General features: G+C 57.7%; 212 protein-coding genes, 2 tRNA genes and 1 pseudogene (2 of these 215 cut by a window edge). 91 read left to right on the forward strand and 124 right to left on the reverse strand.

The annotated features are described in order from the left end of the window. Positions 1 to 314, reverse strand: the 5' portion of a protein-coding gene (locus tag D3871_RS12940) for a carboxymuconolactone decarboxylase family protein (RefSeq protein WP_233575595.1). It extends 286 nt beyond the left edge of the window; only the first 314 of its 600 coding nucleotides appear in the window; its start codon is at positions 312 to 314; its stop codon lies off the left edge, out of view. Between the two features lie 46 nt (positions 315 to 360). Next, a complete protein-coding gene (locus D3871_RS12945) occupies positions 361 to 1,560 on the reverse strand; it encodes a YbfB/YjiJ family MFS transporter (RefSeq protein ID WP_119769265.1) in 1,200 nt (399 codons plus the stop codon). 65 nt (positions 1,561 to 1,625) lie between these two features. Here D3871_RS12945 and D3871_RS12950 point away from each other — a divergent pair, with 65 nt between their 5' ends. Further along, a complete protein-coding gene (locus tag D3871_RS12950; RefSeq protein WP_119769266.1) occupies positions 1,626 to 2,498 on the forward strand; it encodes a LysR family transcriptional regulator in 873 nt (290 codons plus the stop codon). A 14-nt stretch (positions 2,499 to 2,512) separates the two neighbouring features. Here the strand turns inward: D3871_RS12950 and D3871_RS12955 are convergent, their stop codons facing one another. Further along, entirely contained in the window at positions 2,513 to 2,839 is a 327-nt protein-coding gene (locus D3871_RS12955; protein WP_119769267.1) for a hypothetical protein, read from the reverse strand. A 118-nt stretch (positions 2,840 to 2,957) separates the two neighbouring features. On the opposite strand from D3871_RS12955, the gene D3871_RS12960 reads away from it, so the two are divergent. Beyond that, positions 2,958 to 4,667, forward strand: coding sequence for an ExeA family protein (locus D3871_RS12960; protein WP_119769268.1), 1,710 nt, complete (start codon positions 2,958 to 2,960; stop codon positions 4,665 to 4,667). A gap of 10 nt (positions 4,668 to 4,677) precedes the next feature. After that, positions 4,678 to 5,310: a general secretion pathway protein GspB gene (locus D3871_RS12965; protein WP_119769269.1), complete on the forward strand. Its 633-nt coding sequence runs from the start codon at positions 4,678 to 4,680 to the stop codon at positions 5,308 to 5,310. Here the strand turns inward: D3871_RS12965 and D3871_RS12970 are convergent. After that, positions 5,273 to 6,238 (reverse strand): LysR substrate-binding domain-containing protein, encoded by a 966-nt coding sequence (locus D3871_RS12970; RefSeq protein WP_119769270.1) that lies wholly within the window; start codon positions 6,236 to 6,238, stop codon positions 5,273 to 5,275. The two genes, D3871_RS12965 and D3871_RS12970, sit on opposite strands and share 38 nt — an antisense overlap. 165 nt (positions 6,239 to 6,403) lie before the next feature. Between D3871_RS12970 and D3871_RS12975 the strand changes: the two genes are divergently transcribed. From D3871_RS12975 to D3871_RS12990, 4 genes are read left to right on the forward strand one after another with little or no spacing between them, the layout of a single operon-like run. Then, positions 6,404 to 7,237 (forward strand): transporter substrate-binding domain-containing protein, encoded by an 834-nt coding sequence (locus tag D3871_RS12975; RefSeq protein WP_119769271.1) that lies wholly within the window; start codon positions 6,404 to 6,406, stop codon positions 7,235 to 7,237. 15 nt (positions 7,238 to 7,252) lie between these two features. Then, positions 7,253 to 8,194 carry an amino acid ABC transporter permease gene (locus tag D3871_RS12980; protein WP_199724765.1) on the forward strand — a complete coding sequence of 314 codons (942 nt, stop codon included), beginning with the start codon at positions 7,253 to 7,255 and terminating at the stop codon, positions 8,192 to 8,194. A 38-nt stretch (positions 8,195 to 8,232) separates the two neighbouring features. Next, positions 8,233 to 9,039, forward strand: coding sequence for a gamma-glutamyl-gamma-aminobutyrate hydrolase family protein (locus tag D3871_RS12985; protein WP_119769272.1), 807 nt, complete (start codon positions 8,233 to 8,235; stop codon positions 9,037 to 9,039). Then, positions 9,036 to 9,776: an amino acid ABC transporter ATP-binding protein gene (locus tag D3871_RS12990; protein ID WP_119769273.1), complete on the forward strand. Its 741-nt coding sequence runs from the start codon at positions 9,036 to 9,038 to the stop codon at positions 9,774 to 9,776. The genes D3871_RS12985 and D3871_RS12990 overlap by 4 nt, the downstream gene beginning before the upstream one ends. A 49-nt stretch (positions 9,777 to 9,825) precedes the next feature. Here D3871_RS12990 and D3871_RS12995 read toward each other — a convergent pair whose 3' ends face one another. After that, the gene (locus D3871_RS12995) at positions 9,826 to 10,716 is read right to left on the reverse strand and encodes a DMT family transporter (RefSeq protein WP_119769274.1); all 891 of its coding nucleotides are present in this window, start codon (positions 10,714 to 10,716) and stop codon (positions 9,826 to 9,828) included. Positions 10,717 to 10,922: 206 nt separating this feature from the next. Between D3871_RS12995 and D3871_RS13000 the strand changes: the two genes are divergently transcribed. Further along, a complete protein-coding gene (locus D3871_RS13000) occupies positions 10,923 to 11,840 on the forward strand; it encodes a helix-turn-helix transcriptional regulator (protein ID WP_119769275.1) in 918 nt (305 codons plus the stop codon). A gap of 19 nt (positions 11,841 to 11,859) precedes the next feature. On the opposite strand, the gene D3871_RS13005 is transcribed toward D3871_RS13000, so the two are convergent. Next, complete coding sequence (locus D3871_RS13005) at positions 11,860 to 12,900, reverse strand: alpha/beta fold hydrolase (RefSeq protein WP_119769276.1); 1,041 nt, start codon at positions 12,898 to 12,900, stop codon at positions 11,860 to 11,862. A 247-nt stretch (positions 12,901 to 13,147) separates the two neighbouring features. Here D3871_RS13005 and D3871_RS13010 point away from each other — a divergent pair, with 247 nt between their 5' ends. The 4 genes from D3871_RS13010 to D3871_RS13025 are packed head-to-tail and all read left to right on the forward strand — an operon-like array spanning position 13,148 to position 14,875. After that, positions 13,148 to 13,504, forward strand: coding sequence for a MarR family winged helix-turn-helix transcriptional regulator (locus D3871_RS13010; protein ID WP_119769277.1), 357 nt, complete (start codon positions 13,148 to 13,150; stop codon positions 13,502 to 13,504). A 16-nt stretch (positions 13,505 to 13,520) separates the two neighbouring features. Further along, positions 13,521 to 13,940 (forward strand): PaaI family thioesterase, encoded by a 420-nt coding sequence (locus D3871_RS13015; RefSeq protein WP_119769278.1) that lies wholly within the window; start codon positions 13,521 to 13,523, stop codon positions 13,938 to 13,940. 43 nt (positions 13,941 to 13,983) lie between these two features. Then, positions 13,984 to 14,208, forward strand: a complete 225-nt coding sequence (locus D3871_RS13020; protein WP_119769279.1) for a DUF1653 domain-containing protein — start codon at positions 13,984 to 13,986, stop codon at positions 14,206 to 14,208. 37 nt (positions 14,209 to 14,245) lie between these two features. After that, positions 14,246 to 14,875, forward strand: coding sequence for an alpha-ketoglutarate-dependent dioxygenase AlkB family protein (locus D3871_RS13025; protein ID WP_119769280.1), 630 nt, complete (start codon positions 14,246 to 14,248; stop codon positions 14,873 to 14,875). 54 nt (positions 14,876 to 14,929) lie between these two features. Here D3871_RS13025 and D3871_RS13030 read toward each other — a convergent pair whose 3' ends face one another. Beyond that, complete coding sequence (locus D3871_RS13030; RefSeq protein WP_119769281.1) at positions 14,930 to 15,187, reverse strand: hypothetical protein; 258 nt, start codon at positions 15,185 to 15,187, stop codon at positions 14,930 to 14,932. A gap of 262 nt (positions 15,188 to 15,449) precedes the next feature. On the opposite strand from D3871_RS13030, the gene D3871_RS13035 reads away from it, so the two are divergent. From D3871_RS13035 to D3871_RS13050, 4 genes are all read left to right on the forward strand, one after another. Further along, positions 15,450 to 15,821, forward strand: a complete 372-nt coding sequence (locus tag D3871_RS13035; protein ID WP_119769282.1) for a SirB2 family protein — start codon at positions 15,450 to 15,452, stop codon at positions 15,819 to 15,821. Between the two features lie 52 nt (positions 15,822 to 15,873). Next, complete coding sequence (locus D3871_RS13040) at positions 15,874 to 16,914, forward strand: D-hexose-6-phosphate mutarotase (RefSeq protein WP_119769283.1); 1,041 nt, start codon at positions 15,874 to 15,876, stop codon at positions 16,912 to 16,914. 88 nt (positions 16,915 to 17,002) lie between these two features. Continuing rightward, a complete protein-coding gene (locus tag D3871_RS13045; protein ID WP_119769284.1) occupies positions 17,003 to 17,890 on the forward strand; it encodes an RNA polymerase sigma-70 factor in 888 nt (295 codons plus the stop codon). An 84-nt stretch (positions 17,891 to 17,974) separates the two neighbouring features. Then, positions 17,975 to 18,433 carry a carboxymuconolactone decarboxylase family protein gene (locus tag D3871_RS13050; RefSeq protein WP_119769285.1) on the forward strand — a complete coding sequence of 153 codons (459 nt, stop codon included), beginning with the start codon at positions 17,975 to 17,977 and terminating at the stop codon, positions 18,431 to 18,433. Between the two features lie 39 nt (positions 18,434 to 18,472). On the opposite strand, the gene hutC is transcribed toward D3871_RS13050, so the two are convergent. Next, on the reverse strand, positions 18,473 to 19,198 hold the full coding sequence (gene hutC / locus D3871_RS13055; protein ID WP_420799644.1) for a histidine utilization repressor: 726 nt from the start codon (positions 19,196 to 19,198) through the stop codon (positions 18,473 to 18,475). Positions 19,199 to 19,417: 219 nt separating this feature from the next. Here hutC and D3871_RS13060 point away from each other — a divergent pair, with 219 nt between their 5' ends. The 10 genes from D3871_RS13060 (at position 19,418) to hutI (ending at position 30,522) form a co-directional block, all read left to right on the forward strand. After that, positions 19,418 to 20,566: an ABC transporter substrate-binding protein gene (locus D3871_RS13060; RefSeq protein ID WP_119769286.1), complete on the forward strand. Its 1,149-nt coding sequence runs from the start codon at positions 19,418 to 19,420 to the stop codon at positions 20,564 to 20,566. Between the two features lie 169 nt (positions 20,567 to 20,735). Continuing rightward, positions 20,736 to 21,599 carry a branched-chain amino acid ABC transporter permease gene (locus D3871_RS13065; protein ID WP_119769287.1) on the forward strand — a complete coding sequence of 288 codons (864 nt, stop codon included), beginning with the start codon at positions 20,736 to 20,738 and terminating at the stop codon, positions 21,597 to 21,599. 10 nt (positions 21,600 to 21,609) lie between these two features. Next, positions 21,610 to 22,461, forward strand: a complete 852-nt coding sequence (locus D3871_RS13070; RefSeq protein ID WP_233575596.1) for a branched-chain amino acid ABC transporter permease — start codon at positions 21,610 to 21,612, stop codon at positions 22,459 to 22,461. Continuing rightward, positions 22,458 to 23,255, forward strand: coding sequence for an ABC transporter ATP-binding protein (locus D3871_RS13075; RefSeq protein WP_119769288.1), 798 nt, complete (start codon positions 22,458 to 22,460; stop codon positions 23,253 to 23,255). The genes D3871_RS13070 and D3871_RS13075 overlap by 4 nt, the downstream gene beginning before the upstream one ends. After that, complete coding sequence (locus D3871_RS13080) at positions 23,248 to 23,952, forward strand: ABC transporter ATP-binding protein (RefSeq protein WP_119769289.1); 705 nt, start codon at positions 23,248 to 23,250, stop codon at positions 23,950 to 23,952. Before D3871_RS13075 ends, D3871_RS13080 begins: the two co-directional genes overlap by 8 nt. A 14-nt stretch (positions 23,953 to 23,966) precedes the next feature. Then, the gene (gene hutU, locus D3871_RS13085; RefSeq protein WP_119769290.1) at positions 23,967 to 25,685 is read left to right on the forward strand and encodes a urocanate hydratase; all 1,719 of its coding nucleotides are present in this window, start codon (positions 23,967 to 23,969) and stop codon (positions 25,683 to 25,685) included. A gap of 456 nt (positions 25,686 to 26,141) precedes the next feature. After that, on the forward strand, positions 26,142 to 27,680 hold the full coding sequence (gene hutH, locus D3871_RS13090) for a histidine ammonia-lyase (RefSeq protein WP_119769291.1): 1,539 nt from the start codon (positions 26,142 to 26,144) through the stop codon (positions 27,678 to 27,680). 9 nt (positions 27,681 to 27,689) lie between these two features. Then, a complete protein-coding gene (gene hutG, locus D3871_RS13095; protein ID WP_119769292.1) occupies positions 27,690 to 28,652 on the forward strand; it encodes a formimidoylglutamase in 963 nt (320 codons plus the stop codon). Between the two features lie 6 nt (positions 28,653 to 28,658). Continuing rightward, positions 28,659 to 29,264, forward strand: a complete 606-nt coding sequence (locus tag D3871_RS13100) for a HutD/Ves family protein (RefSeq protein WP_119769293.1) — start codon at positions 28,659 to 28,661, stop codon at positions 29,262 to 29,264. Further along, positions 29,248 to 30,522, forward strand: coding sequence for an imidazolonepropionase (hutI, locus tag D3871_RS13105; protein WP_119769294.1), 1,275 nt, complete (start codon positions 29,248 to 29,250; stop codon positions 30,520 to 30,522). The genes D3871_RS13100 and hutI overlap by 17 nt, the downstream gene beginning before the upstream one ends. Before the next feature lie 200 nt (positions 30,523 to 30,722). Here the strand turns inward: hutI and D3871_RS13110 are convergent, their stop codons facing one another. The 4 genes from D3871_RS13110 to msbA all read right to left on the reverse strand — a co-directional run bounded on the left by D3871_RS13110 (position 30,723) and on the right by msbA (position 34,681). Next, positions 30,723 to 31,013, reverse strand: a complete 291-nt coding sequence (locus D3871_RS13110) for an endonuclease domain-containing protein (RefSeq protein WP_199724766.1) — start codon at positions 31,011 to 31,013, stop codon at positions 30,723 to 30,725. 307 nt (positions 31,014 to 31,320) lie between these two features. Next, a complete protein-coding gene (gene waaF / locus D3871_RS13115; protein ID WP_233575597.1) occupies positions 31,321 to 32,367 on the reverse strand; it encodes a lipopolysaccharide heptosyltransferase II in 1,047 nt (348 codons plus the stop codon). Then, on the reverse strand, positions 32,364 to 32,945 hold the full coding sequence (locus tag D3871_RS13120; RefSeq protein ID WP_119769296.1) for a peroxidase-related enzyme: 582 nt from the start codon (positions 32,943 to 32,945) through the stop codon (positions 32,364 to 32,366). The genes waaF and D3871_RS13120 overlap by 4 nt, the downstream gene beginning before the upstream one ends. Further along, positions 32,942 to 34,681, reverse strand: coding sequence for a lipid A export permease/ATP-binding protein MsbA (gene msbA / locus D3871_RS13125; RefSeq protein WP_119769297.1), 1,740 nt, complete (start codon positions 34,679 to 34,681; stop codon positions 32,942 to 32,944). Before msbA ends, D3871_RS13120 begins: the two co-directional genes overlap by 4 nt. A gap of 225 nt (positions 34,682 to 34,906) precedes the next feature. Here msbA and D3871_RS13130 point away from each other — a divergent pair, with 225 nt between their 5' ends. Then, complete coding sequence (locus D3871_RS13130) at positions 34,907 to 35,767, forward strand: glycosyltransferase family 2 protein (RefSeq protein ID WP_119769298.1); 861 nt, start codon at positions 34,907 to 34,909, stop codon at positions 35,765 to 35,767. Between the two features lie 31 nt (positions 35,768 to 35,798). Here D3871_RS13130 and D3871_RS13135 read toward each other — a convergent pair whose 3' ends face one another. The 7 genes from D3871_RS13135 to D3871_RS13165 form a co-directional block, all read right to left on the reverse strand. Beyond that, on the reverse strand, positions 35,799 to 37,484 hold the full coding sequence (locus D3871_RS13135; protein ID WP_119769299.1) for a DUF6311 domain-containing protein: 1,686 nt from the start codon (positions 37,482 to 37,484) through the stop codon (positions 35,799 to 35,801). Further along, entirely contained in the window at positions 37,481 to 37,867 is a 387-nt protein-coding gene (locus D3871_RS13140) for a GtrA family protein (protein WP_119769300.1), read from the reverse strand. Before D3871_RS13140 ends, D3871_RS13135 begins: the two co-directional genes overlap by 4 nt. Before the next feature lie 2 nt (positions 37,868 to 37,869). After that, positions 37,870 to 38,601, reverse strand: a complete 732-nt coding sequence (locus tag D3871_RS13145) for a class I SAM-dependent methyltransferase (protein ID WP_119769301.1) — start codon at positions 38,599 to 38,601, stop codon at positions 37,870 to 37,872. Then, positions 38,591 to 39,562 carry a glycosyltransferase family 2 protein gene (locus D3871_RS13150; RefSeq protein ID WP_119769302.1) on the reverse strand — a complete coding sequence of 324 codons (972 nt, stop codon included), beginning with the start codon at positions 39,560 to 39,562 and terminating at the stop codon, positions 38,591 to 38,593. The genes D3871_RS13145 and D3871_RS13150 overlap by 11 nt, the downstream gene beginning before the upstream one ends. 143 nt (positions 39,563 to 39,705) lie before the next feature. Beyond that, the gene (locus D3871_RS13155) at positions 39,706 to 40,698 is read right to left on the reverse strand and encodes an acyltransferase family protein (protein WP_119769303.1); all 993 of its coding nucleotides are present in this window, start codon (positions 40,696 to 40,698) and stop codon (positions 39,706 to 39,708) included. 24 nt (positions 40,699 to 40,722) lie between these two features. Then, positions 40,723 to 42,177: a class I SAM-dependent methyltransferase gene (locus D3871_RS13160; protein WP_119769304.1), complete on the reverse strand. Its 1,455-nt coding sequence runs from the start codon at positions 42,175 to 42,177 to the stop codon at positions 40,723 to 40,725. Positions 42,178 to 42,298: 121 nt separating this feature from the next. Next, the gene (locus tag D3871_RS13165) at positions 42,299 to 43,000 is read right to left on the reverse strand and encodes a pirin family protein (RefSeq protein WP_119769305.1); all 702 of its coding nucleotides are present in this window, start codon (positions 42,998 to 43,000) and stop codon (positions 42,299 to 42,301) included. A 203-nt stretch (positions 43,001 to 43,203) separates the two neighbouring features. On the opposite strand from D3871_RS13165, the gene gluQRS reads away from it, so the two are divergent. Next, positions 43,204 to 44,085, forward strand: coding sequence for a tRNA glutamyl-Q(34) synthetase GluQRS (gene gluQRS, locus D3871_RS13170; RefSeq protein WP_119769306.1), 882 nt, complete (start codon positions 43,204 to 43,206; stop codon positions 44,083 to 44,085). Between the two features lie 52 nt (positions 44,086 to 44,137). Here gluQRS and D3871_RS13175 read toward each other — a convergent pair whose 3' ends face one another. Next, positions 44,138 to 45,580 (reverse strand): DEAD/DEAH box helicase, encoded by a 1,443-nt coding sequence (locus D3871_RS13175; protein ID WP_119769307.1) that lies wholly within the window; start codon positions 45,578 to 45,580, stop codon positions 44,138 to 44,140. Positions 45,581 to 45,945: 365 nt separating this feature from the next. On the opposite strand from D3871_RS13175, the gene D3871_RS13180 reads away from it, so the two are divergent. After that, entirely contained in the window at positions 45,946 to 46,350 is a 405-nt protein-coding gene (locus D3871_RS13180; RefSeq protein WP_233575598.1) for an MbcA/ParS/Xre antitoxin family protein, read from the forward strand. Further along, a complete protein-coding gene (locus D3871_RS13185) occupies positions 46,347 to 47,024 on the forward strand; it encodes an RES family NAD+ phosphorylase (protein WP_119769308.1) in 678 nt (225 codons plus the stop codon). Before D3871_RS13180 ends, D3871_RS13185 begins: the two co-directional genes overlap by 4 nt. A gap of 488 nt (positions 47,025 to 47,512) precedes the next feature. Here D3871_RS13185 and D3871_RS13190 read toward each other — a convergent pair whose 3' ends face one another. The 8 genes from D3871_RS13190 to rpoD form a co-directional block, all read right to left on the reverse strand. Next, a complete protein-coding gene (locus D3871_RS13190; protein ID WP_119769309.1) occupies positions 47,513 to 48,721 on the reverse strand; it encodes a hypothetical protein in 1,209 nt (402 codons plus the stop codon). A gap of 2 nt (positions 48,722 to 48,723) precedes the next feature. Beyond that, the gene (locus D3871_RS13195; RefSeq protein ID WP_119769310.1) at positions 48,724 to 50,559 is read right to left on the reverse strand and encodes a carbamoyltransferase family protein; all 1,836 of its coding nucleotides are present in this window, start codon (positions 50,557 to 50,559) and stop codon (positions 48,724 to 48,726) included. A gap of 6 nt (positions 50,560 to 50,565) precedes the next feature. After that, the gene (locus tag D3871_RS30850) at positions 50,566 to 50,715 is read right to left on the reverse strand and encodes a DUF5989 family protein (RefSeq protein ID WP_274381731.1); all 150 of its coding nucleotides are present in this window, start codon (positions 50,713 to 50,715) and stop codon (positions 50,566 to 50,568) included. Between the two features lie 80 nt (positions 50,716 to 50,795). Then, positions 50,796 to 51,077 (reverse strand): hypothetical protein, encoded by a 282-nt coding sequence (locus tag D3871_RS29815; protein ID WP_147376809.1) that lies wholly within the window; start codon positions 51,075 to 51,077, stop codon positions 50,796 to 50,798. 392 nt (positions 51,078 to 51,469) lie between these two features. Beyond that, complete coding sequence (locus tag D3871_RS13205) at positions 51,470 to 52,867, reverse strand: FAD-binding oxidoreductase (protein ID WP_119769312.1); 1,398 nt, start codon at positions 52,865 to 52,867, stop codon at positions 51,470 to 51,472. Further along, entirely contained in the window at positions 52,848 to 52,982 is a 135-nt protein-coding gene (locus tag D3871_RS31350) for a hypothetical protein (RefSeq protein WP_274381732.1), read from the reverse strand. Before D3871_RS31350 ends, D3871_RS13205 begins: the two co-directional genes overlap by 20 nt. Before the next feature lie 529 nt (positions 52,983 to 53,511). Next, positions 53,512 to 53,590, reverse strand: a tRNA-Ile gene (locus D3871_RS13215). 105 nt (positions 53,591 to 53,695) lie between these two features. Then, complete coding sequence (gene rpoD, locus D3871_RS13220; protein ID WP_420799645.1) at positions 53,696 to 55,984, reverse strand: RNA polymerase sigma factor RpoD; 2,289 nt, start codon at positions 55,982 to 55,984, stop codon at positions 53,696 to 53,698. On the opposite strand from rpoD, the gene D3871_RS30855 reads away from it, so the two are divergent. Further along, entirely contained in the window at positions 55,947 to 56,252 is a 306-nt protein-coding gene (locus tag D3871_RS30855) for a hypothetical protein (protein WP_233575601.1), read from the forward strand. The two genes, rpoD and D3871_RS30855, sit on opposite strands and share 38 nt — an antisense overlap. Before the next feature lie 160 nt (positions 56,253 to 56,412). On the opposite strand, the gene dnaG is transcribed toward D3871_RS30855, so the two are convergent. The 9 genes from dnaG to nirB all read right to left on the reverse strand — a co-directional run bounded on the left by dnaG (position 56,413) and on the right by nirB (position 68,211). After that, the gene (dnaG, locus tag D3871_RS13225; protein WP_119769315.1) at positions 56,413 to 58,206 is read right to left on the reverse strand and encodes a DNA primase; all 1,794 of its coding nucleotides are present in this window, start codon (positions 58,204 to 58,206) and stop codon (positions 56,413 to 56,415) included. A 125-nt stretch (positions 58,207 to 58,331) separates the two neighbouring features. After that, a complete protein-coding gene (locus D3871_RS13230; RefSeq protein WP_119770062.1) occupies positions 58,332 to 58,781 on the reverse strand; it encodes a GatB/YqeY domain-containing protein in 450 nt (149 codons plus the stop codon). Between the two features lie 219 nt (positions 58,782 to 59,000). After that, entirely contained in the window at positions 59,001 to 59,213 is a 213-nt protein-coding gene (gene rpsU / locus D3871_RS13235; RefSeq protein WP_005665410.1) for a 30S ribosomal protein S21, read from the reverse strand. Positions 59,214 to 59,315: 102 nt separating this feature from the next. Then, entirely contained in the window at positions 59,316 to 60,512 is a 1,197-nt protein-coding gene (locus tag D3871_RS13240; RefSeq protein WP_119769316.1) for a BaiN/RdsA family NAD(P)/FAD-dependent oxidoreductase, read from the reverse strand. A gap of 128 nt (positions 60,513 to 60,640) precedes the next feature. After that, positions 60,641 to 61,414 (reverse strand): uroporphyrinogen-III C-methyltransferase, encoded by a 774-nt coding sequence (gene cobA / locus D3871_RS13245; RefSeq protein WP_119769317.1) that lies wholly within the window; start codon positions 61,412 to 61,414, stop codon positions 60,641 to 60,643. Next, a complete protein-coding gene (gene ybiB / locus D3871_RS13250) occupies positions 61,398 to 62,384 on the reverse strand; it encodes a DNA-binding protein YbiB (protein ID WP_119769318.1) in 987 nt (328 codons plus the stop codon). Before ybiB ends, cobA begins: the two co-directional genes overlap by 17 nt. A 96-nt stretch (positions 62,385 to 62,480) precedes the next feature. Beyond that, positions 62,481 to 65,339 (reverse strand): nitrate reductase, encoded by a 2,859-nt coding sequence (locus D3871_RS13255; protein ID WP_119769319.1) that lies wholly within the window; start codon positions 65,337 to 65,339, stop codon positions 62,481 to 62,483. Next, a complete protein-coding gene (gene nirD, locus D3871_RS13260; protein WP_119769320.1) occupies positions 65,336 to 65,689 on the reverse strand; it encodes a nitrite reductase small subunit NirD in 354 nt (117 codons plus the stop codon). Before nirD ends, D3871_RS13255 begins: the two co-directional genes overlap by 4 nt. Positions 65,690 to 65,772: 83 nt before the next feature. Continuing rightward, positions 65,773 to 68,211, reverse strand: coding sequence for a nitrite reductase large subunit NirB (gene nirB, locus D3871_RS13265; protein WP_119769321.1), 2,439 nt, complete (start codon positions 68,209 to 68,211; stop codon positions 65,773 to 65,775). A gap of 274 nt (positions 68,212 to 68,485) precedes the next feature. On the opposite strand from nirB, the gene D3871_RS13270 reads away from it, so the two are divergent. The 3 genes from D3871_RS13270 (at position 68,486) to tnpC (ending at position 73,045) form a co-directional block, all read left to right on the forward strand. Continuing rightward, a complete protein-coding gene (locus D3871_RS13270) occupies positions 68,486 to 69,700 on the forward strand; it encodes a nitrate/nitrite transporter (RefSeq protein ID WP_199724767.1) in 1,215 nt (404 codons plus the stop codon). Between the two features lie 114 nt (positions 69,701 to 69,814). After that, a complete protein-coding gene (locus D3871_RS13275) occupies positions 69,815 to 71,518 on the forward strand; it encodes a bifunctional protein-serine/threonine kinase/phosphatase (protein ID WP_119769323.1) in 1,704 nt (567 codons plus the stop codon). 123 nt (positions 71,519 to 71,641) lie between these two features. Then, positions 71,642 to 73,045, forward strand: a complete 1,404-nt coding sequence (gene tnpC / locus D3871_RS13280; RefSeq protein WP_233575602.1) for an IS66 family transposase — start codon at positions 71,642 to 71,644, stop codon at positions 73,043 to 73,045. Positions 73,046 to 73,277: 232 nt separating this feature from the next. On the opposite strand, the gene D3871_RS13285 is transcribed toward tnpC, so the two are convergent. The 4 genes from D3871_RS13285 to D3871_RS13300 all read right to left on the reverse strand — a co-directional run bounded on the left by D3871_RS13285 (position 73,278) and on the right by D3871_RS13300 (position 77,219). Continuing rightward, the gene (locus D3871_RS13285; protein ID WP_119769324.1) at positions 73,278 to 74,087 is read right to left on the reverse strand and encodes an ABC transporter ATP-binding protein; all 810 of its coding nucleotides are present in this window, start codon (positions 74,085 to 74,087) and stop codon (positions 73,278 to 73,280) included. Between the two features lie 18 nt (positions 74,088 to 74,105). Then, positions 74,106 to 75,023: a nitrate ABC transporter permease gene (ntrB, locus tag D3871_RS13290; protein WP_119769325.1), complete on the reverse strand. Its 918-nt coding sequence runs from the start codon at positions 75,021 to 75,023 to the stop codon at positions 74,106 to 74,108. 21 nt (positions 75,024 to 75,044) lie between these two features. Then, positions 75,045 to 76,295, reverse strand: a complete 1,251-nt coding sequence (locus D3871_RS13295) for a CmpA/NrtA family ABC transporter substrate-binding protein (protein ID WP_119769326.1) — start codon at positions 76,293 to 76,295, stop codon at positions 75,045 to 75,047. 300 nt (positions 76,296 to 76,595) lie between these two features. Beyond that, positions 76,596 to 77,219 (reverse strand): ANTAR domain-containing response regulator, encoded by a 624-nt coding sequence (locus tag D3871_RS13300; protein ID WP_119769327.1) that lies wholly within the window; start codon positions 77,217 to 77,219, stop codon positions 76,596 to 76,598. Positions 77,220 to 77,288: 69 nt separating this feature from the next. Between D3871_RS13300 and tsaD the strand changes: the two genes are divergently transcribed. Together tsaD and D3871_RS13315 are read left to right on the forward strand one after the other, a co-directional pair. Beyond that, the gene (gene tsaD / locus D3871_RS13305; RefSeq protein ID WP_119769328.1) at positions 77,289 to 78,317 is read left to right on the forward strand and encodes a tRNA (adenosine(37)-N6)-threonylcarbamoyltransferase complex transferase subunit TsaD; all 1,029 of its coding nucleotides are present in this window, start codon (positions 77,289 to 77,291) and stop codon (positions 78,315 to 78,317) included. 196 nt (positions 78,318 to 78,513) lie between these two features. Next, positions 78,514 to 80,808, forward strand: coding sequence for a DEAD/DEAH box helicase (locus D3871_RS13315; protein WP_119769330.1), 2,295 nt, complete (start codon positions 78,514 to 78,516; stop codon positions 80,806 to 80,808). A 44-nt stretch (positions 80,809 to 80,852) separates the two neighbouring features. On the opposite strand, the gene D3871_RS13320 is transcribed toward D3871_RS13315, so the two are convergent. From D3871_RS13320 to D3871_RS13335, 4 genes are all read right to left on the reverse strand, one after another. Then, entirely contained in the window at positions 80,853 to 81,545 is a 693-nt protein-coding gene (locus D3871_RS13320) for an MgtC/SapB family protein (protein ID WP_119769331.1), read from the reverse strand. A gap of 90 nt (positions 81,546 to 81,635) precedes the next feature. Continuing rightward, positions 81,636 to 82,241 carry a glycerol-3-phosphate 1-O-acyltransferase PlsY gene (gene plsY / locus D3871_RS13325; RefSeq protein ID WP_119769332.1) on the reverse strand — a complete coding sequence of 202 codons (606 nt, stop codon included), beginning with the start codon at positions 82,239 to 82,241 and terminating at the stop codon, positions 81,636 to 81,638. Between the two features lie 35 nt (positions 82,242 to 82,276). Beyond that, the gene (gene ybaK / locus D3871_RS13330; RefSeq protein WP_119769333.1) at positions 82,277 to 82,768 is read right to left on the reverse strand and encodes a Cys-tRNA(Pro) deacylase; all 492 of its coding nucleotides are present in this window, start codon (positions 82,766 to 82,768) and stop codon (positions 82,277 to 82,279) included. Positions 82,769 to 82,851: 83 nt separating this feature from the next. Continuing rightward, complete coding sequence (locus D3871_RS13335) at positions 82,852 to 86,490, reverse strand: EAL domain-containing protein (RefSeq protein WP_147376810.1); 3,639 nt, start codon at positions 86,488 to 86,490, stop codon at positions 82,852 to 82,854. 519 nt (positions 86,491 to 87,009) lie between these two features. On the opposite strand from D3871_RS13335, the gene phaP reads away from it, so the two are divergent. Continuing rightward, a complete protein-coding gene (gene phaP / locus D3871_RS13340) occupies positions 87,010 to 87,573 on the forward strand; it encodes a TIGR01841 family phasin (protein WP_119769335.1) in 564 nt (187 codons plus the stop codon). Between the two features lie 291 nt (positions 87,574 to 87,864). Here the strand turns inward: phaP and xerD are convergent, their stop codons facing one another. From xerD to D3871_RS13385, 9 genes are all read right to left on the reverse strand, one after another. Further along, a complete protein-coding gene (gene xerD / locus D3871_RS13345) occupies positions 87,865 to 88,767 on the reverse strand; it encodes a site-specific tyrosine recombinase XerD (RefSeq protein WP_119769336.1) in 903 nt (300 codons plus the stop codon). Continuing rightward, entirely contained in the window at positions 88,764 to 89,264 is a 501-nt protein-coding gene (locus tag D3871_RS13350; RefSeq protein ID WP_119769337.1) for a methylated-DNA--[protein]-cysteine S-methyltransferase, read from the reverse strand. The genes xerD and D3871_RS13350 overlap by 4 nt, the downstream gene beginning before the upstream one ends. 156 nt (positions 89,265 to 89,420) lie before the next feature. Next, the gene (locus tag D3871_RS13355) at positions 89,421 to 90,920 is read right to left on the reverse strand and encodes a tripartite tricarboxylate transporter permease (RefSeq protein ID WP_119769338.1); all 1,500 of its coding nucleotides are present in this window, start codon (positions 90,918 to 90,920) and stop codon (positions 89,421 to 89,423) included. Between the two features lie 12 nt (positions 90,921 to 90,932). Then, the gene (locus D3871_RS13360) at positions 90,933 to 91,394 is read right to left on the reverse strand and encodes a tripartite tricarboxylate transporter TctB family protein (protein ID WP_119769339.1); all 462 of its coding nucleotides are present in this window, start codon (positions 91,392 to 91,394) and stop codon (positions 90,933 to 90,935) included. 156 nt (positions 91,395 to 91,550) lie between these two features. After that, a complete protein-coding gene (locus D3871_RS13365; protein WP_119769340.1) occupies positions 91,551 to 92,528 on the reverse strand; it encodes a tripartite tricarboxylate transporter substrate binding protein BugD in 978 nt (325 codons plus the stop codon). 216 nt (positions 92,529 to 92,744) lie between these two features. After that, the gene (locus tag D3871_RS13370; protein ID WP_119769341.1) at positions 92,745 to 93,170 is read right to left on the reverse strand and encodes a universal stress protein; all 426 of its coding nucleotides are present in this window, start codon (positions 93,168 to 93,170) and stop codon (positions 92,745 to 92,747) included. Positions 93,171 to 93,224: 54 nt separating this feature from the next. Continuing rightward, positions 93,225 to 93,968 (reverse strand): TerC family protein, encoded by a 744-nt coding sequence (locus D3871_RS13375; protein ID WP_420799663.1) that lies wholly within the window; start codon positions 93,966 to 93,968, stop codon positions 93,225 to 93,227. 265 nt (positions 93,969 to 94,233) lie between these two features. Then, positions 94,234 to 95,208 carry a tripartite tricarboxylate transporter substrate binding protein BugE gene (locus D3871_RS13380; RefSeq protein ID WP_119769342.1) on the reverse strand — a complete coding sequence of 325 codons (975 nt, stop codon included), beginning with the start codon at positions 95,206 to 95,208 and terminating at the stop codon, positions 94,234 to 94,236. A 256-nt stretch (positions 95,209 to 95,464) separates the two neighbouring features. Continuing rightward, entirely contained in the window at positions 95,465 to 96,469 is a 1,005-nt protein-coding gene (locus tag D3871_RS13385; protein WP_119769343.1) for a TRAP transporter substrate-binding protein, read from the reverse strand. Positions 96,470 to 96,643: 174 nt separating this feature from the next. Here D3871_RS13385 and D3871_RS13390 point away from each other — a divergent pair, with 174 nt between their 5' ends. The 3 genes from D3871_RS13390 (at position 96,644) to D3871_RS13400 (ending at position 100,396) form a co-directional block, all read left to right on the forward strand. After that, entirely contained in the window at positions 96,644 to 98,695 is a 2,052-nt protein-coding gene (locus tag D3871_RS13390; protein WP_119770065.1) for a PAS domain S-box protein, read from the forward strand. Positions 98,696 to 98,816: 121 nt separating this feature from the next. After that, complete coding sequence (locus tag D3871_RS13395) at positions 98,817 to 99,407, forward strand: response regulator transcription factor (RefSeq protein WP_119769344.1); 591 nt, start codon at positions 98,817 to 98,819, stop codon at positions 99,405 to 99,407. A 98-nt stretch (positions 99,408 to 99,505) separates the two neighbouring features. After that, complete coding sequence (locus tag D3871_RS13400) at positions 99,506 to 100,396, forward strand: AEC family transporter (RefSeq protein WP_119769345.1); 891 nt, start codon at positions 99,506 to 99,508, stop codon at positions 100,394 to 100,396. A gap of 9 nt (positions 100,397 to 100,405) precedes the next feature. Here D3871_RS13400 and queG read toward each other — a convergent pair whose 3' ends face one another. Then, positions 100,406 to 101,500 (reverse strand): tRNA epoxyqueuosine(34) reductase QueG, encoded by a 1,095-nt coding sequence (queG, locus tag D3871_RS13405; RefSeq protein ID WP_119769346.1) that lies wholly within the window; start codon positions 101,498 to 101,500, stop codon positions 100,406 to 100,408. 82 nt (positions 101,501 to 101,582) lie between these two features. Here queG and tsaE point away from each other — a divergent pair, with 82 nt between their 5' ends. Both tsaE and D3871_RS13415 read left to right on the forward strand, forming a co-directional pair. Next, positions 101,583 to 102,068 (forward strand): tRNA (adenosine(37)-N6)-threonylcarbamoyltransferase complex ATPase subunit type 1 TsaE, encoded by a 486-nt coding sequence (gene tsaE, locus D3871_RS13410; protein WP_119769347.1) that lies wholly within the window; start codon positions 101,583 to 101,585, stop codon positions 102,066 to 102,068. After that, positions 102,032 to 103,408 (forward strand): N-acetylmuramoyl-L-alanine amidase, encoded by a 1,377-nt coding sequence (locus tag D3871_RS13415; protein WP_119769348.1) that lies wholly within the window; start codon positions 102,032 to 102,034, stop codon positions 103,406 to 103,408. Before tsaE ends, D3871_RS13415 begins: the two co-directional genes overlap by 37 nt. A gap of 28 nt (positions 103,409 to 103,436) precedes the next feature. Here the strand turns inward: D3871_RS13415 and D3871_RS13420 are convergent, their stop codons facing one another. Further along, positions 103,437 to 104,078, reverse strand: coding sequence for a VTT domain-containing protein (locus D3871_RS13420; RefSeq protein WP_119770066.1), 642 nt, complete (start codon positions 104,076 to 104,078; stop codon positions 103,437 to 103,439). A 124-nt stretch (positions 104,079 to 104,202) separates the two neighbouring features. Here D3871_RS13420 and mutL point away from each other — a divergent pair, with 124 nt between their 5' ends. The 7 genes from mutL (at position 104,203) to D3871_RS13455 (ending at position 111,114) form a co-directional block, all read left to right on the forward strand. After that, positions 104,203 to 106,068 carry a DNA mismatch repair endonuclease MutL gene (mutL, locus tag D3871_RS13425; protein ID WP_119769349.1) on the forward strand — a complete coding sequence of 622 codons (1,866 nt, stop codon included), beginning with the start codon at positions 104,203 to 104,205 and terminating at the stop codon, positions 106,066 to 106,068. A 4-nt stretch (positions 106,069 to 106,072) separates the two neighbouring features. Continuing rightward, positions 106,073 to 107,290: a multidrug effflux MFS transporter gene (locus D3871_RS13430; RefSeq protein WP_158597933.1), complete on the forward strand. Its 1,218-nt coding sequence runs from the start codon at positions 106,073 to 106,075 to the stop codon at positions 107,288 to 107,290. Then, positions 107,287 to 108,243: a tRNA (adenosine(37)-N6)-dimethylallyltransferase MiaA gene (miaA, locus tag D3871_RS13435; RefSeq protein ID WP_119769351.1), complete on the forward strand. Its 957-nt coding sequence runs from the start codon at positions 107,287 to 107,289 to the stop codon at positions 108,241 to 108,243. The genes D3871_RS13430 and miaA overlap by 4 nt, the downstream gene beginning before the upstream one ends. Before the next feature lie 76 nt (positions 108,244 to 108,319). Further along, positions 108,320 to 108,396: transfer RNA gene (locus tag D3871_RS13440), tRNA-Met, on the forward strand. 165 nt (positions 108,397 to 108,561) lie between these two features. Further along, on the forward strand, positions 108,562 to 109,014 hold the full coding sequence (locus D3871_RS13445) for an Arm DNA-binding domain-containing protein (RefSeq protein ID WP_119769352.1): 453 nt from the start codon (positions 108,562 to 108,564) through the stop codon (positions 109,012 to 109,014). A 3-nt stretch (positions 109,015 to 109,017) separates the two neighbouring features. Further along, entirely contained in the window at positions 109,018 to 110,283 is a 1,266-nt protein-coding gene (locus tag D3871_RS13450) for a tyrosine-type recombinase/integrase (RefSeq protein ID WP_119769353.1), read from the forward strand. 432 nt (positions 110,284 to 110,715) lie between these two features. Beyond that, on the forward strand, positions 110,716 to 111,114 hold the full coding sequence (locus tag D3871_RS13455) for a helix-turn-helix domain-containing protein (protein WP_119769354.1): 399 nt from the start codon (positions 110,716 to 110,718) through the stop codon (positions 111,112 to 111,114). A 3-nt stretch (positions 111,115 to 111,117) separates the two neighbouring features. Here the strand turns inward: D3871_RS13455 and D3871_RS13460 are convergent, their stop codons facing one another. From D3871_RS13460 to D3871_RS13490, 7 genes are all read right to left on the reverse strand, one after another. Beyond that, on the reverse strand, positions 111,118 to 112,614 hold the full coding sequence (locus D3871_RS13460) for a PDDEXK family nuclease (protein ID WP_119769355.1): 1,497 nt from the start codon (positions 112,612 to 112,614) through the stop codon (positions 111,118 to 111,120). Positions 112,615 to 112,758: 144 nt separating this feature from the next. Continuing rightward, positions 112,759 to 113,712 carry a phospholipase D family protein gene (locus tag D3871_RS13465; RefSeq protein ID WP_119769356.1) on the reverse strand — a complete coding sequence of 318 codons (954 nt, stop codon included), beginning with the start codon at positions 113,710 to 113,712 and terminating at the stop codon, positions 112,759 to 112,761. A gap of 2 nt (positions 113,713 to 113,714) precedes the next feature. Further along, the gene (locus D3871_RS13470; protein WP_199724768.1) at positions 113,715 to 115,547 is read right to left on the reverse strand and encodes an ATP-binding protein; all 1,833 of its coding nucleotides are present in this window, start codon (positions 115,545 to 115,547) and stop codon (positions 113,715 to 113,717) included. Then, positions 115,544 to 117,163: a DEAD/DEAH box helicase gene (locus tag D3871_RS13475; protein WP_119769357.1), complete on the reverse strand. Its 1,620-nt coding sequence runs from the start codon at positions 117,161 to 117,163 to the stop codon at positions 115,544 to 115,546. Before D3871_RS13475 ends, D3871_RS13470 begins: the two co-directional genes overlap by 4 nt. A gap of 17 nt (positions 117,164 to 117,180) precedes the next feature. Further along, on the reverse strand, positions 117,181 to 118,023 hold the full coding sequence (locus tag D3871_RS13480; protein WP_119769358.1) for a phosphoadenosine phosphosulfate reductase domain-containing protein: 843 nt from the start codon (positions 118,021 to 118,023) through the stop codon (positions 117,181 to 117,183). Further along, on the reverse strand, positions 118,016 to 121,360 hold the full coding sequence (locus D3871_RS13485) for an ATP-binding protein (protein ID WP_119769359.1): 3,345 nt from the start codon (positions 121,358 to 121,360) through the stop codon (positions 118,016 to 118,018). Before D3871_RS13485 ends, D3871_RS13480 begins: the two co-directional genes overlap by 8 nt. Next, positions 121,350 to 122,288 carry a DUF4007 family protein gene (locus D3871_RS13490; RefSeq protein WP_119769360.1) on the reverse strand — a complete coding sequence of 313 codons (939 nt, stop codon included), beginning with the start codon at positions 122,286 to 122,288 and terminating at the stop codon, positions 121,350 to 121,352. Before D3871_RS13490 ends, D3871_RS13485 begins: the two co-directional genes overlap by 11 nt. A 171-nt stretch (positions 122,289 to 122,459) precedes the next feature. On the opposite strand from D3871_RS13490, the gene D3871_RS13495 reads away from it, so the two are divergent. Both D3871_RS13495 and D3871_RS13500 read left to right on the forward strand, forming a co-directional pair. Beyond that, entirely contained in the window at positions 122,460 to 122,798 is a 339-nt protein-coding gene (locus D3871_RS13495; protein ID WP_147376811.1) for a hypothetical protein, read from the forward strand. Positions 122,799 to 122,849: 51 nt separating this feature from the next. Beyond that, positions 122,850 to 124,036 (forward strand): IS3 family transposase gene (locus D3871_RS13500; RefSeq protein WP_233575603.1). Its coding sequence is split into 2 segments (ribosomal slippage): positions 122,850 to 123,123 and positions 123,123 to 124,036, totalling 1,188 coding nucleotides; the frame shifts between segments, so codons are not numbered across the junction. Positions 124,037 to 124,197: 161 nt separating this feature from the next. On the opposite strand, the gene D3871_RS13505 is transcribed toward D3871_RS13500, so the two are convergent. Both D3871_RS13505 and D3871_RS13510 read right to left on the reverse strand, forming a co-directional pair. Then, on the reverse strand, positions 124,198 to 124,419 hold the full coding sequence (locus tag D3871_RS13505) for a helix-turn-helix transcriptional regulator (RefSeq protein WP_119769362.1): 222 nt from the start codon (positions 124,417 to 124,419) through the stop codon (positions 124,198 to 124,200). Between the two features lie 401 nt (positions 124,420 to 124,820). Further along, entirely contained in the window at positions 124,821 to 125,876 is a 1,056-nt protein-coding gene (locus tag D3871_RS13510) for a hypothetical protein (protein ID WP_147376812.1), read from the reverse strand. A 1,296-nt stretch (positions 125,877 to 127,172) separates the two neighbouring features. Between D3871_RS13510 and D3871_RS13520 the strand changes: the two genes are divergently transcribed. The 10 genes from D3871_RS13520 (at position 127,173) to D3871_RS13560 (ending at position 134,850) form a co-directional block, all read left to right on the forward strand. Next, positions 127,173 to 127,736 (forward strand): hypothetical protein, encoded by a 564-nt coding sequence (locus D3871_RS13520; protein ID WP_119769365.1) that lies wholly within the window; start codon positions 127,173 to 127,175, stop codon positions 127,734 to 127,736. Beyond that, positions 127,733 to 128,401 (forward strand): hypothetical protein, encoded by a 669-nt coding sequence (locus D3871_RS13525; protein WP_119769366.1) that lies wholly within the window; start codon positions 127,733 to 127,735, stop codon positions 128,399 to 128,401. The genes D3871_RS13520 and D3871_RS13525 overlap by 4 nt, the downstream gene beginning before the upstream one ends. Continuing rightward, positions 128,398 to 129,459 (forward strand): integrase domain-containing protein, encoded by a 1,062-nt coding sequence (locus D3871_RS13530; protein WP_119769367.1) that lies wholly within the window; start codon positions 128,398 to 128,400, stop codon positions 129,457 to 129,459. The genes D3871_RS13525 and D3871_RS13530 overlap by 4 nt, the downstream gene beginning before the upstream one ends. 156 nt (positions 129,460 to 129,615) lie before the next feature. Beyond that, positions 129,616 to 130,704, forward strand: a complete 1,089-nt coding sequence (locus D3871_RS13535) for an ATP-binding protein (protein ID WP_119769368.1) — start codon at positions 129,616 to 129,618, stop codon at positions 130,702 to 130,704. 19 nt (positions 130,705 to 130,723) lie between these two features. Beyond that, positions 130,724 to 131,287 carry a DNA-binding protein gene (locus tag D3871_RS13540; protein ID WP_119769369.1) on the forward strand — a complete coding sequence of 188 codons (564 nt, stop codon included), beginning with the start codon at positions 130,724 to 130,726 and terminating at the stop codon, positions 131,285 to 131,287. 103 nt (positions 131,288 to 131,390) lie between these two features. Next, positions 131,391 to 131,567: a hypothetical protein gene (locus D3871_RS30490; protein ID WP_199724769.1), complete on the forward strand. Its 177-nt coding sequence runs from the start codon at positions 131,391 to 131,393 to the stop codon at positions 131,565 to 131,567. A 50-nt stretch (positions 131,568 to 131,617) separates the two neighbouring features. After that, positions 131,618 to 131,935: a multiubiquitin domain-containing protein gene (locus tag D3871_RS13545; RefSeq protein WP_199724770.1), complete on the forward strand. Its 318-nt coding sequence runs from the start codon at positions 131,618 to 131,620 to the stop codon at positions 131,933 to 131,935. Continuing rightward, positions 131,910 to 133,082, forward strand: a complete 1,173-nt coding sequence (locus tag D3871_RS13550; protein WP_119769370.1) for a ThiF family adenylyltransferase — start codon at positions 131,910 to 131,912, stop codon at positions 133,080 to 133,082. The genes D3871_RS13545 and D3871_RS13550 overlap by 26 nt, the downstream gene beginning before the upstream one ends. After that, positions 133,079 to 133,528, forward strand: a complete 450-nt coding sequence (locus tag D3871_RS13555; protein WP_199724771.1) for a ubiquitination-like system serine protease family protein — start codon at positions 133,079 to 133,081, stop codon at positions 133,526 to 133,528. The genes D3871_RS13550 and D3871_RS13555 overlap by 4 nt, the downstream gene beginning before the upstream one ends. Positions 133,529 to 133,770: 242 nt before the next feature. Next, positions 133,771 to 134,850 (forward strand): toxin-antitoxin system TumE family protein, encoded by a 1,080-nt coding sequence (locus D3871_RS13560; RefSeq protein ID WP_147376813.1) that lies wholly within the window; start codon positions 133,771 to 133,773, stop codon positions 134,848 to 134,850. 76 nt (positions 134,851 to 134,926) lie between these two features. Here D3871_RS13560 and D3871_RS13565 read toward each other — a convergent pair whose 3' ends face one another. Further along, the gene (locus D3871_RS13565) at positions 134,927 to 135,163 is read right to left on the reverse strand and encodes a hypothetical protein (RefSeq protein ID WP_119769372.1); all 237 of its coding nucleotides are present in this window, start codon (positions 135,161 to 135,163) and stop codon (positions 134,927 to 134,929) included. A gap of 89 nt (positions 135,164 to 135,252) precedes the next feature. Then, a complete protein-coding gene (locus D3871_RS13570) occupies positions 135,253 to 135,696 on the reverse strand; it encodes a hypothetical protein (RefSeq protein ID WP_119769373.1) in 444 nt (147 codons plus the stop codon). Between D3871_RS13570 and D3871_RS29820 the strand changes: the two genes are divergently transcribed. After that, positions 135,695 to 136,024, forward strand: coding sequence for a hypothetical protein (locus D3871_RS29820; RefSeq protein ID WP_147376814.1), 330 nt, complete (start codon positions 135,695 to 135,697; stop codon positions 136,022 to 136,024). The genes D3871_RS13570 and D3871_RS29820 overlap by 2 nt on opposite strands. A 329-nt stretch (positions 136,025 to 136,353) precedes the next feature. Here D3871_RS29820 and D3871_RS13575 read toward each other — a convergent pair whose 3' ends face one another. Continuing rightward, positions 136,354 to 136,872 (reverse strand): hypothetical protein, encoded by a 519-nt coding sequence (locus D3871_RS13575; protein ID WP_119769374.1) that lies wholly within the window; start codon positions 136,870 to 136,872, stop codon positions 136,354 to 136,356. 273 nt (positions 136,873 to 137,145) lie between these two features. Between D3871_RS13575 and D3871_RS13580 the strand changes: the two genes are divergently transcribed. The 3 genes from D3871_RS13580 (at position 137,146) to D3871_RS13590 (ending at position 138,856) form a co-directional block, all read left to right on the forward strand. Beyond that, on the forward strand, positions 137,146 to 137,379 hold the full coding sequence (locus tag D3871_RS13580) for a Fic family protein (RefSeq protein ID WP_147376815.1): 234 nt from the start codon (positions 137,146 to 137,148) through the stop codon (positions 137,377 to 137,379). 425 nt (positions 137,380 to 137,804) lie between these two features. After that, positions 137,805 to 138,278 (forward strand): helix-turn-helix domain-containing protein, encoded by a 474-nt coding sequence (locus tag D3871_RS13585; protein ID WP_119769376.1) that lies wholly within the window; start codon positions 137,805 to 137,807, stop codon positions 138,276 to 138,278. Next, positions 138,278 to 138,856 (forward strand): PIN domain-containing protein, encoded by a 579-nt coding sequence (locus tag D3871_RS13590; protein ID WP_119769377.1) that lies wholly within the window; start codon positions 138,278 to 138,280, stop codon positions 138,854 to 138,856. Before D3871_RS13585 ends, D3871_RS13590 begins: the two co-directional genes overlap by 1 nt. Positions 138,857 to 139,087: 231 nt before the next feature. On the opposite strand, the gene D3871_RS30230 is transcribed toward D3871_RS13590, so the two are convergent. The 7 genes from D3871_RS30230 to D3871_RS13625 all read right to left on the reverse strand — a co-directional run bounded on the left by D3871_RS30230 (position 139,088) and on the right by D3871_RS13625 (position 143,993). Further along, positions 139,088 to 139,231: a hypothetical protein gene (locus tag D3871_RS30230; RefSeq protein ID WP_158597934.1), complete on the reverse strand. Its 144-nt coding sequence runs from the start codon at positions 139,229 to 139,231 to the stop codon at positions 139,088 to 139,090. A 116-nt stretch (positions 139,232 to 139,347) separates the two neighbouring features. Then, entirely contained in the window at positions 139,348 to 139,662 is a 315-nt protein-coding gene (gene csgH / locus D3871_RS13600) for a curli-like amyloid fiber formation chaperone CsgH (protein WP_158597935.1), read from the reverse strand. Positions 139,663 to 139,763: 101 nt separating this feature from the next. Then, the gene (locus D3871_RS13605; RefSeq protein ID WP_119769380.1) at positions 139,764 to 141,542 is read right to left on the reverse strand and encodes a beta strand repeat-containing protein; all 1,779 of its coding nucleotides are present in this window, start codon (positions 141,540 to 141,542) and stop codon (positions 139,764 to 139,766) included. Positions 141,543 to 141,592: 50 nt separating this feature from the next. Further along, positions 141,593 to 142,117, reverse strand: a complete 525-nt coding sequence (locus D3871_RS13610) for a hypothetical protein (protein ID WP_119769381.1) — start codon at positions 142,115 to 142,117, stop codon at positions 141,593 to 141,595. Between the two features lie 39 nt (positions 142,118 to 142,156). After that, entirely contained in the window at positions 142,157 to 143,083 is a 927-nt protein-coding gene (locus tag D3871_RS13615) for a CsgG/HfaB family protein (RefSeq protein WP_119769382.1), read from the reverse strand. After that, positions 143,080 to 143,529: a curli assembly protein CsgF gene (locus D3871_RS13620; RefSeq protein WP_233575604.1), complete on the reverse strand. Its 450-nt coding sequence runs from the start codon at positions 143,527 to 143,529 to the stop codon at positions 143,080 to 143,082. Before D3871_RS13620 ends, D3871_RS13615 begins: the two co-directional genes overlap by 4 nt. A 17-nt stretch (positions 143,530 to 143,546) precedes the next feature. Further along, positions 143,547 to 143,993, reverse strand: coding sequence for a CsgE family curli-type amyloid fiber assembly protein (locus D3871_RS13625; protein ID WP_158597936.1), 447 nt, complete (start codon positions 143,991 to 143,993; stop codon positions 143,547 to 143,549). A 325-nt stretch (positions 143,994 to 144,318) separates the two neighbouring features. On the opposite strand from D3871_RS13625, the gene D3871_RS13630 reads away from it, so the two are divergent. The 13 genes from D3871_RS13630 to D3871_RS13690 all read left to right on the forward strand — a co-directional run bounded on the left by D3871_RS13630 (position 144,319) and on the right by D3871_RS13690 (position 156,968). After that, entirely contained in the window at positions 144,319 to 144,654 is a 336-nt protein-coding gene (locus D3871_RS13630) for a hypothetical protein (protein WP_119769385.1), read from the forward strand. 6 nt (positions 144,655 to 144,660) lie between these two features. After that, positions 144,661 to 146,001, forward strand: coding sequence for a tRNA (N6-isopentenyl adenosine(37)-C2)-methylthiotransferase MiaB (gene miaB, locus D3871_RS13635; RefSeq protein ID WP_119769386.1), 1,341 nt, complete (start codon positions 144,661 to 144,663; stop codon positions 145,999 to 146,001). A gap of 25 nt (positions 146,002 to 146,026) precedes the next feature. Next, positions 146,027 to 147,043: a PhoH family protein gene (locus D3871_RS13640; protein WP_119769387.1), complete on the forward strand. Its 1,017-nt coding sequence runs from the start codon at positions 146,027 to 146,029 to the stop codon at positions 147,041 to 147,043. Continuing rightward, on the forward strand, positions 147,027 to 147,482 hold the full coding sequence (ybeY, locus tag D3871_RS13645) for an rRNA maturation RNase YbeY (RefSeq protein ID WP_119769388.1): 456 nt from the start codon (positions 147,027 to 147,029) through the stop codon (positions 147,480 to 147,482). The genes D3871_RS13640 and ybeY overlap by 17 nt, the downstream gene beginning before the upstream one ends. A gap of 88 nt (positions 147,483 to 147,570) precedes the next feature. Continuing rightward, positions 147,571 to 148,458, forward strand: coding sequence for an HlyC/CorC family transporter (locus D3871_RS13650; RefSeq protein WP_119769389.1), 888 nt, complete (start codon positions 147,571 to 147,573; stop codon positions 148,456 to 148,458). A 43-nt stretch (positions 148,459 to 148,501) separates the two neighbouring features. Further along, on the forward strand, positions 148,502 to 149,995 hold the full coding sequence (gene lnt / locus D3871_RS13655; RefSeq protein ID WP_119769390.1) for an apolipoprotein N-acyltransferase: 1,494 nt from the start codon (positions 148,502 to 148,504) through the stop codon (positions 149,993 to 149,995). 252 nt (positions 149,996 to 150,247) lie between these two features. Beyond that, positions 150,248 to 151,159, forward strand: coding sequence for a glycine--tRNA ligase subunit alpha (glyQ, locus tag D3871_RS13660; RefSeq protein WP_119770070.1), 912 nt, complete (start codon positions 150,248 to 150,250; stop codon positions 151,157 to 151,159). A gap of 229 nt (positions 151,160 to 151,388) precedes the next feature. After that, positions 151,389 to 153,473 carry a glycine--tRNA ligase subunit beta gene (gene glyS / locus D3871_RS13665; RefSeq protein ID WP_119769391.1) on the forward strand — a complete coding sequence of 695 codons (2,085 nt, stop codon included), beginning with the start codon at positions 151,389 to 151,391 and terminating at the stop codon, positions 153,471 to 153,473. A 14-nt stretch (positions 153,474 to 153,487) separates the two neighbouring features. Then, on the forward strand, positions 153,488 to 154,048 hold the full coding sequence (gmhB, locus tag D3871_RS13670) for a D-glycero-beta-D-manno-heptose 1,7-bisphosphate 7-phosphatase (protein ID WP_119769392.1): 561 nt from the start codon (positions 153,488 to 153,490) through the stop codon (positions 154,046 to 154,048). A 79-nt stretch (positions 154,049 to 154,127) separates the two neighbouring features. After that, positions 154,128 to 154,913: a lysophospholipid acyltransferase family protein gene (locus tag D3871_RS13675; protein WP_119769393.1), complete on the forward strand. Its 786-nt coding sequence runs from the start codon at positions 154,128 to 154,130 to the stop codon at positions 154,911 to 154,913. Then, the gene (locus tag D3871_RS13680) at positions 154,885 to 155,808 is read left to right on the forward strand and encodes a M48 family metallopeptidase (RefSeq protein ID WP_119769394.1); all 924 of its coding nucleotides are present in this window, start codon (positions 154,885 to 154,887) and stop codon (positions 155,806 to 155,808) included. The genes D3871_RS13675 and D3871_RS13680 overlap by 29 nt, the downstream gene beginning before the upstream one ends. 17 nt (positions 155,809 to 155,825) lie before the next feature. Further along, entirely contained in the window at positions 155,826 to 156,206 is a 381-nt protein-coding gene (gene gloA, locus D3871_RS13685) for a lactoylglutathione lyase (protein ID WP_119769395.1), read from the forward strand. 21 nt (positions 156,207 to 156,227) lie between these two features. After that, the gene (locus D3871_RS13690; protein ID WP_119769396.1) at positions 156,228 to 156,968 is read left to right on the forward strand and encodes an aldolase; all 741 of its coding nucleotides are present in this window, start codon (positions 156,228 to 156,230) and stop codon (positions 156,966 to 156,968) included. Positions 156,969 to 157,083: 115 nt separating this feature from the next. On the opposite strand, the gene D3871_RS13695 is transcribed toward D3871_RS13690, so the two are convergent. From D3871_RS13695 to D3871_RS13710, 4 genes are all read right to left on the reverse strand, one after another. After that, positions 157,084 to 158,163, reverse strand: a complete 1,080-nt coding sequence (locus D3871_RS13695; protein ID WP_158597937.1) for a glycosyltransferase family 4 protein — start codon at positions 158,161 to 158,163, stop codon at positions 157,084 to 157,086. Positions 158,164 to 158,171: 8 nt separating this feature from the next. Continuing rightward, positions 158,172 to 159,359, reverse strand: coding sequence for an O-antigen ligase family protein (locus D3871_RS13700; RefSeq protein ID WP_147376816.1), 1,188 nt, complete (start codon positions 159,357 to 159,359; stop codon positions 158,172 to 158,174). A 251-nt stretch (positions 159,360 to 159,610) separates the two neighbouring features. Beyond that, positions 159,611 to 159,964, reverse strand: coding sequence for a hypothetical protein (locus tag D3871_RS13705; RefSeq protein WP_119769399.1), 354 nt, complete (start codon positions 159,962 to 159,964; stop codon positions 159,611 to 159,613). A gap of 170 nt (positions 159,965 to 160,134) precedes the next feature. Next, positions 160,135 to 161,046, reverse strand: coding sequence for a LysR family transcriptional regulator (locus D3871_RS13710; protein WP_119769400.1), 912 nt, complete (start codon positions 161,044 to 161,046; stop codon positions 160,135 to 160,137). A 169-nt stretch (positions 161,047 to 161,215) separates the two neighbouring features. Between D3871_RS13710 and D3871_RS13715 the strand changes: the two genes are divergently transcribed. After that, positions 161,216 to 161,587 (forward strand): DUF2917 domain-containing protein, encoded by a 372-nt coding sequence (locus D3871_RS13715; RefSeq protein ID WP_158597938.1) that lies wholly within the window; start codon positions 161,216 to 161,218, stop codon positions 161,585 to 161,587. Between the two features lie 13 nt (positions 161,588 to 161,600). Further along, on the forward strand, positions 161,601 to 162,356 hold the full coding sequence (locus D3871_RS13720) for a GNAT family N-acetyltransferase (RefSeq protein ID WP_119769402.1): 756 nt from the start codon (positions 161,601 to 161,603) through the stop codon (positions 162,354 to 162,356). Here the strand turns inward: D3871_RS13720 and D3871_RS13725 are convergent. The 7 genes from D3871_RS13725 to D3871_RS13760 form a co-directional block, all read right to left on the reverse strand. Then, positions 162,286 to 163,251 carry a DUF4214 domain-containing protein gene (locus D3871_RS13725; protein ID WP_119769403.1) on the reverse strand — a complete coding sequence of 322 codons (966 nt, stop codon included), beginning with the start codon at positions 163,249 to 163,251 and terminating at the stop codon, positions 162,286 to 162,288. The two genes, D3871_RS13720 and D3871_RS13725, sit on opposite strands and share 71 nt — an antisense overlap. 1,541 nt (positions 163,252 to 164,792) lie before the next feature. Further along, positions 164,793 to 165,560 (reverse strand): hypothetical protein, encoded by a 768-nt coding sequence (locus D3871_RS29825; RefSeq protein ID WP_147376817.1) that lies wholly within the window; start codon positions 165,558 to 165,560, stop codon positions 164,793 to 164,795. A gap of 70 nt (positions 165,561 to 165,630) precedes the next feature. Beyond that, on the reverse strand, positions 165,631 to 166,902 hold the full coding sequence (locus D3871_RS13740; protein ID WP_119769406.1) for a PAAR domain-containing protein: 1,272 nt from the start codon (positions 166,900 to 166,902) through the stop codon (positions 165,631 to 165,633). Continuing rightward, positions 166,899 to 167,801, reverse strand: coding sequence for a DcrB-related protein (locus D3871_RS13745; RefSeq protein ID WP_119769407.1), 903 nt, complete (start codon positions 167,799 to 167,801; stop codon positions 166,899 to 166,901). Before D3871_RS13745 ends, D3871_RS13740 begins: the two co-directional genes overlap by 4 nt. Positions 167,802 to 167,878: 77 nt before the next feature. Then, positions 167,879 to 168,307, reverse strand: coding sequence for a lysozyme inhibitor LprI family protein (locus tag D3871_RS13750; protein ID WP_119769408.1), 429 nt, complete (start codon positions 168,305 to 168,307; stop codon positions 167,879 to 167,881). A gap of 3 nt (positions 168,308 to 168,310) precedes the next feature. Next, positions 168,311 to 171,391 (reverse strand): type VI secretion system Vgr family protein, encoded by a 3,081-nt coding sequence (locus tag D3871_RS13755; protein ID WP_119769409.1) that lies wholly within the window; start codon positions 171,389 to 171,391, stop codon positions 168,311 to 168,313. A gap of 301 nt (positions 171,392 to 171,692) precedes the next feature. Continuing rightward, positions 171,693 to 173,852 (reverse strand): DUF6311 domain-containing protein, encoded by a 2,160-nt coding sequence (locus tag D3871_RS13760; protein WP_147376818.1) that lies wholly within the window; start codon positions 173,850 to 173,852, stop codon positions 171,693 to 171,695. 747 nt (positions 173,853 to 174,599) lie between these two features. Between D3871_RS13760 and D3871_RS31690 the strand changes: the two genes are divergently transcribed. Together D3871_RS31690 and D3871_RS13770 are read left to right on the forward strand one after the other, a co-directional pair. Continuing rightward, positions 174,600 to 174,863: a hypothetical protein gene (locus D3871_RS31690; RefSeq protein WP_119769411.1), complete on the forward strand. Its 264-nt coding sequence runs from the start codon at positions 174,600 to 174,602 to the stop codon at positions 174,861 to 174,863. Between the two features lie 95 nt (positions 174,864 to 174,958). Next, positions 174,959 to 175,636 carry a GNAT family N-acetyltransferase gene (locus D3871_RS13770; RefSeq protein WP_119769412.1) on the forward strand — a complete coding sequence of 226 codons (678 nt, stop codon included), beginning with the start codon at positions 174,959 to 174,961 and terminating at the stop codon, positions 175,634 to 175,636. Between the two features lie 51 nt (positions 175,637 to 175,687). On the opposite strand, the gene D3871_RS13775 is transcribed toward D3871_RS13770, so the two are convergent. From D3871_RS13775 to D3871_RS13790, 4 genes are all read right to left on the reverse strand, one after another. Then, positions 175,688 to 176,554 carry a hypothetical protein gene (locus tag D3871_RS13775; protein ID WP_119769413.1) on the reverse strand — a complete coding sequence of 289 codons (867 nt, stop codon included), beginning with the start codon at positions 176,552 to 176,554 and terminating at the stop codon, positions 175,688 to 175,690. 608 nt (positions 176,555 to 177,162) lie between these two features. Continuing rightward, the gene (locus D3871_RS29830) at positions 177,163 to 177,627 is read right to left on the reverse strand and encodes a DUF5710 domain-containing protein (RefSeq protein WP_147376819.1); all 465 of its coding nucleotides are present in this window, start codon (positions 177,625 to 177,627) and stop codon (positions 177,163 to 177,165) included. Between the two features lie 43 nt (positions 177,628 to 177,670). Then, the gene (locus tag D3871_RS13785) at positions 177,671 to 178,621 is read right to left on the reverse strand and encodes a Fic family protein (protein WP_233575605.1); all 951 of its coding nucleotides are present in this window, start codon (positions 178,619 to 178,621) and stop codon (positions 177,671 to 177,673) included. A 425-nt stretch (positions 178,622 to 179,046) separates the two neighbouring features. Continuing rightward, entirely contained in the window at positions 179,047 to 179,973 is a 927-nt protein-coding gene (locus D3871_RS13790; protein WP_233575606.1) for a GSU2403 family nucleotidyltransferase fold protein, read from the reverse strand. A 398-nt stretch (positions 179,974 to 180,371) separates the two neighbouring features. On the opposite strand from D3871_RS13790, the gene D3871_RS13795 reads away from it, so the two are divergent. After that, positions 180,372 to 180,620: a type II toxin-antitoxin system Phd/YefM family antitoxin gene (locus tag D3871_RS13795; RefSeq protein WP_119769417.1), complete on the forward strand. Its 249-nt coding sequence runs from the start codon at positions 180,372 to 180,374 to the stop codon at positions 180,618 to 180,620. Beyond that, positions 180,610 to 180,954 carry a type II toxin-antitoxin system RelE family toxin gene (locus D3871_RS13800; protein ID WP_119769418.1) on the forward strand — a complete coding sequence of 115 codons (345 nt, stop codon included), beginning with the start codon at positions 180,610 to 180,612 and terminating at the stop codon, positions 180,952 to 180,954. The genes D3871_RS13795 and D3871_RS13800 overlap by 11 nt, the downstream gene beginning before the upstream one ends. A gap of 289 nt (positions 180,955 to 181,243) precedes the next feature. On the opposite strand, the gene D3871_RS13805 is transcribed toward D3871_RS13800, so the two are convergent. The 6 genes and pseudogenes from D3871_RS13805 to D3871_RS13830 all read right to left on the reverse strand — a co-directional run bounded on the left by D3871_RS13805 (position 181,244) and on the right by D3871_RS13830 (position 184,600). Continuing rightward, positions 181,244 to 181,669 (reverse strand): helix-turn-helix domain-containing protein, encoded by a 426-nt coding sequence (locus tag D3871_RS13805; RefSeq protein WP_119769419.1) that lies wholly within the window; start codon positions 181,667 to 181,669, stop codon positions 181,244 to 181,246. Beyond that, complete coding sequence (locus D3871_RS31360) at positions 181,666 to 181,815, reverse strand: type II toxin-antitoxin system HigB family toxin (RefSeq protein WP_119769420.1); 150 nt, start codon at positions 181,813 to 181,815, stop codon at positions 181,666 to 181,668. Before D3871_RS31360 ends, D3871_RS13805 begins: the two co-directional genes overlap by 4 nt. Before the next feature lie 186 nt (positions 181,816 to 182,001). Next, complete coding sequence (locus D3871_RS13815) at positions 182,002 to 182,841, reverse strand: nucleotidyl transferase AbiEii/AbiGii toxin family protein (protein ID WP_338016843.1); 840 nt, start codon at positions 182,839 to 182,841, stop codon at positions 182,002 to 182,004. A gap of 74 nt (positions 182,842 to 182,915) precedes the next feature. Then, entirely contained in the window at positions 182,916 to 183,515 is a 600-nt protein-coding gene (locus tag D3871_RS13820) for a type IV toxin-antitoxin system AbiEi family antitoxin domain-containing protein (protein ID WP_119769421.1), read from the reverse strand. A gap of 332 nt (positions 183,516 to 183,847) precedes the next feature. Continuing rightward, a complete protein-coding gene (locus D3871_RS13825) occupies positions 183,848 to 184,180 on the reverse strand; it encodes a helix-turn-helix domain-containing protein (RefSeq protein ID WP_119769422.1) in 333 nt (110 codons plus the stop codon). Then, positions 184,167 to 184,600: pseudogene (locus D3871_RS13830) on the reverse strand (type II toxin-antitoxin system RelE/ParE family toxin). The gene D3871_RS13825 and the pseudogene D3871_RS13830 overlap by 14 nt, the downstream one beginning before the upstream one ends. A gap of 314 nt (positions 184,601 to 184,914) precedes the next feature. Here D3871_RS13830 and D3871_RS13835 point away from each other — a divergent pair. Next, the gene (locus tag D3871_RS13835) at positions 184,915 to 185,211 is read left to right on the forward strand and encodes a nickel-binding protein (RefSeq protein WP_119770071.1); all 297 of its coding nucleotides are present in this window, start codon (positions 184,915 to 184,917) and stop codon (positions 185,209 to 185,211) included. Between the two features lie 293 nt (positions 185,212 to 185,504). Here the strand turns inward: D3871_RS13835 and D3871_RS13840 are convergent, their stop codons facing one another. The 8 genes from D3871_RS13840 to D3871_RS13875 form a co-directional block, all read right to left on the reverse strand. Next, a complete protein-coding gene (locus tag D3871_RS13840; RefSeq protein WP_199724772.1) occupies positions 185,505 to 186,662 on the reverse strand; it encodes a DegT/DnrJ/EryC1/StrS family aminotransferase in 1,158 nt (385 codons plus the stop codon). Beyond that, positions 186,659 to 187,507, reverse strand: coding sequence for a beta-keto acid cleavage family enzyme (locus D3871_RS13845; protein ID WP_119769423.1), 849 nt, complete (start codon positions 187,505 to 187,507; stop codon positions 186,659 to 186,661). The genes D3871_RS13840 and D3871_RS13845 overlap by 4 nt, the downstream gene beginning before the upstream one ends. Beyond that, entirely contained in the window at positions 187,508 to 188,206 is a 699-nt protein-coding gene (locus D3871_RS13850) for an acetyltransferase (RefSeq protein ID WP_119769424.1), read from the reverse strand. Further along, positions 188,199 to 189,734: a glycosyltransferase family protein gene (locus tag D3871_RS13855; RefSeq protein ID WP_119769425.1), complete on the reverse strand. Its 1,536-nt coding sequence runs from the start codon at positions 189,732 to 189,734 to the stop codon at positions 188,199 to 188,201. The genes D3871_RS13850 and D3871_RS13855 overlap by 8 nt, the downstream gene beginning before the upstream one ends. A gap of 735 nt (positions 189,735 to 190,469) precedes the next feature. Beyond that, positions 190,470 to 192,005, reverse strand: coding sequence for a class I SAM-dependent methyltransferase (locus tag D3871_RS13860; protein ID WP_119769426.1), 1,536 nt, complete (start codon positions 192,003 to 192,005; stop codon positions 190,470 to 190,472). Positions 192,006 to 192,075: 70 nt separating this feature from the next. Continuing rightward, positions 192,076 to 193,332 carry a glycosyltransferase gene (locus D3871_RS13865; protein ID WP_119769427.1) on the reverse strand — a complete coding sequence of 419 codons (1,257 nt, stop codon included), beginning with the start codon at positions 193,330 to 193,332 and terminating at the stop codon, positions 192,076 to 192,078. Between the two features lie 8 nt (positions 193,333 to 193,340). Next, on the reverse strand, positions 193,341 to 195,008 hold the full coding sequence (locus tag D3871_RS13870) for a glycosyltransferase family 4 protein (RefSeq protein WP_158597939.1): 1,668 nt from the start codon (positions 195,006 to 195,008) through the stop codon (positions 193,341 to 193,343). 437 nt (positions 195,009 to 195,445) lie between these two features. Next, entirely contained in the window at positions 195,446 to 199,255 is a 3,810-nt protein-coding gene (locus D3871_RS13875) for a DUF4214 domain-containing protein (protein ID WP_119769429.1), read from the reverse strand. A gap of 189 nt (positions 199,256 to 199,444) precedes the next feature. Between D3871_RS13875 and D3871_RS29835 the strand changes: the two genes are divergently transcribed. Further along, a complete protein-coding gene (locus tag D3871_RS29835) occupies positions 199,445 to 199,657 on the forward strand; it encodes a hypothetical protein (RefSeq protein WP_147376820.1) in 213 nt (70 codons plus the stop codon). A gap of 1,026 nt (positions 199,658 to 200,683) precedes the next feature. Here D3871_RS29835 and D3871_RS13880 read toward each other — a convergent pair. Genes D3871_RS13880 through D3871_RS13890 form a run of 3 tightly spaced genes read right to left on the reverse strand, consistent with a single transcriptional unit; the run spans position 200,684 to position 205,459 of the window. Continuing rightward, complete coding sequence (locus tag D3871_RS13880; protein WP_119769430.1) at positions 200,684 to 202,141, reverse strand: tetratricopeptide repeat protein; 1,458 nt, start codon at positions 202,139 to 202,141, stop codon at positions 200,684 to 200,686. Next, positions 202,138 to 204,024 carry a CHASE2 domain-containing protein gene (locus tag D3871_RS13885; protein ID WP_119769431.1) on the reverse strand — a complete coding sequence of 629 codons (1,887 nt, stop codon included), beginning with the start codon at positions 204,022 to 204,024 and terminating at the stop codon, positions 202,138 to 202,140. Before D3871_RS13885 ends, D3871_RS13880 begins: the two co-directional genes overlap by 4 nt. A gap of 31 nt (positions 204,025 to 204,055) precedes the next feature. Beyond that, positions 204,056 to 205,459 carry a FecR family protein gene (locus D3871_RS13890; protein WP_119769432.1) on the reverse strand — a complete coding sequence of 468 codons (1,404 nt, stop codon included), beginning with the start codon at positions 205,457 to 205,459 and terminating at the stop codon, positions 204,056 to 204,058. A gap of 651 nt (positions 205,460 to 206,110) precedes the next feature. On the opposite strand from D3871_RS13890, the gene D3871_RS13895 reads away from it, so the two are divergent. Further along, on the forward strand, positions 206,111 to 206,854 hold the full coding sequence (locus D3871_RS13895; protein ID WP_119769433.1) for a Crp/Fnr family transcriptional regulator: 744 nt from the start codon (positions 206,111 to 206,113) through the stop codon (positions 206,852 to 206,854). A gap of 484 nt (positions 206,855 to 207,338) precedes the next feature. On the opposite strand, the gene D3871_RS13900 is transcribed toward D3871_RS13895, so the two are convergent. The 13 genes from D3871_RS13900 to D3871_RS13960 form a co-directional block, all read right to left on the reverse strand. Beyond that, positions 207,339 to 208,265, reverse strand: a complete 927-nt coding sequence (locus tag D3871_RS13900) for a CysB family HTH-type transcriptional regulator (RefSeq protein ID WP_119769434.1) — start codon at positions 208,263 to 208,265, stop codon at positions 207,339 to 207,341. Positions 208,266 to 208,277: 12 nt separating this feature from the next. Then, entirely contained in the window at positions 208,278 to 209,357 is a 1,080-nt protein-coding gene (locus tag D3871_RS13905; protein WP_119769435.1) for a sulfate/molybdate ABC transporter ATP-binding protein, read from the reverse strand. Positions 209,358 to 209,359: 2 nt separating this feature from the next. Further along, the gene (cysW, locus tag D3871_RS13910; protein ID WP_119769436.1) at positions 209,360 to 210,259 is read right to left on the reverse strand and encodes a sulfate ABC transporter permease subunit CysW; all 900 of its coding nucleotides are present in this window, start codon (positions 210,257 to 210,259) and stop codon (positions 209,360 to 209,362) included. A 1-nt stretch (position 210,260) separates the two neighbouring features. Continuing rightward, entirely contained in the window at positions 210,261 to 211,139 is an 879-nt protein-coding gene (gene cysT / locus D3871_RS13915) for a sulfate ABC transporter permease subunit CysT (RefSeq protein WP_119769437.1), read from the reverse strand. A 386-nt stretch (positions 211,140 to 211,525) separates the two neighbouring features. After that, on the reverse strand, positions 211,526 to 212,389 hold the full coding sequence (locus D3871_RS13920) for an EAL domain-containing protein (protein WP_119769438.1): 864 nt from the start codon (positions 212,387 to 212,389) through the stop codon (positions 211,526 to 211,528). A gap of 56 nt (positions 212,390 to 212,445) precedes the next feature. Next, positions 212,446 to 213,450: a sulfate ABC transporter substrate-binding protein gene (locus D3871_RS13925; protein ID WP_119769439.1), complete on the reverse strand. Its 1,005-nt coding sequence runs from the start codon at positions 213,448 to 213,450 to the stop codon at positions 212,446 to 212,448. A gap of 353 nt (positions 213,451 to 213,803) precedes the next feature. Next, positions 213,804 to 214,970, reverse strand: a complete 1,167-nt coding sequence (locus tag D3871_RS13930) for an AraC family transcriptional regulator (RefSeq protein WP_119770073.1) — start codon at positions 214,968 to 214,970, stop codon at positions 213,804 to 213,806. Positions 214,971 to 215,058: 88 nt separating this feature from the next. Next, positions 215,059 to 215,586, reverse strand: a complete 528-nt coding sequence (locus D3871_RS13935; protein WP_119769440.1) for a DUF2059 domain-containing protein — start codon at positions 215,584 to 215,586, stop codon at positions 215,059 to 215,061. 23 nt (positions 215,587 to 215,609) lie between these two features. Continuing rightward, complete coding sequence (locus tag D3871_RS13940) at positions 215,610 to 217,223, reverse strand: OmpP1/FadL family transporter (protein WP_119769441.1); 1,614 nt, start codon at positions 217,221 to 217,223, stop codon at positions 215,610 to 215,612. A gap of 25 nt (positions 217,224 to 217,248) precedes the next feature. Continuing rightward, positions 217,249 to 218,247 carry a transporter gene (locus tag D3871_RS13945; protein WP_199724773.1) on the reverse strand — a complete coding sequence of 333 codons (999 nt, stop codon included), beginning with the start codon at positions 218,245 to 218,247 and terminating at the stop codon, positions 217,249 to 217,251. A gap of 26 nt (positions 218,248 to 218,273) precedes the next feature. Further along, positions 218,274 to 219,038, reverse strand: a complete 765-nt coding sequence (locus tag D3871_RS13950) for a C39 family peptidase (RefSeq protein WP_119770075.1) — start codon at positions 219,036 to 219,038, stop codon at positions 218,274 to 218,276. Positions 219,039 to 219,556: 518 nt separating this feature from the next. Then, complete coding sequence (locus tag D3871_RS13955; protein WP_119769442.1) at positions 219,557 to 220,633, reverse strand: helix-turn-helix transcriptional regulator; 1,077 nt, start codon at positions 220,631 to 220,633, stop codon at positions 219,557 to 219,559. Beyond that, positions 220,575 to 222,344: a winged helix-turn-helix domain-containing protein gene (locus tag D3871_RS13960; RefSeq protein ID WP_119769443.1), complete on the reverse strand. Its 1,770-nt coding sequence runs from the start codon at positions 222,342 to 222,344 to the stop codon at positions 220,575 to 220,577. The genes D3871_RS13955 and D3871_RS13960 overlap by 59 nt, the downstream gene beginning before the upstream one ends. Positions 222,345 to 222,876: 532 nt before the next feature. Between D3871_RS13960 and D3871_RS13970 the strand changes: the two genes are divergently transcribed. The 4 genes from D3871_RS13970 to D3871_RS13985 all read left to right on the forward strand — a co-directional run bounded on the left by D3871_RS13970 (position 222,877) and on the right by D3871_RS13985 (position 225,642). Beyond that, entirely contained in the window at positions 222,877 to 223,377 is a 501-nt protein-coding gene (locus D3871_RS13970) for a DUF6160 family protein (RefSeq protein ID WP_119769445.1), read from the forward strand. A gap of 102 nt (positions 223,378 to 223,479) precedes the next feature. Further along, a complete protein-coding gene (locus D3871_RS13975; protein ID WP_119769446.1) occupies positions 223,480 to 224,265 on the forward strand; it encodes a hypothetical protein in 786 nt (261 codons plus the stop codon). Between the two features lie 65 nt (positions 224,266 to 224,330). After that, complete coding sequence (locus D3871_RS13980) at positions 224,331 to 225,164, forward strand: hypothetical protein (RefSeq protein ID WP_119769447.1); 834 nt, start codon at positions 224,331 to 224,333, stop codon at positions 225,162 to 225,164. Position 225,165: 1 nt separating this feature from the next. Continuing rightward, complete coding sequence (locus D3871_RS13985; protein ID WP_233575608.1) at positions 225,166 to 225,642, forward strand: hypothetical protein; 477 nt, start codon at positions 225,166 to 225,168, stop codon at positions 225,640 to 225,642. Between the two features lie 334 nt (positions 225,643 to 225,976). Here D3871_RS13985 and rsmA read toward each other — a convergent pair whose 3' ends face one another. The 4 genes in view from rsmA to D3871_RS14005 are tightly spaced (at most 27 nt apart) and all read right to left on the reverse strand, a layout consistent with a single transcriptional unit that may run on beyond the window. Continuing rightward, complete coding sequence (gene rsmA / locus D3871_RS13990) at positions 225,977 to 226,750, reverse strand: 16S rRNA (adenine(1518)-N(6)/adenine(1519)-N(6))-dimethyltransferase RsmA (RefSeq protein ID WP_119769448.1); 774 nt, start codon at positions 226,748 to 226,750, stop codon at positions 225,977 to 225,979. A gap of 3 nt (positions 226,751 to 226,753) precedes the next feature. Beyond that, complete coding sequence (gene pdxA / locus D3871_RS13995; protein ID WP_119769449.1) at positions 226,754 to 227,782, reverse strand: 4-hydroxythreonine-4-phosphate dehydrogenase PdxA; 1,029 nt, start codon at positions 227,780 to 227,782, stop codon at positions 226,754 to 226,756. Positions 227,783 to 227,792: 10 nt separating this feature from the next. Beyond that, positions 227,793 to 229,229 (reverse strand): peptidylprolyl isomerase, encoded by a 1,437-nt coding sequence (locus tag D3871_RS14000; RefSeq protein ID WP_233575609.1) that lies wholly within the window; start codon positions 229,227 to 229,229, stop codon positions 227,793 to 227,795. 27 nt (positions 229,230 to 229,256) lie between these two features. Continuing rightward, a protein-coding gene (locus D3871_RS14005; protein ID WP_233575610.1) for an LPS-assembly protein LptD crosses the window boundary here: on the reverse strand, positions 229,257 to 230,686 show its 3' portion. The gene runs 706 nt beyond the window's last position; only the last 1,430 of its 2,136 coding nucleotides appear in the window; the start codon falls outside the window, past its right edge — the gene reads right to left on this strand; its stop codon occupies positions 229,257 to 229,259.

The raw sequence follows: 230,686 nt of genomic DNA on the forward strand, positions 1-230,686 counted from the left end.
GCCTGCAGCGCCAGCGGGTAATGCATGCACCATTCGAATTGCTGGGTCCACTGGCGTGACACGACCAGCATCGCGAACTCGCTGATGCGTTTGTCCAGCGCGCTGCCGAAGCGCAGGTACTCTCCGACTTTCTGCAGACGGTTCAGCAGCTCGGGACTGCGCATCAGCGGAATGAAGGGACCAAACACCGCACCGCGCGGACCGGCGATCAGTTCCTGCGCCGCTGCGCGTTGCGCATCGTCCATCGCTTCCATCGTCAAGGCTGGCATGCGCTCCGGGCCGGGCATGCAATTGTGAAGTTCCGGTTTCGCCATCGTGTTCCCCTGGTTGTTGATCGTTGAAGTTGCTGAATTCGTTGAATCAGGATTGCTGCGGTTTGTCGCGCATCGCCAGCAGAAAGGCGCTGCCGGCAATGAGTACCGCCGCGATTATCAGTCCGACCGAAAAATTGCCGGCGCCTGAAGTGCCGGCGCTGACCGTCAATGGGCCGACGATCTGGCCGGTCGCAAACGCCGAGGTCATCGCGGCCAGCAGCACCGTGGCATCGCGTCCGGCCACGCGTTTGGCTTCCTGCAAGGCAGCCAGCGTAATGACCATGAAGGTGCCGCCCACGCACAATGCCGCCGCGAAGATTGCCGCAATGCCGGAAGAAATCACCGGCAGCAGGATACCGGCCGCCATGATGAAGTGACTGATCATCCACAGCCGGCGATTGCCGATGCGCGCGACCAGCGCTGCCACCGTCAGCGTCGACAAGGCGGCGGCAAGGCCGAACACCGGCCACGACCAACCGAAGGCCACCGATCCCTGCAGCGCATTCTTTGCCATGACCGGCAGGAAGGTCGCCGGAATGATGTAGCCGAAGCCGAAAATCCCGTAGCAGGCCACCAACCGCAGTGCTTGCGCGTTCCAGGAATATCGGCCCGATGGTGTGCCATGGGCCTGCTGAGCCGGCACCACCGGTGTCTGTCGACGGAAAAAGCGCCAGATCAGCGCAGTGACGCCGACCGAGACGACGCCGAGCGTCATCCAGGCATGAGACGCCGCAGCGCCGCCTTGTATCAGCGCGATGCACAGCAAACCGGCGCTGGCGATGCCGGTGCCCACGCCCGCGAACACCAGACTATTGAGAAACGGCCGCCGGTATTTCGCCAGGGTTTCCATGCACCAAGCGGACACTGAAATCAGCACCCACGCACTCGCGATGCCCGCCGCCAGCCGCAACAGCAGCCAGCCCGCATACGGCAGAGGCAAGGCCATCGCTACGGTCGTGAGGCCAATGGCAGTCAGGCCGGCACGGATTGCTTTTTCGGGCGGCACACGTATCCACATCGCGCTGAGTGCGCCAAGCAGATAACCGAGATAGTTCGCCGATGCCAGCAAGCCGCCGGACGCGATGGAAAGACTGCCGTCCTGCAGCATCATCGGCAGTACCGGCGTGAAGGCGAAACGCCCTATGCCCATCGCGACGGCCAGTGCGGCAAGACCGGCGAAGGCCTTGGCCACACCGGTCGGAGCAGCGGTGGCGGCACAGCCGGAAACAGAGATCTTGTTCGACATGGCAGCAAGTCTACCTTGACCGAGACATCCTGAAAAATGAATAATAAAGAACGGAGGTTCTCAAAATGAGAAACATTGACCTTGAGTCGCTGCATATTTTCAAGACGGTCGTCGATTTTGGCGGGATCACCAAGGCGGCCAGCCAGCTTAACCGCGTGCAATCCAACATCACTACCCGGGTCAAGAATCTGGAAGACCGTCTGGGCGTCAAACTGTTTCAACGCCAGGGCGGCAAACTGGTGCTGTCGTCCGAAGGCAAGGTGCTGCTCGCCTATGCGGAACGCCTGCTGCGCCTGTCGTCCGAAGCCGAGACCGCGATCCGCAGCGGCACCCCGCGCGGGGTATTGCGCATCGGCACCATGGAAAGCACGGCCGCAGCACGCCTGCCGCCGCTGTTGTCGCGTTATCACCAGCAATATCCCGATGTGCAGATCGAACTGGTGACGGGCACTTCAGGCGCGCTGGTCGACAAGGTACGCCGTTTTGAAGTGGAAGCGGCCTTTGTCGCCGAACCCTTCGCCGCAACGGACCTGGAAATGATCGATGCTTTCGAGGAAGAACTGGTGTTGATCACGCCAAAGAATTCGCCCTCGATCAAGACACCGAAGGATTTGCAAAAACGTACGCTGATCGCGTTTTCCACCGGATGCTCGTACCGGCGCATTCTGGAAGACTGGCTGGGCATGTCATCCGTTGTCCCCGATCGCGTGCTGGAACTGGCGTCCTATCACGCCATCGTCGCCTGTGTTGCGGCCGGCTCGGGGATTGCCATTGTCCCGCGTTCGGTACTGGGCGCGGTGCGCGCGGAAGCGGAAGTCGAGGCGTTCGCCTTGCCGAAAAAAGTCGCCTGCGCAAAGACGAAGCTGGTGTGGCGCAGCGGGCATCATTCGGTTGCGCTCGATGCCTTGCGCGGGGAATTGCCGCCGAAGAAGCATTGAGGCGTGATCTTCGATCAGGCCTGCCATACCCCATAACCAGCTTCGCGCAAGCCGATGGCCAGCTCCACCTCCATGTCGCGCGCGCCGTCATAGGGCATGGGGTTATACATTTCGTAGAGCTGGGGCAGTAGTCGCAATCCATATTCCTGAACGAAGCGGTTCGCCTGCATGCCGGCCTTGTGCTTGTCGAAACGCACGTCGGGATTGAGTCCAGTCATGCCGACATAGACGCAGGGTTTGCCGCTCACGTAATCGGGATTGGATTTGCGAAAGCGCGCTTCGTACAGCACATCCTGCGACAGTTCGATGACATACACATGGTAGTGATAACGACGTCTCATGGCTAATTATCGACAAGCGCCGCATGCAGACAATACCCGGAAGAAATCTTGCGTTGTGTCAGCATGCCTATGGCGCAATGCATGCATGCTATCCTAGCAAGTCGCTTTCCGAAACCTCATGTACACAGAATTTTTCCGCCTGCACCAGGCCCCCTTTTCCATCTCTCCCGATCCGCGCTACCTGTTCATGAGCGAGCGCCACCGGGAAGCCTTGGCGCACCTGCTGTATGGCGTGGACAGCGGTGGCGGACTGGTGCTGCTGACCGGCGATATCGGCACCGGCAAGACCACGATCTGCCGCTGCTTCCTGGAGCAGGTGCCGGCCAACTGCAATGTCGCCTACATCTTCAATCCCAAGCTCAGCGTCAACGAGCTGCTGCAGGCGATCTGCGACGAGTTCCATATCACCTTGCCGGATGGACGGCAAACGGCGCCCAGCATCAAGGAATACATCGATGCGCTGAACGCTTACCTGCTGGCCGCGCATGCGAACGTCCGTAACAACGTGCTGATCATCGACGAGGCGCAGAACCTTTCGCCCGATGTGCTGGAACAATTGCGCCTGCTGACCAATCTGGAAACCAACGAGCGCAAGCTGCTGCAGATCATTCTGATCGGCCAGCCGGAGCTGCGCGAGATGTTGTCGCGACCCGAACTCGAACAACTGGCGCAACGCGTGATCGCCCACTACCACTTGACGGCGCTGTCGGAACAGGAGACCGCAAGCTATATCCAGCATCGTCTGGCGACTGCCGGCCTGAATTCGGCTTCGCCCTTCCAGCCATCGCTGACAAAACAGATTCACCGGCTCACCAAAGGCGTGCCGCGTCGCATCAACCTGCTGTGCGACCGCGCGATGCTAGGCGCGTATGCGCGCAATACACATGCGATCGACCGCAACATGATTGAAACCGCCGGTGCGGAACTGTTCATTAACCAGAGCAGGCAAGGCACAGGTACCGGGCCGCGGCCACGGCCACGGCCACGGCGGCGGGCGATGACAGCCGGCTTGCTGGCAGGCGCCGCATTGGCGGCCGGCATAGGCTATCTGCTATATGACCCGACGATCGTGCGAACGCTTGCCGCGTCACCCGTTTCCATGGCAACGCCGGAAGCCCCGCCTGCCGTTGCCGCACCCGCGCCTGCCGCACCCGCCGCCACGCCATCTGCTGCCCGGCCCGGCAGCGATGACACGCCATTGGCCAGCGCGCCGGCATTATTGTCCGAACAGGACGGCAGCGCGCTGGCCGGCCTGGGCAATGAAAACACGGCGATCGCACAACTTGCCGCACTATGGGGTCTGCCGCCGGCCGGCGGCAATCCCTGCGAAGCGGTCAGGCAATCCGATGTGCGCTGTTACTGGGGCAGCGGCGGCTTTGGCGAGATTCGCACCCTGGACCGCCCGGTTGCGATCAAGCTGCAAGACCAGAAGAAACGTATCGCGCATCTATTGCTGACACGGATAAGCGATACCGAAGCGACACTGCGCGCGGGCGAGTTGAGCCAGGACGTGAGCCTGGCCGTGCTGGCTCGGTACTTCCATGGCGAGTTCGTTACCTTGTGGCATACGCCGCCCGGATTCAGCGGCGCGGTCAAGCCCGGCGATTCCGGACCCCATGTCGACTGGCTGGCGCAGCAACTGTCGAAGCTGAACGGTATCGAAGCCCCGGCCGCCGGGGAAAAATACGGGCCGCATATGGTCAGGCAGGTAGGCCTGTTCCAGCAGGCGCATGGCTTGCATGTCGATGGCATCCTGGGGCCGGTGACCGCAATGCATATCAATCGCGCTGCAGGGGTGGAAGAGCCCCGCCTGCGCGACCGCAGATAAAAAGGCCCTGATGTCCTATATCCTCGAAGCATTGAAAAAAGCGGAATCCGAACGCAATGGCTCCGCGCACCGCACCGCTCCGCTACCGCCGCTCGCCGCGGCTTCGCACAATCACCCTGCCTGGCGCCGCGCCCTGCCCTGGGCTGCGGTTGCCGCGCTGACCGTCTCGCTGGCGGGTGCCGCATGGCTCACGGTAAACCGCAATGACGCCGGCAAGGCCACCGTCAAGCCTGCGCCGGTACAGCCAGGCCCGAGTCCTGCGCCGGAAACAGTTCCCCCGATCGCTGCAGTCCCCGCCCCCCCTGTGGCCGCGGAGCCGGAACAACCAAAAGAAAAACCGGCACCGAAAAAGCCCGCCGAGAAAAAACGCGCCGTCGCCGCGGAAGAACCGAAGGCGGCCAAGGCACCCGAGCCAGCAATCGGCACCTTGCAAGATCTGCCGGACACCATACGACGCGAAATCCCGCCACTGACCGTCGGCGGCTACATTTACTCCGGCAACAAGGCGGACCGTTCGGTGCTGATCAACAAGCGGCTCCTGCGCGAGGGCGACGAAGCCGCTCCCGGTCTCGTGCTCGAAAAGATGACGCCGTCCGGAATGGTCCTTAACTACAAGGGCTATCGCTATCGTCGCGGTTACTAGGCGAGGCCGAGGCGAGCCGCACCCACACGATCGACTCGGCCGCCTCATCCTGTATCCATTTGACGAAGTCGATGATCTTTCGGCTGCTTGCCATCCGTTTCTGAAACAGCACCAGGTAAGAATCCTCGCATGGCAGCGTGTGCGAAAACGGCCGCACCAGCTGGCCCTGCCGCAATGCATCGACCGCCAGCAGTTCGCGCATGATGCCGACGCCCTGATTGCCGATCGCGCTCCTGATCACCAGGTCGCCATTGTTAAAGCACGGCCCGGTCCGCGGCGCGGTATCGCCAAGATAGTGACGGAAAAAGCGCTGCCAGTGGTCGGTGTCTTCATGCCAAAGCAGCGTCGCCTGTGTCAGTTCGCGGATGTCGGCGCCGCATTTCCAGCGCTGTGCATAGGCAGGGCTGCACACCAGCACCAGCCGTTCATCCTTGAGCAAGGTTGCCGCGCCCAGATCGTCGTCGAGCCGCGCCCGATGCGGCGTCAGGCGCACTGCGAGATCGACCGTTTCGCGCGCGAGGTCGACGAAGCGGTTGGTCGCCGACAGTCGCAGATCAATCTCCGGATGCGTCTCCCCAAACAATGACAGACGTGCAACCAGCCAGGTCGCCGCAAACGATGGCGAGACGCTGACGCTCAACTGGTTCAACGCCACATTCTGGATTTCGGACGAAATGTTTTCGATCTCTGTGAGCAGCGCGCGCACGCGTGCATAGAAGTGATGGGTGGTTTCCGTCCATTCGAGCGTCCTGGTGGTGCGCGTAAACAACTCGACCGACCAGCGCTGCTCCAGTTCGCGAATGCGGTAGGTGACGGTCGGCTGCGAGCAGGCAAGCTCGGCCGCAGCGGCCGAAATCGAGCGCAACCGCGCAACGGCCTCGAAGGTTCGCAACTCGATAATGGTCGGGATGAACTGGCCGCGGAGCATCCGCAGATTATATATAGAATCAGTTAATAAATACGACAAGAAATTTGATTGGACTGACCGGATTTTGCGGTGTTAGCCTCTGGCGCAAGTGAACGCTCGCGACATTACATGCTTCGCCGGGAATGCCGCGCCCTTCAACCAATTCCAACGACCTGGAGACATTTCATGAAAAAAATTCAACACATTGCAGCAGGTGTACTGGCAACCGCCATGTTCGGACTGAGCGCTTCCTGCGCCGTCGCGGGAGAGACACTGAACACGGTGCTCAAGACCAAGGAACTCAAGGTCGCGACCAATTCCGACTATGCGCCGCAGGCATTCATGAACAAAAACAACCAGCTCGACGGCTTCGACGTCGACGTTGCCAAGGAAATCGCCACGCGTCTTGGCGCCAAGGCCAGCTTCGTCACGCCGGGCTGGGAAATCATGACCGCCGGCCGCTGGTCTGGCCGCTGGCACATGGTGGTCGGCTCGGTCACGCCAACCAAGAAGCGCGCCGAAGTGCTCGACTTCCCGGCCGTGTATTACTTCACCCCGGCGGTGTTCGCGGTGCACAAGGAGTCGAAGGCGCAGAAAGTATCGGATCTGAACGACAAGACCATCGGCGTGGTGTCGGCATCCACCTTCCAGGGCTATGTCGACCGCAAGCTGGTGATCGATGCAGTCGACACACCGAAGTTCGAATATCAGGTGACGACCAAGAAAGTGCGCGGCTATGGCGACGCCAACGAGCTGGTCGATCTGGCAATGGGTGACGGCGTGCGCCTCGACGCCGTGCTGCAGTCGCTGCCGACGATCAAGGCCGCGATCGACAAGGGCATGCCGCTGAAGATGCTCGACAAGCCGGTGTTCTATGAGCCACTCGCAATCGCCACCGACAAGGGCGACAAGGAATTCAATGACAAGGTCGCCGAAATCGTCGCCGCGATGAAAAAAGACGGCACGCTGAAGAAGCTGTCGGAAAAGTGGTACGGCATCGACTACACGACAGCGCAATAAGCAAGGCGACCTCCCGTGCAGATCATCCGTCATGACGGCGGACTGCGGCAGCCGAGCGTGGTTGCCGCATTCGCCCTTACCCTGCTGATCGCGGTGCTGGTGCCGCTTGAGCGAACCGCGCTGGGCACCGCATTGCAGTGGACCGACTGGCCGCGACTGGCAGCGGCGCTGCTGGTCGCCAGCGCCGCTGCACTTTATCTGTTTGTGCTGCTGCGCCTGCCGACGCGGCGGCAGATGCAGCTGGTGTGGCTTTCGCTATTGATCCTGTTCCTTGCGTTCTTTTATTCGTTCCAGCTAAACGCCGGTTTCATTATCGAAAAGCTGCCATTCCTGATCAGCGATGGCATGGTGACGACGCTGTATATTTCGGCCATGGCGATTGCGATCGCGTTCGTGCTGGCCATTGTCGGGGCACTTGCAAAGCTGTCGGGTAACGGCATCGCAATGGGAGTTGCCGCGTTTTACACCTCATACTTCCGCGGCATTCCGCTGCTGATGCAGCTGTTCCTGATCTATGTGGGCTTGCCGCAGATCGGCTTCGTGATCGATCCGATTCCGGCCGGCGTGATCGCGCTGTCGACCTGCTACGGCGCGTACATGACCGAGATTTTCCGTGCCGGCATCGAAAGCATTCCGCGCGGCCAATGGGAAGCGGCGGAAGCGCTGGGACTTTCCCGCGCAATGACCTTACGCAAGGTCATCATGCCGCAGGCAATGCGCGTGATCATTCCGCCGACCAGCAACCAGTTCATCGCGATGCTGAAGGATTCGTCACTGGTGTCGGTGGTCGGCGTATGGGACCTGATGTTCGTCGCCCGTGCGCAAGGCAGGGCGGATTTCCGCGTGCTCGAAATGCTGATCACCGCGTCGCTGATCTACTGGGCGCTGTCGATCGTGCTTGAACTCGCGCAAACCCGTATCGAACGACATTTCGCCGCATCGGATCGCAGCAGATAAACCACCAATCCAAACAATCATCAAAGCGATAAAACGATATGGATATCGGACTCAAGCACGCGCCTGCGTCGCGCAACCGGCCGGTCGTCGGCGTGCTGTCGAACGCCATCATGGATGGCACATTGCCGGCGCAATCGGTCGATCACAAATACCTCGATGCACTGATGCAGGTTGCCGATGTTGCGGTCGTGATCATCCCGGCGCTCAATCCGCACAGGCATCTGTCCGAAGACATCCTGCAATCGCTCGACGGCGTGATGCTGACCGGCGCGGTATCGAATGTGCACCCGCGGCATTTCGATCCGGACGCCGACGAACATCGCCATCTGCCGTTCGACCAGGAGCGCGATAACGCCGCGCTCGAACTGATCAGCCATGCGCTCGCGTATGACGTGCCTTTGCTGGCGATCTGCCGCGGCATGCAGGAATTGAATGTCAGCCGCGGCGGCACATTGACCCCGGACATCCATAGCGACGACAAGTTCTTCTGCCATGATGCATGGGACAAGAGCGACCCGCCGCATGTGCTGTATGCGCCATCGCATGCGGTCACCATTGCCGATGGCGGCATCCTCGGTGGCGTGCTCGGCGCCGGCACGCGCCAGGTGAATTCCCTGCATGTGCAGGCGATCGATCGTCTCGGCGATGGCCTGATGATCGAGGCAGTCGCGCAGGATGGTACGGTCGAGGCGGTCAGCATCCCGGACAAGCGCTTTGCGCTCGGCGTGCAATGGCATCCGGAATTCATGGCTTCCGACAATGACGTGTCGCGCCGGATCTTCCAGGCGTTCGGCGCAGCGGCACGCAGCTATCAGATGTTCAAGGCGATGGAGCCGACGCGATGAATCCCGGCGCGGCGATCGAGCTGGCGGGCGTCAGCAAATGGTTCAGTAATTTCCAGGTATTGACAGACGTCAGCCTGACCGTCGCGCGCGGCGAGCGCATCGTCGTCTGCGGGCCATCCGGCTCCGGCAAGTCGACGATGATCCGATGCATCAACCGGCTGGAACAACACCAGTCCGGCCGCATTATCGTTGACGGAACCGAACTGACCGGCGATATCGGCCGCATCGATACGGTACGACGCGAAGTCGGCATGGTGTTCCAGCAGTTCAACCTGTTTCCGCATTTGACCGTGCTGGAAAACTGCATGCTCGCGCCGGTCTTCGTCAAGGGTATCCCGCGCGGCGAAGCGGAGCACATCGCGATGCAGTACCTCCTGCGCGTGCGCATTCCCGAGCATGCGCACAAGTACCCGCGCGAACTGTCCGGCGGCCAGCAGCAGCGCGTCGCGATCGCCCGCGCATTGTGCATGATGCCGAAGATCATGCTGTTCGACGAGCCGACCTCGGCGCTCGATCCGGAAATGGTGAAGGAAGTGCTCGACACCATGCTGGCGCTGGCCGACGAAGGCATGACGATGATCTGCGTCACGCATGAAATGGGTTTCGCGCGGCAAGCAGCCGACCGCGTGGTATTCATGGACGGGGGCCGCATTGTCGAGATGAACACGCCGGCGGAATTCTTCGATCATCCGCAGCACGAACGCGCGCGGCACTTTCTCGGCCAGATACTGCATTGACGCGACGCCGAGCCTCGTGCAGCGCATTGAAGCCCGTGCCAGCAGGCTGCTAGGCGGCCGCGGGACGACGCTGCCGTACCGGCAGGAATGCCAACAGGTTGCCGCCCAGGACGCAAGCCAGTCCGGCAAACGCGAGCAGACTCCACTGATAGCCTTCGTAAAAGGTCGAGATCGTCAGCGCCACCACCGGGAACAGCACCGTGCAATACGCTGCCTTCTCGGGACCGAGCCGCCCGACCAGCAACAGGTAAGCGGTAAAACCGATCACCGATCCCGGAATCGCCAGATACAGCAGCGACCCGATATAGCGCGGGCTGGGGTCGATCACAAACGGCAGACCGAGCAGCAAGCCGATCACGGTCAGAATCGCCGCACCGAAAAACATGGCCCAGGTATTGGTCAGCCATGGTGTCAATCCCAACGACTGCATCTTGCTCGACAGCAGATTGCCGGTCGAGAAAAACAAGGTGCCGAGCAAGGCAAGTCCTAGTCCCTGCAGCATCGTCGCCTCGCCCCAATGTCCGCTCATCTGCGGCAAGAAAAGCATGACGATTCCCGTCAGACCGAGCAGCGCACCGACGATGACTTGCGGCTGGATGGTGCGGCCCAGAAAGAGTCGCCCATTGATTGAATTCCATAGTGGCGCGGTAGAAAACACGACCGCCACCAGACCGCTGGGCACCCATTGGCTGGCATAGTAAAAACAGAGGAAGTTACAGCAGAACAGCGCCGCGCCCTGCGCCAGCAGATAACGCCATGCCGCACGCGGCGGTCGCACCGGCTTGCGCAGAACGGCCAGGATCAATAGCAGCACAACTGCCGCAATCCAGAACCGGAAAGCGATCGACACCGGCGCAGGAACGACACCAAGCTGCCACTTGATGGCAATCCAGGTCGAGCCCCAGATCAGCACGGTCAGTACGTAAAGAAAGGAATTCATGGCAATGCCCCTTGATAGCTTGCAGTCAGCATGAGGCAGGCAAGCAGCGTGGACTTGTCTGAAATTGCTGCATTTCGACGCGAACAAAAACGGCGTCCGGGGTTGCCAAAACAACCAGCGTTCCACTTGTCGATTCTTGCGCTTATTGTCGTGTGCGTCATGGGCAAAAACACGCGCTCGTCGGGGAGGTGTTACAGTGAGCCGATATGCACGCTTCCTCCAACATCCCTGCCGACCTACCACCTGATTCAGGCGGCATCACCCATGCGGTGTTTAATACGCTGCGGGGAACCAATGCCGAACTGGAACGTTTTGCCTGGCTCGGCGACGATCTGGCCGTAGCGATCTGGACGCGCGAAACCGATGAAGAGGAAACCGCCTATATTCGGCCGGGCCATCACACGCTGTCGTATTACCTCGGCGGCGGCTACCGTACCGAACGCAATGAATTGCCCGGCGTTTTCGGCAGTCCCGGACGGCTGTGCACGCTGCCCGACGAACACGAATCGCGCTGGCTGGTGCGCGACAGGCTGCGCTTTTTGCATGTCTATTTTCTGCCCGAGCATTTCACCCGGCGCGCGGTGGTGGAACTCGACCGAGAACCGCGCGAACTCACGCTCGCCGACCGTACCTATTTCGAACACGCGCACATCGCGCAACTGTGCGCGGGCCTTGAAAAAATGTCGTGGCAAGGCCCGGATGCGCTGCTGCGCGTCAATGAAACCACGCATGAAGCGCTCAGTCATCTGTTGCACTCACAGGGTGCACTGCGACGCGATCCGGTATTGAAAGGCGGTCTCGCTCCCGCGATTCGGCGGCGTATGGCCGACTATATCGAGGCAAGTCTCGACCAGCAGATCACGCTTGGCATGCTCGCAGCGATTGCCTGCATGTCGGAATATCATCTCGCACGCATGTTTCGCATTTCATTCGGCATGCCGCCATATGCATGGATCGCGGCGCGCCGCATCGACCGCGCGCGCGAGCTTCTCAAAACTTCGACGCTACCGCTGCAGCACATCGCCGATGCCTGCGGCTACGCCGACCTCAGCCACTTCAGCCATCGTTTTCGCGACAGTGTCGGCGCATCGCCGCGCCAGTTTCGCAGCGCATTCCGGGATTAAAGACTACCGTTGCAACGGCCTAATTCAGCTGTGCCGGCGCGGGGAATACATGCGTCCCCTGCCCGCGCAACTCTGCACCGACGGCCGTGGCCGCCTGGTCGATTGCCGCCATGACTTCCTCGGGCGCGAGATGATGCACCATATGCCCGGCCTCGGTCGTGATATGCAGCGTGCTGTGCGGCAGTTCGCCATGCAACTGTTCGGATTGGCCATGGGTATCGACATGGCGGTCGCTATCGCCTGCCATGATGACAACCGGCATGGTCAGCTCATGATAACGATCGCGCAGCGAATACGCGGCTGGAATCATGAGCACGGCTTCGGCGGCACTCGCGCGCAGTTGCGACGGACGCAGCGCCATCCATACCGGGTAATCGGCCTTGAAACGCTCCGGCACCGGCGCCGGACCGAAAATCCGGTGCAGCATTATTGCCGGCCAGATCGCGCGGCCAAGCAAAGGCGATATGGTGAATCGCATCAGGTCGCCGATGACGGGTATGGCTGGCGGCGATGCCAGCGGGACATCCATGCGCGCGGTCGGATAGTAATAACCCGACAGCAATACCAGCCCCTTCACATAGTCGGGCTGCTCCAGCGCCAGTGACAAGGCGACCAGCGTGCCCCAGGAATGACCGACGATGACGGGATTCTCAATGCCCAGTTGCAGTAATGCGCGATGCAGCAGGCGCGCCTGGGCTTGCGGTGTCCAGAGAGTGGTGCGCGGTCTTTCGCTGTATCCATAGCCCGGGCGGTCGAAGGTAATGACACGATAATTTTTCGACGCGAGGTCGATCAGACCGCTGGTTTCGAAATCCTGAATCATGCTGCCGTTGCCGTGCAATAGCACGACCGGCTGTCCCTGCCCGCGATCGACATAATGCAGGCGCACGCCATCGATCTGCAAAAATTCTCCTATCGGCGGATTTTCCAGCTCTGCCTGTCGAGTGCGCTGCCGGACGAAAAATGCAGACGCCGCGAGTGCGGCAGCACCGGCGATCAGCCAGGTATTGCGGCGTCCGGTCGACGGCGCACCGATTGTATGCTGGATGGAATGATGCATTCTTGTTACTCCCGACATATTGGCAAACCGATTGGAAGTGCCGCCATAGCCTGAAGTTCAATGCCATTTCGTCTATCTGCACAAGCTCTGGTGTTCCGCATGCCGCGCAAGCCCCGGTTTGACATTAGATGTACATGCATATATATTCTTTTCATTCATTTTTTTACTGACCCGATCATCCGTGGAACCCCTGCGTCTGCCCTGCTATTGCGGCTCTATCCGACAGGCGTCACGCGTCGTGACGCAAATGTATGACCAGGCACTCAAGCCTTCCGGCTTGAAGATCACGCAGTTCGGCATCCTGCGCGTGCTTACCGCATTTCCCGGAGCGACCACCGGCGCAATGGCGGAACGGATGGCGATGGACAGCACCACGCTGACCCGCACGCTGAAGATCATTCACGACAGCGGCTGGATCGAGGTAACGCCGGGCGAAGACCGCCGTGAGCGTCACTGGCGCGTTACCAAGGCGGGCGAGGAAAAGCTCAAGCAGGCCGTGCCGCTATGGAAGCATGTACAAAAGGAATTTGCGCAAATGGTCAGCGACGTCGACATGGACGCACTGACGCGCACCGTATTTCAACTAGTGAAGAAAGCGGCATAGCCGCGATGGAGGTTGCATGGAGTCGTCGAAAAATCTCACGCATTTCAACAAGATAGGCGAAGGTTATCTTCCCGGTTTGCTGGGTATCGAAGTCACCGAGGTCGGGCAGGGTTTCCTGCATGCCGAACTGACGGTGCAGCGCTCGCATCTTGCGCCGAATGGCTATCTGCATGCAGGCAGCGTAGTGACGCTGGCTGATACCGCATGCGGCTATGCCTGCGTCGCCCATCTGCCTGAAGGTGCGCAAAACTTTACCACCATCGAACTCAAGAGCAATTTCCTTGGCACTGCGCGCGAAGGCGTGATCGACTGCGAAGCAAAGGCTGTGCATCTCGGCCGCAATACCCAGGTCTGGGATGCGCTGGTGCGTCATCGCGACACCGGCAAGCTGATGGCAACTTTCCGTTGCACGCAAATGGTGTTGTGGCCCAAGTAGGCCGCTGCACGTTCCTATTTTTCGACACGGAAACGATATCGACATGGCTGTGCCCGCACTGACTCCCGGCATTTACGAGCATTACAAAGGCAAGAAATATTTCGTGCTCGGCCTGTCGCGCAATACGGAAACCAATGAAGTCTGCGTCGTGTACCGCCCCTTGTACGAGACCGACTGGCCGCAACTGGTACACCGTAATGCCGAGATGTTTTTCGAGCAGGTGACGGTAGACGGAAAAACCATGCCGCGCTTCCGCCTGCTCGGCTGAACGCCGGGTATCCTGCGGGCGCAGTCCCCGATGCATCATGAACGACAGCTTTTCACTGTTTGACGACGCGCCGGCGCTCGAACCGATTCCTATGGTCGATGCGGATGTGAGGTTTATGCATGGGTTCTATCGCACGCCGCAATCGCAAGCCTTGATGCAAGCGCTGCTTGCAGAAACGCCATGGCGGCAGGAAAGCATTGTGTTGTGGGAAAAGGAATATCTGCAACCGCGCCTGTCTGCCTGGTATGGCGACGCGGGCAGCGTGTACGCCTATTCCGGAAAACGCTTTCATCCGTTGCCCTGGACAGATACGCTGCTGGCCATCAAGCATGATGTTGAAGCTGCAACGTCACAGCGGTTCAACAGTGTGCTGTTAAACCTGTATCGCGATGAAAACGATGGCGTCGGATGGCATAGCGACGCCGAGCAGGAACTCGGACGCTTGCCGGTGATCGCCTCGCTCAGCCTCGGGGAAACACGGACATTCCGCCTTCGTCACAGGACGCGCAAGGACATCACACCGGTGTCGATCGAACTGACCGACGGCAGCCTGCTGCTGATGGCAGGCGAGACGCAAAGAAAATGGCAGCATACGATCACAAAAGAACGCATGCCGCGAGAGGCGAGAATCAACCTGACTTTCCGGACGATTCTCGTTCCCGCTTAGGCGCCCTGCATAACCGTTGCAGTTATGCGACGCCGATGTACAGCAATGGCTCGCTTAGTCGCGATCGACGCTGGCCAATGCGCGCAGTTCTTGCGCCAGGCTCGGCTGGATCGAATCGTAGCCGCCTGCAAGGCGATAGAGTTCTGCGACGGAGCCGACATCGCGCTTGGATTTTGCAGCAGGTGCAGCCTTGACGCCCGGCGTGACGGCGAGCAGCGCAGCAAGAAACGCGCGCGCGGCGCGGCCAAGGTTTTCGGTGTAGCTCAGGCCAGCGGAAGTATGCGCGGACGAAGTATAGGTTGCGGTAGACATGATCTGTTCCTCTCAATAGTGTCTAAGTACGGTACTAGTGTAGGTAGGGACCAGATATAAATCCAATTGACAGTTCGGATATCTGACATTTTTATAGTGAATATCTGATTCTCTGTTCGGCATACCATAAGACCGCATTTTCAAAGCGGCAATGCTTCTGTGAATACCAGTCATGTGGATCGCGAACAAGCATTGTTAAAATGTCAGCCGCGGCCCATTCATACTGCCGTCGCCCTCTCCCATTCACTTACTTCTTCATTTCATGAGCTATCTCGCCGTCAAGCACTTTCACATGACTTTCGTCGCCTTGAGCGGCATTCTTTTCCTGATTCGCGGCTTGCTGATGCTGGCCGATTCACCGGCGCTGCAAAAACGCGTATTGAAAATCGCACCGGATGTGGTCGATTCGCTGCTGCTGGCCAGCGCGATCACCATGGTGGTATGGAGTGCGCAATATCCTTTCGTGCAGAACTGGCTGACCGCAAAGGTCATCGCGCTCGTCGCCTATATCATCCTCGGCACCGTCGCGCTCAAGACCGGAAAGACCAAGGCGATTCGCGTTACCGCATTTATCACGGCCTTGCTGATTTTTGCGTACATCGTGAAAGTCGCGCTGACGCGGCAAGTTTTCTAAAGTGTGCATCGACTACAGGCAGCACTGAACACCTCGACTTATCAAGGCAAGCATGCTTACTCTCTACGAATACACGCAGCAGCCGCGCTTCTGGGTCGCGCGGGATGAACATGGCTACTGGCTGGTGCCGGCGCGCGACAATGGGTGGCAGGAACGCAGCCCTTTCGTCGGCCATGTGACCGCGCTGCGCGAAGTCGCTGACCTCGGCGGCATCGATCTCGGCATTCCGGCAGACGGCTTCACTGAAACCTTGCAGCAATTGCCCGGACTGTCGCTGTCCAACGAACTCGGCGAACAGGCATTCGTCACTGCCCAAGGCGCCCAGGTCGTCTCCTGGAAAACGGCCGACGGCAAGGAACGCATGTACCTGTCCGCCGCCACCGGCGGCATGACAGCGTCCGACATGAGCGTGCCTGCAGCCGCGATACGCGCCGGCATTCCAGTCTGCTTCCCGCAGTTTTCGGATCGCGGAACCATCGTCAAGCATGGCTTTGTGCGCAATATGCCGTGGACGCTGGCGGAAGGGCGAACGCCGGCAGCGGTGACCATGTTCATCGACGACGATGCGATGACGCGCGCGATCTGGCCGCATGCCTTCCATGCGGAAGTCGGCGTGACGCTGGAACCCGGCCGCCTGATCGTGTCGCTATCCGCGCTCAACCGCAGCGACCAGCCATGGCAATTTACCGCGGCGCTGCATACCTACCTGCGGGTGGACGATGTGCGCCAGGCCAGCCTGGAAGGTTTGCAGCAGGTGCGCTATCAGGACGCGACCGCAGCCAATGTCGTGGTGCTCCAGGAAGATCCGGCGGTGAGGATAGGCGCGGAACTGGACCGGGTTTATATGTCGCCACCCAAAAAGCTCATGCTGCTTGAAAACGGCGTGCCGTCGCTCCAGATCGAGCAGGAAGGCTTTGCAGACACGGTGGTCTGGAATCCGGGACCGCTCAAGGCGGCCGCGCTGAGCGATTTTCCAGACGAGGGCTGGCTCCATATGTTGTGCGTGGAAGCGGCTTGCGTGATCGAACCAGTGGTATTGCAGCCTGGACAAGGCTGGACCGGTCGGCAACTTCTGAGCGTGCCGGTCGCCTGAGTTAGCGTAGTGCTGTCACACACCGGGCTGCTGAAACGTCTGGCGAGAGATGACTCGATTTCTCGCCATTCAACAAAAGGAGCATTCAATGCAGCAACGCACCCGGGATTTCACTGACTGCCGACCCAAACTCTTCGGCATCGCCTACCGCATGCTGGGCTCGCGCACCGACACCGAAGACGTATTGCAGGATGCCTATCTGCGCTGGCATGCGGCTGACGTATCGGAGATCCGCAGCGGCGAAGCATGGCTGGTCACGATCGTCACCCGTCTTTGCCTGGACCGGTTGCGCCACGCAAAGATCGAACGGGAAGCGTATATCGGCCCCTGGCTGCCCGAGCCGCTCGTCACGGCCGAACCGCAGACGCCGGAAGCGGCGGCAGAACTTGCCAGCGACGTCTCGGTCGCGTTCATGCTGGTGCTTGAACGACTGTCCCCGGAAGAACGTGCGGTATTCCTGTTGCATCAGGTATTCGACCTCGACTATCCCGATATTGCCGAGATGTTGGGAAAAACGCAGCCGGCCTGCCGCCAGATCGTGCATCGTGCGCGCGAGCGGGTGCAGCAGGAAAGACGCCGATTTGTCGTCAGCAAGGATGTGCACCTGCGCCTGCTCGACCGCTTCATGGCGGCCGCGAAATCCGGCGATCGCGCGCAATTGAGCGCGCTGTTTGCCGACGACGCCACGCTGACTGCCGATGCCGGCGGCAAGGCCGTATCGGTTACCAATATTCTGCATGGTGCCGATCGCATTGCGCGGCTGTTTCACGTGGTGGCGCGCCGTGCCGGACCGCACATGGCATTCCGTCATGCGACGATCAACGGCGAACCGGGATTGCTGCGTTTCATCGACGGGCAGCTCGACTCGGCGATGTCCTTCATGACCGATGGCAATCGCATCACCGCGTTGTTCACGGTGCGCAATCCGGACAAACTCAAAGCGATTCCAGCGGAGCTGCAACTTGTGAGTGACTAACGCCTTGAGCCTTGTCACAAAACAGAAGGCTGCACCGTCTAGTGGTTGAAGCATTTCATTACCACTAGAAGAAAGGACCGCAGCATGTCAAGCATTCGCCTTCCCTACCAAACGCTTTCTCCCGAGGCCTACCGCGCGTTCGCTGGGGTCAACGCGGCACTCGAGCAGTCACCCCTTGGCAAGCCACTGATTGACCTGGTGTTCCTGCGCATATCGCAAATCAACGGCTGCGCCTATTGCGTGGACATGCATGCACGCGACCTGATACGGCAGGGAGAAGATTTTCAGCGGATCAATAGCCTGGTCACGTGGCGCGAAACCACTTTTTACAGCGCACGCGAACGTGCCGTCCTGGCATGGACCGAAGCGGTGACGCTGATCGCCGACAGTCACATGCCGGATGCGCTGTTTGAAGCGCTCAGTTCGGAATTCTCCGAGCGCGAAATTGCGGATCTGGGTTTTGCGATTGCAGTCATGAACGGCTGGAACCGGATGGCGATCAGTTTCCGGCAGCCGGTGAAGAAAGTCGCATTGCATGCCTGAATACCAGCCGCAATAGCGGTCACAACACAAATACCGTGCTCAAAAACTCCCGGCAAACTGATAACGGCTGCCCGGATGCCACATCGTCACAACCGAAGCCACCTGCCCTTTCGACAGCGTACGGCGCTTGAGCACCAGGCAAGGCTCTTTCTGTATCTGCAGCATGTCGGCGATATCGCGCGGCGCGAGCAAGGCTTCGATACTGTAATTGACGCCTTGCAGCGGCGCGGCCGCCATTAGATATTCATTCGGCGTGATCGCTGAGAAATCCTGGTGCATGTAATCCGGCGCGACCTCCGGATTGACCCAGCGGTCTTCGACCTGGATCGGTACCTCGTTCTCGAAATGCACGATCACCGAGTGAAACAGCGGATGACCCACCTTCACTTCGAATGGCGGCGCCATATGGTCGGATGCCTTGCTGCGTTCCAGCAGATGCAGTTCGCTGCGATGCACATGGCCGCGCATGCGCACTTCATCGGCGATGCTCCGGATGGCCACCAGTGTCGACTGGTACTTCTGTTGTGCCACATACGTCCCCGATCCCTGGATGCGGCTAAGAACTTGCTCGTCGGTCAATGCCCGCACGGCCCGGTTGACCGTCATCCGGGAGACGCCGAACTGCTTGGCGAGCGCTTGCTCGGACGGGATTGCATCGCCTTCCTTCCAGTGTCCGGCATGAATTTCCGATAGCAAATAATTCTTGATATGCAGGAATGCCGGTATCCGTTCCGCTTCGCCGCCCTCGTCTGCTTCCACTCGCAAATTCTTCTCCTGATGCCGCTCAACACAATGCGCCCGATTCTATGGTTTTAATTTGTATTGTCAACTCACTTTTTTGTTGCGCAAGTTGTCTATACAACTTACACTTTATTCCGCGGCTCCATCCGGCACCTGGTGCGGATGGCTGTAACAGCTTCGAGAGTGCCGGCATCAGTGGCAAACCCGGTATATGCAGATATCAGTATCCTGAGGAGACAATCAATGATTAAGTTTCAACGTAAGCAATTACTTACTGCCGTGCTGGCAAGCCTGGCATTTTCGGCACCAGCATTTGCCGATCTCAAGATCGGATTCAATGTTCCTTTGACCGGCTTTGCCGCTGCCGACGGCAAGTCCGCACTCGAAGGTGCAAAACTGGCCGTTGCACAAGCCAATGCCAAGGGCGGCGTCGCCGGCCAAAAGCTTGAACTGGTGATTTACGATGACCAGGCATCGCCAAAAGAAGCCGTTCCGGTCGCCACCAAACTGGTGGAAAAAGACAAGGTTGTGGGTGCGGTGTCCGGTTCCTATTCCGGTTCGACCCGTGCGGCAGCAGGCATTTTCCAGCAAGGAAAAGTGCCTTACGTCGTCGCCTACGCCATCCATCCCGAGATCACGCTGACCGGCGACTACATGTTCCGCACCGCCGCGATGGGCGAAGTACAGGGGCGTGCCGGCTCGATGCTGGCGCACAATCTGGGCAAGAAGCGCGTCGCTGTCATCACGCTGAAGAACGACTTCGGGCAGGCACTGGCCGCCGGCTTCAAGGAAGGCGCCGCCAAGTTCGGCCTGCAGATCGTCAATGAATACGAATACGGCATGCAAGACCGCCAGTTCGGCGCGCTGGTCTCGAAGGTGAAGTCGGACAACCCCGACATCATTTATGCATCCGGTTATTTCTTTACCGCTGGCCCGCTGGTCAGCCAGTTGCGCGCGGCTGGCGTGACAGCGCCGATCATCGGCCAGGAAGGCTATGACTCGGACAAGTTCATTGAAATCGCCGGCGCCGCGGCCGAAGGCACTTACCTGACCACTTCACTGGACCGCGATTCGGATTCGCCAGCGACCAAGAGCTTCATGGCCGAGTTCCGCAAGGCAACCGGTGTGAATGCCGATATGGTGGCCGCCGGGACGTACACCGCCACCAGCGTGCTGATCGAAGGTCTGCAAAAGACCGGCGGCAAAGGCGGCGATGCACTGAAGAATGCCCTGGCTGCAGGCACGTTCGAGACGCCGATCGGCAAGCTCGCGTTCAACGATTTGCATGAAGTGAAGAAGGATGTACAAGTGCAGATCGTGAAGGACAAGGCATTCCGCCGGCATTCGGTGATTTCGGGTCCGTTGCTGTCGCCGCCGAGCAAGGCGAAGTAAGAAAGCATTGCCGTCGCTGCACGGTTCCCTCCCCCTCAGAGGGCTGATCATTACCCATAAGTTGGCAAGACCTAGAGTTCCTTCCCCCTCGTAGGGGGAAGGAGTTGGCCGGTAAAGCATTAATCACCGTCTACCACCCGTCTTACCTTATTCACACCAAGGAATCATCATGCTCTTCCTCGAGCTGATCGCACAAGGCCTGGTCCAGGGCAGCATCTACGCGCTGGTGGCGCTGGGGCTGACACTGGTCTATGGCTTGCTGCGCATCCTGCATGTCGCACATGCAGCACTATTTACTCTCGGCGGTTATCTCGGCGTCATGGTGACCAATGCCACCGGCAGTCTGTCGCTGGCATTCGTCATCGCCATGGTCGCCGCCGGCCTCACCGGTGTTGCGATGTACCGCCTCTGCTACGAGCCGATGCTCAAGCAACCGCCCTTCGTCGCACTGATCGCGTCGATCGGCCTGTATATCGCCTTCGAAGAAATCTTCCGTATCGTGTTCGGCGCATCCGGCCTGTCCTACATGGCCCCGCCGCTACAGCAACAGGTCGAACTGTTCGGCGGCCTGCAATTCAAGCAGGCGGAACTGATGGTGATGGCCGGTACCGCGGCCATCATTGCGGTCCTCGCCTACCTGCAGACGCGCACGCGAATCGGCGTTGCCTGCCAGGCTACGGTCTCCGATCCGCAAATGGCGCAGTCGTTCGGCATCAAGCTGCAACAGGTACGCGACATCAACTTCTTCGTCGGTTCCGCACTCGCGGGCTTCGCCGGCGTCTGGGTCGCATTGCTGAACAACCTGGTCGAACCGACGATGGGCAGCGTGCCTTCCTACAAGGGTCTGGCGATCATCGTGCTCGGCGGCATGGGCTCGGTGCGCGGCACGCTGATGGCCGCGCTAGTGCTGGGCGTGGTCGAATCCTTCGGCACCATCTACCTCGGCAAGCTGCTCGACCGTAACGCGATTGCCTTCGCTTTCCTGATCGTGGTGCTGATGTTGCGCCCGCAGGGTTTGTTTGCACGGAGCTGAAAGGACAGCCATGGAATACGAAATTTCTCTCCTGACGTCGATGTGCATCAGCGTGCTGTTCGCATTGTCGCTCAACCTGATCACCGGCTTCTGCGGCCAGATCAGCCTTGGTCATGCGGCTTTCCTCGGCATTGGCGCCTATCTCTCTGCGCTGCTGTGCAAGGCCGGAATACCGTTCCTCGCCACGCTGCCGCTGGCCATGCTGCTGGCCGGCTGCATCGGCGTGGTGGTCGGCCTCGCCAGCCTGCGGGTGCGCGCCGACTTCCTCGCGATCACCACCATGGGCGTCGGTTTCCTGTTCGTCGGCATAGTGCGCCAGCAGGATTGGCTGGGCGGCGAAATGGGCGTGTCGGCGATTCCCGATTCCGGCTTGTCGAAGATGGGCTTCATGCTGTTGACGCTGGCGCTGTGCATCGCCACCGCGCTGCTGTGCCTGTATATCCGCAAATCCTGGATGGGCCGCGTGTTCAACGGCGTCGCCGAAGATGAAGACACGATGCGCGTGCTCGGCATCGACGTGCCGCGCTACAAGCTGGCCGCGTTCGCGATCGGCACTGCGCTGGCTGGACTGGCCGGCGGCCTGTATGCGCAGCACCTGAAGTTCATCGGTCCCGACAGCTTCGGCTTTGTCGAATCGATCACCGTGCTGTCGATGGTGGTGGTCGGCGGCATCGGTTCCGTAACTGGTGTTGCGATCGGTGCGGCGGTGCTGAGCGCCCTGCCCGCCTGGTTCCAGTTCATCGGTGATTACAAGCTGCTGGTGTATGGCGGCCTGCTGTTCCTGATGATGCGTTTCTCGCCGGGCGGCATGGCGGCGCTGGTCACGCGCATGATAGGCGCGGCCAAGGGAGGACGAGCATGAATCCACTATTGAAAGTCGACGGCGTCACCGTGCGTTTCGGCGGACTGACCGCGATCGATAATGTGTCCTTCGAGGTACACCAGGGCGAACTGCTGGGCTTGATCGGTCCCAACGGGGCCGGCAAGACCACGATGCTGCGATCGATCACCGGCGTGGTCCGCGTGACCGAAGGCAAGGTCGAGCTTGCAGGCGAGGACATCAACGCACTGCCGACGCACAAGCGCATCCAGAAAGGGCTGTCGCTGTCGCAGCAACTGGTCCGTCCGTTCCGCGAGATCTCGGTACTCGACAACGTGGCGCTGGCCGCCGGCGCGCAATACACGCGCTCGCCGCTGAAGGCGCTGATGCATGTCTCGCAAGACAAGGAAGAAACCATCGGCCGCGAACTGCTCCAGCGCGTCGGCATTGAAGCGTACGCCGACCAGAAGCCCGGCATTCAGCCGCTAGGCATCCTGAAGCGTCTCGAAGTCGCACGCGCGCTGGCGTTGAACCCCAAACTGCTGCTGCTCGACGAACCGCTGGCCGGCCTCAATTCGAAAGAGGCTCATGCACTGGCAAGCACCATCGCCGACATCAATCGCCAGGGCGTGACGATCGTGCTGATCGAACACAACCTAGGCGAAGTCATGCGTATCTGCCAGCGCCTGGTGGTACTCGACAATGGCCGCAAGATCGCCAGCGGCGATCCGCGTGCGGTGATGAACGATCCGGTCGTGCGCAGCGCGTATCTGGGCGGCGACACCTTGTCGGCGCAGCATGCCGAACCCACCGCTGCAGGAGGCATCCATGCTTGAACTGAACAATCTTTCCTGCGGCTATGGCGTGTTCCATGCAGTCGGCGATTTGTCGCTGTCCTTGCAGCCGGGCACCATCACCGGACTGCTTGGCGCGAACGGTGCGGGTAAATCGTCGACGCTGATGTGCATCGCCGGCCATGTCACCTTGCAAGGCGGCAGCATCCGTTTCGACGGCCATGACATCAGCACGCTGCCACCGCATGAACGGGTCAAGCGCGGCATCGCGATTTCGCCGGAAGGCCGCCGCCTGTTCAAGGACCTGACGGTGGAAGACAACCTGCGTGTCGGCGGCCTGATCCAGCCGGCCAGTCATTTTGCGAAAGACCGCGACTATGTGATCGGCCTGTTTCCGCGCCTTGGCGAACGCCTGACTTCGCTGGCCGGCAACCTGTCCGGCGGCGAACAGCAGATGCTGGCGATCGGCCGCGCACTGATGACGCGCCCCAGGCTGATCATGATCGACGAACTCTCGCTCGGCCTGATGCCCAAGGTCATCGACCTTTGCTATGCCGCGCTCAAGCAGTTGCAGGCAGATGGCATGACGATTTTGCTGGTGGAACAAAACACGGAGCGCGTGCTGTCGGTCGCGCAGGACGTGTGCGTGCTGGAATCCGGCCGCACCGTCTGGCAAGGCAAGGCGGCCGACGCCCGCAACAACCATGAACTCACGGAAGCCTACCTCGGCTTGCAATAATGGAAGGAAGACAAATGAATACCGTTAACGACAACATCGAACTGAACAATGACCCGCGCTGGGATGCAAGCCGCGAAATCCGTGCGCCGCGCGGCAGCGAAAAAACCTGCAAGAGCTGGCTGACCGAAGCCGCCTACCGCATGCTGCAAAACAACCTCGACCCGGAAGTCGCCGAAAACCCGAAGCATCTCGTGGTGTACGGCGGCATCGGCCGCGCCGCGCGCAACTGGGAATGCTTCGACAAGATCCTGGAAACGCTGCGCGACCTGAACGACGACGAAACCCTGCTGGTGCAATCGGGCAAACCGGTCGGCGTATTCCAGACCCATGCCGATGCGCCGCGCGTGCTGATCGCCAATTCCAACCTGGTGCCGAAATGGGGCAACTGGGAACACTTCAACGAACTCGACCGCAAGGGCTTGTTCATGTACGGCCAGATGACTGCCGGCAGCTGGATCTATATCGGCAGCCAGGGCATCGTGCAAGGCACTTATGAGACCTTCGTCGAAGCCGGCCGCCAGCATTACAACGACGACTGGGCCGGCCGCTGGATCCTGACCGCTGGCCTGGGCGGCATGGGCGGCGCACAACCGCTGGCCGCAACCCTGGCCGGCGCGGTGTCGCTCAACATCGAATGCCAGCAAAGCAGCATCGACTTCCGTCTGCGCACCCGCTATGTCGACAAGCAGGCCAAGGACATCGACGATGCGCTGGCGCTGATCAAGCACCACACCGAACGCAAGGAAGCGGTATCGATCGCTCTGCTCGGCAACGCCGCCGAGATCCTGCCGGAACTGGTCAAGCGCGCAAAAGCCGGCGGCATCAAGCCCGACCTCGTCACCGACCAGACTTCCGCGCACGACCTGATCAACGGCTACCTGCCGATCGGCTGGACCGTCGCGCAATGGAAAGCCGCGCAGCAAGACCATGGCCAGCAGGCGCAGTTGACCGCCGACGCAGCGAAATCCTGCGCGGTGCATGTGCAAGCGATGCTCGACTTCCACGCGATGGGCATTCCGACCGTCGACTATGGCAACAATATCCGCCAGGTCGCATTCGATACCGGTGTAAAAAATGCTTTCGATTTCCCAGGCTTCGTCCCCGCATACATCCGTCCCCTGTTCTGCGAAGGCAAGGGCCCGTTCCGCTGGGCCGCCTTGTCCGGCGATCCGGAAGACATCTACAAGACCGATGCCAAGATCAAGGAACTGTTCCCGAACAACAAGCACGTGCACCAATGGCTGGATATGGCGCGCGACCGCATCGCCTTCCAGGGCTTGCCCGCGCGTATCTGCTGGCTGGGCCTGGGCGAACGCCACATCGCCGGCCTCGCCTTCAATGAAATGGTAAAGAGCGGCGAACTCAAGGCCCCGATCGTGATCGGCCGCGACCACCTCGACACCGGCTCAGTCGCCAGCCCGAACCGCGAAACGGAAAGCATGAAGGACGGCACCGATGCGGTGTCCGACTGGCCGCTGCTCAACGCACTGCTCAACACCGCAGGCGGCGCAACCTGGGTATCGCTGCACCATGGCGGCGGCGTCGGCATGGGATATTCACAACACTCCGGCATGGTGATTGTTGCCGACGGTACGGATGCGGCTGCAAAACGTCTGGCACGGGTACTGGTCAATGACAGCGGCTCGGGTGTGATGCGTCACGCGGATGCCGGGTATGAAAGCGCGGCGGAGTGCGCGAAGCGTAATGGGTTGAAGTTGCCGATGGTGAAGTAGTAGTAAGCGGAGGGTTTGAGCGCCCCCTTCCGATCTTCCCCGAAGGGGAAGGAGCCGCCCCCGACTCCGCCAGCGCATAGAGGCTGTAGCTGTTCCCCCTCTGCCGACGCCAAAAGAGCGCTGACTCAAGCGGATAAAGAAGCGCAGTTGTCTGAGCCGCAGGCGAGTTCTGCGCTTCCCGCTTGAGTCAGCGCTCTTTTGGGAACCCGAAGGGCGGCGGCAGTGGGGTCGCCTTTCTTTGCTTACTTTCTTTGGCGAAGCAAAGAAAGTGAGTGGCCCGCCGGGGCCAGTCCCGGCTAGCATCCACGAAGAACAAACCGCACTGAATCACCGAAGAGCAAGTCAAAAGAAAAGATATAAGCTGAGCTACACCAACCGACATCGACAATTCAAGCGCATCACCCCCACCCTAACCCTCCCCCTACAAGGGCGAGGGAACCGGACAGAGAAGACACCATGAGCAAACTTACAATAGAACCTGGACAACTCACTCTCAACCACCTGCGCCAAATCTGGCGCGGCAACGTCACGCTAACCCTGGCCCCCACCGCCTACACCGCCATCAACACCTCCGCCGCCACGATCCACAAAATCGTCGAACGCGGCGCCCCCGCCTACGGCATCAACACCGGCTTCGGCAAGCTCGCCAAAACCCACATCCCCAACGAGCAACTGGAAGAACTGCAACGCAACCTCATCCTCTCGCACTCGGTAGGCACCGGCGAACTGATCGAAGACAACGTCGCCCGCCTCATCCTCGCCACCAAGATCGGCAGCCTGTCACGCGGCTACTCCGGCATCCGCGCCTCGGTGATCGACACCATGATCGCCCACTTCAACGCCGGCATCATGCCCTGCATCCCCAGCAAGGGATCGGTCGGCGCCTCCGGCGACCTGGCACCGCTGTCGCACATGACGCTCGCACTGATGGGTGAAGGCAATGTCCGCGTCGACGGCAAGATCACACCGGCCAAGGAAGCGCTGGCCGCCGCCGGCATCACACCGGTCATACTGGCCGCCAAGGAGGGCCTGGCACTGATCAACGGCACCCAGGTATCGACCGCACTGACCCTCAACGGCCTGTTCCTCGCCGAACGCATGCTGGAAGCCGCCACCGTCGCCGGCGCACTGTCGGTCGATGCGGCAAAGGGCAGCGACGCGCCCTTCGATCCGCGCGTGCATAGCGTGCGCGGCCAGCCAGGGCAGATCGCGGTTGCGAAGATTTATCGCGAACTGCTCAAGGGCAGCGAGATCCGTCGCTCGCATCTGGAAAACGATGAACGCGTGCAAGACCCGTACAGCCTGCGCTGCCAGCCGCAAGTCATGGGCGCCTGCATCGACCTGATCGGCAATGCGGCACGCACGCTGTTGATCGAAGCCAACGCTGTCACCGACAATCCGCTGGTGTACGCAGAAGAAGGCGACGTGATTTCCGGCGGCAATTTCCACGCGGAGCCAGTCGCATTCGCCGCCGATACGCTGGCGCTGGCGATCGCCGAAATCGGCGCGCTGTCCGAGCGCCGCATCGCGCTGCTGATCGATGCCACGCTGTCGGGCCTGCCGCCTTTCCTGGTCGCGTCGTCCGGCCTCAATTCCGGCTTCATGATCGCGCACGTGACCGCGGCCGCGCTCGCTTCCGAAAACAAGTCGCATGCGCATCCGGCCAGCGTCGACAGCCTGCCGACGTCAGCCAACCAGGAAGACCATGTCAGCATGGCGACCTTCGCCGGCCGCCGCCTGCACGAGATGGCGCACAATACCGCGACCATCATCGGCATTGAACTGCTGGCTGCGGCACAAGGCGTCGATTTCCATCGCCCGCTCGCAACCTCGCCGCTGCTGGCCGATGTGCACCAGCGCCTGCGTCAGCGCGTAGACTTCTATGACAAGGACCGCCTGTTCGCACCTGACATCGAAGCGGCGAAGCAACTGGTGTTGCGCGGCGATCTGGGCGCGACCTGCCAGCCGCTGTTTGAAGAACTTTACGCCGCTTGAGGAGGCAACATGCATGAACCCGCCGACATGACGCGCTGGCAAGGCCGCATCGATGCCGAGGAAGGCGCGGCCGGCAAACGCTGGCATCAGGTAGTGCAGCCGCTGGCGCCGGACCGCACCGGTCCTGCCGGCCAGGGCGTTGCCCTGCTCGGCTTCGCCTGCGATGCCGGTGTTGCACGCAATCATGGCCGCACCGGCGCCAAGGCCGGCCCGGCCGCCATTCGCCGCGTGCTGGCCAATATGCCGGTACGGCGCTGCACTGCCATCGCCGATGCGGGCGATGTGCAATGCGACGACGATGCGCTGGAGCCGGCGCAGCAAGCGCTGTCCGATGCGATCACGGCTCTGCTGCAACGCGGTTACCTGCCGCTGGTGATGGGCGGCGGCCATGAGATCGCCTTCGGCTCCTTCGGCGGACTGGCCCAGCATGTTGCATCGGTGGAAAACATGCCGCGCATCGGCGTGATCAATCTCGATGCGCACTTCGATTTGCGCATGGCCGAACGCGCCAGTTCCGGCACGCCGTTCCGGCAAATCGCCGAAGACTGCGCGCGCCGCGGCTGGCCCTTCAAATACTGCTGTCTCGGCATCAGCGACTTTGCCAATACCCAGGCCTTGTTCGACCGCGCACGGCAATTCGGCGTGCGCTGGCTGCTCGACGAAGAAATGCATATCGGCCGGCTGGAGCAGGTGCAGACGATGGTCGCCGCGTTCCTTGAAGAAGTCGACCATGTCTATCTGACCATTTGCCTCGATGTCTTGCCCGCAGCCCAGGCACCGGGCGTGAGCGCGCCGGCGGCGCGTGGCGTACCATTGGAAGTCGTCGAACCGGTGGTGGACCTCGTGGCAAACAGCGGCAAGCTGCGACTTGCCGATGTCGCCGAACTCAATCCCGGTTACGACATCGATCACCGTACCGCCCGCGTCGCCGCACGGCTGCTGACACGGATTGCCGAGCGCGCGGGCCATTGAGGCCATATGCAGAAATTTACGCCGGAACAGTTTGTAACCATGCCCTGGAAGAATGGTGGCGGCAGCTCGACCCAGATCGCGGTGTATCCGCCCGGAGCAAACCATTCAGGCTTCGAATGGCGGATCAGCACCGCCCGGGTTGAAAGCGCCGGACCGTTTTCGCTGTTCGCCGGCTTCGACCGTTCGCTTGCCATCGTGGAAGGCAATGGCATCGCGCTCGCCATAGACAGTCTGCACGCAACCATCCTGAGCGCCGATACCAGGCCGTTCGCCTTTCGCGGCGAACAGCAGGTGCATGCTTCGCTGCTCGATGGCCCAGTAGTTGATCTGAACATTTTTACCCGCCGCAGCAGCTGGACGCATACTCTGGAAAAACTGGAATTCAGCGGCACGCTGCAATGCGGAATGCAGGCCGACCTCATCTTCATCTATAACGCGCGCGGTGCCGGCGTCCATTGCCGCACCTTGGCCGGCCGCGAACTTGACTGCGGCAGCGGCGAGGCGGTGCTGATCGACAGCAGCGACGGCGATCATGTCGCACTGTCGGCACCGACGACGGCTACGTTGTACATCGCGCGCCTGACCGAAAAACACCATGCCGACAACCAATAAACAAACACTTTCCTGGGACAGCTTGTGGACCAACGTCCACCTGGCCACGCTCGCCGATGGCGACAGCTATGGCGAGATACCCGACGCCGCGATCGCGGTACGCGATGGCCGCATCGCCTGGCTCGGACCACGCGCCGAACTGCCGGCCGGCCACGACAGCAAGGTCGAATACGATGGCGCGGGTTGCTGGCTGACGCCCGGCCTGGTCGATTGCCATACGCATATCGTCTACGCCGGCAATCGCAGCGCGGAGTTCGAAGCAAGGCTCAATGGCGCAAGCTATGAAGACATTGCCCGCAGCGGCGGCGGCATCATGTCGACCGTGCGCGCGACCCGGGCCGCAACCGAACAAGCTTTGTACGACGCCAGTGTGCCGCGTGTGCGCGCCTTGCTGGCCGAAGGCGTCACCACGCTGGAAATCAAATCCGGTTACGGGCTGGACTTTGCGACAGAAGCCAAGATGCTCAGGGTCGCGCGCCGCATCGGCGTCGACCTGCCGGTGCACGTGAGCACCACTTTCCTGGGCGCGCATGCCTTGCCGCCCGAATACGCCGATGCGCCGGAGCGCTACCTCGATAGCGTGTGCGACCAGATGCTGCCGGCACTGGCCGCCGAAGGCTTAGTCGACGCGGTCGATGCCTTTTGCGAAAAGATAGGCTTCAGTGCGGCGCAAACCGAACGCGTGTTCCAGGCGGCGCAACGCCATGGCTTGCCGGTCAAGCTGCATGCGGAGCAATTGTCCGATCAGGGCGGCGCCGCACTCACTGCCCGTTATCGCGGCTTGTCCGCCGATCATCTGGAATACCTGTCGCAGTCAGGCATCGATGCCATGGCGGAGGCCGGCACGGTGGCGGTACTGCTGCCAGGCGCATTCTATTTTTTGCGCGAAACCATGCTTCCGCCGCTGGCCGCATTGCGCACCGCGCGCGTACCGATCGCGCTATCCACCGATTGCAATCCCGGCACCTCGCCAATGACGTCGCTGCTGCTGGTAATGAACATGGCTTGCACCCTGTTTCGCATGACGCCGCTGGAAGCATTGGCTGGCGTCACCAACAATGCGGCGGCGGCGCTTGGCCTGCAGCATGAAATCGGCTCGCTGGCAGTCGGAAAACGCGCCGATTTTGCGCTCTGGGCAATCGACCGCCCCGGCGACCTGGCGTATGGCATAGGCGGCAACCCTTGCCGCTGGGTGGTCAATGCTGGACGGCGGCGTGGTCGTGATGCGATCGCCGCAGATCGGCAATCAGGCGCGTGAGTTTTTCTCAGCGCGGCGGTTCGTTTTACGACGGGTGGACGGGCTTTAGGAATTGGCGAGCGCCCTCACCCCCAGCCCCTCTCCCGCTCGCGGGAGAGGGGAGTTTGATGCGAAATTTTGGCTAAGGTGATGACTTCCGGACTCCCTCTCCCGCAAGCGGGAGAGGGCTGGGGTGAGGGTGCCTGCCAAACCACCCACCATCAAACCAGCGCCGAATAAATCACCTCCAGCACCGCCTCAGTCTCGCTCAATACCTCATTATTCCAAAAGCGCAATACACGAATCCCCCGATTTTCCAGCCATGCATCGCGTGTCTGATCATAGACCAGCGCCTCGCCATGCTGACCGCCATCCAGCTCGACCGCCAGACGCTTGTCGTCGCAATAAAAATCGAGGATATAGCGGCCGACCGGATGTTGCCGCCGAAACTTGGCGCTGGCAAGGCGGCGGTTGCGCAGCAGTTGCCACATCAAGGCTTCCGCATCGGTCATGTTGCGTCGCATCTGTCGGGAGAAGGTTCGCAGATCCTCGGGTAGACGTGCTGGGTGGTGTGGGCTTGGGGTTTCCAATAAATTTATCGATATAGGTTTTTACGTTGAGCTGTCTTGACTACCACCCTCACCCCTCTCCCGCTGAGGTTTACCCACAAATCAGCGTTGTGTTTTTCTCCCTTCTCCCGTAGGCGGGAGAAGGGTTGGGGATGAGGGTGATTGCCAAGTCAAGTTACCGTTGCAGGCACCCTCACCCCCAGCCCCTCTCCCGCCAGCGGGAGAGGGGTAATATTCCATACAGCGTGCACTAGTCTTTTTGCATCATCCTGCTCACCGGTTGCCACACCATCTCCGGCGTAATCTCCCGCATGCAGCGATGATGCCCAAGCGGACATTCGCGCTGTTTGCAGGGCGCGCATTCCAGCGTCAAGTACAGCGATTCGGCCACATCGGAAAACGGCGGCGCGTGCAGCGGATCGGTGGGGCCATAGATCGCGACGATGGGACGGTTGAGCGCCGAGGCGATATGCAACAAGCCGGAATCATTGCTGACCATCGCATCGGCCCGCGCAATCAACGCCACCGCTTCATCCAGCGCAGTCACCCCGGCCAGATTGAACAGGCCCGGCGCCTGCGCAAGAATTTCATCACAGACTTCCTTATCCTTGCCCGAACCCATCAATGCAATCTGCACCTGCGGACGGTCCTGCATGATGCGCATCGCCAGTTGCGCGAAATGCGCAGCCGGCCAGCGCTTGGCCGTACCAAATTCGGCGCCGGGTGCAAACAGGACCAGCGGCCGGTCGACACGCAAGCCGGCCCGCGACACCACTTCCTGCATGCGTTCGTCGGAAACGTAAAGAGCCGGTCGCGGCAGCGCGGAGGGCGCCGGCACATCGGCACGCGGCATGTCGGCGAGCGCCGCATAAAACGACACCATCGGACGCTGCGCATCGCGATTGTCGTGATGCATCACATTCAGCAAGCCATACCGCATCTCACCCTTGTAGCCGACCCGTTTCGGAATACCGGCCAGCCAGGGAATCAATGCAAACTTCAGTGTATTCGGCAACACATAGGCATCCGCATAGCCACGCTGCTTGAGCATGCGCGCATATTCGCGCCGTTCGCGCAATTGCAGCGCGCCATGCCGGAACGGCGCTTCCAGCACGGTATCGACTTCGCGCATTGCGCGCCATACCGGCGCCACCCATTTCGGCGCCAGCACATCGATAGGCCGCTGCGGATGCTGGTCCTTGAGCACGCGCAGCAGCGGCTGGGCCATCACCGCATCGCCGATCCAGTTGGGTGAAATCACCAGCGTACGGGCCACATCTTGGAGCGGGACGGTCATTTGCGCGGCACGCGGCCCATCAGGAAGAATTCTTCGTTCGGCCGCATCGAGATCACATTCGCCATGCGGTTGGACAAGCCGAAGAAGGCGGTGATCGCCGCAATGTCCCAGATGTCTTCGTCATCGAAGCCATGAGCGCGCAGGGCTGCATAGTCATCGTCATTCACCGCTTGCGAATCGAGGCAGACTTTGATCGCAAAATCCAGCATCGCCTTCTGGCGCGGTGCGATATCGGCCTTGAGATGATTGACTGCAACCTGGTCGGCGACCAGCGGCTGCTTGGCATAGATGCGCAGTAAGGCCCCATGCGCAACCACACAGTACAGGCAATTGTTCTTGGCACTGGTGGCGGTGACGATCATTTCGCGGTCGGCCTTGCTGAGGCTGCCGGTTTCCTTGAGCATCAATGCATCGTGATAGGCAAAGAAGGCGCGGAATTCCGCAGGCCGGTGAGCGAGCGTGATGAAGACATTCGGCACGAAGCCGGCTTTTTCCTGCACCGCCAGAATCGTCGTGCGTATATCCTCCGGCAAGTCTTTCAGTTCGGGAACGGGAAAGCGGGATATGGCTTGGCTCATGATGCGATTTCCTTTGCAAATTGCAGGTGGTAGAGGTTGGCATACACGCCATTCTTTTCCAGCAGCCCGGCGTGGGTGCCGCTTTCAACAATATGTCCGCCGACCAGCACCACGATGCGGTCCGCGCGTTCGATGGTGGACAGGCGGTGCGCAATGACCAGCGTGGTGCGGCCCTGCATCAGTTCATCGAGCGCAGCCTGCACCGCGCGTTCGGATTCGGTATCGAGCGCCGAGGTGGCTTCGTCCAGAATCAGGAGTGGCGCATCCTTGTAGATGGCGCGGGCAATCGCCAGGCGCTGGCGCTGGCCGCCCGACAACCGGCTGCCGTTGTCGCCTATCATCGTATCCAGCCCCTCCGGCAGCCGGGCCACGACATCGCTCAGGTGCGCGGCGCGCACCGCTGCCTCGATGCGTGCACGATCGGGCGCCACATCGCCGTAGGCGATGTTGGAAGCCAGCGTGTCATCGAACAGTACAACGTTCTGGCTGACCATCGCAATCTGCGCGCGCAGACTGTCGAGCGCGATCGATCCGATAGGCTCGCCGTCGAGGCGGATTTCGCCAGCGCTGGCGCGATGGAATTCCGGCACCAGGTTGACCAGCGTGGACTTGCCCCCGCCCGACATGCCGACAAAGGCCACGGTTTCACCGGGTTGCACGCTCAGGTTGATGCCAGCTAGCGCCGATTGCGACTGACCCGGATAGATAAAGCCGACATCGACAAAATCCAGACGGCCCTTGGCGCGGGCGGCGAGCTTCTTGCCGCCGGTGCGTTCGGGATGGGCATCGATCAGATTGAACACCGCCTCGGCTGCCGCCAGTCCGCGCTGCAGCGGACCATTGACCTCGGCCACGCGCTTGAGCGGCGCCAGCAGCATCAGCATCGCCGTGATGAAGGAGACGAAGCCGCCGACCGTGGTCTGGTTCTGGCTCGACTGGATCAAGGCGATCACGATGACCACCGCGACGGCAGTCGCAGCCATCACCTGGGTGATCGGCACGGTCGCCGCATAGGTGCTGGCCATGCGCATCGAATAGCGGCGCAGCTTGCTGGCACGGCGTTCAAAGCGGTCTTGTTCATAACGGCTGCCGCCGAAAATCTTGATCACCTGGTTGGCGCGGGTCGTCTCTTCGATGACCTGGGTCAGTTCATTGTTGACCTCCTGGAATTCGCGCGTCAGCCGGCGCAGCCGCTTGCCGGTCTGCCGCACCACCACTGCGGTCAGCGGCAACAGCACCAGCGCGATGATGGTGAGCCGCCAGTTCAGCCAGATCAGATAGCCCATCAGTCCAACCACCGTCAACGCATCGCGGATCGCCGAGGTCAATACATTGCGGATCATGTCGACGATCTGCTGTACTTCAAACATCATCGAGTTGATGATTTTGCCGACAGAGTTGGTCGTGTAATAACTCGCCGGTACATCGAGCATGCGCGCGAACATCTGCCCGCGCAACAGGCTCAGCAGTTGCGTGGTAATCCAGGTCATCAGGTAACTGGTGGCAAAGGTGGAGATGCCGCGCAGTACGAAAATGCCGACAATGGCGACCGGAACCAGCCAGAGCTGGAACGTCGGCTGGCCGCCGAAACCCTTGTCGAGCAAGACCTTCAGCACGGCGGGAAACATCGGCTCGGTGGCGGCGGTGATAATCATGCCGATGAACGCCAGCAGCAGGCGCCCCTTGTACGGCCCTACCATGCGAAACAGCCGTATCAGGTTTGGGGGCAAATTCATAAATCAGCTCGGTGCCCGGACGCGTACGCCGTCATGCCGACGACGCGCCTCCGGAAGGTGAATAAGGGAAACCCGGGAGGTCCCGGGTCGCTGGCCGTAGATTATAGAGGAAGCGATGGCCGGCAACAGTGCCTACATGCTCGGACAGCCCGGTCCGGTATACTGCGTCCCGGCCCGGTGTTGCCTGCCGGGATAAACGCAATCCATCCTTGCCAATCAGTCATCATGCTCATTTCGGTCATTGTCACCACCTATAACCGCCCCGATGCGCTCGCGGCGGTGGTCCATGCCCTGCTGGCCCAGACCGACCCGGATTTCGAGGTCATCATCGCGGATGACGGCTCGAAGCAGCAGACACGCAATGCGCTGCAGGCATTTGCGGCAGTGCCGCATGGGCCCGGCCTGCGGCGGCTGGTCCATGCTTGGCAGCCGGATGACGGTTTCCGGGCATCGGCTGCCCGCAACCTCGGCGTATTCGCAGCCAGGGGCGATTATCTGGTATTCCTGGATGGCGACTGCATACCCCGGCCGGATTACGTCGCGCGTCACCGCCTGCTAGCCGAGCGCGGCTTCATGGTGTCGGGCAGCCGGGTATTGCTGTCCGAACAATTCACCGGCGAACTCCTGTCCGGGGCTGCGACCACACCGGCGCACCGGCGCGGTTTCGCTTACTGGCTGATGCAACGCCTGACCGGCAAGACCAACAAGGTCGTCCCGCTGCTGCATTTTCCCGATACGCCGATGCGCCATTACCGCGCCGTCAAGTGGAACCGCATCAAGAGCTGCAATCTGGCGATCTGGCGGGACGACTACGCGGCGGTCGATGGCTTCGATGAAAGCTTCGTCGGCTGGGGCCATGAAGACGCCGACCTGGTATTGCGCCTGGCGCGTCATGGCGTACGGCGCAAGGGCGGCGCTTTTTCGACTGAAGTCTTTCACCTCTGGCATCGAGAGAATACGCGTGCCACCGAATCCGAAAACCGCAAGCGGGTGGAAGAACGCATGAAGACCGGCGTTACCCTGGCCGAGGTCGGTCTGTCCGCGCATCCGAAGGCGGAGGATAAGCTCATTACGATAGTTGAATGACGCCGGCTTGTCGTATTGACGATTCGATAATCTACTGTGTTTTCTCGTTCAAGAAGCGCGGCGCCAGCACCCGATATCCATCCGTAGTTGCGGCATAATCCACGCTATCTCGCTGTCGCTGCGCCACTTCCCACAACTCGTCATTCTCGAACACGTACAAGGTATCCGCACTCAGCTTGCCGGTCCGAACCGCTTGTTCCACCTGCTGGCGTGCCTGGGTTTGCCTTGCCTCGCTCACCCTGGCGAAATAGCCGACATTGATCGTCATACCGTTACTTCCCACAAAATACGCCAGTTGCACATAACCCTTGGGGGCGTTGTACGGCAGCACATACACGACGTGTCTGTACTTCCGTGCGAACTCATTCCATATCGGCGACTGCAGCTCGGCGGCGCGCGCCGGGGCGTGGCCGAATTTGTCGCGGAAGAAGCGGAAGGCATCGTTGGTATCCGCCAGTTGCACGCATAGCAAGCCGAGCGACAGCAGCAATGCGGGCCGTTTCGGCAAGCGGGTAAAGATGGCAACCAGTACGCCGAGATACAACAGGTAATACGCCAGCCAGGCCATCCTGCCGGTCGCACGAAAGGTCGCGGCAATTCCGGCAAGCGGCGCCGGCAATGCATACGAAAACCACTCCGTGCCGCCCAATGCCACCTGGTTCGATACCGCATAGACGAGCAGCGCGACGGCGATCAGCAGCAAAGGAAACCATTGGTACGAAGTCCTGTTTCTGTGCGACCCGCGCAAGTAAAGAACCAGGGCCACCGGCGTCAATAACAACATGCCCAGTCCGGGAAACGCAAAACCTTCGTAGTCGCCGTCGGTCTGCGGCAAATTGGGCGCCAGACGCGACCAGATTTCTTCCGGGTCGAATACCGACAACAGATTCATCCGGTAGAGCACGGTTGCACTGCCCTTCAGCCCTTCACCTTCGATCATGAAATAGCCGGCCGCCCACATCACGAGCAACACGCCCGCGCCTCCCGCGGCGAGCGACAGGACAGCCCGAACCATGCCGATTTCCTTGCGAACCAGCTTTTGCAGGAGGTCGGCGGCCCAGATCGCGCCTGCCAGCAATAACAGATAGGCATGCACCAGCGCAGCCGCCGACAGGAGCAGCAGCCATCGCGTGAATGAAAATGATCTGGAAAAATACAGGCACAAGCCCGCAATCAATATCCATTGCCCGCATAGCGCATAGTGTCCATACAAGCGCCAGAGAAAAACCGGCGCAACGGCAAAAAATGCACAGCCGACCACGCGCAGCCAGCGGTCTTCGGTAAAGCGCGCGAGCAGTCTGCCGGCAAATACCGCCTGCAATACAAAGCACAGCAGCAGCCATAAGCCTATGTATTGAAAGGTCGCAGGCAGCAGCGCGGCAAAGGGCTTGAACAACAGCGCAAGCAACGGTATCGAATCGCTGAATACCACCGAACTGCCGATCTCGGCGCCATATGCCGGATTGGCTCCCAAGGGCCATTGCAGCAATGGCGTACTACGGAAAAAATGCCAGCCCAGAAAAAACGTCGCCGGATCCTGTTGCCATAGCCAGTCGATATACTTTGGCCTGAGCAGGCGCCCGCCCGTGCTCAGCAGAAACGCGGCAATGCCGACCAGAACAGCCAATGCGGTATCGAACCAATCCGTCGTCCGGCCTTCCCGTTCCGCATGAAACGGAGCCGCCTCGAACGCGGCGCCTTGTGAAAATCGCTTCATCGGTAGGTCCACCTGCTATGCAATACGAAGGTGACCGGCGGGACCACCATCACGACAGCCGCGATGCCGATCCAATATGACCATCCGTAAGCGTCAGCCAGGCCGGACACTCCCATCGCCAGCAGACAGCCGGCGAGCGCCACCATGCAAAACCGATAGAAGCTGCGCGAGCGGAAACTACTGGAAAAACTCCAGCGGGTATTGATGAGGTAAGACGCGACCGTTGCGGTGACAAAGGCGATGCCGTTGGCATAGGCCGGATTGGGCCACAGGAAACGGATCACCGAAGCGGCGACCAGTACATGCAATCCCGTCACCAGCACACCGGAGACGAAAAAGCGCTGCGCCTGCCGCCATCGAAGGCCTGGTATCTGCCGGCTCATCGTCACGCGTGGCTGAGGACGGTAAGCACCGACACGCCGAACGGAAGGCTTAAACGCGGCAGCAGGAAACGTTCAGCGCCGAATACCGTGCGAAACGCATGATTGACTGCGGCAGGTGGCACCGCCGTGCCAGCCGGCGCACCGCGCGTCAGGCGCTCCTTGATGCGTAGTGCAGCAGCGAGCGGAAACAGCAGGGTATTGAAATAGGAAAGCCGCTCCACCGTGAAGCCGGCCTGCAGCGCCTTGGCTTTCAGTTCGGAGGCGGTATACCGGCGCTTGTGATGCAGGGCTTCGTCATGCCGACTCCATAGCCACTGATAGGCGGGCACGGTAATGACGGCCCGCCCGTCGGGCCCAAGCAGCGTCTTGATCGCGGACAGCGTTTGACGGTCGTCATCGATATGCTCAAGCACGTCGAACAGGCACACCAGATCGAATTGTTGTCCGGCGAAGGGAATGTTTGCGGGACAGCTGCCGGCGCGAATATCGACACGGCCGGCGCTCTTGGATTGCGCGATGCCGCGCGCGACCTCGTCCATTTCCATTGCGCTGACCCGGCCAAGACCGGACAGCATCTCCAGATTGCCGCCGGTGCCGCACCCGAGTTCCAGGATGGCCGGATTCGGCGGCAACGGGAGCGTGTCGAGCAACGCCGACAAAATTGTGCGGCGGGCGGCGAACCACCAGTGCCGCTCTTCCGTCTCGGCCATCTCCAGATAGGCTTCAGGACTCATCGGGCGTACCGTGTTCGCGGCGGACCAGATAGGTGGGCCGCTGCTTGGTTTCGAGATAGATGCGTCCGATGTATTCGCCGAGCAGGCCTACGCTGATCAGCTGCAAACTGCCGAAGAACAGGATGGCGACCAGCAGCGATGCATAGCCGGGCAAGTCTATGCCATGGATCAGCGTGCGCGTGATGATGAAAAGCGCATAGGCCACCGTGAGCAAAGCGCCGATGCCGCCGACATAAGTCCAGATGCGCAGTGGCGCGGTACTGAAACTGGTGATGCCTTCAAGTGCGAAATTCCATAATTTCCAGCCCGAGAACTTGGTCTCGCCGGCCATGCGCGGTTTGCGGACGTAATCGACCACGACGGTCTTGTAACCTATCCAGGCGAACAAGCCTTTCATGAAGCGCTGACGTTCGGGCAGGCTCTTGAGCGCATCGACGGCGACGCGATCCATCAATCTGAAATCGCCGACGTTGTGCGGAATCTTTACGCTGGAAAGTCGGTTATGAAAACTGTAAAACATTTCCGCCGTCTTGCGCTTGAGGAAGGAATCGGTGCCACGGTCGGCGCGCCGGGCCAGCACCACTTCCGCGCCCTTGCGCCATTCGTCGATCAGTACCGGAATCAGTTCAGGCGGGTCCTGCAAATCGGAATCGATGGGAATCACCGCATTGCCGCGGGCGAAATCGATACCCGCAGTCAGTGCCGCTTCCTTGCCGAAATTGCGGGTCAGTTCAACCACGCGAAAACGCGGATCCCGTGTTGACAATGCGACCAGTTGCGACAGCGTACTGTCCTTGCTTCCATCGTCGACACAGACGATTTCAAACCGGACATCGGCGATGCCCTCCATCACGGCGAGAATCGCCTCCCGAAAATATTCGATGCCTTCCGCCTCGTTGTAAAACGGCGCCACGATGGAGATCAGCGGCGTGGTCGTTGGCTCGGTTGCGGTTGTGGTCATGATGGAAAGGACTAGTCTGTCAAGCAGCGGTGGCGCGTCATCTTACCCGATTATGGACGGAGATTCGGCCGTGACCATGGATTGGCCGGCAAACGGGATGATATGCCGGCACCGGCTTCCACCATGCTGCCAATAGCACAATATCAGGCCGAATAGGAGGCCGGCTGGGGCGATGCCCGCTTCACCCTCAAGCGCCGCCGCAATCGCAATACCGGTCGCTCGACCAGTCCTTGCGTCAGCGCCGCGATCAACAGGCTGGCCAGCAGGTACAAGGACATGCCCACCATCCCTGAGGGTTGGCCGATGCCTGTCCATTGCACCAGGAAATGATTCAGAAACACGCCATACGACAAATCGCCAAGCCGGTCATCCAGCCAGTGCTGCGGCAGCCGGCCGAGCAGATACAGCGCCGGCAATCCGATCGCCATGCCGAGCAGGGTTTCGCGGTTGTAAAGGAGCGGCAATCGTTCATAAGTACCCAGGATGAACCATGCAAGTGCCGCTATCGCGATGCCGCCGATCACGATAGATACGGCGCGTCCGCCGCCACGCACTTCATACAGCGCAGATCCTATTAAAAAGAAAACCAGTACGCCAGGCAGCAGACGGTAACCAAAGGTATCGGTATTGAGCATGCCCCATGCCGCCATGCCGAATACGACAAGGCCGACGGCGAAAGTGAGCAATCGCAGCCGCCATAACAGCAAGAAGGGAATCAGCAGATAAAACTGGATTTCCGCACCGAGCGACCATGCCGGCGGCACCAGCGTGAACTGGTCGCTGCCGTTGAACATGAAATAATTCAACGGAACGACCACCAGGTTATTGAAGAGATCGTGCCAGTTGGGTGCGTGCTGCAGGAAATCGGTACGACCTCCGCTCAAGGCGAACCATGACAAGGTCAGCGCAGCAATCACCAGATACTGCGGAAACAGCCTCAGTGCGCGATCGAGATAAAAGGCCGGCACCCGCGGCAGGCTGGCGTAATGCGAACGCAGCAGCCCGGTCATGACATATCCCGAAATCAGGTAGAAACACACGACCGCCACGACGCCGGGGTTGAGCCCGGAGATGGCAACGCCGGCATGGCTGAGCGCAACCAACAATGCCAGCAAGAGACGAAAGGTGCCAAGCATCGGAACGTATCGGTATCAAGCAGCTCAGGCGGCCGGCGTTGTCGACGGCAATGCTGCCGGTTGCGCGGGCTCGGGCAACGCGGCGGTTTGCATCGATTCTGCGGTTTCTGCCCTTGCTGCCGGCAATGCATGGTTTTTCCAGCCGAGTATTGCAAAATCCTGCGGGCCATAGAACAGATGGTTGAGGCGGCGCGCCAGATCGGTATCTTCGTGAATGCGCTGATCTTCGGCAAACGGATGCAGGCGCAGGATTTCGGCATGAGCGAAGCCGCGCTGGCGCGCGAGGAATTCGATCACGGTCGGCACCAGCGGATGCTGGTGAGTCGGGTCGTAATAAAAATTGCAAGAACCGACGATGACGTTTTCCGGGTTGGGCGTTTCAAAAATGATCAGGCCGTCCGGCCTCAATGCGCGCAATGCCGCATCGAACAACGCGACCATCGTGCCGAACGGCAGATGTTCAATGATATGGAAGCCCGTCACGGCGGCAAGGCTGCCTTCCCGCTGGCGTCGCAGCCAGGCGATCGCGTCGTCGCATTCGGCTTGCAAACCCATGTCCTGGCATACCTTGACCATCGCATGGTTGAGATCGACTCCGGTGGCGGCGATGCCTTGCTGCCTCAGCAGGTCCAGCCATTCGCCACGGCCGCAACCGATATCGACGACACGCGCATCCGCTTGGCCGGCAAATGCGGTGACATAAGGCAGGTAGACGCGCAAACGGTTCTGGATATCGTCATGCGTGCCGCGGAATTTGTCTTCGAAGGCAACGTAAAAGCTTTCCATGTCGAAGGCGGAGGCTTCATTGGCGGCGCTGTCGACTTGCGGCGAGGCTACCGCCGGTGGAGAAGCCTGAGCGGCGTTCTGCATCGCAAACTGTTCGAACAGGCGCACTTCGCGGATCAATGCAGCGATACGGTTTTCAAGTTCCGCATTCCCCGAGCGTATCGTTGGCAGGACGGTAGGAATAATAGTCGACGGAAAGGCCGCGACAGTTGCTTCAACCTGCGCCAGGCGCATGTCAAGTTGCTGCAAGCGCTGGCCGACTTGCGCGTCAAGTGCGTGCAATTGACCTTCGAGCGCTCGCTGCTGGCTTTCCAGCATGCCGATCTGGTTGCGTGCATCCTGAAGCTGGTGCTCGGCGCTGAGGATCTGGCTGTCGAATATGACGAAGCGGTTTTCAATGCCGAGTGCGTCATAGCGGTCAATGCGCTTGGTGAAATGCTGGAGATGCGCTTCTTGCACGACACTCAAATGTTTGAGTTCTTCTGCGGTCCGGGCATGGATGGCGCGAATATGCACAATGGACGATACCCAGTTGAGCACTGGCCCGACCACCGGCAAGCGCCGGAGGCGCTGTCGAAGAGTCTGGGAAGCTTGCTGAAAATCGGATTGCTGAGGAGACGGCATGGCTATGAAAAGAGGCGAGGCAAGGAGGTGATGCGCGAGCGGTCCGGCAACAGGTCCGGCTGGCGCCATCAAAGGCTGCAAGTATAAAGGAAGTCGTCAGCCATGCTCTTCAAGTAAAGCAAGTACTTGCCATACAGACATGTCCGCGCGTACATCGCCGGGCTTGTATGCCCGGCAATACAGGTACCCATTACGCGGGCAAATCAAAGACAAGTACCTCGGCCGCACAGCCTTTCTCCAAAGTAATGTGCGTTTCATCGACCGCTTTGAGCGCATCGCCTGCACGCAGCACCGTGCCATTGACAGTCAGTTCACCGCGCGCCACGTGAATATAGGTGCGGCGGCCTGCGGCAAGCTTCAGCACCGCACTTTCATTGCCGTCGAACAGGCCGGCATAGACACTGGCATCCTGATGGATCGTAACCGAACCGTCGCGCGCATCCGAGCTGGCGATCAGGCAAAGCTGGCCGCGCTTGGCCGATTCGTCAAAGCGTTTTTCCTCGTAGCCGGGTGCGATGCCGAACTGGTTGGGCTCGATCCAGATTTGCAGGAAATGGGTGCGCCGGTCCTTCGCATGATTGAATTCCGAATGCATGATGCCGCGGCCGGCGCTCATGCGCTGCACATCGCCGGGGCGGATGACGCTTCCGTTTCCCATGTTGTCTTTATGCGCCAGTTCGCCATCGAGCACATAACTGATGATTTCCATATCGCGATGCCCGTGCGCGCCGAAACCGGCGCCGCCATCGACCCGGTCTTCGTTGATGACGCGCAGCGGCCCAAATCCCATATGCCTGGGATCGTAGTAATCGGCAAACGAAAAGCTGTGATACGAATCCAGCCATCCATGGTTTGCGTGACCCCGCTCTTCGCTTCGGCGCAGTTCGATCATGTTGCGTCCTTTCTGGAATGAATGCCGGTAGTGGGCAATATGCGACCAGGTTTACCTTTTACGTAACAGGCTGCCGGTGGCTTCCTGATCATTCCCAGATGGGGCCGATCCGGAGGTTTACAATGTCGGGGACCGGCCAGTCGGCTGCCTGCCGGTTTTTCTGTTACCGATATCTTGTTCTTGTCCACACCATCTTGCATTGCATGACTAACACGTCACCCAGCACCCGACCTGCCTATGTCGGCCGATTCGCACCCTCGCCCACCGGCCCCCTGCACCAGGGTTCGCTGGTTGCGGCAATGGCAAGCTTTCTGGATGCGCGTGCGCATCATGGCAGCTGGCTGGTGCGTATCGAGGATGTCGACGAAGCGCGGACGGTCGCCGGCGCGGCGGAAGCGATATTGCAATGCCTGCGGGTGTTCGGCATGCAATGGGATGGCGAGGTGGTTTGGCAAAGCAGGCGCACACCCCTGTACGAGACCGCATTCATGCGACTGGGGAGCCATGCCTATCCCTGCGGCTGCACGCGCAAGGAAATCGCCGATTCGCAGCGAGGCATAGCCTGCGACGGCGCAGCGGTCTATCCCGGCACCTGCCGCGCCGGCCTGGCGCCGGGCAAGACAGCACGCGCCTGGCGACTGAGGGTGCCGGACGAGGCAGTGATTCTGTTCGAGGACAGGAGGCTGGGGCTGATATCGCAACAGCTTGATACCGAAGTCGGCGACTTCGTACTGAAGCGCGCGGACGGCTTTTGGGCTTATCAACTGGCCGTGGTGATCGACGATGCGGATCAAGAGATAACCGATGTCGTACGCGGCGCCGATCTGCTTGATTCGACGCCGCGGCAGATCCTGCTGCAACGTTTGTTGGGCCTGCCTACGCCACGCTATCTGCACGTGCCGGTGGTTGCCAATGCGGCAGGGAAAAAGTTATCGAAGCAAACCGGCGCGCAGGCTCTAGACTTGCTCAAGCCACTCGACGGCTTGCGGAAGGCGGCGCATTTCCTGCAACTGGAAATCGATGCGCCTTCTTCGGTGGAGAATTTCTGGCAGCGGGCGATTGCTGCCTGGGCCGCGCGCTACTGAATAGGGCAGCCGGTTCTCACCGGACATGCCGAATTACCGAAGTGCCGAGATATCAACGCTTCGGCATACCACCCAGCAATGCAGCGACCTTCGCTTTCGCCGGTTTGCCGCCCTGCCCCGATGCGCCATTCTGATCCTGCTGCGGCGCGGGCACCGTCGGTTCATAGGGTTTCAGGAACCAGGGATCGATTTTTTCCTTGCGCGGTGCATAGGCGCTACGGCCATACTGGCTGCTATTGCCGCTGCTGCGGGAAGAAGCTGCGCGGTCGCTGCTTTCTTCATAGCGCGGACGCCGGTCCGAGGAGCGCTGCGGAACAAAGCCGGTCAATTGCAGACGCGAGATGGTGTGCTTGATCAGCTTCTCGATATCGGTCAGCAGGCGGGCATCCTTGTCGCTGAACAGCGAGATTGCATCGCCGGATGCGCCGGCACGACCGGTACGGCCGACACGGTGCACATAGTCTTCGGCGTTGTATGGCAGATCGAAATTGATCACGCAAGGCAACTCTGCGATGTCCAGGCCGCGTGCGGCCACATCGGTCGCGACCAGGACTTCGATGGTTCCCTGCTTGAATGCCTCCAGCGCGGCCATGCGCTCGCCCTGGGTCTTGTCGCCATGGATGGCGGCGGCCTTCACGCCTTCCTTTTCGAGATGACGCGACAGGCGGGATGCACCGATCTTGGTATTCGAAAACACGATAACCTGTTTGAGTCCACGCTCGCGAATGATGTACGCGACCGCATCATGCTTGGCGTCTTCTTCGACCTTGTAGAGTACCTGCGTGACGTTGTCAGCCGTCGCATTGCTGCGCGCGACTTCGATCGTTACCGGGTTCTTGAGGAAGCTGTTGGCGAGCTTCTTGATCTCGGGCGAAAAGGTTGCCGAAAACATCAGGTTCTGGCGCTGCGCGGGCAGCATATTGATGATGCGCTGCAGGTCGGGCAGAAAGCCCATGTCGAGCATGCGATCGGCTTCGTCCATCACCAGGATCTGGGTTTGCGACAGGTTCAGCGTTTTTTGCTGCACGTGGTCGAGCAGCCGTCCCGGCGTGGCGATGACGATCTCGACGCCACTGCGCAGGGCCGCCGTCTGCGGGGCCATGTCGACACCGCCGAACACGACGGTCGAGCGCAGCGGGGTATGACGGGAATAAGCCTTGACGTTGTCGGCAACCTGGTCGGCGAGTTCGCGCGTGGGTGTCAGGATCAATGCGCGTACCGGATGCCGCGCCGGCGAAGCGCTGGTGCTGGCGTGCGCGAGCAGCAATTGAATGATCGGCAGGGAAAAACCCGCGGTCTTGCCGGTGCCGGTCTGGGCGGCGCCCATCACGTCGCAACCTTGCAGCACGATGGGGATCGCTTCGGCCTGAATCGGCGTCGGATGGATATAACCTTGGTCGGCGAGCGCGCGCAAAATGTCGGGCGAGAGTCCGAAATCTTCAAAGCGGACCGCAGGCGCGGCAGGGTGCGTGAGTGCTAACTGGGTGTCTGGCATAGTCGGTCTGAATGGGCTTGAATAACAGCCTCTGGTTAAGCGCCGCCGGCCCTGCAAGGGTCTGGCTTTGCCTGAATGAACAACCTTTCATTATACGCCTGCATGTTATACACCGTTGATTTGTCAGCTTGATGACGTAGCATCCAAAAAGTACGGTCGAACATACATACGCAAAAACAAGCGCATATGGGAAGGGGGAATAGTGTTTTCTGACAGTTAGGCTCCTCAAAAATTGCGTCCCTTTGCATTCTGAAGAGAAAATCTTTCGCAATCTGTCCAAATCTGGAATAAACATTGAAATAATTCTATAAATGGACTAATTTTATAGGCAGAATATGAGTTATAGACCGAGGTAGAGATCGTTTATGGGCGTACATGCCGAAGCACCAATTGCCAAATCGGCATCGGAAGCAATGTCCGCTGCCGGCCTTCGCGCGTTTGCCAATATCGCGCAACTCTGGCAACTGGATATGGATGCGCAACTGACCTTGCTGGGCTCTCCGCCGCGCTCGACTTACTATAAATGGAAAAAAGATCCGAAATCCGCCCACCTTGGCCGCGATACGCTGGAGCGCATTTCTTACATTCTTGGCATTTACAAAGCGCTGCAAATTCTGCTGCCTGAAGCCGTAGCGGCCGATAACTGGATCCATAAACCCAACGCCGCGCCGCTGTTTGGCGGCAGGAGCGCGCTGGATCGCATGCTGTCCGGCAATGTCTCGGACCTCTATGTAGTTCGTCAATATCTTGATGCAATGCGTGGCGGTTGAGCGTGACCTATCCCGTCACCAATATCGAATGGCATCCAGCCTTTCGGATCATCCCTACCCGTTTCCCCACTATCAACCTGTTCGACCGTGTCGCCTCGCCGAAAGACTTCGACGCACTGTACGCGCTCGAAGCCATGACCAACGACCGACTGCGCGATGAACTCGGTGAGATCCAATTGGTGCCGCGCGACGAACGCTTGTATGGACCGGGCTGCGGCCCGATCATGGCGGCGTTCACCCACCTGAATCCGGCCGGCAGCCGCTTCAGTGATGGCAGCTACGGCGTGTTCTACGCAGCGCGTGAAAAGCAAACCGCCATTGCGGAAACGACTTACCACCAGGGCCGATTTCTTGCCTCCACTTCGGAAGCCCCGATCCAGTTGCAGATGCGGGTCTACCATGTTGAAGTGTCCGGCGCGATGCATGACCTTCGCACGGTCGGCCTCGACGACCCGATCTACAGTCTCGATGTTTATGCTGCGTCACAGGCGCTCGGCAAGCGCTTGCGCAGCGAAGGCGCGGACGGCATCAGTTACCGCAGCGTGCGTTTCGAACGTGGTGAATGCATCGCAGCCTTTCGCACCCGGGTACTGGCCAATTGCCGGCATGGCAGCCAGATGCTGTATCAATGGGACGGAGAAAAATTTTCCGGCGTATTCGAGAAAGTGATGTGAAGCGAAGGCAGCGAAAAGAAATGCGTGCTGGTCTAGAGCAGATTGCATATCAGTGTATGGGTTCTGCCGCGTTGCCTGGGGCGATTGCGGCGTTGCCAATGCTCGACAGGGAACGGCCCTTACGCGGGCCGCCCTGCCTCCGCTTGGCGCCTTGCACTCACCTCCAGGAAACGCAGCAGACCGCTTCGCTACCCTCACACCGATACGCAATCTGCTCTAGGAAAGTGGGAATCCATAAGCCGGTGCGACAAGGCAGCTACCTGAATCGTCGTAGTCGAATTGCAGGCTCAGTATGGATACCCGATTTCTCGGGTATGACGGGGAAGAGCAGGTGGTATGTCTGATTGACCATGGCCCGCCTGCGGGCCCTGAAGTTATTCCAGTCCTTTTACTCTTCCCCGTCATCCTCGCGCAAAGCGGGGATCCATGGTGACGTTGGGTTTCAGCGACGTTCATATCGAAGCGTGCAATTAAATAATGCTCGAAGGCTATCCCGCCGACTGCGACGTCAGCTTCCTCTGCATCAAAATATCTGCCAGCTCTTTCATCACCCTGCGGTTACCTTCCTCATTGAAGTGCCAGTCGTTGGGCCCGGAACTAAGCGCCTTGTCGGCATGAATATCGAAGGTAATCAGCTGATTCTTCAACGGCGTTGCCTTCAGGTGCCGTAACCAGTCCGAGCCGTCATACGCATAGCGCTCGCCATCCGCCGTTTTTATGCAGCGGATTTCTCTGAATGCCGCATCCAGGTCGTGGCGGTAAGGATGGAACATGAAGAAGGATGCGCGATGCGAACGCGCGACGTTTGCAATTTCTTGCAGCAATCGATGAGTGATCGCGACTGCATAACGATCGCGTTCCGACATGTTTTTGAGGAAGGGAGAAAAGTGGCTGCGTCCTGCCCCCAGATTTTCGTCAGTGACCAGCGTGTAGCCACGGCTGCCACTCATATAGGCGCCGATCAATAGTTTTTGATCGAGCTCTGCCGCAGGACAATCTGCGGCGTTCGCATGCAGCGAATGCGGAGACGGAAGCTGTGAAGACCAGCGATCAAGTTCACCCTGCTCCAGCGTGAACTTTGCGCCATGCTTGATACGGCCATCTGCCAGCGCAACCAGATTGACCAGCCTCGAATCGAATGCCGCTGGCATTACCGTCTGTAAATGCTTGCCACCCGCAAGCGTATAGGTGGGCTTGAGCCTGCCGGCTTCGGGTGTGACGCTACGGTCAACGAAAGTGTTTTCCCAATAGTCGTTGACGGGTGTCAGCCAATTCAGCACCAGGTCCGCGCGATAGTGGCGAAAGTATTCCTTGAGCCATACCAGCTGCTGGTCTTGCCCCCAACCTGCGCCCGCGACGGAAAAGACCTTGATCTTGCGCATGCCTGCGCGCTCGAGTTCCTGGCGCAGCACGACTTCCGGCAACTTGTCGGCAGTCTGGGTACCCGACTCTACCTGAGAGTCACCGAGCAGCAGCACGACAAAATCGTCGGCGCCGTACTCGACGCGATTACCGCGCAAACCTAGCTGGTTGGTTCCATGATCGTCGGCATTGAATGGTGCGCGATAAGGACTCTCATCCCAGCGCCAGCCGATCGGCGGCGCAGGTGGATAATCTGCCAGGCGTAGCACGCCTTCCACCGCCAGCAAGGTCAGGACCAGACTCAGCAGTGTCAGGAATACATTCTTAAGCTTCATGCTCAATCCAGTTCGAATGCATTTTCGTAACTTGCCTGCAGCGATGCATCCTGCATTTCCTTGCGCAAGTAGCAATTACCGATTGCGAGCGCTTCGATCCCGGTGCCCATGAAGCAGCGGAATGCATCTTCCGGTGTGTTGACGATCGGTTCGCCGCGCACATTGAAGCTGGTGTTGACCAGCACCGGACATCCGGTCAGACGCTTGAACTCGCTCAGCAACGCGTGATAGCGGGGATTCGTTTCGGCGTAGACCGTTTGTATGCGTGCCGAATAATCGACATGGGTCACTGCCGGAATGTCGGAACGCGGCACCTTGAGCTTGTCGATGCCGAACAGTTGCGCGGTATGGTCGGGTAACGTCTTGCGTCGCTTGTCAGCAACTTCGGCCACCATCAGCATGTAGGGACTGTCGCCATTGAACGCAAACCAGTCATCGACATCTTCACGCAAGACCGAAGGCGCAAACGGACGGAACGATTCGCGAAACTTGACCTTGAGATTGAGCGTCGATTGCATCGACGGCGCGCGCGGATCGCCAAGAATCGAGCGACCGCCCAATGCGCGCGGACCGAACTCCATCCTGCCCTGGAACCAGCCGACCGCCTTGCCTTGCGCCAGCTCAGCCGCACAGGTTGCTGTCAGCGATGCATCGTCGAGCACGTCAAAGCGCGCGCCGGCCGCTGCAAGGCGGCGCTCAATGTCAGCCTGCTCGAAAGAAGGGCCAAGATAAGAGCCCTGCATGCGGTCCATCGCCGTGCTGTGGCGGCGCTCCTGCTTCAAAAATCCATGGTAGCCCATCAATGCCGCACCTAGCGCCCCACCGGCATCGCCCGCCGCCGGTTGTATCCAGATCTCGTCGAAGCAGCCGTCGCGCAGCAGCTTGCCGTTGGCAACGCAGTTCAGCACGACACCGCCGGCCAGGCACAGTTTGCGTAAGCCGGTTTCCTTCGCGATCGATCGCGCCAGCTTGATGACGACTTCTTCGGTCACCGCCTGCACCGATGCCGCCATGTCCATATGCCGTTGCGTTAATTCCTGTTCCGATGTACGCACTGGCAAATCGAATAACTTCCCAAAACGCGCATTGGTCATCGTCAGTCCGACGGCATAATTGAAATACGCCATGTCCAGGCGGAACGATCCATCTTCCTTGATATCGATGAGGTGTTCACGGATCTGTGCCGCGTATTTCGGCTCGCCATAAGGCGCCAGACCCATCACCTTGTATTCGCCGGAATTGACCTTGAATCCGAGGTGATAAGTAAAGGCCGAATACAGCAAGCCAAGCGAGTGCGGAAAGTGCATCTCCTTGGCGATGCGCAGCTGCGTACCTTCGCCAATGGCCAGCGATGTGGTGGCCCACTCGCCGACGCCATCCAGCGTCAATACCGCAGCCTTGTCAAACGGCGACGGATAGAACGCACTGGCGGCATGACTGAGATGATGTTCGCTGAACAATAGCTTCGACGCCCAATTGCGCGAAGGCGCGACCGTATCGAGTTCGGTTTCCAGCAAACGGCGCAGGAACAGCTTTTCGCGCAGCCATACCGGCAACGCAAGACGAAAGGACGAAAAGCCGCGCGGCGCGAAGAACAGATAAGTTTCGAGCAGGCGTTCGAACTTCAGGAACGGCTTGTCGTAGAACACCACATGGTCGATCTGTTCAGGCGTGATGCCGGCGCTCTCCATGCAAAACCGCAATGCCTGCGCGGGAAACGCAGCATCATGCTTCTTCCGCGTGAAGCGCTCTTCCTGTGCGGCCGCAACAATGACGCCGTCGCGCACCAATGCCGCCGCGCTGTCATGATAGAACGCCGATATGCCGAGAACGATCATCGCCGGTCAAAACAAGGTATAGATGAAAGGCGCGATCGCCGACCCTTGCGTAAGCACGATCAGCATGCCGAGCATGGCAATGACCAGCAGGATCGGGGCAAGCCAAAACTTCTTGCGCATGCGGAGGAAAGCAAATAATTCTTTGATAAAGGACATCGTGTTGTTGTAGTGGTTAAGAGAAAACGCGGCATGCGATGCATGCGTGGCGCAGCCGCGAACCGGCGACGAGCCCGGTATTAAAACTGATCTTTCAAGCGCTCGGGATCCGGACCAGCCGGATCACGCACGATCCAGTAGGTATCCGCATTTTTGGAAAACCCGACCGGGATTATGCTCTTGCCGAGACGCCGCATCAGCCAGCCATACGGAGTAATCGCGCCAAAGAACAGGATTGCCATGGCGACCGGTCCCATGACGGCAGACATCAGCAGACCAAACCGAGTCCAGGCTTTGTTCAATGGCGACAACAGCCCGGGCAACATCAGTGCGAAAACCAGGAAGGCCGCGGATATACACAAAGCCCAATATCTTGGGCCATTCCCGGACCACATGGGTAGTATTGCGACAATCAAAAAGAAGCCACTCATGACGCAGCCGAACATGCGGTCGGATGAGCCTGGCGGATGAGTATGAGTTGACATTTCGTAACGGGAGCTGGCGACGAGCCAAAATAAAATATGTGGCATCTTAACAAGCTTTTACAATTGGCGATGCCGCATACGTACAACCGCGCAACAGATTGCGGCTAACGCGCTCAAGTGGGTATTCCGATAGCAACCGGCTTAAGTTTGCCCTACGCCCAAGAGAACATCATTTGCTCAGGACTGATCCGTCAGAGCCAGGTGGCGGCTGCCGGATCAGTCATTTCCTCATTCCCGGTGTTCCGGGGCGCATGCCTTCATTCGCTACGTTATGAAGGCTGTATCGCAGGGCAAATATTCTGATTCTGACGGAAAAGATTTCTTGGATCATAGCGATTCTTTATCTGCACCAGCCGGTCATAGTTCACACCATAAGCCGCGCGCACCCGCTCGGTTTCGTCTTCCGTCAGAAAGTTGACGTACACCCCGCCGGTTGCATATTGTTCGGTAGCGGAAAAGAAGTCGCGCGCCCATGCGACACATGGCTTGTCTTCCGTTGGGTCATCCCAGCGCGTATGCACATTCAGGACGAACAAGGCATCCCGATGTGCGTAGGCGGTCGCATTTGGGGGGACACGATTTGCCTGCCCGCCCAGCACGCCCAAAAAGATTTCGCATTGCGATCCCGGCAGCCGGCCCGCGTATTCAATGACTTTATCGACAGCCTCGTCGCCAAGCGCGCTGAAGTTGTGCGATTTCCAATAATTGCGTGCTCCCGCTGTCAGCAAAGGATCGAACGCCTGTTGCCACAACTCGTACGGCATCGGACCGACATTCTCTCCGCATGGCTTGCCGAAGGTATATAGCGCCTCGATGGCGCGCTTGCCGTCGGCGACGGCGCCCGAGTAACAGATCGCCAGGACGACCACTTCTTTGCCATGCACATCCGGTGGCAGGAAAGGCAATGGCGGCGCCTTGCGCAACACTGCCCAGACGGTCAGTTCCTCCGGCATGTTGTTGGCAAAATCGCGAAACTGCGTCATCACGGCCTTGGCCTGGTCGAACGGAAAAACGAGCAAGCCGCCATAGATTTCCGGCCCGACTGCATGCAGCTTGAATTCGAACATCGTGACGACGCCGAAATTGCCGCCGCCGCCGCGTATTGCCCAAAAGATGTCAGGATGATTGTTTTCGTCGACATGCATTCGATTGCCATCGGCCATGACAATATCGGCAGCGACCAAGTTGTCGACAGCAAGACCTAGCCTGCGTGTTAGCCAACCGAAGCCGCCGCCCAGCGTCAAGCCGGCCACGCCGGTGGTGGAATTGATGCCAAGCGGCGTAACCAGCCCGAAGGCTTGCGCCTCATGGTCGAACTCGCCAAGCAGCACACCAGGCTCGACATAGGCGCGCCGCGTATCGGGATCGATACGCACCGACTTCATGCGAGACAGGTCGATCACCAGTCCGTCGTTACACATTGCACTGCCAGCAATATTATGGCCGCCGCCGCGCACCGCCAATGCCAGATCGTGATCACGCGCGAAGACGACGGAGCGCATTACATCGGCAACACCGGCGCATCGCACAATGATCGCCGGCTTGCGATCGATCATCGCGTTCCATATTTTCCGTGCCTCGTCGAACCCGGGATCGCCGGGTTCCAGCAATTCACCTCTCAATTTGGATTTGAAATCATCAATAACGTCATGCTTCATCGTAGTCATCGCATACCTCCAGGAATTTCGATTTCACGACCAAGTCAGCAACGGCCACGACATGCTCCGAAGCACCGCGCATGTTTTGATGATGTTGTGAATGACGACGCGTGGTGATGCTCATGCAGCTTGCCGAGAGCAGTCCAGGATCGGCACCTGACGCTTTTCGCGATGCCGCTGCTTTCGCGGGGCTGCCTGGGACCGGCGCGCATGAAGGACTGTTCGAGATGCGCCGGCAGCGCCTCGCTTCATCATAGGCATTGCCGGTCGATTCGCATGTTTATGCGCAGGCTCTTTTCTGATGCAAGTCAATCGGCGAGGCCATACTCTGCCGGTTATGTCGGAATGGAATTTTCTGCGTGATGTCAAGAGTTTTCTCAGCGCACAGGAGGTAGGTGCATCGACTGAGAAGCGCCCACGAAGCTTGATGCTTTTGCATAGTTGCAGATGCTTCCAGCGATCGTGTTGTCGGCACAAGTGAATTTTTGAACTTGGAGCGGCACGCAAAAAACAGAATCACCTTTTTCGAAGCCTGCTGCTTGAATTCATCTGCTTCAAGCGCCATGCGCCGGTTGGATGTCAGTAATATAAAACGTGGAGACAAAAAAGAAGGGGTTGCAAGCAACGCTTGCAACCCCTTCTATAGCAAATTCTGGTGGGCCTCCCGTGAGTCGAACACGGCACCAACGGATTATGAGTCCGCTGCTCTAACCAAGCATGAGCTAGAGGCCCGGAAAGCTGTGTATTTTATTCCACTCGTGCATTGTTGTCTTCCAATTAATGTAACAACGCACGGGGGACTGGCCAACACCTGTTACGGTATTGGCAGGAGGATGATCAGCTACCTTCCAGGAAGCTCTTAAGCTTGTCGGAACGAGACGGGTGACGCAGCTTGCGCAGCGCTTTTGCCTCTATTTGTCGAATGCGCTCGCGTGTCACATCGAACTGCTTGCCGACTTCTTCGAGCGTATGGTCGGTCGACATTTCGATACCGAAACGCATGCGCAGCACTTTTGCTTCGCGCGGCGTCAACGAATCGAGCACGTCCTTGACCACGCCACGCATCGATGCATGCAGGGCAGCATCGGCCGGAGCCAGTGTGTTGTTGTCTTCGATGAAGTCGCCAAGATGGGAATCGTCGTCGTCGCCGATCGGTGTTTCCATCGAAATGGGCTCTTTCGCGATCTTCATGATCTTGCGGATCTTGTCTTCCGGCATTTCCATCTTGATGGCCAGCGTTGCGGGGTCCGGCTCAGCACCGGTTTCCTGCAAGATCTGGCGCGAAATGCGATTCATCTTATTGATCGTTTCGATCATGTGCACCGGAATACGGATGGTGCGTGCCTGGTCGGCGATGGAGCGAGTGATCGCCTGACGGATCCACCATGTCGCGTAGGTCGAAAACTTGTAGCCGCGACGGTACTCGAACTTGTCGACTGCCTTCATCAAGCCGATGTTGCCTTCCTGGATCAGGTCAAGGAATTGCAAGCCACGGTTGGTATACTTCTTCGCAATCGAAATCACCAGACGCAGGTTGGCCTCGGTCATTTCGCGCTTGGCCTTGCGTGCCTTCATCTCGCCCGCAGCCATCTTTTTGTTGATGTTGCGCAGGTCTGGCAGCGGCAGGACGACGCGCGCCTGCAAGTCGATCAGCTTTTGCTGCAGTTCCTTGATGGTCGGGACATTACGGCCCAGCACCGCGCTATATGAATGGCTGCCCGTGACCTCACCATCGATCCAGTCGAGGTTGGTTTCGTTGCCGGGGAACACCTTGATGAAGTGCGCGCGCGGCATGCCGCAGCGGTTGACCGCAACGTCGAGAATCTGCTTTTCGATATGGCGCACTTCGTCGACCTGGCCGCGTAGTGTGTCGCACAGCTTTTCCACGAATTTGGCGGTGAAGCGGATCGACAGCAATTCATTGGAAATCGTTTCCTGCGCTTTTACGTAAGGCTTGGAGTTGTAGCCTTCCTTTTCGTAAGCCTTGCGCATCTTGTCGAACTGGCTCGAAATCTCTTCGAACTTGCCAAGCGAATCGCGCTTGAGCTGTTCAAGCTGCTCTGCGGAGAAGCCTGCTGCGCCGCCGGCAGCATTGTCTTCTTCCTCTTCTTCCTCTTCCTCTTCGTCACCTTCTTCGTCTTCTTCGTCCGCAGCAGCGGCAGCTACCGGAGCAGCGACTACTTCCGTCGCGTTAGGATCGACGAGGCCGTCGACGATTTCATCGACCTTGATTTCTTCCTTTTCGATGCGATCGGCAGCAGCGAGGATTTCAGCGATAGTCGTCGGGCAGGCGGAGATGGCCTGAATCATGTCTTTCAGGCCGTCTTCGATGCGCTTGGCGATTTCGATTTCGCCTTCGCGTGTGAGCAGTTCAACCGAGCCCATTTCGCGCATGTACATGCGGACCGGATCGGTAGTGCGGCCAAAATCGGAATCGACCGTGGACAAGGCAGCTTCGGCAGCCGCTTCCGCATCGTCGTCGGTGGCAACCGTTGCAACGTTGTCGGACAAGAGCAGCGTCTCTGCATCCGGCGCCTGTTCGTAGACGGCGATACCCATGTCGTTGAACGTGCCGATGATGCCTTCGATGGCTTCCGGCTCGACGATATTTTCGGGCAGGTGGTCGTTGATTTCCGAATAGGTAAGGAAGCCGCGATCCTTGCCCAGCTTGATCAGCGTCTTGAGCTTTTGCCGGCGCTGTTCGAGTTCTTCCTCGGACGCCTCGCTATCTGACGCGAATGCATCCTTCAGCAACGCCTTTTCCTTGGCCTTGCGGTCCTTGGCCTTTGCCTTGTCGGCGGCTTTCAGTTCCGCACGCTCGACCGCATTGAGTGCTGCGACTTCGTCGTTCTCAGGCTGATATTCCTTCGGCTTGCGACCGCGGCGGCCCGGTACCTTGACACCTGGAAGGACATAGCCGGACGTATCGATGGCTGCCAATGCGGCGGCATCGGTGGTCTGACTGACGGCCATCACTTTGCTGTCGGACTTCGCTTCGGCTTGCGGTGCTACCTTGGCAGCCTTGCTGGCGGTCTTCGAATCGGTTTTCTTGTTTGTCACGGGTTCTTTCAGTTTCTCGGGAGCCGCCTTGTCAGTGGCTCTGGATGAAGGTTTCGCCTTTGACATGCCTGATTTTGCGGTCGTCGTCGGCGCTACTTTGGCAACTGTTTTCGTCGCGGCTTTGCCGGTCGCCTTTGCCTTGCTTGTTGTCGCGGCGGAAGCTGCCGTCTTCACGGCGGGCTTTGCCATCGACTTGTCCGACGCAGGTTTAGTTGCAGCCGGGGTTGCTTTTTTCGTGGAAACAGTCGAATTCGCGGTTTTTTTTCATTGCGTTTGCCATGGAATCAATACCATCTGGATTGCTCTCGTGCGCCGAGTGAATCTTGCTTCATGAAGCCAATGGATACTCTTGGCCGGCATTCGCCCGCGCGACATTTTCCTGATCACCCCGTCAGCCTGAAGGCCATCGAAATGTCCTAAGACCTTGAATCAAAAGCTTTTAATGATACCACAGGGTACAATGTTTCTCCAATTCAAAGGCAAAACCGTTACAGTTACCGCAATGTGGTTTCGACCTCAGCCTGCCGTCGGAGTTGCTCCTGCTGTTGCATCAGTTCGCGATATCGGGTACGCGCTTCCTCGGTCGTCAACCCTGTTGTTGCGAGGCGGTCAAGTTCCGCTTTCAATACTTGCATTTTAGTTTGTCTTATCGCACCGGCAAGTTCTAGGCGGGCTGCATCGATTTCGGACTCAGTATCGGCCGCGATTTCCGCAATTAGCGGATCGAAATCCGAACCAAGGCTTTTCAACTGTTCCGCCAAAGCGGCGAACTGCGCATTTTCACCAAGCGCATGGCATGCATCCAGCAATTGCGTCAACATCGCCGCGTTATCGGGGGCAAGCTGAGCAGCCGCTTCCAGCGCCGCCCCGTCGACTCCTGTCGCCAATGCCGGATGGGCCACCAACAGTCTGATCATCTGCCGCTCCAAGCCGATCGGCGGCGTGCGCTTGGTGCGCGGCGGGGCAATTCTGGTGCGTGCCACCGGTTGCGCCAACTCGAACAATGCCTCGATTTCGGCGGGTGTGGTCTGTGTGACCTGCGCCAGACCGCGAACAATCTGCAGCCGTAACGCGGAGGGCGGCATGGCCTGCAATAAAGGTTTGGCGTCAAACTGTGCACGCGCCCGGCCTTCCGACGTCGTCAAATCAGTATCTTGGGTTACTTCGTTTAGCAAGAATTGTGACAGCGGCATGGCATCGCGCACCTGCTGGTCAAACGCTTCGGCACCGAACTCGCGCACGTAGCTGTCAGGATCATGTTCGGTCGGCAAAAACAGGAATTTCAGCGTCTTATTGTCACCGGCATGGGGTAGGCAAGCTTCCAGTGCACGCCGCGCGGCGCGGCGGCCGGCATTATCACCGTCAAAACTGAAAATTACATGATCTGTTTGCCGCAGCAACTTTTGCACGTGCACCGGTGTACACGCGGTGCCAAGCGTAGCAACTGCCTGTGGAAATCCCAGTTGCGCCAGGGCGACGACATCCATATAGCCTTCGGTGACCAGCACATAGCCGGCTTCACGGATTGCCTGCCGCGCCTCGAACAGGCCGTATAACTCATTACCCTTTTGAAATAAGGGTGTTTCAGGGGAATTCAAGTATTTCGGCTCGCCGCCGTCGAGAACGCGTCCGCCAAAGCCGATTACTTGGCCTTTTATATTGCGAATAGGGAACATTACGCGGTCGCGAAACCGGTCATAGCGTTTGCGTCCGGCGCCCTCGTCCTCGGTCTTGTCGATCACCAGGCCGGCTTCCACCAGCGCAGTCGCCTCGTAATCTGGAAATGGCTTGCGCAGACCATCCCAACCGTCTGGCGCGTAACCGAGTCCAAACTTGGCGGCAATTTCTCCGGTCAGGCCGCGATTTTTCAAATAGGAAATGGCGTTCTGCGCGCTGCGCAACTCATGCCGGTAATAGTCACAGGCCTTGGTCATTACTTCCGACAAGGCGAGACTCTTTGCCTGCACTTCGGCCCGCTGGGCCGGGGGCAGCCGGTCCTGGTCGGGCACGACCATTCCGACACCTTGGGCGAGGTCCTTTACTGCTTCGACAAAGCCGAGACCGGAATACTCGATAAGAAACCCGATTGCGGTGCCATGCGCGCCGCAGCCAAAGCAGTGATAGAACTGCTTGGTCGGACTGACAGTGAAACTGGGTGACTTTTCATTGTGGAATGGGCACAGGCCCATGAAATTGGCGCCGCCCTTCTTCAGTTGCACATAGCGGCCGACCACGTCGACGATGTCGATCCGGTTGAGCAAATCCTGAATGAAAGATTGTGGAATCACGGCGTTGCGATCGATGCCTAAGTCGGTTTATCCAGGAGTTGCTACCGGGCCAAGTCAATGGCCATGCGATGAAAATGGGGATGGAGAAACGCTTTTAAAAGCCTGCCATCCCTGGCGGTCCATCACTATGCCTGCGACAAAGCATTCTTTACCAATGCCGAAACCGCCGTCATGTCGGCGCGACCAGCCAGCTTGGGCTTGAGCACTGCCATGACCTTGCCCATGTCTTGAGGGCCGGCGGCTCCGGTCGCGGCGACTGCTGCGGCGACCTCGCCGGAAATCTCGTCGTCTGACAATGCTGCCGGCATATAACCGGACAAGACGGCCAGTTCGGCCTTCTCGATATCGGCCAGATCCTGGCGCCCGCCGGCTTCGAACTGGGTGATGGAATCCTTGCGCTGCTTGATCATCTTTTCAATGATTGCCAGGACATGGGTATCCGTCAGCTCGATACGCTCGTCGACTTCCTTCTGCTTCATTGCCGCCGTGAGCAAACGGATCGTGCCCAGCTTGCCGCTGTCCTTGGCGCGCATCGCTGTCTTCATGTCTTCGGTGATCTGCTCTTTGAGACCCATTGTTTTTCTCCAGTTCGAAGGTGGTTTGGCGAGCGGCAGAGGCAGAAATGTGGTGACTGCCTTTGTTTCGACTGCAATGTACAGATAAAACAGCGGAATGGTATTGCTTGGCAGCCCAACACCAACATTCAGTTTATCAGCCGCCTTAAGTACCAAAACCCGCTGCGGCTACTCCGGAGCGGGTTTGCATGGTACCGCACGTAAAGTGCGGCGCAAGAATCAGTACAGCTTTTTCGGCAATTGCTGGCTGCGGATGCGCTTGTAGTGGCGCTTCACAGCAGCGGCGAGCTTACGCTTGCGCTCTGCGGTCGGCTTCTCGTAGAACTCACGCGCACGCAACTCGGTCAGCAGACCGGTTTTTTCAATAGTGCGCTTGAAGCGACGCATGGCGACTTCGAACGGCTCGTTTTCTTTAAGGCGAATTGTGGTCATGTAACTCTAACCGTGGGTTTGAGGGAAAGACGGCGAGTATAGCAGCATAAGATCGCGTTGAAAAGAATTTCGACGGATTGTCGCAGATCAGCAGGGTCGTTGCTATACCGACAAGCCGGCGGCCGTGCCGGATGCCCAGGCCCATTGGAAGTTGTAGCCACCCAGCCATCCGGTGACATCGACCGCTTCTCCGATGAAGTGAAGACCGGGCACCTTGTTGGCCATCATGGTTTGCTGCGATAACTCCTTCGTATCGACTCCGCCGCGCGTCACTTCAGCCTTGCGATAGCCTTCGGAGCCGTTCGGCACGATCATCCAGCGATTGATCGACTCACCCAGCCGGCGCAGAGTCTTGTCCGGCATGTCGGCCAGCCTCGCGTCAGGTCGAATACCGTTGGCAACGAGCAAGCCTTCGGCCAAACGGGAAGGCAGCCATTGCGGCAACAGGTTGCCTATGTTTTTCTTGAGGGTGGTCTTGCCTTGTACCAGCGTCTCGGCGATATCGGTTTCCGGCACAAGATTGAGCATGATCGGCTTGCCGGAATCCCAAAAGCTTGAAATCTGCAGCACAGCCGGCCCGGACAACCCACGATGAGTAAATAAGAGATCTTCACGAAAATGCGTGCGTGATTTCTTTTCCCCTGTTTCGATATCGACCTCGAGGGCGATCCCCGATAGAGGGATAAACGGTTCCCATGTTGCTATATCGAAGGTCAGCGGCACCAGTCCCGGACGCGGATCGACCAGCTTGAGTCCGAACTGCTTGGCTATCCGGAATGCAAAATCGGTAGCGCCAATCTTTGGAATCGACAAGCCGCCGGTAGCAATCACTACGCTGGCAGCGTGGATCGTGCCGGCATTGGTATCGAGCCGAAATCGATCGCCGTCCTTGCCGATTGTTTCCACCTTGCATGGCGTTCGCCAAGCCACCCTGCCCGCCTCGCATTCGGCCTTGAGCATGTCGATAATTTGCTCCGCCGACTGGTCACAGAACAGTTGGCCCTTATGTTTTTCGTGAAAAGCAATACGATAGCGTTTGACGAGACTGAGGAAATCCTGCGGCGTATAGCGCGACAAGGCACTACGGCAAAAGTGCGGATTATTGGAAACGAAATGTTGCGGGCCGGCCTGCAGGTTGGTGAAGTTGCAACGTCCGCCGCCGGAGATGCGGATCTTTTCCGCCAGCCGGGTAGCATGGTCGATCAGCACGACCTTTTTCCCGCGTTGACCGGCGACCGCCGCACACATCATTCCGGCTGCACCGGCGCCAATTACGGCAATATCAAACTGGTTTTGCATGGCATCTGAGAAAACTGCGAAGCCATGATTGTAAGCGGTGTGACTGTCGAAGCCCTGGCCTTATCAAGCGCAAAAAAACGGCCACCCGTGCAGAGTGGCCGAAATAACATCTCTTGGAGGAAATCGGGTCAGCGAAAAGCGCGCTCCGCGAGTGCCGGAAGGCTTTCATTGAAACCATGCGATGCGCAGCGCACCACGTCGCCAATGACAATGATGCTGGGACTTGCAAGATTGGCCGCTGCGATTGCGGCTGGCAACTCACCCAGTGTGGTTACCAGCTGCGCCTGCGCAGCCGATGTCGCCGCATGGATGACGGCGACTGGCGTGGCCGCAGCCTTGCCGCCGGCCAGCAGCGCTGCCTGTATCTCGGCGCAGCGTGCGACGCCCATGTACACCACCAGCGTCATGTTGAGCTTGGCCAGCGCTTGCCAGTCGGGATTGGCATCGGCTGTCTTGCCGTGGCCGGTAACGAATATCGCGCCTTGGCTCCAATCGCGATGAGTGAGCGGTACGCCAATCGACGATGGCGCGGCGAGACCGCTGCTGATGCCATTGATGACCTCTACTTCGATGCCGGCGGCCAGCAGATGTTCGCGCTCTTCGCCGCCGCGTCCAAAGATGAACGGGTCGCCACCCTTCAAGCGCACCACGCGATGGCCTGCGCGTGCTTCGGCAATCATCAGCCGCTCGATGAATTCCTGCGGAGTCGACTGGCAACCGCCGCGCTTGCCGACATGGATCACGCGCGCATCGGAACAGGCATGATCGAGAATCTCCGGATTGACCAGATCATCGACCAACAACACGTCGGCATGGCCGATGGCCTTGACTGCCTTGAGCGTCAGCAGTTCCGGATCGCCCGGACCCGCGCCTACCAGATAAACCTTACCTTTCGCTTCCATGAAACACCTGTCTTGCATATAGATGTCTCGCTATATGCAAACAGTGTTCCACCTGTGCGGCAATCGGTGCGGGCACCGGTTGCTCCCCCTTGAGCGCCTGTTCTATCCAGTTCGCCGTCGTGTCTGCATCACTTGAGTGCGGCAGCGGCGGCATTTCATCCACCGGCTCCTGTTTTTGCACCAGAACCGTGCGCTCATGTTCGTGAAACCATTCGATCTGTTGCGCGCGCTTGGGATTGGCGACCGTCTCGCCTTCGGTGCCGCGCATCAGGAAGGCATCGCCGCGTTCGACCGGCGCCGCCGTCGAGAAATACGCCGACAGCATTTCCAGATATTCGGGATGCGTGTACGAAGTCAGGCGCAAAGCCGGTCCCGCAAACGGCTGGATGATCTTCACTAGGGTATGGGTAGAGTTGCGCACGCCAAGAATGCGACGCAAGGCCAGCAAGCCTGCCATGCGCGGCGCCAGTGCTTCGATCGACATGAAGACCGGCCTGCCTGCCGCAAAGCCGGCTTCGGCTTCCTGCAGCGATTGCGCAAATCCGATTCCGAGGCGATCAAGAATTTCGGCGGTGGTCACACGGCCGGGGTCGGTGGTGACGCCATGGATCAGGACCGGCACGCCTTGCCGTGCCAGAAGCATGGCAAGCAGCGGCGTCAGGTTGGGCATGTTGCGCGAGCCGTTATAGCTGGGGATGACGACAGGTGCGGCGTCGGCAGCGGGCATCGGCAAGCGCTCGAATGAAGCTTCGGCGGCGTCCAGGAAACCGGCGATTTCATCGACCGACTCTCCCTTGATGCGCATTGCCAGCATGATGCCGCCCATCTCCAGGTCGGAGACGCGACGCTCCAGCATCGCGGCATACAGTTGACAGGAATCTTCGCGCGACATGCTGCGCGCGCCTTTTTTGCCGCGGCCGATTTCCTTGATGAATCGGGCGGCCGGGAATGAATCGGATGCGGTAGTCATGGCGCAAGGGTACTACGAACTGCGGGAGGGCGAGAAGGAGGAATGTGATAGTTCCTGCCTTCACATTATCAAGAAGGCAGGAACCTGCGGCGAACCTTATGCCGCGATCTTGCCCGCGGGGCTTTTCTGCAAGATGATTTTCTTGAGTTCCGGCACGCACGATCCGCAATTGGTGCCGCACTTGAGCTTGCCCTGCAATGATGCCAGCGCTGCATCCGGCGTGCCTTCATTGATCCAGTCCTGCGTGTCAAGCATGTCATGGATTTCGGTTTCGGCAACGTTGAAGCAATTGCAGACGATGCGTCCACGCGGCTTGAAGCCCTGCGGCGCCTTGGTCGAAGGCATCAGCAGCAGACGTCCCAAAGCAGCGACGGGCTGCTCGGCTTCAAGGTACTCCTTCAGCCAGCGTTCAGCGGAAAGATCGCCAGCCAGCGAAACCGCTTCCAGTTTTCCATCGCGGACCAGGATATGCCGCGCATTGCCACGCTTGGTATCGTCGTAGCGCAAGACCTCAGCCCCGGCAATGCCAAAGCGCGCCTCGATGTCCTTCACCAGTTCGGGTGCAGCCGGATAATCGTCCGCCGCGCGGAACAGCACCCCAACCTTGTCCCGACCGAACAAGGTGCAGGATGCATACGCAAACTGCCGCATAGTGGGACGCAGCGCCGCCTGCAGCGCCAGTGCCGCCGATGCATCGATCCAGCCGAATACCAGGAAGCGCCACGGCAACTCGGCCTTCAGGATTTTCGTCGCCGCATGCTTGAGTTCCGGTTGCTTGGAACTTGGGCAAAACGCCGGTACCGTCAACGCGTTGACGCCATAGGTTCCCGCGCCGTCGCTGCCGCGACCCGAAACATACTCCTCGCCCCAGTGCATGCCGATGAAGGCCTGTCCGGCACGGATTTCATCGCTTGCCAGCGCAGGCAGGATCTGCGAACCGCGCCGGCTGGTCACATGCACCAGATCGCCGTTGGCAATCATGCGCCTGTCCATGTCGGATTGCGCCAGCATGACCGCCGGTTCGGACGCATGCGAAAACAGTTGCGCCACCGTGCCGCTGCGGCTCATGCCATGCCACTGGTCGCGCAGGCGGCCGGTGGTCAACCGGAAGGGAAAGCGCGCATCGACCGGTTCGACCACCGGCTTGTATACGGTATCGACAAAGCGGGCGCGGCCGCTGGCGGTCGGGAAGATGCCATCTTCATACAGGCGTTTCTTGCCCGTGACGGCACCTTCCGGATAAGGCCATTGCTGCGGGCCCTGCTGTTCCAGGATGCGGTAAGACAAGCCGGTGATATCGAGATCGCGTCCTCGCGTGGATTCGCGATGCTCATTCCAGATCTGTTCGACATTCTCATAAGGAAACAGCGTACCGGCCTTGCCCATCCGCTGTTCCAGCCGGCGCGCGAAGTCGATGACGATTTCCCAATCGTGTCGGGTTTCACCCGGTTTGGGCAATACCGGCTTGAAGCGCGTAATGCGGCGTTCGGAATTGGTGACCGTGCCTTCCTTTTCGCTCCAGGTGGTCGCGGGCAACAGCACGTCGGCATAGTCGACGGTCGCGGTGGTTCGGTAGGCTTCCTGCACGATCACCAGTTCGGCATGCTTCAATGCTTCGCGCACCATTTTCTGTTCCGGCAGGGATTGCGCGGGATTGGTACAGGCAATCCAGATGATCTTGATCTCGCCTGAGCGTACCGCTTCGAACATTTCCACCGCGGTCTTGCCGGGTGTTGAAGGCACATCGTCCACACCCCACAGCCGCGCTACTTCGGCGCGATGTTCCGGATTGGCCATGTCGCGATGCGCCGACAGCAGGTTGGCCAGCCCCCCTACTTCGCGCCCGCCCATCGCATTAGGCTGTCCGGTCAACGAAAAAGGCCCGGCGCCCGGCTTGCCGATCTGATGAGTCGCCAGATGCAGGTTGATCAAGGCCGCATTCTTTGCGGTACCAGCTGCGGACTGATTCAGGCCCTGGCAATACAGCGACAGCGTCGCCTTCGATTGGCCGAACCAGCGCGCCGCACGGATCAGGTCTTCTTCAGTGATGCCGCAGGTATCGGCGACAAACTTCGGGGTGTAATCGCGCACCGTGCGCTTGAGCTCGACGAATCCTTCCGTGTGCGCGTCAATATAGGCCGTGTCGATCAGGTCTTCCCACAGGCAGATGTGCAGCATGCCGTTGAACAGCGCCACATCGGTGCCTGGCAGGATAGGCAGAAAGAGATCGGCTTCGCGCGCGGTATCGGTACGGCGCGGATCAGCGACGATCACTTTCAGCGCCGGATTTTTCTTGCGCGCTTCTTCGATGCGACGGTACAGGATGGGATGCGCATACGCGGTATTAGAGCCGACGATGAAGATGACCTGGGCTTCGTCGATATCTTCATAGCATGCCGGCGGCGCGTCGGCGCCCAGCGTCTGCTTGTAGCCGGCCACCGCGCTGGACATGCACAGCCGCGAGTTGGTATCGATATTGTTGGTACGGACCAGGCCCTTGGCCAGCTTGTTGAAGACGTAATAATCCTCGGTCAGCAACTGGCCCGAAATATAAAAGCCGATGCTGTCCGGTCCATGCTCGCGTATCGTCGCCTCGACGCGGCGCGCGAGGAAATCCATCGTCGATTCCCACGAAGCACGCTCGCGCTGCTGATTGCGCGCCAGTCGCAGTTCGGGATGCAATGCCCTGACCTGTTGCTGTAATACCGGATTGGCGGTCAAATGCAAGGTGCTGCCCTTGGTGCACAGCCTTCCGAAATTGGCCGGGTGGTCGGGATCGCCACGCACGCCGGTGACTTTTTCGCCATCGCTTTCGACAATGACGCCACAACCGACGCCGCAATAGCAGCACGTCGCCTTGGTTTCCGTCCGCGCGCCAGCGGCGGTTGCCTGCACTACGTCATCGACGCGGGAAAGAGCGGCAGGTCGAAGTTCGGCGCTGATTGATGCATTCATGCAACCTCGATTTCGGTGGCCAATGTTTGCAGTTCATTCACGTCGAGGAAGATCTGGCCTTCTTCCACCTTGACGCTGAATTTCTGGGTGCATCCCTCGTCCGGCGCGACCGCGCAGCCGGAATCGAGCTGAATATTCCAGTTGTGCAGCGGGCACGCCACGCGCTCGCCGAACACGATGCCTTGCGACAGCGGTCCGCGCTTATGCGGGCAGCGGTCGAGCAGGGCAAAAATCTTGTCTTCGCTATTGCGGAAAATCGCCACATCGGTCTTCGGTGCCCGATTGACGACCCGTGCCCCTAGCACGGGGATGTCTGCGACGTTGCAAACGGCTTTCCATTGTTGCGACATTTCATTCCCTTTTACTTGAGTTGTAGCATGTAGTCCGGTGCGGCCGGCTAGGTGTGGCCGGCTAGGTGCGGCCGGCGTTCCGGTCAGACCGTCAAGGGCTCAAACTGACGGGTATCGATCTGGGCCTTGTCCTTCTCATGCCACGGATCCGGTTCGCCATCGAGCGAGAACAGCAGACGCTCATAGAGGGTCTTGCGGTTTTCAGCGTCTTCCAATACTTTTTTCTTCACGTGCTCAAGTCCGACGCGCGCGATGTAATGCACGGTGCGTTCCAGATACCAGCCTTCTTCACGATACAACTGCAGGAATGCGCCCGAATACTCTAGCACTTCTTCGTGCGTCTTCAGCTTGACGAAGAAATGCGCGACTTCGGTCTTGATACCGCCGTTGCCGCCGACATAGATTTCCCAACCGGAATCGACACCAATCACACCAACATCCTTGATGCCGGATTCGGCGCAATTGCGCGGGCAACCGGAAACGGCGATCTTGACCTTGTGCGGCGCATACATCTTCCACAGCTCGCGCTCCAGTTGCTGTCCCATCAAGGTCGAATCCTGGGTACCGAAGCGGCACCATTCCGAACCGACGCAGGTTTTCACCGTGCGCAGCGCTTTTGCGTACGCATGGCCGCATGGCATGTCGAGGTCTTTCCAGACTGCCTGCAGGTCTTCCTTCTTCACGCCCAGCAAGTCGATGCGCTGGCCGCCGGTCACCTTCACCGTCGGAATGCTGTACTTGTCCACTACATCTGCGATGCGGCGCAAATCATTCGCCGTGGTCTCGCCGCCCCACATGCGCGGGATCACCGAGTAAGTGCCATCTTTCTGGATGTTCGCGTGCGCACGTTCATTGATGAAGCGCGATTGCGGATCGTCCTTCGCCTCATGCGGCCAGGTAGAAATCAGGTAATAGTTGAGTGCAGGCCGGCAAGTCGCGCAACCGTTCGGCGTCCGCCATTCCATGAAGCGCATGGTGTCGCTAATGGCCAGCAGCTTGTTGGCCTTGATCGCATCGCGCACTTCCTGATGCGTATGGTCCGTGCAGCTGCACAACGGCTTGATCTTGTTGGCGGTCGAATAGTCGCCGCCGGCGGTGGACATGATGATCTGTTCCACCAGGCCGGTGCAGGAACCGCACGATGCCGATGCCTTGGTATGCTTGCGCACGTCTTCCAGCGTGAACAGACCTTTTTCCTTGATCGCCTTGACGATGGTGCCCTTGCAGACGCCGTTGCAGCCGCAGACTTCCGCGGTATCCGGCATCGCGGCGGCCTTGGTGAAACCTTCGTGACCAACGTCGCCGGGGCGGCCGGTATTGGACTCGCCGAACATCAGCGTGTCGCGAAGCTCGCCGATGTCCTTGCCTTCGCGCAGCAGGCTGAAGTACCAGGAACCGTCGACCGTATCGCCATACAGGCAGGCGCCGACCAGCTTGTCATCCTTGATCACCAGCTTCTTGTACACGCCGCCTATCGGATCGGACAGCACGATTTCTTCGGTACCTTCGCCACCCATGAATTCGCCGGCCGAAAACAAGTCGATGCCGGTGACCTTGAGCTTGGTCGAGGTCACCGAACCCTGATAGCGGCCGATGCCAAAGTTCGCCAGGTGATTGGCGCAAACCTTCGCCATTTCGAACAGCGGAGCAACCAGTCCGTACGCGGTGCCGCGATGGTTGACACACTCGCCGACCGCATAGATGCGGGGATCGTAGGTTTGCATCGTGTCGTTGACGACGATGCCGCGATTGCAATACAAGCCGGCGGATTCGGCCAGTGTGATATTGGGACGAATGCCGACCGCCATCACCACCAGTTGCGCCGGCACTTCCAGACCGTCGGTGAAGCGGATCGCTTTCACATGGCCGTTTTCATCGCCGACGATTTCCTTGGTATTTTTCTCAAGCAGAAAAGACAAGCCACGATCTTCCAGCGATTTCTGCAGCATTTTGCCCGCAACCGGATCGAGTTGGCGCTCCATCAGCCAGTTCGGCAAATGCACCACGGTGACATCCATGCCGCGCAGCTTCAAGCCATTGGCCGCTTCCAGCCCCAGCAAACCGCCGCCGATGACGACCGCATGCTTGTGCTGCTGCGCGGCGTCGATCATCGCGTTGGTATCCTGGATATCGCGATAGGAGATGACTCCTTTCAGATCCTTGCCGGGAACCGGCAACAGGAAAGGGTTGGAACCGGTCGCCAGCAGCAGGCGGTCGTATTCCGCCACGGTGCCGTCTTCCGCAATGACCTGCCGTTTCTTGCGGTCGATCTTTGTGATCTTCTTGCCAAGATGGAGCGTGATGTTGTTTTCCGCATACCAGTCGACATCGTTGAGCATGATGTCCTTGATGGTCTGCTCGCCGGCGAGCACCGGCGACAGCAGGATGCGGTTGTAGTTGGCGTGCGGCTCGGCGCCGAATACGGTGATGTCGTAGATGTCCGGTGCGATCTTCAGCAACTCTTCCAGAGTGCGCACACCAGCCATTCCATTTCCAACCATGACTAACTTCAGCTTCTTCATTAAAGCTCCCTCTCCGCGCGGCTTCGCCATTGAAGCCATTCAATGAACATGGCGAACTCTAAGCAGATCGCGTGCCATAGAGGAAACAGCAAAAACGCACTGTGATGACAACGCGGATGCACCTGTCCGGTGCATCGCGGGCGACGTTACTGCGCTTATAGGTGCGCTGCACCATTCAGATCTCTTTATTCGGGGGCATTTCCGCTCAAAACCAGTGGCATGGCGCTTGCATTGCAAGGCAACAGTCTTACTATCTTTGATGCAAAGGAGCATTGTGAAAACAACGTCGTTCTGGAAGGCGGGCCACACGCCTACCCTGCTCGCTTCATTCTTTTATTTTGATCTCAGCTTCATGGTCTGGGTCCTGCTGGGACCGCTGGCCGTGCAGATTTCGAAAGACCTTGGACTGACTCCCGCACAAAAAGGCTTGATGGTGGCAACGCCATTGCTGGCCGGCGCTTTGCTGCGCATTGTAATGGGCGTGCTGGTCGATCACCTCAAACCGAAGAAGGCTGGCGCCATCGGTCAGGTCATTGTGATTGCCGGATTGACCTGGGCCTGGCTCGGCAATATCGACAGCTATGAAACCATGCTGACCCTGGGCGTATTGCTCGGTGTGGCCGGTGCGGCCTTCGCCGTCGCATTGCCGCTAGCGTCGCGCTGGTATCCACCCGAGCATCAGGGTACGGCGCTCGGCATTGCCGGTGCAGGCAATTCGGGCACTGCGTTTGCCGCCTTGTTCGCCCCGACGCTCGCCATCGCCTTCGGCTGGCAAAACGTGTTCGGCCTCTGCCTCATTCCGCTAGGCGTTGCCTTTCTTGTCTATATGGTATTTGCCAAGGACTCGCCGGGTGCGCCGCCGCCGAAGTCGATGACCGAATATCTGCACGTACTGAAAGACAAAGATGCGTGGTGGTTCATGTTCTTCTATAGCGTGACCTTCGGCGGCTTTTCGGGGCTGGCGTCTTCGCTGACGATTTACTTCAACGCGCAGTACGGCCTGTCGCCGGTGACGGCTGGCTACTTTACCGCTGCCTGCGTATTCGCCGGCTCTCTGGTGCGTCCGGTCGGCGGCATCGTCGCCGATCGCATCGGCGGCATCAAGACCTTGTCGATCATGTATGTGCTGGCAGGCACCTTCCTGTTCATCGCTAGCCTGGGCATGCAATCCTATTTGGGTGCGCTGGCTGTCTTCGTGTTGGCGATGCTGGCGCTTGGCACCGGCAATGGCGCAGTGTTCCAGCTGGTGCCGCAGCGCTTTCGCAAGGAAATCGGCGTGATGACCGGTCTGGTCGGAATGGCCGGCGGTATCGGCGGCTTTTATCTTGCCTCCAGCCTCGGTTATTCCAAGCAGATCACCGGCAGCTACCAGCTCGGCCTGACCATCTTTGCCGCGCTCGCGGTATCGGCGCTGGTTGGCCTGTCGGTGGTGAAGAACCGCTGGCGCACTACCTGGGGCAGCGCTGCGATGACCACCGCAAAAATCTAATCATCTGTCGCGTCGCTACGGCAACGCGACAGATGATTCGCGACATGGGACGGCAATGTAACGCGTTGCCGTCCCGTGTACACTTTGTGACACCCATCCTATTCCTCTCGTCTCATGTCCCTATCCGTCCTGACCGGTTACGCATCGCGTACCGGCCTTCGCGAACGCAATGAAGATTTCGTCGGCATGGCGACGCCCGATGAACCCGACCTGTCGACCAAAGGCATGCTGGCTGCTATCGCCGATGGCATTTCCGGCAATGCGGGCGGACGCGAAGCAGCCGAATATACGGTGCGCGGCTTGCTGACGGATTACTTCGCAACGCCCGACACCTGGCCGGTCACACAGGCTATGGACCGGGTACTCAAGGCGATCAACAGCTGGGTCCAGGATCAGGGTGCCAAGCGGCGTGAAGTGGCAGGTATGGCAACCACGCTGACCGCGCTGGTATTGCGCGGCAGCTTTTATTATTTTTCGCATGTCGGCGATACCCGTCTCTATCTGCTGCGCGGCGGTACGCTGACGCGGCTCACTACCGACCATGTCTGGGACCGGCCGGAAATGCAGCATGTGCTGACGCGCGCCATTGGACTGGATTCGCGGCTGGCGATCGACCATGGCATGGGCGAGCTGCGCGAACGCGACGTGTTTCTACTGGCCTCGGATGGGGTATGGGGCTGGATGACCGAGTACGACATGACGCATGCGCTGTCCGAGGTGGCGATGCAACAGGCGGAGCCCGAAGCAACCGCGGCACTGCTTGCCGATAGCGCGCTGCGCGCCGGCTCCACCGACAACTGCAGTGCGCTGGTATTGCGGGTGGATGCACTGCCGGAGGAAAACCTGCGCGACGCGCTGTCGGGTTCACAGCAATTGCCCGTGCCGCCGAAACTGAAGCCCGGCCAGGAACTCGATGGCTATCGGATTGAAGAAGTCATCCATGCATCGCAAGCGACACTGCTCTACCGTGTGGTGGAACCGAAGTCGAACCGTCAGCTCGTATTGAAGACCTTGCATCCAGACCGTGCCGACGATGCGCACGAGCGCTCCGCGTTCGCGCATGAAGAATGGCTTGCGAAGCGAGTGGTCGCGCGTTTCTTCCCGCAAGTGATCGTGCCGGAACAAAAGAATTATCTGTACTACCTGTCCACCTGGCACGACGGACAGACGCTGCAACAAAAGCTCGATGCAGGTGCGCATTTCACCGCGCCCGAGGCGATCGCCTACGGCGAGAAGCTGGTGCGCGCGGCCGGCGCCCTGCACCGACGCAGCATCATTCACCGCGACATCAAGCCATCCAATGTCCACCTCGGCACGGATTCCGAATTGCGGCTGCTGGATCTCGGCGTCGCGCTATCGGAACTTGAGAAGGAAGGCGGCATTGCCGCGCTGCAGGCCGGCACACCGTCGTTCCTGGGCCCCGAGCAATTCGACAATGCGCCGCCATCGCGCCAGACCGACGTGTATGCAGCTGGCGTGACAATCTATACGATGCTGACCCGCCACTACCCATATGGTGAGGTCGAGCCTTTTCAGCGACCACGTTTCGGGGAACCGGTGCCGGCCAGTCGTTACCGGCCCGATATACCGCTCTGGCTGGACAATGTGCTGCTGAAGGCGGTCGCACGCGATCCGGCCGAACGCTTCGAAACTGCGGAAGAGTTTTTGATTGCGCTGGAACGCGGTGCCAGCAATCCCATGCCGGCACGCGGCATCACGCCGCTGGCAAAGCGCGATCCGGCCGGACTGTGGCGAGCGGTGGCGGTGATTTCGATGGTGATGAATCTCTTGCTGTTGTATTTGCTGGTATTGCAGTGAGAGACTCTGCCATGTACCGCGATTCGCCATTTGTTTGCAGATATAGATAATTAGTGACTGTTCAGCGCCTATGGGCGCAATAAAGCAGTTGTAAACGATGCCCAACCTGTGCATCATGCTGACATGGCAAAAAAACAACCTGCTCCCGACCTTTCCGGCCTCAGCCATGAGGAGAAGGACATCCTCATCTTGACGCTGCTGGCGCGTCTGGATGCGCTTGAGTCAAAGATGCGTAAGGACAGTCACAATTCGAGTAGACCTCCGTCATCCGATGGCTTGACCAAGAAGACGAACTCGCTGCGAGAATCTTCTGGCAAGCCCCCTGGCGGCCAAGCCGGACACAAGGGAACGACTCTCAAGCGGGAGCAGCCGACCCAGACCATCGATCATCCTTTGCCGGGGCAATGCGACCGTTGCCATGGTGCATTGCCGTTGGCCGAGGCCCGCGTGGCCGAGTGCAGGCAAGTGCTCGATGTGCCTGCGGCGGCGTTCGATGTCATCGAGCACCGTACATTGGCGCTGGTGTGTCGGTGCGGGCAATCGCATGTGAGTGCCTTTCCCGCCGGTGTGACCGAGATGGTGCAATATGGCCCGAACGTGAAAGCGCTGGGTGCCCATCTGACCCAGGGTCAAATGCTGCCCTATGCGCGCGCCGCCGAACTGATTCAAGATGTGTATGGCCTGTGCATATCGCCCGGCACGCTGGTGTCGTGGGTGGGCGAGGCAAGCGTCGCCTTACAGGGCACCGCCGATCGCATCGCCGAATACCTGCGCAATGCGCCGCTGCTCCATGCCGACGAGTCTGGTCTGCGCGTTGCCAGCAAGCTGCATTGGTTGCATATCGCGGCCAGCGGCACCTTGACCTGGTACGGCGTACATGCCAAACGCGGCCTGGAAGCGATGCACGCGCATGGCATTCTGCCCAGGCGCATAGGCATATTGGTTCACGACTGCTGGGCGCCATACTGGCGGCTCGACGGCAGCATCCATGCCCTGTGCAATGCGCATCTTCTACGCGAGCTGGTGTACGTGAAAGAAATCACCGGACAGGAATGGCCACAGTCGATGACGGATTTCCTGCTCAATGCCAACAAGCTATGCGAGGCGGCGCGACAAAAGCAGCGCAAGTTCAGCACCAGGGAAATCGCCGCCTTCCGGACGATTTACGATGCGATCGTAGCCGAAGGCGAACAGCTCAATCCCGAAGCGAACCAGTCGGTCAACAAACGTGGCCGCGCCAAGCAGTCCATTGCATTCAATTTGCTGCGGCGCTTGCGTCAACATGCCGATGCGGTGCTGCTCTTCATCAGCAACCTTGCCGTCCCGTTCACCAACAACGTTGGTGAGCGTGCCGTGCGCATGCCCAAAGTGAAGCAGAAAATCTCCGGCTGCTTTCGCACCGTCGTCGGCGCCGAAAATTTCTGCGTCATCCGCTCCTGTCTCGACACGCTTCGCAAGCAAGGCCACCGTATGCTCGACGTACTGCAACGCGCCTTCCATGGAAACCCTATCCAAGTCTTCGCGTAGCTGCTGAACAGTCACGATAATTAAAAGCCGTTCGCGTGCGGTTACATGCATCAAGTTAGGTAATATGCCTCTCCCCGTCATCCCCACGAAAGTGGGGATCCATAAGCCGCTTGCTCAATGCAGCGATTTTACTATCCGTACTTGAAGCGCAGCTTCAGCATGGATACTCGCTTCCGCGGGTATGACGGCGATGGGTAGAGTGCTTGCATGATCGTAAGCACCGCGTGCAAACTTACGCCGCTTCCTTCACCGGATGCGCCTGCCGGTGATACAGAAATTCCAGCACCGCACTCCGATACTCGATATACAGCGCATCATGCGCCAGCGCCACGCGGTCGCGCGGACGGTCCAGGCGCACGTTGACGATATCGCCGATGGTTGCGGCCGGACCATTGGTCATCATGACGATCCGATCCGACAGCAGCACTGCTTCATCGACATCATGCGTGACCATGACCACGGTCGAGTGGGTCTTCGCAACGATCTTCAGCAACTCATCCTGCAGATGCGCGCGGGTCAATGCATCCAGCGCACCGAAGGGTTCATCCATCAGCAAGACCTTGGGTTCCATCGACAGCGCACGCGCGATACCCACACGTTGCTTCATGCCGCCCGAGATTTCATTCGGACGCTTTTGCTCTGCATGCGACAAGCCGACCAGCGCCAGCGCGGCCAGGGTACGCTCCTTCAGCTTGGTCTTGCTTTCGGTTGAGCCAAACACCCGTTCCACCGCCAGGTGCACGTTTTCATAGCACGTCAGCCATGGCAGCAGCGAGTGGTTCTGGAACACCACGGCGCGTTCCGGCGCCGGTCCGGCAATCTCGCGATTGGCGCACAGCAGCGCGCCGTCGCTGGCGCGCAGCAGTCCTGCAATCAGATTGAGCAGGGTCGACTTGCCACAACCGGAGTGCCCGATCAGCGTAACGAACTCGCCCTTCCTGACCGTCAGGTTAATGTCGCGCAGCGCATGGAACCTGCCCTGCTTGGTGTTGAACACCATTTCGGCGTTCTGGATATCGATGAATTTGCTGTTGTTGTCCATGATGTTTTCCAATGCCGGTTAGCTGCGTACTTCTTCGTAGGTGAATGCCTTTGCGAGGGCGACCAGCGCCTGTTCCAGCAGCAAGCCGACAACGCCGATGACGACAATCGCAATGATGATGTGCGGCACGTTGAGGTTGTTCCACTCATCCCACACCCAGAACCCGATGCCCACGCCGCCGGTCAGCATTTCTGCCGCGACGATCACCAGCCATGCGGTCCCGATCGCCAAACGCACGCCGGTCAGCATGTACGGCAATACCGAGGGAAACAGAATCTTGGTGACGATCTTCCATTCGGACAGATTCAGCACCTTGGCGACGTTCATGTAATCCTGCGGGACGCGCTGCACGCCGACCGCGGTATTGATGATCATCGGCCAGATCGAACAGATGAAGATCGCCCAGATCGCGGCGGGATTGGCGGCCTTGAATACCAGCAGGCCGATCGGCAGCCAGGCCAGCGGCGACACCGGCTTCAGCAGGCTGACGATGGGATTGAACATGCCTGCCAAAAACTTGAAGCGCCCGATCATGAAACCCAGCGGAATGCCGATTGCCGCCGCCAGGCCGAACCCGGTCGCCACGCGCTGCAGCGACAACAGCAGATTCCAGCCTATGCCCTGGTCATTCGGTCCTTTTTGATAGAAGGGATCGGAAAACACATGAATCGCTTCCTGCAAGGTCACCATGGGCGACGGGAAGCCGCTGTTTTTGGCGGCAACGATTTCCCACACCAGCACCAGCAGCGCGAGACCGAAAATCGGCGGCAGCACGGCCAGGAAGAAAGGTTTGAACGACAGCTTTCTTGCCGCCGGCTTTGCCGCGGTTACGGATGGGCGCGCCTTCGCGTGCTCCTTGGTGTCGGCTTTCATCGGCGGCGACTCCGAGACCGGCTCTACCGGTGTGTTGAGGACATTGTTCATGACTGCGCTCATAGTGGGCTCCGGTATAAGAAATCAGGCTTTGATCTTGAAGGATTCGGCATAGGCTTTCGGGTTCTTGCCGTCCCAGACCGTGCCGTCGATCAGCTTCGACGTGCGCATCGGATCTTTCGGCAAGCTCACCTTGGCCATGTTTGCCGCTTCCTTGTAAAGGTCGATCTGATTGATCTGCCTGGCGACCGCAAGATAGTCGACATCTTCCTTGAGCAAACCCCAACGCTTGTGCTGGGTCAGGAACCACATGCCGTCGGACAGGTACGGAAAGTTCACCGCGCCGTCGTTGTAGAACTTCATGTAGTTCGGATCATCCCAGGTCTTGCCCAGGCCATTCGAGTAGCGGCCGAGAATGCGCTGGTTGATGACGTCGACCGAGGTATTCACATACGACTTGTCGGCGATGGTTTCAGCCATCTTGTTCTTGTTGGACAGGCTGGCGTCGATCCACTTGCCGGCTTCCAGCACCGCAGCCGTCATCGCGCGTGCCGTGTTCGGATACTTCTTGACGAAGTCCGCAGTGGTACCGAGCACCTTTTCCGGATGGTCTTTCCAGATGTCCTGCGTGGTCACGCCGGTGATGCCGATACCGTCGGCGATCGCACGATGGCCCCATGGCTCGCCCACGCAATAGCCATCCATGTTGCCGACCCGCATGTTGGCCACCATTTGCGGCGGCGGCACGGTAATGATCTTTGCATCCTTCATCGGATTGATGCCATGCGCGGCCATCCAGTAGTACAGCCACATTGCGTGGGTGCCGGTCGGGAAGGTTTGCGCGAACGTGTATTCGCGCTTGTCGGTCTGCATCAGCTTGGCAAGCGATGCGCCGTCGACCGCTCCCTTGTCGGACAGCTTTTTCGACAGTGTGATCGCCTGGCCATTGTTGTTCAGTGTCATCAGCATCGCCATGTCCTTCTTCGGGCCGCTGACACCGAGGTGTACGCCGTAGATCAAGCCGTACAGCACATGTGCTGCATCGAGTTCGCCATTGACCAATTTGTCGCGTACGCCTGCCCACGAAGCTTCCTTGGTGGGTGTGATCTTGATGCCATATTTCTTGTCGATGCCGAGTACCGATGCCATGACGACCGAGGCGCAATCGGTCAATGGAATGAAGCCAATCTTGACCTCTTCCTTTTCCGGCTTATCGGAACCGGCAGCCCATGCACCCTGAGTGGCCAATCCACCGAATGCGCCGGCTGTTACTGCTGCGCCCGCCTTGATGATGCTGCGGCGGGTCAAATTTGTTTTGCTTTCTTTTGTTGTCATGATTTCCTCATGCATGATGTCGAAACCGGCAAAAAGAAAGGCGTCCGGTCACAGCAAGCCAAGCTCGCGGTGAACGGACGCCTTTGTCCAAAAACGAGATGACCATCTTTGGTCAGCTCGTTGTTACTGATCGGTGCGCCAGCATTGGCGCGCCAGTATCGTTTGCAAGCCCTGTGCCAACCCGGAATTCAAACTTGGTACCGGATTTGATCCAGATCAGGCCCGGTTTCGCACCCGGATTGTGCGGCGCATTAAATCAGGGCGGAGCGCGTCACAATTCGGGGCCCGGTCTTAGCGCACTTACAAGAGCAGATCGGCAACATCGATCATGCGCTGCGCCACTTCGGACAACTTGAGGTTCTTGTCCATCGCCAGACGGCGCAGCTTGCGATAGGCATCGTCTTCCGAGCAGTGATGCCTTTCCATCAACAAACCTTTGGCGCGCTCGATCACCTTGCGCTCGGCCAGCTTGATCTTGGTTTCCGAGAGCTCGTGCCGCAATTTCTGGTCGACTTCAAAGCGCGCAAGCGCAACGTCCAGCACGGTCTTGACGCGTTCGGCCGACAATCCCGCGACGACATAGGCCGATACGCCGGCTTCTATCGCGGCATGCATCTTTTCCTTGTCATTGTCTTCAGTGAAGCAGACGATGGGGCGGCGCTCATTGGCGGTCGCGGCAACGACCTTCTTCAATGCCGCATCGGATTGTTCATCGACGATAATCACGTCGGGCTGCAGCTGCGCGATCTGTTCTTCCAGATCGGCGTCCGGCGGCAGCGCGGCCAGGATGTTATAGCCGCCTTCCAGCAATCCTATGCGCAGCGCCCGGGCACGCTCGGCCTGGACCTGCGCGGCGACGTCGGCCCCTTCGGGCACGACTAATGAGTTGATTACGACGATTTTCAGCTGTTTGGGATCGCTCATGATTAGCCTGTGATGGACTTCCATTAAAATAGAGCTTTGCAAGAACCTTGCCATCCTTCACTTCCCTTCATGATCGTTCTCGGCGTCGAATCCTCCTGTGATGAAACCGGCCTTGCGTTGTATGACACACAACGCGGCCTGCTTGCGCATGCCCTGTATTCGCAGGTCGCAATGCATGAGGAATACGGCGGCGTAGTACCCGAACTGGCGTCGCGCGACCATATCCGGCGCGCCATTCCCCTGCTTGAACAAGTGCTGACGCAGGCCGCGCTGCCGCGCAATGCAGTCGATGCGATCGCCTATACCCAGGGCCCGGGTCTGGCAGGCGCATTATTGGTTGGGGCGTCGATCGCATGCGGTCTCGGCCTGGCGCTGGATCGGCCGGTCCTGGGCGTACATCATCTCGAAGGTCATTTGCTGTCGCCGCTGCTCGCGGGCGACCGGCCGGATTTCCCGTTTGTCGCCTTGTTGATTTCCGGCGGCCATACGCAGCTGATGCGTGTGGACGGTGTCGGCCAGTATGAATTGCTGGGCGAAACCCTGGATGATGCGGCGGGTGAAGCATTCGACAAGTCGGCCAAGCTGCTCGGCCTGGGCTATCCGGGCGGTCCCGCGATTTCGCGATTGGCCGAATTCGGCGATCCCGGCACCTATCAGTTGCCGCGCCCGATGTTGCATTCAAAAGATTTGAACTTCAGCTTTTCCGGCTTGAAGACTGCAGTCCTCACGCTGGTCAAGAAACAGACCGTCAATATCTGCGAGCAGGACAAGGCCAATATCGCGCGGGCATTCGTCGATGCGATCGTCGACGTGCTGGTCGCGAAATGCCTGGCGGCGCTCAAGCAAACCGGCCTGAAGCGGCTGGTGATCGCGGGCGGCGTCGGCGCCAACCGGCAATTGCGCGAAGCATTGAATGCGGCTGCGCAGAAAAAGCGCTTTCGCGTCTACTATCCGGAACTTGAGTTTTGCACCGACAATGGCGCGATGATCGCGTTTGCCGGCGCGATGCGTCTGCAAATCAATCCTGATGCCGCAAAACGCGAGTATGCGTTCAATGTGCGTCCGCGCTGGCCGCTGGATGAACTGCGCGTGGTTTAGCGATTCAAACCGTAGCAGGCGCGTGGGACGCGGATTCCCACAGTTCTTTCTTTCCGGACGGTGCGCCGCAATTACCTTGCATCATGTTGATGTGCGGCATTACTTCATTCGTATCATCCTGCCCGATCCATAACAGCGTAAACTCCGTATCCAATCCTGTCGCATCCTGCGACCCGAATAATTCTGCGAGCAATCCATGTCCGACGCGTCTTTCCCTTTATTTTCCGACCTGAACCTGAGCGAGCCTTTGCTACGCGTGCTGAAGGAGCTGGGCTATGAGTCACCGTCGCCAATCCAGGCGGCCACGATTCCCATCTTGCTGGGCAACCGCGACGTGCTGGGCCAGGCGCAGACAGGCACCGGCAAAACGGCGGCTTTTGCCCTGCCCGTGCTGGCCCGCATCGATATCCGGCAAACCGCTCCGCAAGCCCTGGTGCTGGCGCCGACGCGTGAACTGGCGATTCAAGTGGCAGAAGCCTTTCAACGCTACGCCACGTATATCCCTGGCTTTCATGTGCTGCCGATTTATGGCGGCCAGAGTTATGGTCCGCAGCTGAGCGCATTGCGGCGCGGTGTGCATGTCGTGGTCGGCACGCCCGGCCGCATCATCGATCATGTGGAAAAAAACTCGCTGGACCTTTCGCAGATCAAAACGCTGGTGCTCGATGAAGCCGATGAAATGCTGCGCATGGGCTTTATTGACGACGTCGAAACCATCCTGCAACGGACGCCGGCTTCGCGCCAGACCGCACTGTTTTCGGCCACCATGCCTTCGGCGATCAAGCGCATCGCGCAAACCTATCTGCGCAATCCGGCCGAAGTCACCATCGCTGCCAAAACAGGCACCGCCGACAATATCCGCCAGCGCTACTGGCTGGTCAGCGGCATGCACAAGCTCGACGCGCTCACGCGCATCCTGGAAGCCGAGACCTTCGACGGCATGATCATTTTTGCGCGCACCAAGCTGGGCACGGAAGAGCTAGCCGGCAAATTGCAGGCGCGCGGGTTTTCCGCCGCCGCGATTAACGGCGACATCGTGCAGCAGCAGCGCGAACGGACTATCCAGCAGCTTAAGGATGGCAAGATCGATATCCTGGTCGCCACCGATGTCGCCGCACGCGGCCTTGACGTCGAGCGTATCAGCCACGTGATCAACTACGATGTGCCCTACGACCCGGAAAGCTATACGCATCGCATCGGCCGCACCGGACGCGCCGGACGCAGCGGCGAAGCAATCCTGTTTATCGCCCCGCGCGAACGCAACCTGCTCAAGACCATCGAGCGCGCGACGCGCCAGCCTATCGCGATGCTGGAATTGCCGACCATTCAGGCCGTCAACGACGTGCGTATCGCGAAATTCAAGGATCAGATCAGCGCCGCTCTTGCGGCAGGCGGGCTCGACCTATTCCAGTCGCTGATCGAAGATTATGAGCGCGAACAGAATATCCCTGCCATTGAAATCGCTGCCGCACTCGCGAAACTGGCGCGCGGCGATGTCCCGCTGTTACTGGAAAAAAACCAGCGCGAGCCGCAGGGCGAACGCTCCTGGGCGAGCGACAAGCCCAGCCATGGCAGCAGGTTTGAACATACCGAGCACAAGGGACAAGCGGAAAGATTCGGTCGCCAGGAACACAGAGATCACACCGAGCGGCCTGCCTTTCCCCGCAAGGAGCGCATTGTTCGCCAGCCCGATGCCGGCATGGCGACCTTCCGGATTGAAGTTGGCCACGCACATGGGGTCAAACCGGGCAATATCGTCGGCGCCATTGCCAACGAAGCCGGGCTCGATTCCAAACACATTGGCCGCATCGAAATCTATGACGATTACAGTACGCTTGATCTGCCCGACAGCATGCCTGCCGAACTCCTGAATCAGCTCAAGACCGTATGGGTGGCCGGCCAACAATTGCGCATCAGCCGCGATGGCGAACCCGCAGCAGCGCCGGCAAAACCTGCGTTCAAAAAAGCACACGTCTCCGACAAGCCGGATGCCAGTGATGCCGCCATGCCCGCCGCGCGCCCCGCACCCAAGGAGCGCACTGATCGAAAAAACAAGCTCGCCGTAAAGGCATACCGTATCGAGGTGGGCCATGCGCATGGCGTCAAGCCAGCCAATATCGTGGGCGCGATTGCCAACGAGGCGGGGCTGGAGGCCAAATACATCGGCCGTATCGAGATATTTGACGACTACAGTGTGCTGGATCTGCCGGACGGCATGCCAAAGGAAGTGTTTGAACAGTTACAAACTGTAGCGGTGGCCGGACGGCCGTTACGCATCAGCCAGGTCGGCGGGGCAGCGCCTGCGCAAGACAAACCCGCCGGGGCAAAAATCCCATTATCCGTGCCCAAAAAAGGCGGGGACAGAAGAGTGAATGAGAAAAATTCCGGCGACAAATCCTCGTTCAAACGAACGGGCGGTGTCGGAAACCGCTCTGCCGATACGGCAAAAGCGAAGCCAAAATCGCATCGCAAAGGTGTGAAGCCGGCGTGATGCCGTGTATGCCGGTTTGCGGGGAGACGACCGGCCGTTTTTTCTCAATCGCCGGTGGGCGATAGCTGAAACGATTTCACCCGGGTCCAGCCGCGCAGATACTCCGCCAGCTTGGGCGTATTGCTGGCATCCGTGGTCTGGATCACCATCCTGTACTCGAACGAGTCGCCGTCTTCGGCGACTCGGTAACTCATGTTGGCGATCGAAAAGCCATGCCGATGCAGCAGGGAGCGGATCTCTTCTTCCGGCACGGTATCGTCGCGGCCGAAACGGATGGAATGATGCGCATATGAATGCGAAGGCATCAGCGCCTCGATGCGGCGGAACAGCGAGAGGATGCCGACCGTCAGCAGGGTGGCGAGGATCGCCGGGTAATAGAAGCCGATGCCGATCAATACCCCGATCGCAGCAGTGATCCAAATTGAGGCCGCAGTGGTCAGGCCGCGTACGCTGAGCCCTTCCTTGAAAATGACACCGGCCCCAAGAAAGCCGATACCGGTCATGATGCCCTGCGCCATGCGCGTCGGATCGGTGCGCACCGTGTCCATCGGCATGCCGGGCAGCCACTTCGACTGGTAGAGCATCACCAGCATCAGCAAACTGGATGCGAGACAAACCAGCGTATGCGTACGAAATCCCGCAGGACGGGCGTGATAGCTGCGCTCCAGGCCAATGATGCCGCCCGCGACAAGGGCACCGATCAGATGAACCGCAATCGCGACATAGTCATTGCCCATCCCTGCTCCTTGCTATCTTTTATTCAGCATAACGCCAATGGCGGCGATGCGTATAGACGCAGAGCAATATCGGCGCGGAATGGAGATGGCCTATTTTTTCTTGCTGCCGATCCGGCTTTCCTTGCCCGCGATCAGATTCGCCACATTCTGGCGATGCCGATAAATCAGCAAGCCGCTCATGATCACGATGGCGAGCAGGATCGGGTCGGTACCGAACAGCAAGCCGTAATAGAAAGGCGCAAAGACGCTCGCGACCAGGGCGGCAAGCGACGAATAGCGGAATGCATAAGCAATGACGATCCAGGTGACGATGGTTGCTAGTCCCAGCCAGCCGTTTATGCCGATCAGCACCCCCAGCATCGTTGCCACCCCTTTGCCACCGACGAAACGCGTGAACAGCGGCCACAAGTGGCCGATGAAGACAGCAAGCGCGACCAGTGCGATTCCGCCATCGCCGACCCCGTATTGCGGCCCGAAGCGCATCGCCAGCCAGACGGCGAGCCAGCCTTTGGCGCCGTCGCCGAACAAGGTCAATGCCGCGGCCGCCTTGTTACCGCTGCGCAGCACATTGGTGGCGCCGGGGTTATTCGAACCATAGGTACGGGGATCGGCCAGGCCGAATAGTTTGCTGACCACCACCGCGAACGACACCGAGCCAATCAGATATGCGGCGACGGTAAACAAGACTGTATTCATTTCATCCTTTCAATTGAGGCAAGGCAGGTGCGGTCTTATTCGTCAAGCGCGCACTGAATCGGCTTGGCCGGCAGCACCGCCGGAATGATCTTCGGATCGATGCCGATCAGGTAACCGCGCCGGCCGCCGTTGATGTAGATCTTGTCGACATCGAGTATGCCTTGCTCGATATAGACGGGCATGGCCTTCCGGGTGCCGAACGGTGAAGTACCGCCCACCAGAAATCCCGAATGGCGATTCGCCACTTCGGGCTTGCAAGGTTCGACCGACTTGCAGCCGATCTGGCGCGCAAGGTTCTTGGTGGAGACCTTGCGGTCGCCGTGCATCAGCACGATCAGCGGCTTGGCCGTCTCATCCTGCATGACCAGGGTCTTGATCACATGATGTTCGTCGACACCGAGCTCGCGGGCCGACACTGCGGTGCCGCCGTGCTCTTCATAGGCATACGGATGTTCGGAAAAGGCGATGCCGTGCTTGCGCAGGAACTGGGTGGCCGGGGTCTCGGAGATATGTTCTTTTTTTGCCATGGTTCAAATTCATATTGCGGAGCACATTATGCAGCAAGACGCGCTCTTTGCAAGCCGCCTATGCATGTGCCGACATCGGTGCCTTACAGTGTCAAAATGGCAGGACCTTCCAGCAGCTTGACGAACTCGTCTCCCGGAACCGGCTTGCTGTAGTAATAACCTTGCGCCATCACGCAGTGATGCTCGCGCAGAAAAGCCGCCTGCTCCGCCGTTTCCACACCTTCGGCGATCACCTTGAGATTCAGGCTGTGTGCCATCGCGATGATGGCATTGGTGATTGCCGCATCATTTTGTGCGCAGCCGATGCCGCTCACGAACGATTGATCGATCTTCAATGCATGAATCGGAAAGCGTTTCAGGTAAGACAAACTGGAATAGCCGGTACCGAAATCGTCGACCGACAACTGCACGCCCATTTCGGACAGGCGGGTAAGGGGCGTCAGGTTTTCTTCGCCCGGATGCATCAGCATGCTTTCGGTGATTTCCAGATCAAGCGACGATGGCGCAATACCATGGCGGTCGAGAATTTCGGCGACGGTATGGGCGAAATCCGGCTGCATCAACTGGCGCGCCGACAGATTAACGGCAATCGACAATTGCCGATGCCCGGCATCATGCCAGCGCCGCAACTGCGCGCAAGCTTGCGTCAACACCCATTCGCCGATGCCGACGATAAGACCGGTTTCCTCGGCGACCGGAATGAATTCGGAAGGCGGGATGAAACCGCGCTCCGGCTGCCGCCAACGCAACAGCGCTTCGGCAGACAGAATGCGACCCTGCACCATATCGATCTGCGGCTGGAAGTGCAAGGCGAGCTCATCGCGCGCCAGCGCGCGGCGCAGCTGGTTGGCGATCGTCAGGCGATGCTGCACCGCTTCGTTCAGTCCTTGGGTGAAGAACTGGCAATTGCCGCGCCCTTTCGATTTGGCATGGTACATCGCGGTATCGGCGGCGCGCATCAAGGCATCGGCATCCTTGCCGTCGGCCGGATAGAGACTGATGCCGATGCTGGCGCCGATATGCAATTCATGACCGTCGACATGCAAGGCGTTCTTGAGCTCTTCCAGTATCTTTTGCGCGACCGCGCCCGCCGCATGGCCATCGACGAGCGACGGCAGAATCAGCACGAACTCGTCGCCGCCGAGACGTGCAAGGCTGTCTTCCTTGCGCAGGCACAGCAGCAGCCGCGCCGACACCATCTGCAGCAACTGGTCGCCGACCTGATGCCCGAGCGAGTCATTGATGTGCTTGAAGTAGTCGAGATCGATAAACATCAACGCGACAAACTTGTCTGCGCGCTGAGCCTGCGCGATGGCCTGGCGTAAACGATCCTGCAGCAGTACGCGGTTCGGCAAACCGGTCAGCGCGTCATGATGCGCCATGTAACTGATGCGTTCTTCGGAGTGCTTGCGCTCGATGGCGATGCCGGCGATGCGCACCGCGGTGTCCGCAAGACGCAAGTCGCCGGGCGTCGGATCGCATGCCTGTCTACAGTACATGTCGACGCTGCCCAGGACACGGCCTTTCTGGGAAAGAATCGGGGTCGACCAGCAGGAACGAAGACCCTGCTCGAGCACCGGACCGGACAAGGTATTCCATCCCGGTGTTTGTGCAATGTCCGCGCTCAAGATGCGGGTACGGTGAAACATTGCCTCGCTACAGGAAGCTCCCACGGCGCCGATTTCGCAGGCATCCAGCATGCGCACCCATGACTCTGATGCACTCGACGCAGCCCCCACCCGCATATGCCGGCCATCTTCATCCAGCAGCATGATCACGGTTGATACGCCTTGCAATTGCGTTTCCATCACGCGCACCAGACTGGCGAGAACGTCGGCCAATGGCGCGCCGGTGGCAATCATTTCGAGTACCCATGCCTGTCCGAGGTGGAGTGCTTCCGCCTGCTTGCGTGCGCTGACTTCCGAACCTACGCCGCGATAACCCTTGAATGCACCGCTCTTGTCGAACAGCGGTTCGCCGCTGATGCTGTACCAATACCAGTGACCGTCTTCGCCATTGATTCTGTATTCGAGATTGAAGAAAGGCTTGCGCGCCTCCAGCAGCATCAGATGCGCACTCCAGGTATCGTCGTCAACCGACGCTGGGTCAATGGGCAATTCGGCGCGGGTCTTGCCGATCAAGGCTTCTGCACGGATTCCGCCGACCCTTCCCACACCTTCGGACATCACGGTAAAGCGAAAATGTTCATCCTGCTCCCAGTACCAGTCCGATGACAGTCCAGTCAGGCTGCGGAACCTTTGCTCGCTGCGAATCAATGCCTGCTCGGTTTCCTTGCGTTCGACGAACTGACCGATCTGGCTGCCGACGATGAACATCATGTCCATCATTTCCTCGTCGGGCTTGCGCATTTGCCGCGTATAGAAAGCCATCATGTGGACAGGCTTGCCATTTACCCGGACCGGGAAGGCGAAAGCGCTGCGCAAGCCGATCTCGGAAGCCAGCGCCGCTCGCCGGAACAAGGGTTCGCGGCAAACATCAGGCAGCCACAATGCCCGGCCGGTTTCAAACATGCGCTCGGTCAGGCCGCCACGCGGGGACACCTGACTGGCACGCGCACGTTCGATAAATGTGGTGGCAGGAACGCCTGGCGCGGTCCACCACTCGGTCAGGGAGAGCCGGTCCGCGTCGAAGTCGGCATGCCAGAGTTCGCCAATTTCCCAGTAAAACTTTTCGCATATCACTTGCAGCAGCCGCGACGCAGCCTCCTTCAGCGAGGCGGCATTGGCCAGGGCGCGCGTTACGGCGACCTGCACTTCCTGCCGGCGTTGTGCGCGCATCCGATCGGTGATGTCGCGCATGCTGCACTGGATCACGCGCGTTTCATTGACCCGGTACGCGCTGCTGACAAATTCGATATCGAGCAGCCGGCCGTCGCTTGCACGTAGCGGCAGGCGTTCGCAATTCAAAGCTTGCGTGCGCTGCAGCTCGTCGAACAGGCTGACGTAGATGCTATGGTCACTGAAAGGCGGCAGTTCGCGCACGCATTTACCGATGAACTCGTCGCGCTGATGACCGACCATATTGAGCAGGCAGGAATTGACGGCGGTGACAATTCCCGTATCGGAGTCGAGCAAGAGAATTCCGTCAGTCGCATTGTCAAAAAGCTGGCCGTAATGCGTTTCCGACAATTGCAGTTCGTGTTCGATGCGGCTGCGCATGGCCCGTTCTTCGTTTAGCTGCGCATCCAGTCGGGCATTTTCGATGGCGACAGCCGCCTGTCCCGCAATGGATTCGAGCATGCCTGATGCATCAGCGGGGGACGCCGCGGCTGCCGTCCGGATTTCCAGATACAGTAGCCCGGCCATTTCTGCACCGATGAAGACTGGATGGCATAGCGCAAGCTTTGGCTGGATCTGCACGATATACGGATCAGCGCCAAAAACGCTATCGGCGACAGGGTTCTCGGCCATAACGGGTTCGCCTGTGCGTTCAACGTGGTGGATCAGCGAAAGGGGCAATAACGACGAACTGGCCACCCTGTCGGCAAGCTTGTCGACTCGATGCCGTGCTTCGATATTTCCATCGAGGTCCCGCGATGCCTCGGCTGCAATTGACCATTTATCATCATGCCGCAACAGCAGATATCCCTTGTACGCACCGGTTTGACCGGCGACGGCATGCAGCAGCCTTTCAAGCGTTCGAACACTTCTACCTTGAATTGAATGGCCTTCCTCATGCAGGAGCTTGCCAACCTTGTACATCACTTCCCCAATATTGTTTGACAGGCAGGCAGTCAATGATTCCGGATTTACATGTCGCAACTTTAGTTGCTTGTTTGAAAGTCGCTCTTTTTCGTAGCCTAGATCAGTATTGCGCTGGTTACAAGTCTCTGGCTGTACTTGTGGAGGGATTGGAAACCACTATGACAAGATTTTCTGAAAACCGTGTGGATTGACCAACATCAAATCCCCTTCCGATAGAAAGGGGGCGTTTACGTTGCAATGCCGCATACATGATAAAAGTGACGCCTCTTCCACCGCCTTTGTTTTGCAATGCAAGAAGGCAGCAAAAAGGCAGCGAGAAGGTATTTTCCCAATTTTGCCGGAAGAAGATTCTGCATAGAAATAAATTGATTTAAGCAGGGAAAGAAATGCCTTGATTTTTTGTGCGCCGCACAAAATAACACTTGACTTCACGGGGAGCGTCCATAAAATAGAGTTTGTTGCAGCGCACAATAAAAGCTGTCCATCTAATATCGTATCCGTTTATAGGAGAAGTCCATGTTTATCGTTCCAGAACAATTTTCTTCCGCCGCCAAAGCCAACTTCGAAGCTCAGGTTACCCTGTTCAATAGCATTGCCGGAAAAGCATTTGAAAGCGTTGAAAAAGTCGTTGATCTGAATCTGAATGTAGCAAAAGCATCGTTGGAAGACACCTCGATTGCAGCTCGCCAGTTGCTGGCTGCAAAAGATCCTCAGGAATTCTTTTCGCTGACTGCCGCACAGGCACAACCGACAGCCGCCAAGGCAATTGCCTATGGCCGTCATTTGGCAGGTATCGTGACTGCGGCACAGGCTGAATTGAGCCGCGTTACCGAAGAACAGATGGCCGAGACTGGTCGCAAGGTAGTCGCCGCATTCGACGACGTTACCAAAAACGCTCCGGCCGGCTCCGAAAACGTGATCGCCCTGTTCAAGTCCGCCATCGGCAATGCCAATGCCGGCTATGAACAGTTCACCAAGACCACCAAGCAGGCGGTCGAAGCGATGGAAGCGAACATGAATTCGGCAGTGACCCAATTCTCGCAAGCAGCGGAAAAAACAGCAAACCGCGCACGCAAGTAAATAAACTAGCTTTGAATCTGAAGCTTGAATGTAGATAATACGGGCCGCTTAGCGGCCCGTATTTTTTTGGAAGAGTCGTGTTCCTGTGCAGTTGGAAAGACAACCACGCTTTGGCTGCCCATATTTTGTTCAAAGGCAAAATCTACTGAAGAATCAGTGCCTTGGCATCTTGCTCCCGCGCTTATCCACAAGCTTGCCCACATCGAATGTGGGCAAGCTTGGCAGGATTCAAGCGCGTACCGGATAACGCATGTTCAAAGGTTGTCGCTCGACACCCAGGTTTGACCTGGCCTACGCTCGAGGATGATGATCGGCATGCAGCTTTTTAAGGCGCTCACGCGCGACATGCGTATAAATCTGCGTGGTCGATATATCGGCGTGCCCAAGCAGAAGTTGTACGACGCGCAGATCGGCACCATGGTTGAGCAGGTGGGTGGCGAATGCGTGACGCAAGGTATGCGGCGAGAGGGGCGCGTTGATTTCGGCCTTAAGGGCATGTTTCTTGATCAGGGTCCAGAACATCTGCCGCGTCATTGCACCGCCGCGTGCCGTGACGAACAATGCATCATCCACCTGCCCGTTCAAGATGGCGCCCCTGCCCTCGGCCAGGTAACGTTCGATCCATACCCTGGCTTCTTCCCCGAACGGCACCAGGCGCGTTTTGGCGCCTTTGCCGGTGATGCGCAGCACGCCCTCATTCATTCCGAGTTCCATGGTCTTGAGCAGCACCAGTTCGGATACGCGCAAGCCACTTGCATACATCAGTTCCAGCATCGTACGGTCGCGCAAGCCTAACGGCGTGCGGACGTCCGGGGCAGCCAGCAGCGCTTCGACCTGCGCTTCGGACAAGGTTTTCGGGGTGCGCGGCGGTTGCTTGGCCGATTTCATCTTCAGACAAGGATCGGCACTGACCCGGTTTTGCCGCAAGGCCATTTGATAAAAGCGCTTCAGCACTGCGAGCCGCCGGTTGGCCGAAGTCGCCTTCGTATCGGCATGGCGGGCGGCAAAATAAGCGACGATGTCTTCGGCTTGCACCGCGTACAAATGTTTGGCGCGTTCTTCGGCAAGCCATACGCCGAACAAGGCCATATCGCGTCGATAGGCATCGAGCGAATTCTTGGCCAAGCCGTCTTCCAGCCAGAGCGTGTCGCAAAATTCATCGATCGCGGTCTGGTTCGCTGCTGCGTCACTCATCGATACGCCCTGACTCCTTCATGGGCAAGCAGCCAGCGCTTCACACCCAGATGGAAGCCGGTTTCATCGTCGTGATTGGAAAACCCTCCAAGGCCGCCGGAGGCGGTCACACGATGACAAGGAATCACCAGCGGAAACCAGTTTGCGCCGCAAGCCTGACCCACCGCGCGCGGCGCCGAACGAATCAGTTTGGCGACTTGACCATAGGTCAACACTTCTCCGCAAGGTATGGCGGAAATCGCCCCCCATACCTTGCGCTGAAATATGGTGCCGACCTCGGCCAGCGGCAGATCGAAGCGGAAGTCCGGCTCGTGCAGATAGCGCTCGACTTGCCGCGCGGCTTGCTCCGATAAAGGATCGGCTGGTGGTTTTTCGTTGAAACTTGGCGGCAGATAAACCAGCTCCCGGACCATGCCCGCTTCGGTACGAATACCGACCCCGCCCCAGGGCGCTTCAACGATAGCGGAAAACAGCGACTGAGTTTGCGAAGCGTTCATATCGATAGGATAAATCAAAAGAGCCAGCTTTTTACAGCGACATGATGGCATGAGCAGGCGATTGATCCACCCGTCGGCACATAAAAAAAACCGGCGTGCCGCCTTTTGGCAACACGCCGGTTTTTGTCCATGGCGTCGGATGCGCGGCGCGGCTGTTTACTCGACGAAGGCTTCTTCGCGTTTCTTGCGCAAGGCTGGCAGCAGCACGACCGCCATGGCCAGTGCCGACAGGATCAGCATCGTGGCGCTGATCGGGCGCTGCAAAAACACCATCGGATCGCTGCGCGACAGCAGCAGCGCACGACGCAGATACTCTTCCATCATCGGGCCGATGATGAAGCCCAGCAGCATCGGTGCCGCTTCCATTTCCAGCTTGGCGCAGATATAGCCGAACAGACCGAAGCCCGCCATCAGGAACACGTCGAATTCGCTGTTATTCAGGCTGAATACGCCAATCGCACAGAACACCAGGATGCCTGGATACAGGTAGTGGTACGGCACCATGATCATGCGCACCCACAAGCCAATCATCGGCAGGTTCAGCACGATCAAAAAGAAGTTGCCGATCCACATCGAGGCAATGATGCCCCAGAACAGCGCCGGCTGTTCCGTCATGACCGCCGGTCCCGGCTGGATGCCCTGGATGATCATCGCGCCAATCATCAGCGCCATCACCGGGTTCGAGGGAATGCCCAGGGTCAGCATCGGGATGAACGAGGTTTGCGCACCGGCATTGTTGGCCGATTCAGGGGCGGCCACACCTTCGATCGCGCCCTTGCCGAACTGGGCCGAATTCTTCGAAATCTTCTTTTCGATCGAATACGCGGCAAACGACGACAGCATCGCGCCGCCGCCGGGCAAAATGCCCAGCGCCGAACCCAGTGCGGTACCGCGCAGGATCGGCGCGACGATGCGCTTCAAGTCGTCCTTGCTGGGCAGCAGCCCCTTGACTTTCTTGATGGTCAGGTCGCGGGTGTGCTGGTCTTCCAGGTTGCGGATGATCTCGCCCAGGCCGAACATGCCCATCGCGACCACCACGAAGTTGATGCCATCGGCCAGCTGCGGCAGATCGAAGGTATAGCGCGGTGTGCCGGAGTTCACGTCGGTGCCGACCAGGCCCAGCAACAAGCCGAGGATGATCATGCCGATGGCGCGCAGCAGCGAGCCATGCGCCAGCACGACCGAGGCGACCAGGCCCAGCACCATCAGCGAAAAGTATTCGGCCGGACCGAACTTCAGCGCCAGTTCGGCCAATGGCGGGGCGAACAGCGCCAGCAGCAGCGTGGCCACCGTGCCGGCGAAGAATGAGCCGATACCGGCGGTGGCCAATGCCTTGCCGGCATTACCGTTGCGCGCCATCTGGTAGCCGTCGATCGCGGTCACCACCGACGACGATTCGCCGGGCAGATTGACCAGGATCGCGGTGGTCGAGCCGCCGTATTGTGCACCGTAATAGATGCCGGCGAGCATGATCAGTGACGATACCGGTGGCAATGAGAAGGTGATCGGCAACAGCATCGCGATGGTTGCGGTGGGGCCGAGGCCAGGCAGCACGCCGATGGCGGTGCCGAGGAAGACGCCGATCAGGCAGTACATCAGGTTCGACAGGTTCAGCGCAGTGTCGAAGCCGAGGGCGAGGTTACTTAGGATTTCCATTGTTCGTTCCCCTTAGAAGCCGAGCCACGGGCCGAACATGGGCATCGGCAAGCCCAGCGCCTTGACGAACACCAGCACGCTGAACGCGGCCAGACCAACCGCCACGATCAGGAAAGGCCCGACCTTGAACCTGATGCTGGCCAGGCCACTGAGCATGACCAGCAGCACCACGGCTATCGCCAAGCCTGCCCCGCGCACCAGGATACCGAACAGCAAGGTGGAAACGATCACCAGGGTCATGCCCTTGATCGTGAATTTCCCGACCGCCTCGCCCGAAGTCAGCAGCGATCGAACAACGGCAATGGCACCAATGATGGCAAGCAGCGAGCCGAGTATGGTGGGGAAATAGGCTGGCCCCATGCGGCCGGCAGAACCCATCGAATAGTCGCGGCCAATAAATACCCCGGCCAGACCGATGACGATAAAAATCGCCCCGGACCAGAAGTCCTTGGGGTTGCGGATGAATGATGCCAAAGTCGTCTCCTCCTTGGTTTGCAATTGAATTGTTGTGGTGAAATCTCTTGTTCGTAGCGCGCCAGTTTCTTGATTACCTGTCAGTCATTCACTACGCAAAAAGCGGGGCATGCTCGCCCCGCAATCTTCTAACTTGTGTACAGCTTCGCTGACATCTTAGTCGGCATATACCCCTGCCTTCTTGATGATCGGACTCCATTTGTCGATTTCGACTTTCAGGAAAGTGCGCAGTGCTTCCGGTGTAGCACGTTCTGCCGCCACCGGTTCCGTACCGAGCTCACCGAAACGCTGCTTGACCGTTGTATCCTTCAATGCCGTCTGCAGTGCGCTTGCGACCTTGTCGACCACCGGCTTTGGTGTTCCCTTGGGCGCATACAAGCCATGCCATACCGCGATTTCGAAGTTCGGCAATCCGGCTTCATTCGCGGTCGGGATATCCGACAAAGACGGCACACGGGTCTTTGTGGTGACCGCATAGGCCTTGATCTTGCCGCTCTTGATCTGGCTGGTGGTATTGGTGGTCTGGTCGCACATGAAGTCGACCTGTCCGCCGAGCAAATCATTCATTGCCGGGCCGGTGCCCTTGTATGGCACTGTGGTCAATTCGGTGTCGATCGCCGTCATGAACAGCATTCCGCACAAGTGCGATGCAGAACCCACGCCGGCATTGGCATAGGTCACTTTCGTCTTGTTTGCCTTCAGGTAAGACAATAACTCCTTGAAGTCCTTGGCGGGCATGTCCTTGCGCGCCACGATTGTCATCGGCACATCGGTCACCAGACCGATAGGCTCAAAGCTGTCGATCGAATTGTAGGTGAGCTTACGATACAGTGTCGGCGCGGTGGAGTGGCCGATGTGATGCAGGAATAGCGTATGGCCATCCGGATCCGACCTGGCCACGCGGGCAGCGCCGATGGTGCCGCCTGCACCGGCGACATTCTCGACGATGACTTGCTGGTTAAGCGTCTTGGTCATGGACTGGGCGATCAGGCGGGCCACGGTATCCGTCGGGCCGCCGGCCGCAAACGGAACGATCATCGTGATAGTCTTGCTTGGATAGTTCGACTGGGCATGCGCCATTGTCCCAACTACCAGCGCCAGTCCGGCTACATATCGCAGTGTCTTGATATTCATGTGTGTTGCTCCTCTAATAATTGTGTGGACGCACAGAATCATTCAAATGCCGACTCAGCCTTGAAAGTCGACTTCGACTGTCACGCAAAATGTCGGAATACTATGCCTGCATTGTGAAATGCATACAACTCATTATCAACAAGAGGATTAACTTCCTCAACTGTGGAAAACCGCAACATTAACGATTGTGCGGTGCACTCCAGCGACTCTGCGGCACTATTTCACCAGCACGACAGGCATTTCGGCAAGATGGACGACCTTGGTCGCCACCGATCCCATGAACAGGCTGCCTATGCCGGAAAACCCCCGGGTACCGAGCACGATTTCATCGCATCCCTGCTCGCGTGCAAAACGGGTAAGCACTTCCGCCGGTTCACCGACGAACAAATGGTAGCTATATGCGACACCGGCGGCATCGAGCGCGGTCCGGGCCTTTTCCAGGACCTTCATGCCTTCGTCATGGTGATGTTGCTTAAGCTGTCCTGCATTGACGAAGGTACTGACGCTACCGTGCAGCGGGTACTGTACATTCGCCAGCAACATCTTCGGCTGATCCTTGGTGACCCCCGCGCGTTTAATGACATGCGCGACCGCACGTTGCGAACTTTCGGAACCATCGACTGCCAACAAGACCTTCAGCATTGCTTTACCTCGCGAAAGTGAGATGAAACCAAGACGCTGCGATTCATCGCAGACCTAGCGGTTGCCCGCATTTTCACTGGCCTGCTTTTCCGCCGCCAGATCCTCCAGCGCACCGGCGCGCGCCTCGGCACGCGATGCAATCAGCTTGCCCACTGCAATGACCAGAACAGCACCCAACACCGGTCCCGCCCATGACGCATAAGGCATATTGGCGGCAAACCAGTCCTTGACGACGACATCGCTCACCGCCATGTCGCCGGCAATCCATCCAAGCAGCGCGCCGCCAAGAACGACGACAATCGGGAAACGGTCCATCAGCTTGATCACGAGTTGGCTGCCCAGCATGATAATGGGAATGCTCAGCAACAGGCCGAAGACGATCAGCACCTTGCTGTCGCCTGCAGCGCCGGCAATCGCAATAACGTTGTCCAGGCTCATGACCGCATCGGCAATGATGATGGTCTTGATTGCAGCCACCAGCGTCGCGCCGGCTTCGATCTTGTGTCCGCCTTCCTCTTCTTCCGGCAGCAGCAGCTTGATGCCGATCCACAGCAACAGCGCGGCGCCTACCAGCTTGAGATAGGGAACGGCAAGCAGGGTAACGGCAAACATGATCAATATGACGCGCAAACCCACGGCACCGATCATGCCCCAAAGAATGCCGAGCCTGCGTTGACGTTCGGGCAGACGGCGGCAGGCAAGTCCGATCACAACGGCGTTGTCACCGCCCAGGACGATATCGATCGCCACAATTTGCAGGACGGCCACCCAGAAACTAGGATTACTGAAGTCCATGATTACCTTACGTGCTTGAATGAATTGAATAGAGCGAAACGCCGTGAAGTTCAGCTGGTCCGCCGGGAAGCGACATCCCGCGGGATGTGCGGAGATGGGCAAGTATTTTGCCGCCGGGAGTATACAATGCCGTCATATCAATTTATTCGAGCATTTCCTGCGGAAAAAGCGCAGCTGCGGCTGCGTATCGCGCACTGCAAGTGCGTTTTGCACGGCACGGCGAAAACCACCTGAATGTCTGTCGCCGCGCCGCCGCTCTATTTACCGATCAGCTACCGTCAAACTTGATGTTCTGCTTCTTTACCACGGTCTTCATCTTGTCCAGCTCGGCCTGAATCTCGGCCGCATGCTCGGCAGGAGAATTGCCGACCGGTTCCGCGCCGCTCTGCTTGAGCCGCTCGCGCACCTCGGGCATGGCCAGCACTTTTACTGCCGCCGCATTGATTTTCTTGATGATGTCGTCCGGCGTCTTCGGTGGCGCAACCAGACCATACCAGGCAGGATCGTTAACCTGTGGCAGCCCAAGCTCTGCAAACGTCGGAACATTGGGCAATGCGTCAAGCCTTTTGTTCCAGGCAATCGCCAGTGGCCTAAGCTTACCCGCCTGAATATGCGACATGGAAGACGGCAGGTTGTCGAACATCATGTCCACCTGTCCGCCGAGCAAGTCATTGAGAGCCGGCCCCGCACCGCGGTAAGGGATGTGCAGGATAAAGGTCCCGGTGGCGAGCTTGAACTGCTCACCGACGATATGCTGGATGCTGCAGGTACCCGATGTTGCGTAGTTCAACTTGCCAGGACTCTTTTTCACATGCTCCAGATATTGCTTGAAATCCTGGGCAGGAAATTTGGGATTGACAGTCAGCACGTTCGGGGTGCGTGCAAGATTGGTGATAGGAGCGAAGTCGGTCAGGGGGTTGTAGCCGAGCTTAGGATTGCAGGCTGCATTCACCGCATGAGTCGACACGGTGGAGATGCCCAGCGTGTAGCCGTCCGGATCGGCCTTGGCGATGGCCGTCGCGCCGATGCTGCCACCACCACCACCACGGTTCTCGATCACCACGGCCTGACCGAGTTCTTTCCCCAGCTTGTCGCCGACCACGCGGGCCACGATATCGGTCGTGCCGCCCGGCGCAAACGGAACGATGATGCGGATCGGCTTGTTGGGATAAGTCTGGGCATAAGCGGTCGTCATGACGGAAAGAGCAGCCATGACCGGCACGGCAAGGTGATGCAATTTCATTTCTATCTCCTTTATTGATTATGACTTTCTGCGAGAACGCTAACGTTCCTTGTCCCGCCACAGTCTAACGGGGTGCGCGAGTCGCCGCCTCTATTGCAAGCTTCAGGCCAGCCGGATAAGTGGCCCGGGTCGGTCGGCACCGCCGTTTTTTCTTGCATGTTTGCTGAATCGGTTGCCGCAATGACTGGAATTCCGCACGTTCAATCCACTGACATTGCGAAAACCGGCACATCAGGCAATCATACCCTTCACCAGCTTACCTGAAGCCGACATCCGCCGCTTCCTTATTGACGGCTTGAATCAGGTCCTTGCCGATGCGGCCCTCCATATCCTTTTGTACCGGCAGAAGCACCTTGCGCCAGTCGGCGCGTTCATTCTCGTTCAATACATAAACCGTACTCTTGCCCGATTTCCTGACCGCTTCAAGGGCCGCGTCGTTTTCCTGCTGGGCAATTGCATTGGCGAAGCGGGTGGCTTCCTTCATCGCCGCTTCCAGCGCGCTGCGTATATCGGCCGGCAAGCCGTCCCAGAATTTCCGGTTCACGATGACCGCATAGCCAAGGTAGCCGTGGTTAGATACGGTTACATGCTTCTGCACCTCATGCATTTTTTGCGTGTACAGGTTGGACGGTGGATTCTCGGTGCCATCGACCACTCCCGTTTGCAGAGCATGATATACCTCGGAGAAAGCCATCACTTGCGGAATGGCGCCGAGCGCGCGCATCTGCGCATCTAGTATCTTGGACGACTGGATGCGCATCTTCAAGCCCTTGAAGTCGGCCGGCGTTTTCAGCGGCCTGTTGGCCGACATGACCTTGAAGCCATTATCCCAGTAAGCCAGGCCGGTAATGCCTTTCGACTCCAGCTTCTTGAGCAGATCCTTGCCGATACGCCCTTCCGTGACCCGGTACAGGACCTCTTTGCTCGGAAAGATGTACGGCACGTCGAACACTTCAAATTCCTTCACGCCGAACGGGCCGAATTTGGCCAGCGACGGGGCCAGCATCTGCACTGCGCCCAGTTGCAACGCCTCCAGTTCTTCCTTGTCCTTATAGAGCGTGCTGTTCGGATACACTTCGACCTTCACCCGGCCCCTGGTTGCCTTTTCGGCAAGTTCCTTGAAACGTTCGGCCGCCTTACCCTTGGGCGTATCGTTTGCCACAACATGGCTGAACTTGATGATGATAGGCGCCTGCGCAAGGGCATTGCTGCCAAACAGGGCAGCCGCCGACCAGGCCAGGAACAAGCTTTTGAGCATCATCGAGATCTCCATCTGAACACAAATCAGACCGGTGGCAGTCTGTCTGTATTCTCTGCAGGACTTGCCCGAACGGCAAGTGTGGATAACCACAAGCGCTGGATCGCGCCGGAATCGTTTCCGTCGCTTACACTTATGTCGCGGCCCGCCCTCCACGCCAGCCGACCCGGTGCGATCATGATCAGCAAACGCCTCAGCCAAAAATTCAGCTTCGTATTCCCGACAAGGCGACAGGCCTGGCGCTGGATGCTGCCCATCATGCTGGTCCTGCTCTTTTTGTCGACCCTGCTGTGGCTGCCGTGGCAGGCCCAGCGCATGGAAGCCAATGAACGCCAGGAACAGCTGATCGCCGACACGCTCTGGGTGGAACAGACGATCCGCTTCCAGCTTGGCCGCCATGAGGAAAACCTGCGCTTGATCGCATCGGAAATCGCTTCCAGGGATCTGCCTGAAAAGCGCTTGCATGACCGGCTGTCCGCGCTGGTGCGCACCAATCGCGAACTGACCCGTGTCGCCCAGTTCGACACCACAGGCAATGTCGTGCTGTCTACCGACGATACCTTGCTTTCGCTCAAGGAGTTGACGCCGGAATCGCGCGAGGCGATGGAAACCGCCCGCAAGTCGCGCGAACCGCGCTACGCACAGCCAACGCCGCGTGACGCCGGCTCCGGACCGGCAAGCCTCGACTATTACGTGCCGCTGTTTTCGGGCGATACCTATCTCGGCGTACTGGTCGCCAGCTACTCGATGTCCAGCATCCTCAGCGAAATGGTCCCGTGGTGGTTTGCGCAAGACAATGAAGTCATGGTTACCGACCAGGACGACAATGTGATCGACCGCCGCGCCGCCGGCGGTGTCGGACGCAATGTCTACACGCATCGCCGCGCACTGGACTTGCCGGGCGTCGTGCTGACCTTGCATACCAATAGCGTCAAGGGCGAACCCAAGCTGTTGCCAAGCCTGCTGGTCGGGTCGGTGATCACGCTGTCGCTGGGCTTGCTATGGAGTCTGTGGGCGCTATGGCGCGATATCAATCGCCGGCTGGCCGCGGAAGGCGCCCTGCGCCAGCAGGTAGCCTTTCGTACCGCAATGGAAAACTCCCTGATGACCGGCTTGCGCGCACGCGACCTGAACGGCCGCGTCACTTATGTCAACCCGGCGTTCTGCCGGATGGTCGGCATCCCGGCCGAGCAGTTGATCGGCCAGGTGCCGCCGATGCCCTACTGGGCTCCGGAAGCGATGGACGAGTACAACCACCGCTTCACCCAGGTACTGGCCGGCACCGTGACGCCGCAATTTGAAACGATCTTTCAGCGCTCCGATGGTGAACGTTTTCCGGTGCTGATTTTCGAGTCGCCGCTGGTCGACGATAGCGGGCAACAGACCGGCTGGATGGGTTCGATTCTCGACATTTCCGATCGCAAGCAGGTCGAAGACCTGAACCGCAGGCAGCAGGAAAAGCTGCAGGCAAGCGCACGCCTGGCAACGATGGGGGAAATGGCATCGACGCTGGCGCATGAGCTGAACCAGCCGCTGGCCGCCATTTCCAGCTATACCATCGGGGCACTGAACATGATCAACAATGCAGTGCAGCCTGAACGGATCGATCTCGGCATGCTGAAACCCGCCCTGGAAAAGGCAAGCACGCAAGCGCAACGCGCGGGGCATATCATTCGCAGCGTGCATACTTTCGTGAAGCGCCGAGAACCCAGCCGTGAAGCGACCACCGTGCAATCGCTGATCGATAACGTGATGCCGCTGGTGGAGTTGCAGGCGCGTCAATTCTTCGTCGTCACGCAGACCGAGATCGAACCCGAGCTGCCGCTGGTGCTGGCAGACCGCGTCATGCTGGAACAGGTGCTGCTGAACCTGACGCGCAACGGCATCGAGGCGATGCAACACATTGCGCCGGAACGCCGTATCTTGCGCATCGTGGCCGGGCGCGATACCGGCGTCGACACCCAGCACAGCGTTACGATTTCGGTGATCGACCGTGGACATGGCATCGCGAAAGACGTCGCCGAACGCTTGTTCTCGCCTTTCTTTTCCACCAAGGCCGAAGGCATGGGCATGGGCCTCAATATCTGCCGCACCACCATTGAATTCCATGGCGGGCAATTGGTTTATGCCGACAATCCGGGCGGCGGTACGATCTTCCGGTTCACCCTGCCGGGAGTGGAGAAAGGCATGCCGGTTGCGGAAGATTCGGCGATAATCGGCCCGGCGTAAGGCCCAACATAATGCCGAACAACGGCATCAAGAGTAACAAAACGACAAAACCGACAGGATCACCGGCGTGCGCCAGCCGGCAAATCCTGCGAGCCCGGCCGGGCGAACCCGAGGAGACTGCATGCTGCATATTGTCGATGACGAAGAAGTAATCCGCGATTCATTAAGCTGGCTTGCACAATCACGCGGCATCGCCGCGAACGCCTATGAAAGTGGCGCCGCATTTCTGGCTGCGCTCGACAGCACCGTCGCCTTCGATACGCGCGGCGAATGCATCCTGCTCGACGTGCGCATGTCCGACATGAGCGGCGCCGCCCTCTTCGACTTGCTGACCGCACGCGGACTGATCAAAAGAATGCCGGTCATTTTCCTCACCGGCCACGGCGATGTGCCGATGGCGGTCGATACGCTCAAGCGCGGCGCCTTCGATTTTTTCGAAAAACCATTCAACGACAACAAGCTGATGGACCGTGTTGAAGAAGCATTGACGGCATCCTGCGAAGCCGGTGCGACCGCCAAGGTGCATGACCGCCTCGCCACCTTGTCGGCACGCGAACGCGAAGTGCTCGACTTGATTCTGGTCGGCAAGATGAACAAGGTGATTGCCGATGAACTCGGCATCAGCATGCGCACGGTCGAAGTGCACCGCGCCCATATCTTCGACAAGATGAACGTCAAGACGGCGGTGGAACTGGCGCGACTGCTGAAGTAGACACACTTGCAGGTATCCTCCCTAAGGGATATCCGTCAGAGCGGGGATGACTAAACACCGGTAACATGCCGGTTTAAGCTCGACGGTTTGTTTGTCCCATGTCCATCGCCACCATTCTGTTTCCCGATTTCGCGCTGATCCTGCTCGGTTTTCTGCTAATGCGCTATACCGATTGGGGCACGCCATTCTGGAGCGGATTGGAAAAACTGATCTATTACTTTCTGTTTCCCGCGCTGCTGTTTTATTCGACCGCTCGCACGCCCTTCGACTTCGATACGACCGGAAAAATGCTGCAGACTGCGCTGCTGACCATCTGCGGCGGTATTGCGCTGGGCTGGCTTGCGAAACCCTTGTTCAAGGCGCCACCGATGGTGTTTGAATCCGGTGTGCAAACCGCATTCCGCTTCAATTCCTATATTGCGCTTGCCATCGCCTCGCGGCTTGCGGGCGAACAGGGAACCACGCTGATGGCGCTGATCATCGGCTTCGGCGTCCCGCTATGCAATATGGCTGCGGTGCATGCGCTGGTAAAAAAAGGCGGCGGATTGCTCAAGGAAATGGCCAAGAATCCCCTGCTGGTTGCTACCGCCAGCGGCATGGCGTTCAACTTCGCCGGCCTGCAGGTGCCGGAAATCATCGGTGCGACGCTGTCGCGCATGGCCAATGCATCGATTGCAGTCGGATTGATCGCGGTAGGTGCCGGCCTGCGCCTGTCGGGCCTGCAGGAAGCGAAAGCGATGGCGGTCTACTTCACGGCAGTCAAGCTGCTCGCGCTGCCGGCCATCGCCTTGCTGCTGGGACGGTGGATGGAGCTTCCCTTGTTGCAGTTGCAGATCGTCGTGATGTTTGCCGCGCTGCCGACCGCCTCCAGCGCCTATGTGCTCGCCGCGCGCATGGGGGGCAACGGGCCATTCGTCGCATTCCTGATTTCGGGTGGTACCGTATTGTCGGTGCTGACATTGCCGCTGTGGCTGAGTCTGGCGAGCTGAATTCGCGTTTCAGCGGGCCGGCGCCTGTTGCCGCAGCGCCCAGGCCACATGCTCGCGTACCAGCTCGGAAGCATGCGTGGCGCGCGACTGCAGCGCCGCTACTATTTCTTCCGGATGCGCGGCCGTTTTCAAGGCATTTCCCAATCCGACCGCCAGATTCCTGAGCCATCGTTCATGCCCGACGCGCCGGATCGGGCTGCCTTCCAGTCTGCGGTTGAATTCGTCTTCGTCCCATGCAAACAGTTCGACCAGCGTCGCGGCGTCCAGGCCGTTGCGCACGTCGAAGTCAGGCAGGCTCGAGCGCTGGGCAAACTTGTTCCAGGGGCAGACCAGCTGGCATTCATCGCAGCCGTAGACCCGATTGCCGATCAAGGGCCGCAATTCGACCGGAATACTGCCTTTGAGCTCGATGGTCAGATAGGAAATGCAACGCCGCGCATCCAGCCGGTAGGGGCCGAGAATGGCCTGGGTCGGACAGATATCGATGCAGGCGCTGCACTGGCCGCAATGCGAGCCGACCGGTGCATCGACCGGCAACGGCAGGTCGGTATAGACCTCGCCGAGGAAAAACATCGACCCGGCCTCGCGGTTGAGCAGCAGCGTATGCTTGCCGCGCCAGCCGATGCCGGCTTTTTCGGCCAGCGCCACTTCCATCACCGGGGCCGAATCGGTAAAGACGCGGTAGCCGAAATCGCCGACTTCGCCGCGAATCCGCTCCGCCAGCTGTTGCAGCCGCGCGCGCAAAACCTTGTGGTAGTCGCGGCCGCGGGCGTACAGCGAAATCGCCGCATTGGCCGCCTGGCCGGCATGGCGTTCCTCGCGTTCGCGCCATTCGGTATCGGTATCGCGCGGCAGATAATTCATCCGCGCGGTAATGACGCGCAGGGTACCGGGCACCAGTTCGGCCGGCCGCGCGCGCTTCATTCCATGCGCTGCCATATAATCCATGTCGCCGTGATGCCCGGCATCCAGCCACGCCTGCAATCCCGCTTCCTGTTGCGAGAGGTCGACGTCGGCGATGCCGATATCCGCAAACCCAAGCTCGCGACCCCATGCCTTGATGGAGAGCGCAAGCATGGACAATTTATCATCGGGAACAGTCATCACACGGCAGGTTTTCGAAGGGCGGCACGGTTGCAAGCGCCGTCGAGAAATAAAAGTCACACTAAAACAGCCATTTTACGAGATGCGGCATTTCCACACTCATTTGCATGACGAATCCGGCACCGCGGCGTTGGGCACGGCGTTCGCCCGCGCGCTGGCGCCCGGCCTGACCATTTACCTGCATGGCGACCTGGGCGCGGGCAAGACCGCGTTTACCCGGGCGCTGTTGCATGCGGCCGGACACGCCGGCCACGTCAAAAGCCCAACCTATACCCTGGCCGAACCGTACAAGGTGGTCGTCGGCGGTCAGCCGGTCGAAGTCATCCATTTCGATTTATATCGCCTCGCCAGTCCGGAAGAATTTCTGGAGGCCGGGTTTCGGGAATATTTCAACGACAAGTCGATCTGCATCATTGAATGGCCGGAAAAAGCGGAAAGGGTGTTGCCCAAGCCAGACATAAACATGCATTTGAGCATTATCGGCGAAGGGCGTGATATAGAATGTCAAGCCTTGTCCGACCAAGGTTTTCAATGTCTCGATCGCCTGAAATTTGCGCCAAACCTGTGACTTACGCCACGAAGTCGCGACGGCGCCGCACAGTTCTCAAAGCCGGCGGCACCCTTCTCCTCTCCGTCTTTACACCTTTGCCCTCGCATGCCGCGCAGATTCTGGCGGTACGCGTCTGGCCGGCCGAGGACTACACGCGCGTGACGCTGGAGAACGACACCAACCTGAAGACCAGCCATTTCATCGTCAAGGATCCGGAACGGCTGGTGGTCGATATCGAAGGACTGGAACTCAATCCGACGCTCAAGCAGCTGGTCGCCAAGATCCAGTCGAACGATCCTTACATCAAGCAGGTGCGCGTCGGCCAGAACCGTCCGAACGTGGTGCGGCTGGTATTCGACCTGAAGGAAGAAATCAATCCACAGGTGTTTACGCTGGCCCCGATCGGCGACTACAAGCACCGTCTGATCTTCGACCTGTACCCGATCAATCCGGCAGACCCGATCGCTGCCCTGATCAACAAAGGCGAGTGGACCAGCGAGCGTTCGCCGGCAACCGACCCAGTGCCGCCGCTGGCGGAAGCCAAGCCGGACGCCAAGCCCGACGTCAAACCCGAGATCAGGCCCGGCACCGATGCGCAGCCGGCAAAACCGGAGCCGAAAGCGGACCCCGACAGGCCATCCACCCTGACCCGCATGATCACGATTGCGCTCGATCCCGGCCACGGCGGGGAAGATCCGGGTGCAGTGGGACGCGGCGGCAGTCGCGAAAAGGATGTTGTACTGGCAATCGCCAAGCGTCTCAAGACCAAGATCGAGGGTCAGCCGAACATGCGTGTGATGCTCACGCGCGACGGCGACTTCTTCGTGCCGCTCCATGTCCGGGTGCAAAAAGCGCGCAAGGTGCAGGCCGACCTGTTCGTCTCCATCCATGCCGACGCCTGGGTGGAAACCACGGCTCGCGGCTCATCGGTGTTCGTGCTGTCGGAAAAAGGCGCATCGTCGACTGCCGCGCGCTGGCTTGCGAACAAAGAAAACGCGGCCGACCTGATCGGCGGCGTCAACATCAAGACCCACGACCGCCAGTTGGCCAGCGTGCTGCTCGACCTGTCGACTACCGCGCAGATCAGTGACAGCCTCAAGCTGGGCAAGGCGGTGCTGAGTGAAATCGGCGGGATCAACCGGCTGCACAAGCCGGCGGTCGAACAAGCAGGCTTCGCGGTGCTGAAAGCGCCCGACATCCCCAGCATCCTGATCGAAACCGCCTTCATCTCCAATCCGGAAGAAGAAGCGAAGCTGAGCGACGATGCGTATCAGGACCAGATGGCGCAAGCCGTCCTGAAAGGCATTCAAAAGTATTTCGCGCGCAACCCGCCGCTGGCGAAAAACCGGATGACCTGAGCGTGCGGGCCTCCGTGGCCCGGAGAGTTTATCGCCAGACTCTGCGCGACAGCTTCCAGACAGCGCCCACAGCGACCGGAATCACGGCGGCCCCGACACCGACCAGCACGATGGTATTGAGGTGATTGCGGATGATGGGGATATTGCCAAAGAAATAGCCGGCGGCGACAAGGCTGATCACCCAGAACAAGGCGCCAGCGACATTAAACAGCTGGAATTTTGTAAACGTCATCATCGACACCCCCGCCACGAAGGGGGCAAACGTGCGAACGACAGGGACGAAACGCGCGAGGACGATGGTCTTGCCGCCGTGATTTTCATAGAACGCATGCGTCTTGCGCAGCGCATCCTTGTCCAGCCAGCGGTAATCGTGGGTAAACACTTTTTCGCCGATGGCCCGTCCTACCCAGTAATTCACCGTATTGCCGGTAATGGCGGCAATGATGAGCAAGGTCATCAATAACCATTCATTCATTGCACCGGTGGCACAAAAGGCGCCGGCAATGAATAGTAGCGAGTCGCCTGGCAGAAAAGGCAACACGACCAAACCGGTTTCACAGAACACGATCGCAAACAGCACCACATAAACCATTGTGCCGTACTGATCGATGATAACGCCAAGCGATTTATCGATATGCAACATCATATCGAGGAATTGCATCAAATCCATGCTTTCTCCATCCAGGTTCCGGCGCATCATACACCACTGCCTGAAGGAAAAATAAGAGCTGGCACAAACTCCCGCGCTATTCCCTCGGCTCATGCCGAACAGGTGGCAAAGGTATAATCCCGGCATGAATGCGCCGCCTAGCTTACCTCGCCCGATACAGGCCCTGTCCGACCAACTGATTTCCCAGATCGCTGCCGGCGAAGTGGTGGATCGTCCTTCGGCAGTGGTCAAAGAGCTATTGGAAAACGCGCTGGATGCCGGCTCTACCCAGATCACGGTACGACTTGAAGAAGGCGGCGTCAAACGCATCGCGATTACCGACAATGGGCGCGGCATTTCACCGGAACAAATACCGCTGGCGCTGGCACGGCACGCCACTTCCAAGATTGCCTCGCTGGCCGATCTGGAAAATGTCGGCACCCTTGGATTTCGCGGCGAAGCCCTTGCATCCATTGCATCAGTCGCACAACTGACCCTGACCTCGCGCGGCCCGGATGCGGACCATGCCTGGGAAATTTCCGGAAACCAGGGTAATCAGGTCATTCCTTCATCAGGCGCGCAAGGCACCACGGTCGATGTCAGGGATCTGTACTACAACACGCCGGCACGCCGTAAGTTCCTGAAGTCCGAACAAACCGAATTCGGTCACTGCGCCGAAGTAGTCAGGCGCATCGCCCTGTCGCGGCCGGATGTCGCTTTTTCACTTACGCATAATGGCAAAACCGTCGACCACTGGAACATCAGCGGCATCGAAAAACGTAGTGCCCACATTCTCGGTAATGAATTTGCCGATGCCCGCCTGGCACTCGACGAAGCGGCCGGCCCCTTGCGATTGCATGGCTTCGTCGGTCTGCCGACCGCATCCAAAGCGCGTGCCGATGGCCAGTATTTTTATGTCAACGGTCGCTTCGTGCGCGACAAGCTGCTCACGCATGCAGTGCGCGCCGCGTACCAGGACGTGCTGCATGGCGACCGTTATCCCTGTTACGTGCTCGGCCTGGACCTGGATCCGGCACTGGTTGACGTGAACGTGCACCCCTCCAAAATCGAAGTGCGTTTTCGGGACAGCCGCGCGGTGCACCAATTCGTGTTCCATGCGGTGAGTCGCGCACTGGCACAGACCTCGGCCACCTCCTATGGATCGACCCCTGCGCCGGTGACGGCCGCACCGGGCCCATTGCCTTGGGTGCGCGAGCAAAAGCAGACTGCGTTCAGCATGCCGTTTGCGACGACCGGTGGTGGCGTTGCGCAGACAGCCGCAGCATATGGCGCACTGTTCTCATCATCGGACGATCCGGCACGCAGAGCGCCGAATGAAAACATGGCCGTGATGGATGGAACCATATCCCCGGTAAGCACCTGGCGTGCCGAGGAAAACCAAGGTGCGACGAAGCTTCCCGACGAAGAATTCCCGCTCGGTTTTGCACTGGCACAGTTGCATGGAATCTATGTCCTCGCGCAAAACAGGAAGGGACTTGTGCTGGTCGACATGCATGCCGCCCATGAACGCATTCTCTACGAACAGCTGAAGAATGCTCTGGATGAAGATGCAATGCAGATCCAGCCGCTCCTGATTCCGGTGACCTTCCATGCCGACCCCATAGAGGTGGGTACAGTCGAAGAAAACCAGGCGGCGCTGCAGGCTCTGGGATTCGACATCAGCGCTCTGTCTCCCACCACGCTGGCGGTGCGCGCGATTCCGGCATTGCTCAAGAACGCCGATGCACAAACGCTGGCGCGTGACGTGCTGCGCGATGTGCGTGAGTTCGGCGGATCGCGTGTCCTCGTGGAGCGGCGCAATGAAATGCTGGGCACCCTGGCCTGCCATACCGCTGTGCGCGCAAACCGGACACTGACCCTTCCCGAAATGAATGCACTGCTGCGCCAGATGGAAGCGACCGAACGTGCCGACCAGTGCAATCATGGCCGGCCTACCTGGATACAACTCGCTTTGTCGGACCTGGACAAACTTTTCCTGCGTGGCCAGTAAGCACGTGAACACGCCTGGCCCTCCTCTCGCGCAATTCGCGCATGCTCCGCTGCTGTTGCTGATCATCGCTTTCATGATGCTGCAGCCGCTGTCGACCGACCTGTACCTTGCCTCGCTGCCCGGACTGGCCAGCAGCTTCAACGTGCCGCCAGCCACGGTCCAATTGACGCTCTCGCTGTTCGTGATCGGTTTCGGCGGCGCTCAATTGATCATCGGTCCGCTTTCGGATCGCTTCGGGCGTCGTCCTGTCTTGCTCTGCGGACTCGTCCTCTATGTCGCAGCAAGTATTTTTTGCGCACTGGCGCCATCGATCACGATGCTGATCGTTGCGCGCTTTCTGCAAGCGCTGGGCTGCTGCGCGGCGGTCATCATCGCGCGTGCCATCGTACGCGATGCCTATGCGCCCGAGCATAGTGTCCGGGTCGTGGCCAGCGCGAGTACCTGGCTATCGCTCGCCCCCATCGTTGGTCCTATCGTCGGCTCGTATCTGCAGGTTGCATTCGGCTGGCGCGCCGCCTTTGCCGCGCTTGGCCTGTTTTCCGCCTGCGTATTGGCAGTGAGCCTCAAGCGCATGCCGGAAACAAACCTGCACAGGAACGCCCGCGCGACTGAACTGTCCGGCTTGCTGGAAAACTATCGGCTGGTGCTGGGTTCGCGCGAATTCTGGGCGCATGCCTTGCCCGGCGCCCTGTCATACGGTGCGATCTTTTCCTTCATTTCCGGATCGTCGTTTGTGCTGATCCGCGTGCTGGATGTACCGACTTCATGGTTCGGATATTGTTTCGCATTCGGTGTGTCGGGTTACATGAGCGGCACCATCATCTGCCGACGACTGCTACCGACGATAGGCAGCGCACGCACTTTTCGCATCGGCAGCCTGACCTCGCTTGTTGCAGGTTGCGGTTTTATGGCTGCGGTTGCGGCCGGCATTGCGCATTGGTCGCTGATGCTGGCGGCAATGTTTTTGACCATGCTCGCGCACGGCATCAACTTTCCGATTGCGCAATCCGGCGCCGTATCGCCGTTTCCGCAGCAGGCAGGTACTGCCGCCGGGCTGATGGGGGCACTGTATATGAGCATCGCCTTCACCGTCGGTACCGTGGTCGGCGCCACCCACAATGGCACGCTGTATCCGCTCGCCATCATTTCATGCACGCTGGGCTTGCTGATATTTGCTTCGGTGCGCAGTATTCCCGCAGCCCTGTCGAAGGCGGAGTCATGAATACGCTTGCAAAACCCCTGGCCGTGGCGCTCATGGGGCCGACCGCATCCGGCAAGACAGCCGCTGCGCTGGAAATTGCGCATCGACTTCCGGTGGAAATCATTTCGGTAGACTCGGCGCTGGTCTATCGCGGCATGGATATCGGAACCGCCAAACCAACACTGGCGGAACGTGCAGTCGCCCCACACCACTTGATCGATATTCTGGATCCGGCCGAGTCGTACTCCGTCATGCAATTTCGCGAAGATGCGATTCGTCTAACCGTGGATATCGCCAGCCGCGGCAAGCTTCCATTGCTGGTCGGCGGCACCATGTTGTACTTCAAGGCATTGCGTGATGGCCTCGACGCATTGCCGCAGGCAGATCCCGCGCTGCGGGCGCAATTGGACGAAGAAGCGGCCAAAATCGGGATACCGGCAATGCATGCGCGGCTGGCTACCCTCGATCCGCAAACCGCAGCCCGGCTGAAACCAAATGACTCCCAGCGCATCCAGCGCGCGCTGGAAATTTTTGCGCTCACCGGTCAGCCGATGTCTTCCTTGCTTGCGCGCGCTGCCAAGAGCGATTTGCCATTCGATTTGTTGCCAATTTCGCTTGAACCATCCGTCCGCAGTGTGCTACATGCGCGGATCGCGACACGTTTCGATGCGATGCTTGACCGTGAAAACGGCGGACTACTGCAAGAAGTCGAACGATTACGCGCGCGCGGCGATTTGCATCCGGGACTGCCCTCGATACGTTGCGTCGGCTATCGACAGGCTTGGGAATATTTAGATGGGGATATCGATTTTGACGTATTGCGCGATAAAGGAATTGCGGCGACACGCCAGTTGGCAAAGCGCCAATTAACCTGGTTGCGATCCATGCCTGATCGCACAGTGGTCGACTGCATCCAGCCCGACGCAGCCACAATGGTCCGAGAGCTTGTGATAAAGGCACTTGCCGGACGCTGACGATTGCCGCCCGGATAATTTGCATTCACATATCTTGACAGCCGTAATGAATCGCCTCATAATTTATGGCTATTCTGGTGATATAGCTCAGTTGGTTAGAGCACAGCACTCATAATGCTGGGGTCGGTGGTTCAAGTCCACCTATCACCACCAATACCATGTCCCAGGAAGTCCTGGAACATCCCAAAACCCGCTTCTAGCCCCGTGCTGATGCGGGTTTTTTGTTTTTTGATGACTCTTGGCATCCGTTGACATCCCAATCTTGTGTTGGTACTTTTGCTAATACGCGCAGGCTCATTCACATGAGATACCAGCAAAATGCCGAAACTCGCCATGCCCCTGACTGAAGAACAGATCGGTGCGCTTGTGCCAAGGGAGCGCCGATACAGGGTAGGCGACGGTCACGGCCTCTACCTGTTGGTTGAACCGACGGGAAAAAAGCGCTGGCGAATGAGTTTTCATCTGCGCGGCAGGGAAAGTACGGTTGCGTTTGGCGATTATCCCGACATGTCGCTGGCGGACGCGCGGCAGCAGTGCATCAATGCAAACCGGCTCATCAGCGATGGCATCGACCCGGTCGAATGGAAACGGCAACAGCGCCGGCAAGCGCAGGCCGCCACGCCAACCACGCGCAAATTCCATCTCTCCATGAATGCCCAGGGCGGCCTGGTCATCGAAAACAGATCCCATCACATGGCATTGACCGCGCAGCAAGTCGCCGCACTACGCGCTTTCTTGATCGCAACTGGCGACGAGACCCAAGGAGAATAAACCTTGCCAAAACTCGCCACGCCACTCACCGACATCCAGCCACGCACCGCCAAGCGCAAAGACAAACCCTACAAGCTGGCCGATGGCGGCGGCTTGTATTTGCTGGTCAACCCGGACGGCTCGAAATATTGGCGCATGGGTTATCGTTTCGGCGGCGTCCAGCGATTGCTCGCGTTTGGCAAGTACCCGGAAATTTCCCTGGCCGACGCCAGGAAAGCACGCGCGGCCGCGCGCGCCAAGATCAATGCCGGCATCGACCCGGCGCAAGCCCGGCGCATCGAAAAGCGGCAAAAGGCGATCGAGTCCGCCAACACGTTCGAGGCCATCGCCCGCGAATGGCACCAGCACAAGGTCGACTCGTGGCAGCCCCGGACAGCCACCAACGTCCTGTACCGACTGGAAAAAGATGTGTTCCCGTTGATCGGCAAGTACCCCATCAAGGACCTCAAGGCCCCCGTCATTCTCGACATGCTCAGGCAAATCGAACGGCGCGGCGCAGTGGAGATGGCCAAACGGCAGGCGCAGGTATGCGGGCAAATCTTCCGCTATGCCGTCGCCACGGGCGTGGCTGAATACGACCCGGTGCCCAGCCTGCGCGGCGCTTTGAGGCCGACGCCGAGAGGGCATCACGCGGCGATCACGCCGGATGAGCTGCCGGAATTCCTCCGCATCCTGGCAAAGAACGAAGTCCACATGTCGCCCCCGACGCGGATACTCACGCGCCTGATGCTGCTGGTGTTTGTGCGCACCAGCGAACTGACAGAAACGCCGTGGAGCGAAATCGATCTTGACCATGAAGAATGGGTGATCCCCTGGCAGCGCATGAAGATGGGGAAGCGCAAGATCAACCCGCGCAAGGTCGACCATCATGTGTTCCTGCCGCGCCAGGGCTGGGCGCTGCTGCGGGAACTGCACACGTTTACGGGTGGCGGCAAATATCTTTTCCCGAACCGGAATGACCATGAGCGCCCGGCCAGCAATTGGGGAATATTGGCGGCGCTAAAGCGCATGGGATACAGCGGCAGGATGACCGGACACGGCTTCCGTTCATTGGCGATGGGCGTGATCAAGGAGCGGCTCGGCTACCGGCATGAAGTGGTGGACCGGCAGCTGTCGCACCAGTCCGGCGACACCTACGGCGAAGCCTACGATCGCGCCGAGTTCAAGGAGGAGCGTAAGAAAATGATGCAGGAATATGCAGACTACCTGGATGCCGTTGCAAGCGATCAGGCAGCTACCCGCGGACGCCAAACATTAAGACTTAATTGATGGCAGAAAGCAGCCTGTCCAGGTTGCTGGTCGAACGACTGCTATGTTTACCAGCGGACATTCGCGAAGACTTGCCAGTAGGCAGCAACCGGCCAATTCCAGCCTTTCGCGGATTTGCTCCATAGCTGCCATTGGATTCGCGTGCTGCTCCGAAGCCGCCAGTGACACGAAATCGTACAGCCTTGCCATTTTGGCGCGCCGCAGTGACGCGAAAACGGCAAAATCAAACAATCTTCCATCGGGCAGGCAACGCCCCAAAGCCGCCAGTCGCGTTCCTTATTGATCCGGCATAGGTTTGCCGAGCCTAATTTTCCAGAAGGCATTGCCGGTTTGAATACTAAATAAATCTGAATTGATTGGTCAGCGTTGTCGGGATTTCGCGCCGAGCGAGTGCATCAAATAAGATCGATGATGCATGTAGCGAGGACGGCGATGGAACGAAGCGACAGCAGGCTACTGCCGGTAGCGGCGCTCAACGAACGGCGGCGCGCAGTGATCTTGCGCTTGAGCGGAATGAAACTCGATCAGGTATGCGCGTTGTCGGAATTGTCCAAGGGAGTCGTCATTGCGGCAGTCCGAGCATATCATCGCGGCGGCTGGGAAGCGGTGGCCGTGCAAACGCATCGCGGCCCGCACAAGGGCGAAGGCTGCCTGCTCGATGAGGAGCAGCAACAGGCGATCCAGAACCTGATCCATGACCGGATGCCAGACCAGTTGGGTTTGCCGTTCGCGTTATGGAGTCGGCCGGCGGTGAGCGCGCTGATCGAGCACGAATACGGCCTGACGCTGCCGGTGCGCACAGTGGGCAGTCGCTTTTTAAAAGGGAAATAGCGGTCAGCCACTATTCTTAGATTGTCGCCGCTTTCGTTTCGGTTTGTCATTTAGCGGCGCGTACGACACCAGGTCAGTGTATTTTTCGAGTAGGTCGGGATTTTTCTTTAAACGCTCCTCGATCTCGTCCCGCGTCCACCAGTCCGCCGTAAATTTTTGGTCCGAGCGAATTTTTTCCAGTAGAGACGTGAGGCCGGACGAAATGGATGCGTTCGTAATGAGGAAATACCCCTCATAGCCCCCAAGGTAGAGCACTTCAAAGGGACCCGCTCCATTTGGAATCCCCAATGTCTTTTGCGAAAACTTGCATTGCACGACAAACTTCGTGATCTGAAGCGGCTGATCACCTTCATATACCGGTATATCGGTAGGGCTATAAGTCACAATTTCTGCAATTAGATCCCTACCTTGATCGGGCTGCATCGTGGGCGAGACTTTGCGCACCCGTTGGACATCCGGCTCCCTGCCCAGCAGTTCTCTACAAAGATCTTCAAAGCGGGCGGCGTCGCCCTCCGCATTCCAATTTAAAGGCGCATTCTCGTAAAGAAAATCGATCTTTCGTCGCACAGCAACGGAGAACTTGTCCCGCTCATCGTTAAATCGACTCAAACCAAAATCACCACGTTGCGACACCAGCCAGTCTCCCGAGAGAAAGATCATATGCGACTCAGTAGCCAAGACCTGGGTGTCCTCATCGCTTAAAGCTTTTAGTAGTAAAAGTGCCTGCTTGATTTCCGAACCCGCATAGTAATGCCGTAGATTTTTCGTCTTGAAATAAACACTATGGTCATCCGCGAGTTCGCTCCGTCCGGCGACAGTTTTGGGTAGTGTTGAACCGAGGATTTTACGAATTAACGGTGACTTTAGCGCAGTAATTCCACTTTTGTAGATCTGAACGTATGTCCAATCAGGCTTGCATCGCTCCACGGCTACTACGTCGTCGGCTTCCAATTCGACCGACGCAGCCACCACATCCCTGAGTGCATGAACATGTGGGCGATCCCATGCGTACTCAGAATTTTTAGAGGACTCGGAAAAGTACCACATCAAGAAGCAGAGAAAGTTTCGATACAATGAAAGAGTGGCGCCGAGCTTTGCCAAGCCCGCGTCGTCCTGTGAAATAATGGACAAATTGGGTTGCGTTACGATCGCATGGCGACCGTACAGCTCTTCATCAATCCCGGAAAACGGGTGTTTAATATCCCACAGCGTGACAGACATATCCTGCACAGCGCATGTGACTGAAAACAGCATCGACAAACAGTCGTGCAAATCAGTACGTTCTCCGTTGTAGGTCCAGGAGGAAGTACGGAACGTAAAGAAAGCAAGAATGAAATTTGAACTGTCGCGCTCCAAGTTCAAAAAGAAGTCAGCCCCATAGGGGTCCGTTACGGTCAACAGCTCCCTATCTCGAACATTCAAGATGAGGCCAAATTGGCTTACCAATTTGCTCAACTCTTCGAAGAATGGGGGATCAAAGTCGCTCGCCGTATCGCTCATATTCGTCCTGGGATCAATGATCTAGTCCAGTGAAGGCCGCACTCCTGTCGCGCCGGCATACCCGCTTGCTGCAATTCCTTTCGCAGCGGTAAATTCCGTGTCGATAAAAATCAGCATGTGAGCGACTAATGTCCGCAAACTGTGTTACCACTTCGCCCTAAAGATTTCGGAGTAGTTGGCTGTGTTCATCTCGAAGCGGTCCGGTTGAAAATATAGCAGCCATCTCATCAGCGTCTGCCAGTCGTTGGTGGAACTGTCTGTGCCACTAATCTGCTTTAAAAAAGCTCGCATTTCACCAAATCGGCGGGCCGTCAGCGCAAAGTGCGCCACGTGCGACACCATAGGCGACGACATAAGCGCGGTACCGACGTGAGCGGAGAAGCTGGATGAGGTAAGGCCGCTCGGCAAATCGAGGCACCCAAGATCATCTACGGCGGCAAGGAACGCCTCCCCACTCAGGTCCGCTCGATTGCCAAGATAGACTTGAAAGATTAGCTCAGGGGTCCGGCACGAAGGTAACCATTCTGCCCAACTGCGACTAGGCGTTGGCGGGAGAATTCCTGCGTCCGGTGACGAGGTTGGTGACGCCGCCGGTTCGGGCGGCGCGAGGGGCTTGGACCAAGTGGCGGCCGCCGCCGCAACCGCCCGCTCCATGGCAGCATGCATTTCGTCAGTGACCGCAACGCTTGCGTCTAAGAGCACCTTTTCAAACAGGTCGGTCTGTGGTGTCCGCTCAAGGAATACGCCAAGTTCCAAATTGGCGTTCGGTGCGTATCCTAGCGCTGCAGCGGTAATGTTGCTGGAGCCCACGAAGACTTGGCCATCGAACCGAAAATATTTGGCGTGAAGCGGATTAATGAGGCGCAAGGACGTGTCTGGGCGGCTGCGCAGCGCGGGCCAAATCGTAAGGTCGCTAACGCCGGCCAGGATCTCCTCCGCCCGCCAACGCGTATAGCAAACTAGTGGAGCGGCACCGGCCTTTTCGAGAACTTTCTTCAGGGCACCGAGTTTAATGAAGGGAGCGACGAGCACAATCTGTTCGCTAGCTTGCTCAGCAAAGTGCTCAAGCTGGTGCCCAACGCTCTCCCAATGAATCACATTTAATCCTCTTGCAAGAATCGCCTTGCAATGCGGCCCCAGTCGAGGCGAGCATCTTGAGCTCTTTGTCGTAGCGGCCCGTCGGTCTGCTCGTCTTCATAACGAGCCCAGGCCATGAGCAGCAGCTTTAAACCGTCCAGCGCTCGATTTAGCCGGGCAGCAACCTCTTCAGGCGAGATATCTGCCGATTCCTCCTCAATTCCGTTTTCAAGGACATCCACCAGTCGCGGGTATGCTGGATGTGTAGTATTGAGGGTGATAATGAGCGCGCCGCCTTTGGGTTGCACTGAAAAGAATGCCGGCGAATCGATCGCCGCCTCGACGAAGACGTACTTCAGCGAATCCTTGACCGTATTGGCGGCCAGTTCGTGCGCGAGCTGTTCGGGCACCCCTTGATTCACAAGGGTGCTTTCGATCTCCGTCTGCTTCTGTTGTGGAGGCAGTTTCTCGCCGGCGTCGCTTTGGCCACGATGTCCCTCGGTTTGACGTTCTTTCGTTTTTTCCGTCGCTTCCTGTTCAGGACTGTCAGGATCGGCCGGTATATAGCGCTTCTTGCCGCCGCGAGTATTTTTGGTCTGCGCCTCGATCGTGCGGCGCAAATGGCTCAGTCGACTGTCTATGAGCGTTGCCAAGGACAAAAGCGGAGCCCTTGGATCGTCATCCGAGTCCAGCTCTTCCCTTACTTGTGCGAGCGTCTTTTTGCCGCCGTCGGTGAGCGAAGCAACATCCATTTGCGCGATTTCGGAAAAATTCCGTGCTTGCTGTTTGTTGTTTGTAACGCCGAACAACTCATCCAGGGCAGGCGGGAATTGCACCTCTACGCCCCACCAGCGTTCGCGTGGGTCATATTGAATGACAAAAGACTGGTCCAGATCCAGCTCGCGATCGGCGCGCACAATTGAAACGCCAACGTTTTGCCGTGCGTGCTTGCCATACGGGAGCGCGCCGGCTTGTTGCGTCTTACGAGCTTCCTCTTTGGCCAAGGAGAAACGTACCTTTACAACGTGGTCCGCGCCGCGGAAGCGAATTGTTTCCGTCGTCTCAAACAGATCCTCACCGCCCCAGGGGTTGAACATAGGGGTGTCGTTATATGGTGCCGGCGTAGAGCTCGGCGCCATGAGATAGCCCGGATCATTGGGCAAAGCGGAGCGCTCGATGAAATTTGCAGATTGGGGACGGTCATAGTCAAATCCGACCAAGCGAATACTTGCTTTGTTCTCATGCAAAAACTTTCGATACATCCGCCCGATAAGCAACTCTGAATTGTCCATCAGGGTCTTCGCGGTCTTCCAAAGGCAGCGATCAATTTGCGACCACAGTACCAAGGTGCCAGTTTTGCCGAAGTTCTTTCCCACTTTACGCCACACATCCGGGATTGGCTTCTTTGCAGGATCCGGAACGGTCTTCAAAGTGCCGGCTTCTATGTCTCCGAGGTCCAAGTAGGTATGGAGCGCGTTGTCGGGACCATCCGTCCAACTCCAAACGTCGACACGGCGGCATTGGGAAATTGAAGAGGCTGGGAGGCCCATTCCAAATTTCCCCATTCCCATTTGCTCGCTTTGCTTGAGATGAGTGCCGTTACCAAATTGCAGAGCCATTTGGAGCACTTCAGCATCCATGCCTTTGCCGTTATCGAGCACCGCGATTTCAGAAATCCTGGTTCGACGCTGAGTTCCTACGAATACCTGCTGCTCACCGCAAAGCAGTTCAACCCTAGTAGCGCCCGCCTGGATCGCGTTGTCCATTAGCTCCGCCAGCGCGTGAGCAGCGTTTTTATATCCGTTGTCACGCATGGCCTTTACAGCCAAGTGAACCGGCACAATATCTGCACTCATTCCGTTCGCCACACGTCCTCCCAATTTGAAAATGCGCTTTCGACGCTATTAAATCCAGGTAGCCCTGGATCGACGACGGTAACAATTTCAGCTTCGGCATTGCCGCCAGCGCGCAATCCACGAATCGCTCGACCAACCATCTGGCTATAAAGCACGAGGGACAATGTGGGACGTGCGATCACTGCGGCACTTGTTTTTGGTGCGTCGAAGCCTGTGGTGAGTATACCGTAGTTGCAAAGCACAAAAGGCTGCTCATCCGGCGTCTGGTAGGACTCAATAATTCTGGCCCGTGCTTCCTTCGAAGTATTGGTGGTGACGCTATATGCCCTGCAGCCGCGAGCGGCTAACACGGTCGCAAGGATGTCACTCTGGGTGACAGACGCCGCAAAAACAATAATGCGGTTGTGATTGCCGCACAAGCGCTCAATTTCGGCGATGACCTGAAGTGACCGCTGAGTGTGTGCGCCTATGCGGTCCAGGTAGGTTTCTGGGAGCTCCAGCGTCTCCGCAAGTTGCTTCTTTTCTTTTTCGGTAAGCTGAACTCCGGACCGACATTCTAATTGCCGATAGGTGGCCCGCGCGAGGTACTGCTGATCGATCAGATACTGTACTGGATTGGCATAGCCATCGATTTTCAATGTAACCTTTTGCCGGCCGAAGAAGTCCGCCAAATCCTGGTCGGCATTTACGTCATTCCAAGTGCGCCCCGGCGTTGCAGACAGCCCCAAAAGCCGACTTCCGCGATTGCCCTGAACCAGCACATCAAGTAAGAAACGATACGTTTGCGCGATTGCTTGGTGCGCTTCGTCCATCACGACGAACGGTCTTCTGGTCGCGAGTGATGTGATCACTGAAACGTCCGCCTTCGTGCGAGCGTAGAGCTTTGGTAGTCCAGCAACCACGATTCCATCGGTGACCTGGCGAACGTCACATTCGTGCGGACCCCAGAACCTGTAGATATTAATTTTCCTATTGCCTAGGGATTGCCACGCCTTGCTAAACTCTTTTACGGCTTGGTCACAGAGTTCCTCAGAATGGGCCAACCACACTGCCACACGCTGATTTCCGTCCCGCAGGTAGTTTGCGACCAGGTTCATTGCCGTCCGTGTTTTCCCCGCGCCTGTAGGCATATGCAGCAGCGCTCGACCGATTTCGCTGGCTAAGGCGCGCTCAGTTCGCGCCTGGACGTCGATTTGATGCGAAAACAGGGGGTAGACAGCATTGCACTCAACGACTGCAGGAACCGGCTCGACTATGGGAACGGGAGGGACCTCAACCTCGAAAAAGGCAAAGGTGGCGTCACGGACCTTTTTCTGCTTGAAGTTTGCTTGAGTGAGAGTTACATAGGGACTTTCGTCGGCGCCGCCAGCGCCGATAGCTGCAACCAACTCGACGGCTTCTTGTTGGCGCAGGCTGTGCAGCAGATCGGCGCGAATCTGTGGGTCGTCCAGGAGACCCGCCTCCGTGCGCAGCCCTAGCAATAATTCGGTTAGCTTCGCTGGCGATTCAAGACTTTTGTCCAAAAGCCGTACTAGCTCACTGGTATCAGGGCCAAGCCATTTGGTTAGGGCGAGGACATCTATACGACTAAGTACCTGACGGAGCTTGTTGGTCATTGTTATTTAACCCTGGGCTATTTGTGACAGATTAAACAGGCGCCGCCACCTTCCTCCTCAAGATATAACTCGTCGATGTCCATCAATTCGGATTTCTGAGGGCGCAGGGGATTTATTCTAATCCGAGCGTACTCCCGCTGCTTACGAATATTGAAATCTGCCTCAATTGCGGCGACTCGCTCAGGCTGCTCCAATTCTTCAAGCGACTCGCGTTGGGTCCAGGTGAATGGCGAGCCGTGCTCCAAAGCGCTTTTTTCGTAGGCCTTTGCTTCCTCAAACTTATCCGGGTGTTCTTTCTTGAGACGCACCCATTCGATCTTTTGCTGGAAAAAACAGAACGTGCAGCCGCTACGGGACCGCCAGTCGTAATACTTGGGCATGCCGACGCCGGAAGCATCAAGCAAATCATAGACGCCCATCTTGTCCACTCCATGTTCGCGGAACGGCAGTTGCACGATCAGATTATCGTGCTGCGAGATCAGTCCTTCTCGATGCTCTTCATCCGCACGGATGGCAACATAGCTGTACACCTTGTCACCACTTTCAAGCCATGGGCGCACCCAATTTTTGAATGGTAGGAGCTTCAGCTGCCTTGTACACCACCGAGTCTGAGGATTTGGCAGAAAGTGTCCATACTCGCGAAGCCAGAAGTCGAAATCGCGGTGCGGATTGAGGCGTTCAATTTGCTTGCCTAGAAAGCCCTCTAACTTCGCCAGGAAATCATATACCTCAGGAAGCTCCTTGCCCGTGTCGGTAAAAAAGTAGCTTATATCCAGATGCGGATATTTCTGTCGCATGAAAATTGCGAGCGCAGCGCTGTCCTTGCCGCCTGATATGCCAAGTACGTGACGCTCATTCATGGCTCGCTCCTTGTTTAGCACCCAACTTCTCAAACACCGTTGCACCCACTTCAGCGATCGCCGCGAGAAATACCTCGCGTTTCAGTTTGCCGTTCGCCATTTTTGCCAGCAACTCCTTGACGAGCGCATCGACCGCAATGCTGTCGCTTTCAGATACGTCAAACGTACCAGTCACCGTTTTTTTGGATCCAAATACGACGCCAATAGCACGACGAGTCGCTGGCCGGCCGCGGATCTGCGCAAGTGACTCCAGGCGGCGGAACTCCATTGCCCACGTCAATAGCTGCACCTCTCCGGCGTCGATGTCGTGGTCATTCCAATCGCGACTTGGTTTCCCGAGGGCCAACATCAGCAACCCTTCGATGTCCACTAAGGAGCCCTTGTATTCCGACAACCGCGTCGCAAACGCTTCCAACTTGAAATCAGCACCGACCCCATTCACCGTGTTTCCGCGCGCGTTGAGCGACTTTGCGCTGCCCTGGTGGTCTAGGGCCTCGAACATTCGTTTTTCGACGGCCCTAAGGCGCAGATCAAAGACCTCACTCAGCTCTCCCGTAACTTCTGCGATCCGTTGAGCGAGCTGATTTGGGTTACGTGTTTCCAGGATGAGCGGCAGATCTGCAAATAACACCTTATGCGGGTCAGAAGCAGTAAGCAGCACGCGGCGCACCTCCTGAGCCTCCTTTGACAAGAGGGTAGTTCGGCGTGCCCATGAAGGCAGCGCAAAGACGAGTGCCACCAAAGCACGCGCTGAATCAAGCGCATCAGGGGCTACCGGCGAACCCAACCGAGCGCTTAGCGCCGCGGATAGTGCCTCCAGCATTTTCTTTTCGCTCGCCTCAATACGGACAAAACGCCAGCCGATACGCTTTGGATCTTGCAGCCACTCGTCAATGTGAGCGTCTGTTACCTCTGGCGTGAACATGCGCTCAATGTATAAAGCGAGGTGATTGCGATTCACCAAGAAGTACGCCAGGGCGAAGATCGGAAGCAGACCCGCCTTTACTCCCAGCGGGGGAGCTTGCCAGACTTTGTAGAGATCGGAAAGGCTTACGATGTCTTCTGAGTTTGCGAACAATTCTCGTGCCGCCTCCCAAACGGGCGCCATGGAAGCGCTTCTCACGTTCCCACCTGGCTCCGTAAATCGCCAGGCGCCTTTTTTCTCCCGATGCAGGCCCAATGCACGAACAACAGTGTGGTACAGGCCAGCATCCGCAGAGAATGAGGAGTAGCCCAAATTTTCCTGGCTCACATTATTGAGCATCGCATGCAGCAGCTCGCGTTGCGCTTTTGCGGCATTGCTGGAGAGTTCATCGCGGTTGATCAACTCACTATGGACAATAGGCGAGTTGGTAAAAATGTCGTCCGCTATCTCCGAGGCCAAGTGGGAAAGCCCTTCGGCACTAGTGTGCGTCCTAACGTGTCCATCGTGTGCGTAGGACCAAGTCGCGCTATGAAACGCCTCGCGCAGTTCGTCCGACAGCATGGAACGTGTGGCTTGGGTCCTAGAGGCAATCTCGCGCATCGCGATATCATCGCCGTCGAGTTGCTGACTATTCTTCCGAACATATTCCAGAGCCGCAAGTTCGCCGACTAAATCCTCGATTCGATCAGCGTTCGTCGGGGCGCCTACTAGCAGTCCTCGACCTTGTGCGATCTTTGCCAATTTCTTGGTCATTTTTAGACGTGCGTCTGCGTCTACATGCAGGTCGCGTTGTGCCAGTACGAGAAGGAATTCTCCGCACTGGCTTCGTCTTGGGGCGAATTTAGTTAGGTAGGATTCGACCTGTGTCTCGTGGATAATATTCCGCGAGAACCACCGCATGGCGCCGGTATTCCAATAGTGACGGCGAGCCGTAACAGGCCCAAGATCGACCAGGTCGCTCATCCTCGACAGGTCTATCGCGCCTAGTTGTGTTTTGGCGTCACGAACCGCCGCCTCAATGTCAAAATCGCTGCCCGCGTAGACGCCATACGCCTCCAGATGCTTGCGGTAGATGAGAATCGATGCAGATGTGAGTTCGTTGAAAGCCTGTTCGATCGACTTTTGGTCGGACGAGTTGACGCAAGCCACGAGAAGATCTTTCTCGGCAGCCAACCCTGAACCATTGCGCAGAATCTCGATCAGCCCGACCGTTTTTACCAGCTCGACATGCAGGCACGAGAACCTTGCCTCTGCACGTTCAATGGCCTCAGCGCAGATTGCCCAGCGATGGCCGTCGGGTGAGGCCGCAATCGCAGGCTCAAAATTGGCCCGCAGATAGTCCCAGAATTGATGCGGCCAATAGTAGCTCGCCGGACTTGCGTCAAGACCGCGAATCACTTCGGTGAAGCCTAGGGGCTCCGCAGACGCCAAGAAGCTAAAAACGCTACGCTCGTTTTGCCCGAAGCGTTTTTTGGAGGCCGGGCCGAGCATTGCCGCAGTGACGGGATGCAGAGGCCAACAGGCGTCGAGCAGATCCTTGATATCCGAAGCAGCGCTTGGTCGGCGTTTGCGAATGACCTTTGCCACACGCTCGGCAACTTTGGACGACGTGCGCTGATGATCCAAGTTGACTTGCAATGCGCGCCCAATGAGGGACACCATCTCGTCGGAGCCCGCCACCAGTGGGATATCGACGTACCGTCCTTGCACCTTTGCCCACTCTTGCTGCGTTGCTTGGCCAAGGCGTGAGGCATATTGCTCAAACGACTGATGGAGGATGCCGATGACGACCAAGTTGCCTTTGCAACGGCTCGCCGCCTCCGCAAGCTCTTGATAGAAGCCGATATCTTCGCCAGTTTGAGCAGCGTATTCCAGGAATTTGCCCAGCTCGTCGACAATTAAAAGGACGCCGCCTACGTCATCGCGTGTTTCGGCCGCGCGTACCAATTCGGCCACTACGTCACGCCGCCCATCCGTTTGGGGCTTACGCCCGCGTGTGCCACGAAGGCGAGAATCAATGGCAGAACCAATTTCATCAATGATCGAGGTACGCTTGCCGACGACGGGCAACACTGCCCAAGGCTTTCTGCCGCCAAAAAACTTTTGTATGCCGTCGCCGGCGCCGATGGCGAGCGCCGAGCGTGCCGCCTTCCGAACCGGTGCGTCTCCGCCTGCAATAGAGGCTAAGGCAAGCGCCAACGAAGATTTACCTCCGCCGTACGGACCGGTCCAAGTAAAAGCCCTCTGCTGCGTATTGACCAAATGATTCGCGGTCGTTTCCAGGACGGTTTGTGCCGAGGGCTGCAAAATGTATCCCTGCATTGCATCGACACGCCCGAAATCGGCGTCCAATCGAATCGACCGCAAAAACTGCCGATTGACGTCAATGTGATCTGAAAGCTTATCGACCATAAGCCCTCCGCAATATTTCTTTCATCTTTTCTTTCATCGGCTCCTTGCCGACGCGGCTGACTTGGCGAATGCCAGCTGAATCAGTCCACTCCAGATAGGCGCGGGTAACATCGAAAATTCGCGACAGTCGATCGCCTACGGAATCTTCGTCCAGTTTGAAGACCCGCCCAGGTGAACCGTAGTCATGGGCAATCGAATTGAACGATAGTGTCGATTGCGTGTTTTTCGCCGCGGCCTCCCAGCGGCTCCAAAAATCGAGGAGTGCGAACGCAAACACCTCGTCTGGAAGGGAATATTGCGGCCCACGATGAAAATGATAGGTGTCTTTCGCACTCATGGAGAGCAGACCCAGGTCGGAAAGTAACGGCTCCGCGCTATCCTCTGTCGCGTTTTTCAACGCAACGGAGGTGTAGCTGCGGAGGCATACCTCGACATCTCGGGCGAGCGTCGTATTCGAACGGACCGCTTTATTCGCCTCCGCATACTCGTCTATTAATGCCACTACGTCGGCCGAGCGGAAGGACTGACCCTGCAAATAGTTAAAAACGACATACCAAGTGGCCGAACGTGCCGCCCTGCCGGCAAGCATCCAATGAACAAGCCATATGGTCGCCTCACGTTCGAGATACGGGTCGCAACCGCGCACGCCAAAGAGAAGGTCGCCGATCTCTCCGCGGGTAAAGCCATCCTTGCCCGCCTTGCGAATCACATCGCATGCGAGTGCCCAATGTTTGATCGACGACACCATGTTTTTACCGACGCCGAAACGTTGGATAGCCTCGTCGTCGGCGAACACACCCTTCGGGGCGTACTCCGGATATGGTTCAATTTGGGAGAATGCCTTGCGCAACCAAAGTTGCCGCAGCGGAAAAGTTTCGTGCCCAGAGAATACGGGCTCGATATCGGCAGGGAATCGAATTATTGTCATAGACTGGAGACTTCTGCCAGTTAGTAAGCGTTTCAACTGGTGAAGTCTACCAGCTTGACCGATGGTCAGCTAGAGGAGAAACCCGTTTTGTTGCAGTTTTACCCAGGGAAATGAGCCTTTTTGCTCATTTTTAAGATACTGTACACCCATACAGCTCTATAGTTGATAAAAATGAGCATTTTGCTTCTACCAGCCCTAAGCAATCGGTTGTCGGAGATTGAAGCCGCGCCACGTTCGTGGTTGGATGGCCATTCCTTTTCCTCCGAACTTGATGCACTAGCGTCAAACACCGCCAATCTGACCGATGAAGAGCGGCGCGGCTGCATTGCCGAGATCATCGCCCACCGCTTCCACCCAACTACGCCCGCAGATCGAGGTCCTTGGGACTCATATTTCGGACCGACGTCATCTGGGACGGATCAGAACGGAAATGAAGTCTATATTCCTGACGCAAAGCAGATCGACGCAGAGATTATCGAATATTGGAAGGTGCGCTCTGTAGTGGTCTAATTTGCGCAGACACCTCGATAAGTGGATCATTTCACTTATGAGGAGTTTTTGATGACGAAGAATCGCAAGAAACGCAGGGAATTCGACACCAGTTTCAAACTGGAAGTGGTGCGGATGGTGAAGGATCAAGGGGTGAGCGTGTGCGATGTGTGTCGCACGATGGATCTGGGAGAGACAGCGGTCCGGCGCTGGATCAGGCAATACGAAACGGAATTGAACGGGCAATCGGGCATAGGCAAGCCGCTGACGGCCGAGCAGCAACGAATCCGGCAGCTGGAAGCCGAGAATCGGCAGCTGCGCATGGATAACGATATTTTAAAAAAGGCTTCGGCCTTCTTTGCCCGCGAACTGAAATGACTTACCGGCTCATTCAGCAATTGCAACAGAAGGCCATCCCTGTGACGCACGCATGCCGGATATTGGAAGTCAGCCGCGCTGGTTACTATCAGCATCGGCAGCGTGGGCCACGCCAGACTGATGTCGTGGCGACGGTTGAGCTCAAAGCGGTCTTTGCGGCCAGCGGGCAAGCCGATGGCAGCCGGCGGCTGGTAAGCGCCTTACAGGCGCAGGGACGCACGCTTGGTCGTTATCGGGTGCGGCGCTTGATGAGTGAAGCAGCGTTGCGCCCGGTGTGGAAGCGCAAGTTCGTCCACACCACTGACAGCAAGCACGACTTGCCGGTAGCGGAAAATCTGCTGGATCGTCAGTTCGATGTGGCGGCGCCGAATCAAGCCTGGACTTCGGATATTACCTATGTGCGAACCCGGCAGGGCTGGCTCTATCTGGCGGCAGTCATGGATCTGTTCTCACGCAAGATCATCGGCTGGGCCATGGCACCGACCATGCCAACCGAGTTGGTCGCTGCCGCTCTACGCATGGCCCTGCAGCAGCGCAAGCCGCCGCCCGGATTGCTGCTGCATTCAGATCGTGGCAGCCAATATGCCAGTCTGGAATATCAGGCCTTGCTCGGTCGGCACGGCATCCGCTGCAGCATGAGCCGCAAGGGCAATTGTTGGGACAACGCCGTGATGGAACGCTTCTTTTTGAATTTGAAAATGGAGCGCGTTTGGCAGCGCGACTATGCGAATCACGGCGAGGCCCAACGCGACATCACCGAGTACATCGTCAGCTTCTACAACGGTGTCCGATTGCACTCAACTTTGGGTTATCTGTCGCCCGTCGCCTACGAGCGGACAAGGGCAACAACACCACCTATCTTGGTGTCTGAAATTACTTGACCACTACAATATCGACAAGCCGTCCCAAATGATCACCGCGTTGGGCATTCTGGCGCATTCATTGGCGTCGAATGACGAGTCGGCGACCCGCTTGGGTAGCGGTGATAACCGTGCGCGCGCATCCTGTATGGATAGGCAGGATGTGCGCGCATTTCACGACTTCATCTTTTTTCGACACGGCTCGCCTTCACGCGCGACTCCGCCCACGCCGCGATCTCGCTGCGTATCCATGCAGACGAGCGAGTCGACAATTTCACCGGCGCCGGGAACTCCCCCTTCTTGATCGCCGCATAGATACTGCTTCTGGACTTCCCGCTCAGTGCCAGTACCTCCGGCAATCGCATGAAGCGGATTTCCTGCCGTGACGCCGATTCAGTTTCCATGTTTTTCTCCTTTCGATTTCAAATTAAATTAAATGAATGAATTGCGATATCAAGGGCGCACGTCGCTTGCCGCAAAGCGCTTGTAACCGCACGCCAACGCCTTTCAAAAAGGGATGCGTTTCTGCCGTATAGAACGTTCCTCAAGACACCAGGATGCACGGCGCAACGCGTCTGCGGGCCGTTTCTCAGAATTGGAAACAGATGGCACAGGCGGCGACTGTCTCGGAACGCGAACGCCAGTTCAAATGCATGAATGCGGCACAACAATGCCGATCGTCAGCTGCGTTGGCCTGAAAAATACACATAGCGCCGAACGCGATACTGTGCGAGGCATCCGTGATGCCTGTTCCGATACGCGAACAGAGGACGCCCGTATGACAATCGCACGCTGAACGTGCCTGTCATTTCTTCGTCTCTGCACGGGGATCTGGCCTTCCCTGTGCTACGGCTCTCGCCTCTCGGGACCAGCTCGTGCCAACAGGGTTGACAACGGATGCCATTCGGCGGGTGTTTTCACGGGCTGGCTTTACCGCATTTGGCGGAGGGGACACCAGCTCCCCGAGACTCTGGCGAGAAATGCGCGGCAAGCCGGCCTCCGGGGTGGTAAGTCCATCCAGTTGTCGCGCCCCCGTCGCTGACAAGATCGAGCCGTCCGCCAAAAGGCCTCGCTGACTGTCATCTGACGTGTCGCGACTGCGTCGCCGCAAACTGCTCGGCCACCTGGCGTAATCCCGCGCGGTACGTACCGCTTTGCGCTCCGTCTCCCATGCCAGCACCGTACCGGCAATCTGCAGAACGGCACGCTTGAAATGCTTCTTGCGCCGGTCGGCCGTATTGCCGCTGATGAGATTGACGGCCGCCAGCGTTTCCAGCATCACCATCAGTTGATCGATCTTCAGCACGAGCTTCAGATAACGCAGTTCGTCGCTTGAGATCACGTGTGCGCTGACCACGATCGGCTCGTCCGCATATTCGACCGATCGCACGACGCCGTTGTCCTCGCACAGCTTCTTTGCTGCCGCGATTTCCCGCTTCGCCTGATCCATGCACTGGTCGATGCGTTTCCGGATGTCCTGCTCGACGCTGTCGACCACTTCCTTCGGAAACTGCTGACGCGCCTGCGCCAGCATGATGAACATGTTCGCCTGAAAGCTGTTGAAGCTGCGCGCGAACACGCGCTTGATCTCGGGGCTGCGCAATACGACGTCGAACGGAATATGACTGCCTTCATACCGGGTCAGGCGCGACTTTGCAATCTTCGCCAGCATCCGGGCGTTGAATTCGTCCGGATCGCATTCAATTGCCGTGCTGTTTGCCATCTTCAATTGCCCTCCACTCGCATGCGCGCCAATGGATGTTCCCGGTAGCCCGAGGAACAGACTATATGCGCTGACGCTATTCCGACCGAACGGCTTGATCCAGCTGAAATCAAGGAGTTCAGAGTGGGATTTCGGCATCAGCAACGCAATTGCCGCGAAGCGCACTGGCCAGCGACGTCTCGGGACGGAGCAGACAGTCCAACTGCGCTTTCCGTTTGCCCAATGACGCCTCGGGTATGACTGGAAAGCTGCTGTAGAACCTCCAGGGTCATGCTGGAGAGCTACCGACGAACATCCCGGCACGCGTCCTTCACAAACTCGCACCTGGCAACTTCTGCGTAACCACTGAGGAACGACGCACACGCCATTTTTCTTCGCCAGACCGTGTAGCGCAGAACCAGAGGACAGCCTTCGTCGCGGGTCAAGTGCCGGCGCGGCGTGGCGGCCGACCAGGAATTGTTAGACAACACGTCGGCCACCAATTAGGCCGTCATCCGGAGCTATTTTGCATGGCGCATCAAGTCGCCGCCTTGACAGGTGCGCGTCTTTTTCACACACTGATCATGCACTTCGCGCTCATCGCGAGCGCACCCTCCATCGCGGAGGCCCCGAGTCGAACTCGGGCGTTTCGGTCGTTACCCGAACCTGGCATTACCCGGCGCGCTGGGATCAGCCGCCCATGATGTTCCCATAGAAGTTCGGCGCGTTTTCGCCCTCCCCGGCGAAGGTTTGTCGCGTCGCCAACGTAGCGTCTTCACGGGCGGAGCAAGCGTGACGCCCGTGAGCAATCCGGCCTGCTGTCATTGGACGCCTTCAGATAGACACGGATTGACTTGTGTCGTGCCGACGGCCAGAGCGCGTCTGCGCTTTAGCCTGATAAGTAGCCCTCGTACGCGCGCTGATGCGTGTCCCGTGAGCGGCATCGGATATGGCGTGATCGACGATCCATATCCCTGTGCTGGCGCATCAACGCATTCGATGCGCCATTTTCTCTCTTGCCTGTTTCTTTGGAGTGCGCCTACGCATGGCATCTGCCCTGCGTGTTCGGCGTGACGTCGTCCTCGAGGCGGCGCGCGCCGTTTCCAGCACTCGCCCGATCGGCGGCCCGCTCATGGGGCCGATGGATGCTTTCGGAAAGGAGACCATATGAAAACCATGAGTTGTTTGACCCGGGCACGCGCCCGGGTGTCGCAGCGGTGCCTTGGTGCCGGCTGTGCCCGCCTCCGTGGCGGGGACACGCACATCGGCGAAATCCGATGGCGTGCCCACAAGCACATTTTGAAGACCACTTCCATCCACGCTTCAGCGGCTACCGGGCCGGCGCCCGTGCACGGCAGCCATTGCGGTCCGCGGCTGCCGTGCGTGACAGGAAGGACCGATTGACTGCGTGCCGCCGGCTTGCGACGGCCATTATTACTGGAAAGGAACCGAGCAATGTTGCTACCTCTTGTTTCATCCACCGATGCGACCGCCCTGGGCGAACTGGGCTCCGGCGCCCCGCGCCCATTGCCTCGTCCGCGCGAACTGACCCGCACGTTGTGGGCTGACTACGGCACCCCGGACGGCTATGCGTTTTCCTGGGGCCAGCTGCTCGAACGGACCAGTCGGCTGCCGGATCCCGACACCGAGCGCTACACCGGCGTTGCCTGGACCATCGTTCCGACGCTCGCGTGGCGCAACCTGTTGCCGCGCCTGCAGGCTTGCGGCTGGCACCTCTACCACGTCTTGCGCCGTGCCCGGGGCGATGGCACCGAATGCATCAATGTCCCCGTTCCGGCATCCGTCTATGTGCAGTGCCTCACGTGCGTCGAACTGGCCACGCTGACGACGCTGTGCGAAGCCGATGCGCAAGCGGCACGCGCCTGGATCGCCGACCAGTTCGTGCCGCATGACCTGCCGCTCGTGCTGGAGGCCTATCAGGAGCATCTGGGCGAGCTGGTGTATTACCGGCGCGAACTGGGACTTGCCGAGGCTGCAGAAAATGGGGGTGCCATATGATCGCCGCCCTTCATCTGCCCGCCACGCTGGCCGGCCAGCCGCTTGCCGCGTGCGGCATGCCGCCCGAGCTGGCGGCGCTGTTGTCGCTGCATAACATGACGTGCGCCGACGTCATCGGGACCTGCTGGAGCCAGTCCGGCACGGTGCACGTCACCCTGCAAAATGAATTCGAGGATGCGCTCGGCTATCACTTCGACTGGGGCTGGGTGATCCCGGCGATGCCGCGCTGGTATGTCGATGATGACGGCAAGGCCGGCCCGCCCGTATGGCGGTTCGTGCCCACCGCCGTCTGGCAGGAGCTTGCGCAAGCCGGACGCCTTGCGGCCCCGGTGCATGACATCATCGGCCAAGCGTCGAAGCCGGTGCGCTACGGCATCAGTCAAGTCATGCGCGCCCCCTTGAGGCTCCACGGCACCGATCCGTCGTTCAGCGCGGATATGCACTACGAAGAGCTGGAGCGCGCGCTGCCGCACGACCTGTGCACCCTGTGGCCGTACTGCGCCGAGGATGCCGATCCGGCCGTGCTGGTGCAGTGGCTCGAGCGCGCGTTCCTGCCCCGCGCCATGCTGGCGCTGCTGCGGCTGCTCAAGTCGGCGGCGCTGGCGCGCATTCATGAGATCGAGAAACAGCAGCTTGGCAACGCATCGAAAGGAGGACGGCCATGAGCCACAATCCTGACTGGAAGACGCGGCTGCAGGCAATCCTCAACGAACACAACCACCGCCACGCGAAGCGTCACAAGGAGGTATCGCACCGCACCCGCGACGCGCGCGCGAGTACGGTGTTCATGCTGTTCAGTCTGTTGCGCGATCTCGGTTTTCAGCCGGATCCGCCGAACCTCGACGGCACGCACGTCAAATATCTGTTCTGGTACCTGACCTGCGATCCCCGGATTGCCGATCTTTGCCGCCGGCGCGGCGTGCCGATGCTGCCCAAATCCCATAGCGCGGCGTATCTGCAATTCCTGGCCAGCACGCTGCGCACGTTTGCCGGGTGGATCAACAAACCCGGCCTGATCCTGCCGCCCGAGCGCTACGGGATTGATCCTGCCCTGTTTGAACGTACCTATGTGGCGCAGGAGGACAAGGGTTGGGCCGCGCACGACATCGATATCCCGCAACTGCTCGCGCGTGTCGCGCGCATCGACGAGCGCGTGGCCATCATGCTGGAGCTGGTGTGGCGGTTCGGCCTGCGCCGCAAGGAAGCGGTGATGTTCCAGCCGCACCTGGCGGTGGTGCCGGCCGGGCTGGTGCCGATTGACAGTCCAATTGCCGAGCAGTACATCACCTGCCTGTCGGTCGAGCGCGGCACCAAGGGCGGGCGCCTGCGCCTGATCCCGCTGGTATCCGATGCGCAGCGCGACGTGATCGAACGCGCCAGGCGCTTTGCGCCGTATCCCGCGTCGTATCTTGGCCATCCCGGCAGGACGCTGCTGCAATCGCTGGACCGCTACAAGAACGTGCTGAGCCAGGCCGGCATCACGAAGAAGGAACTGGGCATCACCGGACACGGCTTGCGGCATACGTTCGCTGGCGACAAGTATTTTGAGCTGGCCAAGGTGGCATGTCCAATTCGTGGCGGTGATCCACTGCGTGATCCAGACCTGCTGGAGCGCGTGTTACGCAGCGTGTCCCAGCAATTGGGTCATAACCGGACGTCTATCAGTCAGGCCTATCTGGGCTTGATGACGCAACGTGAAAGCGATACCAACTTGAATATCTGACGCCATAACCGTGTACGGTGCCATTTTTCGCATAAACGATGTTGGCGGAGGAGCAATAAATGCTGCCATAATGTGAAGTTATGGCGACGCTGAAAACACCATTGGACATGGCCGTCGCGTCTTCATTAGATAGAAGCGACATTCAGTGGATGGCGAATGAAAGACAATATCGTAAAAATCCTTCAAGAAACGCCTTGGCTCAAGGGACGCGAAATCGCTCATCGGCTCAACGCTGACAAAAAAGAAGTGAATGCGTTCCTCCACAGTCACAGCGACCTTTTTGTTCAAGATAACGAATTTTTCTGGTCCTTGGCGAACCAATTCCGTGTGGAATTTGCAAAGAATACTTGGATAACCAGCGCATCATTTGAACATTCGCTTGCGCGCTGCGGATCGCCGCTCGACGATGATTGTTCATCTGTGGTTTTTGTGCTTCCAGAAGGTTGCAAAGTCCTACTTGAGGCAGCGGCTCGTCTGATGGCCCTATGCAATCAATTGGCCTGGAAGGGCAAGCGAGTCGTTTTGGATTTTTCCGACAGCGGTTCCACGCGTAGCTACTTCAACCGTATTGGGTTCTTTGATCATCTTGCACCAGCTGTCACGGTGATTCCCGCGCGTCCAACGGTGTCTGGTGCGGAGATCTTTCGTGGAAACGCCGACACGCTCATGGAATTTGGTGCGATCGACCCGATCGCGCCGGATGAATCGATTCCCGTGCAGTTGAAACATAGTTTCGTGAATCATGCGGGCGAAGAATATTCTCAGCCAGCATTTACCGTCCTCGCAGAATTGTTCGATAACGTACGTGATCATGCAGAATCGCCGCTCCCTGGATTCGCCGCACTGCAATGCTATAAAGCGACGAAAGCGCCGCACATTCAGACGGTCATTTCCGACAGTGGCAAGGGGATCGTCGAAACGCTCAGGCCTATTCTGCAGACAAGGTATCCGGACGTCGCAAACAAAATCGCCGAAGCTGGCGATGCTGCCGATGCTCATCTCGTCAGAGAAATTTTCGAACGCGGGCAGATTACCCAATGCGAACCGGGACGCGGTCTCGGGTTAAAGGCAAGCGGGGATGTTGCTGCAAAATTCAAGGCAAAGATATCTATTAGACAAGAAACGTTTGAAGTGATCTTGCAGTACACAGGGGCGAAACGCCCCAAGTTTACTCATTCGTTGAACCTGCCCCGCATTCTCGGAACACATATTTGTTTCGATTTTTTACTTGACCAAAGAGCGTAAATCTCCTTAAATTAAAGTGATGAATGAGAAGACTCACATAATCGACCTTCATGAATTGGTTGATAACTCACACCCGCACGGCAATGCGCAAGGCAAAGAGGTCTACCGAAAATTGGTAGATTTAATCGATGCCGAACCGAATTGCCGCGTGTTTGGTATCTCACTCAAGAATATCGACGCCACTGATGCCTCCTTTCCGCGGGAAAGTGTCGTTTCGGTCGCCAAACACTATCGGGAAGAAAAAGGTCTTTTTCTGATACATATCAAAACTCGCGATATCGTTGACAACTGGAAATATGCCGCAGTAGCAAAAGAACAACCGTTGATCATTTGGTATCCCAAGAATGAATACGAGATCATCGGTCCGGAGATCAATTCAGCTACGCGAAGCTTGGTCAATTACGTGATCGAGCGAGGTACGGTGTCCACTTCTCAAACCGCGCAAGACCTCGACATCTCAGTCCAAAACGCCAGCACAAGGCTTAAAAAGCTGTTCAGCCAAGGCTACATCCTCCGCTCCGAAGCCATCTCGGAAACGGGCGGCATCGAATATTTGTACGAAGCCATCAAATATTCTGATTAAACTCCTTGATTTAACCAGAAAACCATCGTAGTATTGTTTGTGAATCCGCGTGGAATCGATGCGGGTTAAGTTAAACAGCTTAATTTAAGCAGAAAGGTAAAATATGTCTACAAATCCGCCCAAAGGGGACGGCCATCGTAACGGCGCAGTCCGTCAACGCTCCCAGACGCAAACGCCGTCCGGCAACTGGGTAAAACGTGACACCAACAATGGCCAGTTCATGGACATGAAAACGTCCGACAAGACGCCATTCAAGGGTGTCCGGAAAGAACGCAAGTAACTACATGGGGGGCGGAAGCCCTCGCTCCACTATTCTCCGAAAGGAATCTTATGAAATCCGAAATGCATTCTCCAGATCAGCAAGCCGACAGTGCCGGCGCTGCGGCGCACGGTGGCAATACCGACCAAGCGCACGAGTACGAAATTGTCGTCAATGCGCGGCAAGTCGACGTCTCCAAGGGCACGCTCTCTTATATCGAGGTCGTCCGACTGGCGTTCGAACACCCCGTGATCGACGAGAACACCATCTATACCGTCGCCTACAAGCGCGGCCATGGAGACAAGCCGGAAGGCACCATGGTCGATGGCGACACCGTGAAAATCAAGAATGGGATGATCTTCTATGTCACACCAACTAATCGATCGTAGTCCAGACCTGAAGCGCCTGCGGGACGAAGGATACGAAGTTGAAATTCGTTCCCAGCATCTCCTGGTGCATGGAATCCCGTACCTCAACGCGACCGGAACGGCGCGGCGCGGCACCCTCGTGTCGGACTTGACCATGGCTGGCGACGTAACCGCCCGCCCAGGCAGTCACGCCGCCCATTTCATAGGAGAGCATCCGTGCCGGAAGGATGGAACGCAAATCTCGCAAATTAAGCACGGGACCGGCAACAATCCGCTCGCACCCGACATCATGGTCAACCATTCGTTTTCCAACAAGCCTGCGAACGGCTACGCGAATTACTATGAAAAGATGACGACGTACATCGCGATCATCTCGGCGCCTGCGCAGTCGGTTGACCCGTCGCTTACCGCGAAGACGTTCAAGCTGATCGAGTCTTCCGAGTCGGATTCGGTGTTCAAGTACCTCGATACATCGTCCAGCAGGGCCGGCATCGGCGCCATGTCGGCAAAATTCAAGGGCTTGAAGATCGCGATCATCGGCTTGGGCGGAACTGGATCGTATACGCTGGACCTCGTCGCAAAGACAGAAGTAGCTGAAATCCACCTCTACGACAAAGACAAGCTGCTGCAACACAATGCATTTCGATCGCCGGCGGCACCGTCGCAAGAAGAGTTGTTCACACAACCTCCCAAGGTTGCGCATTACTATCATCTCTACTCGAAAATGCGCCGCGGCATCGTTCCTCACGAAACCTTCGTCGACGAATCGAACGTCCACGAACTTGCTGACATTGACTATGTGTTCATCTGTGTCGACAAGGGTTCCGTCAAGCGGCCGATCATCGCAACGCTTCAAGCGGCTGGAATTCCGTTCATCGATGTAGGCATGGGCGTACATGCGGTCGGCGACAAGCTGTGGGCCACTTTGCGCGTCACGACCAGCTCGAAAAAGAAGACGGATCACGTGCTGACGCGCATTTCGTTGTCCGACGATGATGATGACAAGTATTCGCAGAACATCCAGATCGCCGATCTGAATTGCTTGAATGCGGCACTCGCGGTGCTGAAGTGGAAAAAGCTCTGCAGTTTCTATCTCGACGAAGAAAACGAGCACAACAGCACCTACACGACGAGCATCAATCTTTTCACGAGCGAAGACAGATCATGATGCGCACGCAAGCTCTCGTACCGAAATTCAGCGAATTCATTCCGAAGAACATTGAGGATGGCATCCTCTATGTCTCGCTGCCCTACGGAACCGCCGTTCATCGTTGCTGCTGCGGATGCGGCAATGAGGTCGTCACGCCCCTGTCTCCCGCAGACTGGAAAATCAGAATCGATGGCGAATACGTATCGCTCGATCCCTCGATTGGCAATTGGCATCTCGCATGCAAATCCCATTACTGGATACGGCACAACAAGATTGTCTGGGCAGCGCAATGGAACGAACATCAGATCCGCGCCGGCCGCATTCGCGATCAAGCCGCCAAGAAGCGCTATTACGATAAAGCCGTCACGCCAGCCTCTAGCGGCGACAGTACCAACCAAGTACACGGCGCTGACGTTCCGCGGTCAGTTGGAATCTGGGCATGGATTAAATCGTGGTTTTCGTGACAGCACCCTACGGTCGAACTATCCACCTGGAGAAAGGAGAGCGAAAAGCCTAACGTAACCGCCGGCCACCGCAATTGGCCAATGCTGCGAACGCGGGACGCTGCTTTCACCGGCGTTACGTTTAACCGAATCATGATAAGAATGACAGGACCAATATGACTACTGCACCTCCGCATTCATCTCAAGATTACCTGCAAAATCCAAATAATTTGGCGAAATCCTAAACGCATACGAGGTAACTGTTGAAAATCAGCGAACTCATCAAAACGTGCTTTGCACACGATCTAGACGGAAAGCAAACTGATGTTTGCGTAAGCAGCATCGCAGTAAATCTCCTGAAACCGACGATGCCTGTCGTCGCTATTGAAATGAAAGCGTCGGACGATCTGTTCCGGATGATGGTTACCGCCGACGACGCGCATATTTTCGTCGAAGGCGGTGTCTTTCATTTCAATGCACTTTACGTGGTCACGAATCATTTTCCGGCGCCCAGAATCTATTTCATCAAAATGGAGGACCTGCTGCAAGTCGCGAGCTTGGGTTCTTATCTGGACCGACGAGGGATGAAATTGCGACCGATCGATGGAAAAAAATTCTCCCAGTTGATTGACGATCGACATTATGGGGACCGCTACCAGCAATGGCATCGCCGCTGGGAAGCGAACAGCAAGACGTTCAAAGGGTTACTCGATGGCCGAATCAAGAATACCGCCGTAGAGCAAGGAATGTGGTTATCGTCAGATGGTAATTGCTTGGTCTGCGGCGACAGGACTGATCGCATGTCAACGGCCACGGTCATTGGCAAGACGGGCATGATGATTGGCCTTCAATTGTGTCAAAGACATGAGGCCGAAGCACAAAATCAATCGACGCTGCTCGAATTCATATCAATCAAGATGCGAGTGCCTGCACCGTTCCTGAGTGGGGCGAAGGTTACTTTGCATAGTGACATGACGATATCGATGTCATGCGACGCCATATACAATGAACTGGATTGTGAGATAGAAAAGGTCGAAGAAAACACGATCACAGCACTTAGAAAATCGGGTTTCCGGATAATCCTTCGACAAGATGGACTGACTAACTACGCTTACAATATTCAAGATCCAAATCGGGTACCTATTTCCCGAATTGATTCGGCCGATCATCATAACGTTGAATATGGTCCGGACCATCTTCATCGGAATCTCAGTAAGTCGAAGAAGAACATCGTCGAGCCAAGTTTCACGTACGGCTTCGCGATAGCGGATCTTAAAGTGATAAAACAACTCGTCGAGGAGGCGGAATCTCAATGGAGTAATTCGTTGAAAGCCTCACAGTGACGGCTTTTGACCGTGTGCTGGATCGTCTGTTACTGACTTGGTTGACCCATCGCTTTCCAAGCGGTGTCTTGGCTGGTTATCCGGCGCCCCTCGTTTCTTCAACGGCCATGCAGCAACGGCTATACTCGCGGTCGATCAGCCAGTGCAGGAACCGGGTGGCTTCCGACACGCCCCAGTAATAATGCTTGCAGTGCGCGATGTAGGCATCCAGGTCTTCAATGGTTTTCACATCGTCCGGCGCAAAGCCTGTGATTTGCGTGAAGCGCGCGACCTCGCGTGGGGTCAGCCGGATATGGTTTCCTAGACGGATCATGGTTTGACCACTCTCTCCTTTCTTACTCCGCACGTGCAGACCGGCGACGAATGACGGTTCACCAGCGGCCTGCCGTGCGCGACGCAGGTTCAGGCCAGCTTGCCCGGCAAATTCAGATGGGCATCGATCTTGTCGGAGAAACCCTCGGGGTCGTTGCGGTAGCGTTCGATCTCGTCCAGCACCCGATGCTGGCCGTCGGCGCTGCGCATCCATCCCGGTCCCCAGCGCCGGTCCGCATAGCGTTCAAAGCGCGCGGTGTCGACTCCGAGCCCGACCGCTGCGGCAAGAACCTGGTCCGCATCGACCGTCAATGCCGGGTCCGGGCATGCCTGGACAATCGCGCGCTCGATGTCGTCGAACGGACGGCTCTCGGTGACGCCGCATTCGGACAGGCTTTTTGCAACGCGATAGTCCGCGATCTGCCTCGCCGGCGCCTTGATTCCGACGCCAGCCGGAATGTGCGCCTGCCCTTCCCCGGGCAGCGTGGCAACGACGGGAAGTGCGTCCCGAAGGGCGTCAAGGGCATGTTTCATGCTGAGGCTCCTGTGCAATACGCGTGATCTCGCTTCACCAGCATCGCGCGGGAACCCGTTCGTTCAAGTCGCGTTCCGCGCCCTGTTTCGCCAGGCAAGCTGGGGGCCCGCAAACGGTTGCTTCGCGCTGCACGAACCGTCCGATACGGTCTCTTACTCGCCTGGACCGATTTCCTGCGATGGACAAGCCGTTTCCGGCGCGCTTGCCCATGTCATGCGTTCGAGGGTGGAGGCGTTCGGCAATTGCCGTCAGGCGACGGCGCGACGTGATGCAATGGGCTCAATCTGCGCGTTCCGTGTGCGCAGACACACGCCGCGGGATGGTTGACGTGCGACTCGAGAGCGACTGGGGAACAACTGGGCACGTACCGGGTTCGCGCATTTTCCGGGTACTCATACCCGGGAACGACTGGAGAACGACTGCAGTGCGACTCGCACGCCGTGTTTGCCTCCTGGTCCGCATCTCGCAGAAACAGAGGTAACCCTTCGCCCCGGCAGGTCAAGTCCTGGCGCGGCGCAGCGACCGGCCACGCGCTTTTAGACTTCACGCTGGACACCATTTAGACATTTTGCAAGCGCGGTTCCGGCGCTGGCTGAAATTCCGCGAGATTGACATGCGCGCGTCGTGTTCACGACACCGGAGCCGTCAGATGCCCGCTAGTCCCGCCGGTTGCGTCGGACGACTTTCCGCTGTCCGCTACCCGGGCGCTGCACCTCCCGCAACGCGCGCTGTATCACCGCCGCACGCAGGTGCCGGGTGACGTAACGGATCATCACTGCCATCAGCAAGTACGACAAGACGGCCGGCGGCAGGATCAGCAGGCCGACGTCACCCAGCCAGCTCGCGAGTGCGATCAGCAATGCCGGCGGCACCCACAGATCGCGCAGTCGCAACAGCGGCGGCGGATCGACGCCCAGATAGTTCACGCTGATCCCGGTCGACCAGTTGACGATGCCGCGTACCGCAAGGGCATCCGTGAGCATAGTGATCTCATGTCCGCGTCGCGCCGGCAGGGTGCGGGTATGAATCGTGAACTGGTGTTCGCGTCCGGCAGGATCGTGCAGCCAAAGCTCGTACCGCTCGGCAGGACCATACCGGCCACGCCAGTAGAGATGGACGTTGGTATGGCGGCGCAGATCGACGATGTGTCCGTGTGTTGCTTGCAGGTGAGACATGGTGGAAGCTCTCATTGATCAATGAGGGCAGCCTGCAACGAGTTCGTGCAACGTCAAGCCCACGCGGAACAAAATCGCAACCGGCGCATTGGCGAATTTCTGTAAGAGCTGGACCTGACGGAGGGTCGCTCGACCGGCATCCCGAAAATCTCGAAGGTCACGGCGGTCAATGGCTCGCCTGCGGCGCTGTTTGAGACGGATGACGAGCGGGCGTCGTTTGTCGTTCGGCTGCCGGCGCACCCGCTGGCGAAACGGACGACCGTGGATGTGACCGTGGAAGTCGCGGCTCTGCTGCAGGTGATACAGGGGAACATCCCCATACCAGCCATGCAGGCGGCGATGGGGCTCAGGAATGCAGAGCATTTCCGCAAAGCATACCTGGCGCCAGCCATGACAGCGGGCTACCTGGAAATGACCCTGCCGGATACGCCGCGCAGCACCAGGCAACGCTATCGCCTGACGCCTCTCTGCCTGCAACGACAGCGCGACCTCAAAGGCAAGCCATGAGCGAATACACTGAAACCGAACAGCCCTTTGTGCAGTTCGTCGATGGTGACGATTACCGTGGCACTCCGGACATGACCAAACTCACTCTGCTGCGGAAGTACCTTTTGGGAACTTCGCATCGGAGGTCGAAGAATTGAAAGACGTCATGTTCGTCGGGCTCGGGCCCGCAGGTCCAAAAGATGCTGGACCGTCTGATTTGTGAAATGTGTTTCGTGACAAGTAGTTCGGCTGCTTCAGCCATCTGCGACGTGGCACCTTAAATGAAAATAACTTTATTGCGGATATTTCGTTTATTTCGTATAATTCGTTTATAGTGGTTTTGAAGCCTCTTTCACCTTCAACGGCAATTTGTGAAACAAATTGCCGTTGAAGGGTTCGGCACACTGAATCATTTGCGCGCACTTTTAAAACCCAGGAGAAATGACATGTCCAGCAGCCTCGATCTTGAAATGGTCTTGGATAGCAAGGAAGATCTGGAGCTCGCAAAAGCTGCTCAGCGTTGCATCGTCAGTTCGCTGGATCACTCCAAGGCCATCAATATTGCCATCGTTGAAGATGGCGTGGAGCGCTTGAGCGAATCGCCGGTGCTAAGACTGCCACCGAAAGTATTGCGCCTGTTTGCTGACGTCCTTGGCTCGTTGGCACAAGGCAAAGCGATCGCCGTCATGCCCAAGGAACTCGATGTTACGACGCAAGAGGCGGCGATGTTCCTCAATGTTTCTCGTCCTTATCTTGTCCGACTGTTAGAAGAAGGCAAGATCCCATTTCATAAAGTGGGAACACATCGAAGAATACGATTTGAAGATGTAGTCCAGTACAAGGAAGACCGGCAGAAAATTTCCAAGGACGCCCTGCAGAAGCTGGCCGATCAAGCCCAGGAGCTTGGCATGGGGTATTAATGGCCGGGTCTTACAGCTATACCGTAATTCTCGATGCGTGTGTCTTATATCCGGCACCGCTGCGGGACTTGCTGTTGAGCCTCGCTGCCGAGGGGATATTCCGCGCTCGCTGGACCTCAATCATTCAGGATGAATGGACAAGAAATGCATTAGCCAATCGTCCTGATTTGAAACCTGATGCACTTCGCAATACCGCAACGTTGATGAATCAGGCAGTCGAGGATAGTTTGGTGGAAAACTTCGAGTATCTGATCGAGTCACTTTCACTTCCTGATCCAAACGACAGGCATGTCCTTGCCGCTGCGATTGTGGGCCACGCAGATGCTATCGTCACTTTCAATCTCAAGGATTTTCCTGAAGCGACGACCAAGGTCCACGGCATTGAAATCCTGCATCCGGATGATTTCCTTATTGCGCAATATGACTTGGCTCCCGTGAAAATGCTCAAGATCGTCAAGGCACTCCGCGAGCGGCTCAGGAAGCCACCAAAGACGGCACAAGAGCTCATCGCCACGTACCAGTCCCAAGGCTTGCCGCAAACTTGCCAGTTGCTGGAAGATGCCATCGAATTGATCTGAATCAGCTCGCTATCCGCGTCAGGATTGTCAACGATAACGAGGCCAGGACAGACGCGTGAAAATTTAGCAGGCGAAAAATGGGGCACATCACTTTCACCCAGGTTACCGGGGAAGTCACCGATGAAGTCGCCGGGGAAGTTGAGAGACGCTGCCGGTTCTGGACGACGAGATGTAGTGGAAGGTGTCCCAGCAGGCACTGAAGCCTATGCAGACCGTAAATTTTTGATGGTATCAGTGACGGTATTTCTGATTTTCAAAAACAGAAAATCCTTCATCCATGCGGGTTTGCGCAGACTGTTCCACTCCACCTATCCCTGCAGCAGGAAACCGACCAGGCAAATTGTGAAAATTCTGAAGCTTTTCCATTGCTTTCATACGCCCGCCAATACGATGAGGGCGCAATGCGTTTCGCCCTGGCCCAATGCTTAACGCATCTCTTGAGCGAGTACCGACAGGATGAAGGCCGCAAGTAATATGTCAGACACCGGCATCTATGGCCGAGGCGTGGTGCAATTGAATTGATAGGTATCAGCGGCCCTGCCGTCTCGTTGCAAGACCAGTTCGACTTTGCAATGTCCTGTATTGGCGTTTATCGTTACCTGAGCCAGAGGAGTTGGATCTGCCGCCTTCACGGCCACCTGTCCGCGCTGACTTATGCGGGAAGTGCCGGACTGCGCTTGCTGTGACAACTCCATGCGAAATCCCAACTGCATATCGTTGACGCTCTTTACGTAGGGAATCACCAGCAGTTGTCCAGACTGTGATGTGGTGTCCAGCCATACCTGCAAGTCAGCGTCGCCAATCAAATTACACTCCTTCAAAAATATCGACGAAAAAAGACGGACGACGAGTCGCCCGCCTTGATTGCACCAAGCGGCATTGCCATGCAACGCTTGGCGGACACTGCTTAGTGCTGCCAGATGGCGGCGTGGTTGGTGTTGCCGACCTGGTTGATCGAAGCAACATGGCTATTGCCGGTTTGCAGAATCGCTGCTGTGTTGCGTGCCGCGTAGCTTGTCCCGTCGCCGTTTTGCGCGATGCTTGCGAGGCTGCCGCTGCCGAACTGTGCAATCGTGGCATAGCCCCAGTCACCGCTTTGAGCGATTGATGCGGTCAGTGCATTGCCGCTGCCCTGGTTGATCAATCCATCATTGTTGTTGCCGCTCTGAGTGATATTGGCCGACGAGTTTGCTGCAAAGTTTTGCGATACCAATGCCCGGTTCAGCATGCCATCCTGCGCTATGGTTGCGGAACTGGTATTGCCGCCGTTTTGCATCACGTTCGCAATCTGGAACGAACCATTCTGGCTGACGGATGCAACATCCTTGTAGCCGTTCATTTGCGTTACGCTGGCCACATTGCTGTCGCCTGACTGAGTCACAGTCGCTTCAAACAAACCTTGTGCCACGCCGCCGCCCGGGAATACGGAGGCGCCGCTTTGGTGGATCGAGGCAATCTGGTTATTGCCGGACTGGTCGACAGTCGCCTTGCTGAAATCAGCCAAGCCACCTTGGGTCACGTTCGCTGTGTGCAGAGAACCTGCCTGATTGACATATGCATTGCTCGACCAGGTATCTGTCTGCAGGACATTTGCCTTGCTGCCGTTGCCGGACTGTGCCACCGTCGCGCTGCCGTTTCTTGCGCCTGCGTTTTGGTTGACGATTGCGCTTTGGCTGTCACCAGTTTGGGTGACCGTTGCCTTCTGATTGACTGTATTGTTCTGATTAACCAATGCAGTGCTCTGATAGCCGTTCGACTGGGTGACGACCGCAGTATTGGCATCGCCCGCGGTCTGGTTGACCGTGGCGATGAACTTGCCTTCGGAAACCATGCCACCAGGGAAGTAGCTTGCACCGCTCTGATGGACGGTTGCCGTATGGTTGGTGCCGGACTGGAATACGTTTGCATTGCTATAGTCAGCCAGGCCGCCTTGCGTGACGTTTGCAGTATTCGAGGAATTCTGCTGGGTCACGGACGCGTTGCTGAACCAGGTATTGGTTTGCAGGACGGTTGCTTTATTGTTTTCGCCGGACTGGATGACCACGGCGCTGCCATCGTGCGAACCCGCGCTTTGTGTGATCGAAACGATTTGTCCATTGCCGATCTGGTTCACCAGTGCAGATTGGTTTGCAACGCTGTCCTGCAGAATGCTCGCGGTATTTCCTGCGACAAGACCATCTGCCTGAGTGACAATGACGCTGCTGTTGTTGGAGTTGACGGTCGTGACCGTTGCAGTCTGGTTTGCGCCGGTCTGCATGACTGAAGCTTGATTGACCGTGCCTGACTGGGTGATCACCGCATTCTGATTGTCGCCGGTCTGCGTTGCGGAAGCCTGGTTGCCGTCGCCGGACTGCATTGCTTGGGCATTGCTGTTCGTCGCCGTATCCTGAATGATACCGGCAACGTTGTTGTTACCATTCTGATCGATCAACGCTGTGACGGCGCTGCTGCTTTTTTGCAGGATGCCAGGGGCGGCAGCCGGATCGCTCGGGGTTGCGCCCGGAACACCTGCTTTATTGCCGTTGCCGTTTTGCGTAATCGCGGCGGAAGAACCGGAGACAGCATTCTGTTCGATGTAAGCATCGTTGCCGGATCCAGTGGACGAGATTGTTGCCTGCGCAAATGCCGAACCGGCGGAATACGCAAGGCTGATGCCGAGGGCAAGAGCGGTCAGTTTAATTTTCACTTCATTCTCCTAAATGATAAGGGCTGTAATGCTGAGGTGATCCAGTGCCCCTAATACTGGATCACCTTCGCTGCAAGGCCGTTGCCATGCTGCTGTACCAGCAAGGTGGGGCTGAGCGGGTTTTGCTGGATGTTGATAACGTTTGAATTTCCGGCCTGCTCGATGATGGCGCGCTGCCCTTCCCCTGCCTGCATGACACTGGCACGATTGGCATGCCCTGACTGCACCAGCGTGATGTCATTGCCGTTGCCTGATTGATAGGAGGCGAACTGGTTGGCGCGCCCCTGCTGAATGGCGTCGATGTCGTGCCCATAACCGCTCTGACTGATTTGCCCGGCATGCTGGTTTCCCTGCTGCGTCAGCGTTGCATCATTCAGATTGCCGACCTGACTGATGCGGGCCAGGTGGGCGTGCATGCCCACCGCGCTGAATTCGGCCGGCCCGAGCTCTGACCGAACCGCCATGTCGCTGGCGAATCCCGGGGCGGCGATTGGCAGGACGATCGCAAGCCTTATCCACCGCAGGGCGAGAAATGCGGCTGCAGATGTATAGACGCGATGAAAGATGGCGGTCACGATCTTTTGCCTTTCATGAAATGGACGAAATTCGCAAGCCTAGTTGCCGACCATGCGCTCGGGCTCCGCTTCGACAGCGGGAGCATCCTCGAGCTGGCTGAGGTATTCGCTGCTTTCCTTCAGATAGGCCTGCAGCACGGGCGAACGCCAGTCAGCGTCGTTCTTCAAGGCCCAAACCTTGTCCTGTAAACCTTGCACGATCAGATGCGCGACCCCGGCTTCAATCGCTTCCTTCACGCACAGCTGCGACGGCTCGTTGCGGGTGTAGCCGGCTTCCAGCTCAAGCAGCTCCTTGAAGTTGACGAAGCGGAAAACACCGGTCGAGAGTTCGTACGAATAGATGGTCTTGGTTGTTGAAACGCTGTTGAGGATTTGCCCGCTGCGAATGTCGACGGTCCTGAGAGTGACGGTGACCTGATCGACCCGGTATTGCGTCTTGGCGCCGACGCCAAGGTAGCGTGCACCGGCGCCGCCGGTTCGCACATTGGTTTCGTAGGCGACAATGCCGCCCTCGATCAGTATCGTCGCCGGCACCAGCGCCGGCAGGTTGATTGTCGGATTTTTGTCCTGCGGAGTTTCAAGCGCCCGAACGATCTTCCTTTCAGTAAGCAGGTTCTGCAGATTTTCCCGCTCGACCGGCGTAAACCAGCCGGAATCCTTCAACGCCTTGACCAGCATCGATGCCGCACCTTGCGTGACGGTGGTCGAGAATGAACTGTCGGGAGCGGGCTTGTACTGCCCCGTCTGATCACGAAAGCCATACACCGCCGCGACGACTTTCCCTTTAGGCTCGGGCAAGCGAAGCAGGTCGCGCGTCACGCGTGTCGGGGGCGTAAGCTTAGCGTTCGCGACGGCATTGGACGGCGCTTGCATCGATGCGCAGCCGGAAAGAAAGGCCACCAGCAGAAATAGCGAAACCATGCGAGCCCACGTGACCGCAACATGGCTCAATGAATCAAGACTCATGGCTGCCCCACCTGGAACGAAGTCGAGGCACCGGTCACCTTATCGGTGGTGGTTACCTGCAGCAAGCCACCGCCAAGGTCGGAAATCTGGATGGAGAAATTTCCTGTACTGACGGTACCGGGCACAAGTTGCCCGTTTGCGCCCATGATTCCCGAGGTGGCGGCCGAAGCAAGGCGACTCAGCACGGAACGTTCGAGGATGTCGTTGAACTGCTGCAGCGAGGATTGCTGATTGGTCTTGCCGGGTAGCGGGGCGTCCGGATCCTTGGTCTTGTTTTGCGCCTGTGCCGCATTCAGCAGGACCGAACCGTTCAGTACGTTGCCGCCAAATGCAGGATTGACCGGCGTGTAGACCAGTTCGGATGCACCGGCGGATTGCAGCCACAGGCTGGCCGCTAACAAGACAGCAAGATGAAATAGGTGACAGAGCCGCTTCATGCTTTCCATGCGTATCATCCAAGTCGTCAAAGTTCGTCCGGACCCAGATCGGGTTCCCGAAATAACAGGCGCTCCACTTCCGTGTCCGCGACCATCTGATAAACCGCTTCCGTTGCCTGTTCGCTCAAGGCTTTGATCCCGGCTCTGGCCGTCGGCAGTGGGGCCTGGAAAATCCGGCGCTGCCGGAATTCGATCCAGACCTGACTGCCCCAGCGCGCCGATGGCCGCTCGGTGATTGAAATCGCGTATCGCTCACTCAAGTCACGATCGCGCCAGTTAGCGACGAAATACTGAAAAAACTCTTGTCCGGCGACCGTGACTGCCTGATTGACGACGACACCGCCAAAGGAGTCGTGCGAATCGGCTTTTGCGGCGATCGAGACATTCGTCGCAGCAGCAGCGATAACGGGAACGCCGTAAGCCGCCAGCGCGGCAGTAGCGAATACCCACACCATCAATGCACCAGCCTTCATTCGCATTTCCTTGCCATAAAATCAATTGTCTTTTAGGCAACCAAAGGAGGGCGATGTTGATGGCAAAATTAATAATTGTCAATAAATTAATTGACTATTTTGTAACATCGGCGGGGGTTATTACCGTGCTTTCGGAACAGCACCGAGGGCGTGACGGGAGAAGGTGGGGGGCACCCCGGTGATATAATGCGGGCGCTTGTCTGCAGTGCTTTTGTAGAATTCAGCTGCAAAATATCCTCTGCAGACGCGAGACGGACACCCGGTTGCGCAGCCAACCGATTCCTTTTGCCAGATACGGCGGCTTCTTTACCATATGGGGTTTGAGATGTGGCAGCGCCCCCTCTTCCTTTTACTTTTTTTCGCGTCCATCGCCATGCCAGCCGTTGCGGTGGAGCGTCCATTTCCGCCCCACGCCAAGCGCGGCAAGATGACGCCTGCACCGTATCCGGCGATCGTGATGGAAGGTCAACAAAGACAGCTGGCGCCGGGCGCGCGCATATGGAATGAAGACAATCTGGTGCAGATGCCAGCCTCGCTGCGCGGCAGCGATCTGATCGTCAACTACACCGAAGATGCCAACGCCCATATCGACCGAGTCTGGATTCTCGATGCCCATGAGGCGAGCGAATCGATCGTTAAACAAACAAGTCGCAAGCAGTAAAACACCATGTCCAAAAAAGTCTTTATCAAAACCTTTGGCTGCCAGATGAACGAGTACGACTCGGACAAGATGGCAGATGTGCTGAACGCCGCCGAAGGACTCGTCAAGGCCGAAACGCCGGAAGAAGCCGACGTCATCCTTCTCAACACTTGCTCGGTGCGCGAAAAGGCGCAGGAAAAAGTGTTCTCGGACCTGGGTCGTCTGCGCGAGCTCAAGCTGACCAAGCCGGACCTGGTGATCGGGGTCGGCGGCTGCGTCGCATCGCAGGAAGGCGAAGCGATCGTCAAGCGTGCACCTTACGTCGATGTCGTGTTCGGACCGCAAACCCTGCACCGCTTGCCGGAGCTGATCAATCAGCGCCGCGCGACCGGCCGTTCGCAGGTCGACATCAGTTTTCCCGAAATAGAAAAGTTCGACCATCTGCCGCCCGCCCGGGTCGAGGGCGCGACCGCATTCGTGTCGATCATGGAAGGCTGCAGCAAGTATTGCAGCTATTGCGTGGTGCCTTATACCCGCGGCGAAGAAGTCTCACGGCGCTTCGAGGATGTGCTGGCCGAAGTGGCGGGATTGGCCGCCCAGGGCGTCAAGGAAATTACCCTGCTGGGGCAGAACGTCAATGCTTATCGCGGCACGATGGCCGACGGCGAAATCGCCGACTTTGCCTTGCTGATCGAATATGTCGCGGAAATTCCGGGCATCGAACGCATCCGCTTCGTCACCAGCCATCCGAAGGAATTCACGCAGCGCCTGATCGATACCTATGCCAAGGTACCCAAACTGGTCGATCACCTGTACCTGCCGGCGCAGCATGGTTCGGATCGCGTGCTGATGGCAATGAAGCGCGGCTACACCGTGCTGGAATACAAATCGGTCATTCGCCGCTTGCGCGAAGTGCGTCCCAACATTTCGGTTTCCAGCGATTTCATTGTCGGCTTTCCCGGCGAGACCGAGGCCGACTTCGACGCGTTGATGAAGCTCATCAATGACATCGGCTATGACACTAGCTTCAGCTTTGTTTTCAGCCCCCGTCCCGGCACGCCGGCCGCCAATCTGGCCGACGACACGCCTTATGAAGTCAAGCTGAAACGCTTGCAGCACTTGCAGGCAACGATAGAAGCCAATGCACGACGCATCAGCCAGGACATGGTCGGCAGCGTACAGCGCATCCTGGTCGAAGGTCCGTCGAAAAAGGATCCGCAGGAACTGCAGGGCCGCACCGAGAACAACCGCGTCGTCAATTTTTCGGCCGGTCCGCATCCCGAGCGCCTGGTCGGACAACTGGTTGATGTCACTATCGTGCAAGCCTTCCCCTATTCATTGCGTGGCGAACTAGTCATCAAACAATGAATCTCAGCGAAACGAACAATTCACTTTGAAACCAAAAATTCCTGCCCAACCACAACATTTCATTCCGGAGCCGCTAGACAACAAGCGTCTTGCGCATCTGTGCGGCCCAATGGATGAAAACCTTCGGCAAATTTCAGCTGCGCTCGACGTCACCATTTTCCGGCGCGGCGAAAAATTCATCATCAGCGGCGCCAATGCATTGCGTGCGGTAGAACTGCTGGAAAACTTTTACCAAATCGCAGACAAGGTGATTTCCGTCGAAGACGTACAGCTCGCTCTGGTAGAGCAAAGGGCGGGTACTCAGGAAGACGAAGCCAAGACCGAAGAAGCCGAGGCGGACGATGCCGAGCATATCGCGCCCGCCCTCAAAACGCGACGCAGTGACTTGCGTGGCCGCACACCGCATCAGAATCAGTACCTGAAGGCAATTCTGGAGCACGACGTTACCATCGGCGTCGGCCCTGCCGGCACCGGCAAGACTTACCTCGCGGTGGCCTGCGCGGTCGATGCGCTGGAACGCGATGCGGTCAAGCGCATCGTGCTGACGCGCCCGGCGGTCGAAGCCGGCGAGCGTCTCGGTTTTTTGCCGGGAGACCTGACGCAGAAAGTCGACCCCTATCTGCGTCCGTTATATGACGCGCTCTACGACTTGCTGGGCTTCGACAAGACGCAAAAAATGTTCGAGAAGCAAGTCATCGAAATTGCGCCGCTGGCCTATATGCGCGGCCGCACGCTGAATCATGCTTTCATCATTCTGGACGAAGCGCAAAACACTACGCCCGAACAAATGAAGATGTTTCTGACCCGGATAGGCTTCGGCAGCAAGGCGGTGGTCACCGGCGACGTCACGCAGATCGACTTACAGCGTACGCAGAAAAGCGGCCTCGTCGATGCCGTGCAGATTTTGAAAAACGTACGCGGCATCGCGTTCACCTATTTCACCAGCGCCGACGTCGTGCGCCACCCACTGGTTGCGCGCATTGTCGATGCCTATGAAGCAGCGGGCACATCCCGAACCATAAGAAATGTCGCAAAAAAATAAGCTGAGCTTATCCGTTCAATATCCCGACCCGCGCCTCAAGGAAATCATTCTCCGCACCAATCTGCGGCGCTGGGTGCAGGCTGCGCTGTTCGCACCGGCCGAACTGACAATACGCTTCGTCGATGCGGAAGAAGGCCGTACGCTGAACCGCGAATATCGCGGCAAGGACTACGCGACCAATGTGCTGACGTTTGCTTATACTGAAGACGAGGAAAGCGAAGTCACGCAAGCCGACATCATCCTTTGTACCGATGTGCTGCAGCGCGAAGCCGATGAGCAAAAGAAATCGGTGCAAGCGCACACTGCGCATCTGGTCGTGCATGGCGTATTGCATGCGCAGGGCTACGACCATGAAACGGACGAGGAAGCGACCGAAATGGAACAGCTCGAAATTGAAATTCTGGCAACGTTGGGCGAAGCGAATCCTTACAGCGCTTAGATTCCGGACAAAACCGGAACGGGAATTCAAGTTTTCAGCCATGCATTTGTTGTATCCTATACCTCCCTGAACTACGGCTCCCCGCCATATGCAAGATCACCCTAGTGGTGCCAAGTACATTGACACCAAACCACAGCGGTCACTATTCGAACGCCTGACCGCGCTTATTTCCCCCGAGCCAGAGAATCGTGCCGAATTGCTTGAAATTTTGCACGATGCCCATGAACGCAACCTGATCGACGCCGATGCGCTGTCGATGATCGAAGGCGTTTTCCAGGTATCCGACCTCTCCGCCCGCGACATCATGGTGCCGCGTCCGCAGATGGATGTGATCGATCTGACCAAGCCAATCGAGGAATGGATGCCGGAAGTGCTGGAAACCGCGCACTCGCGTTTTCCAGCTGTCGATGGCGACCGTGACAAGGTTGTCGGGATTTTGCTGGCAAAGGATCTGCTTCGTTATTACGCCGAAGAATCCTTCGATGTGCGCGACATGCTGCGTCCCGCAGTCTTCATTCCAGAGTCCAAGCAGCTCAATGTATTGTTGCGCGACTTTCGTGCCAACCGCAATCACATGGCGATCGTGGTCGATGAATACGGCGGTGTCGCCGGCCTGATTACGATTGAAGACGTGCTCGAACAGATCGTCGGCGATATCGAGGACGAATACGACTTCGATGAGGAAGAAGACAATATCATCCCTGTCAGTAATGGTTCGCGCGGCGTACGCTGGCGCGTCAAGGCATTGACCGAGATTTCGCAGTTCAACGAATCGCTCAATGCCAGCTTCTCCGATGTCGACGTCGACACGATAGGCGGCCTTGTCGCCAATCATCTGGGCCGTGTGCCGCGCAAGGGAGATGTATTCGACATCGATCACTTGCGCTTTGAAGTATTGCGTGCCGATGCACGCCAGGTGCATGTGCTGCTGGTCGAAAAGCTGCGGCCGTCCCCCGCCCTGGAGTCCATGTCCTGACCGCGTGAAGAATTCCTCTACCCTTCGACTTCCCTCCTATGCCATGCCACTGAGCGCCCTGTTTGCCGGGGCGCTCAGTGTTTTCGCTTTTGCGCCGTTTGGCCTGTGGCCGTTGCAGATATTGACGCTTGCCTTTGCTTTCTGGCTTGCGCTGCGCGACGCATCCGTTTCCCGCAGCGCGTGGATAGGATGGGCTTACAGTTCCGGCATGCTGATCGCCGGTGTGCACTGGCTGTATATCAGCATGCACCGCTACGGCGGCATGCCGGGGTGGATGGCGGCAATAGCGGTCGTCTTGCTGGCAGTGGCGCTGAGTATCTACGCGGGCCTGGGCTTTGGACTGGCAAGCTGGCTGCGCCAACGCCGGGCGGCCGGGGCCAACATGACGGCCATGCTGCTCTTGCCTGCGATGTGGACGCTGGCCGAATGGCTGCGCGGCTGGATGCTGACGGGTTTTCCCTGGGTCGGCGCCGGCTATGCACACACGGTCGGACCGCTGGGCGGATATGCGCCGATCGGCGGCGTCTATGGCATTGCGCTGGTATCGGCACTCATTGCAGGCTGCCTGGCCCTGCTCCCCACCAAACGGCTGCCGCTGGTGCTCGCGGCAAGTTTGCTGGCGCTTGGGCTCGGCTTGAGATCCGTAGAATGGACTGCCGCGCATGGCGAACCGATTTCCGTGCGTCTATTGCAAGGCAACGTACCGCAGGAAATGAAGTTCGTGCCGGAACGGATACAGGCATCGCTGTCGCTCTACCATGACATGATTTCCGCGCAGCCGGCCAATCTGATCGCGACGCCCGAGACCGCGATTCCCTTGCTGTCGACCCAGCTGCCGCCGGACTATATCGGCTTGTTATCCGATTTTGCGCGCCGTGCCGACAGCCATGTCATCCTTGGCATTCCTGTCAGCGACGGTCCGCGCGAATACGCCAACAGCGTGATCGGCTTGTCGCCGACAGCGAGCGCGCCGGCCTACCGCTATGACAAGCATCATCTGGTGCCTTTCGGCGAATTCATTCCGCCCGGATTTCGCTGGTTCGTCGACATGATGCATATCCCGCTTGGCGACTTTAATCGCGGCAAACTTTTGCAGGCACCGTTTGCGGTACGCGACCAGTGGATCATGCCCAATATCTGTTACGAGGATTTGTTCGGCGAAGAGATCGCCGCGCAACTCGCCGCAGGCGGTACACCCGGAATGCCGCGCGCGACCATCCTGCTCAATGTGTCGAATATTGCATGGTTCGGCGACTCAATTGCATTACCTCAACATTTGCAGATTTCTCAACTGCGCGCGATGGAAACTGGACGTCCGATGCTGCGCGCGACCAATACCGGCGTGACCGCGGTGATCGATTCCAGAGGTAATGTCGTCGATCGCCTGCCACCATTCGAGCGCGGCGTGCTGTCGGCCAATGTGCAAGGCTATGACGGCCTGACACCGTATAGCCGTTTCGGCAATGTCCCTGTGATCATCATCGCTTTGCTGCTGATCGGCGCTAGTGGGTCACTTGGCAACAGGATACGCAAATAAAAGCGATGGATTTTTGTGTCAGGCTAGGCGCCAAGCACAGCGATAGCGGGTCTATCGCGCGCATTGGCAACGACGCATGGCGCGAAAAGACACGCTTTTATGCGTATCCGGTTGCCAAGTGACCCACTAGTTGGTGGCGCGGACGCGGCAGCGCCAAGAATGCGCCTGCTGCCGGTAAAACCCGCTAAAATCTACGGTTTGGCAAATTTCCCTCTTTCATCCCGGCCGCTTCGGCAGGCGGGCAACGATACGATGCTCACATTTCAACAAGTCATTCTCAAGCTGCAGGAATACTGGGATGCGCAAGGTTGCGCGCTGCTCCAGCCCTACGATATGGAAGTCGGCGCCGGTACCTCGCATACCGCGACCTTCCTGCGCGCGATCGGACCGGAGCCTTGGCGCGCCGCCTATGTGCAGCCTTCGCGCCGCCCCAAGGATGGCCGCTATGGCGAAAATCCGAACCGCATGCAGCACTACTACCAATATCAGGTGGTGCTGAAGCCGGCGCCGGAAAACATCCTCGACCTGTACCTGGGGTCGCTCGAAGCGCTCGGCCTCGACCTCAAGCAGAACGATGTGCGCTTTGTGGAAGACGACTGGGAAAACCCGACGCTGGGCGCCTGGGGCCTGGGCTGGGAAGTCTGGCTCAATGGCATGGAAGTCACGCAGTTCACTTACTTCCAGCAGGTGGGCGGTCTCGATTGCAAACCGGTGCTGGGCGAAATCACTTACGGCATCGAGCGCCTGGCAATGTATCTGCAAGGTGTAGAAAACGTGTACGACCTGGTGTGGACCGAATGGCAGGAAAACGGCGTCACCAAGCGCCTGACCTACGGCGACGTTTTCCACCAGAATGAAGTCGAGCAATCGACCTTCAACTTCGAACATACCAATACCGAATTCCTGTTCTCGCTGTTCGGTAATTACGAATCGGAAGCCAAGCGCCTGATGGAAGTGCCACTTGCGTTGCCAGCCTATGAAATGATTCTCAAGGCCGCGCATACCTTCAATCTGCTGGATGCGCGCGGCGCCATTTCGGTCACCGAGCGCGCCGCCTACATCGGGCGCATTCGCAATCTGTCGCGTGCTGTCGCACAGGCTTTCTACGAGTCGCGCGAAAAGCTCGGATTCCCGATGTGCGGCGACTCCCGCAAGGCAGCGTAATACCAATCGCATCCCATAACGTGCCATGAAACCGCGTCTTTTTCCGCCTGCCTGCGTTGCACTCGTCGTCAATAGCACCGCTATTGACTCCTCCTGCGCCTTGCCAGTCAAAAAAATCCATCGATTTCATCTGGCACGTTACGTGATGGGATTGGTATAGCCGCCGGCCCGACGCCGGCATCCACCGTAAAGACAACAAGTTCCGGCCACGCCGGGACGACTGCACACCATGACACAGACACTGTTAGTCGAACTGCTCACTGAAGAACTTCCGCCGAAGGCGCTTGCCAAGCTCGGCGATGCGTTTGCCAACGGCATTTTCAATGGATTGAAATCGCGCGATTTCATCGACGCCGACGCGGTCGCGACATCGTATGCGACGCCGCGCCGGCTCGCGGTTGCGATCACGCGCGTTCGCGCAACGTCGCCGGATAAATCGATTCGCGAAAAGGTATTGCCGGTATCGGTCGCACTCGACAAGGAAGGCAATCCGGCCGCACCGCTGGCAAAGAAACTGGCCGCACTGGGCTTCCCCGACCTTAACATCAGCGAGCTGGAACGCGCGTCCGACGGCAAAGCCGAAAGCTTTTTCTATACCTATACCGCGCCCGGTTCGACGCTGCAGAACGGCTTGCAAGCCGCACTCGAAGAAACCCTCGGCAAGCTGCCCATTCCCAAGCTGATGAGTTACCAGCGCCCCGATGGCGAAACGGTGCAGTTCGTGCGTCCCGCGCACAAGCTGATCGCTTTGCATGGCGCCGAGATCGTGCCGATCACGACGCTGGGCCTGAGCGCCGGACGCGTGACGTTGGGACATCGCTTCCTGTCGCAAGGCGAGCTGAGCATCGACAGTGCGGAATCCTATGCAGCCGTTCTGCAGGAACAGGGCAAGACCATTCCGTCAGGCAGTGCGCGCAAGGAAAAGATCCGTGGCGAATTGCTGGCCAAGGCCGGCAGCGACAAGGTATTGATGCCGGAATCGCTGCTCGACGAAGTCACCGCGCTGGTCGAATGGCCCGTCGTCTATGAATGCAAATTCGAGGATGCCTTCCTGTCGGTGCCGCAGGAATGCCTGATCCTCACCATGCAGACCAACCAGAAATACTTTGCACTGACCGATGCCGCCGGCAAGCTGCGTTCGCGCTTCCTGATCGTCTCCAACATCGAGACCGGCAATCCGCAGCACATCATCGGCGGCAACGAGCGCGTGGTGCGTCCGCGCCTGTCGGATGCGAAATTCTTTTTCGAGCAGGACAAAAAAAAGAAACTGGCCGATCGCCTGCCCGGACTTGCCAATGTGGTTTATCACAACAAGCTCGGCACGCAGGGACAACGCACCGAACGCGTGAAGGTTCTCGCCGGCCGCATCGCCGCTGCGCTGAACGCCGATGTGGCGCTGGCCGAGCGCGGCGCGCTGCTGGCCAAGACCGATCTGTTGACCGACATGGTCGGCGAGTTCCCGGAATTGCAAGGCATCATGGGCACCTACTATGCGCGCCATGATGGCGAGCCGGATGAAGTTGCCCTGGCCGCCTCCGAACATTACCAGCCACGCTTTGCCGGCGATGCATTGCCATCGACCGCGACCGGCACCGTCGTCGCGCTGGCCGACAAGCTGGAAACCCTGGTCGGCATCTGGGGCATCGGCCTGCAGCCGACCGGCGACAAGGATCCGTTCGCACTGCGCCGCCATGCGCTCGGCGTGTTGCGCATGCTGGTCGAAAAGCGTCTGCCGCTGGCATTGAGTGAATTGCTGGGCGATGCCGCGCAGCTGTTTGCCGGCAATGCCAATTTCAAGGACCCGACCGCCGATGTGACCGCCTTCATGCTCGACCGCTTGCGCGGCCTGCTGCGCGAACGCGGCTATGCGCAAAATGAAATCGAAGCCGTCGTCGCGCAAAATCCGGACCGCCTCGACAACATCGTCGAACGCCTGGATGCAGTCAAGGCATTCGCCGCACTGGTCGAAGCCGAATCGCTGGCCGCCGCCAACAAGCGCATCACCAACATCCTCAAGAAAACCGAGGGCGCAAGGAATACGGTACAGCAGGGCTTGCTGAAAGAAGCGGCCGAGCAAGGCCTGTATTCGGCAATGACCCAGCTCAAGCCGCAAGTCGATGCGGCCTTCGCCAAGGGCGATTTCGCCGGCACACTGAAATCGCTGGCGCAGCTGCGCGACAACGTCGATTCCTTCTTCAATGATGTGATGGTGATGGCGGAAGACGAACAGCTGCGTAACAACCGCATCGCGCTGCTGTCCGATCTGCACGGCATGATGAATCGGGTGGCCGATATTTCGAAGCTGGCTGCATGAGCGTGAGCGCTAGCATGAAGCTCATCATTCTCGATCGCGACGGGGTGATCAACTACGACTCCGACGAATTCATCAAGTCGCCGGATGAGTGGATTCCGATCCCCGGCTCGCTGGAAGCGATCGCCAGGCTGAACCAGGCAGGCTATCGCGTCATCGTCGCGACCAACCAGTCCGGCATCGCGCGCGGCCTGTTCACCATCGTGACGCTCAATGCGATTCATCAGAAACTGCACGCCGCCGCCCAGCAGGTCGGCGCCGATATCGATGCGATTTTCTTTTGCCCGCACGCGGCAGACGACAATTGCGATTGCCGCAAACCCAAGCCGGGCATGCTGCATGAAATCGCTCAGCGCTTCGAAGTCAGCCTGAAGGGCGTGCCCACGGTCGGCGACTCGCTGCGCGACCTGCATGCCGGTTTCGTTGCCGGCTGCTCGCCCCATCTGGTGCTGACCGGCAAAGGCGAAAAGACGCGTGACAAAGGCGGCCTGCCGCCCGGTACAACGATCCATGCAGACCTCGCGAGCTTCGTCGACGATTTGTTGAAAAAGTCCGCCGACGTCCAAAGCTCGACATAAAGCGCGGCATAATCACGCAGCGGTATTTGCAAGCCTTGTTATTTCAGTGCCGATCCGGTCGGCCGCTTCTGGAGATGTGATGTCCACCCCCTTCCTGTTTCTGCGTTCAGTGGTCTTTACACTGTTGATGACGGTTGCGACCCTGATCTGGGCGCCGGTGTGCTTCGTGTTTGCGCCGCTACCATATAACTACCGCTATTTCCTGACCGGCTTGTGGAACCGCTTCGTGATCAACAGCGCGCGCATCGTGTGTGGCATCCGCTATCAGATCAAGGGCGCGGAAAACCTGCCCGATTCGCCAGCCATCGTGCTGTCCAAGCATCAGTCTGCCTGGGAAACCATTTTTCTTTTTTATGCCTTGCCGCGGCCGCTGGTCTACGTATTCAAGAAAGAGCTGCTGTACATCCCGTTCTTCGGCTGGGGCCTCGCCCTGCTGCGCATGATTCCTATCGACCGCAGCAAGGCCAAGGATGCGTTCGCGCACGTCGTGGAACAGGGGAAGAAGCGGCTGGCCGGCGGCCAATGGATCATCATGTTCCCGGAAGGGACGCGCTCTTACGTCGGCAAGCAAGGCAAATACAAGAGCGGTGGCACGCGCCTGGCGATCGACACCGGCGTGCCAGTGATCCCGATCGCGTTGAATGCCGGCGAGTGCTGGGCCAAGAATTCCTTCATCAAAAAACCGGGTTTGATCACAGTCTCGATAGGCAAACCGATCTCTTCGACTGGCCGTACGCCAAGTGAGCTCATGCAACAAGTTGAAAATTGGATAGAATCCGAGATGCGGGTGATTTCCTCGCCCGACATTTATTCAAACGACAAGGTCTCACATTCTCTTGAAGCTGCTACGCCAGACTCCGCCTGACCCCCAACAGCTCGCGCTGCAGCTCGACTTTTTTTCACCCGATACCTCGTCGCAACCCAGCGTCGACCAACCGGCACCGAAACACATACCGCCCCGCGGCACGATGCCGCGGCAGGAGCCGCCGGAACTCTTCCCTTCGCCGACATCCTCGGCCCCGCCGCTTGCCAGCGCCGGGCGGCGGCGCCTACATGTCGGCGACCATATCCTCGAATACCGGCTGCAACGTTCCAAGCGACGCACCATCGGCTTTTTGATCGATGAAGACGGCTTACGGCTTACCGCACCGCGCTGGGTGCCGATCGCCGAAATCGAAAGCGCGATCCGGGAAAAGCAGCGCTGGATATTCACCAAGCTCAGCGAGCGGCGCGAACGTTCGGCGCGGCGGCTGCAACCGCAAATGCAGTGGTGCGACGGTGCTACGCTGCCCTATCTCGGCGGCGAACTCACGCTACGCATCCTCAATGCACAGGCCGCAGGCATTGCCTATGATGCGGCAACGCGCGAACTGACCGTCTGCCTGCCGCCGGAGGCGGGTGAACAACAATTGAAGGACCGGGTCCAAGGATGGCTGCAAGCAGAAGCGAAACGCCTGTTTGCCGAACGTCTGCCCCTCTATGCGGAAAAGCTTGGCGCCAGCTATCAATCGTTCGCGCTATCGTCGGCAACCACGCAATGGGGTTCCTGCACGGCGGAAGGAAAGATCCGGCTGAACTGGCGGCTGATTCATTTCGCATTGCCGATGATAGATTACGTCGTCGCGCACGAACTGTCGCATCTGCGCGAGATGAACCATAGCCCGCGCTTTTGGGCAACCGTGCAGTCGATCTTTCCGGAATTCGAGGCGGCCAAGCGTGCGCTGCGGAATAGCGGCCCGGAAACACTGCCAATTTTCTAAACATTCAAGGATCAAGCATGCGCATACTTCACACAATGCTGCGGGTCGGCGACCTGCAACGCTCCATCGACTTTTACACCAAGGTGCTGGGCATGAGCCTGTTGCGCACCACCGACCGGCCTGAACAGAAATACACCCTGGCCTTCGTCGGCTATGGCAAGAATCCGGACCATGCGGAACTTGAGCTGACCTATAACTACGGCGTCGACAAGTATGACCTGGGAAGCGCATACGGCCACATCGCGATCGAAGTCAGCGATGCCTACAAGACGTGCGAAGCGGTGAAAGCCCAGGGCGGTACGGTCACGCGCGAAGCCGGCCCGGTCAAGGGCGGCAACACCATCATCGCGTTCGTCCAGGATCCGGACGGCTACAAGATCGAATTCATCCAGCGCTAATAAAAAATTCAAGGGACGGACATGCACGTTTCAACATCCTCAATCGAAGAAGTATTCCATGCTCCGGTCGTCGCCAAACTGCGCGAAGACCTCGCGCTGGCGTTAAGGGCGGCGGCGCATCATGGCCTTGGTGAAGGCGTCTGCAATCATTTCAGCGTCGCCCTGCCTGGCGATCAGCCGCATTTTCTGTTGAATCCGCGCGGCCTGCTGTGGAGCGAGGTACAGGCCGACGATATCGTGATGATCGATGAGGCTGGCAACAAGCTGGCCGGAAGGCATGAGGTCGAACCGACCGCCATGATCATTCATGCCGCGATCCATCGTATCGCGCGCAAAGCCTGCGTGCTTCACACCCACATGCCCTACGCGACGGCGCTGACGTTGACCGAAGACCGCGGTCTCGATCCCATGCTGTCGCAGAATGCGATGCGCTATTACGGCCGCGTTGCGATTGACGGTCGCTACAATGGCCTGGCACTCGACGTCTCCGAGGGGGAACGCATTGCCAATGCGATGAATGGCGCCGACGTCCTGTTCCTCGGTAATCACGGCGTCGTTGTGTGCGGTGACCGAGTCGATTATGCCTATGACGACCTGTACTATCTGGAACGCGCCTGTGCGGTGCAGGTGATTGCACAATCGACCGGTAGAAAACTGATCCCGATCGATGACGCTGTTGCGCGGCGCGTGGCGGAACAAATGCAAGGCGAACGGCTGCAATCGGAGCTTTTCTTTGAAGCGTTGAGACGTAGCGTGCGCTGACACGGCTTAGCCGCTTCGGTCTAGCAAAGCGGGCATGACGGGAAAAGGCGGAAGGCCTGTTCAATCGGGGTAGCCTGCCTTAATCCTTCATGGACGCCAGCGTTCTACCGTCACATTACTCCGGACGGCATTGAACGATCGCGAGTACCTGATCCGCAATCCTGTCCCAAGTGAACTCCTGCGCGAACGCCAGGTTCCGGCTGCTGGTCTGCTCCCAGCGAGTGCGCTGTTCGAAGCTTTCTATTTCGTTCAGCCATGACGCATGATCCAGATGCGCGGCATAGCACGGATGATCGCCTGCCCATACCTTGACGCTATCGAGCGCATGCGTGATGACCGGCACCCCGGCCGCCATGCCTTCGAGGATGGTCAGACCGAAGCTTTCAAGATCGGTCGGATGCAGCAGCAGGAAAGCCTGCCTTAACATGCGTGCAACGTCTTCGGCCCGCTGGCGGCCATGCAAATGAATGCCGGACGCCGGACCATAGTTTGCCTGCATGCTCGCCTGCAGCGGGCCGTCGCCGATGATATCCAGCCGGTAACCTCTGGCCGCCAGTCCGCTGCGCACGAAAAAGTCCGCCAGCCAGTCGATATGCTTGCTCTTGTCCAGGCGTCCGACAAATACAAGGCGCCGGTCGTGCGGATACGCCGGCAATTCGGGCGGGAAAAACACTTCGTCCACACCCAGCGGCAATGACTGCACATCCACATGCCACTTGCGCTTGGCGCGCGGCGCGGCACGATAGCCGAAGAAACGAACGCGCTGTGCCGGCACGCGCCGGAAAAAGCCGCGCATCGATACCCCGGGCAGCAGATGATGACAACGTGCGCGCAAGGCGGGATACTGCCTTTCGAGCAGATAGGCATCGGCTTCGTAAAAGCTCACGATGGCGTCATAGCGCGTCAGGTCGATATCGCTTTTGGCCAGCGAACGGAAAAAAGAGTAACTCTCGATCTTGAAGCGGCTGGTCATCAGCAGCTTGCTCAGCAAGCGGTTGTAACGGCTGTCGCGCCCGAGAAAAGGCAGCGTCAACAATTCGAAGCCGGTGCTGTCGATCAGCGGCTTGCCGGACGGCGTCGCGCTCAGCACGGTCAACTCCACCTTGTCCTTGACCCGACGCGCGAGTTGGCCAACCACCGTTTCCGTTCCGCCGATATAGCCGGCGACGGTGGGACAAATGAACAGGACTTTCATGCCGCTCTTCATGCGGTCGCTCCCTGCCGCTGCATGCATGGCAATCCGGGGCGCAGCAGACTGCCCTGCAAGCCGATGAACAGCATCAGCCAGGCATGGCTGACGGCACCCATGAACATGGTATTGGTCATGCTGCCGACGATGCAGACAACTGCAAACGCGAACACCACGCCGCCTTCAAATGACTGCCTGTGCCGCCAGCCGGTCCACAGTACCGCCGCATACAGCCACAGCAATGCAGCCAATCCGACCAGTCCATAGCTCGATGCAAAGAACAGGAAGGCATTGTGCGGCTCGACAAACCCCTTGGCTTCGGCCGTCAAATGACGATTATTCCAGGCGCGGGCAAAGCCGCCCTGCCCTGCACCGAATACGGGATGGGCGCGCACCACCTCAGCCGCGGTATTCCACATGTCGACACGATAGCCAAGCGAGGTTTCCTTGCGGTCCTGCTGCATCAGCTTCAGATCGCTGATGCCTTCGTTGATGCGCTTTTGCACACGCGGCGACAGGCCGACCAGCAGTAGACCGATCAGGCAACCCACCAGTACCAGCTTGCGATTTTTTTGCGCGACCATATTGCCGACCACCAGCGGCAGCAGCAACAGCAGCGACAGCAATCCGCTGCGTCCATCGCCTGAAACCAGTCCGATGAAAAACAGCCCCATGCCGGCGAGGCAGGCCAGTCTGACGATACGCCGGCTGTCGTGCTTGTAGAGAATCGACAGCAGCACCGTCGCGATCGCCAGCAACTGCGAATACAGGATGTAATTGCCCAGTGCCGCCAGGCCGGTTGCCAGATGTACTTCTCCCGGGAAGCGAATCTGCACGTAACAGAAAACGATGAAGACGCCTGCGACAAATGCGCGTATCCACGGCATGACCGGCATCCTGCTCGACGCCAGGTAGACGATAAAGGCCGCTATCCAGTAATAGCTGAGATTGAGTTCGGTATGGCCGGGATCTTCATGCAGCAATAGCGACAATCCCGGCAGGATCGCCAGCAGCAATGCCGGCGCCAGCCACGGCTGGGGACGAAATCCGCGCCATGCCTCGACAAAGCGCTCACTGCAAATGAAGAGTATGGAGGCAACCAGCAGCGTGATATACAACAGCGGCTTCGAAAGGGGGAGAAAGAAAAACGCGGCCGTCATCGCGTACTGCGCCGCTGCGCCCGATGTCACCAACTGCCTCATGTAGTCGACCAATCCTTGTCATTTCTATTGATATACCGCTGGTCGTTCTGCATGTTCTGCTACGTCATCCGCTTAAAACCGAGTAATTTTTGTGTTGCCGACCGGCACGCGGATTATAACGGTCAACCGCCCGGATGACGCAAAATCCGACTGGGTCTCCGCATCATTCCGGAGCATCCTTGATGGTTCAAAGCGCAATAAAAAAGGCAGGCGTAGCCTGCCTTGCAATCGAGGGTGTGCGGCGATTGTGGTTACTTGGAAGCCTTGTCTGCCCTCGCATCAGCCTTGTCGGCCTTGGCATCCGCGGCAGCCGACTCCTTGTCGGCCTTCGCATCCGCCTTCTTCTTCGATGCCTTGGCATCGGCTTTTGCCTTTTGCTTGTCCGCCTTGGCGTCCGCTTTCGTGGCCTTTTCATCGGCCTTGGCATCTGCTTTCGTGGCCTTTTCATCGGCCTTGGCAGCTTCCTTGGCGTTCTTGCTGTCAGCCTTGGTGTCGCTGCTCATAGTCGATGACGACGACCCGGCCGCCGGTGCGGCGGTATGGGTGGCGGCAAATGCCGAAGTCGCAAACACGCTGGCGATCAACATGGCAATCAGTTTGTTCATGGTTTCTCCTTTCTGATAGTGGGAGCAATTCAACAAGATCAGTCTAGACAAACGGTGCGCCAGCAATAGATAAAAAATAAAAAGTTACAAGTTTTGCCAGAGAATCTTTCCAGATCAAAACTTCATCGACGCTTGAATTCATACGGCTGACTCGCCGGCTAATTCGCTGCTTAAAACTGATCCCAGTGCGGGTCCGGACCGAAGTGAGCGAGCAAATGATCGATGAAGGCCCTGACCTTGGGCTGCATGTAACGATTCGGCATATAGACCGCATACATGCTCATGTCGGGATTGGCCACGCTGTCGGGCAGGATCTCTTTCAGACGGCCGCTCTTGAGATGGTGGCCAAGAATATAGGTCGGAAAAAGCACGATCCCCAGGCCATCGAGCGCCAGTTGCAGCAGCACCTCGGAATTATTGACGCGGCACTTGCCGTTGACCGACAGCGATATTTCCTTGCTGCCGGTCTGGTAGCGCCAGCCGCTGCGCAGCGCCGGAATGCCCTGGTAAACCAGGCATTGGTGCTGTGCCAGTTCCTGCGGCGTACGCGGCGTGCCGTGCCGCTCAAGATATTCCGGCGAGGCGCAGGTCACCCAGCGCACCGGTGCAATGCGGCGCGCAATCATGTTGGCCGGCGGATTATCGCTGATACGGATCGCCAGATCGTAGCCTTCCTCGACGATATCGACCGGACGGTCGGTCGCGTTCAATTCGACTTCCACTTCGTCGTAGCGCTTCAGAAAAGTCTGCAGCGCCGGCGCCAGGTGCAGCGAAGCAAAGATCACCGGCGAAGTGATGCGCAATACCCCGCGCGGCTCGACCTGTAGCTGGGTCACGGTTTCGGCCGCCGCATCGATTTCCTGCGCAATGCGGGCGCAGTGTTCGTAATAGGCCGAACCGATCTCGGTCAGGCTCATGCGCCGCGTGGTACGGTTCAGCAGCCTGACGCCGAGCGCGCTTTCCAGATTGCTGACCTGCTTGCTGACCAGGGATTTCGAGGTTTTCAGTTGCTGCGCGGCCGCCGAAAAGCTGCGGGTTTCAACCACTTTCGCGAAAGCCATCATTTCCACCAGGCGTTCCATGTCTGCTCCCGTCATTGTGTCGCAATGGGCCTTGCCATATGCTGAAATTGTCCATCATTGGAAACAATCTTATTCCAATTTGACGGATTGTAAATACATAGGGACAAACGATAATGAGCTTCATGGAGGCAATATCCTGCCTTCCGATCCGAGAAACCTGGAGATCACCATGAATGCCAAAGTTCACAAGACTTCCGTAGCCGACGCTGTCACCACACACGACAGCGCCATGCACAAGCTCGCCCCAGCCGGCGAAACCATCACACTCGACCAGGCGCAAGCCGCGCATTTGCACGATGCAGCCGGCTGGACCGTGCGTGCGCTCGACGGCAGCGTCTGGATCACGCAGGATGGCGATATCCGCGACGTGGTGCTGGAAACCGGCGAAGCCTTCGTACTCGACCGCAACGTCCCTGCACTGCTTTCACCGCTCGGCAAGGCACGCATCAGCGTCAGGCTCGACACCTGCTGCGAGCAGAAGCAGCCGCGTCGCGCCGGCATGACTGCCCTGCCGGCCAGCGCACGCCTGTCCATCGCATGATGTGGAGCATGCCATGGGTAGCCTGTTTCCCTTTTCGCTCGACTGGAAGGATTATCTTCCATTCGGGCTGAACGGCTCGAACGCGCCCGGCCAGGCCGATGATGCCGATGTGCGCGATACCTTCCGCTTGCGCAACGGCACCGCAGTCACGCTGCGCGCGGTACGGGCCGATGACGCCGATCGCATACAGTCGCTGGTACATGACTTGTCGATGGAAAGCCGCTACCACCGATTCTTTTATCCGCTGCATGAATTGCCACCCGACATGCTGGCGCGTTTCACGCTGAACGATCCGACCGGGGCGATGACCGTGCTTGCCGTGATCAGAAGCGGCGACAGCGAAGTGGCCATCGGCATGGCGCAGTATGTCGCCGATCCCTATCCCTTGCGCGGCGAATTCGCGGTGGTGGTCTCCGATGAATGGCAGCGCAGCGGCCTCGGCACGCGGCTGATCCAGACGCTGATCTGCGTCGCGCGTGCGGCCGGCATCACCCAGCTTGAAGGCGACGTGCTCGCGGAAAACGAAGCGATGGTACGGCTGATGGTCAGCATGGGCTTCGCACTGGATACGCATGAAGACGGCGCATATCTTTGGAAGGCGTCGAAGGTGTTGAGCACTCCGGAATGGGGATGTTCATCGCTGGCGGACATCGCAGCGCGAGCCCGGCATAGGGAAGTCAGGATGGAGCTAACCGGTCCTAAGCAACAAACTCCATCCCGGACTGCATCACCCCGATCAGGGCAGCCTTGTTCTCATTGCTTTCGCTGAAGCCGATCAATACATCGGCGCGGCCCCATTGATTGGTATCGAGCAGGTTCGACCACATGGCAAAGCCGCCGGAATCCGGTTCGCGATGCAGCACATTCTTGTACAGCAGCGTGACAAACTGCGCAGTGCTTACATTGGTGCCGTACTTGGTAATGAACTCGGTCGACTGCTGAAACATGGTCGAGACCTCAGTCAAACTGTGGCCTTGATCCATGTAATTCATCCAGGTCGCCAAGCCGCCGGTATCCGGTTTGCGATCGAAGGCCGCCTGATAAAGCCTGTAGGCTTGACCCGCACTGCCGCCGGTGTCAAATGCCAGGGCCTTGTCCGAAAAGGCCACACGCTCCACATTGCGCAGTGTGTCGACGCCATCGGGTCCGCTCACCGTGAGCGTACCGCCGTTCTGCGTAATCTGGTAAAGGCTGCGCGCGCCATTGAAGTATGCGGTGTCGTTTCCTCCGCCGCCATCGATGGTGTCGTTGCCGCCGAAGCCGCGCAGCGCGTTGTTGAATGAATTGCCAAAGAGGGTATCGCCGCTTGCATAGACTCTTTGTTCCGCCAACACTGCGGTGACATCGTTCGCGCTGAAAGCCATGCTGCCGTTGGCGGACAGCAGCGTCTCGTTACTCGCGGTATGCACATAGCTTATCGAGGTCACCACGATGGTGGTATACGAAGTCAGGGTAAAGCCGATATTGCCGGTAAAGCCTCCGGCAAACCCGACAGCAACCGCAGCAGGCTGACCGAGCGCCGGTGCGTCGCCGACCCAGCTTGGCGTAATACTGACAATGGAGCCGAGCAGATTCTGGTTGGCGGTAGACAGCGCGGTGCTGGCCGCCATATTGCCCAAGCCATACTTGCTGGCCGCATCGTGAATCTGGTAGGTCATTCCCATTGCGCAGTTTCCTGTTATTGATACGTTAAAAATTACGCCGACAGCGGGTCCGTTTTTTCAGCCACGCCGTCGAAGCGATTGAACCACCATGATTAACAAGTCAACAATTAAAGCGGAAATCGGCAGCATCCGCAAGCGCATTGCGCAATGCCCGCCACACTCTCCCATAATTATGTGAGGACATTTACCGTGTCCCGGCTTAGATTTACCTCATCTAACGGAAAACGCGAGCAGCAATGGCCCTCGCATCAACGACACCTGCCAGGATTCGGTTGGCTGAGATCGATGCGGTGCGGATGGAACACTCTATGTCCGTATTCGTGGAGAACAGTTGAAATCAGTGTGGCGCATCGATCGCGATAAAAGGCGATGGCGTCAATGCGGTATGTGGCGAGGGTATGCCGACTTGCGATTTTGGGTTGAATTGGGCACAGGGGAATCCGGAGAACTTGGGGATGTAGCGAAGTCATGCGAGATGCATGCTTGCGCTGCTATGGGATGCGGGTGCTCGACTGGGCGAAGTTTTGCGGTAACGACCGGCCGGCGATGAAAATCCCTACTTTAAGCCTAGTCTTCCAGTGACTTGAAGTCTTCCGTTGCAAGGGCATCGTATGCGAGCTCGGCAATGTTTGCAGACGCGCTATCTGTGCAACGAAGGCGGCGCACAATGTGCCCATTCTTCTTGACCACCAACCCTGCACTGAATTCGGGGGCTCTTTCTCCATTTTCGGCTCTGATTTTGCTTGTGGTGCGGTCATAGACGACATAGTCGTATGGCGGGACGGAAAATCGCAGGTGTGTTTCCCCACCACCCGCATAAGCTGTGGAACTGGTAAGGAACATCAAGTCAGGAGGTTGTCTTCCACTAGGATATTGCATTTCAATCCTCTTCTTCGTTCCGAACCTGTACTGAAGGTGACCTCTATTTTTTGTCAATATAGGTGACGCGCAAACAGATACTGTCTTTGACTGAACACTACAACTGAAGATGACGTCCTCATCGCCGCCGCACAACGTCTTAGAATATCGAGAATTTGCTGATGCATGTTCCGCTATACCGAGAACGAGCAGCGCCGTGATTCTGGGCAGTGATTTAATTTTCATTTGTTCTTGGCTCGGATGTGTACCGTGGCACGTCAAACATTAATAGCGTCTACCAGAATACCACTGCTACGTTTCGCCTGACCGAGGAATCAGGTCTTACAACAGCTTATCCAGTGAGTTGCAAGACCTGATTCCATTCTCTGTGGTCCCATGCTTGTTAAATGACGTATTCATAATTGTTTAACTTTATTTAGGATAGGCTGTATGAATCAAGTATCCACCTTTTCCATCTTGGATTAGAACCAAATTAACATTCGGCAGCAGGCGTTCTGCCGAGTACCCGGGAAACTCGTCTAGCGATTTATATTTAAAGCTTTCTCCTACGATCCATGGTCCGCATACTCGTAACAGCGCATTTTCATCCCAGTCGTTAAGTTATATTCTTTCGCGTAAATTATTGTTTTCCGCATCGCATCTTCATCACTTCGCTCGGGCAACTAATGTCTTAAACTTAGGAACCTCTGTTTTATCTCGAGAAGGGTCGCCAACCCATTGAGCAATTCAACCAGCCATATTCGATTTTTCTCATTCGATGACCAATTTACTTTTGTCACATGTTCCAAAGTTTTGATCATTTCGTGATTGTGATCACTCGCGATGCTGCGAAGCAGCGAAATTGCGTTCGCATACTCTTTTTCGTCAAGAAAATTTGCCATTCGATTTGCTGATGCGATGAAGTACCGCTCCGCCGGCTTTCGGCTTGGGGCTCCATATAGAACGGATTTTTCATAAAATTTCGCGAACTCGTTAGTTATTGCGTCACGCGCAGCAAGTTTGACGCAAGGCACAGCGCTTTCCCAGACACCACACCGTCCGTCCACATATGGAAGTGGCTCACCTTCCATCACCGTTGCGTAGTAATCGTGCATTCCGAAGTGTTTCCACGCCCCCGATTCACTGGCTGGTTTCCCTGATCTCAATGCATTGCGATGTCTTCTTTCTATCTCATCAGCGAGCGAACGTAAAAAATCTCGGATTTCATCGTCCGTATGACCTATCGTACATGGAACGGCATCTTCAAACGAATCATCAATTTCAAGTAGCGACACAATCTGATGTAAATATGTGGCAGTTGACTCAAAAGGTAATTTTGGATTAATCAGTGATTGAAAGACTTTTTCCATATCACCTTTCATCGGATGACTAAATTGCGCTGCATACGTCAAATATCGCAGGTAGGATTTGTGTTCGTTTGAAATCGCCATGCTATTTATTCCTGTTTCACATCAAAAATTATCAGATCCGCTTTAATCCACTAGAACATTGAGGCGCAGCTTAGTGTGAATAAATGTCAGGAAATATGGACTCAATAGATACGCCCTTATTTTCTAACTCATTCATCGCCTGCAGCAGAAAATCAACGGAAGGTTTGTAATGTCCGCTTTTATTGGAAATTTCAACGATGAGGCCATCGTAGGATGTCAGTTCTCCGGCCGCGGCAACTGGTTTACCCGCCAAAAAGCTTGAGTGATGAAATTCACCGACCTCTGCATATTTATAAGCGAAGAAATTTCCCTCTCCGTCCATGACAAAGATAGCCTTCCCGTTAGGTGTATCGGTTGTATCGAAAAGACTCCCATCGGCTTCATAGGCCTTTCCATCCTTAAATACCAGTCGATATTCTGCTCTTTCCGACTCAGATAAATATGTAACTTGACGCCCTGGCCAGACCGAGTTTTCGGCCTCATTTTCTGACATATATTTTCCATCCATTTTCTTAACTTTATACCTTCCGGTTGATGGCTTTAGATCTATTTTGATATTCCCCCCGCTCATTCCAAGCGTTCCAGGCTGAACATCAATAGTTACCCGCTTAGCAAACCCCCAAGTCTTTGGAGCTGCCTTTGCTCCGGCAAAACCGCCGACCAGAGACCCAGCAAGTAGCGACCACTTTTCCCCATCTGACCCGGCGCCAAAGACCTTGCCGCCTAGCACCTCTCCAAGTTTTCCACCTGCAGCACCTGCGATCAGTCCTCCAATAGCCACCACCGGCCCAGCCAAGGCCACTGCACTCGCTCCTCCAATAAGGAACAGAATGCCGTGAACCCGTCCTGGTACAAGGTGTTCGGGTGTAATTGGATCAGTCTGCGTTACCCCACCGCCAATGAAGACGTTGTTAGATCCCCCAGTGATTACCGCACCGCATGAGATCTTGTCACTGACACGGGCAGCGGGTAATCCATTGATAAACACGGTCGGACTGCCGGTTGCGATCAGCGGATGCGGATTGGAGTGCTTGGAACAATGTGCAATGTCGATATGCGCGCGGCCTGCACGGAGTCCGTTTGTGAAGACATTGGCGGAACAAGCACCTACGATAGCTCCACATACCTCTTTGGGTGCCCAGCTCATCGTACTAAACAGATCGCCAAGTCCAGCGCCGAAAGCTGCAGCTCCTCCAATAATCGCTGCGGCAGCTAGACCACCTGTACCGACAAGTGCCACGCCAACAACCGCGATCCCGGCACCAATCAGTAGACCGCGCAACAACCAGCTCATGCTGGGGCTGTGGCCGATCGGATCCCCAAGACGTGCTGCTTGTGTCATTGATTCGGATCTGAATTTTGCATAGTGATCGACGATGCAAGTGACAAGCGCTCAAAGTGTCGTTCAATGGCAGGAATGCTATTCATCGGAAACTTGCCTCGTACCTGTCGAATGCGATCCATGCAAAGCGAGAGCGGCAAGCGATCTGTTGCGGAGCATTCTCGAAGCAGATACTTACCGCCGCTACGCCATATGATTCCGGTATTCGGTTGAACGAAGTCGGGCTTCAAAGGATTGCCCTGGCAATCAAAAAACTCCCAAAGCCGGTCTTCAACTTCTATTGGATTTATGAGACGGCAAGCTTCTTCTTCATTATCGAATATATGGAGCAGGCGATCTCGTACTGCCAACGCGAAGATGTAGGGCGGATCGGTAGGCGACGTATCGGTCGGCGCTGTAGCCGTCGGCTCGTCCAACATATCTTCTAGCTGTGGCCCGACATCACTCGCTTCTACAAATGGTTGCCGTAGCCGTATGCTGTCAAGCAAGTCGTCAAAGACCTGATTCCAATGATCGCTGAAAGGCTTCGGGCAGGTTGCGGCAATCATAAGCGCCTGCACTGCGTCGGTATCGCCCTGCGTCGAGGCAGTGATCACCTGCCGTTGATGCATACGTATCCCATCGTTGTTCCAACGATAGATGATTTCGATTGCCGGTATATCACTCAGTGTACGATCGATGCTGCCGGTCAGCTCGAAAATTGGAAGCGCGCGTTCGAGTTCTGCGACCAGACGATCCTTGAAATGCTCCAGGTGCTCTTCCGCTTCGAGATTCGCACGCGATATGACGACATTGAATTCGTTTGGACCGTCTTCGGACGTCACGAACATATGTACGGTTTTATCTTTGAGTTCCGTAGGAAGCGTAAACGTTGCTTCGTTGATTTGGTGTTGGTTCATAACATGAAATTTGCCGGGATAAGAATCGAGACCACTCCTTTTTGTGTTGATATGGAGTGCTATTTTCAGAATAGGCTTTACTCCAATTCGTCCGCCCGGCGCGCTGTCATATCGAGATAGCAACTACCAATAAGAATTGGTTCTAAGGTTTTACCTTCTTCCAAAGAACCCGCGAGCTCGCATTCTTTGTTGCGAAACTGTATCCATGCTTGTTGAGCAGTCCTAAGTTTCTTTTTTACGTGACCTTCCACGCTCTCAAAGTAGCGCTTGTAGTTTCTATTCAATCTATTGTCTTGAATACTTAACTCCCTACCTATGCACGAGCGCATCTCGATGGTGACTCCTTCTGCTTTATCCATGCAGCTTCGATAGCTTTTAGAATAATTCGGCTCTGCTAAAGAACTGTCATGTGCGAGCGCATTCGTCAGTTGGTTCAAAGCGAGAAATACAATCGCCAGGCTTATCGATGATAGTGTTCGCATAATAAATATATTGTTTGACGCCATTGGTTAATCCTGTTCCTGCTGCAATACGACCAATGCATCTTTTCTTTCTTTTGCATAGCGCGCTTGCAAATTTGCTTTTATGTCTGGCTTTAGTTTCTTTGACTTTCCGACGTAGCTTGACCGATGGTCATAAATCGCATTTATCAGTGCCTTGTCGTAATCAAGGCTGTCAGGTTTGAGCTTGACTGACTGAACTGCTTCCGCAATAAACCCCGCTGCTCCTTGATGCTGCACGGAGCAGGACCAGACCACATCCTTCAACGTCTCAGATTGATTCAAAAGATTCACTCCCGTTTGCTTCTTTACGCTCGCCAGAACGGGCTTGTAATGCGTACGCTCGATGAAATTATGCTGAGCATCTTCGAACTGCTTCGGCGACTTGGCCGCAATCTCTTTCCACTTCTTCCCAAAATCTCCATCCCGAACTGTGGGGTCCAGCCCCTTAAACTCGTGCGCCCACTCCGCGCCTTCTGCTCTCAAGAAGCTTTGCACCATACCTTTCTTGGATGCGAGCTGATAGCTGCCGTATGAAACTCCACCTGGATCGCCAACGCCAGTGGATACGGTTCCGACTCCCCGACCAGATGTTTCATGCTTTCTGGATAAATGCCCAATGCGCTTTCCGTTACCGCTCCGCGCAGGCGTTGATGGCTTGGGCGCAGTTGCAGGAGTTTGCACAGCCTTCGGCCCTGTGACCTTCGGCGCTGCTAGGGCAGGATCTTGCCGTCCACCTGCAGCCGGAGGTGCCTTCGCTGTGCTAGCCGCACCTGCTGGCATAACCGGAACGGACGGTGCAGGTGCAGGAATCTGAGCCGGTGACGGGGCCGGCGCAGCCGCTCCCGCATTCGTATTCAAATCAATCCGCCCAGACCCAATCACATCCACATGCACACCCTGAATCGTGATCTTTCCGCTCGCATCAAGAAGAATCTTGCTCGCGCCGACTTCGAGCGTGATGGCAGTGGCGGCCTTGAGGTGGATGAACTCGGTTTGCGATTCCATCTCGATCTTCTTCTTGACCGTGGTGATCTGGAATCCGCTGGTGATTCTATTGGTCTGGCTTGCGCCGTTGACGATGGTGGCTTGCATGTTCTGCACCGTGGTCACCATGTCTTTTTGCGAATGGATATTGATGAGCTCGTGGCCCTTTTTGTCATGGATCACCATTTCGCAATAACCGCCGCCGCCAGGCGTCGACCGACTCTTGAAACCCATCATGTGGGCGGCGTCGGGCAAGGCGTACGGCATCGGCTGGCTGACGTTGTATAGACGGCCGGTGCAGACCGGGCGGTCGGGATCGCCTTCGAGGTAATCGATGATGACTTCCTGCGCAATGCGCGGGATCGCGACGGTACCCCAGTTCTGACCGGCCCATGGCTGCGATACGCGAATCCAGCAGGAACTGGTTTCGTTGTGGCGGCCGTAGCGGTCCCAGTGGAACTGAACCTTGATCCGTCCAAACTTGTCGGTGTGGATCTCGGCGCCTTTCGGACCGACGACGGTTGCCGTCTGCGGGCCCGGCATGCGCGGCTTGGCGTGTGTCAGGCGCGGCCGATACGGGATCTTGCGCCGTATGCAGGTGAAGGAATTTCCATAAACGGCGCTGCCGCCACGCTCGAAGTAATTGTTGCGGGCGCTGTACGACACGGATAGCACGACAAAATCGGCATCCGTCGGATTTTCCGGCTTGAACCATTCATGGTTGGTCAGGATGAAGGTCTTTCCCGGCTGTAGTCCACGGCAATCCGACGTGCCGGCAAAGACTTTGGCTTGCCATTCAAAGACTTCGAGCCTTTGTTTCGCTTCGCGGGCGCCGTCTGTGACATTCTTGTAGTTGAAGGCGGGATTGCCATCGAAGATTTCCAGCTTCGGGACATCTCCCTGTTCCGCAACAGTGGGGAGCTCGACATATTGCGGTGTGAGCGGCGCCTTGAAGTCAAAGGTGTTGAGCGCGACCTTTGCCGATTGCAGCGTGCGTTGCGCGCCGATGTGGGTAATCGCATCCTTGTCTTGCGTGCGGTTGCCGGCGTTGAATTCTATCTTTGCGTGAAGCGGGTGCGGCTTGCAGCAGGCCTCACTGCTCGATGTATCGGCAATGACCATCTTGTGGCCGGTCGCATGGTGCTCGAAGTAATAGAACAGGCCATGCTTTTCAAGCAGACGGCATACGAAATTTTCATCGCTCTCGTTGTATTGAACGATGTAGTTTTCGGTTGGACAGCTCTTGGTCAAACGAAACTCGTAATCGGCAAAACCGCTATAGTCTTCGCTGAATATTGTTGTCAGTACGCTGACGACACTCTCGTCCTGGAAGATGCGGCAGTTCACGCGCCGCGTCAGGTACGCCAGCCAGGGCACGATCTCGGCGTGATAGAACGCAAAACCACCGTCGGAATGCGAGAACGCAAAGCTGTTCACGTAACCGTTGATGTAATGCGCATCCGTCTGGTCATGCTGGATGCCGATGGTGACGTTTTTGCCGATCATGTCCTTGAGGTCGATGTCGGCGTTCGTTGCAATGAGCGTCAGATGAAAACTGAAGAGTTCGGACAGGCCGGCGCTGCCATGGAAGGATTCGATCTGCAAGGTCTTGTCGGCGGGCAGAGCGGCATAGAACCGCAGCAGCCGGGTTTGATCCGAAAACCCAGGCAGAAGGCCGACAGAAGCCCTCGCCATGCCAGGCTCGATCTCGTCCCCGCTGTCGCCGGCGGGTGCTGGTCTTGGCATGAAGGATGGGACTTTGGCGGCAAAATCATTGATGGCCCGTCCCGACAAAGGATGATCGGCGATGACCGCATTGGTCTGTGGTGCGCTTACAGGCTTGCCGGCTTTGCTTTCGGCGTAGGCCACGAGCTTTTGCGCGACCTTGGCCGCAGTTGCCGCCTTGGCGATGTTCTTGTTCAGACCGCCCGCCGCGGACAACCCTTCCATCAGGGCGTGATGTGCATCGCCCGTCTTCATGGCCTCGATGGATTTCATTGCGGAAGCGACGGGTTTTAACAGCTTGTCCGCGCCGAAAGCGGACAAAGGCAAAGAATCGATGAGTTCGCCTTTGTTTTCGTTTTCAACCGGCTTGGAAGACACGTGTTTCTCCTAACGACAAACGTAGGCGAAACAGGTTTTAGGTATAAAGCCTCAGTTACGCCCGATTAAATGTTGGCATAACAATAACATATTTTTCGGAAATTAATGCTTTTTTGATAATGAATTGTTTAACTGCATGGCATGAAGACATCAAAGTCCTATGTCACTGAGAACGTGCTTATCAGATATATTGCAGCAAGGAGTAACGGCTATTACGGTTTTTGCGAAGATAGAAGTCAGCACCTGTCGAACAACGCCGGTATGGGTTGTATGCGCGCATCTTCACGCGTTGACAGTTATCTTATTTATTGATTTGGCTGGCAAGCTCAGTGGATGCAACACTGAGCTTCATGCTCTTGACGAAAATTCCGATTGCTCGCTCATCTTCGTTGAAGGCCACACTGCGCGGTGACGCGGCATCCGGCAGCGAGAACACAATAGAGACTTTACCGTTTCGGGAACGTATGGATGCGCCATCGACATGAATGTTTTTTATCGCCTCGTTGGCATTGGACAGCTCCCATTTTGCACTCAAATGCCCGTTAACAAGGACAGTAACCCGCTGCGTCGGATGCGGAGTCGCCACAAATGGCAGAAACTTGAGTTGCAGCTTGTATGACTCGGCATCCGAACTGTTCAGGGTCATCGAAACTTTTGCCTTGTTTCCGTCCGTCCATCGACCGTCGCCCTCCGGCATATGCCATCCTTCCCTGGCATACTGCTCTATGCCACCGCCGCTTCCAAACTCGAGCACACTGTCCAGTTCATATCGTTGCGGCGGCTCTGGATCTTTCAGGCCGCAAGCAGTCAGGCACCCGCGATAACCGGGCGCTACGATGTTCAGTTGATCGACTGAACCAATAAACCCATCCTGGTTGAAATTGTCTACGGCTTCGGCCCATAAGGCCCGATCATTGAACACGTACAGCGTGTCGGACCGAAAGCGACCGGCTTCCATGGCGGCCCTGAGTTCTTCCTTTGCAGACGAGAGCTTGATTGGATCGATTCTGGCAAAGTAGCCGCCGTTGACGGACATGCGGTTGTCAGACGCAAGCAATGCCAGCGGACCATAGTTCGGCGTCAGGAAACCAGGGGTAACAAACGCAATTCTTCGATACAACTTCGGCACTTCATCCCAAAACGGAGAGGCCAGTGGCGTCTTCCAATTCGTGCTCCAACGCTGACGCAATCGTCCCGACTCATCGCTCAGGTCAATAGCCTGCACGACGAATAACAGTGTGAGGATAGCGATTGCTGCATTACGCGGCATGGACTTGAGATACACGGCAAACAGCGCCAGAAGCAACATATAAACCACGGGCCAGGCAAATCGGCCCGATGCCCTGAACGTTCCGGTAAATGGCTCAAGAAACGCGGGATAGGAATACGCAAATAACTCTCGAGGCCCGAAAGCCACCTGATTGGATAATGCAAACAGAAGGAATCCGATTCCGAGTATGCACAGAGGGACTATGCCATCGGCAAGTTTTCCCTCGCGCTTTCCTTTGAACCAAAGCACTGCCGCCAGCACACATAGCAGCCATAGCCCCGGACCCAAATAAGTAAACCCTTCGTAATCGCCATGAGGAAGCGAGGTATCGCCAAAAATTGGCCAGTCCAAGGATGGGCGGATCGGCTCGAGCAGGTTCAGCCGAAAATACCCGAAACCCGCCTGGGTCGGCGAAGCACCAAGCATGAAGTAACCTGCACTCGTCGCGACAACGCCTATCACCAGAAAAATCAGGGCTAACTCGGCCAGTCCGCTCGAAGCCCGCATCTTGCGGGCAACCACGCGTCGAATGAGGTCCGTCAGCCATATTGCCCCGACCATCGCCAGGAGGTAGGCGTGAATAAGGCAAGTAAGGCCGGTCAATAACGCCCAATGCCGCTTCTTCGCTCGCTCATCGAAATAAACATCCAGCGCCGCCAGGATCACCCAATGCCCGGCTAATGCGGCGTGTACGCTCAGCCGCCACAACATCATTGGAGCCAGGGCGAAGAATGAAGTAGAAAGACAGAGCAGGAAGACGTCGTTGGTGAATCGGGACAGAAGACGCCACGCAAAAATGCTTTGAAGAATAAAGCATGCGCATATCCACAGCCCGAAGTACTGAAATTGTTGCGGTAATAGACCGCTGAAGATACGGAAGACGAATGCGAAGATGGGTATGGAATCGCTGAAGACGATTGAGCTGGATAAGGTCTCGCCGAATCCATATGTCTTGCCGAACGGGTACTGGAAGAAAGGTTCATTCCTGAAAAAATTCCACCCGATGTAGTGCTGTAGCGAGTCCCCGCCTGCGCTCAAGATCCAATCGACATTCAGCGGATTCAGAATCGCCCCGCCTGTGAACCCTGTGAACGCTAGCAGCCCTATAAAAACAGGCATCCATATCGATGGACGCTTTAGTTTCAACAGGAACGCAGATCGAAAATCCATAAAGAAGGTGAAGTCGGGCAAGTGGGAACAGCTACTGCATTCCCGGCAAGGCCATGCGCGCCATTCGACACCTGCCGTCTCAACCAGAGGTGGCGGATTCTCGGATTAGCGCAACAAGAATATTGGAACAACGCACTTGCGGTCACCGGCATCTGCGGGCTCGGCTACAGCAGCATTGACGACGCAAGCAGCGAAGACTGGTCGCCCATGGAATGCAGCTCTTTGCAAAAATATGAGTGAAGGATCGCAAGGCATAAAGCCGTCAGATTGTAGCAACTTTATTATGCCTGCGGGAGCAATCAGTCACATCCCATATTTATGGGTGGCTAGTACTAAGCCGGCAAGTACGGAGGCAAATGAACAGTGTCCGATAGCGATTCGCTGTGGGGCCCCTTCCACCTAAGAGGGCTATGCTATGCACATAACTTTGCAATACATTGGATTGCTTGCATGCGGGTTCCGACAGCTGATTTGGCAAGGTCTTTTCCCCGTCATCCTCGCGAAAGCGGGGACCCATAGTGCGTTTGCTTAATCATCCGGCTTATGGGTCCCCGCTTTCGCGAGGATGACGGGGGAAGTATGCAGCACGACCAACCACCAATACCCGCCTGCGAATGCATGTTGCAATGATCTGTGCATACCATAACCCTAAGAGGGGAAGGAGCCGGACGGCGATGGTTGATGCCGAGGCGGCGCACTATGAGCACGCCGTTAATAAGCCCAATTTGAGCAAGATCCTGATAGCGTCAATTTGCTTCGATCCTTAAGATGAATGGCATTCGTCTTATCCGAATGCTGGCACTCGGGCTGAATATCGTCGTCGGTTTTGCCAGTCTGCTTGATCTGGGCTATATCGCGTTCTATGCGCTCGGTGCTTATATGACGGCCTTGCCGGAAGTCTTGCGTCATATGGTCGAGCCTATGCAGCGGCAGTTATTCGGGCAGGTAGTGACCGACACTGAAGTATTGCGTCAGTTGTTGCTCGGGCCGACAATGGTGATGATCATGCTGACCCGGCCATCCGGACTGTAGCCCAGTCCCCGGCATGAGGACCATATGCATCCCGACAAAGACGTCCCGAACAGATCCAATCAATTCGCATCGTCAGATCAACTGCTAGCCGCATAATGAACAAGCTTCTCGATAACATTGTCTGGCATACACTTTGCGGGCCGCATGCCAAGTATGCTGTCGGCACCAATGAAGTGCGTCGATACATGAGAGGCTTCTCGCCATTTGTTGGCTTTGCGGATCTTGAGCATCCCAACTTCCCGGACTTGGCTCTCTATGTCGAGCCGGGTGAGCAGTTGTACTGCGATGGATGGGCAGGCGCTGTTCCTGATGGATGGGGTGTCGAATCCGAATCCATCCTATGCAAGATGACCTGGGACGCCTCCATGCCGACCAGGAACGAGCTTCCCGAAGCGGTCCTGCTCGATTCAAGCCATGCGTCGGCGGCGCTCGCACTAGCCACGCTGACGCAGCCGGGACCGTTCAGCCTGAGGACTATCGAGCTAGGCGAATATTTTGGCGTGTTCGACACAGGACGCTTGGTCGCGATGGCGGGTGGGCGCATCTGCGCTGGCGGATTTAACGAAATCAGCGGCGTATGTACGCATCCGGATTATCAGGGTAGAGGTCTGGCAAAAAGCCTGATCCTTAAACTCATCCAGCGCCAGATGCGTCGCGGCGAGATGCCTTTCTTGCGCGTCATGCGAGACAGCGACGAAGCACATCGCTTCTATCGACGCCTGGGATTTCGTGACTATCGTGAATCGGTAGCCAGGGTATTTTCACGATGCTAATGCCAAGAATGATTGAAGCCAATGGGTATCCATTACCAAACAGACCCCACACTACTTCACCCAGTGAATCTTCCCATGTAATGCAGGCCCAAACCCCTCGCAATACTGTTCGAAGCGCAAGTCAATGGAGGCCAGCCTACCGGAGATATAAGTAACCTGGTCGACAGCAAACCATCCCTGCAGGGTATTGCAACCACGACCTTCTCCCGACCAGCTCAACCCTCCCTTCACCGGATTGTGGAACGGGTACCGCTGCAGCTGGCCATAGTAGCCCGGCTTGATTTGGGTCAGGGTATTCATCGTTTGAAACTCACCGGTCCAATACTCATTCCCATTTATCCTGACAGAGAGAAGACCACCACTTGCACTGACGGAAATAATCGCGTCCGCCATCGTGTATAGATACGACTGTCCACGGCCGATATAGTCCATGGCGTCGCTTTGAAGGTAGACATAACTGTCAAACGCGGGGGTAACACCTGCAGGCGGTGACCAGAGGTTGGACGGAAGAGGCAAAACCGGACCGGGGGGCGCTACCGTGTCCTTGGAGGTCCAATGAATTTTTCCATACAGTGATGGCTTTCCGCCCTCACAGTTTTGCTCGAAACGCAGGTCTATGGAGTCCAGCGTGCTTCCGACATAGGTGACCTCGTCAATGACAAACCATCCCTGCAAGGTATTGCAGCCACGGCCTTCTCCAGACCAGTCCAGCCCGCCTTTTACAGGGTTATGAAACGGATACCGCTTGAGTTCGCCGTAGTAACCGGCCTTCAGCTCGGTCAGGCTGTTCATTGTCCGGAATGAAGCGGACCAGTATTCATCGCCATCGATGCGAACGGACAAATTCCCGCCCCGTTCGGTGATCGATATTTTGGCATCCGCTTTTGTATAGGTGTACGACCTTCCTTTACCGAACATAAGGTTGATGCGGCAAAAGGGAATGGCGCTGCTATGGCCGAAAGACCTCGGCGACCCCACATAATACCGTGCTGCGGACAAAGCGCCTGGCCTCGACGATACAGTCATACCGGAACTGTTCTAAACAAGTTATCAAAAGTTTTTTGACACGAAGCACGGCCCCCTCTCCCGCCTGCAGGCTACGCTTTGCACAAATCTTTGCAACATGCGTTCGCAGGCGGGTATTGGTGGTTGGTCATGCTGCCTACATCTCCCGTCATCCTCGCGAAAGCGGGGACCCATCGTGAGTTTGCTTGATCATCCGGCTTATGGGTCCCCGCTTTCGCGAGGATGACGGGGAAAAGACCTTGCCAATTCAGCTGTCGGTACCCGCATGCAAGCAATCCAATGTATTGCAAAGATCTGTGCATAGCAGATGCCCGCTCGCGGGAGAATAGAGCCGAACCGAGCTCGATAAACCGGATCGGCGAAATGTCAAAAGATTTTTAACTACCCGCTTAACATCCACTGCATCTTGTGTACGCGACAGCATTGCTGACGTGCTTCGGGATAGATCAAGGTCTTTGCTTGGGAGACCTGACCTTAATTGCACTTATATCCGAAACCGCTCAGGCGTTCGACCGCCATTTGCTGAACAACTTCACATCCTTTCCCGCCGGCACATACCACTTCTTAGTGGCAGCATCCCACCGGGCTCCCAGGCTCTTGGCAGCGTCCTTCTCGGCAAACGGCACATTCAGATAAGTTCTATCGTCTCCAGCCTTACTGGCAGGTTTTTTTGCTCTACTTGGCGGCTCAGCGTTTGACGAAGATGGCGATGCTGAAATGCGTGACAGATCGACTATCGGGCCAACATATGGCCGCGTTGAGCCGTCCGCCAAGGTTTCAATATGCGTTGTTCCGTCGTTGGTGGAATAGGTGCTGACGTAAGGCGGGTCGAATGGTGGCGTAGTTGTCTGCATGTAGTAGGAGTAGGAACGGAATTGAAACAGTTGACCGTTGAGGTGATGATCTCGCAAAAATGATCTGGTTATGTGTCGGAGCGTGTCGTCGCTGGTAATGACGGATTCCACGCCCTTATGTCGAAGAGCGCACTATACCGACCGATCAAAACAGTCAATCGAGCCGAATATCCACTTCCGGATACAGTTCCGGAAAGAGAAACCGAAGCGCATCGAGCGGCAGACCAAAGCGAACCGGCCCATGCGGCGTGTCGCTGACGAGCAGACGCGTTGCCAATAGCCGTGACAATAAAGTCCGTGCCGTTCGTTCACCCAGGCCGGTCATCTGAGTGAATTCTCCACGAGTAATCGGGCCTGCCGCGAAAACATGATAAAGGGGCAAAATCGCCTGAGGCCGAATGTTTTTATCTTCTGCGGACCGGAAGGTAACAAGGGCCTCGATACGACGCTTCATTCCATCCAGTTCAAGCATGCGGCTCATGTAATTCACCTGGTCTTCGCATACTTCAAGAAAAAACCGGATCCACTCGCTCAGGCCGGCTGCCGTCAAATTACCTCTTCCGTCCAGATCGCCGCGCCGCGGCGCATCGGCATTATGCAGATGCGCATAATAATCCTGTCTGGCGCGCGCCAACCCTCTGCTTGGCGACCACAACCCCGCTGACAGCGGCCACAGCGCGCAATGACTTTGCAAACGTGTCGCTCGACCATTCCCGTCCCGAAACGGGTGAACCCAGGCGGCACGGTGATGCAGGCATGCGATTGCGATCAGCCTGTTGTCCCAACTGGTTACACGGCCATAAACCTCATCCAGCCGAGAAAGAAATTTTGGCAGCGATGCCGCGACAGGAGGTATATGCAGCCCTACCTCAACGGTTTCCTTGCGCAGTGCTCCCGGTTCAACGATGTAGCCATCCTCAGTGGTGCGATCAGTATCTGAAAGCCGGGAGTACAAGGCGGTATGGACTTCGATAAGGAATTTCGAGGTAAGTACCGATTCGCAAGTCGTAACACGTGCTTCGAGCTCACGTTCGGCATCGATATGGGCAAGCGCAATTCTTTGCAACTTCGCGACATCAGGCCGTTGGGAAAAATCGTCTCGCAATGCCTTTTCGATATTCAGCGGATGGGTTCCCTGCCCTTCAATCCGGTTGCTGTAGTAAGAATTCATTGAGCGGACGAGCTCGCGAATCATTGCCCGTGCCGTTGGATGCGCTGCCGAGGTAAGGCTAAGAGCACTCTGAACGATAGTTGCCGCTCGAGCGTATAGCTCTTCGGTATGTATGCTTCGGAGCAAGGGTTCGAACTGGTGCGAAGAAGCGTACATTTTGCCGGTCTTTTTTCCGTTTACGTGTTTTTATATCTCATTGATTTTACATACTTTTCAAATAAATACAGAAGGAAATTTATAGGAATTTTGCCGGTCTTTTCGCCGCAATATCCGTGTTTCTTTCAACAAGAGGTAGCTGTTACGCGAGGTGTGCCCGCAGGTCCGACCCCATTTTCCCTTAAGGCTACGCGACCGTCCGTTCAGTCCTTGGCAAGATGTGGCAGGTACTCTCGCAAGACTTCTTCGACGGCCTTTGCTTGCAGGGCGTCGCGTCGACGCTTGAGCGCTTCTCGCTCCGGTAGCGTGCTCATCCACTGTTTGAAGCGAATGAATGCTCTCGGATCGAGCGTGTTCATCCGAGCGATGTCGCCATTGGTGGCGACGATAACGGCCGAAAAGGGTGGAGAATCAAGTAGTTCCTGGGCGCGGGGTGCTTGTGCCACCCCAAAGTCCTCTTCATCATCGCTCAACTGCAGGGGATGAGGATCGCCTGCGACTTGTTCACGCCGGATGATGTCGACCTCAAAGCCGTCCTTGTTGACGGCGGTGTATGTCTGCGAATTCCGAATGCGGAAAGTGGGGTCGACTTTACGAAGGACACCCAACATCGAACTGTCAACACGCTTCAGGGCGGTTGCGAACGCCATGCGCTTGCGAACGTCCCATAGCAGGTCAATGTCGCGCGTGGCGACAGCGTCATCCTCGAAGGTCACGCCTGCCGCCGATTCATAGGCGTAAAGCGCGTGAGTGCCGACCACACGGAAGTGATCGCTCAGGTTGGTTGCTGCCAGGCGATTCAGGATTTCCACGATGAGTGGCGCAACCCGCCCAACCCTGAGTGCGCGATTCATTCTCTTGTGTTTGGCGAGTGCCGCCTTTAAGCCAGCCAGTCGTTCTTCGGCCAGCGCTTTTCGTTGTTGGAAGCTCTTGTAAAGGGCTTCCGTTTCGGGAGAGCGCGGGCCCAAGCTCTTCTCGCTGCCAGAGGCACTTGTACGAACCAGATAGGTCTCGTCAGGAGCAGATGCTGGGCCCTTGTGCCAATACATGCCGCCTCGGACTTGTGCAGCCTCCGCCTGCGCCTCTTCGTGCGCTTCAAAGGTGGCAACGGCGTCGATGTATTGACGCATGGCGTCGGCTGGTCGTTCTAACATGAGAGCTTTTCGGTATATTTTGACGAAATTAAGTTATATGCCGAAAAATCATAAAAATCAATAAGTTAAATTATCTTCAAATGTTCCTCAAGCTTGGCGATGGGGGCAGTTTTGGCTATATCGTGGCAAATGGGTGCCCCCGTGGCTCACTTTCTTCAAAGGATAATTGGATCCAATGGCTACCCATTTGACAACGAATCCTGCCTAACTTTTTAACCTCAAAAAAGCACTTTATTTTGCATTGAATAATGCTACTATTTATGCGCATCTAGCCTACATACCTTGCCTTGAACTGACAATTGATCCAAGACTACCGAGCGAACTCGCGACGAACAAACTGCGAACTGACACTAATACGGACGACTGAAATGACTATGACCAACGTGATTTATGCCAATGCCACTGTGAGCATTACTGATCTTCGGCGTAACCCTGGTGCGGTGATCGAAGAGGCTGGTGATGCGCCTGTGGCTATACTCAACCACAACCGTGCGACGGCATACCTTGTTCCAGCCGGTGTGTTCGAGGCATTGATGGAAACGATCGAAGATATGGATCTGGCGGAAATCGTAAGAAGCCGACGCGGCGGTAAAACGCAGAAAGTTTCCCTTGATGAGCTATGAACTTGAGTTTCACGAAGACGCACTGAAGGAATGGAAAAAGCTCGATCCCTCGATCAAAGAGCAATTCAAGAAACAACTGGTCAAGCGGTTGGAAAACCCGCATGTCCCCTCTGCCCAGTTGCGCGGCAAGGACATGCAAAACACCTACAAGATCAAGTTGCGCGACGTTGGCTATCGCCTGGTGTATGAGGTCAACGATCACACAATCACGGTGCTTGTATTGGCAGTGGCAAAGCGGGATAAGAATCGAGCCTATGATCTGGCTGAGCGTCGGAAAGCAGAGCAGGCCGAGTCCCAAGCAGCAGTGCCTGACCACCTGCGAGTGGTCAAATGATGTGTCGTCGGGCTGCCGATGGCCCGGCCAAGTTAGCTCGCGTAGCCGTTGATTCGGAACCAGTAGTACGCTTTCTGCCCCCCTGGGCATATCCTGCGCAATAAAACTATTGCGCAGGATCCCTCTTTGATCAGTGACTGCGGCATTCACGGAATCTGATACCTCCGTATCTACTACGCCACTGCTCGCTTTACTAAGTCGTTTGGACTAACGGCTGAATGATAAGAAGGTGTGTGAATGCAAGACTTGCCCCCTTGCCTCTCCTTGCCCCTTTATTCCGTTAGCGAATTTACAAAAACGCAGCAACAGAAACACCGAAGCGTGCGGCAAGTGCCTTTGCTTGCCGCGCATTGATTTCACGCTTTCCGCTAAGGATCTCGCTGACAACGGACTGGCCGCCGACCTCTTCCGCCATATCAGTCTGCTTCAAACCATGCTGCTCCATGAGAAAGCGTAACACTTCATGCGGAGCGGCTTCGGGAATGGCGTGCCGCGTGTTTTCGTAGTCTTCGACCAGTTGACCGACGAGGTCGAGAAAGTCGGCCAGCTCATGGTTTTCATCGTCGCCCACCACATCAAGCAGGCCGTTCATCAAACCGACCATCTGCTCATACTGAGCGTCGTTGTGAATCGTGCCGATTTTCACCGGCAGCGAATCTTGAAATGCGTTCCATGCAGGCGCAATGACAGCGGGGTCAATAGTGGCTGTGTTCATGACTTCTTGCTCCTGTTGGCTTTATTCCATCGATCATATTCGGCATGCGTGAACACTTCCCGGATGTAAAGCTTTTGCCGGTTATAGTGAATCACGGCGATCACCCGAAAATTGTTGCCGCTCACATCAAATACAGTATGCGATATTTTACAAGGGCGTCATGTGGAAAGGTCGTCCAGTTGTCGATTCAGTCTGGGGCAGCGGCCAGCGGCCACCGGGGTCAAGTCCTGCAATCACTGTGCCAATCAATCTTCGGGGTAGCTGTGATGTACTCTGCTGGATTGCAAGACCCCATGGTTCTCGTTGTTCCTCTGGTTGTTCCTCTCTGAATATCAGCCAGCTTCTGCTGGTGACCAAGGACCGCCAGCGTGCCATTGCGCTGGAAATGCCGTGTTGGCGCTGGCCCCCTCAATGACCGGCAGCATGAAGGCGGCCAGCGCCGCAATGACTTCATTCAATGCCAGCGCTTCCAGTCTGTTCTTTCTCAGGAATGCCTGCCACTGTGTCTGTTTCTGCGGATCTTGCGCAAACGTATCCGTGAGCCCAAAAGGCACCTGCCCAGTCAGAGTGGTCTTGCGACGATCGAAAGTTGCCTGAACAGCTTGACGGAGGATGTCACCGTCAAAATCGGTATGCAGCGCCAGAATCCACAGGTCGAAATAATCCTTCATGCGACTGTTGGCGATGCCCAGGGATGAGAGCGCCTCGAATTTCTCCGCCACCACGGTGTAGCGTGAATAGACGCGCAGCTTTGGTGCCTCGAACTCTGACAGCATGACGGGGTACTCGACATCTTCCGGCCCTGGTGTCACTGCATCGCCAAAACCGATATCGATCTGAATCTGGCAGCGCGCGCTATCGATCGTGCCGAGCAACATCACGCGCACACCAGCATAGTTCGCCTCTTTGCGGATCTCGGCGGCGTGCACGGTGCCAGGCTGAAAAGTCACGCCATCGTGTGTCGCGAGTGTGCAGATCTCCTTGAAGATGCCTTCAATGTGCGGCAACTCCGCCGATCCAAACCCGAGAAAATCAGCGTCCCTCGTCGGGCGATGCGGGATGTCGAACCAGAGATCGAATAACAGTGCGCCTTTCAGCAAAAACTGATCGGCATGGTTTGAGATGCTGATCCGATAAAGCAGGCGCTCGATGGCATAGCGGGTCAGGACCAGATTGAAATCCTGCTGCGTCTCGCGTGCTCAATTGAGTAGCCTGGCACGTACAGACGCCGCCACGTTTCGTTCGTTCATGACAGGCTCTCCATGTAGGGGCGCATCACATTGGCAACACGGCACAGGGTGGCATAGCGCCAGAGTTCATCCATGCTGACCCGCTTGGCTCGCCAAGCCTCCTGCAGCGCTTCCATCGCCACATCGAGGCCGATCTTGTTGCGAAACTTGAAGCAGTCAGCCACGGTCCGGGCGACGTTGGTCACACGCACGGACACTCCATCGATCTGATGGTCTTCGATGCCGTCGGTCAGCGCGGCTCCAGAGAGGCGCACGATCCGCAATGGTGGGTAATCCATCTTCGGCGCACGGGCTTTATTGGGAATGGCGAGCCAGACTTCGAACGGCGACTGCGTGGTGAGGTCATGCACGCGTAGCGCCGATAGTAGGCAGACGATGGCTTGCGGATGCTTACGTGCCACCTCGGCCAGCGAGCCATGCTCTGACACCGCGCGATCAGGAATTGCATACAGACCACGACCCACGCGGGTGAGTAGCCCCTGCCGAACCAGCCGCGTGAGGGCGACACGGGGCAGCCCTTGCACAACAAGGTCACGCGGGCGGATGAGTCCGTGTTTGCGGGTCAGGCTCAGGATGTGTTGGTAGTTGCTCTCCATGCTGCAATATTGTTCCGAAACGTCGGTATATGTCAATAATAACCGACATAAAGGAACCCGGGCGGTCATGGTCAAGGCATCGATGCCTCCCCTCCGTAGCCAATGCAGCAATCCAACTGCTTGATTTGTCTGGGCGTAACTTGTTGATCTGTATAGGGCTGACTCGTGTCCTTTGCGGACTTCAGGCCTGTTTCGGGGAGCGAGGTTGGAGTGACCCCGTGGTTCTCTTCTTGCTGTGCCAATCAATCTTCGGGGTAGCGGGGGTGTACTTTGCTGGATTGCAAGACTTGCCCCCGTTCTTGCTTCCTTTTTTGTTTGGCACCGCTAACGGCTTACGCCAGCACTTCCAGCCCATGCTTTTCCACGATATTGAGCAACTTGGCAGCCGGTCCGCTTGGCGTCTTGCCGCCTGTTTCCCATTTCTGCACCGTCGAAACACTGGTATTCATGTAGGCGGCAAATACCGCCTGGCTCACATGGACCTTCCGCCGAATGCGTTTGACATCCTTGCTGGCATATACCGGCACTTTGGTTAGGCAAGCCTCATCAAATTCACGCATGGTTTTCTGATCAATCACGCCTGCACGATGCAAGCCTGTCGCCGCGCTATGGATGGCCTCAAACGCATCGCTTTTTGGTTTGGTTTTGAAGTTATTTGCAGTCATGGCAGATCTCCACTAATTCTTTCAGAGTGACGGCAGCGGCAATGCCGGCGTCCGTTGCCTTTGCATAGTTCTTGGCCAACTTCTTGAAGCCGGCCAGTTCATCGTCATCAATATTGACCCGGTCCGCCTTGGCAAATAGTACGCATAAATCCAGTACTTGCCGCCCTTGGCCACAATGATCGACCGGTGCATGTTGTCATTGAGGCGCTTCTTCCAGACACCCCCGCCCAGATCATCAGCCTTGCCCTCCATCACCGCCTTGATCGCCGTACATAGCTCATCGTCGCTGATTTGCTGCGTTTTGGCGGTCTTGGCAAACCACTTCGTCTTGAACACCCGCGCTTTCGCAGCAGGGGCTTTTGTCACCGCTTTTTTGGCAGCTACAGTGCGTTTGGCAGGGGTAGTGGGTGGTTTCGGCATGCCAAACTGTAGCACTCTGTGCTATAGAATGCAATTAAGCTGCAAGGTTCCGACCTAGTGGGTTCCCTGGCAACAGGATGCGCATAAAAACATGCTTTTTAGACGTGTCTTTTTGCACCACTTTTGCCAGCAGGTCAGGCTTTTGGCTTATCCGGTGCGCTTCTTCGAAACCAGCTAATGGGTGACCCAATTCTCCGTTCTTTCTCCGTTTCGTACACCCGTCTTCATTGACTTTTATCAAATGCGTTCCGGCTGCATGAATAACGATGGATACCGGGACACAAGGGGCTATTGAACGACGAGAGGAGCGTGCGATGTCTACCTTTGCCGTACAAAGAAACTTGCAAGGAATTACGATGGAACAACTTGGCGCTGCACAGCAAGCTGCTATCCAGGCAAGCCAGGCTGCTTCAGCTCAAGGTACACCAGTCACTTACATTCGTAGTAATTTTTACCCAGCAGATCAGCACTGCACATGCATATTTGAAGGGCCGAACCGAGAAGCGATCGAGGAAGTGAACAGGTCGGCGTCTCTACCTTTCGAGAAGGTGGAGGAGGTTCTTGATCTTCCAAGCCCACACTTGGGTATTTCGGAGCAACGTGACCACTGATTCCGGACGAACGTGACCGAATTTCGGGAAATCAGAGGAAATCAGGGTCACCCATTAGCCGGCCGCCGTCAACAGTACGAAGTCAATACTCGCGATGTGCTGCGATAGTCGTATTCAATGCAGCCATCGCTTCGGCTCTTGCAGGTCATCGAGTGCGCGCCCTTTGCTTCATGGTGTGGTTGCCTGAATCGCATCAGTCACCCATGTGGCTCAAGTGGGAGCGTTACGGGCCTGTTCCAAATGGGTGACCCCGCGGTTCCCTTCAAGACCGTACACGCCCATACTTTAGTTATTCAATTCGCAAGCGCCTCTACGACCGCCTTGATGACACGCTCCACCTCGTCATCAGTCAAACCGGGGCTCAGCGGCAAGCTCACTGTCTGGCGACCTATGGCGGTCGCGTATGGCGTGTCATCAGGATGCCAGCCGAGATGTTGCTGGTAGTACGGGTGCTCTGGCAACGCCAGATAATGTACCCCCACGCCAATACCCTGCGCAGCCATCTGTCCCATGAAGACATCGCGGGAAATCCCGCAGCGCGCTTCATCAATCAATAGGGTGTACAAATGGTAGCCATGACGAACATGCACCGGCGGTTCGTTCGGACAAATCACGGGTAAACCGGACAACGCGGTCTGATAGCGCTGCCATATGGCTTTACGACGCTCCCAGGCACGCTCCACCCGCTTGAGTTGATGAATGCCGATAGCGGCCTGCAAGTCCATCATGTTGTACTTGAAGCCGAGCTCCACCACTTGATAGTGTTTGTACCCATCGGCTGAGAAGCGCTTCCATGCATCCCGCGTCATGCCGTGCAGCGCCATTCTCCTGACGCGGCTTATCGGTTCCGGATCACGGGCCAGGACCATGCCACCCTCGCCGGTGGTGACATTTTTGGTAGCGTAAAAGCTGAAACAGCCAAAGTCGCCCATTGTGCCGGCGGCCCGTCCCCGATACGTCGCCTCGACCGCATGGGCGCAGTCTTCGATGACATTAAGCCGATGTCGTGTGGCGATATCGATGATCTCATCCATTGCACACGGCAAGCCAGCAAAATGCACCGGCAGCAGCGCCTTGGTGCGCGACGTGATCTTCTTCTCGATTTCGGCGGGATCGATATTCATTGTCAGTGGATCGATATCAACCAGTACTGGAGTAGCGCCCACATGCAGGATAGCGTTCGCGGTGGCGCAGAAAGTCAGTGGGGTGGTAATCACCTCATCGCCCTGTTCAATGCCGGCTGCCAGCAGACTCAAATGCAGCGCTGCGCTGCAGGAATTCACTGCCGCCACCTGCTCCGGCGCGAGCCCCTTGAAGGCAGCGAACTGCGCCTCAAACGCGGCCACACGAGGCCCCGTACCGAGCCATCCCGACTGCATGGTAGCCAGCACTTCGCGGATTTCGTCGTCGGCGATGTCGGGCGCCCCGAACACGATGAATGGGAGAGTCAAATCGTCATACCCAGTTGGTTTCTCAGTTCGGTGCGTGACATGAGCGGGCGCTCCCACAGTGCCGCCTGCGCAATAATGCGCTGCACCAGGCTTTCGTTGCTGGCTTCTACTGATCGTTGCCGATCAAACCAGAGATTGTCTTCCAGACCCACGCGTACGCCGTTGGCCATTAACAATCCTAGTCCATTGGCCCCCAACTGAAAGCGTCCCAACCCGGCGATCGCTACGATGCAGCCAGATGGCAATGCCGCGAGAATCGCCGCCAACTGAAGCAGATCGGGTTGAGCCCCGGCGATATTGCCGAGCAATACGTTCACGTAGAGCGGTGCCTGAACCAGCCCCTCACTGAGTAGCACTCTAGCAAAATTGGCCATACCCACATCAAACACTTCCAGCTCGGGCCGAATGCCACGTTCGCGCATTCGCTGTGCGAGCCGCCGAATCGTGTCGGGCGCGTTCACGCTCGCCGATTGGACAAAATTAAGGGAACTGAGGGTAAGGCTGGCCATGTCCGGCTTGGCATCACCGTCAAGATCCAGCACCCGCGCACGTGACTCGAAGCCCGCATCCCGACGTCCACTGGTCGTCACGCCGACGATAAGTTCACGTCCGCCGGGCAAGGCGCGAATTGCTTCCACCAGGCGCCCATACGGCTCCGGGTCGGCGGTCTGTACACCTTCAGCATCGCGTGCGTGCAGGTGCATCATCTGCACGCCGAGCGTAAGGGCACGGGCCACATCCGCCACGATTTCGTCATGCGTGATCGGTACATGTGGACTCATTGCCCTGGTCGGAATCACGCCTGTGCAGGCCAGATTGATAAAGAACGGAAATCCAACCTGCATTCAACCTCCTGATGCCTCAAGCGCGGTCTTACCGGCCTTGCGGGCGGGGTTGCCGACATACACTCCGTCAGGCTGGGTGTCTTGCACGACGACTGCCCCGGCGCCGATGAAACTGCGCTCGGCCACCCGGATACGATCGCGCAGTACCGCACCCACACCTACGAAAGCTTGCTCACCCACATAGCCTTCACCCCCCATGGCGACCTCGGCGGCGACAAATGCATGATCAGCCACCTCGCAATGGTGAGAAATGTGTGCTCCACTGCGGATGATGCAGTTGTCGCCGATGCGGGCAAAGGGCTGGATGATGGCATGCTCATAGATCAGCACGTTTTCGCCGATTTTCAAATCCGGCCACACGCTGGCTCTGCTGGACACATAACTTACGAACGTATAACCACGCTGCCTGGCCATTTCGAAGCGCGTGCGACGTACCCCGTTGATGCGCTGGTAGCCCATCGGAATCAGGAGACGGAAGTCGGTCGGCGGGTATCGGGCTTCCAATGTTTCGAAGGGCACCAGCGGCAAGCCTTCAAAATGCGATGACGCCAGGTAGGCTTCATCCACTGTAAACCCCGCCACCTGCCATGGGCTGTCGTGCAGCAAGCAGTACCAAGCAAGGCTGGCCGAACGAAGATTGCCGAATATGATGACCGGACGATCGTCGCCCGATGCTTTCGTTGAGATGAGTTCATGCATCGCTGGTTCCCATGCGTTGTTTGAAAGATTCGATAGCCCGGTGGCAAGCCTGCATCAAATCCTTCGCAGCCTGCTGGCCAGACAAATCGAGTCGAGTAATGAAGCGCGCCTGCATTTCGTTTCCGGCCTGCTGTCTCGCAGATGTGTCCGTCACCCAGACAGCGAGTTGGCTGAAATATTCATCGTCGGAACTTAGCGCACACGCACCCACTTTGTCGCCTCCATCATTATTGGTAAATGTCACCACCGGTAAGCCTTGCTCCATCGCCATGGCCACAGCACCGCCGCCGCCCATGCGTGGAGGATTGACGTAGACGTCGCTCATGGCCAGCCAAGCCTCTAGGTTGAGCTGAGGTGGTATCAGGTGAATCCGTGGATGCAGCGGCAAACCCGGTAGCGATTTGCCCTTGGCCACGCCTATCAGAAGCCAATGCACGTCGGGATGCGCTTCGACGAAATCAACGATCCTTTCACTCCAGGGCGGAAGAATCTCAAAATGCAAACGAACGCCGGCAGTCACCAGCACGGTTGCCGTAGCAGCTAAACCTACCGTAGCTCGGTCAACAGGCGTGGCCGGCCCCTTGGGCCAGAATCGGAATGGAAAGGGAAAAACCACGGGTGCAGGAACACCGGGCCAACACACGACATCATCCGACGAATCGGCGTTTAGCCACACATCCACCGGTGCCAACGGCGGTAAGGCATGCACCGACAGGCCGACCACCGGGTAGCGCGCGAATAACTTGTACATCAACGGGGACATGAATCCAACGAACACCACCACGTCTGGCGCATAGGCATCAATAGCCTGCAACACGTGATCAAAACGCGAGCGCAAAGAAAATTCCGTATTCGGCAGCATCAACTGAATCGCCCGCGACGTATTCAGCTTCAGCGATTCCTGCTCCACCGCCAAGGCAGCGACACTCTCTATGCTGCCGTGATAGCTGTCGACCACCGGGATGGTGGTTTCTTTTGCAGTATAGGCGTAGAGGTCCGTGCTCTGGCGGGCCAGGACGCTGATGAGGTTAAGCGTGAACATGGTACCACCATGTCGGCTGCTGCCTACCTCCGGCGTGTAAATCGCCACTCGCAGTCGAGAGTCGGGCGTGCCACGCCGAATGGAAACCCCACCTGAGATACGCGCTGCTACCAAGCTTTGCAAGCGGACGGCATCGATGTCTTGCAGTAGTTGCGCAAAGGCGTTCCGTTCCGGCATGCGTACCAACGCCTGGTGCCAGGCCAGTCCAAGTAAAGCCATAATGGCGTCTGGTGACGATGTATCGTCGGCGAGCATCGCCTGCCGGACGAGCCAAACGCAATCGTGCGTGAGATAGGCCAATGCCGAGCAGCGTAGCCATTCCGCGTCCCGGGCTTTGAGTACCAGCGCTGCGATTTCATTGATTAGTGCTGTCCGCGCATCGCCCTCCAGAGTATTAGTCAGCGATGCGAGGCGCTGCCACAACGGCGATGAAGTCGGCGCAAATTTAACCGATTCGAGCGCGTCGAGCGCTACTGAAGGATTCATTGAGAAGTCTTTATTACGACAGGCCTGAGTTAAGTGATTGATCTTGTGACGAGCAATGCCAAATGACATTTCATATGAGTTGCCGTGCCTGGACGGCAGCTTCGCTAATACACCACGTTTCCTGCGCTATCGCGATGGTTCAGTTTGAAAGACTGCCACTCAGTGTTCCTATTTGAGCATTCAGTCAATGACTGGCGCATTCGATGTGTCGCGAAGCGCCCAATCTTCCCTTAGCAAGAGGGGCCAAGCACAATTACTCGAATGTCAATTACCGCCTGAATGTTCAGCAGAATAAGGCGAGGCGCCGGGGTCAATGTACCTCCTTTGTGCTTCACTAACGCAGGTGCCGCATTATAACAATCTGTGCTGGATGGAGAGGACAGACGTTACCCGTCTTCCAATTACAAGCAGGTTAATAAATGCCTCGAGGCACAATAGAAATAATTACTTTTTTTGGCGTAGAGAGCCCGAAGTTCGTCGGCGCGAAATCGCCATTTTGGGTAAGGTTGCCATCGACTCAGGCCTGACTGCTTCGGTATCGATACCGTCATGGACGACGTTGGTCCGACAGCGAAATAACTTGGGGAAGGTGTTGGCCGTCAAATGCTTATCTTTTCCCCCGAGATATGGGGCAGTCTCGTCCCGCTGCTATTTTATGCAGTCGGGTGTGGCTTCCGAAAGCTCATCAAATGAGTCAACGTTCTAACTCACATAGGTTACGCGGGCGATAATTCATCAGGCGATCTGCAATGATTTCAAAATTGGAAGTTGTTGAAGTGCGAAAGCAGTAGCGTCCTTGGTTAATTTTGCGATGTTCGCCTCTGCTGTGGGCAATGCTTTGCCATCTACAACAATAGATTGCCCTTGTGCAGCAAAGATCTCCCATACAAATTGGGCCCACTCTGATGGTTGTTTCCGACCATTGAGCGCGGCTAAAAGAAATAATTGCTCAGAACGCGCCACACCCACGCCACCTCCAGTGACGGGGCTTGCCAGGTAACTAATATCGGAACTCCCTTTGCATTTATTCATAAGATGCAAATTAAGCCTATCAGTTTGTAACTTGGCATTTTCAATTACTTGATCTTCTTGGACAGCGGCGACTGCGCCTTTGTCTATCAAAAGCATCAGTGCTTCTAAAATGTGCGCCAACTTTAAACAGTCTTTTGCTACGGCCTGCTCAATATGCCCGATGGTATGCACACGATGATCTGTCAGGACGTCGAGAATCGGCGAGTAAATGTTGTCATGCATTTTCGCTTCACCCAAAGCACCAACGGCAGTAAGTGAGAGTGCTGTACGCGCCAATATCAGAATTACTTTTTGGCGCCGTATCGCTTCAATGCGTTCAACATTAGACAGTCGTCGCAAGCCTCTTACCCAGTAATCCCTACGGAATTGCTGATTAACCATGAAGTCACGTACCGTTTCCCGAAACATCGGATCCGGGATGTCGTTTAGAAACGCTTGCTGGTCGCCAGTCAGATTCACGCCGTTCACATGACTAAGATAATGCCCTGAGCATGCAAAGTTCAGTTTTGCCGGCGCCAACCATTCCGCCATTTCGGCAAAGGGCATCGGATGCCAATCGCGATTGAAATACTCATGGGCCAAATAACTACGGTCCTGCGCCTTCATGGATTTTATTCGTTGGGCTACCTGCGGATTGGCACGGAGATACAGCGGATTTGTGGCAAGCAGCTTCTCGGCAAACTCCATAGCGGCATCAACCCGGGAAATGATTCCTCGTCCCGGTGCAGCCATAACCTCAGCATGTTCGGTGAGTAAATGCCGCATTGGCACCATGGACGCCCATCCAGGCTGGGTGTTATAACTGAGGTAAAGGACACCTCCAACTTTCAGCTTGCGTCGAAAGAAGTCGACGATGATCGACCGATTTTCGTCGGATATCCAGCTCCATATTCCATGCAACCCTATATAGTCAAACTCGGGCAAATCTTTTCGGTTGCAAAACTCTGCGAAGCCTTCGTCAAAGATTTGTGCACCCGCATTGGACACTAACGCTAGTTCTTGTGCGAACGCTGCTTGCGATGGATTGAAATCAGTGCCATACCATTGCGTTACTGAAGCGGCTGCATGCAGATTGATGCTCATGCCCTGACCAAAACCGAGTTCGCATGCGACATTGGTTTCCGGTGGTGTTACGCCCGCATTCAGAAATGCAAGGCGCAGACGAAGCGGATTTAACTCATGGTAATAGCCGAAGGTGTATCCGATATCGGCAACATAGCCCGAAGTCCAATCGGTCATAGGTAACTCGCATGGTAGTTGAACGCGCGACTATTCTACGTAAAATAACGTTATATCGCTTCTGGATGCATTATTTGTGATCAGGTTTTGACTGGAGGGATTCAACCCAATCCAGCTGGCGCGGCAGGCAAATATTTTTTAGGTCATAGGTCGCCTGCGCAAAAGCACGTGCATTCGCACCTAGTCGTGCGCGGGCGGCCGCATCGCTTAGTAAGGCGCAGATCTCCTTCGCCAATCCAGCTACATCAAAAAAATTGACCAGACGACCTGTATCGTCGTGCCGAATAGCCTCATGCAATGGTTGAGTATCACTTGCAACAATCGCGCATCCGGCACTCATTGCTTCGAGCAGACTCCAGCTCAGCACAAAGGGATAGGTGTGATAGACGTGGACCGTCGACAGTTGCAGCAAAGGGATGAAGTGCTGGTAGGGGATGTTGCCAAGGAAGTGTACGCGTCCCCAGTCGGCATCATTGATCTGTCCACGCACCTCAGCCGCAAAGATGTCCTTCCACTTGCGGTCGCCTTCGGGCCGTGCGCCATAACTGACATCGTCGCCACCAACCAGTAACACACGCGCATTCGGTCGGGCGCGTAAGATTGCAGGCAATGCGCGCATGAAGATGTGATAGCCGCGATACGGTTCGAGATTGCGGTTGACGAAGGTAACGACCTCATCGTTACGTGTAAGTACGATCTGCCCGGAGTTCGTCGTCAATGTCAGGCTTACGGCAGGGTTAGGTGCGATTGCGTCGGTGTCAATGCCATCGTGAACGACTGTAATCTTGCTGCGAAACGGTTCCGGGAAAGTGCTGGCTTGCCAGTATGTAGGAGAGATGCCCGCATCGGCCACTTCAAAATGCAGCAAATTATTTATGTTTTTTAGCCGTACCCGGCATGCGTCGCCTATGTCCGCATTTGCGAACTCCGGATCGAATCCGACATCTGCGCCGTGTGGATGGTAAAAAAACTCACAATAGATACCTAGTTTTGCGGTTGGCCATACTTCCTTGACGAATAGACTTTCGCCCCACCCCGGATGCGCAATAATTACATCAGGTACAAAGCGTTGCTGCCTTAGTGCAATCGCAGCACGTAACGCTGCTTCGCCGCGTATCGTCTTCGTTTCAAAGTCAGCGACCCACGGATGCATATTGGGTGTCGTGCCACGGTTGGCCTGAAACGGCACCATATGGACGCCCTCCCAGGTCGCCGGCGCCTTTGACTGCATCGTCATGGCGACAACCGTATGTTTTGCCGCAACTAAAGCAGGTGCCAAATGCTTAAACTGCCCAGGAAAGTTTTGGTGGATGAAAAGAATATTCATGCTTGCATTCAGGCGTGATCCGCTAGTTTCAGTACGTTCAGTTTCAGCATCCATACCAAAGCACGGAAGACAAATGGCTGACGCTCCGCGGGCAGCGCTTGAATGAGTGTGCCCGCTGTTTGTGGACCGTTAACCAATGCAGTCAATACGATATCGCATTCGGCATCGGAAGGAATAACGTGCTTTGCAAAATTAACCATTGCCAACGCGCGCCACCGTGTCAATGCCTGAACTGCATCAGAACGCGCAAGAGTCAGCTTTGTATTCGCCGTAAGTAATTCTGTCGGATAGTTAGCAAATGCAGCGAATGGGTCCATGCGCGCCGGCCATGGATTAGGCAGTGATGTAATGAATGCACGATTCCCATTGCGAATTTCGGCGAGCTGCGCCCAAAGCGTTTCATACTGCGGAATGATTACGGCCCAGTCATAAGCTTGGCGCGCCCGGAATCTACCCGCCTCACCCATTTTCCAGCGCAGTTCCTGCGAAGCGAACAGTGCTGAGAACGCTTTCGCACTTGCCGCCACATCGACTGACACCAATGAGCACGTATGACCGCAATACATATCATAGGTGTCGACATCAAGGGCATGGCGTAACGCCAAATCAGTGCCCAAGCCTGCTTGCGGCATAACCGTTGGAATACGATAGCCGTCGATACCGTCGCGCACGGTGTCCTTGTAACCGTCCCAATCACTCACTACGACCGGTATCCCAGCAGCCATGGCTTCGATGGGGACAATGCCAAAGGTTTCTTGAATATTATCCGACAAGCTACAGAATACATCTGCGCTCGCCCAGGCAGTTAGCCGGTCTTCGGCTTTGCGACCGTCCAGCGTTATAACCCGCACACTTGAACAAGCCTCTTGCGCAGCATCCACGTAGGCTTTACTAATAAAATCGTTTGCATGCCAACCGCACTCGATGAGAACGATTCGCTCGTCTTTAGGTAATGCTTGCGCCGCAATTTCGAGCGCCTGGTACATCGCTAATGGATGTGCTTTTGCGTGAAACGACAGACGTCCCATGAACAGGACGACATGCGTCTTCGCGTCTGCGTTGACGGCGGCGCGCGCGGCAGCCTTTTGATCTTCCGTGTACACAAAATCGGAAGTATGAATACCAAGCGGAATCACCGGCAATTGCGGCAGTACCATGCGGGTTGCACCTGTTCTTTGCACCAGATAATCAGTCTGCGCTTGCAATATGCGCATGACGTTGTCTTTAACCGCGTTGCTGGTACAGATCACTGCGTCCCAAGGCTGGACAGGAGCCGTAAGCAGTTCTGCGATGGAATCCATGGCACCGGCCGAGGCGGTAGTATGCGTAATACCGCACAAGCTCCAGTTTGCATGCCCGTAGTGCGCGCGTTGCCATGCGTGAATACCAATACCGGGACCAGGATGATAGACGGTGCCGGCTTCGGCCAGACCGCCAAGCGAGTTTTTATCAACAGCTTTGACTTGTTCCGTGCGTCCGGCAGATGAGACTGCATGGGCGAATGACTTGCCATGATCGATGTGTTGTACCTGTACCCAGAATTCGTTCGTTTTACCGTAGGCGAGATAGCCGCGCAGGAAAGACTCGCCAGCGGCATTGCGGCCCATTAATTTTGGACCTGCAGTCGTATACGCTTCAGGATGAAAATAGATTGCAGAAGAAGTGGGATTCGTCACGATTTTGCTTTCATTACCAGCCAAGGTGTTGGACCGGAACGCCATTCCCGCACAGACAGAAGTTGGTCCAGGTGCGTGAGATTATTAAACCAACTCGGAGCCTTGGTCAGTTGCCGTTGTCCGTATCTTCTACAACAGTAATGTCGTGTGTAGAAGCAAATCGCTCAATTAAAGTGTTGGTTATTCCCGAAATGAGACATTCATGGGATTCGAGGCCGCGATGTAATTGGTCGTGAACGTTTTTATGGAGATTCATAGACAGCGAGATATACGTCATAAACCTCGAATTTAGCAGCAACTTCTCTCATGCGTAAGAATTAGCATAAATTTTTATTTTGCTTGAAACAAAAAAAACCCTGCCCATTGCTGGGCAGGGTTTTAGTCGTCACAACTAGTCTAATTAGCTAGAGAAGTGATCAAGATCACTTCAATGGTTTTTAGAATGCAAAGTTGCCAGTAGTCAGTGTGGTGCTATCAGTTGTGATAGTGCCAATCAGGACCAACTCGCCGCCTGCAATTGCTGCAGTACCGTCGTTATTCACACCATAGACGTAGAGCTTAGTTGCGTCGTCAGCACCAGACACTATCAGGATTGCTTCAGCGCTAGCAGCCACATCAACTGCGTCCAGAACACCAGTATCTGTCAGTGCCGTGATCATTTCAGCAGCGGTATCAATACCTGCCGCTACTGCGACCTGTGCCACATACACTTTATTAGCAGCAACAGCAATCGAAGTACCTTCAGTAGCCAGCGCACCTGTTGTCGCCAGTGTGATCGCAGTACCAACATTAGCATTGGCCAGCGAGCCTGCAGTGAGAACACCTGCAAAGTTCAGCACGTCAGCTGCTACGGTAAAGCCAGTAATAGTATCTGCGCCGTTGTCAGCTGTTGTCGAGCCACTGAATACAACTACGTCAGCTGCCGAGTTTGCTGCTGTCTCAGTCAGAACGATCGCGTCGTCACCAGCACCGCCAGTGACTGTGTCAGCACCGTTACCAGCATTGATGTAGTCGGTACCAGCTGCACCAGACAGGCTTTCAGCAGATGCGCCACCAGCCAGGTAGTCAGCACCGGATGTACCAGTAACCTTTGTCAGGTTCAACAGATGGTCAACAGATACGGAAGCCAGGTTGCTGTTCGAACCAAACAGATAAGCAGCAGTACCAGCAGCGACCGAGCTAGTGCCACCAGCGATGAACGAAGTGCTCAGCGCTGTATTGATTGTTGCAGCGGAGATCGCAGCAGCGCTCAAGTTGACTACAGCACCAGTCGAAATGACGTTACCGTCGCTATCTGTCACGCCAACCATGCCGGATGCGTCGAGTGTGTTTGTACCAGCACCACCATCGATTGTGTCCGAACCCAGACCACCAGCCACTGTGTCGTTACCTGCACCACCGTTGATAGCGTCTGCCTTTGTACCACCAGTCAGAACGTCTGCACCTGCGCCACCGGTCACTGTTGCAGCAACAGTGCTAACCAGAGTTGCTGTCAGGGCGCCTGCGAAAGTCGAGGCATCCAGGTTGGTGACTGCTGTGCTGCCAGTCAGTGTCAGGTTCATCGATGCGGCATTACCAGCAACAACTACCTTAGTTGCCTTGTCAGCTGTCAATGTCAGCGAGTGAGCTGCATCAGCAGTTGCGCCTGTAGTCGTTGTGTCGGAATCATTGCCTGTTACGTTCACAGTTTCAACGTTAGCAACTGTTACAGTGTTCAGAGCAACGCTGCCGGACGCGTTTGCAGTCAGGTTTACAACGTCTGCGCTGCCAGTAGCGTCGGCCAGACCCAGTGTCAGGGTATTGCCGAGGTTTGCTGTTGCAGTGACGGAGTTAGTAGCACCCAGACCAGTTACGCCAGCAGCACCACCAAGTGCGTTCAGCGTGATGGTGGAGATACCATCCAGACGGCCGACATCGACGGATTGTGCCAGTGCATCAAGGTTCAACACTTCAACGTTCGAAATGTTGTTATTGAGTGTGTTGACGTTGGAAATTGTCAACGCATTGACAGCAGTAACGCCAGCATTTGTCAGCGTGATTGTGTCTGTGCCGTCACCACCATTGATGGTGTCAGCTTGTGTCAACGTGTCGCCGAGAGAGATCGAATCGTTACCTGCACCGCCATCAAGGTTGACGTTGCCAGCTACAGTGATAGTCACGGAGTCGTTACCGTCACCGCCAGTGATAACGTCGTTGCCGCCTGCGCCAGTGATAACATCGTTACCAGCACCACCAGCCAGCGTATCAGCACCTGTGCCGCCGAAGATGTTGTCGTTACCTGCACCGCCATCAATGCTGGAAGAATCGTCACCACGCAGCGTGTCGCTGTTGGCGGAGCCCAGGATCGATGTCAATGTGCTGTTTGCTGCCGCAGCACCCATGGTCAGGGAAGCAGTGCCAGTCAAGCCGGATGCGTTAATCACGTTTGCAGTGATAGCACCAGTGCTTGTGAAGGCGTTGCTGCCTGTCAGGTTCAATGTCGACGTACCACCAGTGTCAGCTGTCAGAGTGATTGTGGTTGCAGCTTGAGTAGTCGCTGCACCAGTGCCGGAACCGTTGATAGTAACAGTTTCGTAACCAGAAACTGCCAGACCACCTGCAGCAGCACCGAAGATCGAGATTGCAGCGCCAGTGTTGGTGACGGTCAGTGAGTCAGTTGTTGCTGTACCTGTGTCGCTAACGGTCAGTGTACCGGTATTAGCTCCACCGATCTTGACGGTCATATCGCCAGCAGCCATGGTCACTGTGTGCGCGCCCGAACCAAGTGCAAGTTCAACTGTGTTAATACCAGTTGCTTGTACGTTAGCTGCCGTCAGGTTGCCTGCAAGTGCGTTGGTTACCTTAATGGCTTCGAAGTTGGTCAGTGTTGCGGTAGTCGGAGCTGTGTAAGCGGTCAGCAGGGCTGTAGTGGCCGCAATAGTGTCGGTACCGTCGCCGCCGTTGACTGTGTCAGTTGTAGCCAGATTGGCTGCAAATGTTACGGTGTCATTGCCTGCACCTGCGTTGATCGAATCATTCACAGCGTTAGTACCAGTGAATGTCAACGCGTCATTACCAGAACCACCGGTAATTGTCGAAGCAGTTGCTTGGTCGGATGTGAAAGTTACACCAGCAGTTGCTGCGCTTGCGTCAACGGTCAGAACTGTGGCACCCAGTGTGCCGAGGTTCAGAGTCTGGTTGCCGGAAACTACGTACTTGGTCGCAGCAGCGGTTGTCAATGCAGTCACTGCATTGGCGCTACCAGTGGACACGATGTTCAGTGTTTCAATGCCAGCGATCACGTTTGTACCTGCAGTCTGACCGTTCAGTGTCAGAGTTGCGGTATCAGCTGTACCAGCAACAGCGGATGCTGCAAACGCGAAGGTTGCACCGACAGCGCTGTTCGAAACCTTCAGGCCTGTCGATGTGGAAGCGATGTTGCTGATAGTAGTTGCTGTTGTAGAAGCACTGGATTCGACGCTAGTAACACCAGTTGCGCCCAGCAGGCTCAGTGTCGCGCCAGCGGTATCAGTGACAACAATGTTTTCAACGTTCTTTACAGCGGCAGCTTGGTAAGTACCTGCTGTGCCGAGGGTAATGTTCAGGGAGTCTGTACCAACGCCGCCGTCGACGGAGTCAGAACCTTGGAAAGCCATACCATTTGCTGCAGTATAAGCTGCGTTAAATGTGTCGTTACCGGAGGTACCAACCAGGTTGTCAGTGCCGGTTGTCAGCACGAAAGTAGCGCCCGAACCAGAAGCTGCTGCAGTTTTTGCTGTTTCAACGGAAGCTGCTGCGTCTGTCACGCCAACCAATACGTTTGCTGCCTTCGAAACGTCGTTACCACCCAGGTCAACAGCGTAGTACAAACCAACTGTTACCTTGTTCTGGAACAGTGCCTTGGAAGCCAGAGCAGCAGCGTCAGTACCAGCGTAGCTGTTGACTGCAGCAACCATTTCAGCGATCAGAGCACCCTTGGATGCGCCAGCGTTCAGCTTGGCTGTCCAGAAAGCTTTGCCTTCTGCATCCGGTGTACGGCCCAGAACGTTGGTGTAGAACTTGGTAACGATTTCTTCGTTAGTAAGGAAAGTCGGGTAAGTTGCACGTGCTGGTTCTGTTTCGTACATCGACTGCGCGATTTCAGCGACAGTCTTGCCGGCGTCGAGTTGGTTAACCCAGAAGCCGAGACCGTCACGCTCAGGAGCGCGGCCGAAAAGCGAAACGTACAGGTTCGCTACGTCGGTACGCATTTGTGTGGTAATTGCCATTTAAAACTCCCAAAAAGGAAAAATTAAGAATCCCAGCGAAGCCGGCTTTTTTTGTGTTGAGCCAGTTGCTGTGCGTATAGTATTGAGGCCGGACAAGAATAAATGTGATGGTCATCACACCTGTATTTCTTTCTCTCAAAAACAACACGCGGAAACTACGGTACTTCAAAAGCCGCTCGCGATTTTACTGTGGAAACGTTGCTTTGGTCCAACGTAAATGCTTTTTTGGAATTGTTTTTGTTGGCGGAAGAATATGTTTTTGTTGCATTTATGGCGACGTTGTTTGTTTTTGAAGATGGTTTATTACTTGTTTGTATAAGAGGAAATAGGTCTGCGTTGTGGTTTTGGGGTGAATGGGGGTGTGGTGTTTGGGGGTGGATGGTGGTTTGGGAGGGTGATTAGAAGGGTCTGACTTGAGGATTTGGCGGTTGGTTGTGGGTTTGGCGCGGCTTGGGAGAGGGACGAGGGTGTCTGCAGCATATGTCTATATATAGAGGGTTGCAGATTGGTAAGGCTCGAGGCGGTTTTGGAGGCGGCTGCTTGGCTTCTTATTTCTTATAGATGTTTTTGAATGACGCTTTTGTTGGTGGATTGGCAGGGGAGTGAATGTCGGGTGGTATTGATAGGTTTGCGTTGGCGGTTTGCTGAGCGGTGATGTGGTTGGCTTTTGGCTTTGTTGGCGGTGGTGAGAATTTTGGGCATTCGATCCCCATCCTACGCCGGGCGCCCTAACCCTCCCCCTGCCCGGGGGCTATGCTCCGCACAGATCTTTGCAACAGGCGGTCGCAGGCGGGTATGGGTGGTTGGTCGTGCTGCCAACTTCCCCCGTCGTCCTCGCAAAAGCGCACTGCTGTCCGGAATAATGTAGTTGACAACGCACTAGAAGCTGACAGGCATTGGTGCGAGGGAGCGTATCTGTGTTCGGAGACTTGAATTTGGTTTTTTCCGATAACGGTCGTATGCGGCTGTTTGCGTTTGATGCATGTCCCTGCTTCTCCTCGTCACTCCCCCGAAAGTGGGAATCCATCAGCCGATAGGACAAGGCAGCTACCTGAATAGTTGTAGCTGAAGTGCCGGCTCAGTATGGATACCCGATTTCTCGCGTATGATGGGGGAGAGCAGGTGGCATGCCTGATAGGCCATGACCCGCTTGCAGGCACGGCAGATTTGTCAACCACATTATTCCGGACAGCAGTGCGCCTTCTCGAGGACGACAGGGAAAAGACCTTGCCAAATCAGCTGTCGGTACCCGCATGCAAGCAATCCAATGTATTGCAAAGATCTGTGCATAGCATAGCCTGCCCGGGGGAGGGAACCGGTAGGAGGTTGAAGGGCGGGTCGGTGGTTGGCTTTGTGGAGTTGAGGGTGGCGCTGATGATTATGGGGACGGCGCGGGGCGAATTGAATTCGGCGCCCTTCTGCCCTGCGTCAATGGAACCTGTATCTGTAGCCGACGCTGATGCTTTGGCCGCTCTGGCGGAACAGGGCGAGATTGGATTGGAAGCGGTTGTCTTCGGCCAGGACCATGACATCCGATACGGGGGTGAATGGGACAGTGACGCCGAGGCGGATATTGCGGCGGTTCAGGCGGCGGGCAGCGTTGTCTTCCAGCAGAGCGCTGTAGCCTTCCCTGTCGACCGCCTTGGCAAAGGTGGTGGTGAATTCCAGGCGCGCGCCCCAGGCGATGGGCATCGCGAACTGGGCGATCAATTCGGTGTGGCGGGTTTCGCCGCCGGCGCGATCGTAGACGGGATCGTCAAAGCCGGCGCGGCCGATCAGGATGGTCTGGACCGGGATAGCTTCCAGCTTGAAGTCGCATGCGACACCGGCCTGGCCCCAGAGGATATTGGCGTCGAAAATGCGCCGATCGGCATAGCGCCGCCATTCGGATTCTGCACTGAAGCCAATGCGGCAGTTCTCTACCGGGTGTTCGATCTGTGCCACCGCGCGCACGTTACGCAATAGCGATGACCCGCCCAGCCACAAATTTTCATAGTGCAGCAGGGCAGCGGCATCTCCGAATGTCGTGGCGCGGTACAGGCCGGCGCTCAGGTTAGCGCTCACTGTCGAGAAACTGTTTTCATGCACGTAGTCCCGCGTGCGCAACCCGGCCGAGAGATCCAGCGTGTTTTCGCCTAGCGTCTGCCGATAGCGCGCGTTGACGCCCGCCTGTATATAACGGTCGCTGCGTGCCTGGAATGTCGGGTCCAGCAAATAGTCGAAACGCTCGCCTTGCTCGGTGATCGGGATCGCCAGGTTTTGCAGGCCGCTGTTGGCATTGCTGTCTACACCGAACATCGCATCCGCGCTGATCTGCCATGGCGATATATGCGCTCGTGCGGCCATGCGGGCCCGGTAGCGCGAGATGATGACATTGACCAGGGGCGGCGGATTGAACTGGGTCTCGACGTAATCGAAATAGGCGTTGGCGCCTGCGGCATTGCCGGTCTCGGCGGAGGCGATCGCGAGGTCCAGCCAGGCGCCGGCGTTTTCCGGTTGCATGAGGACGACGCGCTCGAAGGCGGTGACCGCCGTTGCGTAGTCGGCCAGCTTGAGCGCGAGGATGCCAACCAGGTTGAAATAGTTGGGGTCGTCGCTGTGCTGGCGTTCCCTTGTCTGCAGTGCGGTCAGCGCGGCGGGCACATTGCCAAGGTCAAGGTGAGCGCGCACTTCGGGATAGGGCGCCAGATCTTCGGTGGCGATGCCGTCCATCGATGTGGACGAGGCCGCTACCGGCTTGGGCTGTGCCGCAGGTGCGTCCGGCTGGGACTGCGCGAAGGACGGCGGCGGCAATACCCCCGCGACCGCGACGGCTGCCAGCAGTACCGGCGCACTGACGGAAGCAAGCGCGCAGCGCCAGCGGTCTACGGACAATAAATCTTTCATGAATCGGCGCAATAAATCGTGACCGGCTGGATGCGTCCGCGGATCTGGACCGTGCCCAGCGCCCGCAGGTCTTTTTGCCCGAGCGCGTTGGCGCAGGACTGCCCCACCAATATTTGTTCCTTGTACATGTTGGTCAGCCCTTCGAGACGACTCGCAAGGATAACCGGTTCTCCCAGTGCGGTGAAGGTGCGGCGATGCGCGGAGCCAAAGTTGCCGACCAGGGCAAGGCCGGTTTCCAGGCCTATGCCGACCTTGATGGGCAAGAGGCCGAGTTCTTCGCAGAACGGGGCGAGCGCGGTCATGCGCGCCTGGATCTCATGGGCGGCGGCGAGTGCGCGGCTGGCATGCAGTGGGTCATCTTCGGGCGCGTTCCAGAAGGCCATGATGGCGTCGCCGATGAACTTGTCGATGGTGCCGTGGTGCCGGACAACGGCTTCGGCCATTTCGGTAAAGACGCGTTGCATCAGACGGGCGACGACTTCCGGCGTGGTGCTTTCGCTCAGTCCGGCAAAGCCGTGGATGTCGGCGAACAGTACGGTGATTTCGCGGCGCGAGGCGTCGACGCTGGTGTTGACCTGTCCGAACGAAGTCAGGCGATCCGCGACCGGACGCGGCAGGTAGGCTGACAAGTGCGCGAAGATGCCGGCGCGGTCGCGGCCGGTGCGATACAGCTCGGTCGACAGGATCAGCAGCACGGCCAGCGGCGGGAACACCAGCAGCGGCGACAGCGGCAGCAGGATGCCGGCGCTTTGCAGCGCGGCCATTGCGCCAATCGCGCCGCCGGCCCAGGTCGCAAGCAACCAGGCGGGAAAGACAGCGGCGCGGTGCAAGGGTTTGTCGTAGCGCCGGATCAGGCAGCCGAGCAGTAGGGCAAAAGGTAGCAACAGCGCGCCGGCCAGCAGCGTGCCATGCCTGGGCGCGACCGGGAAATCATTGTCCAGCAGCGCGGACAAAATTTCGACATGCGGCTCCAGGCCGGCGGCGACCGGGCCGAGCGGCGTGGCGATCACGTCGGACAAGCCGAGCGCGGTGCCGCCGAGCAGGACGATCACGCCCTTGAGCACGGCGGGGTCGGGGGTGCGCTTGAGTACATCGACAGCCGATACCGAGGTCCAGTCCTGGCGCGAATGCCGGTAAGGCACGACGAGCGAGCCGTCGTCAGACAGCGGCAAGGTGACGATGGGGGCGCCGTCATCGGTTTGCAGCGACAATTCCCAGGGTGCCGACAGCAAGCCCTGACCACGGCGCAGGTCCAGCCGCGCATGGCCGACCATGCCGGCATAGGCTGCTAGAGCCAGACTGGGGCGGCAGGAAGTGCCCGCACTGCAGACCAGCGGCGGCAGGCGGCGCACCGCACCGTCGCTATCGAAGATCGGGGTGATATGGCCGACGCGCGACGGCATCAGCGATGCATGGTTGGTGACGACAGGCACGCCCGGCACTTGCGGCGCGCCCTCTTCGATCTGCACCGGCAGGGTCGGCGGCAGCACGAACTTGAGTGCGGCGAGGTTGCGCTGTTCCAGGTCGAACACGACCGCGCCGGTCACTTCGGGGCGGCGCAGTTGTTCGGCCAGCCGACGGTCGTTGGGGCGCTGCTCGGGAAAAACCATGTCGACGGCGATGCCGGCCACCTTGTAATCGTCGATCAGGGTCTGGATCAGGCGCGCGAGGGTTTCGCGCGGCCAGGGCCATGCGCCCTGCTCTGCCAGGCTGAGCTCGTCGACATCGACGATGACGATGCGCGATTCGACATGCGGCTGCACCGAGAAGCGCACGCGCCAGTCGTTGAGCGCGTGGTCAACCGGGGTGAACAATCCGGGAAGTGCGGAAGGCGCGATCAGGGCTGCGCACAGCGCAACCCCGAGCAGGAAGAAACGGAACATCAATGAAGGCTAATGCGACGGGCGGTCGCTATCAGCGAGTCCAGCGCGTCACGCCCTGGATGCTCTGATTGCCGGAAAGTGCGCGCTCGAACACGTAGGCTGCCTGACCGCCACCGTCGGACAACAGTCCGTTGAGCTTTGTGTCGGGGGTATTGGTCTTACCCAATAGCAAACCTTGATGGGTTACCTCGCCGGACGACGCGATGGATACCGGCGCGATACCGTCACTGTTGACGGTCAGCGAGGTATCGAACCGACGCTGGGCAAAGTCGATGGTCAGACTGGGCGACGTGATTTGTGCGGCAGCGAGCTGATTACCGGTCATCACAATCGCTTCGGATTCGACCAGCTTGAATTTCGCGACGCCGCTGTTTGGCACAACGAGCGTTCCCGACTCTCGGAACAGGCTGAAGACGGCATTGCCGAAGAAGGGCTCGCGCCCGGGTTGGTTAACCGCATTGAAGCTGGTGTGCTCCTGACCCGCTTGAACGTAGGGACTATAGCGACCCCACCAGAAACGGGCCGGCTCGACCACGACCGGTGGTGGCTCGACCGGTGGCGGAATGCTTGTTATGGGCGGTGTTGGTTCCGGTGCGGGTGGTGTCACCTCCGGCACCGGCGTTGCGGTTGGTGTTTCGACACGGTTCTTGATGTCGGCCGCGGCGACTTCGCGCACGGCGTCGCGGGTGTCGACGTTGTTAGCCGGCTTGGCCTGCTTGTCGGCGGTGGCGCGCGGCTCTTCGGGGCGCGGCGGCGCGACCGTATTGGGCGACGACTCCAGCGCTTTTTCAGCCGGCACCAGCAGCGGCGCTTCGTTGCGGTTGCGCAGTTCCAGATAGGCGTCGCGCATGGCGGCGGTCAGTACGCGGCTGGCTGCGGATTTGCAGGGACCAAGGGAGCTTGCCAGGCAGTCGGCGGCCAGCGGGGTCATGACGACCGCGCCGCTCTGAACGGTGACGCGGGTGATGTCGGCGTTGGCCTGCACCACGAAGTCGGTGCCACGGATGCCGATGGCGGCCAGCGGTGTATTGAGACGGTAGTTTTGCCTGGATGCTTCGCCGGCACGGCCGGTGATGCTGCGGGCGACGCCCTTTTCCAGCACGAACTTGATGCGGTTGTTTTCCGGGTTGCCGGCGTCGTAGCGGTAATCTTCGATACGCAGGCGCGATTGCGGACGGATGCTGACGAAAGCGCCGTCGACCATGCGCAGGTGGATGTGGCCGGTGGCGCCGGTTTCAAGGAGTTGGCCGGCGTTGATGTTTTCGCCACGGGCGACCGCGCGGGCCTTGCCGTCTTCGCCGACGACGCTGGCGTCGCCGATCACGAAGGAGACTGAGCCAGCCGGATCAGCCGCCAGTGCGTATGCGGAACTCACCGTCATACAGACCAGTGCGACCCACTTCTTCCAGCCAGTTGAAACTACCGGTTGCATCATGTCTCTCGCTTTACAGATGGGAATACCCCTGATTTGGCAAAAAGTATAGCAGCTTCGATTGCCAAGCGGCTATATATGCTGTTATTCGCGCGTGTTGGAAATGGAACAACGGGGGGTAACTTCGGGGAAATGTTGGCTTCTTGTTAAATTTTTTGGGGGTGGTGGGATTGATTGTTGGTTGCGGGGGATAAGAGCTTATCAAGTTGAATTGAGAAGATCGAGGTTTGAACCTGCCGCTGAAGCGTCCTTCGCTGGGCTCCTTCTCCCCTTGCAGGGGGAAGGTTGGGATGGGGGTGTGAAGGTCGATTTACAGACTGCGCGAGCTCAACCTCTCTACCCCCATCCTAGCCTTCCCCCTGCAAGGGGGAAGGGACTTTACGGCGGATTGCTATTTAAGGTGCGCTTGACGTGCGTTTGCTTTACATCCAACAAACCACCCATCCAACACCCTTGCCATTCCCCCCATCCACAATTGTTCCACAAAAAAACCAAAAAAATTCCTACGCGAAATCCATGGTCTTGAGCAATAATTGGTCCTGATAAAGCCTTTAACTATTTGAAGTTATTGAATTTTTACGTTTTCCATCCAACTGACGGCCTGTTACTGACAGAAAACCATCGGCGCTGGAAGCAGTTGATTATCGAAGCTACATGCCAATTGCATTAGAAACCGCTGCCAACATACCGCTATTCAAGGGCCTGGACCAGGAGACGCTGATCACCGTCGCGAAACTGATGTCCAGCCGCAGCTTTCTGAGCCACGACATTGTCTTGCGCAAGGGCGATGAGGCGGATCACTTGTGCTTTCTGCTTGCCGGGCAGCTGCAGGTGGTCGATGTGACCGAGGATGGGCGCGAGATCGGGATTCACTTCATTTCGCCGGGTGCGTATTTCGGCGAACTGTCGGTCATCGACGGCGCGCCGCGTTCGGCTTCGATCGTCTCGGTGAAGCCTTCGGAAGTGGCTTTCCTGCCGACCGCGCAGGCACGCGCACTGATCTTCAATCGTCCGCTGGTGGCGGAGCGCTTTCTTACGCATTTCGCGCAGATCGTGCGCGCCTCTTCGCGGCAGCGCACGCTGCTCAGCATTCCGAATGCCTTCCAGCGCGTGTTTGCGCAGTTGCAGCAGTTTGTCCGCGATACCAATGAAGGCCAGGTCATCGAAGGCTTGCCCAAGCAGCACGAGATCGCGATCATGGTCAACACCAGCCGCGAAACCGTGTCGCGCGCGCTGCATACGCTGATGAAGCTGAATATCGTCGAGAAGAAGGGAACGATATTCATCGTCAATCGGCCGGATCAGTTGAAGACGGCTGCGGTAGCGGGGCTCGATGAGATGCCGGCGACGAATGCTAACAACGGACCCAAGGTCGAGAAAGCAGAAAAAGCGGCTTGATTGGGATTGAGCGTTCGACTGTCTACCTAGCACATGGTCAGCGTAGCGTCCGGAATTATTTTCTTGAAATGGTGTAGCGGCATTTGCATGCGGGTATGGTGGCTACATCACGTCGCTTCCCTCTCCCCGTCATGCCCGTGAAAACGGGCATCCATGCTGACGTTGCCCCTGCTTCCCCTCGTCATTCTCACGAAAGTGGGAATCCATAAGCCGATAGAACAAAGCATCTACCTGAATAGTTGTCACCGAAGTGCAGACTCAGTATGGATACCCGATTTCTCGGGTATGACGGGGGAGAGCAGGTGGCATGCCTGATAGGCCATGACCCGCTTGCAGGCACTGCAGAGTTGTCAACCACATTATTCCGGACAGCAGTGCACTTTCGTGGGGACGACGGGGATAGGGGATGCCTGATTTGACGGCAAGTAACCGCGTGCGAATGGCGCTGGAACAGGTGCATGTTCACGGCACCAGACGCACCGCGCTACGCCCCCGCATTCAATGCCGTCTCGATATCCCTGCGCCGCAATTCCGGCGCGAACTGCAAGATAAACTCATACACATAAGACCGCAGATAAGCCCCGCGCCGCACCGCAAGCCGCGTCACATTCGGCGCGAACAGGTGCGCCGCCTCCACCGCGCGCAAGCCCCGCGCCAGATTGGTTTCCACCGCCATCGATGCGACGATGCCCACTCCCATTCCTAACGACACATACTGCTGGATCACATCCGAATCCATCGCGGTCAACACGATATCGGTTGCAATGCCCGCTTCGCGGAACGCGTCGTCGATATGGCTGCGGCCGGTGAAACCGACGTCATAAGTGATCAGGGGATAGGCAGCCAGCTCTTGCAGCGATACCTTGTGCGCGCCGCTCAGCGGATGATCTTCCGGCACCACGATCATGTGGCTCCAGCGATAGCAGGGAAACGACACCAGTTCTTCAAACTGGCTCAGGCCTTCGGTGGCGATACCGACATCCGCCTTGCCGGAGATCACCCATTCTGCAATATGTTCCGGCGAGCTTTGCTGGAGCGCGATGCGCACATCGGGAAACGCTGTGCGAAAGGATTGCACGACGCGCGGCAGCACATAGCGCGCCTGCGTGTGGGTGGTGGCGACGGCCAGCGTGCCGCTTTTTTCGCCGGCGTATTCCTGGCTGGCCTGGCGCAGGTTTTCCGCTTCGAGCAGGAGACGCTCGATGATTTGCAGGATGCCCTTGCCGGGATCGGTCAATCCGGTCAGGCGCTTGCCGTTGCGCTCGAAAATCTCGACGCCGAGTTCTTCTTCCAGTTCGCGTATCTGCCGGCTCACGCCGGGTTGCGATGTGAACAGGACATTCGCGACTTCGGTCAGGTTGTAGCCGCGGCGCGCGGCTTCGCGAATGGAACGTAGTTGCTGGAAATTCATACGTGCTCCCGATCAGGCCGATTGACTGGCAGACTCGTTGACGAACACCCGCAGGCGCTTTGGACGCACAATCAGGGTTTCGCCTTCGGTCAGGCCGAGATGCTGGTAGCGTTCGGTCGAGATCACGGCTTCGATCAATTGCGCATTATCGGCGCGCACCAGTTCCAATTGCGCGAGCGGACCGATGGCATGGCTGCGGCGCAGGCGGGCAACGATGCCTTCCGCGTCCGCCGTGTAGCGCTCGACCTCGATGTCATGCGGCCTTACAAAGCCGATACCGTTGGCATCTTGTGCCTGCGCATGATCGGGCGCGTCGAAGGCGATACCGCCGGAATCCAGCACGCCTTCATGCACGCGGCCATGGAAGAGGTTGACGTTACCGAGGAAGCCGTACACGAAGGACGAGGCCGGATGGTTGTAGACCTCGTCGGGCGAACCGATCTGCTCCACCCTGCCCTTGTTCATCACCACGATCTGGTCGGCGACTTCCAATGCTTCTTCCTGGTCGTGCGTGACGAAGATGCTGGTGACATGCAATTCATCATGCAGGCGACGCAACCAGCGGCGCAGTTCCTTGCGCACCTTGGCATCGAGCGCGCCGAAGGGTTCGTCCAGCAGCAGCACGCGCGGCTCCACCGCCAGCGCGCGCGCCAGTGCGATACGCTGACGCTGGCCGCCCGACAGTTGCGGCGGATAGCGATCGGCGAGCCAGTCGAGCTGCACCAGTTCCAGCAGCGACATGACTTTCTTTTTGATCTCGCTTTCCGATGGGCGCACATCGCGGCGCTTGACGCGCAGGCCGAAGGCGATGTTTTCGAACACGCTCATATGCTTGAACAGTGCATAGTGCTGGAACACGAAGCCGACCTGGCGTTCGCGCACATGCTGGCCGGAGGCATCTTCGCCATCGAGGAATACGTGACCGGAATCGGCCTGCTCCAGGCCGGCGATGATGCGCAGCAGCGTGGTCTTGCCGCAACCGGATGGGCCGAGCAAGGCGGTCAGTTCGCCTTGAGGAAAATTCAATGAGACGTTGTCGAGCGCAATGAAATTGCCGAAACGCTTGTGAATGTTTTTGACTTCGATACTCATGATTATTCCTGATCCGGTTGCAGATTGACTTCGTTGGCGCGCCATTCGATGAAGGACTTGATCGCGAGGGTGACTAGCGCGAGCAATGCCAGCAATGAAGCGATCGCGAATGCGGCGACGAAGTTGTATTCGTTGTACAGAATTTCCACATGCAGCGGCATGGTGTTGGTCTCGCCGCGTATGTGTCCGGACACGACCGACACCGCGCCGAACTCGCCCATCGCACGCGCATTACAGAGCACCACGCCGTACAGCAAGCCCCACTTGATGTTCGGCAGCGTCACATGCCAGAACGTGCGCCAGCCGGACGCGCCCAGCACCAGCGCGGCTTCCTCTTCTTCCGTGCCTTGCGATTGCATCAATGGAATCAGCTCGCGTGCGACGAAGGGAAAGGTGACGAACATGGTTGCGAGCACGATGCCGGGCACGGCAAACAGGATCTTGATGTCGTGCTCGGCCAGCCACGGACCGAGCCAGCCTTGCGCGCCGAAGATCAGTACATAGATCAGGCCGGCGATCACAGGCGACACCGAGAACGGCAGATCGATCAGCGTGAGCAGGATGTTCTTGCCGCGAAATTCGAACTTGGCGATACACCATGCGGCTGCCACGCCGAATACCAGGTTCATCGGAACGGCAATCGCTGCAGTCAGCAGGGTCAATTTGATCGCGGCGATCGCATCGGGCTCGACCAATGCGAGCAGGTAAGTGTCCCAACCTTTCTTGAGCGCTTCGGCAAAGACCGCGATGAGTGGAATGAACAGGAACAGGGTCAGGAAGGCCAGCGCAGCGCCGATCAGCAGTGCGCGCACCCAGAACGGTTCGACGGTGGCCGCCGGCGTGTACGCGGGTTCGCCGCGCGCCTGCACGCCGATGGATAAGGAAGCAGCAGCACCGGCCATATCAGACTTTCTCTGCCCGGCCGCGTGTGCGTGCCCAGGCTTGCAACAGGTTGATCGTCAGCAGCAATATGAAGGACACGATCAGCATGACCACTGCAATCGCAGTCGCGCCGGTGTAGTCGTATTGCTCCAGTTTGGTAATGATGAACAGCGGCGTGATTTCGGACACCATCGGCATGTTGCCTGCGATGAAAATCACCGAGCCGTATTCGCCGGTGGCACGCGCAAACGCCAGCGCAAAACCGGTCATCAAGGCTGGCAGGATGGTGGGGAAAATCACATGCGCGAACACTTGCAGGCGGTTGGCGCCGAGACTGGCGGCGGCTTCTTCCAGCTCGCGTTCGGCTTCTTCCAGCACCGGTTGCACGGTACGCACGACAAACGGCAAGCCGATGAAGGTCAATGCGACCAGCACGCCCAGCGGGGTGAAAGCGACCTTGATGCCGAAGGGTTCGAGATAGCGACCGATCCAGCCATTGGCCGAATACAGCGAAGTCAAGGCGATGCCGGCCACCGCGGTGGGCAAGGCAAACGGCAGGTCGACCAGGGCGTCGATCACTTTCTTGCCGGGGAAGCGGTAGCGCACCAATACCCAGGCTACGATGCCGCCGAACACTACATTGAGCGCCGCGGCGATCAGCGATGCGCCGAAAGTCAGGCGGTAGGAGGCGAGGACGCGGTCGGAAGTGGCGGCGGTCCAGAAAGCATCCCAAGTCATGGTGAAGGTCTTCAGAAAGACCGCCGACAAGGGAATCAGCACGATCAGCGCCAGATAGAGCAGCGTGAAGCCGAGCGATAAATTGAAGCCGGGCAATACGCGCGATGAAGTCCGTCCCGGCGATGCGCTTTTGATATCAGATGGTGTTATTGCACTTGCCATACCTCTCCCTTGTGCCTGCTTTCCGATGAAATATTGCTTTGGATGCTGGCTTTATTACGAATTCAGCTATAGAGAGGCAATAATTGCACTTGAAACTTATAAAGAGAACGACTTTTTTTGCATTTATATAGGCTGAATTCAAATAAGGAGGGAAATTGCGGGGGGATATGGGCTGAGCAACGGTTGATTAAAGAAAGTCTTCTAAGGAAATTTTTGCTGCGGCTAATTCTCCCTTCTCCCGCAAGCGGGAGAAGGGCGGGGGATGAGGGGGCTTGCCAAGACCGACTAACGTTGCGACCGCCCTCACCCCTACGCCGGGCGCCCCCGCCCCTCTCCCGCTTGCGGGAGAGGGGAGTTTGTTCGCTACTGCTTGAAAGGACTGTTTCTCACGCCGCATCCGCATGCGTAAAGAAAGGCTGATGTGAGGGCATTGACAGCGATTGCGATGCATCCCTCGCAATCGCTGCCGCAGGCAAATCCCATACAAAATCTTGCACCAGCAGCGATTGTCCACTTGCCTTGGCAACCCGCTCCAGTTGTTGCAAACGCTCCGCATGTTCAATCCGCTTGAAAATGACACGAATCTTTTGCTCGGCGCATTTCTCAAGCAACCGGCATGCAAGCTCGTCCGGAATACCTTGCCGCGTATCGACCTTGATCGCCTCGGGATGCACCCGATTAATGAGCGACAAGGCTTCCGTCACACCGGACGCCTTGACTGCGATGCGAAAGCCATTGCGCCTGTAATTGTCGGCGACATAGTTCAACAGCCATGCCTGATGCTCGGGGATCACGGGCAACTGCAGCACGATGCGCTGCTGAGGCAAATCCAGCACCCGCAGCACGCGACTGAATGCCGTGCCATGGTTGCCATCGACCGCAGCCAGCAAGCGCGCGTGCACGCTCAGGTAAAGATCGCTGCCGAGCGCTGCCGGCTGACGGAAGAAATTGATCGCATGCAGCACGCGGCACAAGCGGTCGAGTTCGACCGATTCATCGTCGTTGGCTGCATGGTCGAGCAGCTTCCATAGACACAAGCCCTGATCCTTGCCGGAGTTGCTGCGGGCGAAGCCTTCGTAACCTACGACCAGTCCTGTACCCAGCGCGCGGATGGGTTGGAAGGCACTGGTCAGCGTGGAATTGAAATAGCGTCCCTGCGCACGTCCTTCGGCATCGATCCACACGCGCGTATCCGCCTGCGTAGTGCCGTAAAGACGTTCGAGATAGTTTTCCAGTCCTGGAAAAGCCATGGCGGCAACCCCTTTCACATGAGGTCAGATCATGATGTTCGCTCGTCGGCCGCCGCTTACTTCTTGCCCGGCTGGTAGATCTGGTCGAACGATCCGCCGTCGGCGAAGTGCGCCTTTTGCGCCTGGCTCCAGCCGCCGAATGCTTCATCTATCGTGAACAGTTTTACCTTTGGGAATTGGGCTGCATATTTTTTCGCCACTTTGTCGGAGATCGGCCGATAGTAATTTTGCGCGGCGATTTCCTGGCCTTCATCGGTGTACAGATATTGCAGATAGGCTTCGGCTAGCTTGCGTGTGCCTTTCTTGTCGACGACCTTGTCGACCACTGCAACCGGCGGCTCTGCGAGGATGCTGACGGGCGGCGCAACCACTTCAAACTTGTCCGGACCGAGTTCCTTGATCGCCAGGATGGCTTCGTTTTCCCATGCAATCAATACGTCGCCGATACCGCGTTCGACGAAGGTGGTGGTCGAACCGCGCGCACCGGAATCAAGTACCGGCACATTCTTGAAGATCTTAGTGACGAAGTCTTTCGCCGCTGCCTCCGAGCCGCCCGGCTGTTTCAGCGCAAAGCCCCAGGCAGCGAGATAGTTCCAGCGCGCGCCACCGGACGTCTTGGGATTGGGCGTGATCACCGATACACCCGGCTTGGCGAGGTCATTCCAGTCCTTGATGCCTTTCGGATTGCCCTTGCGCACCAGGAACACGATGGTCGAGGTATAAGGCGAGCTGTTGTGCGGCAAGCGCTTTTGCCAGTCCTTGGCCAACAGGCCGCGCTCGGCGATTTCATCGATGTCATAGGCCAGCGCCAGCGTCACCACGTCGGCGCTCAAACCATCGATCACCGAGCGCGCCTGTTTGCCGGATCCGCCGTGCGACTGCTTGACGCTCAGGTTGTCGCCTGTCTTGGCCTTCCATTGCTTGGCGAATTCCTTGTTGACATCCTGATACAGCTCGCGGGTCGGGTCATAGGAAACGTTGAGCAGGCTCACGTCGGCGGCCCATGCTGCGGGTGCGACGAGCGCGAGTGCGAATGCGGATTGAATAAGTTTCTTTAACATGGTGCTCATCTCCCTGATGAAGTCTTGACGAAGTGTCATTCGGATGGCATCAGGTTAAAGAAACGCCTATCGAAAAAGAACGAATTGTTTTGCGGGTTCTTATTCGGTTTGCGCATATCGGGTCGTATGCGGCTATTTGCAGTTGATTCAACCACCTACCTTCCCACGTCATTCCCCCGAAAGGGGGAACCCATAAGCCAGTGGGACAAGGCAGCTACCTGAATAACCATCGCCGAAGTGCCGGCTCAGCATGGATACCCGATTTCTCGGGTATGACGGGGCGAGTGAGGCGGCGTGGTGTATCCACCATGACCGCATTCGCATTTCCCGAGGATGGCCTGGAAAAGGCTTCATCAACAATTCGGCTTGAACCGCATAAACCCCTCTCCTCCCGATTGCACAGGCCGCGCAAACACACCGAGTTCTCCGGTCCCCACCTCCGGCTTGTCGGAAAGAATCACTTCCAGCGATAACGGTCCCTGCTGCAACTGGCTGGGCGACTGCCCAAACCAGCGCTTGCATGCGCGGCAAAAGGCACTGGGCTCGGAAAAGCCCAATTGAAAGCTCAATTTCTTGAGCGACATTTCTCCCTTGCTCAGATGCTGCTGCGCCATTGCGCGCCGCGTATCGTCCACCAGGCGCGTAAAGTTGGTGCCTTCTTCGGCCAGCCGCCGCTGCAAGGTGCGCTCGCTCATCAGCAAGCGGCGCGCCGCTTCTTCGCGCAAGGGTTCGCCGCTGGGCAGCATCTCGGCGAGTATGCGCTGCACCCTGGCGGTAAAGCTGGCGCCGGCATGCTGCGACTGTTCGAGCTTTGCCAGCATGCGTACCGTCCAGTTGCGTTGCGATTGTGCGAGATCGGAGAGCATGCGCAGTGCCCAGTCGGCTGCCATCGGGTTGTCGGTGCGAATTTCCACGTCGAGGTCCGCATCCTTGAACTCCATCGTATTGGCAGGCGCATGAAAGCGTACCGCGCATCCGAAGGCATTGGCATAGGCATGTGCTGCGTCCGGCTCCGGAAACGTGTAGGTCACCAGTACCGGCTTTACATCATCGCGCACCGCGGCGCTGCGCAACGTGCGCAAGACGATGCACCAGATGAAATCGTAGTGCTGTTGCGGCACGCGGCGCTGGCCGCCCGGCAGATCGAGCGTGATGCGGATGCGGTCGCCGATGCGCTCCAGCGTGCTGTGCACGGTGGGCGATACCAGCGGCGTGTAGCGCACCAGGTTTTCAATCGCGGTGCGCAGATCCGGCGAGGCGCGCATGATGTGCCCCATCATGCCGGAACGGTCCAGCGCTTGCGGCGAGGCGACTTTCAGGCCGAGCAAGGGATCGCCGCTTGCCTGCGTGACCCGGTCCCATAACTGGCTGAGCTTGTCCGATAGGGTGAGCGCGTCATCCGCCATGCACTCGCCTTCTTCCAGGCCCGCCTGCCGGAACAGGGTATCGATGTCCAGGCCGCTGCTGCCGAGGCGTGCGCGAATGCCGCGCACCAGGTCGATCGCTGACGAGTAAGTCATGCTGTTCTCCTTGTTGAAGATGCAGTGATTCCATCGGCGCACAGCATGGTCCATGCGCCGCATATTGATCGAACATGAATCCGGGGATTCAAGGCATGGCGGCGGTACGCAGACGCAGACCTATGCGCTGGCGCAAGTCCTGCAGCTTGGGGTCGATCACGGGGCGGGTATCGGCAGCCAGCTTCTCGCCAAGCGTCTTTTGCATCTCGGGCATCATGGCTTCGAATTTCTGTCGGACGGGCGACTCCAGGATCGCAACGATCTGGGTCAGTTCTTCTTCGCTGAAGCGTTCTGCAAGCAGCGGCGCGACGGTGCTGGGCACCAGTTTCTTCGTACTGCCCAAGACGACGGGTGAAGTCTCGTCAATGAATTTTTTCGCATCGGTCGTGATGTCGCGCATGGCCGCTTCCTGCCGCTCCGGCGCCACGCGCCCTTGCAATACCACGCGCGCCTGCGCGACTGCTTCGTTCACCGGTTCCTGCAGCATCAGTTGACCGACTGACTCGATCTGCCACAGTTGCAGCACCTTTTGCACCAGTTCCTGCTTGGCCGGCGAGGCTGCCTGCACGTGCAGCGCGGCGGTCATCATGGCAATCGCGAATACGGGTTTGATCATGTTTGTCTCCTGTGTGGTTACGCTTAGAAGCGCTTGGTATAGGTTGCGCCGAGGTAGCGGACGCGGATGCCGCCGGTGACATCGAGTCCGGCGTAGGGGTTGTAGATGATGTTAAAAAAATTATTGCAGTTGAGGTTGCAGCTACCGTTGGCCGGCACGCGATAGTCGCCTTTCATGTAGCTGGCGCCCACGCTCACGTCGGTGTCCTTGTCGAATTGGTAGTTGAAGCCGACGCTGTAGATCTTGGTATCGGGTAAGGGTGCGACCAGGTCGAGCTTGTCTGCCGGCACCGAACTCTTGCGCGGCTCATAACCGAAACGTAGCTTGAGCTTGGGCGTCGCCTGCACCTGCATCCCGTATCCGAAATGCAGCACGCTCTTGTAGCCGCGCGGGATTGTCAGTTGCGTCGAATCGGGAATGCCGAACATGCGCGCCACTTCCAGCAGCTTGACGCTCTGGTCGAACTTGAAGGTCAGTGCATCCCAGGTACCCCAATCGGTGTAGTTGGCATCGACATTGAATTGTAGCTTCGGCGTCGGCTTCACCTTGATGCCGACCTGCACATGAGTCGGAAACGGAATGATCGCGGTCAGGTTGCCGCTCTGGACTTCGGGAATGGTTTGCGGCATGCCGAGCACCGCACCGACGATGGGACCATACAGGCTGGCATTCAAGCCTTCCACAAAGCGCTTGACCATGGGATCGGTGGTGAAGGTATAGCGTCCGCTATAGCGTGTCTTCGATCCGCCCTGGTAGACCACGCCAAAACCGAACCAGTCATTCGGTTCCCACAGCACGCCGAGGTTGATGGTGGGATCGACCGGTGCGGTCATGCTGATATTCAGGTTGGCGGCCCGTTTGAATGGACTGAGTTTGCCTTCCGAACCGCCGCCGCATAAACCGATGCCGAACGAATCGAGGATGTTGCCGCCATCGTCAGGACACCATCCCTGCTGCGTCTTGCCGACGATGCCGAGAAAGATGTTCGGCATGCGCATGTCGGTATTGAACACGAAGGCGGAATGCGAGATCGGTACCGATGCGCCGACGCGCAAGGTATCGGACACCTTGTAGCCGACCGCCGGCGACAGATAGGTCAGGCGCTGCAACTGCACCAGCTTGCCGTCGAAGCGGCCCGGGTCGGCCGGATTGGTGCTGCGATCGATACTCATCGCCTGCGACACATAGGCTGCGGTGCCGAAAGTGAACGGCGAATCCGGCTTGTTGTACGCCACACCCAGTCCCGGCACCACGGCGGCAGGCATGCGCCAGCCGCGCATGCCGACCACTGGCAGGTAAAGCTTTTGCCGTACCGGCCCGGTACTGGTGCCGTCGAGCGGATCCTGGGTCCAGCCGCCGACGTTGAAACCGTCGGGTGCATCGAAAGAATTATGGTTGCGTATCGATGCGCCCCATACCGTATGGCTATGCACCTCGCCGGTCAGGCGCGCCAGGCCGGCCGGATTGAAGTGGATCGATTCTATGCCCGGCGGATCGGCGGTCACCGCATTGCCCAGCGACATGGCCGTCGGACTGGTCGCCAGGTTTTCGGTGAGCGCCGCATAGGCGGGCATGCACGCGCTCGCACTGCACGCAGCCGCCAGCACCAGCGTGCGTCGAAGACTTCGCTGTCTCATCAATGCTCGCATGATGTCCTCGGCTTTAGAAGGACAGTGGCATGGTCAGGCCAAGCGAGAAGTTGGGAGAGTCGTCGGTCAGGCCGATACCGGCGGTGATATTGATCGTGGTCTTCGGCGACACGCGATAGCCGAGGCCGAGGTTGAGCACGCCAGCGGTCTGGGTGCGGGTCTTGACCGTGCGGCCATCGGCGAAGCGCAATTTGGAACGCATGGAAATCGATTCCTGTATCGATACCGAGGTCGATATGCCGTACGACAGCGCATAGGCGAAACCCAGGCCGAAACCGATGCTCGCGCCTGGATCGACGCGCGTGAGTATCTGTGCGCCGCGCACCTGCGACAAGCCCTTGGCCGCCAAGCTGTAGGACAGATTGATCGAACCGAACAGCGCGACCGGATCGACAATATTGTTGACGTTCATCCCGGCGCTGAACGTGGTCACGCCGGCCCCGGTCGCCAATCCCTCATTCGCATCGACTTTGAACGGGCTGCGACCGGTCGGCAGTTTGACGCCGCCGGTGAAGGTGGTGGACAGCTGGCCGCGGCGCGCTTCCCATGGCTGCCAGCGTATGCCGAGATTCAGATCGCCCAGTGAATGCGATGTGCCGGTGAATGCAGGGTTATCCGAATACTTGCTGACCAGCGGCAGGCTCACGCTCCCGGTCAGGTTATCAAGCAAGCCGTAATCGACCGACAGTGTATTCGTGATCGCATGCGAGCTATCGTTTTCGATATTGAACAGCGTCAGCTGGCCCGACGAGATATCGGCATTGATGCGTTCCTGGCCAATGTAGCTGTAGCTGAAGTCATACGTCGTTTGCACGACGCCGCGCTTGATCAGCGAATACTGCTTGTCCACTGCGTTCAACGTTTGCTTGAGCAGTGTGGTCTGGTCGGTATCGCCTTCCTGCTTCTTGAGCGCGTCGCGCGCGGCCGCGGTCCCGCTTTGCTGTGCCAGCACCGGAAGCGACGGCAATACGAGAGCGGTGGCAACGAGAATGCATAGTGTTTGAATGTTCATCTGAATTCCTTTTATTTGAATGCTTATCAGTGGCGGCGCGAATAGACGCCGCCAAATCCGGAGTTGATGGCACGCTGCAACAAGTACGCATTGCCCAGCGGCTGAAGATTGGCCTGGTCCCGGATGCGGTCCGTGTCGAACACGCCGAGTTCCTGGTCGGCCAACGCAAGTTGTCCCTGCGGCGGCCGGTCTTTGGGTGGATAGAGGACAAACAAGGTGTTGCGATCCCACAGCGTCGCGAACTCATGCAGAGAGAACACGATATTGCCGGCCGAGGGATCGGCAACATAAACAAGTCCGTCGCGGATGCCGCGCAGGACGACAAAGTGTTTGAAGCCCGCATAATCGATCGGGACGATGGCCGGATGATCCAGCGTGATCAAGTCCTTGATCTCTGCACGGAAGCCGGCGCTTTCGATTCCCAGCGAGGCGACATAGCGCTTCATGTCGAGCAGCGAAAAGCCGCGACGCTCGATGATCTTTTGCTTTTCGCCGCGCTCCAGCATGCCTTCCATTGCCTGCTGTTCGCCGACGCTTAAGCCCAGGTAATACTTGAGTATCGTGACCAGCGCGGCCGAGCCGCAGCTGTAGTCATAAGCCTGGCGCACGACATGGCGATACTTGAGTTCGGAATGCGGTTCTATGCCCACCGCGTGTGTGACCGGCATCGCGCCGATGATGGCTTGCGGCAGTTCTATCTGTCCCTGCGGACGGTCCGCGGGTTCGAACCTGGATGTGACGCCGGCGCCCGACATCAAGGCCGCGAGCGTGCCAAGCACTAATACGAACATGCTGAGTTCCCCTTCATGCTGTCTCTTCGAATGGATGCGCACGGCCTGCAACATGCTGCGATGTGTCTCGCAGTCAGTGACGAATATGCAATGCGGCGCGGACTTAACTTTACGAGCGGGAGAAGGATGGGAACTCATCCGATCGGATGAGGGGCGATTGCGCAGTGTCAATCAAGGCGCAATCAGGGGGGCGATGAAAATGTAGATGAAACAGATAAAGCCGGCTGCGTTTGACTCCCTCTTCCGCAGGCTGGCTCTGCTATGCACAGATCTTTGCAATACATCGGATTGCTTGCATGCGGGTGCCGACAGCTGATTTGGTAATGTCTTTTCCCCGTCATCCTCGCGAAGGCGGGGACCCATAAGCCGGATGATCAAGCAAACTCACTTTGGGTCCCCGCTTTCGCGAGGATGACGGGGGAAGTATGCAGCATGACCAACCATCACCAATGCCCGCCTGCGAACGCATGTTGCAAAGATATGTGCATAGCATAGCCCGCAGGCGGGAGAAGGAAGGTTTAGATAATCCCAAGCTTGCGCGCAAGCGAGATGGCTTCAGTACGATTATGTGCACCAAGCTTGAGATTGATATTACGTAGATGCGTCTTGACGGTGGTGACCGAGATGAATAATTTTTCGGCGATGGCTTGATTTCCGCAGCCTTGCGCCAGCAAGCTCAGCACGTCGTGTTCGCGCGTAGTCAGATCGCTCTCGCCATTTAGCGCCGGCGCCGATGGCTGTGTGGCCGGCATGTCGTGCATGTGTTGTGACCGTACCGGCGTCGCAGCAACCAACAGTTCAGCAAACATACGCAAGCCTTCATTGTCATGGCTTGCCAGATCCTTCATCCCGTCCAGCATGTCGCGCACCAAGCCCAGCAACAAGGGCCCTTCATCCTTGAACGGCCTGACAAACCCCTCAACCAGCGCATCGGCCAGCGTTTCGCGGATAGTACGCAGCGCGGGATTACGTTGACCCGCCTGCGACAGGGCCAGCGCATACAAGACCTTGACGCGCAATGCATATCGCATGCGACCACGTGCATAGGCATCCTGCAAATGTTCCTTGAGCGGCGCCAGCGTCGCGGCAGCCTGCCCGCCATGCAACTGCAGCCGCATATGACCGAGGAATTGGGTCTCCATGTCGTTCGACACCATTTGCAGATCGCGCCGCTGCCATGCGGGCGTGGGACTGATCAATGCCAGCATGCTGCGCGCCGCATCGAGTTCGCCATCGAGCAGCATGGCCCTTGCCTGTTCCAGGCGCGACATGTCGGCAATGCGTGTAAGCCGGCGCTGCATACCGAGCTGCTCGAGTTCCAGCAAGATCTGCAATGCTGCGGTCGGCTTGCCCTGCGCGCGCAGGATGCGTGCATATACGATGTGACTGGATGCAAGCTGGTCAGGGATGCCGGCGTCCTTGACCAGCGGCAGGTACAAGGTCAGCAGGCGCTGCGCCTCGTCGAGCGCATCGGATTCATACAGGACTTCCGCCAGATACACGCTGGCGAAACCGGTATCCGCGCCATAGCGTGGATTAGGCAATTCGGATGCCGCGCCGATCAGCGCGCAGGCGCGGCCCTGTGCTGCGCACACGTACCGGCGGGCTATCGCTGATCAAGGCGCGCAGACGCGCATTGGCCGAGCGCAGCTGCCCCTGCAGCAAATCCAGCAAGGCATGAATGTAGCCGGCGACCCCGACGCTGAACAACGGACCGACGGCATCATGTTCATGCATTGCCTGGTCGAGCAGGCGGCGTGCATCGTGGTAGCGGCCGACAGTCGCAAAATAATAGGCGCAACCTATCATCAGCATGCTGCGCAACAAAGGCTCGCTGGCGGCCGTGCCGAGGATGTGCGGGTCTTCCCACATCGGCGCGGTTTGCTCGATGCGGTCCAGCATCACCAGGCTGAAGGTCTTGAGCACCAGATAGGTCGAATGCGACATCGGCGGCGCGACCGAACCATCGTTGAAGGACTCCAGCAAGGCCAGCGCTTCGCCGCTGCGATTGATATGAATCAGCGACCAGGTATAGACCGACAACAGCTTGGGGTAGGCGGCCAGACTGGCGCGGTCGAGGATATCGCACCAGCGTGCCAGCAAGCGCACCCGCCCTTGCAGGAACAAGGGCTCGGCATATTCGCACAGCAGTTGCAGTACCAGACCATGATCTTTCGAAGCGATCGCATGATCGATGGCCGGTGTCGGGCGCTCCTGCTGTGCATGCCAGAGCGCGGCTCGCCGGTGCAAGGCCTTGATCTCGCTTGGATACTGGCGCTCCAGCTGGGCGCGCAGGAAGCCGGCGAACAGCGGATGATAGCTGAACCAGCTGCGCTGCTCGTCGACCGCTGCCATGAACATGTTGGACCGTTCTATCTCCTGCAGCATCTGATGGCTGTCACTGCGGCCGGTGACCGCGTTGCAGCTGTCGGCGCAAAACTTTTGCATGACGCTGGTCTTCAGAATGAAGTCTTGCAGGTGACGCGGCCGGCGCGACAACACGGCTTCCGCGAGATAGGAAGCGACCACGGTATGCGACCCGGAAAACGTGCGGATGAACTGCTTGGGGTCGGCATGGTTTTCCAGTGCCAGCGACGACAGCCACAAGGCCGCGGCCCAGCCATCGGTAATGTCATGCAGCCGCTGCACGTCTTCGCCGTCGAGCTGGAGCTTGCGCTTGTCGCACAGGAAGTGCCTGGTCTCTTCCGCACTGAAGCGAAGCTGCGCCGCATCGATTTCCAGCAGCTGGCAACGTGCGCGCAATTGTCCAATGCCAAGCGCGGGTTGTTCGCGCGAGCCGATCAGGACTTGCTGGCGCGGCCCGAGCATATCGATCAATTGCTGAACGATGGCCAGCGCTGCGGGATTCTGCAGATGCTCGAACTCGTCGAAGATCAGCATGAAGGGACCGTCGATCGACGCCAGAGCTTCCGACAATTCGAAGGTGTCTTCGGCGGACAGTCCAGGCAATCCATCGGCGCCTGGCGCACGGCCAATGCGGGCAATTGCCTGGGCCAGGCAAGTCATGAAGCGGTCGAGGTCATTGTCGCCTGCGTCTATCGTCATCCAGCTGACCGCGCAGCCATCGGTCCGCGCGATATCGACCATATGCCGCAACAGGCTGCTGGTGCCGAACCCGGCGGGTGCATGCACCAGCACCAGTTTTGCTTCATGCGCGGCGCGTATGCGCGCGATCAGGCGCTCGCGCGGAAGAAAGGGTGCGCCCATTGCAGGAGGACGCAGCTTGGATGGCGGCGGGCGCACTACGGTGACCGGTTCCTGCACTTGATATGGAATCGCCGCCATTCAAAACCTCATGGATGGGGAGGCAAGGACGCCGGCACGACGCGGGCATGTCCATGGTCTCCGTGAATCGATGTTGCGAATCGAAGGTTCTTAGCCGCGCGGCTAATGGTTTATATGTGACGCCGCGGAAATAGGAGATTACCGAAAATTGTCATGGAAACAATAGAGAAGAAACTCTAATTTCACCTGTCGCGATGCAGCATGCAGCACTTTGCAGAATGAAAACGCTGCTTTCATTGAACAGAGGAAATGTCGCGTTTGCGCAATTCGATACATGGCTTTTGCAGCCAAGGCTTTGGCTTGTCAGGTCAGCGCCATGGCCTGCGTAAGAGGAAGAGCGCGTCTTACCATGAAGGCTCTTAGTATTGCTGAAATATTAAGAGACGCGGAAGACGGTGCGACGCTAACGGCCGGGATCATGGCCGACACAACGCAAAAAAATGTTTTCACAAGAAACAGGCAACCGGCATTCGCGGCATGTGAACAACGATCCTATTGAATTACTTCGCCAACTCATTTTTGGAGACTTTTCATGAAACTGCAACTGATCACCAAATCCGCTATCGCTACTGCTCTGTCCGTATTCGCCATCGCCGCTTCCGCGATGACGCCGATCCAGGACGAAGGCTTGAGCCAGGTTGCCGGCCAGGACGGCGTGTCGATCGGTGCCGACCTCAACGTCAACATCGGTTCCTTCGTCTACACCAACCGTACTGAAAACGCATCGGTCAGCTTCAACAACATCCGCGCTCGTGGCTTGATCGCGGCCGCGATCGATGTCGTCAACCAGACTACCTTCGCAACCGAATTCGTTGCGCCGAACAGCATCACTGCACCGGCCAGCTTCTATGGTGGCGGCGATGTGGTCAAGATCTCCCTGCCTGCAACCATCGGCGTCGATCCGACCAAGCTGTTGAGCGTATCGGTTGAATCGATCCGCATGGGCAATTCCGCCGCTGGTACTTCGTTCGGTTCGTTCGCAATGAACAACATCGACCTGCGCGGCACCAGCGCCTACATCTGGGCACACTAATCCTGCATGGCTGGAACTTAATGCGGATGGCATTCCCCGGTCAATTCCAAGGGGCCGGGGAATGCGTGCAAGTCTCTTATCTCCTTTTCCACGGATGACATCATGAGCGTGATCCGCCCAGGCCTTCTCTCATTCGGCTTGTGTACTGCCTTGTTATGTGCCGGTATGGCACAGGCACAACTCAAGCCGCTGTCCGAAAATGAATTGTCGGCCGCACGCGGCCAGGGCATGCTGATCTTGAACAACAGCAGCTACGGCGGCTTCGATTTCAGCCGGATAGCGCTTGGCGCCGATGTCAGCCTCAATGCCAATTTCAGGGACATCCGTCTCGGCGAATACAGTTATGCGCCGCGCAATGCGGGCGGCGCCGACATCGATATGCGCCTGCTGCAGTTCGGCCGCAGCGATGCCGGCGATGCGGCACGGCTGGTGCAGATTACCAATCCCTACCTTGAATTCGTTTATCGCAATGCCGGCGACGCGGCCACGCGCGAAGTGGTCGGCATGCGTTTTGGCTTCGACAGTATTGCAGGCGATGTCGGCTTGAATATCGCCACGCTCAGCGGCTCGATGCGCGTCGATGGCGGTGCAGCCGGTGTGCTCGATTCGCGCAGTGATCCCGGCGGCGGCAAGCGCTGGGATGGCGCATGCGTTGCGCCCTGCCTGTCCTTGTCCCAGCTTGGCGGCGTGCGTGCCGGCAATGCGAGCGGTCCTAGTCGTGATTTTTGGATTTCGGTATTGAAGACCGGCGTGCAGTTTCAGGCGCCGACCGCGACCATGCCGATTCCCGATCTGGCACAGGCCGGATTCTGGATGAACTGGCGCGACAAATTGACGGCGATTGCCACCAATGGCGTCGCACCGCCCAACCTGCCGCCGGCACGATGATCATGACGAACTTATTGTTACGACACCGGATATGCACTGCCACCCTGCTGCTGGGAGGTGCGTGCATGAACACCGCATATGCATTACAGCCTTTGAGCGACAACATGCTGTCGTCGGTGCAGGGGCGCGACGGATTAAGTTTTGACCTCGCCAACTTTGCGATGGCTGGCGATGCACGTATCACCTACTACGCGCCTTCGCCATCGACCGCGAGTGCTTATATCGGCAACCTGCATGCATCACGGTCCGACGATACGGGCAATGCATTTGGCGATCCTTACCGGCTTGAAGTCAGACGCGGCGCGAACGGGCTGGCCGATGTGGTGCATCTGACCCGGCCCTTGAATGCCAATGGTTTACAGCGCTGGCAATATGCATTCGACTGGGGCGTGGATGCCGACGGCATCGCCTTCAACGGCGGCAGCGTGGTATTGAAAGATACTCAATTCTTTGGCGGCGGCATGCAATGGAGCACGCCGCGTTCCGGCGACGGCATCGCCTTCGGGAGTGCTTTACGTATGGATGTCGGCAACCTGCTGGTGCGTCCGCGCGGACGCGGCAATATTTCCGTGGCCGATCCTTTAGGTGCGACCGAACAGTTGCATCTGCGCGGCATACACATCGGCGCGACCGATGGCACGGGTGCGGTCTTGAATACGCCGTGGCGCATCGCGGATGTCGCGAGTCAGCCCGGCATTCTGAATGCCGTCACCGATGCCGGCGGCAATGCGCGCCTCCATTTCGGCATCGACTGGCCGGATGCGAACGGCGCCGCGCTCGGCACGCTGCGCATCGACAACCTGTCTTTCCGCAGCGATGTCAGCGGTAACCTTGACCTGGGTGCAAGCCGCATTGGCGCCATGCAAATCCAGTACCTTGACGTGAAGCTGAGGCCCTGACATGGTGATCGACATGAAGAAGGGATGGGCGCTGCTTGCGGCGATGCTGTTGAGCATGCAGGTTCTGGCGCGCCCGCTGCAAGCGCTGGATGATGGCGAACTCGCAGGCGTGAGCGGAGGTGATGGCGTCAGCTTTGCCGCGCACATTGCGCTGAATGATCCGACGCTAAGCGGTGCGGTCACGGACAGCCGCCTGTCGACCGGGTTTCAAGTGGACGGCAAGACGACGTATATCGTTATCCGAAATTTGCGCGGCACCATCGATGTGTCGCCGATGAATCTGAGCGTGCAAAAGAAACCCGATGGCAGCGATTATCTGGCATTGACCCTGCCGGAGACGCTACGTTACGGCAACTGGGGATATGAATCGCTGAGCGCGCAGGCGGACCCGCTTGCTCCGGTTACCGAAAGCCTGGGGCGTGTCAATGTAAATGGCGCGCTGCATTTTCAGGGGCAGATGCGGTTTTGGGCGCATTAGGGATCATGCAACTTCCGTCTACTATATTCAACACCTTTCCAAACTTACCTTGTCGAGGCGGTTGAGATACCTGGAAGTAGATAAGTCGCTTCCTAATTGCGATCCGCTGTGGAATCCCTTCCCCCTGGAAGGGGGAAGGTTAGGAAGGGGGAAGTGAGGTTGAATCATCGTAGTACCAAAATCGACCTTCGCACCCCCATCCCAACCTTCCCCCTTCCAGGGGGAAGGAGCGCTACGCGAGATATATGGATCGGCAGTACAGCATCAACCGAAGTTTGGATAATTTGGGTAATCCTGCAGCGAATTGCCAGCCGCCGGTTCCATGATCGTACCGCTACAGACCAAGCCGATTCGCCAAACCGACAAACTGTTCCAGCGGCACCGCCTCCGGACGCAGCTGTGGATCAACACCGGCATCGATCAGATCGTTTTCGGTAAACATGCCGGCCACGCAATTGCGAATCACCTTGCGGCGTTGCGAAAATGCCTTGGTGACGACCTGCTCCAGTTTTCCCGCGTCGCAAGCCAGGGGTTGCGCAATCGGAATCATGCGCACAATCGCTGAATCGACCTTGGGCGGCGGGTCGAATGCAGTGGGCGGCACGACAAACAGCAGATCCATGTGATACCGCCATTGCAGCATCACCGACAGCCGGCCATAGGTCTTGCTGCCCGGTTCGGCGACCATGCGTTCGACGACTTCCTTTTGCAGCATGAAATGCTGGTCCTGCACCTGTGGCGCAATCTCGGTCAGATGAAACAACAGCGGGCTGGAAATGTTGTACGGCAGGTTGCCGACCACGCGCAGCTTGCGGTCGGCGGCGGGAACAATAGAAGCGAAATCGAACTTCAGGGCGTCGCCTTCATGCACGGTCAGCCGTTGCGGAGCGAAGTTCTTGCGCAGCCGCGCGACCAGGTCGCGATCGAGTTCAACCACATGCAAGTGCTTGAGCGACTCCAGCAACAGACTGGTCATGGCTGCGAGTCCAGGACCGATTTCGACCATGGTGTCATCGGGCTGCGGATCGATCGCACGAATGATGTCGTACAACACGGCCTGGTCGGTCAGGAAGTTCTGGCCGAAGCGCTTGCGGGGAATATGTTTCATTGCTTAGTGTGAGAGTTTGCCGGCGGCCCTGGCCATGTGCGCAGCGACCTCGATGGCCACCACCATGCTGCCGTGATCGGCCTTGCCAAGGCCGGCCGCCGCCAGATCCAGCGCGGTGCCGTGATCGACCGAAGTGCGGATGATGGGCAGGCCGAGCGTGATATTGACACCGCGCCCGAAGCTGGCGTGCTTGAGTACAGGCAGGCCCTGATCGTGATACATCGCGAGCACGCAATCCGCTTGTTCGAGATATTTGGGCTGGAATAGCGTATCGGCCGGATACGGTCCGGTCGCATCGATGCCCCTGGCTTGTGCAGCCTGCAAGACCGGCGTGATCACGTCGATTTCTTCGCGGCCGAGATAACCGCCCTCGCCCGCATGCGGGTTCAGGCCGGTCACCAGGATGCGCGGTGTGGGCAAGCCGAATTTTTGCTGCAGGTCGCGATGCACGATGTCGAGCGTACGCATGAGGCTATCGAAAGTAATGGCTTGCGCGACGTCTTTCAATGGCAGATGCGTGGTTGCCAGCGCGACGCGCAGCAGAGGTTCGCCGCCGGCCAGCATCATGACGACCTGGGACGTGCCGGTTTTTTCAGCGAGGTATTCGGTATGGCCGGTGAATGGCACGCCGGCATCGTTGATGGTGCTCTTTTGCAGCGGTGCGGTCACGATGGCGTCGAAGCGGCCCTGCAGCGCGCCTTCTATGGCGACGTCCAGCGTATGCAGTGTCGCACGGCCATTGCGCGCATCTAGCCGGCCCGGCACCACGGGTTCCGCGAGCGGACTGTCGATCACCGCAATCTGATCGCGCGCGAGCGACGGCAAGCCGCTGTTGGCCAGCGCCATGGTCGACAGCGCCACCAGGCGGATCGTCGGGTCGATATCGGCCGCAGTCATCGAGAGCAGGGTCGCATCGCCAATCAGCACGCTGCTTACCTGTTCGCGCAAGGCCCATGCGGCCCGGATCGAAATCTCCGGGCCTATGCCTGCAGGTTCGCCGCAAGTGATGGCGATGGTTGGCCTGTTACGCATCCCGATACGATCAGCGCGTCTCGTTGTCGAAACGATATTCGACGTAGGCGCGGTCGCGTACCTGGCGCAGCCAGTCCTGGGTGGCTTCTTCCAGCTTGCGCTCGCGGATGGTCTGGCGCGCGATCAGGCGCTGGCGTTCCTGCGATACGTCATCCTTCTTGCGCTCCACCACCTGGATCAGGTGATAGCCGAAAGGCGATTCGACCGGTTCGCTGACTTGTCCCGGCTGCAATGTATCCATTGCGCGTTCGAACTCGGGCACGGTGTCGCCTGGATAGATCCAGCCCAAGTCACCGCCGCGCGACGCCGACAAGTCATTCGAAAACAGTTTGGCAAGGTCTTCGAACTTGGCTGCGTTGTTGTCGAGACGCTGCTTGAGTTCGGTCAGCTTGCGCTTGGCATCGGCCGGCGACACGATCTGGTTGGTCTTGATCAGGATATGGCGTACCTTGGTCTGCTGGACCGATGCGGCGCCCGGCGACTTCAGTACGCTCGGCGTGCGTTCGCCGCCGAACTTGACGATATGAAAGCCGCTGTTGCTCTTGACGACCTGCGACACGTCGCCTTTTTTCATGTTGGCGATCACTTCGATAAACAGTTGCGGCAAGCGCTCGGGACTGCGCCAGCCAAGGTCGCCGCCGGACAAGGCATCGGTGGCGTCGGAATAGGTCGCCGCCAGCTTGGCGAAGTCGCCGCCTGCCTGCAACTGACGCTGCACTTCTTCCGCACGGCGGCGGCGCTCGGCGATCTGCTCGGCCGTCGCATTTTCGGGAATGCGCACCAGGATATGGGCGACATTGAATTCCTTTTGGTCGGCGACCGCGCCCTTTTCAGCGGCGAGATAGTTGTCGACTTCGGATTCGGTGATCTGGATCTTGTTGTCGACTTCGCGTTCGCGCACGCGCTGCATCAGGATGTCTTCGCGGATGTCTTCGCGAAAGCGCGCGAACGGCGTGCCATCCTTTTCCAGTTGGGCGCGGAATTGCGGCAGGGACATCTTGTTCTGTTCGGCGATCCGCGCGATCGCACGATCGAGCATGCTGTCGTCGACGCGAATGCCGTATTCCTTGGCGAGTTGCAACTGCGCGCGGTCGACGATCATGCGCTCCAGCATTTGGCGCTGGAATTCCTGCTGCGGCGGCAGCGCGATGCCCTGATTGCGCATGCGCGTCTCGACGAGGCGCAGGCGTTGGACCAACTCCTGACGGGTGATCACTTCATTGTTGACGACCGCAATGATCGCATCGGCAAGGTAGATGCGCTGCGGCGCATTCTGCGCGGCCGGCGCCGCGGGAGCGGCAGGTTGCGCAACCGGATCCGCGCCGGGCTTGAACTGCGCCTGTGCCGGCATTATCCCGGCGCTGCATACCAGCGCGGTTGCCAGCGCAAGGCGGCACACCTGGCGTACCGGATTCTTGGCGTTTCGCATAGTCTGGAAAGTATTCATAGGATTCACGTGCTTCATGTGGGATCGTTAAGGATTGCCCGGTTGATTGACCAGCTGGTAGCCGGGAATATTCGCGCGCAAGGCATCTAGAGGATTGGAACCGAGGCGGGTCAATCCGTTCAGCTCCAGCTGGAAAAAGATGGCCGAGGTCGCGTTGGACGCCGCGGTCGGCGTGCGCTGGCCGACAACGCGGAAAACCCAGCAATCGGCCTTGTATTCCAGTCCGAGCAAGCCTTCGGCCACCTTGCGGTCGGGCAGCGAATAATTGACGCGCGCCACGCCATACCAGCGGTTGGCAAATGGCCACTGGCCGGACACGTCGACCTGCTCCAGGATATTGATGCGATCGCGCCGGTACTTCAGGTTCAGCACGCTCTTGGGCGCCGGCTGCCATTGCACGCCGTAGTTGGCGCGGCTCACAGAATCGAGCGTCTGGCTGTATTGCAGGTTGCCTTCGACGCTGACCGACGGCGTCAAACGTCCGTAGGCCGAGACCAGCAGGTCGGACCGGCTTTCATTGCGCGCGGCACCCAGCGTGACGCGCTGTTCGTTGAAATAGAAGCGTTGTCCGACCGCCATGCGCATGCGCTCGATACCGCTCGGCTCGATGTAGCGCGAAATCAATGCCGCCGTGATTTCATTGGCGTCGCTGATGCGGTCGTTGCCGATAAAACGGTTTTCGCTGAACAGCTGCGCAAAGCTCAGATCGGCCTCGGCGGTATCGAAGATCGGAAACGCGGTCTGGTCGCGGTAAGGCGTATAGACATAGAACAGGCGCGGCTCCAGCGTCTGCGTCATGGTGTTGCCGAAAAACTTGGCATCGCGCTCGAACACCAGGCCGCTGTCGAGCGATACCGTCGGCAGGAAGCGCGACAAACGGTCCGGCGCTCCGGCCGGCTGGTCCTGCAAATGATATTTGCTGCCGTGTAGCGACAAGCGCGGCGTGATGAAGTAGCCGGGACGGATAATCGGATACGAAATGCGCGGATTGACGAGGAAACGCTCGCCGCGCAACAGGTCCGGATGATAGAAATGCGTCAGTTCCGAATCGACGTTCCAGTCGAAACCGGTGGCATCCTGCCGCCCGGTCTGGAAGGTCAGCTGCGGCAGGCGGTCATACGGCCGCAGGATAGGCGCTGCCGGGTCTTGCAGCACCTGGAAATTGGACATGCGCGCCGACGCATTCCAGAAATTGCCGGCGTAATTGAGCGCAAGATCGCGTCCCAGCATGCGCTGGTTACTGGTGGTAATCGTGCGCGAGAAATCGTCCGGGTAACGGTCGTCCGATGCGCTGTTGACATTCCATGCATAGGACAGGCCCGGCGCGAGCACCTGCGTATGCGTCGACGAAATCGCGTAGCGGTTGGTGCCGGTCTGGCGGTCTTGCGGCAGGTATTCTGCCCGGGTCTGGCCGAAATAGCTCTCGCCCATGTAGCGCGCTTCCGCGCCGAGCTGGA

It is taken from the genome of Noviherbaspirillum saxi (assembly GCF_003591035.1).
Taxonomy (GTDB): Bacteria; Pseudomonadota; Gammaproteobacteria; order Burkholderiales; family Burkholderiaceae_D; genus Noviherbaspirillum; species Noviherbaspirillum saxi.

Coding starts and splice junctions, on each gene's coding strand:
- D3871_RS13885 (WP_119769431.1), bottom strand. CDS start 204,024: ATGTTCCGTTTCTTCCTGCTCGGGGTTGCGCTGTGCGCAGCCCTGATC.
- D3871_RS13445 (WP_119769352.1), top strand. CDS start 108,562: ATGCCGAAACTCGCCATGCCCCTGACTGAAGAACAGATCGGTGCGCTT.
- D3871_RS13020 (WP_119769279.1), top strand. CDS start 13,984: ATGGCTGTGCCCGCACTGACTCCCGGCATTTACGAGCATTACAAAGGC.
- D3871_RS13845 (WP_119769423.1), bottom strand. CDS start 187,507: ATGCAGGTTGGATTTCCGTTCTTTATCAATCTGGCCTGCACAGGCGTG.
- D3871_RS13980 (WP_119769447.1), top strand. CDS start 224,331: ATGAACACCGCATATGCATTACAGCCTTTGAGCGACAACATGCTGTCG.
- D3871_RS13945 (WP_199724773.1), bottom strand. CDS start 218,247: ATGAACATTCAAACACTATGCATTCTCGTTGCCACCGCTCTCGTATTG.
- waaF (WP_233575597.1), bottom strand. CDS start 32,367: ATGACCGTCCCGCTCCAAGATGTGGCCCGTACGCTGGTGATTTCACCC.
- D3871_RS13485 (WP_119769359.1), bottom strand. CDS start 121,360: ATGGTCGATAAGCTTTCAGATCACATTGACGTCAATCGGCAGTTTTTG.
- cysW (WP_119769436.1), bottom strand. CDS start 210,259: ATGGCCGGTGCTGCTGCTTCCTTATCCATCGGCGTGCAGGCGCGCGGC.
- glyS (WP_119769391.1), top strand. CDS start 151,389: ATGACACAGACACTGTTAGTCGAACTGCTCACTGAAGAACTTCCGCCG.
- D3871_RS13850 (WP_119769424.1), bottom strand. CDS start 188,206: ATGCATGAACTCATCTCAACGAAAGCATCGGGCGACGATCGTCCGGTC.
- D3871_RS13825 (WP_119769422.1), bottom strand. CDS start 184,180: ATGACTGCAAATAACTTCAAAACCAAACCAAAAAGCGATGCGTTTGAG.
- rpoD (WP_420799645.1), bottom strand. CDS start 55,984: ATGTCAAAGGCGAAACCTTCATCCAGAGCCACTGACAAGGCGGCTCCC.
- D3871_RS31350 (WP_274381732.1), bottom strand. CDS start 52,982: ATGAGCATCACCACGCGTCGTCATTCACAACATCATCAAAACATGCGC.
- phaP (WP_119769335.1), top strand. CDS start 87,010: ATGTTTATCGTTCCAGAACAATTTTCTTCCGCCGCCAAAGCCAACTTC.
- miaA (WP_119769351.1), top strand. CDS start 107,287: ATGAATACGCTTGCAAAACCCCTGGCCGTGGCGCTCATGGGGCCGACC.
- D3871_RS12990 (WP_119769273.1), top strand. CDS start 9,036: ATGAATCCCGGCGCGGCGATCGAGCTGGCGGGCGTCAGCAAATGGTTC.
- D3871_RS13320 (WP_119769331.1), bottom strand. CDS start 81,545: ATGGGCAATGACTATGTCGCGATTGCGGTTCATCTGATCGGTGCCCTT.
- D3871_RS13180 (WP_233575598.1), top strand. CDS start 45,946: ATGGGCGTACATGCCGAAGCACCAATTGCCAAATCGGCATCGGAAGCA.
- D3871_RS13935 (WP_119769440.1), bottom strand. CDS start 215,586: ATGATCAAACCCGTATTCGCGATTGCCATGATGACCGCCGCGCTGCAC.
- D3871_RS13800 (WP_119769418.1), top strand. CDS start 180,610: ATGAGCTATGAACTTGAGTTTCACGAAGACGCACTGAAGGAATGGAAA.
- D3871_RS13720 (WP_119769402.1), top strand. CDS start 161,601: ATGGGTAGCCTGTTTCCCTTTTCGCTCGACTGGAAGGATTATCTTCCA.
- D3871_RS13700 (WP_147376816.1), bottom strand. CDS start 159,359: ATGAGGCAGTTGGTGACATCGGGCGCAGCGGCGCAGTACGCGATGACG.
- D3871_RS13395 (WP_119769344.1), top strand. CDS start 98,817: ATGCTGCATATTGTCGATGACGAAGAAGTAATCCGCGATTCATTAAGC.
- mutL (WP_119769349.1), top strand. CDS start 104,203: ATGAATGCGCCGCCTAGCTTACCTCGCCCGATACAGGCCCTGTCCGAC.
- D3871_RS13775 (WP_119769413.1), bottom strand. CDS start 176,554: ATGTTCGGTAAAGGAAGGTCGTACACCTATACAAAAGCGGATGCCAAA.
- D3871_RS13590 (WP_119769377.1), top strand. CDS start 138,278: ATGGCCGGGTCTTACAGCTATACCGTAATTCTCGATGCGTGTGTCTTA.
- plsY (WP_119769332.1), bottom strand. CDS start 82,241: ATGAATACAGTCTTGTTTACCGTCGCCGCATATCTGATTGGCTCGGTG.
- D3871_RS13240 (WP_119769316.1), bottom strand. CDS start 60,512: ATGCAAAACCAGTTTGATATTGCCGTAATTGGCGCCGGTGCAGCCGGA.
- D3871_RS13920 (WP_119769438.1), bottom strand. CDS start 212,389: ATGGCTTTTCCAGGACTGGAAAACTATCTCGAACGTCTTTACGGCACT.
- D3871_RS13295 (WP_119769326.1), bottom strand. CDS start 76,295: ATGACAACAAAAGAAAGCAAAACAAATTTGACCCGCCGCAGCATCATC.
- D3871_RS13005 (WP_119769276.1), bottom strand. CDS start 12,900: ATGCATCATTCCATCCAGCATACAATCGGTGCGCCGTCGACCGGACGC.
- D3871_RS13155 (WP_119769303.1), bottom strand. CDS start 40,698: ATGCTTGGCACCTTTCGTCTCTTGCTGGCATTGTTGGTTGCGCTCAGC.
- ybaK (WP_119769333.1), bottom strand. CDS start 82,768: ATGGCAAAAAAAGAACATATCTCCGAGACCCCGGCCACCCAGTTCCTG.
- D3871_RS13705 (WP_119769399.1), bottom strand. CDS start 159,964: ATGAACAAACTGATTGCCATGTTGATCGCCAGCGTGTTTGCGACTTCG.
- D3871_RS13940 (WP_119769441.1), bottom strand. CDS start 217,223: ATGAGACAGCGAAGTCTTCGACGCACGCTGGTGCTGGCGGCTGCGTGC.
- D3871_RS13050 (WP_119769285.1), top strand. CDS start 17,975: ATGTCAAGCATTCGCCTTCCCTACCAAACGCTTTCTCCCGAGGCCTAC.
- D3871_RS13390 (WP_119770065.1), top strand. CDS start 96,644: ATGATCAGCAAACGCCTCAGCCAAAAATTCAGCTTCGTATTCCCGACA.
- D3871_RS13175 (WP_119769307.1), bottom strand. CDS start 45,580: ATGCCAGACACCCAGTTAGCACTCACGCACCCTGCCGCGCCTGCGGTC.
- D3871_RS12995 (WP_119769274.1), bottom strand. CDS start 10,716: ATGAATTCCTTTCTTTACGTACTGACCGTGCTGATCTGGGGCTCGACC.
- ybiB (WP_119769318.1), bottom strand. CDS start 62,384: ATGACTACCGCATCCGATTCATTCCCGGCCGCCCGATTCATCAAGGAA.
- D3871_RS13480 (WP_119769358.1), bottom strand. CDS start 118,023: ATGAATGAGCGTCACGTACTTGGCATATCAGGCGGCAAGGACAGCGCT.
- D3871_RS13205 (WP_119769312.1), bottom strand. CDS start 52,867: ATGACTACGATGAAGCATGACGTTATTGATGATTTCAAATCCAAATTG.
- D3871_RS13540 (WP_119769369.1), top strand. CDS start 130,724: ATGAATGAGAAGACTCACATAATCGACCTTCATGAATTGGTTGATAAC.
- D3871_RS13900 (WP_119769434.1), bottom strand. CDS start 208,265: ATGAATTTCCAGCAACTACGTTCCATTCGCGAAGCCGCGCGCCGCGGC.
- D3871_RS13860 (WP_119769426.1), bottom strand. CDS start 192,005: ATGACCGATTGGACTTCGGGCTATGTTGCCGATATCGGATACACCTTC.
- D3871_RS13715 (WP_158597938.1), top strand. CDS start 161,216: ATGAATGCCAAAGTTCACAAGACTTCCGTAGCCGACGCTGTCACCACA.
- pdxA (WP_119769449.1), bottom strand. CDS start 227,782: ATGCGTAACAGGCCAACCATCGCCATCACTTGCGGCGAACCTGCAGGC.
- D3871_RS13790 (WP_233575606.1), bottom strand. CDS start 179,973: ATGCGTCAATACATCGACGCCGTTGCCACCTTTGAAGCGCACGAAGAG.
- rpsU (WP_005665410.1), bottom strand. CDS start 59,213: ATGACCACAATTCGCCTTAAAGAAAACGAGCCGTTCGAAGTCGCCATG.
- D3871_RS13145 (WP_119769301.1), bottom strand. CDS start 38,601: ATGAGTCCTGAAGCCTATCTGGAGATGGCCGAGACGGAAGAGCGGCAC.
- D3871_RS12950 (WP_119769266.1), top strand. CDS start 1,626: ATGAGAAACATTGACCTTGAGTCGCTGCATATTTTCAAGACGGTCGTC.
- D3871_RS13135 (WP_119769299.1), bottom strand. CDS start 37,484: ATGAAGCGATTTTCACAAGGCGCCGCGTTCGAGGCGGCTCCGTTTCAT.
- D3871_RS13880 (WP_119769430.1), bottom strand. CDS start 202,141: ATGAAAGATTTATTGTCCGTAGACCGCTGGCGCTGCGCGCTTGCTTCC.
- hutG (WP_119769292.1), top strand. CDS start 27,690: ATGCATGAACCCGCCGACATGACGCGCTGGCAAGGCCGCATCGATGCC.
- D3871_RS30490 (WP_199724769.1), top strand. CDS start 131,391: ATGTCTACAAATCCGCCCAAAGGGGACGGCCATCGTAACGGCGCAGTC.
- hutI (WP_119769294.1), top strand. CDS start 29,248: ATGCCGACAACCAATAAACAAACACTTTCCTGGGACAGCTTGTGGACC.
- glyQ (WP_119770070.1), top strand. CDS start 150,248: ATGCTCACATTTCAACAAGTCATTCTCAAGCTGCAGGAATACTGGGAT.
- ybeY (WP_119769388.1), top strand. CDS start 147,027: ATGTCGCAAAAAAATAAGCTGAGCTTATCCGTTCAATATCCCGACCCG.
- D3871_RS13890 (WP_119769432.1), bottom strand. CDS start 205,459: ATGATGCAACCGGTAGTTTCAACTGGCTGGAAGAAGTGGGTCGCACTG.
- D3871_RS13620 (WP_233575604.1), bottom strand. CDS start 143,529: ATGGAAAGCATGAAGCGGCTCTGTCACCTATTTCATCTTGCTGTCTTG.
- D3871_RS13470 (WP_199724768.1), bottom strand. CDS start 115,547: ATGAGTGCAGATATTGTGCCGGTTCACTTGGCTGTAAAGGCCATGCGT.
- D3871_RS13455 (WP_119769354.1), top strand. CDS start 110,716: ATGGAACGAAGCGACAGCAGGCTACTGCCGGTAGCGGCGCTCAACGAA.
- D3871_RS13415 (WP_119769348.1), top strand. CDS start 102,032: ATGTCTCGATCGCCTGAAATTTGCGCCAAACCTGTGACTTACGCCACG.
- D3871_RS13040 (WP_119769283.1), top strand. CDS start 15,874: ATGCTTACTCTCTACGAATACACGCAGCAGCCGCGCTTCTGGGTCGCG.
- D3871_RS13970 (WP_119769445.1), top strand. CDS start 222,877: ATGAAACTGCAACTGATCACCAAATCCGCTATCGCTACTGCTCTGTCC.
- D3871_RS13740 (WP_119769406.1), bottom strand. CDS start 166,902: ATGACACAAGCAGCACGTCTTGGGGATCCGATCGGCCACAGCCCCAGC.
- tnpC (WP_233575602.1), top strand. CDS start 71,642: ATGGCAAAAAAACAACCTGCTCCCGACCTTTCCGGCCTCAGCCATGAG.
- D3871_RS13400 (WP_119769345.1), top strand. CDS start 99,506: ATGTCCATCGCCACCATTCTGTTTCCCGATTTCGCGCTGATCCTGCTC.
- D3871_RS13460 (WP_119769355.1), bottom strand. CDS start 112,614: ATGAGCGATACGGCGAGCGACTTTGATCCCCCATTCTTCGAAGAGTTG.
- D3871_RS13960 (WP_119769443.1), bottom strand. CDS start 222,344: ATGGCGGCGATTCCATATCAAGTGCAGGAACCGGTCACCGTAGTGCGC.
- D3871_RS13905 (WP_119769435.1), bottom strand. CDS start 209,357: ATGAGTATCGAAGTCAAAAACATTCACAAGCGTTTCGGCAATTTCATT.
- ntrB (WP_119769325.1), bottom strand. CDS start 75,023: ATGAGCGCAGTCATGAACAATGTCCTCAACACACCGGTAGAGCCGGTC.
- tsaD (WP_119769328.1), top strand. CDS start 77,289: ATGATCGTTCTCGGCGTCGAATCCTCCTGTGATGAAACCGGCCTTGCG.
- D3871_RS13075 (WP_119769288.1), top strand. CDS start 22,458: ATGAATCCACTATTGAAAGTCGACGGCGTCACCGTGCGTTTCGGCGGA.
- D3871_RS13035 (WP_119769282.1), top strand. CDS start 15,450: ATGAGCTATCTCGCCGTCAAGCACTTTCACATGACTTTCGTCGCCTTG.
- D3871_RS12985 (WP_119769272.1), top strand. CDS start 8,233: ATGGATATCGGACTCAAGCACGCGCCTGCGTCGCGCAACCGGCCGGTC.
- lnt (WP_119769390.1), top strand. CDS start 148,502: ATGCCACTGAGCGCCCTGTTTGCCGGGGCGCTCAGTGTTTTCGCTTTT.
- D3871_RS13690 (WP_119769396.1), top strand. CDS start 156,228: ATGCACGTTTCAACATCCTCAATCGAAGAAGTATTCCATGCTCCGGTC.
- D3871_RS13300 (WP_119769327.1), bottom strand. CDS start 77,219: ATGAGCGATCCCAAACAGCTGAAAATCGTCGTAATCAACTCATTAGTC.
- miaB (WP_119769386.1), top strand. CDS start 144,661: ATGTCCAAAAAAGTCTTTATCAAAACCTTTGGCTGCCAGATGAACGAG.
- D3871_RS12960 (WP_119769268.1), top strand. CDS start 2,958: ATGTACACAGAATTTTTCCGCCTGCACCAGGCCCCCTTTTCCATCTCT.
- D3871_RS31690 (WP_119769411.1), top strand. CDS start 174,600: ATGAATGGCATTCGTCTTATCCGAATGCTGGCACTCGGGCTGAATATC.
- D3871_RS30850 (WP_274381731.1), bottom strand. CDS start 50,715: ATGTCCTTTATCAAAGAATTATTTGCTTTCCTCCGCATGCGCAAGAAG.
- D3871_RS13805 (WP_119769419.1), bottom strand. CDS start 181,669: ATGAACACAGCCACTATTGACCCCGCTGTCATTGCGCCTGCATGGAAC.
- D3871_RS13675 (WP_119769393.1), top strand. CDS start 154,128: ATGTCCACCCCCTTCCTGTTTCTGCGTTCAGTGGTCTTTACACTGTTG.
- D3871_RS13380 (WP_119769342.1), bottom strand. CDS start 95,208: ATGAAATTGCATCACCTTGCCGTGCCGGTCATGGCTGCTCTTTCCGTC.
- D3871_RS13065 (WP_119769287.1), top strand. CDS start 20,736: ATGCTCTTCCTCGAGCTGATCGCACAAGGCCTGGTCCAGGGCAGCATC.
- D3871_RS13795 (WP_119769417.1), top strand. CDS start 180,372: ATGACCAACGTGATTTATGCCAATGCCACTGTGAGCATTACTGATCTT.
- D3871_RS13080 (WP_119769289.1), top strand. CDS start 23,248: ATGCTTGAACTGAACAATCTTTCCTGCGGCTATGGCGTGTTCCATGCA.
- D3871_RS13315 (WP_119769330.1), top strand. CDS start 78,514: ATGTCCGACGCGTCTTTCCCTTTATTTTCCGACCTGAACCTGAGCGAG.
- D3871_RS13925 (WP_119769439.1), bottom strand. CDS start 213,450: ATGTTAAAGAAACTTATTCAATCCGCATTCGCACTCGCGCTCGTCGCA.
- D3871_RS13275 (WP_119769323.1), top strand. CDS start 69,815: ATGTCCCTATCCGTCCTGACCGGTTACGCATCGCGTACCGGCCTTCGC.
- D3871_RS13000 (WP_119769275.1), top strand. CDS start 10,923: ATGCACGCTTCCTCCAACATCCCTGCCGACCTACCACCTGATTCAGGC.
- gmhB (WP_119769392.1), top strand. CDS start 153,488: ATGAAGCTCATCATTCTCGATCGCGACGGGGTGATCAACTACGACTCC.
- hutU (WP_119769290.1), top strand. CDS start 23,967: ATGAATACCGTTAACGACAACATCGAACTGAACAATGACCCGCGCTGG.
- D3871_RS13520 (WP_119769365.1), top strand. CDS start 127,173: ATGTTGCTACCTCTTGTTTCATCCACCGATGCGACCGCCCTGGGCGAA.
- D3871_RS14000 (WP_233575609.1), bottom strand. CDS start 229,229: ATGAATACTTTCCAGACTATGCGAAACGCCAAGAATCCGGTACGCCAG.
- D3871_RS29825 (WP_147376817.1), bottom strand. CDS start 165,560: ATGGCGATTTCAAACGAACACAAATCCTACCTGCGATATTTGACGTAT.
- D3871_RS13100 (WP_119769293.1), top strand. CDS start 28,659: ATGCAGAAATTTACGCCGGAACAGTTTGTAACCATGCCCTGGAAGAAT.
- D3871_RS13140 (WP_119769300.1), bottom strand. CDS start 37,867: ATGAGCCGGCAGATACCAGGCCTTCGATGGCGGCAGGCGCAGCGCTTT.
- D3871_RS13550 (WP_119769370.1), top strand. CDS start 131,910: ATGTCACACCAACTAATCGATCGTAGTCCAGACCTGAAGCGCCTGCGG.
- D3871_RS13025 (WP_119769280.1), top strand. CDS start 14,246: ATGAACGACAGCTTTTCACTGTTTGACGACGCGCCGGCGCTCGAACCG.
- D3871_RS13630 (WP_119769385.1), top strand. CDS start 144,319: ATGTGGCAGCGCCCCCTCTTCCTTTTACTTTTTTTCGCGTCCATCGCC.
- D3871_RS13045 (WP_119769284.1), top strand. CDS start 17,003: ATGCAGCAACGCACCCGGGATTTCACTGACTGCCGACCCAAACTCTTC.
- D3871_RS13650 (WP_119769389.1), top strand. CDS start 147,571: ATGCAAGATCACCCTAGTGGTGCCAAGTACATTGACACCAAACCACAG.
- D3871_RS13835 (WP_119770071.1), top strand. CDS start 184,915: ATGTCTACCTTTGCCGTACAAAGAAACTTGCAAGGAATTACGATGGAA.
- D3871_RS13510 (WP_147376812.1), bottom strand. CDS start 125,876: ATGCCGAAATCCCACTCTGAACTCCTTGATTTCAGCTGGATCAAGCCG.
- D3871_RS13855 (WP_119769425.1), bottom strand. CDS start 189,734: ATGAATCCTTCAGTAGCGCTCGACGCGCTCGAATCGGTTAAATTTGCG.
- D3871_RS13010 (WP_119769277.1), top strand. CDS start 13,148: ATGTATGACCAGGCACTCAAGCCTTCCGGCTTGAAGATCACGCAGTTC.
- D3871_RS12955 (WP_119769267.1), bottom strand. CDS start 2,839: ATGAGACGTCGTTATCACTACCATGTGTATGTCATCGAACTGTCGCAG.
- msbA (WP_119769297.1), bottom strand. CDS start 34,681: ATGAATTTGCCCCCAAACCTGATACGGCTGTTTCGCATGGTAGGGCCG.
- D3871_RS13160 (WP_119769304.1), bottom strand. CDS start 42,177: ATGGCGCCAGCCGGACCTGTTGCCGGACCGCTCGCGCATCACCTCCTT.
- gluQRS (WP_119769306.1), top strand. CDS start 43,204: ATGACTAACACGTCACCCAGCACCCGACCTGCCTATGTCGGCCGATTC.
- nirD (WP_119769320.1), bottom strand. CDS start 65,689: ATGTCGCAACAATGGAAAGCCGTTTGCAACGTCGCAGACATCCCCGTG.
- D3871_RS13725 (WP_119769403.1), bottom strand. CDS start 163,251: ATGGGAATGACCTACCAGATTCACGATGCGGCCAGCAAGTATGGCTTG.
- D3871_RS13820 (WP_119769421.1), bottom strand. CDS start 183,515: ATGGAGAGCAACTACCAACACATCCTGAGCCTGACCCGCAAACACGGA.
- D3871_RS13060 (WP_119769286.1), top strand. CDS start 19,418: ATGATTAAGTTTCAACGTAAGCAATTACTTACTGCCGTGCTGGCAAGC.
- D3871_RS13110 (WP_199724766.1), bottom strand. CDS start 31,013: ATGACCGATGCGGAAGCCTTGATGTGGCAACTGCTGCGCAACCGCCGC.
- D3871_RS13875 (WP_119769429.1), bottom strand. CDS start 199,255: ATGGCAATTACCACACAAATGCGTACCGACGTAGCGAACCTGTACGTT.
- D3871_RS13750 (WP_119769408.1), bottom strand. CDS start 168,307: ATGGCGTCAAACAATATATTTATTATGCGAACACTATCATCGATAAGC.
- D3871_RS13555 (WP_199724771.1), top strand. CDS start 133,079: ATGATGCGCACGCAAGCTCTCGTACCGAAATTCAGCGAATTCATTCCG.
- D3871_RS13535 (WP_119769368.1), top strand. CDS start 129,616: ATGAAAGACAATATCGTAAAAATCCTTCAAGAAACGCCTTGGCTCAAG.
- D3871_RS12945 (WP_119769265.1), bottom strand. CDS start 1,560: ATGTCGAACAAGATCTCTGTTTCCGGCTGTGCCGCCACCGCTGCTCCG.
- D3871_RS13525 (WP_119769366.1), top strand. CDS start 127,733: ATGATCGCCGCCCTTCATCTGCCCGCCACGCTGGCCGGCCAGCCGCTT.
- D3871_RS13015 (WP_119769278.1), top strand. CDS start 13,521: ATGGAGTCGTCGAAAAATCTCACGCATTTCAACAAGATAGGCGAAGGT.
- D3871_RS13420 (WP_119770066.1), bottom strand. CDS start 104,078: ATGGATTTGATGCAATTCCTCGATATGATGTTGCATATCGATAAATCG.
- D3871_RS13355 (WP_119769338.1), bottom strand. CDS start 90,920: ATGGAAATCCTAAGTAACCTCGCCCTCGGCTTCGACACTGCGCTGAAC.
- D3871_RS13130 (WP_119769298.1), top strand. CDS start 34,907: ATGCTCATTTCGGTCATTGTCACCACCTATAACCGCCCCGATGCGCTC.
- D3871_RS13385 (WP_119769343.1), bottom strand. CDS start 96,469: ATGATGCTCAAAAGCTTGTTCCTGGCCTGGTCGGCGGCTGCCCTGTTT.
- D3871_RS13530 (WP_119769367.1), top strand. CDS start 128,398: ATGAGCCACAATCCTGACTGGAAGACGCGGCTGCAGGCAATCCTCAAC.
- D3871_RS13475 (WP_119769357.1), bottom strand. CDS start 117,163: ATGACCAACAAGCTCCGTCAGGTACTTAGTCGTATAGATGTCCTCGCC.
- D3871_RS13570 (WP_119769373.1), bottom strand. CDS start 135,696: ATGAAACATGCCCTTGACGCCCTTCGGGACGCACTTCCCGTCGTTGCC.
- D3871_RS13255 (WP_119769319.1), bottom strand. CDS start 65,339: ATGAATGCATCAATCAGCGCCGAACTTCGACCTGCCGCTCTTTCCCGC.
- D3871_RS13335 (WP_147376810.1), bottom strand. CDS start 86,490: ATGTACAAGGTTGGCAAGCTCCTGCATGAGGAAGGCCATTCAATTCAA.
- D3871_RS13285 (WP_119769324.1), bottom strand. CDS start 74,087: ATGGACAACAACAGCAAATTCATCGATATCCAGAACGCCGAAATGGTG.
- D3871_RS12970 (WP_119769270.1), bottom strand. CDS start 6,238: ATGCTCCGCGGCCAGTTCATCCCGACCATTATCGAGTTGCGAACCTTC.
- D3871_RS13565 (WP_119769372.1), bottom strand. CDS start 135,163: ATGATCCGTCTAGGAAACCATATCCGGCTGACCCCACGCGAGGTCGCG.
- D3871_RS13710 (WP_119769400.1), bottom strand. CDS start 161,046: ATGGAACGCCTGGTGGAAATGATGGCTTTCGCGAAAGTGGTTGAAACC.
- D3871_RS13030 (WP_119769281.1), bottom strand. CDS start 15,187: ATGTCTACCGCAACCTATACTTCGTCCGCGCATACTTCCGCTGGCCTG.
- rsmA (WP_119769448.1), bottom strand. CDS start 226,750: ATGAAACATATTCCCCGCAAGCGCTTCGGCCAGAACTTCCTGACCGAC.
- D3871_RS13365 (WP_119769340.1), bottom strand. CDS start 92,528: ATGAATATCAAGACACTGCGATATGTAGCCGGACTGGCGCTGGTAGTT.
- D3871_RS13120 (WP_119769296.1), bottom strand. CDS start 32,945: ATGAGCCAAGCCATATCCCGCTTTCCCGTTCCCGAACTGAAAGACTTG.
- D3871_RS13495 (WP_147376811.1), top strand. CDS start 122,460: ATGAGCATTTTGCTTCTACCAGCCCTAAGCAATCGGTTGTCGGAGATT.
- D3871_RS13895 (WP_119769433.1), top strand. CDS start 206,111: ATGCCAATTGCATTAGAAACCGCTGCCAACATACCGCTATTCAAGGGC.
- D3871_RS13770 (WP_119769412.1), top strand. CDS start 174,959: ATGAACAAGCTTCTCGATAACATTGTCTGGCATACACTTTGCGGGCCG.
- D3871_RS13975 (WP_119769446.1), top strand. CDS start 223,480: ATGAGCGTGATCCGCCCAGGCCTTCTCTCATTCGGCTTGTGTACTGCC.
- nirB (WP_119769321.1), bottom strand. CDS start 68,211: ATGAAGAAGCTGAAGTTAGTCATGGTTGGAAATGGAATGGCTGGTGTG.
- D3871_RS13575 (WP_119769374.1), bottom strand. CDS start 136,872: ATGTCTCACCTGCAAGCAACACACGGACACATCGTCGATCTGCGCCGC.
- D3871_RS13505 (WP_119769362.1), bottom strand. CDS start 124,419: ATGGAAACTGAATCGGCGTCACGGCAGGAAATCCGCTTCATGCGATTG.
- D3871_RS13190 (WP_119769309.1), bottom strand. CDS start 48,721: ATGAAGCTTAAGAATGTATTCCTGACACTGCTGAGTCTGGTCCTGACC.
- D3871_RS13070 (WP_233575596.1), top strand. CDS start 21,610: ATGGAATACGAAATTTCTCTCCTGACGTCGATGTGCATCAGCGTGCTG.
- D3871_RS13165 (WP_119769305.1), bottom strand. CDS start 43,000: ATGATCGAACTGCGCCGAAGCGAAGAGCGGGGTCACGCAAACCATGGA.
- xerD (WP_119769336.1), bottom strand. CDS start 88,767: ATGAGTGACGCAGCAGCGAACCAGACCGCGATCGATGAATTTTGCGAC.
- D3871_RS30230 (WP_158597934.1), bottom strand. CDS start 139,231: ATGAAAGCAATGGAAAAGCTTCAGAATTTTCACAATTTGCCTGGTCGG.
- D3871_RS13625 (WP_158597936.1), bottom strand. CDS start 143,993: ATGAAGGCTGGTGCATTGATGGTGTGGGTATTCGCTACTGCCGCGCTG.
- cysT (WP_119769437.1), bottom strand. CDS start 211,139: ATGGCAAGTGCAATAACACCATCTGATATCAAAAGCGCATCGCCGGGA.
- D3871_RS13930 (WP_119770073.1), bottom strand. CDS start 214,970: ATGACTTACTCGTCAGCGATCGACCTGGTGCGCGGCATTCGCGCACGC.
- D3871_RS13865 (WP_119769427.1), bottom strand. CDS start 193,332: ATGAATATTCTTTTCATCCACCAAAACTTTCCTGGGCAGTTTAAGCAT.
- cobA (WP_119769317.1), bottom strand. CDS start 61,414: ATGGAAGCGAAAGGTAAGGTTTATCTGGTAGGCGCGGGTCCGGGCGAT.
- hutH (WP_119769291.1), top strand. CDS start 26,142: ATGAGCAAACTTACAATAGAACCTGGACAACTCACTCTCAACCACCTG.
- gloA (WP_119769395.1), top strand. CDS start 155,826: ATGCGCATACTTCACACAATGCTGCGGGTCGGCGACCTGCAACGCTCC.
- D3871_RS13585 (WP_119769376.1), top strand. CDS start 137,805: ATGTCCAGCAGCCTCGATCTTGAAATGGTCTTGGATAGCAAGGAAGAT.
- D3871_RS12975 (WP_119769271.1), top strand. CDS start 6,404: ATGAAAAAAATTCAACACATTGCAGCAGGTGTACTGGCAACCGCCATG.
- D3871_RS13370 (WP_119769341.1), bottom strand. CDS start 93,170: ATGCTGAAGGTCTTGTTGGCAGTCGATGGTTCCGAAAGTTCGCAACGT.
- D3871_RS13985 (WP_233575608.1), top strand. CDS start 225,166: ATGGTGATCGACATGAAGAAGGGATGGGCGCTGCTTGCGGCGATGCTG.
- tsaE (WP_119769347.1), top strand. CDS start 101,583: ATGCGGCATTTCCACACTCATTTGCATGACGAATCCGGCACCGCGGCG.
- D3871_RS13150 (WP_119769302.1), bottom strand. CDS start 39,562: ATGACCACAACCGCAACCGAGCCAACGACCACGCCGCTGATCTCCATC.
- D3871_RS13545 (WP_199724770.1), top strand. CDS start 131,618: ATGAAATCCGAAATGCATTCTCCAGATCAGCAAGCCGACAGTGCCGGC.
- D3871_RS13490 (WP_119769360.1), bottom strand. CDS start 122,288: ATGACAATAATTCGATTCCCTGCCGATATCGAGCCCGTATTCTCTGGG.
- D3871_RS13695 (WP_158597937.1), bottom strand. CDS start 158,163: ATGAAAGTCCTGTTCATTTGTCCCACCGTCGCCGGCTATATCGGCGGA.
- D3871_RS13350 (WP_119769337.1), bottom strand. CDS start 89,264: ATGAACGCTTCGCAAACTCAGTCGCTGTTTTCCGCTATCGTTGAAGCG.
- D3871_RS29820 (WP_147376814.1), top strand. CDS start 135,695: ATGCTGAGGCTCCTGTGCAATACGCGTGATCTCGCTTCACCAGCATCG.
- D3871_RS13745 (WP_119769407.1), bottom strand. CDS start 167,801: ATGAACCAACACCAAATCAACGAAGCAACGTTTACGCTTCCTACGGAA.
- D3871_RS13230 (WP_119770062.1), bottom strand. CDS start 58,781: ATGGGTCTCAAAGAGCAGATCACCGAAGACATGAAGACAGCGATGCGC.
- queG (WP_119769346.1), bottom strand. CDS start 101,500: ATGACTGTTCCCGATGATAAATTGTCCATGCTTGCGCTCTCCATCAAG.
- D3871_RS13195 (WP_119769310.1), bottom strand. CDS start 50,559: ATGATCGTTCTCGGCATATCGGCGTTCTATCATGACAGCGCGGCGGCA.
- D3871_RS12965 (WP_119769269.1), top strand. CDS start 4,678: ATGTCCTATATCCTCGAAGCATTGAAAAAAGCGGAATCCGAACGCAAT.
- D3871_RS13615 (WP_119769382.1), bottom strand. CDS start 143,083: ATGAGTCTTGATTCATTGAGCCATGTTGCGGTCACGTGGGCTCGCATG.
- D3871_RS13950 (WP_119770075.1), bottom strand. CDS start 219,038: ATGTTCGTATTAGTGCTTGGCACGCTCGCGGCCTTGATGTCGGGCGCC.